The 226,021-nt window shown below is 68.8% G+C and carries 198 protein-coding genes and 50 pseudogenes (1 of these 248 running past the window's edge); 115 read left to right on the top strand and 133 right to left on the bottom strand.

Annotated elements, in window-relative coordinates; genetic code table 11:
* The first annotated feature begins 370 nt into the window (after positions 1-370).
* Positions 371-733, top strand: coding sequence for a hypothetical protein (locus tag AVL59_RS21350; protein ID WP_067306866.1), 363 nt, complete (start codon positions 371-373; stop codon positions 731-733).
* A gap of 230 nt (positions 734-963) precedes the next feature.
* Positions 964-1,397 (top strand): annotated as a pseudogene (locus tag AVL59_RS56490) (transposase); the annotation flags it as partial.
* Positions 1,398-1,408: 11 nt separating this feature from the next.
* Here the strand turns inward: AVL59_RS56490 and AVL59_RS50620 are convergent.
* The 3 genes and pseudogenes from AVL59_RS50620 to AVL59_RS48645 all read right to left on the bottom strand — a co-directional run.
* Positions 1,409-1,733, bottom strand: a pseudogene (locus AVL59_RS50620) (Sir2 family NAD-dependent protein deacetylase); the annotation flags it as partial.
* The gene (locus tag AVL59_RS55630; RefSeq protein WP_257785094.1) at positions 1,734-1,862 is read right to left on the bottom strand and encodes a hypothetical protein; all 129 of its coding nucleotides are present in this window, start codon (positions 1,860-1,862) and stop codon (positions 1,734-1,736) included.
* A complete protein-coding gene (locus tag AVL59_RS48645; RefSeq protein WP_159399981.1) occupies positions 1,859-2,368 on the bottom strand; it encodes an SDR family oxidoreductase in 510 nt (169 codons plus the stop codon). The genes AVL59_RS55630 and AVL59_RS48645 overlap by 4 nt, the downstream gene beginning before the upstream one ends.
* Between AVL59_RS48645 and AVL59_RS21360 the strand changes: the two genes are divergently transcribed.
* Positions 2,369-3,343, top strand: coding sequence for an AraC-like ligand-binding domain-containing protein (locus AVL59_RS21360; RefSeq protein WP_067306872.1), 975 nt, complete (start codon positions 2,369-2,371; stop codon positions 3,341-3,343).
* Between the two features lie 345 nt (positions 3,344-3,688).
* On the opposite strand, the gene AVL59_RS52295 is transcribed toward AVL59_RS21360, so the two are convergent.
* Together AVL59_RS52295 and AVL59_RS56080 are read right to left on the bottom strand one after the other, a co-directional pair.
* Positions 3,689-4,108 (bottom strand): hypothetical protein, encoded by a 420-nt coding sequence (locus AVL59_RS52295; RefSeq protein WP_159399982.1) that lies wholly within the window; start codon positions 4,106-4,108, stop codon positions 3,689-3,691.
* 518 nt (positions 4,109-4,626) lie between these two features.
* Positions 4,627-5,163, bottom strand: a pseudogene (locus tag AVL59_RS56080) (hypothetical protein).
* A 25-nt stretch (positions 5,164-5,188) separates the two neighbouring features.
* On the opposite strand from AVL59_RS56080, the gene AVL59_RS21375 reads away from it, so the two are divergent.
* Positions 5,189-5,608, top strand: a complete 420-nt coding sequence (locus AVL59_RS21375) for a hypothetical protein (protein ID WP_067306878.1) — start codon at positions 5,189-5,191, stop codon at positions 5,606-5,608.
* Between the two features lie 27 nt (positions 5,609-5,635).
* Positions 5,636-6,475, top strand: a complete 840-nt coding sequence (locus tag AVL59_RS21380; RefSeq protein WP_067306881.1) for an SAM-dependent methyltransferase — start codon at positions 5,636-5,638, stop codon at positions 6,473-6,475.
* 287 nt (positions 6,476-6,762) lie between these two features.
* Here the strand turns inward: AVL59_RS21380 and AVL59_RS21385 are convergent, their stop codons facing one another.
* Positions 6,763-7,218 carry a hypothetical protein gene (locus AVL59_RS21385; protein WP_067306884.1) on the bottom strand — a complete coding sequence of 152 codons (456 nt, stop codon included), beginning with the start codon at positions 7,216-7,218 and terminating at the stop codon, positions 6,763-6,765.
* 550 nt (positions 7,219-7,768) lie between these two features.
* On the opposite strand from AVL59_RS21385, the gene AVL59_RS21390 reads away from it, so the two are divergent.
* The gene (locus AVL59_RS21390; RefSeq protein ID WP_237281588.1) at positions 7,769-9,076 is read left to right on the top strand and encodes an alpha/beta hydrolase family protein; all 1,308 of its coding nucleotides are present in this window, start codon (positions 7,769-7,771) and stop codon (positions 9,074-9,076) included.
* Between the two features lie 428 nt (positions 9,077-9,504).
* Here AVL59_RS21390 and AVL59_RS21395 read toward each other — a convergent pair whose 3' ends face one another.
* Positions 9,505-10,788: an MFS transporter gene (locus AVL59_RS21395; RefSeq protein WP_237281589.1), complete on the bottom strand. Its 1,284-nt coding sequence runs from the start codon at positions 10,786-10,788 to the stop codon at positions 9,505-9,507.
* A 66-nt stretch (positions 10,789-10,854) separates the two neighbouring features.
* Here AVL59_RS21395 and AVL59_RS21400 point away from each other — a divergent pair, with 66 nt between their 5' ends.
* The 4 genes from AVL59_RS21400 (at position 10,855) to AVL59_RS52300 (ending at position 14,463) form a co-directional block, all read left to right on the top strand.
* Positions 10,855-11,811 (top strand): ArsR/SmtB family transcription factor, encoded by a 957-nt coding sequence (locus AVL59_RS21400; RefSeq protein ID WP_067306888.1) that lies wholly within the window; start codon positions 10,855-10,857, stop codon positions 11,809-11,811.
* Between the two features lie 362 nt (positions 11,812-12,173).
* Positions 12,174-12,973 (top strand): IS5 family transposase gene (locus AVL59_RS48655; protein WP_237281881.1). Its coding sequence is split into 2 segments (ribosomal slippage): positions 12,174-12,509 and positions 12,512-12,973, totalling 798 coding nucleotides; the frame shifts between segments, so codons are not numbered across the junction.
* A 146-nt stretch (positions 12,974-13,119) separates the two neighbouring features.
* Entirely contained in the window at positions 13,120-13,932 is an 813-nt protein-coding gene (locus tag AVL59_RS21415; RefSeq protein ID WP_067306891.1) for a class I SAM-dependent methyltransferase, read from the top strand.
* A gap of 354 nt (positions 13,933-14,286) precedes the next feature.
* Positions 14,287-14,463 carry a hypothetical protein gene (locus AVL59_RS52300; protein ID WP_237281972.1) on the top strand — a complete coding sequence of 59 codons (177 nt, stop codon included), beginning with the start codon at positions 14,287-14,289 and terminating at the stop codon, positions 14,461-14,463.
* A 179-nt stretch (positions 14,464-14,642) separates the two neighbouring features.
* On the opposite strand, the gene AVL59_RS21420 is transcribed toward AVL59_RS52300, so the two are convergent.
* The gene (locus tag AVL59_RS21420) at positions 14,643-15,215 is read right to left on the bottom strand and encodes a hypothetical protein (protein ID WP_067306893.1); all 573 of its coding nucleotides are present in this window, start codon (positions 15,213-15,215) and stop codon (positions 14,643-14,645) included.
* Between the two features lie 232 nt (positions 15,216-15,447).
* On the opposite strand from AVL59_RS21420, the gene AVL59_RS55450 reads away from it, so the two are divergent.
* Entirely contained in the window at positions 15,448-16,389 is a 942-nt protein-coding gene (locus AVL59_RS55450; protein WP_208870424.1) for a transposase, read from the top strand.
* Complete coding sequence (locus AVL59_RS55455) at positions 16,326-16,766, top strand: transposase (RefSeq protein ID WP_250637350.1); 441 nt, start codon at positions 16,326-16,328, stop codon at positions 16,764-16,766. Before AVL59_RS55450 ends, AVL59_RS55455 begins: the two co-directional genes overlap by 64 nt.
* 76 nt (positions 16,767-16,842) lie before the next feature.
* On the opposite strand, the gene AVL59_RS55635 is transcribed toward AVL59_RS55455, so the two are convergent.
* From AVL59_RS55635 to gvpK, 5 genes and pseudogenes are all read right to left on the bottom strand, one after another.
* Positions 16,843-16,974, bottom strand: coding sequence for a hypothetical protein (locus AVL59_RS55635; protein ID WP_257785095.1), 132 nt, complete (start codon positions 16,972-16,974; stop codon positions 16,843-16,845).
* Positions 16,975-17,032: 58 nt separating this feature from the next.
* A pseudogene (locus tag AVL59_RS56495) lies at positions 17,033-17,149 on the bottom strand (hypothetical protein); the annotation flags it as partial.
* Between the two features lie 75 nt (positions 17,150-17,224).
* Positions 17,225-17,347 carry a hypothetical protein gene (locus AVL59_RS55640; RefSeq protein WP_257785096.1) on the bottom strand — a complete coding sequence of 41 codons (123 nt, stop codon included), beginning with the start codon at positions 17,345-17,347 and terminating at the stop codon, positions 17,225-17,227.
* A gap of 626 nt (positions 17,348-17,973) precedes the next feature.
* Positions 17,974-18,147, bottom strand: a complete 174-nt coding sequence (locus AVL59_RS21435) for a CsbD family protein (protein WP_067306895.1) — start codon at positions 18,145-18,147, stop codon at positions 17,974-17,976.
* A gap of 87 nt (positions 18,148-18,234) precedes the next feature.
* A pseudogene (gene gvpK / locus AVL59_RS50625) lies at positions 18,235-18,363 on the bottom strand (gas vesicle protein GvpK); the annotation flags it as partial.
* Between the two features lie 923 nt (positions 18,364-19,286).
* Here gvpK and AVL59_RS52305 point away from each other — a divergent pair.
* From AVL59_RS52305 to AVL59_RS21445, 3 genes and pseudogenes are all read left to right on the top strand, one after another.
* Positions 19,287-19,430 (top strand): hypothetical protein, encoded by a 144-nt coding sequence (locus AVL59_RS52305; RefSeq protein ID WP_159399984.1) that lies wholly within the window; start codon positions 19,287-19,289, stop codon positions 19,428-19,430.
* A 689-nt stretch (positions 19,431-20,119) separates the two neighbouring features.
* Positions 20,120-20,590: an SRPBCC family protein gene (locus tag AVL59_RS21440; RefSeq protein WP_067306898.1), complete on the top strand. Its 471-nt coding sequence runs from the start codon at positions 20,120-20,122 to the stop codon at positions 20,588-20,590.
* Positions 20,583-22,174, top strand: a pseudogene (locus tag AVL59_RS21445) (phytoene desaturase family protein). The gene AVL59_RS21440 and the pseudogene AVL59_RS21445 overlap by 8 nt, the downstream one beginning before the upstream one ends.
* 189 nt (positions 22,175-22,363) lie before the next feature.
* On the opposite strand, the gene AVL59_RS21450 reads toward AVL59_RS21445, so the two are convergent.
* Both AVL59_RS21450 and AVL59_RS53630 read right to left on the bottom strand, forming a co-directional pair.
* Positions 22,364-23,323 carry an SRPBCC family protein gene (locus AVL59_RS21450; protein ID WP_067306900.1) on the bottom strand — a complete coding sequence of 320 codons (960 nt, stop codon included), beginning with the start codon at positions 23,321-23,323 and terminating at the stop codon, positions 22,364-22,366.
* A 3-nt stretch (positions 23,324-23,326) separates the two neighbouring features.
* Positions 23,327-24,181: a hypothetical protein gene (locus AVL59_RS53630; RefSeq protein WP_067306903.1), complete on the bottom strand. Its 855-nt coding sequence runs from the start codon at positions 24,179-24,181 to the stop codon at positions 23,327-23,329.
* Positions 24,182-24,443: 262 nt separating this feature from the next.
* Between AVL59_RS53630 and AVL59_RS48665 the strand changes: the two genes are divergently transcribed.
* The 8 genes from AVL59_RS48665 to AVL59_RS21490 are packed head-to-tail and all read left to right on the top strand — an operon-like array spanning position 24,444 to position 28,193.
* Positions 24,444-24,794, top strand: a complete 351-nt coding sequence (locus tag AVL59_RS48665; RefSeq protein ID WP_079146854.1) for a gas vesicle protein GvpO — start codon at positions 24,444-24,446, stop codon at positions 24,792-24,794.
* 28 nt (positions 24,795-24,822) lie between these two features.
* On the top strand, positions 24,823-25,299 hold the full coding sequence (locus AVL59_RS21460) for a gas vesicle structural protein GvpA (protein ID WP_079146855.1): 477 nt from the start codon (positions 24,823-24,825) through the stop codon (positions 25,297-25,299).
* 27 nt (positions 25,300-25,326) lie between these two features.
* Positions 25,327-26,040, top strand: a complete 714-nt coding sequence (locus AVL59_RS21465) for a GvpL/GvpF family gas vesicle protein (RefSeq protein WP_067306905.1) — start codon at positions 25,327-25,329, stop codon at positions 26,038-26,040.
* Between the two features lie 10 nt (positions 26,041-26,050).
* Complete coding sequence (locus AVL59_RS21470) at positions 26,051-26,293, top strand: gas vesicle protein GvpG (protein WP_067306907.1); 243 nt, start codon at positions 26,051-26,053, stop codon at positions 26,291-26,293.
* Positions 26,294-26,332: 39 nt separating this feature from the next.
* Complete coding sequence (locus AVL59_RS21475; protein ID WP_067306909.1) at positions 26,333-26,740, top strand: gas vesicle protein; 408 nt, start codon at positions 26,333-26,335, stop codon at positions 26,738-26,740.
* Complete coding sequence (locus AVL59_RS21480) at positions 26,733-27,557, top strand: GvpL/GvpF family gas vesicle protein (protein WP_067317584.1); 825 nt, start codon at positions 26,733-26,735, stop codon at positions 27,555-27,557. Before AVL59_RS21475 ends, AVL59_RS21480 begins: the two co-directional genes overlap by 8 nt.
* Entirely contained in the window at positions 27,554-27,793 is a 240-nt protein-coding gene (locus tag AVL59_RS21485) for a gas vesicle protein (protein WP_067306912.1), read from the top strand. Before AVL59_RS21480 ends, AVL59_RS21485 begins: the two co-directional genes overlap by 4 nt.
* Positions 27,783-28,193: a gas vesicle protein K gene (locus AVL59_RS21490; RefSeq protein WP_067306915.1), complete on the top strand. Its 411-nt coding sequence runs from the start codon at positions 27,783-27,785 to the stop codon at positions 28,191-28,193. Before AVL59_RS21485 ends, AVL59_RS21490 begins: the two co-directional genes overlap by 11 nt.
* 184 nt (positions 28,194-28,377) lie before the next feature.
* Here the strand turns inward: AVL59_RS21490 and AVL59_RS53270 are convergent, their stop codons facing one another.
* From AVL59_RS53270 to AVL59_RS21510, 6 genes are all read right to left on the bottom strand, one after another.
* Complete coding sequence (locus AVL59_RS53270; protein ID WP_099053098.1) at positions 28,378-28,533, bottom strand: DUF6131 family protein; 156 nt, start codon at positions 28,531-28,533, stop codon at positions 28,378-28,380.
* Between the two features lie 88 nt (positions 28,534-28,621).
* Positions 28,622-29,230 (bottom strand): hypothetical protein, encoded by a 609-nt coding sequence (locus AVL59_RS21495; RefSeq protein ID WP_067306917.1) that lies wholly within the window; start codon positions 29,228-29,230, stop codon positions 28,622-28,624.
* A gap of 30 nt (positions 29,231-29,260) precedes the next feature.
* Positions 29,261-29,842, bottom strand: coding sequence for a DUF6286 domain-containing protein (locus tag AVL59_RS21500; protein ID WP_237281590.1), 582 nt, complete (start codon positions 29,840-29,842; stop codon positions 29,261-29,263).
* A gap of 151 nt (positions 29,843-29,993) precedes the next feature.
* Positions 29,994-30,401, bottom strand: coding sequence for an Asp23/Gls24 family envelope stress response protein (locus tag AVL59_RS21505; RefSeq protein ID WP_067306919.1), 408 nt, complete (start codon positions 30,399-30,401; stop codon positions 29,994-29,996).
* Positions 30,398-30,568 carry a hypothetical protein gene (locus AVL59_RS52315; RefSeq protein ID WP_159399985.1) on the bottom strand — a complete coding sequence of 57 codons (171 nt, stop codon included), beginning with the start codon at positions 30,566-30,568 and terminating at the stop codon, positions 30,398-30,400. The genes AVL59_RS21505 and AVL59_RS52315 overlap by 4 nt, the downstream gene beginning before the upstream one ends.
* An 83-nt stretch (positions 30,569-30,651) precedes the next feature.
* Entirely contained in the window at positions 30,652-31,143 is a 492-nt protein-coding gene (locus AVL59_RS21510; RefSeq protein ID WP_067306922.1) for an Asp23/Gls24 family envelope stress response protein, read from the bottom strand.
* Positions 31,144-31,298: 155 nt separating this feature from the next.
* Between AVL59_RS21510 and AVL59_RS21515 the strand changes: the two genes are divergently transcribed.
* The 3 genes from AVL59_RS21515 to AVL59_RS21525 are packed head-to-tail and all read left to right on the top strand — an operon-like array spanning position 31,299 to position 32,946.
* The gene (locus AVL59_RS21515; protein ID WP_079146856.1) at positions 31,299-31,919 is read left to right on the top strand and encodes an RNA polymerase sigma factor; all 621 of its coding nucleotides are present in this window, start codon (positions 31,299-31,301) and stop codon (positions 31,917-31,919) included.
* Positions 31,910-32,581 carry a hypothetical protein gene (locus AVL59_RS21520; RefSeq protein ID WP_067306924.1) on the top strand — a complete coding sequence of 224 codons (672 nt, stop codon included), beginning with the start codon at positions 31,910-31,912 and terminating at the stop codon, positions 32,579-32,581. Before AVL59_RS21515 ends, AVL59_RS21520 begins: the two co-directional genes overlap by 10 nt.
* Positions 32,581-32,946 carry a hypothetical protein gene (locus AVL59_RS21525; RefSeq protein WP_067306927.1) on the top strand — a complete coding sequence of 122 codons (366 nt, stop codon included), beginning with the start codon at positions 32,581-32,583 and terminating at the stop codon, positions 32,944-32,946. The genes AVL59_RS21520 and AVL59_RS21525 overlap by 1 nt, the downstream gene beginning before the upstream one ends.
* Before the next feature lie 686 nt (positions 32,947-33,632).
* Here the strand turns inward: AVL59_RS21525 and AVL59_RS21530 are convergent.
* On the bottom strand, positions 33,633-34,196 hold the full coding sequence (locus AVL59_RS21530) for a TetR/AcrR family transcriptional regulator (RefSeq protein ID WP_067306930.1): 564 nt from the start codon (positions 34,194-34,196) through the stop codon (positions 33,633-33,635).
* A 146-nt stretch (positions 34,197-34,342) separates the two neighbouring features.
* On the opposite strand from AVL59_RS21530, the gene AVL59_RS21535 reads away from it, so the two are divergent.
* The 3 genes and pseudogenes from AVL59_RS21535 to AVL59_RS21540 all read left to right on the top strand — a co-directional run bounded on the left by AVL59_RS21535 (position 34,343) and on the right by AVL59_RS21540 (position 36,921).
* Positions 34,343-35,812, top strand: coding sequence for an MFS transporter (locus AVL59_RS21535; protein ID WP_067306932.1), 1,470 nt, complete (start codon positions 34,343-34,345; stop codon positions 35,810-35,812).
* A 48-nt stretch (positions 35,813-35,860) separates the two neighbouring features.
* A pseudogene (locus tag AVL59_RS56500) lies at positions 35,861-36,103 on the top strand (TetR/AcrR family transcriptional regulator C-terminal ligand-binding domain-containing protein); the annotation flags it as partial.
* Entirely contained in the window at positions 36,073-36,921 is an 849-nt protein-coding gene (locus tag AVL59_RS21540; protein ID WP_067306934.1) for an oxidoreductase, read from the top strand. The pseudogene AVL59_RS56500 and the gene AVL59_RS21540, both read left to right, overlap by 31 nt.
* Here the strand turns inward: AVL59_RS21540 and AVL59_RS21545 are convergent.
* Entirely contained in the window at positions 36,894-37,079 is a 186-nt protein-coding gene (locus tag AVL59_RS21545; protein WP_067306936.1) for a hypothetical protein, read from the bottom strand. The genes AVL59_RS21540 and AVL59_RS21545 overlap by 28 nt on opposite strands.
* A 121-nt stretch (positions 37,080-37,200) precedes the next feature.
* Here AVL59_RS21545 and AVL59_RS48680 point away from each other — a divergent pair.
* Positions 37,201-37,497: pseudogene (locus tag AVL59_RS48680) on the top strand (transposase); the annotation flags it as partial.
* A gap of 284 nt (positions 37,498-37,781) precedes the next feature.
* Here the strand turns inward: AVL59_RS48680 and AVL59_RS48685 are convergent.
* Both AVL59_RS48685 and AVL59_RS21560 read right to left on the bottom strand, forming a co-directional pair.
* A complete protein-coding gene (locus AVL59_RS48685) occupies positions 37,782-38,495 on the bottom strand; it encodes a helix-turn-helix transcriptional regulator (RefSeq protein WP_308281975.1) in 714 nt (237 codons plus the stop codon).
* Positions 38,496-38,811: 316 nt separating this feature from the next.
* Positions 38,812-39,480 carry a TetR/AcrR family transcriptional regulator gene (locus AVL59_RS21560; protein ID WP_067306944.1) on the bottom strand — a complete coding sequence of 223 codons (669 nt, stop codon included), beginning with the start codon at positions 39,478-39,480 and terminating at the stop codon, positions 38,812-38,814.
* Positions 39,481-39,593: 113 nt separating this feature from the next.
* On the opposite strand from AVL59_RS21560, the gene AVL59_RS21565 reads away from it, so the two are divergent.
* The 9 genes and pseudogenes from AVL59_RS21565 (at position 39,594) to AVL59_RS21605 (ending at position 47,592) form a co-directional block, all read left to right on the top strand.
* Complete coding sequence (locus AVL59_RS21565) at positions 39,594-40,403, top strand: hypothetical protein (protein WP_067317589.1); 810 nt, start codon at positions 39,594-39,596, stop codon at positions 40,401-40,403.
* A gap of 60 nt (positions 40,404-40,463) precedes the next feature.
* Complete coding sequence (locus AVL59_RS21570; RefSeq protein ID WP_079146860.1) at positions 40,464-41,981, top strand: serine hydrolase domain-containing protein; 1,518 nt, start codon at positions 40,464-40,466, stop codon at positions 41,979-41,981.
* A 99-nt stretch (positions 41,982-42,080) separates the two neighbouring features.
* Entirely contained in the window at positions 42,081-42,584 is a 504-nt protein-coding gene (locus tag AVL59_RS54555) for a site-specific integrase (protein ID WP_237281591.1), read from the top strand.
* A 94-nt stretch (positions 42,585-42,678) separates the two neighbouring features.
* Positions 42,679-42,951, top strand: coding sequence for a tyrosine-type recombinase/integrase (locus tag AVL59_RS54560; protein ID WP_237281592.1), 273 nt, complete (start codon positions 42,679-42,681; stop codon positions 42,949-42,951).
* 868 nt (positions 42,952-43,819) lie between these two features.
* Positions 43,820-44,548: a hypothetical protein gene (locus AVL59_RS54565; RefSeq protein WP_237281593.1), complete on the top strand. Its 729-nt coding sequence runs from the start codon at positions 43,820-43,822 to the stop codon at positions 44,546-44,548.
* Between the two features lie 52 nt (positions 44,549-44,600).
* Positions 44,601-44,936: an ArsR/SmtB family transcription factor gene (locus AVL59_RS21590; RefSeq protein ID WP_067306951.1), complete on the top strand. Its 336-nt coding sequence runs from the start codon at positions 44,601-44,603 to the stop codon at positions 44,934-44,936.
* Positions 44,936-45,660: pseudogene (locus AVL59_RS21595) on the top strand (cation efflux transmembrane domain-containing protein). The gene AVL59_RS21590 and the pseudogene AVL59_RS21595 overlap by 1 nt, the downstream one beginning before the upstream one ends.
* Positions 45,661-46,597: 937 nt before the next feature.
* The gene (locus AVL59_RS21600; RefSeq protein ID WP_067306954.1) at positions 46,598-47,047 is read left to right on the top strand and encodes a hypothetical protein; all 450 of its coding nucleotides are present in this window, start codon (positions 46,598-46,600) and stop codon (positions 47,045-47,047) included.
* A 200-nt stretch (positions 47,048-47,247) separates the two neighbouring features.
* Positions 47,248-47,592 (top strand): hypothetical protein, encoded by a 345-nt coding sequence (locus AVL59_RS21605; RefSeq protein WP_159399986.1) that lies wholly within the window; start codon positions 47,248-47,250, stop codon positions 47,590-47,592.
* A 516-nt stretch (positions 47,593-48,108) separates the two neighbouring features.
* Here the strand turns inward: AVL59_RS21605 and AVL59_RS56860 are convergent.
* The 4 genes and pseudogenes from AVL59_RS56860 to AVL59_RS56870 form a co-directional block, all read right to left on the bottom strand.
* A pseudogene (locus AVL59_RS56860) lies at positions 48,109-49,145 on the bottom strand (IS630 family transposase).
* A gap of 545 nt (positions 49,146-49,690) precedes the next feature.
* Positions 49,691-50,500, bottom strand: coding sequence for a hypothetical protein (locus AVL59_RS21620; protein ID WP_067306964.1), 810 nt, complete (start codon positions 50,498-50,500; stop codon positions 49,691-49,693).
* A 173-nt stretch (positions 50,501-50,673) separates the two neighbouring features.
* A pseudogene (locus AVL59_RS56865) lies at positions 50,674-50,904 on the bottom strand (ISL3 family transposase); the annotation flags it as partial.
* An 18-nt stretch (positions 50,905-50,922) separates the two neighbouring features.
* Positions 50,923-51,138: pseudogene (locus tag AVL59_RS56870) on the bottom strand (IS701 family transposase); the annotation flags it as partial.
* Between the two features lie 378 nt (positions 51,139-51,516).
* On the opposite strand from AVL59_RS56870, the gene AVL59_RS21630 reads away from it, so the two are divergent.
* On the top strand, positions 51,517-52,023 hold the full coding sequence (locus tag AVL59_RS21630; RefSeq protein WP_067306967.1) for an LGFP repeat-containing protein: 507 nt from the start codon (positions 51,517-51,519) through the stop codon (positions 52,021-52,023).
* Positions 52,024-52,056: 33 nt separating this feature from the next.
* On the opposite strand, the pseudogene AVL59_RS48710 reads toward AVL59_RS21630, so the two are convergent.
* The 4 genes and pseudogenes from AVL59_RS48710 to AVL59_RS55645 all read right to left on the bottom strand — a co-directional run bounded on the left by AVL59_RS48710 (position 52,057) and on the right by AVL59_RS55645 (position 55,009).
* Positions 52,057-53,060 (bottom strand): annotated as a pseudogene (locus AVL59_RS48710) (IS5 family transposase).
* A gap of 231 nt (positions 53,061-53,291) precedes the next feature.
* Positions 53,292-54,149 carry a hypothetical protein gene (locus AVL59_RS52320; RefSeq protein WP_159399987.1) on the bottom strand — a complete coding sequence of 286 codons (858 nt, stop codon included), beginning with the start codon at positions 54,147-54,149 and terminating at the stop codon, positions 53,292-53,294.
* Positions 54,150-54,374: 225 nt separating this feature from the next.
* Positions 54,375-54,677 (bottom strand): hypothetical protein, encoded by a 303-nt coding sequence (locus AVL59_RS52325; protein WP_159399988.1) that lies wholly within the window; start codon positions 54,675-54,677, stop codon positions 54,375-54,377.
* A 209-nt stretch (positions 54,678-54,886) separates the two neighbouring features.
* Entirely contained in the window at positions 54,887-55,009 is a 123-nt protein-coding gene (locus AVL59_RS55645; RefSeq protein WP_257785098.1) for a hypothetical protein, read from the bottom strand.
* 321 nt (positions 55,010-55,330) lie between these two features.
* On the opposite strand from AVL59_RS55645, the pseudogene AVL59_RS54580 reads away from it, so the two are divergent.
* From AVL59_RS54580 to AVL59_RS21655, 4 genes and pseudogenes are all read left to right on the top strand, one after another.
* A pseudogene (locus AVL59_RS54580) lies at positions 55,331-55,519 on the top strand (GNAT family N-acetyltransferase); the annotation flags it as partial.
* 171 nt (positions 55,520-55,690) lie between these two features.
* A pseudogene (locus tag AVL59_RS21645) lies at positions 55,691-56,926 on the top strand (IS701 family transposase).
* 178 nt (positions 56,927-57,104) lie between these two features.
* Positions 57,105-58,355 carry an IS701 family transposase gene (locus tag AVL59_RS21650; RefSeq protein ID WP_067306975.1) on the top strand — a complete coding sequence of 417 codons (1,251 nt, stop codon included), beginning with the start codon at positions 57,105-57,107 and terminating at the stop codon, positions 58,353-58,355.
* 358 nt (positions 58,356-58,713) lie between these two features.
* A complete protein-coding gene (locus tag AVL59_RS21655) occupies positions 58,714-58,941 on the top strand; it encodes a hypothetical protein (protein WP_237281594.1) in 228 nt (75 codons plus the stop codon).
* Positions 58,942-59,330: 389 nt separating this feature from the next.
* Here AVL59_RS21655 and AVL59_RS21660 read toward each other — a convergent pair.
* Positions 59,331-60,138: pseudogene (locus AVL59_RS21660) on the bottom strand (transposase family protein).
* Positions 60,139-60,564: 426 nt separating this feature from the next.
* Positions 60,565-61,494, bottom strand: a complete 930-nt coding sequence (locus tag AVL59_RS21665) for an alpha/beta hydrolase (protein WP_067306980.1) — start codon at positions 61,492-61,494, stop codon at positions 60,565-60,567.
* Between the two features lie 110 nt (positions 61,495-61,604).
* Between AVL59_RS21665 and AVL59_RS21670 the strand changes: the two genes are divergently transcribed.
* Together AVL59_RS21670 and AVL59_RS21675 are read left to right on the top strand one after the other, a co-directional pair.
* Positions 61,605-62,060 carry a MarR family winged helix-turn-helix transcriptional regulator gene (locus tag AVL59_RS21670; RefSeq protein ID WP_067306983.1) on the top strand — a complete coding sequence of 152 codons (456 nt, stop codon included), beginning with the start codon at positions 61,605-61,607 and terminating at the stop codon, positions 62,058-62,060.
* A gap of 185 nt (positions 62,061-62,245) precedes the next feature.
* Entirely contained in the window at positions 62,246-62,650 is a 405-nt protein-coding gene (locus AVL59_RS21675; RefSeq protein WP_237281595.1) for an SMI1/KNR4 family protein, read from the top strand.
* A 483-nt stretch (positions 62,651-63,133) separates the two neighbouring features.
* Here the strand turns inward: AVL59_RS21675 and AVL59_RS52330 are convergent, their stop codons facing one another.
* Positions 63,134-63,328, bottom strand: coding sequence for a hypothetical protein (locus AVL59_RS52330; RefSeq protein ID WP_159399989.1), 195 nt, complete (start codon positions 63,326-63,328; stop codon positions 63,134-63,136).
* Positions 63,329-63,415: 87 nt separating this feature from the next.
* On the opposite strand from AVL59_RS52330, the gene AVL59_RS54590 reads away from it, so the two are divergent.
* From AVL59_RS54590 to AVL59_RS21685, 3 genes and pseudogenes are all read left to right on the top strand, one after another.
* Positions 63,416-63,736, top strand: coding sequence for a DUF3761 domain-containing protein (locus AVL59_RS54590; RefSeq protein ID WP_237281596.1), 321 nt, complete (start codon positions 63,416-63,418; stop codon positions 63,734-63,736).
* Positions 63,737-63,824: 88 nt separating this feature from the next.
* Positions 63,825-65,200, top strand: a pseudogene (locus tag AVL59_RS21680) (IS1380 family transposase).
* A gap of 306 nt (positions 65,201-65,506) precedes the next feature.
* Positions 65,507-65,980: a nitroreductase family deazaflavin-dependent oxidoreductase gene (locus tag AVL59_RS21685; RefSeq protein ID WP_067306989.1), complete on the top strand. Its 474-nt coding sequence runs from the start codon at positions 65,507-65,509 to the stop codon at positions 65,978-65,980.
* Positions 65,981-66,448: 468 nt separating this feature from the next.
* On the opposite strand, the gene AVL59_RS52335 is transcribed toward AVL59_RS21685, so the two are convergent.
* Complete coding sequence (locus AVL59_RS52335) at positions 66,449-66,967, bottom strand: hypothetical protein (protein WP_159399990.1); 519 nt, start codon at positions 66,965-66,967, stop codon at positions 66,449-66,451.
* 100 nt (positions 66,968-67,067) lie between these two features.
* On the opposite strand from AVL59_RS52335, the gene AVL59_RS21690 reads away from it, so the two are divergent.
* The gene (locus AVL59_RS21690) at positions 67,068-67,463 is read left to right on the top strand and encodes a hypothetical protein (protein ID WP_067306991.1); all 396 of its coding nucleotides are present in this window, start codon (positions 67,068-67,070) and stop codon (positions 67,461-67,463) included.
* Between the two features lie 553 nt (positions 67,464-68,016).
* Here the strand turns inward: AVL59_RS21690 and AVL59_RS21695 are convergent.
* Complete coding sequence (locus AVL59_RS21695; RefSeq protein WP_067306994.1) at positions 68,017-68,421, bottom strand: nuclear transport factor 2 family protein; 405 nt, start codon at positions 68,419-68,421, stop codon at positions 68,017-68,019.
* Positions 68,422-68,540: 119 nt separating this feature from the next.
* On the opposite strand from AVL59_RS21695, the gene AVL59_RS21700 reads away from it, so the two are divergent.
* Complete coding sequence (locus AVL59_RS21700; protein ID WP_067306998.1) at positions 68,541-68,984, top strand: MarR family winged helix-turn-helix transcriptional regulator; 444 nt, start codon at positions 68,541-68,543, stop codon at positions 68,982-68,984.
* Between the two features lie 897 nt (positions 68,985-69,881).
* Here AVL59_RS21700 and AVL59_RS21705 read toward each other — a convergent pair.
* Positions 69,882-70,493: a TetR/AcrR family transcriptional regulator C-terminal domain-containing protein gene (locus AVL59_RS21705; RefSeq protein WP_067307001.1), complete on the bottom strand. Its 612-nt coding sequence runs from the start codon at positions 70,491-70,493 to the stop codon at positions 69,882-69,884.
* 105 nt (positions 70,494-70,598) lie between these two features.
* Between AVL59_RS21705 and AVL59_RS21710 the strand changes: the two genes are divergently transcribed.
* Positions 70,599-72,071: an FAD-dependent monooxygenase gene (locus AVL59_RS21710; RefSeq protein WP_067307004.1), complete on the top strand. Its 1,473-nt coding sequence runs from the start codon at positions 70,599-70,601 to the stop codon at positions 72,069-72,071.
* Between the two features lie 300 nt (positions 72,072-72,371).
* On the opposite strand, the pseudogene AVL59_RS21715 reads toward AVL59_RS21710, so the two are convergent.
* A pseudogene (locus AVL59_RS21715) lies at positions 72,372-72,617 on the bottom strand (transposase); the annotation flags it as partial.
* A gap of 73 nt (positions 72,618-72,690) precedes the next feature.
* Positions 72,691-72,945 (bottom strand): hypothetical protein, encoded by a 255-nt coding sequence (locus tag AVL59_RS50650; RefSeq protein ID WP_099053101.1) that lies wholly within the window; start codon positions 72,943-72,945, stop codon positions 72,691-72,693.
* Positions 72,946-73,096: 151 nt separating this feature from the next.
* Here AVL59_RS50650 and AVL59_RS48745 point away from each other — a divergent pair.
* A protein-coding gene (locus AVL59_RS48745; protein WP_237281881.1) for an IS5 family transposase occupies positions 73,097-73,896 on the top strand; the annotation gives its coding sequence in 2 pieces (ribosomal slippage) (positions 73,097-73,432 and positions 73,435-73,896; 798 coding nt in all).
* A gap of 8 nt (positions 73,897-73,904) precedes the next feature.
* On the opposite strand, the gene AVL59_RS21735 is transcribed toward AVL59_RS48745, so the two are convergent.
* The gene (locus AVL59_RS21735; RefSeq protein WP_067307008.1) at positions 73,905-75,191 is read right to left on the bottom strand and encodes an MFS transporter; all 1,287 of its coding nucleotides are present in this window, start codon (positions 75,189-75,191) and stop codon (positions 73,905-73,907) included.
* A complete protein-coding gene (locus AVL59_RS21740) occupies positions 75,188-75,727 on the bottom strand; it encodes an ArsR/SmtB family transcription factor (RefSeq protein ID WP_067307010.1) in 540 nt (179 codons plus the stop codon). The genes AVL59_RS21735 and AVL59_RS21740 overlap by 4 nt, the downstream gene beginning before the upstream one ends.
* A 75-nt stretch (positions 75,728-75,802) precedes the next feature.
* On the opposite strand from AVL59_RS21740, the gene AVL59_RS21745 reads away from it, so the two are divergent.
* The 3 genes from AVL59_RS21745 to AVL59_RS55650 all read left to right on the top strand — a co-directional run bounded on the left by AVL59_RS21745 (position 75,803) and on the right by AVL59_RS55650 (position 78,847).
* Entirely contained in the window at positions 75,803-76,405 is a 603-nt protein-coding gene (locus tag AVL59_RS21745) for a recombinase family protein (protein WP_237281597.1), read from the top strand.
* 687 nt (positions 76,406-77,092) lie between these two features.
* Positions 77,093-78,445 carry a serine/threonine-protein kinase gene (locus AVL59_RS21750; RefSeq protein ID WP_237281598.1) on the top strand — a complete coding sequence of 451 codons (1,353 nt, stop codon included), beginning with the start codon at positions 77,093-77,095 and terminating at the stop codon, positions 78,443-78,445.
* A 276-nt stretch (positions 78,446-78,721) separates the two neighbouring features.
* On the top strand, positions 78,722-78,847 hold the full coding sequence (locus tag AVL59_RS55650; protein ID WP_257785099.1) for a hypothetical protein: 126 nt from the start codon (positions 78,722-78,724) through the stop codon (positions 78,845-78,847).
* Here AVL59_RS55650 and tsaA read toward each other — a convergent pair.
* The 8 genes and pseudogenes from tsaA to AVL59_RS56875 form a co-directional block, all read right to left on the bottom strand.
* Entirely contained in the window at positions 78,831-79,235 is a 405-nt protein-coding gene (gene tsaA / locus AVL59_RS21755; protein ID WP_067307013.1) for a tRNA (N6-threonylcarbamoyladenosine(37)-N6)-methyltransferase TrmO, read from the bottom strand. The genes AVL59_RS55650 and tsaA overlap by 17 nt on opposite strands.
* Positions 79,236-79,488: 253 nt before the next feature.
* Positions 79,489-80,430 carry an RNA polymerase sigma-70 factor gene (locus AVL59_RS21760; RefSeq protein ID WP_067307016.1) on the bottom strand — a complete coding sequence of 314 codons (942 nt, stop codon included), beginning with the start codon at positions 80,428-80,430 and terminating at the stop codon, positions 79,489-79,491.
* Complete coding sequence (locus AVL59_RS21765) at positions 80,427-81,359, bottom strand: NAD-dependent epimerase/dehydratase family protein (RefSeq protein WP_067317595.1); 933 nt, start codon at positions 81,357-81,359, stop codon at positions 80,427-80,429. Before AVL59_RS21765 ends, AVL59_RS21760 begins: the two co-directional genes overlap by 4 nt.
* Before the next feature lie 294 nt (positions 81,360-81,653).
* Positions 81,654-82,544 (bottom strand): menaquinone biosynthetic enzyme MqnA/MqnD family protein, encoded by an 891-nt coding sequence (locus AVL59_RS21770; protein WP_237281599.1) that lies wholly within the window; start codon positions 82,542-82,544, stop codon positions 81,654-81,656.
* Positions 82,545-82,561: 17 nt separating this feature from the next.
* Positions 82,562-83,040, bottom strand: a pseudogene (locus AVL59_RS48750) (transposase); the annotation flags it as partial.
* Positions 83,041-83,251: 211 nt separating this feature from the next.
* Complete coding sequence (locus AVL59_RS21775; protein WP_067307019.1) at positions 83,252-84,253, bottom strand: DUF1259 domain-containing protein; 1,002 nt, start codon at positions 84,251-84,253, stop codon at positions 83,252-83,254.
* Between the two features lie 684 nt (positions 84,254-84,937).
* Complete coding sequence (locus AVL59_RS21780; RefSeq protein WP_067317599.1) at positions 84,938-85,765, bottom strand: IS5 family transposase; 828 nt, start codon at positions 85,763-85,765, stop codon at positions 84,938-84,940.
* A gap of 412 nt (positions 85,766-86,177) precedes the next feature.
* Positions 86,178-86,766, bottom strand: a pseudogene (locus AVL59_RS56875) (IS701 family transposase); the annotation flags it as partial.
* 944 nt (positions 86,767-87,710) lie between these two features.
* Between AVL59_RS56875 and AVL59_RS54595 the strand changes: the two are divergent.
* Together AVL59_RS54595 and AVL59_RS21785 are read left to right on the top strand one after the other, a co-directional pair.
* Positions 87,711-87,930: pseudogene (locus tag AVL59_RS54595) on the top strand (sigma factor); the annotation flags it as partial.
* Between the two features lie 226 nt (positions 87,931-88,156).
* A complete protein-coding gene (locus AVL59_RS21785; protein WP_067307021.1) occupies positions 88,157-89,125 on the top strand; it encodes an EamA family transporter in 969 nt (322 codons plus the stop codon).
* A 754-nt stretch (positions 89,126-89,879) separates the two neighbouring features.
* Here the strand turns inward: AVL59_RS21785 and AVL59_RS21790 are convergent.
* The gene (locus tag AVL59_RS21790) at positions 89,880-90,911 is read right to left on the bottom strand and encodes a hypothetical protein (protein ID WP_237281601.1); all 1,032 of its coding nucleotides are present in this window, start codon (positions 90,909-90,911) and stop codon (positions 89,880-89,882) included.
* A 613-nt stretch (positions 90,912-91,524) separates the two neighbouring features.
* Between AVL59_RS21790 and AVL59_RS21795 the strand changes: the two genes are divergently transcribed.
* From AVL59_RS21795 to AVL59_RS50665, 4 genes and pseudogenes are all read left to right on the top strand, one after another.
* On the top strand, positions 91,525-91,977 hold the full coding sequence (locus tag AVL59_RS21795) for a GNAT family N-acetyltransferase (protein ID WP_159399991.1): 453 nt from the start codon (positions 91,525-91,527) through the stop codon (positions 91,975-91,977).
* Between the two features lie 98 nt (positions 91,978-92,075).
* The gene (locus AVL59_RS21800; protein ID WP_079146863.1) at positions 92,076-92,882 is read left to right on the top strand and encodes a GntR family transcriptional regulator; all 807 of its coding nucleotides are present in this window, start codon (positions 92,076-92,078) and stop codon (positions 92,880-92,882) included.
* A gap of 190 nt (positions 92,883-93,072) precedes the next feature.
* Positions 93,073-93,216, top strand: a pseudogene (locus AVL59_RS48765) (transposase); the annotation flags it as partial.
* A gap of 22 nt (positions 93,217-93,238) precedes the next feature.
* Positions 93,239-94,056 (top strand): IS5 family transposase gene (locus AVL59_RS50665; protein WP_099053103.1). Its coding sequence is split into 2 segments (ribosomal slippage): positions 93,239-93,587 and positions 93,587-94,056, totalling 819 coding nucleotides; the frame shifts between segments, so codons are not numbered across the junction.
* 61 nt (positions 94,057-94,117) lie between these two features.
* Here AVL59_RS50665 and coaD read toward each other — a convergent pair.
* The 3 genes from coaD to AVL59_RS48780 form a co-directional block, all read right to left on the bottom strand.
* Positions 94,118-94,543, bottom strand: a complete 426-nt coding sequence (gene coaD / locus AVL59_RS21810) for a pantetheine-phosphate adenylyltransferase (RefSeq protein WP_067307031.1) — start codon at positions 94,541-94,543, stop codon at positions 94,118-94,120.
* Positions 94,544-94,702: 159 nt separating this feature from the next.
* Positions 94,703-95,502, bottom strand: a protein-coding gene (locus tag AVL59_RS48775; protein WP_237281881.1) for an IS5 family transposase whose coding sequence is annotated in 2 segments (ribosomal slippage) — positions 94,703-95,164 and positions 95,167-95,502 — 798 coding nt in all. Because the reading frame shifts where the segments join, the coding sequence is not laid out codon by codon here.
* A 53-nt stretch (positions 95,503-95,555) separates the two neighbouring features.
* Positions 95,556-96,373, bottom strand: a protein-coding gene (locus tag AVL59_RS48780; RefSeq protein ID WP_162494774.1) for an IS5 family transposase whose coding sequence is annotated in 2 segments (ribosomal slippage) — positions 95,556-96,022 and positions 96,022-96,373 — 819 coding nt in all. Because the reading frame shifts where the segments join, the coding sequence is not laid out codon by codon here.
* Positions 96,374-96,479: 106 nt separating this feature from the next.
* On the opposite strand from AVL59_RS48780, the gene AVL59_RS21835 reads away from it, so the two are divergent.
* Positions 96,480-96,878 (top strand): hypothetical protein, encoded by a 399-nt coding sequence (locus AVL59_RS21835; protein WP_067307035.1) that lies wholly within the window; start codon positions 96,480-96,482, stop codon positions 96,876-96,878.
* A gap of 815 nt (positions 96,879-97,693) precedes the next feature.
* Here the strand turns inward: AVL59_RS21835 and AVL59_RS48785 are convergent.
* A pseudogene (locus AVL59_RS48785) lies at positions 97,694-97,966 on the bottom strand (IS110 family transposase); the annotation flags it as partial.
* 157 nt (positions 97,967-98,123) lie between these two features.
* Between AVL59_RS48785 and AVL59_RS21845 the strand changes: the two are divergent.
* Complete coding sequence (locus AVL59_RS21845) at positions 98,124-99,347, top strand: IS701 family transposase (RefSeq protein WP_079146867.1); 1,224 nt, start codon at positions 98,124-98,126, stop codon at positions 99,345-99,347.
* Between the two features lie 150 nt (positions 99,348-99,497).
* Here AVL59_RS21845 and AVL59_RS21850 read toward each other — a convergent pair whose 3' ends face one another.
* Positions 99,498-100,664: an IS630 family transposase gene (locus AVL59_RS21850; protein ID WP_237281602.1), complete on the bottom strand. Its 1,167-nt coding sequence runs from the start codon at positions 100,662-100,664 to the stop codon at positions 99,498-99,500.
* A 604-nt stretch (positions 100,665-101,268) separates the two neighbouring features.
* Between AVL59_RS21850 and AVL59_RS21855 the strand changes: the two genes are divergently transcribed.
* Together AVL59_RS21855 and AVL59_RS21860 are read left to right on the top strand one after the other, a co-directional pair.
* Positions 101,269-102,447: a Vps62-related protein gene (locus AVL59_RS21855; protein ID WP_159399992.1), complete on the top strand. Its 1,179-nt coding sequence runs from the start codon at positions 101,269-101,271 to the stop codon at positions 102,445-102,447.
* Between the two features lie 81 nt (positions 102,448-102,528).
* Entirely contained in the window at positions 102,529-103,035 is a 507-nt protein-coding gene (locus AVL59_RS21860) for an LLM class flavin-dependent oxidoreductase (RefSeq protein WP_237281603.1), read from the top strand.
* 82 nt (positions 103,036-103,117) lie between these two features.
* On the opposite strand, the gene AVL59_RS21865 is transcribed toward AVL59_RS21860, so the two are convergent.
* A complete protein-coding gene (locus AVL59_RS21865) occupies positions 103,118-103,975 on the bottom strand; it encodes an IS982 family transposase (protein WP_067307039.1) in 858 nt (285 codons plus the stop codon).
* 751 nt (positions 103,976-104,726) lie between these two features.
* Between AVL59_RS21865 and AVL59_RS21870 the strand changes: the two genes are divergently transcribed.
* The gene (locus AVL59_RS21870) at positions 104,727-105,098 is read left to right on the top strand and encodes a hypothetical protein (protein ID WP_067307042.1); all 372 of its coding nucleotides are present in this window, start codon (positions 104,727-104,729) and stop codon (positions 105,096-105,098) included.
* A 247-nt stretch (positions 105,099-105,345) separates the two neighbouring features.
* Here the strand turns inward: AVL59_RS21870 and AVL59_RS21875 are convergent, their stop codons facing one another.
* Both AVL59_RS21875 and AVL59_RS21880 read right to left on the bottom strand, forming a co-directional pair.
* Positions 105,346-105,942, bottom strand: a complete 597-nt coding sequence (locus tag AVL59_RS21875) for an NADPH-dependent F420 reductase (RefSeq protein WP_067307045.1) — start codon at positions 105,940-105,942, stop codon at positions 105,346-105,348.
* Between the two features lie 41 nt (positions 105,943-105,983).
* Positions 105,984-106,802: a 3'(2'),5'-bisphosphate nucleotidase CysQ gene (locus AVL59_RS21880; protein WP_067307047.1), complete on the bottom strand. Its 819-nt coding sequence runs from the start codon at positions 106,800-106,802 to the stop codon at positions 105,984-105,986.
* Between the two features lie 112 nt (positions 106,803-106,914).
* Between AVL59_RS21880 and AVL59_RS21885 the strand changes: the two are divergent.
* Positions 106,915-107,208 (top strand): annotated as a pseudogene (locus tag AVL59_RS21885) (LysR family transcriptional regulator); the annotation flags it as partial.
* A 352-nt stretch (positions 107,209-107,560) separates the two neighbouring features.
* Here the strand turns inward: AVL59_RS21885 and AVL59_RS21890 are convergent.
* Complete coding sequence (locus AVL59_RS21890; protein WP_079146870.1) at positions 107,561-108,439, bottom strand: acyl-CoA thioesterase; 879 nt, start codon at positions 108,437-108,439, stop codon at positions 107,561-107,563.
* A complete protein-coding gene (locus AVL59_RS21895; protein WP_067307053.1) occupies positions 108,436-109,569 on the bottom strand; it encodes an FAD-dependent oxidoreductase in 1,134 nt (377 codons plus the stop codon). Before AVL59_RS21895 ends, AVL59_RS21890 begins: the two co-directional genes overlap by 4 nt.
* Positions 109,570-109,680: 111 nt before the next feature.
* On the opposite strand from AVL59_RS21895, the gene AVL59_RS21900 reads away from it, so the two are divergent.
* Positions 109,681-110,427, top strand: a complete 747-nt coding sequence (locus AVL59_RS21900) for a TetR/AcrR family transcriptional regulator (protein ID WP_067307056.1) — start codon at positions 109,681-109,683, stop codon at positions 110,425-110,427.
* On the opposite strand, the gene AVL59_RS52340 is transcribed toward AVL59_RS21900, so the two are convergent.
* Both AVL59_RS52340 and AVL59_RS21905 read right to left on the bottom strand, forming a co-directional pair.
* The gene (locus tag AVL59_RS52340) at positions 110,417-110,710 is read right to left on the bottom strand and encodes a hypothetical protein (protein WP_159399993.1); all 294 of its coding nucleotides are present in this window, start codon (positions 110,708-110,710) and stop codon (positions 110,417-110,419) included. The genes AVL59_RS21900 and AVL59_RS52340 overlap by 11 nt on opposite strands.
* A gap of 174 nt (positions 110,711-110,884) precedes the next feature.
* Positions 110,885-111,760 carry a LysR family transcriptional regulator gene (locus AVL59_RS21905; RefSeq protein WP_067307060.1) on the bottom strand — a complete coding sequence of 292 codons (876 nt, stop codon included), beginning with the start codon at positions 111,758-111,760 and terminating at the stop codon, positions 110,885-110,887.
* Between the two features lie 122 nt (positions 111,761-111,882).
* Between AVL59_RS21905 and AVL59_RS21910 the strand changes: the two genes are divergently transcribed.
* Together AVL59_RS21910 and AVL59_RS54610 are read left to right on the top strand one after the other, a co-directional pair.
* Positions 111,883-112,881, top strand: coding sequence for an NADP-dependent oxidoreductase (locus AVL59_RS21910; RefSeq protein ID WP_067307063.1), 999 nt, complete (start codon positions 111,883-111,885; stop codon positions 112,879-112,881).
* Positions 112,882-113,130: 249 nt separating this feature from the next.
* Positions 113,131-113,181 (top strand): annotated as a pseudogene (locus tag AVL59_RS54610) (hypothetical protein); the annotation flags it as partial.
* Between the two features lie 47 nt (positions 113,182-113,228).
* Here the strand turns inward: AVL59_RS54610 and AVL59_RS54615 are convergent.
* Positions 113,229-113,354 (bottom strand): annotated as a pseudogene (locus tag AVL59_RS54615) (3'(2'),5'-bisphosphate nucleotidase CysQ); the annotation flags it as partial.
* Between the two features lie 135 nt (positions 113,355-113,489).
* On the opposite strand from AVL59_RS54615, the gene AVL59_RS21920 reads away from it, so the two are divergent.
* Complete coding sequence (locus AVL59_RS21920; RefSeq protein ID WP_067307066.1) at positions 113,490-114,395, top strand: LysR family transcriptional regulator; 906 nt, start codon at positions 113,490-113,492, stop codon at positions 114,393-114,395.
* A 559-nt stretch (positions 114,396-114,954) separates the two neighbouring features.
* Positions 114,955-115,424: pseudogene (locus tag AVL59_RS48790) on the top strand (IS701 family transposase); the annotation flags it as partial.
* 151 nt (positions 115,425-115,575) lie between these two features.
* Here AVL59_RS48790 and AVL59_RS21930 read toward each other — a convergent pair.
* Positions 115,576-116,271, bottom strand: a pseudogene (locus AVL59_RS21930) (IS701 family transposase); the annotation flags it as partial.
* Positions 116,272-116,409: 138 nt separating this feature from the next.
* Here AVL59_RS21930 and AVL59_RS21935 point away from each other — a divergent pair.
* Positions 116,410-117,979: pseudogene (locus tag AVL59_RS21935) on the top strand (ISL3 family transposase).
* Between the two features lie 8 nt (positions 117,980-117,987).
* Here the strand turns inward: AVL59_RS21935 and AVL59_RS21945 are convergent.
* The 5 genes and pseudogenes from AVL59_RS21945 to AVL59_RS21960 form a co-directional block, all read right to left on the bottom strand.
* Positions 117,988-118,485, bottom strand: a complete 498-nt coding sequence (locus AVL59_RS21945) for a hypothetical protein (protein WP_067307076.1) — start codon at positions 118,483-118,485, stop codon at positions 117,988-117,990.
* A gap of 166 nt (positions 118,486-118,651) precedes the next feature.
* Positions 118,652-119,155 (bottom strand): annotated as a pseudogene (locus AVL59_RS21950) (IS701 family transposase); the annotation flags it as partial.
* A 200-nt stretch (positions 119,156-119,355) separates the two neighbouring features.
* Positions 119,356-119,445: pseudogene (locus AVL59_RS56520) on the bottom strand (IS5/IS1182 family transposase); the annotation flags it as partial.
* A 146-nt stretch (positions 119,446-119,591) separates the two neighbouring features.
* Positions 119,592-124,052 (bottom strand): aKG-HExxH-type peptide beta-hydroxylase, encoded by a 4,461-nt coding sequence (locus AVL59_RS21955; RefSeq protein WP_237281900.1) that lies wholly within the window; start codon positions 124,050-124,052, stop codon positions 119,592-119,594.
* A 203-nt stretch (positions 124,053-124,255) separates the two neighbouring features.
* A complete protein-coding gene (locus AVL59_RS21960; RefSeq protein WP_308281984.1) occupies positions 124,256-124,783 on the bottom strand; it encodes a hypothetical protein in 528 nt (175 codons plus the stop codon).
* A 186-nt stretch (positions 124,784-124,969) separates the two neighbouring features.
* Between AVL59_RS21960 and AVL59_RS53640 the strand changes: the two genes are divergently transcribed.
* Positions 124,970-125,917 (top strand): IS630 family transposase, encoded by a 948-nt coding sequence (locus AVL59_RS53640; RefSeq protein WP_079147415.1) that lies wholly within the window; start codon positions 124,970-124,972, stop codon positions 125,915-125,917.
* An 11-nt stretch (positions 125,918-125,928) separates the two neighbouring features.
* Here AVL59_RS53640 and AVL59_RS21970 read toward each other — a convergent pair whose 3' ends face one another.
* Positions 125,929-126,939, bottom strand: coding sequence for an IS481 family transposase (locus AVL59_RS21970; protein WP_067307080.1), 1,011 nt, complete (start codon positions 126,937-126,939; stop codon positions 125,929-125,931).
* A 123-nt stretch (positions 126,940-127,062) separates the two neighbouring features.
* Positions 127,063-127,923, bottom strand: a complete 861-nt coding sequence (locus AVL59_RS21975) for an SDR family oxidoreductase (protein WP_067307083.1) — start codon at positions 127,921-127,923, stop codon at positions 127,063-127,065.
* Between the two features lie 89 nt (positions 127,924-128,012).
* On the opposite strand from AVL59_RS21975, the gene AVL59_RS21980 reads away from it, so the two are divergent.
* The gene (locus tag AVL59_RS21980; RefSeq protein WP_067307086.1) at positions 128,013-128,741 is read left to right on the top strand and encodes a TetR/AcrR family transcriptional regulator; all 729 of its coding nucleotides are present in this window, start codon (positions 128,013-128,015) and stop codon (positions 128,739-128,741) included.
* A gap of 323 nt (positions 128,742-129,064) precedes the next feature.
* Here AVL59_RS21980 and AVL59_RS56525 read toward each other — a convergent pair.
* From AVL59_RS56525 to AVL59_RS48805, 5 genes and pseudogenes are all read right to left on the bottom strand, one after another.
* Positions 129,065-129,184: pseudogene (locus AVL59_RS56525) on the bottom strand (transposase); the annotation flags it as partial.
* A 78-nt stretch (positions 129,185-129,262) separates the two neighbouring features.
* Positions 129,263-129,640 (bottom strand): annotated as a pseudogene (locus tag AVL59_RS21985) (hypothetical protein); the annotation flags it as partial.
* Positions 129,637-129,978, bottom strand: coding sequence for a hypothetical protein (locus AVL59_RS21990; protein ID WP_067307089.1), 342 nt, complete (start codon positions 129,976-129,978; stop codon positions 129,637-129,639). The pseudogene AVL59_RS21985 and the gene AVL59_RS21990, both read right to left, overlap by 4 nt.
* A pseudogene (locus AVL59_RS21995) lies at positions 129,975-130,900 on the bottom strand (conjugal transfer protein). Before AVL59_RS21995 ends, AVL59_RS21990 begins: the two are co-directional and overlap by 4 nt.
* 168 nt (positions 130,901-131,068) lie before the next feature.
* A pseudogene (locus AVL59_RS48805) lies at positions 131,069-131,296 on the bottom strand (IS30 family transposase); the annotation flags it as partial.
* 313 nt (positions 131,297-131,609) lie between these two features.
* On the opposite strand from AVL59_RS48805, the pseudogene AVL59_RS22000 reads away from it, so the two are divergent.
* A pseudogene (locus AVL59_RS22000) lies at positions 131,610-131,951 on the top strand (transposase); the annotation flags it as partial.
* A gap of 35 nt (positions 131,952-131,986) precedes the next feature.
* On the opposite strand, the pseudogene AVL59_RS48815 reads toward AVL59_RS22000, so the two are convergent.
* The 9 genes and pseudogenes from AVL59_RS48815 to AVL59_RS22035 form a co-directional block, all read right to left on the bottom strand.
* Positions 131,987-132,480 (bottom strand): annotated as a pseudogene (locus tag AVL59_RS48815) (GNAT family N-acetyltransferase).
* A 146-nt stretch (positions 132,481-132,626) separates the two neighbouring features.
* Entirely contained in the window at positions 132,627-133,565 is a 939-nt protein-coding gene (locus tag AVL59_RS22005) for a MerR family transcriptional regulator (protein ID WP_067307094.1), read from the bottom strand.
* A gap of 22 nt (positions 133,566-133,587) precedes the next feature.
* Positions 133,588-133,977 carry a hypothetical protein gene (locus AVL59_RS22010; protein WP_067307097.1) on the bottom strand — a complete coding sequence of 130 codons (390 nt, stop codon included), beginning with the start codon at positions 133,975-133,977 and terminating at the stop codon, positions 133,588-133,590.
* A gap of 79 nt (positions 133,978-134,056) precedes the next feature.
* Positions 134,057-135,139 (bottom strand): protein kinase family protein, encoded by a 1,083-nt coding sequence (locus tag AVL59_RS22015; RefSeq protein WP_067307100.1) that lies wholly within the window; start codon positions 135,137-135,139, stop codon positions 134,057-134,059.
* A 319-nt stretch (positions 135,140-135,458) separates the two neighbouring features.
* Positions 135,459-135,785, bottom strand: coding sequence for a DUF1048 domain-containing protein (locus tag AVL59_RS22020; RefSeq protein ID WP_067307102.1), 327 nt, complete (start codon positions 135,783-135,785; stop codon positions 135,459-135,461).
* Between the two features lies 1 nt (position 135,786).
* On the bottom strand, positions 135,787-136,143 hold the full coding sequence (locus AVL59_RS22025; protein WP_067307105.1) for a DUF1048 domain-containing protein: 357 nt from the start codon (positions 136,141-136,143) through the stop codon (positions 135,787-135,789).
* Complete coding sequence (locus tag AVL59_RS22030) at positions 136,140-136,466, bottom strand: PadR family transcriptional regulator (RefSeq protein WP_067307108.1); 327 nt, start codon at positions 136,464-136,466, stop codon at positions 136,140-136,142. Before AVL59_RS22030 ends, AVL59_RS22025 begins: the two co-directional genes overlap by 4 nt.
* Positions 136,467-136,768: 302 nt before the next feature.
* Positions 136,769-136,840: pseudogene (locus AVL59_RS54635) on the bottom strand (SAM-dependent methyltransferase); the annotation flags it as partial.
* A gap of 282 nt (positions 136,841-137,122) precedes the next feature.
* On the bottom strand, positions 137,123-137,329 hold the full coding sequence (locus AVL59_RS22035; protein WP_067307111.1) for a hypothetical protein: 207 nt from the start codon (positions 137,327-137,329) through the stop codon (positions 137,123-137,125).
* A gap of 239 nt (positions 137,330-137,568) precedes the next feature.
* Between AVL59_RS22035 and AVL59_RS22040 the strand changes: the two genes are divergently transcribed.
* The 6 genes and pseudogenes from AVL59_RS22040 (at position 137,569) to AVL59_RS22065 (ending at position 141,443) form a co-directional block, all read left to right on the top strand.
* Positions 137,569-138,099: a hypothetical protein gene (locus tag AVL59_RS22040; RefSeq protein ID WP_067307113.1), complete on the top strand. Its 531-nt coding sequence runs from the start codon at positions 137,569-137,571 to the stop codon at positions 138,097-138,099.
* Positions 138,096-138,470 (top strand): peptidase inhibitor family I36 protein, encoded by a 375-nt coding sequence (locus AVL59_RS22045; protein WP_067307116.1) that lies wholly within the window; start codon positions 138,096-138,098, stop codon positions 138,468-138,470. The genes AVL59_RS22040 and AVL59_RS22045 overlap by 4 nt, the downstream gene beginning before the upstream one ends.
* A gap of 69 nt (positions 138,471-138,539) precedes the next feature.
* A pseudogene (locus AVL59_RS22050) lies at positions 138,540-139,156 on the top strand (transposase); the annotation flags it as partial.
* Positions 139,144-139,602, top strand: a pseudogene (locus AVL59_RS22055) (class I SAM-dependent methyltransferase); the annotation flags it as partial. The pseudogenes AVL59_RS22050 and AVL59_RS22055, both read left to right, overlap by 13 nt.
* A 102-nt stretch (positions 139,603-139,704) precedes the next feature.
* On the top strand, positions 139,705-140,901 hold the full coding sequence (locus AVL59_RS22060; protein ID WP_067307122.1) for a hypothetical protein: 1,197 nt from the start codon (positions 139,705-139,707) through the stop codon (positions 140,899-140,901).
* 8 nt (positions 140,902-140,909) lie between these two features.
* Complete coding sequence (locus tag AVL59_RS22065) at positions 140,910-141,443, top strand: AAA family ATPase (RefSeq protein ID WP_067307124.1); 534 nt, start codon at positions 140,910-140,912, stop codon at positions 141,441-141,443.
* 156 nt (positions 141,444-141,599) lie between these two features.
* On the opposite strand, the gene AVL59_RS50690 is transcribed toward AVL59_RS22065, so the two are convergent.
* The 3 genes from AVL59_RS50690 to AVL59_RS22075 all read right to left on the bottom strand — a co-directional run bounded on the left by AVL59_RS50690 (position 141,600) and on the right by AVL59_RS22075 (position 144,412).
* Positions 141,600-141,929, bottom strand: coding sequence for a hypothetical protein (locus tag AVL59_RS50690; protein WP_237281606.1), 330 nt, complete (start codon positions 141,927-141,929; stop codon positions 141,600-141,602).
* Between the two features lie 84 nt (positions 141,930-142,013).
* Positions 142,014-144,035: a caspase, EACC1-associated type gene (locus AVL59_RS22070; protein ID WP_067307125.1), complete on the bottom strand. Its 2,022-nt coding sequence runs from the start codon at positions 144,033-144,035 to the stop codon at positions 142,014-142,016.
* A 2-nt stretch (positions 144,036-144,037) separates the two neighbouring features.
* Entirely contained in the window at positions 144,038-144,412 is a 375-nt protein-coding gene (locus AVL59_RS22075) for an effector-associated constant component EACC1 (protein WP_079147416.1), read from the bottom strand.
* Positions 144,413-144,691: 279 nt separating this feature from the next.
* Here AVL59_RS22075 and AVL59_RS52345 point away from each other — a divergent pair, with 279 nt between their 5' ends.
* On the top strand, positions 144,692-144,853 hold the full coding sequence (locus AVL59_RS52345) for a hypothetical protein (protein ID WP_159399995.1): 162 nt from the start codon (positions 144,692-144,694) through the stop codon (positions 144,851-144,853).
* A 167-nt stretch (positions 144,854-145,020) separates the two neighbouring features.
* On the opposite strand, the gene AVL59_RS22085 is transcribed toward AVL59_RS52345, so the two are convergent.
* Together AVL59_RS22085 and AVL59_RS22095 are read right to left on the bottom strand one after the other, a co-directional pair.
* Positions 145,021-145,659: a replication-relaxation family protein gene (locus AVL59_RS22085; protein WP_237281607.1), complete on the bottom strand. Its 639-nt coding sequence runs from the start codon at positions 145,657-145,659 to the stop codon at positions 145,021-145,023.
* Positions 145,660-146,336: 677 nt separating this feature from the next.
* A complete protein-coding gene (locus AVL59_RS22095; protein WP_159399996.1) occupies positions 146,337-146,561 on the bottom strand; it encodes a hypothetical protein in 225 nt (74 codons plus the stop codon).
* Between the two features lie 169 nt (positions 146,562-146,730).
* Here AVL59_RS22095 and AVL59_RS22100 point away from each other — a divergent pair, with 169 nt between their 5' ends.
* The 7 genes from AVL59_RS22100 (at position 146,731) to AVL59_RS22120 (ending at position 149,085) form a co-directional block, all read left to right on the top strand.
* The gene (locus tag AVL59_RS22100) at positions 146,731-147,297 is read left to right on the top strand and encodes an NADPH-dependent FMN reductase (protein WP_067307143.1); all 567 of its coding nucleotides are present in this window, start codon (positions 146,731-146,733) and stop codon (positions 147,295-147,297) included.
* Between the two features lie 256 nt (positions 147,298-147,553).
* Complete coding sequence (locus AVL59_RS52350; RefSeq protein ID WP_159399997.1) at positions 147,554-147,802, top strand: hypothetical protein; 249 nt, start codon at positions 147,554-147,556, stop codon at positions 147,800-147,802.
* A complete protein-coding gene (locus AVL59_RS22110; protein ID WP_067307148.1) occupies positions 147,799-148,224 on the top strand; it encodes a Gfo/Idh/MocA family protein in 426 nt (141 codons plus the stop codon). Before AVL59_RS52350 ends, AVL59_RS22110 begins: the two co-directional genes overlap by 4 nt.
* A gap of 18 nt (positions 148,225-148,242) precedes the next feature.
* Positions 148,243-148,365, top strand: coding sequence for a hypothetical protein (locus AVL59_RS55655; RefSeq protein WP_257785100.1), 123 nt, complete (start codon positions 148,243-148,245; stop codon positions 148,363-148,365).
* On the top strand, positions 148,362-148,658 hold the full coding sequence (locus AVL59_RS22115) for a hypothetical protein (protein WP_067307151.1): 297 nt from the start codon (positions 148,362-148,364) through the stop codon (positions 148,656-148,658). Before AVL59_RS55655 ends, AVL59_RS22115 begins: the two co-directional genes overlap by 4 nt.
* Before the next feature lie 13 nt (positions 148,659-148,671).
* Complete coding sequence (locus tag AVL59_RS52355; protein ID WP_159399998.1) at positions 148,672-148,818, top strand: hypothetical protein; 147 nt, start codon at positions 148,672-148,674, stop codon at positions 148,816-148,818.
* Positions 148,819-148,893: 75 nt separating this feature from the next.
* A complete protein-coding gene (locus AVL59_RS22120; protein ID WP_159399999.1) occupies positions 148,894-149,085 on the top strand; it encodes a hypothetical protein in 192 nt (63 codons plus the stop codon).
* Between the two features lie 739 nt (positions 149,086-149,824).
* Here the strand turns inward: AVL59_RS22120 and AVL59_RS52360 are convergent.
* The 3 genes from AVL59_RS52360 to AVL59_RS22135 all read right to left on the bottom strand — a co-directional run bounded on the left by AVL59_RS52360 (position 149,825) and on the right by AVL59_RS22135 (position 152,560).
* Positions 149,825-149,980, bottom strand: a complete 156-nt coding sequence (locus AVL59_RS52360; protein ID WP_159400000.1) for a hypothetical protein — start codon at positions 149,978-149,980, stop codon at positions 149,825-149,827.
* Positions 149,981-150,381: 401 nt separating this feature from the next.
* On the bottom strand, positions 150,382-151,581 hold the full coding sequence (locus AVL59_RS22130; protein WP_067307160.1) for an acyltransferase family protein: 1,200 nt from the start codon (positions 151,579-151,581) through the stop codon (positions 150,382-150,384).
* Complete coding sequence (locus AVL59_RS22135; protein ID WP_067307163.1) at positions 151,574-152,560, bottom strand: alpha/beta hydrolase; 987 nt, start codon at positions 152,558-152,560, stop codon at positions 151,574-151,576. The genes AVL59_RS22130 and AVL59_RS22135 overlap by 8 nt, the downstream gene beginning before the upstream one ends.
* Before the next feature lie 532 nt (positions 152,561-153,092).
* Between AVL59_RS22135 and AVL59_RS22140 the strand changes: the two genes are divergently transcribed.
* Positions 153,093-153,530 (top strand): hypothetical protein, encoded by a 438-nt coding sequence (locus AVL59_RS22140; protein ID WP_159400001.1) that lies wholly within the window; start codon positions 153,093-153,095, stop codon positions 153,528-153,530.
* Positions 153,531-153,691: 161 nt separating this feature from the next.
* On the opposite strand, the gene AVL59_RS22145 is transcribed toward AVL59_RS22140, so the two are convergent.
* On the bottom strand, positions 153,692-155,827 hold the full coding sequence (locus AVL59_RS22145) for a GDSL-type esterase/lipase family protein (protein ID WP_079146873.1): 2,136 nt from the start codon (positions 155,825-155,827) through the stop codon (positions 153,692-153,694).
* A gap of 315 nt (positions 155,828-156,142) precedes the next feature.
* On the opposite strand from AVL59_RS22145, the pseudogene AVL59_RS56530 reads away from it, so the two are divergent.
* From AVL59_RS56530 to AVL59_RS48830, 5 genes and pseudogenes are all read left to right on the top strand, one after another.
* Positions 156,143-156,307 (top strand): annotated as a pseudogene (locus tag AVL59_RS56530) (transposase); the annotation flags it as partial.
* A 288-nt stretch (positions 156,308-156,595) separates the two neighbouring features.
* Positions 156,596-156,790, top strand: a complete 195-nt coding sequence (locus AVL59_RS52365; protein WP_159400002.1) for a hypothetical protein — start codon at positions 156,596-156,598, stop codon at positions 156,788-156,790.
* A gap of 917 nt (positions 156,791-157,707) precedes the next feature.
* Entirely contained in the window at positions 157,708-160,527 is a 2,820-nt protein-coding gene (locus tag AVL59_RS55900) for a helix-turn-helix transcriptional regulator (RefSeq protein ID WP_079146874.1), read from the top strand.
* Positions 160,528-161,028: 501 nt separating this feature from the next.
* The gene (locus tag AVL59_RS50695) at positions 161,029-161,265 is read left to right on the top strand and encodes a hypothetical protein (protein ID WP_067307178.1); all 237 of its coding nucleotides are present in this window, start codon (positions 161,029-161,031) and stop codon (positions 161,263-161,265) included.
* An 816-nt stretch (positions 161,266-162,081) separates the two neighbouring features.
* Positions 162,082-162,514 (top strand): annotated as a pseudogene (locus AVL59_RS48830) (transposase); the annotation flags it as partial.
* 50 nt (positions 162,515-162,564) lie between these two features.
* Here the strand turns inward: AVL59_RS48830 and AVL59_RS22170 are convergent.
* Together AVL59_RS22170 and AVL59_RS55905 are read right to left on the bottom strand one after the other, a co-directional pair.
* On the bottom strand, positions 162,565-163,767 hold the full coding sequence (locus tag AVL59_RS22170; RefSeq protein ID WP_443732255.1) for an IS110 family RNA-guided transposase: 1,203 nt from the start codon (positions 163,765-163,767) through the stop codon (positions 162,565-162,567).
* Between the two features lie 274 nt (positions 163,768-164,041).
* The gene (locus tag AVL59_RS55905) at positions 164,042-166,870 is read right to left on the bottom strand and encodes an ATP-binding protein (protein ID WP_079146876.1); all 2,829 of its coding nucleotides are present in this window, start codon (positions 166,868-166,870) and stop codon (positions 164,042-164,044) included.
* A 124-nt stretch (positions 166,871-166,994) separates the two neighbouring features.
* On the opposite strand from AVL59_RS55905, the gene AVL59_RS52370 reads away from it, so the two are divergent.
* The 3 genes from AVL59_RS52370 to AVL59_RS22185 all read left to right on the top strand — a co-directional run bounded on the left by AVL59_RS52370 (position 166,995) and on the right by AVL59_RS22185 (position 170,728).
* Positions 166,995-167,213 (top strand): hypothetical protein, encoded by a 219-nt coding sequence (locus AVL59_RS52370; RefSeq protein WP_159400003.1) that lies wholly within the window; start codon positions 166,995-166,997, stop codon positions 167,211-167,213.
* Between the two features lie 592 nt (positions 167,214-167,805).
* Positions 167,806-168,249: a transposase gene (locus AVL59_RS22180; protein WP_067307189.1), complete on the top strand. Its 444-nt coding sequence runs from the start codon at positions 167,806-167,808 to the stop codon at positions 168,247-168,249.
* 1,216 nt (positions 168,250-169,465) lie between these two features.
* The gene (locus AVL59_RS22185; protein WP_067307192.1) at positions 169,466-170,728 is read left to right on the top strand and encodes a glycosyltransferase; all 1,263 of its coding nucleotides are present in this window, start codon (positions 169,466-169,468) and stop codon (positions 170,726-170,728) included.
* Positions 170,729-170,788: 60 nt separating this feature from the next.
* Here AVL59_RS22185 and AVL59_RS22190 read toward each other — a convergent pair whose 3' ends face one another.
* The 23 genes and pseudogenes from AVL59_RS22190 to lanL form a co-directional block, all read right to left on the bottom strand.
* A complete protein-coding gene (locus AVL59_RS22190) occupies positions 170,789-173,467 on the bottom strand; it encodes a LuxR C-terminal-related transcriptional regulator (RefSeq protein ID WP_067307194.1) in 2,679 nt (892 codons plus the stop codon).
* Positions 173,468-173,555: 88 nt separating this feature from the next.
* The gene (locus AVL59_RS22195) at positions 173,556-174,032 is read right to left on the bottom strand and encodes a MaoC family dehydratase (RefSeq protein ID WP_067307197.1); all 477 of its coding nucleotides are present in this window, start codon (positions 174,030-174,032) and stop codon (positions 173,556-173,558) included.
* Positions 174,032-174,853 carry an enoyl-ACP reductase FabI gene (gene fabI / locus AVL59_RS22200; protein ID WP_237281608.1) on the bottom strand — a complete coding sequence of 274 codons (822 nt, stop codon included), beginning with the start codon at positions 174,851-174,853 and terminating at the stop codon, positions 174,032-174,034. Before fabI ends, AVL59_RS22195 begins: the two co-directional genes overlap by 1 nt.
* A gap of 44 nt (positions 174,854-174,897) precedes the next feature.
* Positions 174,898-176,136 (bottom strand): beta-ketoacyl-[acyl-carrier-protein] synthase family protein, encoded by a 1,239-nt coding sequence (locus AVL59_RS22205; RefSeq protein WP_208870426.1) that lies wholly within the window; start codon positions 176,134-176,136, stop codon positions 174,898-174,900.
* Positions 176,136-176,375, bottom strand: a complete 240-nt coding sequence (locus AVL59_RS22210; RefSeq protein ID WP_067307203.1) for an acyl carrier protein — start codon at positions 176,373-176,375, stop codon at positions 176,136-176,138. The genes AVL59_RS22205 and AVL59_RS22210 overlap by 1 nt, the downstream gene beginning before the upstream one ends.
* Before the next feature lie 74 nt (positions 176,376-176,449).
* Entirely contained in the window at positions 176,450-177,457 is a 1,008-nt protein-coding gene (locus tag AVL59_RS22215) for a beta-ketoacyl-ACP synthase III (protein WP_067307205.1), read from the bottom strand.
* Positions 177,454-177,921, bottom strand: coding sequence for a flavin reductase family protein (locus AVL59_RS22220; protein WP_237281901.1), 468 nt, complete (start codon positions 177,919-177,921; stop codon positions 177,454-177,456). Before AVL59_RS22220 ends, AVL59_RS22215 begins: the two co-directional genes overlap by 4 nt.
* A gap of 74 nt (positions 177,922-177,995) precedes the next feature.
* Complete coding sequence (locus AVL59_RS22225) at positions 177,996-178,511, bottom strand: type II toxin-antitoxin system RatA family toxin (protein WP_067307211.1); 516 nt, start codon at positions 178,509-178,511, stop codon at positions 177,996-177,998.
* A gap of 32 nt (positions 178,512-178,543) precedes the next feature.
* Complete coding sequence (locus AVL59_RS22230; protein WP_067307213.1) at positions 178,544-179,800, bottom strand: aspartate aminotransferase family protein; 1,257 nt, start codon at positions 179,798-179,800, stop codon at positions 178,544-178,546.
* Positions 179,801-179,835: 35 nt separating this feature from the next.
* The gene (locus AVL59_RS22235; protein ID WP_237281902.1) at positions 179,836-180,960 is read right to left on the bottom strand and encodes an acyl-CoA dehydrogenase family protein; all 1,125 of its coding nucleotides are present in this window, start codon (positions 180,958-180,960) and stop codon (positions 179,836-179,838) included.
* 87 nt (positions 180,961-181,047) lie between these two features.
* Positions 181,048-182,736, bottom strand: a complete 1,689-nt coding sequence (locus AVL59_RS22240) for an aldehyde dehydrogenase family protein (RefSeq protein WP_237281609.1) — start codon at positions 182,734-182,736, stop codon at positions 181,048-181,050.
* Positions 182,737-182,831: 95 nt separating this feature from the next.
* Complete coding sequence (locus AVL59_RS22245) at positions 182,832-183,467, bottom strand: RNA polymerase sigma factor (RefSeq protein WP_079146879.1); 636 nt, start codon at positions 183,465-183,467, stop codon at positions 182,832-182,834.
* A 231-nt stretch (positions 183,468-183,698) separates the two neighbouring features.
* On the bottom strand, positions 183,699-184,484 hold the full coding sequence (locus AVL59_RS22250; protein ID WP_067307219.1) for an AfsR/SARP family transcriptional regulator: 786 nt from the start codon (positions 184,482-184,484) through the stop codon (positions 183,699-183,701).
* Positions 184,485-184,827: 343 nt separating this feature from the next.
* Complete coding sequence (locus AVL59_RS22255; RefSeq protein WP_067307222.1) at positions 184,828-185,328, bottom strand: response regulator transcription factor; 501 nt, start codon at positions 185,326-185,328, stop codon at positions 184,828-184,830.
* Between the two features lie 369 nt (positions 185,329-185,697).
* Positions 185,698-185,928, bottom strand: a pseudogene (locus tag AVL59_RS53645) (IS256 family transposase); the annotation flags it as partial.
* Positions 185,929-186,148: 220 nt separating this feature from the next.
* Positions 186,149-187,936 carry an ATP-binding cassette domain-containing protein gene (locus AVL59_RS22265; RefSeq protein WP_067307224.1) on the bottom strand — a complete coding sequence of 596 codons (1,788 nt, stop codon included), beginning with the start codon at positions 187,934-187,936 and terminating at the stop codon, positions 186,149-186,151.
* The gene (locus AVL59_RS22270; RefSeq protein ID WP_079146883.1) at positions 187,933-189,669 is read right to left on the bottom strand and encodes an ABC transporter ATP-binding protein; all 1,737 of its coding nucleotides are present in this window, start codon (positions 189,667-189,669) and stop codon (positions 187,933-187,935) included. Before AVL59_RS22270 ends, AVL59_RS22265 begins: the two co-directional genes overlap by 4 nt.
* A 113-nt stretch (positions 189,670-189,782) precedes the next feature.
* Positions 189,783-189,980 (bottom strand): ALQxL family class IV lanthipeptide, encoded by a 198-nt coding sequence (locus tag AVL59_RS52375; protein WP_067307227.1) that lies wholly within the window; start codon positions 189,978-189,980, stop codon positions 189,783-189,785.
* A gap of 214 nt (positions 189,981-190,194) precedes the next feature.
* Positions 190,195-190,401 (bottom strand): ALQxL family class IV lanthipeptide, encoded by a 207-nt coding sequence (locus AVL59_RS22280; protein ID WP_067307230.1) that lies wholly within the window; start codon positions 190,399-190,401, stop codon positions 190,195-190,197.
* Between the two features lie 128 nt (positions 190,402-190,529).
* Positions 190,530-190,736, bottom strand: coding sequence for an ALQxL family class IV lanthipeptide (locus AVL59_RS22285; RefSeq protein WP_067307232.1), 207 nt, complete (start codon positions 190,734-190,736; stop codon positions 190,530-190,532).
* A 213-nt stretch (positions 190,737-190,949) separates the two neighbouring features.
* Positions 190,950-191,087: an ALQxL family class IV lanthipeptide gene (locus AVL59_RS52380; protein WP_159400004.1), complete on the bottom strand. Its 138-nt coding sequence runs from the start codon at positions 191,085-191,087 to the stop codon at positions 190,950-190,952.
* A gap of 42 nt (positions 191,088-191,129) precedes the next feature.
* Entirely contained in the window at positions 191,130-192,995 is a 1,866-nt protein-coding gene (locus tag AVL59_RS22290) for a S9 family peptidase (RefSeq protein WP_067307235.1), read from the bottom strand.
* Positions 192,995-195,736: a class IV lanthionine synthetase LanL gene (lanL, locus tag AVL59_RS22295; RefSeq protein ID WP_067307238.1), complete on the bottom strand. Its 2,742-nt coding sequence runs from the start codon at positions 195,734-195,736 to the stop codon at positions 192,995-192,997. Before lanL ends, AVL59_RS22290 begins: the two co-directional genes overlap by 1 nt.
* A 916-nt stretch (positions 195,737-196,652) precedes the next feature.
* Here lanL and AVL59_RS56535 point away from each other — a divergent pair.
* The 3 pseudogenes from AVL59_RS56535 to AVL59_RS50705 all read left to right on the top strand — a co-directional run.
* Positions 196,653-196,753 (top strand): annotated as a pseudogene (locus AVL59_RS56535) (IS481 family transposase); the annotation flags it as partial.
* Positions 196,754-197,165: 412 nt separating this feature from the next.
* Positions 197,166-197,363: pseudogene (locus AVL59_RS51535) on the top strand (IS701 family transposase); the annotation flags it as partial.
* A 197-nt stretch (positions 197,364-197,560) separates the two neighbouring features.
* Positions 197,561-198,362, top strand: a pseudogene (locus AVL59_RS50705) (IS5 family transposase).
* 33 nt (positions 198,363-198,395) lie between these two features.
* Here AVL59_RS50705 and AVL59_RS22305 read toward each other — a convergent pair.
* Genes AVL59_RS22305 through AVL59_RS22325 form a run of 5 tightly spaced genes read right to left on the bottom strand, consistent with a single transcriptional unit; the run spans position 198,396 to position 212,446 of the window.
* Positions 198,396-199,604, bottom strand: a complete 1,209-nt coding sequence (locus AVL59_RS22305; RefSeq protein ID WP_067307241.1) for a glycosyltransferase — start codon at positions 199,602-199,604, stop codon at positions 198,396-198,398.
* Entirely contained in the window at positions 199,601-200,458 is an 858-nt protein-coding gene (locus tag AVL59_RS22310; protein WP_237281903.1) for an alpha/beta fold hydrolase, read from the bottom strand. Before AVL59_RS22310 ends, AVL59_RS22305 begins: the two co-directional genes overlap by 4 nt.
* A gap of 9 nt (positions 200,459-200,467) precedes the next feature.
* Positions 200,468-200,791 carry an acyl carrier protein gene (locus AVL59_RS22315; protein ID WP_067307246.1) on the bottom strand — a complete coding sequence of 108 codons (324 nt, stop codon included), beginning with the start codon at positions 200,789-200,791 and terminating at the stop codon, positions 200,468-200,470.
* The gene (locus AVL59_RS22320; protein ID WP_067307248.1) at positions 200,788-205,338 is read right to left on the bottom strand and encodes a type I polyketide synthase; all 4,551 of its coding nucleotides are present in this window, start codon (positions 205,336-205,338) and stop codon (positions 200,788-200,790) included. The genes AVL59_RS22315 and AVL59_RS22320 overlap by 4 nt, the downstream gene beginning before the upstream one ends.
* 1 nt (position 205,339) lies before the next feature.
* Positions 205,340-212,446, bottom strand: a complete 7,107-nt coding sequence (locus AVL59_RS22325) for a type I polyketide synthase (protein ID WP_237281610.1) — start codon at positions 212,444-212,446, stop codon at positions 205,340-205,342.
* 353 nt (positions 212,447-212,799) lie between these two features.
* Here AVL59_RS22325 and AVL59_RS48855 point away from each other — a divergent pair.
* The 4 genes and pseudogenes from AVL59_RS48855 to AVL59_RS22350 all read left to right on the top strand — a co-directional run bounded on the left by AVL59_RS48855 (position 212,800) and on the right by AVL59_RS22350 (position 214,839).
* A protein-coding gene (locus AVL59_RS48855; RefSeq protein ID WP_237281881.1) for an IS5 family transposase occupies positions 212,800-213,599 on the top strand; the annotation gives its coding sequence in 2 pieces (ribosomal slippage) (positions 212,800-213,135 and positions 213,138-213,599; 798 coding nt in all).
* A gap of 26 nt (positions 213,600-213,625) precedes the next feature.
* Positions 213,626-214,060, top strand: a pseudogene (locus AVL59_RS22340) (transposase); the annotation flags it as partial.
* A gap of 29 nt (positions 214,061-214,089) precedes the next feature.
* Positions 214,090-214,323: pseudogene (locus AVL59_RS22345) on the top strand (FtsX-like permease family protein); the annotation flags it as partial.
* 93 nt (positions 214,324-214,416) lie between these two features.
* Positions 214,417-214,839: a transposase gene (locus AVL59_RS22350; RefSeq protein WP_067307259.1), complete on the top strand. Its 423-nt coding sequence runs from the start codon at positions 214,417-214,419 to the stop codon at positions 214,837-214,839.
* Between the two features lie 41 nt (positions 214,840-214,880).
* Here AVL59_RS22350 and AVL59_RS22355 read toward each other — a convergent pair whose 3' ends face one another.
* Complete coding sequence (locus AVL59_RS22355) at positions 214,881-215,561, bottom strand: DUF998 domain-containing protein (RefSeq protein ID WP_067307262.1); 681 nt, start codon at positions 215,559-215,561, stop codon at positions 214,881-214,883.
* Between the two features lie 152 nt (positions 215,562-215,713).
* A complete protein-coding gene (locus AVL59_RS22360) occupies positions 215,714-216,310 on the bottom strand; it encodes a hypothetical protein (RefSeq protein ID WP_159400005.1) in 597 nt (198 codons plus the stop codon).
* A 57-nt stretch (positions 216,311-216,367) separates the two neighbouring features.
* On the opposite strand from AVL59_RS22360, the gene AVL59_RS52385 reads away from it, so the two are divergent.
* Complete coding sequence (locus AVL59_RS52385; protein ID WP_159400006.1) at positions 216,368-216,544, top strand: hypothetical protein; 177 nt, start codon at positions 216,368-216,370, stop codon at positions 216,542-216,544.
* 6 nt (positions 216,545-216,550) lie between these two features.
* Here AVL59_RS52385 and AVL59_RS56880 read toward each other — a convergent pair.
* Positions 216,551-217,463, bottom strand: a pseudogene (locus AVL59_RS56880) (winged helix-turn-helix domain-containing protein).
* Between the two features lie 58 nt (positions 217,464-217,521).
* Here AVL59_RS56880 and AVL59_RS22370 point away from each other — a divergent pair.
* Positions 217,522-217,791, top strand: a complete 270-nt coding sequence (locus tag AVL59_RS22370; RefSeq protein ID WP_067307268.1) for a hypothetical protein — start codon at positions 217,522-217,524, stop codon at positions 217,789-217,791.
* 325 nt (positions 217,792-218,116) lie between these two features.
* Positions 218,117-218,926 (top strand): ATP nucleotide 3'-pyrophosphokinase, encoded by an 810-nt coding sequence (locus AVL59_RS22375; RefSeq protein ID WP_067307271.1) that lies wholly within the window; start codon positions 218,117-218,119, stop codon positions 218,924-218,926.
* 506 nt (positions 218,927-219,432) lie between these two features.
* Here the strand turns inward: AVL59_RS22375 and AVL59_RS22380 are convergent.
* Both AVL59_RS22380 and AVL59_RS55670 read right to left on the bottom strand, forming a co-directional pair.
* The gene (locus AVL59_RS22380) at positions 219,433-219,717 is read right to left on the bottom strand and encodes a hypothetical protein (RefSeq protein ID WP_237281906.1); all 285 of its coding nucleotides are present in this window, start codon (positions 219,715-219,717) and stop codon (positions 219,433-219,435) included.
* Positions 219,718-220,341: 624 nt separating this feature from the next.
* Positions 220,342-220,470 (bottom strand): hypothetical protein, encoded by a 129-nt coding sequence (locus AVL59_RS55670; RefSeq protein WP_257785101.1) that lies wholly within the window; start codon positions 220,468-220,470, stop codon positions 220,342-220,344.
* Positions 220,471-220,539: 69 nt separating this feature from the next.
* Between AVL59_RS55670 and AVL59_RS48870 the strand changes: the two genes are divergently transcribed.
* From AVL59_RS48870 to AVL59_RS22405, 4 genes and pseudogenes are all read left to right on the top strand, one after another.
* A protein-coding gene (locus tag AVL59_RS48870) for an IS5 family transposase (protein WP_418361207.1) occupies positions 220,540-221,357 on the top strand; the annotation gives its coding sequence in 2 pieces (ribosomal slippage) (positions 220,540-220,869 and positions 220,872-221,357; 816 coding nt in all).
* 91 nt (positions 221,358-221,448) lie between these two features.
* The gene (locus AVL59_RS54670) at positions 221,449-222,411 is read left to right on the top strand and encodes a hypothetical protein (protein WP_237281612.1); all 963 of its coding nucleotides are present in this window, start codon (positions 221,449-221,451) and stop codon (positions 222,409-222,411) included.
* Between the two features lie 18 nt (positions 222,412-222,429).
* Positions 222,430-222,552: pseudogene (locus AVL59_RS54675) on the top strand (IS630 family transposase); the annotation flags it as partial.
* An 83-nt stretch (positions 222,553-222,635) separates the two neighbouring features.
* A complete protein-coding gene (locus AVL59_RS22405) occupies positions 222,636-222,953 on the top strand; it encodes a DUF932 domain-containing protein (RefSeq protein ID WP_067307280.1) in 318 nt (105 codons plus the stop codon).
* 658 nt (positions 222,954-223,611) lie between these two features.
* On the opposite strand, the gene AVL59_RS22410 is transcribed toward AVL59_RS22405, so the two are convergent.
* A complete protein-coding gene (locus AVL59_RS22410) occupies positions 223,612-224,079 on the bottom strand; it encodes a hypothetical protein (protein ID WP_067307283.1) in 468 nt (155 codons plus the stop codon).
* A 213-nt stretch (positions 224,080-224,292) separates the two neighbouring features.
* Here AVL59_RS22410 and AVL59_RS56090 point away from each other — a divergent pair, with 213 nt between their 5' ends.
* Entirely contained in the window at positions 224,293-224,589 is a 297-nt protein-coding gene (locus tag AVL59_RS56090) for a hypothetical protein (protein ID WP_308281973.1), read from the top strand.
* Between the two features lie 1,280 nt (positions 224,590-225,869).
* Here AVL59_RS56090 and AVL59_RS22420 read toward each other — a convergent pair.
* Positions 225,870-226,021, bottom strand: partial view of a hypothetical protein gene (locus tag AVL59_RS22420; RefSeq protein WP_159400007.1) — the end only. 169 nt of this gene lie beyond the right edge of the window; 152 of the gene's 321 nt are visible here — the last part of the coding sequence; its start codon lies beyond the right edge, outside the window; the stop codon is at positions 225,870-225,872.

Genomic DNA, 226,021 nt, shown 5'->3' on the forward strand with positions numbered 1-226,021 from the left:
GGATGCACCACAACACCCGCAAAGATCGCGTCCGGCCATTGTTCGGCCGCCTGACCAGCACTGCCAAACAATGCGTCGGCGGCTGGAATCGGTGCTGCGAGCCCCCGGGAGCCGTTCGGGTGACTGCCGGACGGCCAGGGGATTCAGTTCACCCGAAATGCCACGGCGCGTTGGAATACGCGCCGTCCGGCGCCAAGGGCACCGGGTCCGGTCCGCTATCGAGTGACCAGGGGGAGGCCCGGGTGCTGTGGGGGCGGACGGGCGTCCGCCCCCACTGCAAGTACAGCGAGCTCAGTGCCTGCCGTGACAGCGCACCATGCTTCACCGCGCATGCGGCAGCCAGACAACTCACACGAACGGAGACATCATCGTGCGCATACGAACCCTCCTCGCCGGGGTCACCATGGGCGCTGCCCTTGTCGCCGGCGGAATCACCGCCCCGGCCCAGGCGGCGTCCGAAACCGCCATGACAACGGCAGCCTCGGATTCCGCCACCGCATCGGGTCAGACCGTCGTCGTGGCGGAAGCGGGCTGGACCAATGCCCTCAGGGCGGGTGATCCGGTCAGGGACACCTACTACTCGACCGGGTCCGTGCTCTGGCGTACCTCCTCCGCGGGACAGCCTCTCCATTACTACAGCAAGAAGGTCAACCGGTACGGCAGCACCTGGTACCAGCTCGACTCTCCCCAGTGGGGCTGGATCTACTGCGGGAACGTCGCGGCACCCTGCTGACACGCCGGCTTCCTCTGCGCGGCGAGAACGGCAGACCGGCTGCGAACGCCCTGCAGACGCCAGTGGCTGCCATGGCGTCCCGCTCGGTGGTGTAGCCGGTCAAAGTGGGGGAGTGCCTGGGCGTTTGCCCGGGGCGCCTACCTGATGCGGGTGGCCGCTCCCTGAACAAGGAGCGGGCCATCGTGCAACTCTCCCTGCTAAAACGCCAGTTCAAGCGGCAGGAGTGCACGATGGCCCTGTCTCGGTCCGACCTGGTACGCCCGCCGGAGTCACTACGCTCGACCGATGGAATCGAGCTCGTCCGCAGGGTGGTCGAGCGGATGCTGCAGGAGCTGATCGAGGCCGAGGCTGACGCGCACATCCGCGCCGAGGGGAACGAGTACAGCGCCTCACGGACGGCCTTCCGTAACGGGCACTGCGGCAAGACCCTGACCACGCCGGCCGGCGACCTGGACCTGGAGATCCCCACAGTCCGCACCGGCAGCTTCATCCTGTCGCTGCTGGAATGCCGGCGCCGTATCACCAGGCCCTTTGCGCCGTCATCATGGAGGCGTAGGTGCACGGAGTATCGCCCCGCTCGGGTCGACGACCTGGTCAAGGCCCTGGGGGCGACACGGGGATCTCCAAGCCCGAGGTCTCGCGGATCTGCGTGGCCATGGACGAGCCTGTGGCAGTCGCCTGGTCGTCGATGGGGGCGTCCAGGCGCTCGGCCACGGTGGTGAGGGCTGTTCCCAGGGGAAGCGTGCCCCCGGGGGAGGGGGTGCGGGTCGCCCCGGGTCGGGCTCCGGTTGACGGTCAGCACCGGTGCTTTGGTCCGGGCTGCGTGGCGGACGAACCGGAGCCCTGACATCACAGTCCGTGCGGAGCCCGGGATCAGGAAGGAGGCTGCTTCACGGACCAGTTCACGGCAGTGTTCGACCCGCCGTGGCGGAATGGTTTCGCCGAAGTACACCACGTCCGGTTTGAGGATGCTGCCGCAGAAAGGTCGGCGGACCAGCCTTCACCCCGGCGTACGGCCAGGGCCGCGGCGGGCGACGTCCGCACCTGCCACACATGACACCGGGTTGACGCCCGAGCCGAGCACCATGGCCTTTCCCTTCTTGATGACCGACTCCGCGAGCATCTTCACCAGATGTCCATCAGGTGGGTGGGCCGCGGGATCGAGAACGGCAGCCCGCAGGTGCGCAGTGTGAGCTCCACCTCGGACTCGAAGCGGAAGAACTCGCCCCGGCGGTCGGCGCGGGCGTTTGCGGTCGAGAAGTACACGAAGTGTTCGGTCGAGGTGTCCTGCGCGACGCCGATAAGGCGCCGGATGCCCGTGCCCTCAATACCCAGGGGACCGTTCGCTCCCTTGCCGCCACCGACCTGAACGGTGCGGACGATCGCCTTGGCGCCGGTAGCGGAACGCACGAGCGACTGTCGGTCGTGCAGATCGCCTGCGACGACCTCGACATCCCCGGCGACCCGCGCCGAGGAGGGGGCGCGAGTGACGACGCGCACCGCCTGCCCGTCGCTGCGTAGTTGATCCTGGCCATACTCGCCCCGTACGTCGTCTCCCGCGGCCCGGGAGGGTTCCCCGCGCCCAGTATCGTTCTTGCTCGCGCCAACGCAACGCATGATTTGGGGGGCGGGCAAGTGCTGAAGGAAACAGTTATCCGAAGCGACGATGTGCCGAGGGAGGATCGACTGGCCTACTGGGCAGAGTCCGTGGGACAGACGCATGCTCCGGTACGCATGCGAAGCGAGCATGCAGGTGACTTCCATGCCCAGATGCGCGTGCTGGAACTGGGAACGGTGTCGGTGTGGCCGCAGACCTTCCAGCAACTGATCATCCAGCGCACGCCGAAGCTGATCCGCCGATCCGACCCGGAGCTGTATCACGTCTCGTTCATCCTGAAGGGGACAGGCATAACCACCTGGGACGATCACGAGAGCGTCTATCAGCCCACTGACCTGTATTTCAACGATTCCTCGTTACCTTGGGAGATCCGCACGGATGCACACCCTGTGTCCACTGTCAGCCTGGAACTTCCCAAGTCGATCATCCCCTTACCCCGGAGGATGACCAGCCAGATGCTGCCACGGCGGATGCCGACACAGGGGGGTATCAGCGTGCTGCTGTCCCAGTTTCTGCTTCAAGTGGTCAAGGACGCCGACACCTACGAGCCCAGCGACGGTGCTCGGTTGGGAAGAGTCGCCGCAGAGCTGGTCGCTGCCTTGTTCGCACACGCCGTCGAAGATGAATCCCTGGTACCTCCCGACACCCGCAAGCGCACCCTCGTACTGCGCATCAAGCACTACATCCAGAGTCATCTGCACGACCCGCACCTGACTCCCACCGCCGTGGCGGCAGCACACCATGTGTCCGTCAGCTACTTGCATCGTCTCTTCGAAGGTGAAGAAGCCACTGTCGCAGCCTGGATTCGTCTGCGGCGCCTGGAGGCCGCCCGCCGGGAACTGACCGATCCCGCGCTGCGTGCGCTGCCCATCCACGGCATCGCCGCCCGGTGGGGCTTTCTCCGCGCGGCAGATTTCAGCAGAGCCTTCCGCAACGCCTATGGCCTCGCACCGAACGACTACCGGCGTGGGCAGGAGCGTCCAGCGAGTTGACCGACAGCTGACGAAGCTGTTGACGCGGTGCCACCGCCGGCGCCCTGTACTGGAACAACACTCGATGATGTCCCCGTCCCGGCCCACGCCTTCAGTATCTGACCGCTTCCCCCCTTGCCCCGATGTCGCGCACAGCAGGTTGCCCCCTTCGCGTCACCGACTGTGATGCGAAGGGCGCGAGGTAGGTGGGAGCGCTGTTCGTCGCGGGATTACCGGCACCCGAACGCCCCTGAGAGCGGCGGTCGGGATGTGCGACAGACATCGGGCGGTGCGGGGCCCAGTCGTCTCCGGCCGAGCCCCGCACCATGTCAGAACTTTGGACGGGCTTTTGCAGCCGATCGGAGCTCAGTTGTAGAAGGTATGGGTGTTGAGCCAGATGGACTTCTGCCCCTTCTTCTCCAGGTAGCCCCGAACCTTGATCCTCCGATTCTCCTTGAGGTCGAAGGAACAGTCCTTCCACTTGTCGTCCGCACCGGAGACGTCCTTGCACCAGCGGTACTTGCCACTGCCGTCGTCGACCCGGACCCCCAGGGCACGGCCGTCGTACGCCATGTCGTTGACGCCGATCTTGTCACCGTTGTCGCACCAGTACACCCTTCCAAGGGTGTAGGTCTCACCATTTTCCTTCTGCACGAAGGCTCCCAGGAGACAGTCGGGCTTCGCGGAGCCAAGCGAGGTGGCCACGGCCGGGGAAGCGGCGGCCGTAGCGAAAGCAGCCCCCGTCACCGCGAGCGCCACAGCAGCCGTGCACAACTTGCGCTTCATACACATCCTTCTCATGCAGGGCGCGCACTCTGCGCGCCCTGACAGCTTTGCTCCCTGCAGGACGTGAAGCGCTAGCAGTCGGTACACATCTGCCTTTGCAGTACGTCGACTCGAAATGAGTGAGCTTCTTCAGCGGGGCTACTGATCGAGTGGCGGCGTAGGTGTCCGCAACGCACAAGGACCTCATGCCGTTGCGGTCTGTACGGTCTTCGGCGTAAGTAACCGGCCGCCGCCCATATCCTGCTGCGTCAAGTCGCTGACGTGCGCACCACCTGCTGGCCCTCATCCGGGCTGATGGCGGCTACACCGGCAGTCTCGTCGAGTATTGCCTGGCCGCGTTCGCCCCTGTCCTTGCGATCGTCAAACGGAGCGATGACCAGCGGGGGTTCGTAGTGCTGCCCAAGCGGTGGATCGTTGAGCGGTTCTTCGCCCCCTGATGCGCACCCGCCGCCTGGCAGGTGACTACGAGCGCCGCACCGCCGGCGCCGAGGCGGTGATCTACTGGTCGATGACCCTGCTTATGACCCGCCGCCTGGCCCGGCCACACCCTGCGCGAGCGTGAATCGGCTCGGCTGCTGCTCGGCCAGCCAGCTGCGGGCCACCAGACGTTTCGCCTTCGACCGCACGGCCTCCACCCGCGCCGGCACTACGTCCATGCCGAACCCTGGTGCCATCTCCTGGCAGGCCAGCGGCGTTTGACCGAGCCGGGCGCGATCCGCGAGCGCCCTTGAGGATGCGCTGGTAGTCCATCGACAGGACCGACCAGGTCAGCCCTTCCCGCCACACCGGCACCTGAGACTTCGGCTTCGCCGCATCCCGGGGGCCGACCGCGCGTCCGCATCCCGCGGATCCGGGGCCGTCTCCGTGTCGGCGGTGTTGCCGCAGTCTGGAGCCAGCACCACATCGGCCCGCCAGCGGGCGATCGCCCACTCCCGCCATTCCTCCTCGGCCGCGGCCAACTCGGCCTGGATGCGGTCGGCCTTCTCCCGCAGACCGTCGACTCGACGACGAGTGGCCAGCTCGTGCTGTTCCAGCAGTCCGACGACCGACGGCATCCGCGAGGAGACCGCCGAATCCCTGATGTTCGGCATCGGCCGGTTCCCGGCTGGCCGCCCCATGGACGGCGAGGGCAAGACCGACGCGACGTTCTGGCGCTCGGGCACCCGCATCCTGCCGAAGGTCGAAGGCCGCGTCCGACACTCCTCATACCGGGCCGGGTGGCAGCGCCTGGCCTTCCGCATCGGCTGGCTCGGAGCCGCCGGTGAGGGCGTCCACCTGGCCAGCGGCCACCCGGACACCACCGCCCAGACGGTCCAGGACCTCTGGGAGAACCGGGAAGCGACCCTCGCCACACCTCAGCCGGCGTCGTACGGCGGTGACGGTTGGTTCCAGACGACGTCACACCGGCCGATGATCTGCCGGAGCTCGAATGCTCCGGTTGGCGTGTTTCCCGTCTGGCAGGGCGGCTGCAGGTTGGGTGTGCTGGTACATGGATCATGACCAGCACGACAGGGCGAGGAGAAACCCATGCCTTACGGCAGTGCATCGAGCTCCGAGGAAGCGACCCGCAGCTACTACGACACCCCGGACGTCGAGGCGTTCTACGACGCGGTGTGGGGCGGTGAGGACATCCACACCGGGATCTACGCCCGGGCGGACGAATCGGTCGCGGATGCCTCCCGTCACACCGTCGAGCAGGCCGCGGACAAGGTGAGCGACCTTGTCTGTGCGGGCAGCTCGGTGCTGGACCTCGGTTCCGGTTACGGTGGCCCGACCCGCTACCTGGCCGAACGCTTCGGATGCCGAGTCATCGCCCTCAACCTCAGCGACACCCAGAACCAGCGCCACCGCGCCACGAACGCCGAGCGTGGCCTCGACCACCTCATCGAGGTCGTCACCGGGTCCTTCCACGACATCGCCTGTCCCGACAGCCGTTTCGACGTCGTCTGGTCCCAGGAAGCCTTCTGCCACAGCGGCGACCGCCCCCGCCTGCTCAGCGAAGCCGTCCGTGTCCTCAAGCCGGAGGGGGCCCTGGTCTTCACCGACTTGATGGCTGCTGAGGACACCCCTGCCGCAGCTCTGCGCGCCGCCGTCTCCCGACTGGGCGTGGATTCCCTGGCCACGCCGCACTTCTACCGCCGCACACTCGCCGGCCTGGGGCTGTCCCACACCGATTTCGACGACCGCAGCGACCAACTGATCCGCCACTACGAGCGCATCACCGAGGAGACACGCCGGCGCGAACAGGAACTGCGCCGCATCATCAGCCCCGCCTACGTCGACAGCCTGCTGGCCAATCTGCCCCTGTGGGTAGCTGCCGCACGTCGCGGGGAACTGCGCTGGGGCATCTTCCACTGCCGCGCCTGACAGGGGCGAACCCTGGTGTCTGTGTACGCGGTGAGGCTCTCAGCCTGTTCTCCATGGTCTGACCTCGAACGATGCCCCGAACGTGATCACCCGTAGGTTGCGTCCGAGGAAGTGGCGCCGCCGCACACATCCTGGTCTGCACCGGCAACGGCGGCAGCACGACCACCTTGTGTACCCTCACCGCCCAGCTCGGAGAACCGACGATATGGGGTTCCCGAGGTGATGGAATACGTGGAGCAGTCCGCGGGCCGGAAGCCCCCAGCCGCCCAGTTGGGGGCTTCCGTCGTTCAGACGCCCTTGCCGCAGTAGAAGGTTTGATCGCCCCAGTCGAGGTTGGCGACACAGATCCGCACCTTGTAGCCCTTGTCGTCCCAGTAGTAGCCGGTCGACACGGTCTCACCCGATGCGAGGTGCTCGTCGGAGATCTGGGTGTACGCGCCGCCGCCGTGCTCGCGTTCGATGTGCATCTCGCAGTGCCAGCGGTATCCACCGCCTCGGGAGGACATGACACCCTTGGCGAACCAGTGGCCATTGCTCTTCTTCGTGTACACCCATCCCTTGCAGTAGCCGCGGGTCTTGACGGAACTCGGCTCATAACCGTCCGGGTGGACCACAGCGGAATGCGAGGTACCGGACTCCACAGCGGGCGTCACAGCGCCGGCAGAGGCGGCGAGACCAAGACTGGCGATACCGGCGAGTGCCGTGGTCGCGGCGAGCGCCGTGACGCTCCTGCGCATGTTCATGCTTCTGTTCCCTCCCGTAGTCGCGGACCGGGGCGCTCAACGCCACCCCGTAACCGCCGACCACGATGGGCGGCCACCAGACAGGAGGGCAAGCGGCGCCGGGCACATGCCGCCTTCTCGGGACGTCCCACCCTCTGACGTGCAGGAACACGGCGCAAGTGGGCGACCTCGCGGGACACGCAGAGCCGCCTGCCCGTCTGATGCCCACTGCCTGCCGCTCCCCTTGGAGGGAACCGGCGCAACATGGCTCCCGAAGTGACCGGAGTGCGCGGAGCGCAGTCAGCGGGCCGGGCGGCCGCTGCGGGTTCGTCGGTGCAGTCGCCGTGGGCGGCTCCCAGTCCGGGAACGCTGGATCCGCTGCTCGGTGAACCCAATTGGTCACGTGGTTCAACTGCGCGTCCCGCCCGCCGACACGGTGAACGCCAGGGGCCCGCAATCCGTAGTCCACTGCGGCGGTACGGCGGACGACAGCCGATCGCCAGTTCCTCGACCGCTGCCCAACAAAAAAAGGGGTCCCATGAAACACCGCCGCCCGCGCCACCGTCGCAGAGTGATCGCCAGAGCGGTCGGTACGGCGGGTGTGCTGGCCGTAGCCCTGGGTGCGGGGATGACGCCGGCGATGGCCGCCGGAAAGACCTCCAAAAAGCCCACTGCCACTGGGGTCTCGCCCGACCAGGACGACACGCCTTGGGCGCCCCAGAACGACGAGGCGCCGCCGCAGCACAAGGCCGTCCGTCCGGCAGCCGTCACGCCTCGCGCCGGCACGTCCGCTCTCCAGCTCAGTCTGCCCGAGCCGACCGGGCGCCACGGCGTAGGCACGTTCAGCCTGCACCTCGTCGACAAGTCCCGCACGGACCCGTACGTGCCTGGCAACAGACCGCGCGAGCTGATGGTGTCGTTCTGGTACCCGGCCGCCTCGACCCGCGGTCACTACCAGGCGCCGTGGATGCCGTCAGCCTCCGGCGCCCACTTCCTCGCCTCCCAGGGCCTGACGCCACAACAGGTGACGTTGCCGAAGACCGCAGGCCATGTCCTCGCCCCGGTCGACACCAAGCTCGGCAAACTGCCCGTCCTGCTGTACTCCAGCGGGCTGCACTCGGACCGTGCGAGGGGCACCGTGCTCGCCGAGGACCTCGCCAGCCGCGGCTACCTCGTCGTCACCGTCGACCACACCCACGACGCCAACGAGGTGCAGTTCCCCGGCGGACGGCTCGAGGTCAACACCATGCCGGTCGGCACGCACTCCGCCGACACGCTCAACGTGCGCGCCGCCGACATCCACTTCGTCATCAACCAGCTCAGTGCGATCGCCAAAGGCGGCAACCCGGACGTCGACCACGCCAGGCTCCCCACCGGTCTGTCGCACCACGTGGACATGTCCCGCATCGGGATGTTCGGCGCTTCGCTGGGCGGCGCGGCGGTCGACACCGCCATGCAGCTCGACCACCGCATCGCCGCCGGCGTCAACCTGGACGGCCAGTTCTTCGGCTCGGCACCGAGCAAGAACCTGGACCGCCCCTTCATGCTCTTCAGCTCCGGCACCCACAACCGCAACAACGACAAGTCGTGGCGCACGCTGTGGTCGCATCTGAAGGGATACCGGGTCGACATCCAGCTGCACGGCTCGGCGCATGTGTCGTTCGTCGACGACGAGGCGATGGCGCCCCAGGAGGCGGGCCTGCTCGGGCTCTCCCCGGCCCAGCTCCAGCAGGTGTACGGCACGATCGACCCCAACCGAGCGATCGAGATCCAGCGCGTCTATCTCGCCGCCTTCTTCGACCAGGAACTACGCCACCAGCACGGCACCCTGCTCGACGGGCCTGACAAGAAATTCCCGGAGATTTCCTTCGTCCGCTGACCGGGGCATCCGAAGAGCGGGGCCCGCATGCGGGGACCGCCCCTCGGGCGCAGGTGGAAAACGGCACCAGCGGCAACAAAATGGGCCGGGCGGCCCTCCCCACAGAGGGCCGTCCGGCAGTTCAGCGGGTGGGCCAGGACGCCGTCCGCCGTCCGCCGCGGAACGCGACGGCGCTCCGTCCACGCTCAACGACCACATCGGCGGGGAGACAGCCGCTCGACTACGGTCCTGACACGCGCTGTTGGCCGACCCACGTTCTCTGGCCACGTGTGGCTGTGTAGCTGAGGGCGGGAGTCGTTTCGAGGTGAGTGCGGGAGTCGCCTTCTGACCGACCTTGCGACGTCGGTCTGTTTTGAAGTCACCCAGGGGCTTGCGGTGGGAGGGGCGAGTGTGCGTATGCCGCAGGAGGCCCGATGGAGATGTCGCGCTCAGTCGCCGAGTTCGTGTAGGTGACGTACGTTCCGCAGCGGTGAGCAGAACACGACGAGCCAGCTGGTGGCGATCAGGACAGCGCCGGTCCAGATCGCGGCGCGTACCCCGAAGTAGGTGCCGATCAGCCCGGCCAGCAGGGCGCCGACGGAGAGAGCCCCGGTGAGCAGGAACCGCAAGGTGGCGTTCATCCGGCCCAGCATCGCCGCAGGGGTCACCGTTTGGCGGGCGCTGACCGCAAGGACGTTGGCCATGCCGGTCTGGACGATGGTGACCATCCAGCCTGCTGCTCCCACCCACAGCAGGGGCCCTGGGGCCATGAGAGCGGTGAGCAGGGCGAAAGGGCTCGTTACCGCGCCGGCGATCCACAAGGCGCGGCCGTGCCCGAGGCGCCGGCCGACAGCGGGCGCGACGATCGCGCCGAGGAAACCGCCGATGCCACCGCTCGACAGCACTAGCCCCAGCATTCCGGCCGACAGGTGCAGTTTTTCGGTGAACAGCACCACGAACGAGACCTGGCACAGCTGGATCGCGAGGTTGGTCACAGCGCCCTTCAGAGCCAGTGCCCGCAGCATCGGATGGCTGAGCACGAAGCGCAGCCCGGCGGCCGTCTCCTGCCAGAGCCGGGGCCTAGCCGCGGCTGTACGTTGCGGGCTTGGCTCGGTGGCCCGGATCCGCGCGATGCACCATGCCGACCACAGAAAGCCGAGCGCGTCGGCGACGACAGCTGCCGCCGGCCCGACGAACTGCACCACCAGGCCGCCGATGCCGCGTCCGGAGACATCGGCGGCTTGATTCAGCCCGGTGAGGGCGGAGTTCGCGGCGACGAGCCGGTCCGCGCCGACGAGGTGGGGGACGTACGACAGATGTGCGACGTCGAAGAAGACTGTTGCTACTCCGGTGAGGAATACGACCACATACATCTGGGGAAGAGCGAGTACTCCGCAGGCCCAGGCCACGGGGATCGAGCCGGTCAGCGCGACCCTGCTCAGGTTGGCCGCGACGAGCACCGTCCGTTTGGGCATGCGGTCCACCCATGCCCCCGCGGGCAGGCCGATGAGCAGGAAGGCCACGGTACCGAGCGCGGACAGCACACCGACTTGTCCCGGCCCTGCGCGGAGCACGGTCTGCGCGAGCACGGGGAGCGCCAGGAAGCTGACCTGTGCGCCGAGCCTGCCGGCCGCGTCGGCCGTGTACAGAAGCCGGAAGTCACGGTCGGTGAGCGCGCTGCGGTGCCGCCGGTCCATGGCGGCGGGTGCGGGCGTGACGAGTGGGCGAGTCATGGCGCCCGAGGCTGGCGGAGATACCGCACGGCTCGCCATAAGCTCAGAAATACCTAAACTCAGCGGATGCTTGAGCTGGAGTTCACCACCGAGGACCTCGCGCTGACCCGCTTGGCGATCTCGCCCCTGTGGGAGGCCATCGCAAGCCTGCGTGTCCTGACCCTGCAGGAGGGTCACGCGCTGCACGGCCCGTGGCTCGCGGCCGTGCGCCCTCGATTGGCGCGGGCGCGGCTGGACCTGCGGCCGGTCACCGAAGTCATCACGCCGAGGGTCGCCGCGTTCGTCGCGCCGGCTCCGGTGACCGCGGCACCGGACATCCGGCTCGAACTCGCCGCGATGCGTACGCACCCGGTGGAAGGGATCCAAGCCGACCTCGAAGTCCTGGGGCTGCCCCGGTACGCGGATCCCGTCGCAGCGATTGAACAGGTGGTGACCACCATCGAGGCCTACTGGGAGCTGGCAGTGGCACCGTACTGGCCGCGCATCCGCGCGGTACTCGAAGCAGACGTACGGCACCGGGCATTTCTGCTGTCCACCGGCGGCAGCCGCCAGCTCTTCTCCGACCTGGACCCCAACCTCCGCTGGGAGGACGGCAGACTCGGGGTCAGGCTGCGCAACAACCTTTCCGGCACGGTCGAGTTGGACGGGCGAGGCCTGGTCCTCGCCCCGTCCGCCTTCGCCTGGCCCCGAGTGTCACTGCTCACCGCGCCTCCATGGCAGCCACTCCTGCGCTACCCGGCGCGCGGGACCGCCACCATCTGGGAGTCACGCCCGGCCGTTCCCTCGCACGCACTCGCCCGGGTGATCGGCAGACCCAAGGCGCGCCTGCTCACCCTGCTCCACGAACCCGCGACCACCACTCAACTTGCCGCGCTCACCGGGCTCACGGTCGGCGGCGCGTCACAGCACCTCACCGCACTTCGGGACGCGGGCCTAGTGCGCCCCACCCGGATAGGCCGCAGCATCCTGTACGCCCGGACCGAAACGGCCGAGGCACTCATGGCCGAGGCATCCGAACACTGATCACGCCTCAGCCCTGCCCGCCTAACCTGCCGAATGCACCCTCATCCACGCCTTCCCCATCCTGGCTGCCGCTTCCGTCCACACCGACCACCTTCCCCCGGCACCGACCCCCACGCTCTCCTCACTCACCACAAAGCCGCACCGGTGACGGCTGCCACACGCAGCAGCGACATCACTTCCCACCGACAATGATCTTGAGAACGCGTTCGCGAGTGACTCCCGAACTCGCGTCGAAACGACATCCACGAATAGGCTCTGGTCCACTTCGTGTGGTCGCGTCACAGTGGGACTGTTGATCTTCGCCCAATGGTGGTTTTAGAGGTCATCTCATTTGGGGTGTTCGATAGGCTCCAGATGTGGGGATCGTTGAGCGGCTTGTGCCGGATGAGCTGTGGGAGTTGTTCCAGCGAGTGGTTCCGGAGGCGCCGAGTCGGCCTCAGGGTGGTGGCCGGCGCCGGCACGGCGACCGGGAGGTGTTGGCTGCGATCGTGTTCGTGGCCACGTCGGGCTGCACGTGGCAGCAACTGCCGTCCGCCTCGTTCGGGCTTTCAGGGCCCACGGCTCACCGGCGCTTCGCCGAGTGGTCGAAGGCCCGGGTGTGGGCGAAGCTCCATCGCCTGGTCCTCGACGAACTCGGCTCTCGCGGTGAACTGGACTGGTCTCGCTGCGCGATCGACTCGGTGAACATGCGAGCCCTGAAAAAGGGGACCTGACAGGTCCGAATCCGGTGGATCGCGGCAAGTACGGTTCAAAGATCCACTTGATCACCGAGCGTACCGGGCTGCCCCTGTCCGTCGGGATATCCGGTGCCAACCTGCACGACAGCCAGGCCCTCGAACCGCTCGTGCGAGGCATCCCACCCATTCGCTCCCGGCGCGGACCGCGCCGACGACGGCCCGCCAAACTCCACGGCGACAAAGGCTACGACTACAACCACCTGCGCCGATGGTTACGCAGCCGCGGCATCCGACATCGCATCGCCCGCAAAGGCATCGAGCCCTCCACACGGCTGGGCCGCCACCGCTGGACGATCGAACGCACCATGGCCTGGCTCGCCGGATGCCGCCGCCTCCACCGCCGCTACGAACGCAAAGCCGAACACTTCCTGGCCTTCACCAGCATCGCCTGCACCCTCATCTGCTACCGCAGACTCACCAAATGAGATGACTTCTTAGTGGTCGTAGGCGGTCAGTGCGCGCATGACTGCCTGGCCACGCATGAACCTGGCACCCCTCATCAGGTCCCTTGGAATCGTTCATCTAGGCTGGCGCGGTGACTGATGAGCAGGAGCGGGTGCAGCCGTCGGGAGTGTGGGCCACGGCGGTGGGGGTGGCCAGGGTGCGGGCGCTGGAGACCGAGCGGGAGAACGCGCTGTTCCGGGACCCACTGGCACAGGCCTTCGCCACAGCCGGCGGCCTGTGGCCCTCCTCCCCGCCGCCCGATGACGAGGCCGCGCGACGCCGCCGGCTGGCCGTGTCGTTCTCCATCGTCATCAGGACGAAGTTCCTCGACGACCTGTTGCAGCAGGCCTCCGCGTCCGGGGTCCGGCAGGTCGTGCTGCTCGGCGCCGGCATGGACAGCCGGGCCTTCCGGATGGACTGGCCCGAGGGCACCCGGCTGTTCGAGGTCGACACCGCCGCGCCACTGGACTTCAAGGATTCGGTGCTGCGCCAGGAGCGGGCCGTCGCACGCTGCGAGCGGATCACCGTCGCGGTGGATCTGCGTGAGGACTGGCCAGCCGCGCTGGCCGCCGCAGGGCACGACCCGGCCGTGCCGACCGTGTGGATCGCCGAAGGACTGCTGATCTATCTGCCCGACGACGCGGTGGAGTTGCTGCTGGCCCGGATCAGCGCGCAGTCGGCGGCAGGCAGTCGGATGGGGCTGACGTTGGGCTCGCGCGGCGTGATCGAGCGCTTCGGCGCGGACGCCGTGCCGGGATCGGCGGCGTCCATGTGGGTCTCGGAGATGCCCGACGACCCGGTGGGCTGGCTGGCCGGGCACGGCTGGGAGGCCGACAGCCACACCCTGCGCGAGCGCGCTGCCGCCTACGGCCGCCCGATCAGCACCCCGCCGCAGCGCGAGGAGCGGCCCGGCGCACTGATCTCGGCGGTCCGCCGGTAGAGCGCCTCCCGGTTTCCTAGATGATCGATTCCAAGGGGGCCTGATGAGTGGAGCCAGGTTGATGCGCGGCCAGCACGCCGAGCGCGTCGGCGAAATCCTGCTGGGTCAGGTAACCGGCGACGATCCGCGCCGCCTTGAGAGGGACGTTGCCTGTCGCGGCCGCTACTGCACTCCCTGGACGAGTACCTGTCGATAGGTGTCCACCGAGGCCCTGTCATTGGCCAGTACTCACCCATTCGGCGCATAGAAAGTCCTCTTTCTGGCGCAATGATGGCCTCTCCAAGTCCTCGGATTGGCGGTCCCTCAGGGCCAGTCTTGTTCGCGCCTGATCACACCTGGTGCTGAGGAGACACGATGCCGAGGGCGCGACTACCGTCCGCCGCAGGAGCGACCCTGCACGATGCCGGATCCGGATACGACTGGGACGCAATCCGTGTGCCCCGCAGCGTCGGCCTCGCCGCCATGGCCATCCTCGGCACCCGGTGCGGCGCCGTCACCGAAGACCTCCTCAGCGCCGCCGCTGGAAAGTAGAACGAACACTGGGCTGGATCATGCGTGCCCGTCGCAACGTGCGCGACTATGAACGCCTCCCGTAACACAGCGAAGCCCATCTGACCTGGGCACTCATCACCCTCATGACCCGACGCCCCACCTGAAGCCCGGCAGCCCAGAAGGCCTCCGGACGACGGTGAGATACCAGCTGGTCGAATCTACGAGGGGAGGTGGCCTGTGAAGACGGTCTGGAAGTACGTGTTCTTGGTGAAGTGTTCAAGGCAGCGGGGGTCACTCACTTCGAGGGTGAAGCCGGCGGACGTCCCCTCGTCTTCGTCGAGATCGGTGGGGTCGTCCTGGCGGATCTCCCAGGAGACGATGATCTCCTCGGTGCGGCGTGCGAACTCGGCGGGCTGGGGCCGGAGCATGACGTAGCGCTGTCCGTGGGAGCGGTAGCTCCGTCCTCCGAATTGGTCCTTGTAGCGCTCTACTACGTTGACGCGGGGTATGCGTACGTCGGCGGAGCCGTCTTCGAGCCGGTAGCCCTCCTCGTCGACGCGTACCTCACCGCCGCAATAGAGCTCGAATAGCTCTTTGAACTCGAGTTCCGTTGCGGCGGAGACAGGCCCGGCACCGAAGCCACCGCCCTCCTTCCAGGCATCCATGATGAGCTGCAGGCCGAACACGGGCCCCTGGGAGAACCCGTAGTTGTCGGGATCGCGGTACTGCACGGTGCCGGTCAGGGTGGCGCCCCGGCGTGCACCGGTGAAGACATCGAAGATGTAGGTCATGCGCCTGGAGCCTAGTGATCAGGACTGACAACTGCCCTGATGCGGTGGAAGAGTCAGATCAGCGGCTCGATCATCGGGTCTTCGGACTTGAGCGGTGCGTCTCGTCAGGCACGCTGACTGTTCGTCACGGTGTGATGAGCATGGCGGGACTGGCCCCCGGACTCAGGACGCCCGTGGTCCTGGTTGATCATTTCTGTTCTCTACTCAGAAGGATCACCGGGGAGCCACGGGCTTGGCCAACAATACGACGTTGCTGCTCGGTCTTGACGGGGTGTCCGTCGTGCGGGTGGAGTCACTGGCCGACGGGACGCGTCGGGTGGACCTGATCACGGTGGACGAGGCGGCACGGGCCTGTCCGTCCAGCGGGGTCTTCGCCTCGCAGGTGAAGGGGCCGGCGGTGACCCGGCCGCGTGACATCCCCTACGGGGAACGGGGGCTGGAGTCCTTCTGGCACAAGCGCTGCTGGTGGTGCCGCGAGCCGGCGTGCCCGAGGAAGTCGTTCACCGAGAGCATCGCCCGGATACCAGCCGGGGCGTGGGTCACTGCCCGGCTGCGGGAGGCGGCCGGGCGCCGGGTGCGCGATGCCGGCTCCACGGTCATCCAGGCCGCCCGCGACCTGCATCTGTCCTGGCCGACGGTGATGAGCGCCTTCCGTGCATCGGCGCGCGAGGTCGTCGACGCACCGCTGCCCGAGCAGAAGCTGCTGGGCGTCGACGAGACCCGGTGGGGCAAGACGAAGTGGGAGCAGGTCCCCGACGGCGGCAAGTGGCGTGTGACCCGGGACCGGTGGCACACCGGGTTCGTCGACGCACTGGGCCACGGGGGGCTGCTCGGCCAGGTCGGGGGCCGTACCGTCGCCGACATCCTGGCCTGGCTGTCCACCACTCCACTGACCTGGCGCAAGAACATCCGCTACATCGCCATCGACATGTCGGCCACCTACCGCGCCGCGATCCGCACCGGCCTGCCTGACGCCATCGCCGTGGTCGACCACTTCCACGTCGTCCAGCTCGCCAACAAGCTGCTCTCCATGGTCCGGCGCCGCACCACGCCGAGGTCCGCGGACGGCGCGGACGGGCCACCGACCCGGAGTGGAAGGCCCGTCGGCGCCTGCTCCGCAACCGCGAGGACCTCACCGACGAACAGTTCACGAGCATGTGGAACACCCTGCTGAGCGAGGGCAGGATCGGACAGACGCTGCTGACCGCGTGGATCGCCAAGGAGAACCTGCGCAACCTTCTCGCCCTGGCCCGTACCGGGGCCGACCGCCACCAAGTCGGCCAGGCCCGGTGGAAATTCCTCACGTGGTGCGCAGACTCCGACATCCCCGAAGTGCGACAACTCGCCACCACCATCGACCGCTGGTGGCCCGAGATCGCTGAGTTCCTCGACACCGGACACAGCAATGCCAAGAGCGAAGGGATCAACCGCGTGATCAAGCTCGTCGCCCGCGCGGCGTTCGGCTTTCGCAATGCCGTCAACCAACGGCTACGGGCACGCTGCGTAACCACCCGCCGAGCCCGCGGACTCCTCCGAACCGCTCAGCTTTGACGTCCTGCGTAACCGCCTGGGGGCTACGCAGGACGTCGTCGTGTTACCGGTTGGCCGGGTGCGCTCCGGCGGCCGGTCAGTCGGTGGGCGGGGTCCAGTCGGCGGGCAGGCCGGACTGGGAGAGGACTGCGGCGAGGCTGTAGTGGTCCTCGTCGGAGGTGATCAGGCAGTGGTTCTTCTCGAGGTTGAGGAGGGTGGTCATCGGCACGGCGAAAGGCTTGGGCGCGCCCTTGATGCGGCCCGCGTAGACGGGCCTCGACGGTGATGGGGCCCCCGTGGCGGTGGGTGGCGCGCACGGTGACGTGGACGTTGTCGATGGCAGCGTCGGCGCGGGCCTTCCACCCGGTGATCTCCTGGCGGCCGTGGAAGGTGATGCCGACGGCCTCGTCGGTGTAGGTGCCGTCGGTGGTGAACCGGTCGCCGAGCGCTTGGGGGTCGGTGCCGTTCCCGGGGTGGGCTCAGTCGGTGACGATCCTCGGCAGGCGCTGTTCGGCGTCCTGCGCGGCGTAGGCGGTGGTGGCGGCGCTGAGGGCCGCGGCGGCGGTCGGCGCGGTCACGGCACGGGGCGGGCGAGACGTCACGGTGATGCTCCTTCGGGTGTGGTGGGGGTGCACGTGCGGACGCGAGCGGGGGTGGTCGGCATCCCGGGGATGGCGTGTGTCAGGGGGAGGGTGTCAGGACGACTTTCCCGATGACGGCGGTGCCGGGTTCGGCCAGGCGCGGGCTCGGCAGCGCACAGACTGCAGTCACGAACGCCCCGCTCATAGGGGCTGTGTGATAGCAGATGAGAGGTGGGGAACCCCCGTCTGCTGGCTCCGGCGGGGGTTCCTGCGTTCGGGGGTGGGCCTGATGCGTGGTGTTCGATGCGGTCTTGCTGTGCTCCGGCTCGCCGTTCTCGAAGGCGTAGGGAGGGCAGCGGTGGCGACGCGGGTGCGGCGGCAGAAGTGCAGGAGGGCGGGTGACGTACACGGCAGACGAGGGCTGTGGCCTTCACGGGCGCGGATGCACCCGAGGCGAGGGAGCGTGCTCCACGGGTCTTTGCGTGATTGCGACTGGTCCGCCTGGCGCGTGAGGGCATCAAGCGCCAAGCCGGTGAGGCAAAGCCGCACACTTCTCCGCCCCAAAGATCGTTACGGGGCAAACCTTAGGCGCGATGGCATAAAGGAGCGGGATCCCCGAAATGAGATCCCGCTCAGCATCTGCCTTGTCAGTGCTTGAAAACGTCCTTCGTCTTCTCCTTGGCCTGACGGGCCGCGCCCTTCGATTTCTTGGCCTGTCCTTCGGCCATCATCCGCTCGTTGCCCACGGTACGGCCGACCGCCTCCTTCGTCTTTCCCGTGGCCTCTTCCATCTTGCCCTTTGCCTTTTGCCCTCCGGCCATTTTCGTTCACTCTCCTAGGTCCGTGGGAAAACGTGCACCCATCCCGAGTACCCCCTGTCGGGATGTAAAACGGGGTGGGGGGAGTAGTCAGCCTGGACGAACAGGTGGGAGAAGTGTTCCGAGCGGGCCGAGGTCCAGATTGAGGTCCTCCATGGTCAGGCCGTAGCTGCCGCGCAGGTCGGACATGCGGTCGTGGAGGATCAAGAACGCGGCCCCGGTGGACACTGCCGCGACGTTCATGGGGGGTGCCGACGGCGGGTTCTGGTGATGGCCGACCCCGAAGCCGCGGGCAAACGGGAAAGCCGCCGTATGCAGACGGCGTTTCCGTCATGCCGTCCCGCGTAGTCAAGAACGCGGGTGCCCGAGAAGCGGCAACCGGCGGTCAAGAGGTATCTTCGGTCGGGAACTCGGGCTCGTCTCCATCCTTGGCCTTGGCCCGGACATCTCGCGGTGTGGGCGCGGTGACGTTCCGCTGCTCCGCGGACCGTTGCCGCGTCTCGTCGTCTACCGGAGGTGTGTCTTTGTCACCAGGTGTGTTCATGAGGTTCCCTCTCTCGGGTTTCGGGTCGCAGGCTGTGTCGCTCAACGTGGACGCAGTTGAAGGGGCCTATGCCTTGTGCTGCACGGCGGGGCGTGCGGGGTTACCCTGTTCCGCCGCCTTCGGGTCCTTTTCGTCGGACTTTGCTCGCACGCCGTCGGCGATGCGCTTGCCGATTGGTTTCGTTGATGTTCGACCGGCACGTGAAGATGTGTTCGAGGTGCCGGGCTGCCCCAGTCGCCTCTGAGGCGCGGGCCTCGCCGCCCGCTTCCCAAGCGGGCGGAACTCTTCATCGGAGCGCCGGCCCGCAGCGGCGCCGCACTCCTGCCCGGCACGCGCCGCACATCGGGCAGACAGCCTGGCGTCGGGTCGGGGCCCCACTCGGGACCCACAACGCGAGTGACCCCGAGCAGCCGAGTCAAACGTTGTCTGGACGACGGATCCTCTTGGATGCAACCGACGGACACGGAGTCGACATGCAACGGCGACGACTCACCGCACACGGCTGACACCGGGCTATCCACCGAGGACCTCGTGCGGCCTCGCGAGACTGATGTAGCACTGGACAGCACCTCGCCGGCCGCCGCCGGTCCACCCCGGAGTGGGCGACGGGAAAACCGACCTGAACGCCATCGCGGCCAACGGCACGAATACCCCGGCGACGGAACCACGGACCGGGGACTTCGACGAGCGCAAGAAGGTTCGCTATTGCCGCTCGTTCTTCAACCGCCTGGTGACCACGTGAGGAGCCCGTCCGATGGCCGGCAACGGCAGGGAGACCGAACGGGCGACCTTCATCCCGCAACCGTCAGCGGTCGGTTCGTCGGCCAGAGAGGGGAGAAGGCCGTGACCGCCGTCGCCACTACCGGTCGCCCGCACCCAGTCCGACGGGGGCAGGGGGCGACGTTTGCGCATGCCGTGCCGGGCAACCCGTGAACAGGCAACGCACGAGAGAAGATGAAGTGCCGTGACCGCGCAGAAGCCGCTCGTTCGCAGGGCCGAAACGGCCTGGTCGAGGGCCCGTCGCCTCCGGGGCAGGGCTGTGCGGACTTGCGCCGTCGTGGCGTACGCGAGTGCCGCGCCCGCCACGCACACGAGCGGCGGAGTGAAACGTCGTCAGGGGCGAGGACTGAGGCGGCACCTAGGCGGGCTTCTGACCCGAACATACTGTCTGCCGGGTAGGTCGGCCCTGTGCCGTGGCCATCACGTCCCAGGCCAGACGGTGCAGTTTGGTATTGGTGCTTTGGGAGGCCGTGACTTTCCGTGCCTCGTCGGAGCTCAGGCCGAAGGACGCCATGAGGATTGCGCGGACCGGGTCTGTGTCCGGCCCGGTCCGCATCGCACGCCGCAGCTGTACGACTTCGACCTGCAAAAGCCCGTCGTCCACGCTCGGCCGTGCGGCACATCGACCGTTCCCGTGGAAGGGGTCCCTCCATGGCTGTCCACCATCGGTTGATCCGGCGTCCCCCGTACGCGGTATGGGCGGTCCTGGCAGATCCGGCCTGTTACGGGGAATGGGTGGTGGGGCCCTCCCAGTCCGTGCCGCTCGATCAGACCTGGCCCGCTGTCGGATCCAGGCTCGGCTACACCCTGCGGCTGGGGCCCTGGTCGGCCAACGGGGTGACGACTGTCCGCCACCAGGAATCCGGAAAAGAGCTGGAGCTGGAAGCTTCGTTCAAGCAGCTGGGCACGGCGAGGATCTTCCTCCAGCTCAGGCCGTGGGGCGATGAGGAAACCCTCGTCATCTGTGACGAGCACCCCCTGCGCGGCCTGGGAGGCACCCTCCACAACGCTGCGAGTGAAGCGTTGCTCCAACTGCGGCACCGGGGCATGCTGGCCCGCCTGGCCAGGCTCACGGAACAGGATCCCGTCGAGCAGGATCACGCCGGGGCCCGTCATGCCTGACGCCGTGGTGATCGGCGCCGGGCCCAACGGGTTGGTGGCGGCCAATGTGCTGGCGGATGCCGGGTGGAGCGTGGAAGTCCTGGAGGCGCAGCAGGAACCTGGAGGCGCCGTGCGCAGCGATCGCGGTGTCCACCCCGACTACATTTCTGATCCTTTCAGCGCCTTCTACCCGCTGCCCGCCGTGTCCCCGGTCCTGGCCTGCCTGGATCTCGCCGCGGAGGGACTGCGATGGAGCCATGCTCCGTGTGTGCTGGCCCACCCGCTGAGGGACGGGAGATGCGCCGTGCTGGAGCGCCGTGTGCAGGAGACCGCATTGGGGCTGGAGGAGTTCGCGTCGGGTGACGGTCATGCCTGGCGGGACATGTACGAGGCGTGGGGCCGTGTCGGGCAGGACCTGGTGCAGGCCATGTTCACGCCCTTCCCGCCGGTCCGCTCCGGGCTCCGCCTGGCGGCGAAGCTGCGGGCCGCGGGCGGGCTGCGGCTGGCTCGGAAGCTGGCCCTGCCGGTGCGCCGCCTGGGCGATGAGGAGTTCCGGGGCGAGGGGGGACGGCTCCTGCTGGCCGGGAACGCCTTGCACGCCGACCTGGCCCCGGAGGCGGTGGGCAGCGGAGGATTCCGCTGGCTGATGTCGATGCTCGGGCACAGCCATGGCTTCCCGGTACCCGTCGGCGGGGCGGGCGCCCTGACCGCGGCGCTCGTGAGCCGCCTCGAGCACCGCGACGGCGCTCTGCGGTGCGGGGAGCGCGCCGTGTCCGTCGTCGTACGGGGCGGCAGGGCGATGGGCGTCCGGACGGCCGGTGGCGAGACCGTCAGCGCGCGCCGCGCCGTGCTCGCGGACACGTCGGCACCGGCGCTGTACCGGGGGAGCTTGTGGGCGAGGAACACCTGCCGTCCCGCCTCTTGCGGGATCTGGAGCGCTTCCAGTGGGATTTCGCGACCTTCAAGGTCGACTGGGCGCTGACCGGACCGATGCCGTGGACGGCTCCGCAAGCCGTGGGCGCGGGGACGGTCCACGTGGCCGACGGCATCGACAGCCTGACCCGGTTCGCCTCGCAGCTCGCCATGGGACAGGTCCCCGACGAGCCGTTCGCCTTGTTCGGACAGATGACGACGGCGGATCCCAGCCGCTCACCCGTCGGCACGGAATCGGCGTGGGCCTACACCCACGTCCCGCAGCGCATCACCTCCGACGCCGGTCCCGACCGCATCACCGGCGGCTGGGACGCCCACGAACAGGAAGCCATGGCGGACCGCATCGAGGCCCAGGCGGAGCGGTTCGCGCCCGGCTTCCGTACCCGGATCCTTGCCCGCCGGATCCTGGCCCCCACCACCCTCCAGGCCATGAACGAGAGCCTCCACAACGGCGCCATCAACAACGGCACCACCGCCCTGCACCAGCAGGCGGTCTTCCGCCCCGTCCCCGGTACCGGCCGACCCGAGACCCCCGTCAAGGGCCTCTACCTCGCCTCCGCGGCCGCCCATCCCGGCGGAGGAGTCCACGGAGTTCCCGGAGCGAACGCCGCCCGAGCCGCGCTACGGCCCAACGGACTGCACACCCTCCTCCACCGTGCACAACGGCTCTGAACCGCCTGGCAGCACAATTCCTGGCGTGGTTGTGATGGGTGGTTCGGGGCGCCGCTTCGGCATCCGGAACCACCAGGTCAGACTGCGTACGACCGCACTGCGGCCATACGCCGGGCTGTGAGAGTCCGGGAACACCAGCCGACCCTCCGGGCAGGTCGCGCCGAGGGAAACCGCTTGTCCCGGGCCGCGTCAGCGCTCGTTCTCGTCGGCCTCTTCGTCGTACTCGTCCTCCGGCTCCTCTTCGTCGTACTCCTCTCCTTCTTCTTCGTCGGACGCCTCGTCATCTTCTTCGTCGTACTCCTCCTGGTCCTCGTCCTCCCCTGCCGCTTCCTCCTCTTCCAGCGCCTCCTCATGGCTGCGGACCACCTCGCTGTCGCGGATCTCCCCGCGCCAGCCCTCGACTTCCTCGTCGGCGAACGTGACGTAGCGCTGGAAGTTCTTGAAGTCCAGCCGCAATCGGCGGCCTTGGGCGCGCCACAGGTTGCCGGTCTTCTCGAAGAAGCCCGAGGGGTAGTACTCGACGACGAGCACGATGCGCGTCAGGGTGGGCGTGAGTTCGTGAAAGCTGACACACCCGTGAGTGGTGCCTTTCGCGCCCTCGGAGTTCCACACGATGCGGTCGTCCGGCACTTGCTCCTCAACTGTCGCCTTCCAGCCGCGAGTCGAGGGGCCGACCTTGACCTTCCAGGTGCTGGCGGCCTCGTCGTTCTTGGACACACTGCGTACGCCTTTGGTGAAGCCGCTGAACTCCTCGTACTGGGTCCAGTAGTTGTACGCCGTGCGGATCGGGACCCCCACGTCCAGTACTTCGATGATGTTCATGACCTTGGTGCTGCCGGCCTTGCCACTGCCTCCTCCGCCGAAAACGCTCTTGACCTTGCCCATCACGCTGTCCTTGAGCCCCTTGGCCTTCTCACCCACGAATGCCTTCAGCGGGGATTCGCCATGGAGAATCCGACTGCCGACGCCGGCGAGTGTTCCCCCGTTCTCGGCCACATCGAGAAGCTGGTCGGTGACATCCCCCAACTTGTCCCCTGCCTTGTCGACGAGATGTCCCATCTGAGCGCCGAGGTAGTCGACGAACTCTTCGCGCAGCAGGTCCAGACCCGAACTCTCTTCGTGGTTGGTGTCACGCACTTTGCCGGCCATGGCCTACCTCCGCCGCGCGGTCGTCTTCTTGGCAGCGGTCTTCCGCGCCGGAGCCGTCTTCCGCGCCGGGGCCGTCTTCCTGGCCGGAGCCTTCTTCGCGGCCGTCCTCTTCGCGGAAGTCTTCTTGGCTGCGGGCCTCTTCGCGGCGGCCTTCTTGGCGGGACGCGGAGACTTCTTCGCAGTCTCCTTCGCCGGTGCCGCCTTCTTGGCGGGGGGCCTGTGCGCTGCGGTCTTCTTCGCCGTGGCCGCCTTCCTTGCAGGAGCAGCCTTCCTGGCGGCCGCCTTACGGGGAGCGGGTGCGCCCGGGCGCTTCCGCGCCGTGGTTCCCGTCCGCCGACGGCGACGCTGCGTCGGTTCCTCCTCGGCCTCTTCCTCTTCGGGTTCCTCCTCCTCGGGCTCTTCCTCCAGTTCGTCCTCCGGCTCTTCTTCCTCCGATTCCTCCGCTCCCTCTTCCGCTTCTTCTTCCTCCTCGTAATGCCCCTCGCCCTTCTCCTGCTCCTCTTCGTACTCGTCTTCGTCCTCTTCGTACTCGTCCTCGTCCCTTTCCTGGCCAATGCGCAGCGTCCGCTCGTGGAGCGAGTCGGCGAGGTCGGAGAGGCGTCGATCGGCAGCAGCTGCCAGGGCTTGGCGGCCGGCGCCCAGCAGTTCGCCGCGCACCTGCTCGTTCAGTTCGGCGACCCCTGGAACATCACCGATCTTGCGGAGTCCTGTCGTCAGCAGCTGCTGGGGGTCGAGCCCAAAGCGGCGGCCGGCAAGGTAAGTTGCCATGGCGAAGGCAAGGCGCGCTTTCTTCGTGCGTCCGAGCACATAGCCCGCTGCGACGGCGGCGGCGAGGCTGACCTTGGTCGTGTCGTTCATGAGCGATTCCCTTCGCAAAGGGCAGGTGAAAACGCCCGCGTCCGGACTAACGCCCCGGTCCCGAACCCGCGATGGAGGCAGAAGGCGGATCGCACGCACCGTGCCTCACAGCCCGCTATGTCACTGACACACCATGCAATCACCGGGCAGGCCGCCGCGAAGTCATCCACGCTGGGGCGATATGCATGCCTATGTGATGAAAGTATAGGGTTCGTGGGTGGGACATGGCGCCCGCGCGCCCGCTCCGACCACCGGAGAGATCATGGCCGCACCAGAACCCCGAAGGCGATCCAGCGGTCGGAGCCACGGCTCCGACGGGGACGGCACGAGCGGTTCCCGTCGCCGCTCCGGCAAGGGCAACGCCGGCTGGGCCATGCGCTCCGCTGTCGGACAACTTCAGGAGTTGCTCGGTCGTGCTCCCGAGTCCGTCTCGGCACTGAAACCGACCGAAACTGGTTGGGAGGCCGATGTTGAGGTACTCGAATTGGAGCGCGTCCCCGAAACCACCAGCGTGATGGCCACCTATCGAGTGACGCTCGACGAGGAAGGCGATCTGGTGGGATACGAACGGAAGCGCCGCTATACGCGTGGCCAAATCGACCGGCGGGGCTGAGACACCACAGCCGGTGAAGGGAGGCACCATGACAGTGGTGCCGCAAAGTGGAGGCGGTGTCGCTCGCGGTGGCGGCAGCAGCAGTAGCCTCTACGACGTCCTGGAACTCATTCTTGACCGCGGGCTTGTCATCGACGTGTTCGTCCGCGTGTCGCTGGTGGGGATCGAAATCCTCAAGATCGACATTCGCATCGTCGTGGCCAGCGTCGACACCTATCTGCGTTTCGCCGAGGCGTGCAACCGCCTTGACCTCGAATCCGGGAGGAAGGCGCCCGCCCAGTTGACCGACATCGTCGGAGACACGGTCGAGAGCGGAGCGAAAGGCAAGTCCAAGGGGGCCCTCTCCGGCGCGGCGGAAGCGGTCACCGATTCCCTCAAGGGGATCACCGGCCGTGACGACGCCGAAGAAGAAGAGCCCGAGGAAGAAGGCGAGGGCAAGGAAAGGGAACCCGTGGAGAGGCGACGGCGGCCGGTTCGGCGCACCTCCCGACGTGAGCGCGAATGAGGCTCGCCGCGCGAGAAGGAATGAGCCATGGCCGTATACATCTACTCCATCACCGGCAAGCAGCATCCGCTCCGCCTCGACGGTCTCAACGGCGTCGGTGAACCCCCGGCGGGCTTGCGGACAGTGACGGCCGGACCGCTGTGTGCTGTGGTGAGCGATGCGCCAGAGGATCTACGCCCCAAGCGCCGCGACGTCATCGCGCACCAGGCCGTACAGGAGCGCCTCATGGCCGACGGCACCGTGCTCCCCATGCGGTTCGGCCTTATCGCCGAGAACGACGAGGCCGTCCTGGTGGCCCTGGAGCAGAATGCCGCGGACTACACGGACCGGCTTCAGGCACTGGAGGGGTGCAGCGAGTACCACCTCAAAGCGTCGCAGGACGAGGACGCACTGCTACGGCAGATCCTGCGGGAGTCGGACGTGGCACGAGAGCTCAATGCCGAGATCCGGGGCGGCTCCGCCGCCCCCGACGCATCGCTGCGACTCGGTGAGCTGGTCGCCCAGGAGGTACAGACGCGGCAGGAGGCGCTGGCGGCGGGTGTGGTCGAAGCACTGCGTCCCTTCGCCCGGACGCTTGAATCATCCCAGCCGACGGGTTCGGATTTTCTCAACGTGTCGTTCCTGGTGACCGAGGACCGGGAAGAGGCGTTCCTCACCACGGAGTTGAGCGTCGCCCATCAGATGGGCGACGACGTCGACTTCCGGCTCAACGGCCCCCTGCCGCCCTACAGCTTCGTCTGAAGGAGTTCTCATGGGCCTGTTCACCCAACTCGTCACCCTTCCCCTGGCCCCCGTGCGCGGCGTCGTATGGGTCGTGGAGCGGGTCCGGGAGGAAGCCGAGAACCAGTACTACGACCCCGCACCGGTGCACCGCGAACTCGCCGAGCTCGAACGTCTCCTCGTCGCGGGGGACATCGACGAGGAGACGTTCGACCAGCGCGAGGACGAACTGCTCGACCGGCTGGAGGAGATCCGTGCCTACCGGCAGGGCTGACGCTCCTGATCCGGCCCGAGGGAATTCGAGGCCGCAACCGTGACTGAACCCCTGGCCAACAGGCTTGGTTCCTACCCGTCCCGAGCGGCGCCGCCCTACGGACAGGGCTCCTCCGCCAATCTCGCCGACATTCTTGAACGAGTACTCGACAAGGGCATCGTCATCGCGGGCGACATACAGATCAACCTTCTCGACATCGAGCTGTTGACCATAAAACTGCGCCTCCTGGTCGCCTCCGTCGACAAAGCGAAGGAAATGGGTATCGACTGGTGGGAGCACGATCCCGCGCTCTCCTCCCGGGCCAGCGGTGAACGGTCACTGGCCGAGGAGAACCGCCGGTTGCGGGCCGAGATCGATACTCTCCGCCAGGGCAACGCCCTCCCCGTGGAGGAGGAAGCGCCCCGGGTCACGGGCGGCCGTCGCCGGGGAAGTGCTCGCGATGAGTGACCTGCTGACGTACGCGTATGCGGTGGTACGCGCCGCCGGGGGATTGCAGGAGGCGGCCGCTCCGCTCCGGGGCGTCGCCGACGCCCCGGTCGGCCTCGTCACCGACACCGGCGTCGTTCAGCTGGGGCTCGTGGTGAGTCATGTGCCGGCGCAGGACTTCAGGGAGGACGCTCTCAAGCGGCATCTCGAGGACCTGGAATGGCTGGAGGCGGTGGCCCGAGCCCACCACGGCGTCATCGAGGCCCTGGCCGAGCGCACCACCGTCCTTCCTCTGCGCCTGGCGACCGTCTACCTCGACGACCAGCGGGCCCGGGAGGTCCTGTCAGCCGGGCGGACCGTGTTCGCCGAGCGCCTGGCCCGGCTCTCCGAACATGTCGAATGGGGGGTCAAGATCTATGTCGAGCCGTCCGAGGTCCCCGCGGCCCCGGCCGTTCCGGCTGCGGACCTGACCCCCGGGCGCGCCTATCTGCGGAACCGCCGGCAGCAGCAAAGTGTTCGCGACACCGTCTACCAGGCTGCGCAGAAGGCCGCCGAGCGGGTGGAGACCGCGGGCCGCAAGCACGCGGCCGACCGGGTCCGGCACCGAGTACAGCAGGGTTTTCTCGCCGAAGCGGCCGGCAGCGCCGCCGGCGAGAACGTGGTCAATGACGCCTACCTTGTGCCCCTGAATCGTTGCGACGACTTCCTGGCCGACGTGACGCGCGCCGCCGACGGGCTGGACGGGGTACGGGTCGAGGCCACCGGCCCCTGGGCTCCGTACTCCTTCGCCATGCCACCCGGTGAATCCGGCGGTACCGCGGAGGGAGCGCCCCCGTGATCACGCCTGGCCCGCCACCGGAAGCGGAGCGCCTGCCCCAGCGGCAGGTCGCTCTCATCGATCTGCTGGACCGGCTGCTGACCGGTGGGGTCGTCCTCACCGGTGACGTCGTGCTGTCCATCGCGGACATCGATCTGGTACGCGTCTCGCTGCGTGCCCTGATCGTTTCCATCAGCGAGCAGAACCCCTCGCCATGGACGAGCACCAGCCCGCTGCGCGGCGACCATGACAGCTGAGGGCGGGAGCCGGCCGCCGTGCCGCGCCGACGAAGTTGCGGAGGCCGCCGCACGCGCCTTCCGGCTGCTGCCCGCAGCCCCACGCGACCTGGACCCGCCGGCCGGAAAAGGCCCACGTTCCCCGGCTCGGCGGATCAGCTCCGACCGCGACACCGTCGAACGGGACCTCCTCAAGCTCGTCCTCACCCTCGTGGAACTGCTGCGCCAACTCATGGAACGACAGGCCCTGCACCGCGTCGACCAAGGAGACCTGACCGACGAACAGGAAGAACGCCTGGGCGCGACACTCATGCTCCTCCACGACCGCATGAGCGACTTGTGCGCCCAGTACGGACTGACCATGGAGGACCTCAACCTGGACCTCGGGCCGCTGGGCACACTGCTTCCGCCCTCCGACTGAACTCCCGGCCGTATGCGGCAATACCGCTGTCCACGCGGTGGATCTAGGGTGTCGAGGACGTGCCACAGCTCACTCGGTGACCGCCGAGGGGCCGAAACGAGACAGCGCCTGAGCCGACCGGAGCCGAGTCGGGCGCCGTACGACAGGTCAGAGGGGTACCCGCACCGTAGGGCGTGTGGGTCGGTCACCAGTAGTGGCGTCGACCGGCGACAGCGTGTCCCATCGAGCCGAGGATCCACAGGACGGCGCCGACGACCAGCAGGATGATCCCGATGGTCCACAGGATGGATATCCCGGTGAGGAAGCCGACGACGAGCAGAATGATGCCTAGGACGATCATGATGTCTCCCCTGGGGAGTGGTGTCGGTGCCCCTGTGAACTGCGAGAGAGCGCAAGGGCGGTGGACACGGGGATGGTCGGTCTCCTTCTTACTCCGCGCGGTGCGGTTTGTGGCCGGCGACCTGCAGGCGGACCTCGGTGGGCATGCCAGGGGTGCCGGTGGACCGACGGGCGGTTCGGAGCGGGCCCTCGCACAGGACATCGAAGACGGTGCCGGGGGACGCCTGAGGGGTGAGAATGAGTGCGACGCGGGTGCGGGGGTGGGCAGGGCGTCCGGTGATGCGTACGGCCGCGTGCTCGACCGCCGGCAGGGCGCCGGCTTCGGTCGCGATCGCGTCGCTGAGCGCGCTGTCGCGCAGCTCGACGCCCTCCTGCGGGGGTGTGCCACCGACGGGCAGTGCTCCTGGGTGGCGTCGGCGAAGTTGGGCGAGCAGCCACCACAGGGCGAGCAGGGCGACGAGGACGAGGCCGGCGATGACCGCGGGCCACCACCACCAGCCCTGGCTGCTCCAGCGGGCTCGGTCGGCGGAGCCGAGCAGGACGTCGTCCGGGGTGGTCAGGGGCCAGCCGGTGGGCGGGACCAGATCGTGTCGCCGGTAGATGTCGAGCCCGGCGAAGAGGACCAGCAGACCGCCGCCGAGCAGTACCAGTCCGGCGAGGGCCAGAAGACTGCGGTTGAGTACGGGTCGCGGCGTCATGGTGCGTGCTCCGGTCCAGGGGGTTTTCGCTCAGTGGGTGCGTTGCCGCACTCGTACGACGATGCGGGGAGGGCGGACGAGGGCGAGCTGGTCGCGCTCGTGGTCAAGGGCGGCGGTGAGGTCGTCCTTCACCTGGTGGGGGTCGCGGAAGCGGACGTCCGCGCGGGCTTTCACGCGGTGGCGGCGCACCCGGACGCGGGCCTTACTGACCCCGGGTACCCGCATGGCGGCGTCGCGCAGCACATCGGCGGCGCCGTCTCGGTCCAGGCAGGCCCGCAGCCCGGGCGCGGGGGAGCGCAGGGGCAGCCAGTGGCGTAGGCCGGGAGTGAGTGCCAGCACGAGCAACCAGATGCCGACGGCGGCGGCCACGGAGGCTCCCGTGAGCATCCAGATGTCGTCCACGGGGCGGGTGGCCAGTTCGTCGGCCAGGTGCCTGCGCCAGGCTGCCGCAGGGCGTCCCGCCCGTACGGCGACGACGTCGATCAGCGCCGCGCCCGCCGCCACGAGAACCACCGAGGCGACCAGTGCGGCCGGAATGCGGCGCGCGGACCACGGTCGGTGCGCCCGGTGTCGTCTGTCGTCTTCACCGGCCTTGAGGTTCGAGCTGGACACCTTGCGTTCGGTTGGATCGGGCTCCTTCGCCGGCGGCACTGTGGCACGGTGCGCGGACGGCGCGGAGCTGGGGCCGGGATGACCGGAATCGGGTGTCATCGCGATCCCCCTTTCTGAACGACGTGCCCGGCGATCCGGGCCGCGCGGCCGCTCACCGGACCCGCCCCCGGCTCGCGTCGGCGGCGGTCACCAGCCGCCGGACGGTGAGGAGGACCTCTCCCACCCTCAGGCCGGTCAGCTGAGCCACCCGTTCGGCGACGTCGCGCTGGATCCGCTCGCAGACCTGGGGGATGTCGGTGGGGTAGGGCAGGTCCATGGTCAGGTGCAGGCGCACCGATCCGGTACGGACGGCCGCAGAGGCGTGGGGTGCCGTTGGCCCGTCCCGGTCGGGCGGTAGGGCGGCGCGCCGGGACTGGGCCGTGCGCGCGGCCCGGGCGGCGATGCGGGCGACCACCCTGTCCGGGATGACGGTGGCGCCCCGCTCGGCCGGGGGCGGCAGGCCGACGGCCGGTGCCGGCGGGCTCGCCCCGTCGTCGGGGGAGCCGGGCCGGGTGTTCATCGCTGTCTCCGCGCATGGAGGTCGAGGTCGCCCTGCACGACAAGGCCGACGATCAGCCCCACCGTGCCCAGGACGAGAACGAGCAGGAATGCCCAGAAGCCGCCGAAGTAAGCGGCGAAACCCAGGGCCATGCCGGCCGCGAGGCCCGTTGTCGCTGTGTTCATCATGCGCTCACCCGTCTCGCGAGGGTCCCTCTCGCCGTGATCACCCGCTCAGGCCCGAAGACACGGCGCGGTGGTCACGTCAGCGGTCACCTCACGCGGCCCTCCTCCGGTTCGTTCTGCTCCTCCTCGTCGTCGGGCAGGTGGACGTCGTCGACGGCGATGTTCACCTCGACGACCTCCAGTCCCGTCATCCGCTCAACGGCGTTGATGACATTGGTGCGTACGCCGCCGGCGACATCGACGATGGAGACGCCGTACTCGACGACGACGTCGAGGTCCACGGCGGCCTGCCGCTCGCCGACCTCGACCTTCACCCCCCGCGTGACGGCCCCTCCTCCGCCTGCGCCGGGGACGCGTTCCCGCATGGCGCCGAAGGCGCGGGCCATCCCTGCTCCCAGGTTGTAGATGCCCGGTACCTCACGGGCAGCCATGCCCGCGATCTTGGCCACCACCCCGTCCGCGATGGTGGTCTTCCCCCGAGTCTCGGCCGGAGCCCCGGCCCCGGTACGGCCCTTCAACGCGCTCACGCCCGCCTCGGGCCGACTGCCCCCGCCGACGCTGGTGATGTTGTCCGTCATGGCGTTCGCCTCGGTCGGTCGGTCAGGCACCGGTGCGGCACCCGTCAAAATGTTGGACATATCGGGCGGCGCGTTTCTCACGCGCATCGAATGTGATGTGCATCACAGATTGCCTGTCGGGTACCCGGACGGTCCGAGCCTTGCGCGGGAGCGCCATGATCAAACGCACTGCTTTCCCACCGCCGGAACGCGATCTGCCGGAACGCGATCTGCCGGAACGCGATCTGCCGGAACGCGACGTGCCGGACCGGCTGCTGGCCGTACGGGCGGCCGAGGGTGACGAGGACTCCTTCGCCGTTCTCGTCCGACGGCACGGCCGGCCGCTCCTTGCCTTGGCTCGCTGCATGCTTGGCAACCCCCAGGATGCCGAGGAGGCCGTTCAGGACGCCTTCGTCAGCGCCTGGCGCCGGTTGCCGGAATACCGCCACAGCGCGGAGTTCCGTACCTGGATGTACCGCATCACCGTCAACCGCTGTCTGACCATTCGTCGGCGCCGGCCGCCGCCCCTCTCCCTGAACAGGGTCGTCGAACCCGCGACGGGAGACGCCTGGAGCCAGCCCGCCCGGTCCGCAGAGCAGGACGCGGCCATCGCCGCCCTGTCCCGCGCGCTCGCCGAACTGGACGACGGGCAGCGGATCTGCTGGATCCTGAGAGAAGTTCAGGGCCTGCCTTACAAAGACATAGCCCACGTGACACGCACCAGCGAACAGACAGTGCGCGGCAGACTGTTCAGGGCACGCCGATCCCTGCAGGAGGCGATGGGCCCATGGCGCTAGACGACCCGCACACACGGCCTCCCGAACCGCCCGGAGCCGACGGGCCCCGACCCGGCCCGGCCGCCGCCGACGTGCCCCCGTTCGCGGGCGATGAGGCACTGCCCTGTGGCCGCCTCCTCAGCCGGGTCTGGGAACAGGCGCAGGACGCGGCACCGGCCACGGACCCGCACACGGTGTCCTGTCCTCACTGCCGTGAGGCCGTCGAGGGACTGGCCACGGTCAACGCCGCCACGCGGGTGCTGCGCGCCGAGGACCCTCCCGGCCTGCACGCAGTCGCCGGCCGCGTCATGGAGGTCGTCAGGGCCGAGGTCCGGCTTGGGCGGCTGCTGCCCCTGGCCGACCCGGACCGGGACCTGCGCATCGCCGAGAGCACGGCGGCGAAGGTACTGAGGCAGGCCGCGGACACCGTCCCCGGCGCGAGCGCGGCGACCTGCCGGCTCGTGCCCGAGGGCGACGGCACCGACGTGCGGGTGACCATGACCCTGGCCGCCGCCCTCGACCGCCCGCTGCCCGACCGGGCCCATCAGGTACGCATAGCAGTCTTCCACTCGGCCGGACAGGACCTGGGGCTCGCCGTGACGGCCGTCGACATCACCGTGGTCGGCGCACTGGAGCCGTGGCCGCCCCTGACTGTCGGCCACCCCACGGGTGGTGTCACGTGATGACCGCCACCGGCACGACCGCGCTCCTCGGCGTCGCGGCCGATGCAGCCCTCGCGGTTCCCGGCGTGGCCGGCCTGCAACCCCGCCTCGCCCACCGTCTCGCGGCAGCCGCCACCACCCGGGCCGACCCCATGCCTCACCGCACGTCGCCCGAGGCGGGCATCCGCGCCGACCGGGCGCCGGACGGTTCCGGATGGCACATCGAGGTGCGCTGCGTCCTGACCGAGGGCCGACGGGCACTGGACATCGCCCGCGACGTCCACGACCGGGTGCGCACCGCCGTCATCTCCCACCTCTCCGCCCCGGAGCCGGTCACCGTTACGGTCACGGTGACCCGTATCGCCGCCCGGTACGACGCGGCATGAGCACCGTGGGCGACGGCCCCACGAACCGTCAGCGGTGAGATCGGCGTGATAGCAGGTGAGAGGTGAGGATCCTCCGTCGGCTGATGCCGATGGGGGCTCTGGATTTGTGCCCTGGTCGAGAAGGGCGCGGGGCCCGCCGCAATCAAGCGTACGCATTGCGCGCAATGGCATCGAGTCCAGCGAACGATTAGGGCGACGCCGGTCGGTCATCGAGCGACGGTGTGACGTCGTTGGCGTCGAGGAGGAGTGACCTGTCAGGGCGTAGCGGCAAAGCGTGGTGTGGCCGCCTGCTCTCCTGAAGTGAGCCGCCCAGGGTGATGATGTGGGCGGTCACGTACGAGCCGTCGTTCGAGTCGGAGGGTGAAGGAACACGCTCAGGCCGTAGGCAACGGCTGCTCACACAGCAGTGGCGGGGCGCATTGAGCTGCAGCCCAGCCGAGCAAGAACACATGAGAACTTCACCATGGCACGACTCCGTTGTCGTCGAACATCTGACCAGTGGGGCCGTCGTCGGGAAGAGCCGCCAACCGGATGGCGATCGCCGCGCCCTGCCTCAGGGGTCTGAGTACCGTGCCGCGCGGCGTCCAGTCGGGCGGCGATGATCGCGACGGTCTCAGCGTCCAGCCCCTGGCACCGCGGAGCCCTGGCACCGCGTCCGAGGGCTGATCCCGGGGACCGGGTTGAGGTCACAGCAATCGGTCGACCAGCCCGTCGACGTAGTCCGGGGTGAGCTCCATGCCGAACAAGACGCGGATATACATCGGGGCCAGGATGTGGTCCAGCACGCCGAACGCGTCAGGTGCGTGCTCGCCACGTTCGCGGGCGCGATCGAGCATGCACTGCAGTTGCCGGGTGCGTTCGGCGCGGAGGTCGTCACGCGCCTGCTGACCCTGCTGGCCATTGCTGGACAGGGCGACAGCCAGGCGCACCAACAACAGGCCGTCGGGTCCGGTGATCTCGCGGGCCACTTGGGCCGCGTACGTGCGCAGGTCGCCGGCCAGGCTCCCGGTGTCGGGCATCGGCGACTGCGCGTTGAGGCGGGTGAGCGCCACGTCGGTGAGCAGGGTTTCCAGGCCGCCCCACCGGCGGTAGATGCTGCTGTCGGCTACGCCCGCACGGGCTGCGACCTCGCCGACGGTGAAGTTGCCGTAGCCGCGCTCGTTGATCAGCTCGGTGACGGCCCGGTGCACCTCCGCGCCGACGCGGGCGCTGCGCCCGCCGGGCCGCCGGGCTCGCTGTCGCTCGTTCATGCCCCCACCTTAACGCAGTCGAGACTTGCGTTTGTGAGGCAATCCTCCTTACAGTCGCCTAACGCAGCCACCGGCTGCTTTAGAGCGCCCGGAGGCTGACCACGTCGGCCGTGGAGAGGCGCAACCAACGATTGAGAGGAATCCCCATGGCTGCATCGCCCGCGGCCGTAGGCAGTCGGCCAAACCGGGCCGTACTGCTCACGGTGACCTGCCTGGGCCAATTCATGGTCCTGCTCGACAACACGATTGTTGGAGCAGCGCTGCCCGATATGCAGCACCGGCTGCACACTCAGCTGACCGGTCTGCAGTGGATCGTCGACGCGTACGTACTGCTCGTCGCCATGCTGCTGCTGTCCGGCGGTGTCTTCGCCGACCGGTTCGGCCGCAAGCGGGTGTACCTGACAGGCGTGGCGGTGTTCACCACCGCGTCGGTGCTGTGCAGCCTCGCGCCTTCGGTCGGCTGGCTGGTCGCCGGCCGGGTGCTGCAGGGCATCGGGGCCGCGGCGCTGAGCCCTGCCTCGCTGGCCCTGCTCGCCGCCGCCTATCCCGTGCCGCAAGAACGAATCAAGGCGATCGGGCTGTGGGCCGGATTCAGCGGAATCGGTCTGGCCGCGGGCCCCGTGGCCGGCGGCGTGCTGACAGACGCCTTCGGCTGGCCCGCCATCTTCCTGGTCAATCTGCCCATCGGCGTGGTCCTTCTGCTGGTCGGTCTGCGCAGCCTTGAAGAGGCCCGCAATCCGAGCGCCCCCCCGATCGATATCCCGGGGACGGTGCTGTCCGTTCTGGGGGTGGGGGCGCTGACCTACGGGCTGATCGAGGGTGGCGCCCGCGGCTGGACGTCGCCGGTGATCCTGGTCAGCTTCACCGCCGCGGTGATCCTCCTCGCCGCCTTCGTCGCCGTCGAAGCGCGTCGTTCCGCTCCGATGCTGCCGCTGCGGCTGTTCCGGCAGCGGCTGTTCACCGTGTCCAACACCGCCATGGTCGTGGTGGGGTTCGCGCTCATGGGTTCGTCGTTCTTCTTCTCCCAGTTCTTCGTGTACGTCCAGGGCAGCTCGATCCTGCGCGCCGGCCTGCAGACCCTGCCGGCATCCCTCGCCATGGTGATCGTCAGCCCGTACGCGGGCCGGCTCGCCGCCCGGCACGGCTTCCGAATCGTGGTTACCACCGGCCTGGCCCTGGCCGGCCTGGGACTGCTGGCGCTCGGCATGGTGCACGCCGACACCGGCTACGGGAACGTGTGGTGGCGGCTGGGAGTCGTCGGCATCGGCTTCGCCCTGGCCATGTCCCCACTGACGGGAGCCGCCATCCAAGCAGTCAGCCCGCAGGAAGGCGGCCTCGCATCAGGCATCAGCAGCACCACCCGGCAGATCGGCGCGGTGCTCGGCGTGGCGGTACTCGGAGCCATCGTCCGCACCCGGCAATCCGGCGGCGCCTCCTTCGAGACCGGCCTCAACAGCGCCTTCCTCGCTGCCGGCACCGTCACTTTGGCCGCCGCCGTGTTCACCGGCCTGTGGCTGGCGAGGTCCAAGTCCGCGCAAGGCTCCGCGGCGCCGCAACGTTCCACCGATCCAGGTGCGGTCACCACCTCGAACGAGGCATCAGCGAACAGCCGTTGACGGCGACACCGACCTTGGCCGGGAGACGTCCCGCCGGACGCCGTAGCGACCCTGTGGCAACGCGCCGTCGACCGCGGTGATGCCTCGCCCGACACCGACGTGGACGACGTCATCGACATCCTCTTCGGGCCACTCATCTTCCGCAGGCTCACCGGACACTACGACCTCACGGACGAGCACGCCGAGAAGCTCGCGCGCACTGCACTCGACGGGCTTATGCGCTCCACCGTCCGACACTTCCGATTCCAACGGAGAGACACATGTCCCGCACGTTTCTCATCACCGGCGTGAGCAGCGGCCTCGGCCGCGCCTTCGCCACCGCCGCCCTCGAGGCCGGCCACACCGTCATCGGCACCGTTCGGAACCCGGACCAGATCGCCGCCTTCGAGCAGTTCGCTCCGGGCCGCGCTCACGCACGCGTGCTAGACGTCACCGACACCGATGCCATCGCGCCGGCCGTCGCAGCGGTCGAGAGCGAGGTGGGCCCCATCGACGTACTCGTCAACAACGCTGGCTACGGCGTCGAGGGCACCTTCGAGGAAACCCCGCCCGACACCTTCCGCCACCAGTTCGACGTCAACGTCTTCGGCGTCATCGCGGTCACCCAAGCCGTTCTGCCCCGCATGCGCGAGCGCCGTGCCGGGCACATCCTGTTCGTGACCTCCATGGGCGGTCTGCGCGCGTTCCCCGGTCTGGCCGCTTATCACGGCTCCAAGTTCGCCGTCGAGGGCATTGCGGCCACGCTCGCCCCAGAGGTCGCACCATTCGGCATTCACGTCACGGCGATCGAGCCCGGCTCCTTCCGCACCGACTGGGCCGGCCGCTCCATGCACCGCGTAGAAAGCACCATCGCCGACTACGACCCGATCTTCGCCCCGATCCGCGAACGCCGCCTCGACATGCGCGGTCAGCAACTCGGCGATCCCGCCCAAGCCGGCCGCGCCCTGCTCGCCATCGTGGAGGCCGAAAAGCCGCCGACCCACCTCATCCTCGGCAGCGACGCCCTCCGCCTCGTCGCCGACGCCCGCTCCGCCTTCGATGCGGAGACAGCCGCCTGGAACGAGCTGTCGAAGTCCACCGACTACCCCGACGGGGAACAGATCGCGTGAGAGCCGCTGGGCGACTCTGACGCGTAAATAAGGTCGAGGGTGACGCGGAAGCCGAGTTCGTTGAGCCGGGAGACGGCTCGGCGTGCGGCCCGTTCGGGATCCCGCCGGGTGAAGTAGGCGCCGCCCAGGTCGTGGTAGGGCAGGTCGTTGCTGAGCATGTGCCAGATCGCAGTGATGATCGAGTGCTCAACGGCGACCAGTGCCTTGATCGGGTCCCGGCGGGAGGTCAGCCGTGGTGGGTATCGGTCCGGACACGGCCGTCACTTTGCTGATCAGGTGGGGGACAATCCGGAACGCTTGGGCAGCGAGGCGTCCTTCGCGACGCTGTGCGGGGTCAGTCCTGTCGAGCGTTCCTCAGGCAGTCGGCAGTACCGGCGTCTCAATCGTGGCGGCGACCGGCAGGCCAACGCCGCTCTGCACCGGATCGTGCAGAGTCGCCTGCGCGTCGACCCGCGTACCCAGGACTACTACGAACGCCGCAGCAAGGAGGGGAAAACCCGTGGCGAAATCGTCCGATGCCTCAAACGCTACGCTGCCCGGGAGGTCTTCCACCTGGTCAGGCCCACACAGCCATAACCTCCACTGTAGGGGCAGTGTGATAGCAGGTGAGAGGTTAGGAACCCCCGTCGGCTGGCTTCGGCGGGGGTCTCTGCGTTCGGGGATGGGCCTGCTGCGTGGCGTTCGACGCGGTCTTGCTGTGCTCCGGCTCGCCGTTCTCGACGGCGTAGGGGTGGCCCGGGGTACCGCGAGGCGTATGCCAGGCAGTGCGCGAGCGTGTGTTCGGGAAGGCGTCGGCGCGGAGGGGGGCGACGGGGGAGTGCCGTACTGCTTGGGTGCCCGGGCGTATAGCCGAGCCTCGGCTAATCGGGATCCTTGACGAGCAGCCTGACCTCGTATCGGTCCCACATGCGAGCGAACTCTGGGCTTATGAGGAGAAGTTCACCTACCAGGCGGGTCAGGTCGGGGTCGCTGGGGTCGGTGCCGGCCAGGGTGCGCAGCTGGGCCATGCCGCCGCGGATCTGGTTGTGCCAGTCGTCGGCGAACGGGTCGCGGGCGGCGGGGCGGAGGAAGGCGTAGCGGGTGATGTTCCGTTTGCCGACGGGCCAGTCCTCGATGCCGGGCAGCAGGCGCAGTCCGCTCGGATTGCGGGCCGGCAGGTCGTTGGTCCGGCTGACCACGTACGTGGGGCCCGGCCGCGGGTTCTCCAACAGGAGCCGGACGCCTGGCCGTTTACTGAGCGGGAGGGGGCTGCTTGTGGCTCGGCGGGGCTGCGTGCGGTGAGCACGGCGAGGCTGCGCAGGTGCTCGAGTTCGTCCTGCTCCAGTCGCAGCGCGGGCCAGGGAGTCGATCACGGACGGGCTGGGATGCCTTTCCCTGCCCTGTTCCAGGCGCTTGTAGTAGTCGATGCTGATGCCGGCGAAGGTGGCCAGTTCCTCGCGGCGCAGTCCGGGCGTGCGCCGCCGTCCGGGCTGCGCCGCGAGCCCGGCCTCGGCGGGGTTCAGCCGTGCGCGGCGGGCGCGCAGAAAGCGCCCCAGCTCGGTGCCCCCGCTCGTAGTGGCGCGCTCACGTCTCATGCTGTCCAGTGTGACCGTGTGCTGACCTGCGGGGGAGGCTTGTGGGGGCCCTGTCACGCCCCGGAACGGTGCTCCCCGGCACCCTGGTCCGCAGGACGGACTGCGAGTCTTCCGACTCGACCGCACCGGGGAGTATCGCCGAACGGCGAGAGGGGCGGCAGGTGGTCGGTGTGTGTTCGCTGGCCTCTGAGGATCAGCTGTACCGCTGGTTGCGCGTTTGGCGAGGCTGGAGATCAAACCACCCCTACGTGGCGGGACGCATGAACCGCAACTACCCACTGACTACATGAACCAGACGTCCTCCAACAAATCACCGCTAGCTCCTGCCGTCCGGTTCTTCGGACGGCGCCCCTTCGGCCGGCGGCCGGATCAGCGTCCCGATGCCGGCGCAGAGCAGGTCCAGGCTGCGGGTGAACCTTTCGTCCGGCCCGTGCGCGGCCGCGGCGGCCACCGTCCAGGGGAAGCTCCGGTGCAGGGCGGCGACGTCCTCGGCGGTGACCGGCACCGCGGGTGGATCGCTCTGTTCCTGGAGCACGTAGCCGGTGACGTGGCTGAGCACGGTGTCGGCGGCGGTTCCGCAGTGCTCCGGGGGCACGCCGGCCTCGGCGAGGGTGGCGAGCAGCCGTTCCATCAGCGAGAGCGCGCCGGGGCTGAGGGTCTTCGGGCTGCCTGCGAGCATGATCGCCCCGCCGGGGTGCTGCCGGATGCTCTGCCGCAGGGCGACGGCCTGCGCCGTGACCCGCGCCGGCCAGCCTGCCTGCGCGGGCAGTCCGGCCAGGGCGGCGGTGCCGGCCTCGTACGCCTGCCGGACCACCCGGTCGGCCATCAGCTGGAGCAGCGCGGCCTTGCTGGGCACGTGGTAGTAGAGGCTGCCGGCGTGCACGTCGAGCCGGTCCGCGACCTGGCGCACGGAGAAGCCGTGGTAGCCGGTCTGGGCGAACACTGCCATCCCCGCGTCGATGATCCGGTCTGCGGTCAGCTTCACGGCCGTAGTCTAGCGACCGGCGCTAGCTTTCAAACACTGTTTGAAAATTCCTCGGGTGGCGCTAATGTCATGATCAGCAAAATCGCACGCGGCTCGGAGGGGGGGTGGTGACGATGGACATCCTGCTGTTCAACGTGACCACGGCGGCACTGATGGTGCTGATGTTCAACGGCGGTCTGGCCCTGGTCGGCCAGAGCACACTGGGTCGGCGGCGGATCCCCTGGGCGGCCGTCGGCCTGACCGGGCTCGCGCTCGCCGGGGTGGCCCTCCAGCTCTGCTGGTCGGGGGCGATGGGCGCGCTCGACGCGGATCCGTCGAAGTCCGGCTGGTGGCGCGTGGTCACCTCGGTCTTCATGCAGAACGGCGGCTTCGGCGGGGCGGCCTGGAACATCGCCACTCTTGCCGCCGTCGCGGCCTTCGCCGAATGGTTCTGGGGTGCACCGCTGACGCTCGGCCTGTTCGCCGCAGGCATCCTGCTGCCGGAGCAGATCGACAAGCTGTGGGGCCAGACCTCCCACAGCACCGACCCCCGCAACTTCGCCGGCAGCTCCGGCGCCACCTACTTCCTGGGCGCGACGCTGGCCGCGGCCCTGCTGCTGCGCGGCGGCGCCGACGAGAACTCCGGCAAGGCTGCCGGCCAGGGTGCCGAGCAGGGCCCCGACGACGAGGCCGCGAGCCGCGGCAAGGCCGTCCGCAAGAACCGGCTGCTCGCGCTCGGCGTGCCGGTGCTCGGGCTGGCGATGTGGTTCGCGCAGGAGAATGGGCACGGGCTGGTTTCCTGCTACGGCTTCGCTCTCGGGGCACTCGCCTGGGCCGCGTTCCGCACCGTCCTGCACCCGGACCGCGACCTCCGGCAGCCGCCGCGCACGACGGTCGCCTCGCTGACCGGGCTCGTCGGCCGACGGACCCGCAGCGCCGGCTAGCCGGCAGACCCCCGCCCCACCCCACCCGCGCAATTCCACCGTGACCACGAGGGAGGCAGCATGTCGGAAAACCTGCGCCGGGAAGTGTCGAAGCTCGTCGACCAGGAGGTGGCCAAGATCCTGGAACAGACCGACCGCGACGTGGCCCGTACGGTCAACCGTGCGCTGGGCGTGAGCGACGGCGCCCCGGCGTTCGACACCGCCCGCTGGCAGGCCCGGCTCGGCGAGCTCCTCGCCGCCCACCACATCCCCGGCGCCGCCCTGGCCGTGCTCGCCGACGGCGAGATCCACGAACTGGCCGCCGGCGTCCTGCACACCGGCACCGGCGTCACGGTGACCCCGGACTCCGTGTTCCAGATCGGCTCCGTCAGCAAGGGTTACACCGCCGCCATGGTGGTCCTGCTCGCCGACGCCGGGAAGCTGGACCTCGACGCGCCGGTCGCGGACGTCCTGCCGGACTTCGCGGTCGCCGACGCCAGGGCCACCCGGACGATCACGCCGCGTCAACTGCTCAACCACACCAGCGGCATCGAGGGCGACTACGTCAACGACACCGGCCGGGGCGACGACTGCCTGGCCCGCTACATCGAGGGCGCGCGGACCGTCGGCCTGACCAACCCGCCCGGCGTCACCATGTCGTACTCCAGCACCGCCTACAACGTCCTCGGCCGGATCGTCGAGGTGGTCACCGGCCAGACCTGGGACGAGGCGCTCAAGGAGCTGCTCCTCACCCCGCTCGGGCTGGAGCACACCATGACCCTGCCCGAGGAGGTGCTGCGCTTCCGCGCCGCCATGGGGCACATGGGCGAGCCGGGCGAGCCCCCCGTCCCCACCCCGCTCTGGAACATGCTGCCGCGCTCGGCCGGCCCGTACGGCGGGATCAGCGCGACCGCCGCCGACGTGGCCCGGTTCGCCCGGGCCTTCGTGGACGGCGGCACCGCGCCGGACGGCACCCGGGTGCTGCCGGCCGCCGTGGTCGACGCGATGCTGACCCGCGAGGTCGAGATGCCCGACCAGTGGTTCCTCGGCGCCCACTGGGGCCTGGGCTGGGGCCTGTTCGAATGGGACGGCGCGCGCGGCTTCGGCCACGACGGCAGCACCTTCGGCCAGCTCGCCTACCTGCGCGCCATCCCGGAGAAGGGCCTCGCCATCGCCCTGCTCACCAACGGCGGCGGCGCGGCGCCCAAGGTCTTCGAGACGCTCTGCCGCGAGCTCTGCGCCGAACTCGCCGGGGTCACCATGCCCGGGTTCGCGCCGGCCACCGAACCCCTGGCCGTGGAGACGGAGCCGTTCCTCGGCAGCTACAAGCGCGAGGGCTTCCTGATGACCATCGCCGACGGCGACGGCGACGGCGGCCCGGGCACGCTGCGGCTGAGGTACGAGGGCGCGGACGGCCTGGCGGGCACCTTCGACCCGCTGGTCTGGCACCTGACCCCGGTCTCGCACACGCCGGCGAAGACGGTGTTCGCCGGCCGCCGCAACGAGAAGGACGCCTGGATACCCGTGGTCTTCTACACCCTCCCCGACGGCAGCCGGTACGTCCACTTCGGCGTCCGGGCGACTGCCAAGTCCGCCTAGCCAGCCCGTGCGTCGGCGGGGCTGACCGACGGGACGATCCGGGGCGACGCCGGTCATCTGGAAAGGATGCGGGACTGGTTCGGCCGCCCGTTGTGGGAGATGGAGCCGCCGGACGCTGACGCGTACTTCGGCAAGGTCATCCGTGACGCGACTCCCTCACTCCGGGCTGGCCGAGCAGGAGCCATCAGCGTGCTCTTCGATTTTCTGGACCTACGGCACCGGGCCGAGCTCAGCCAGCTGACTGGTCGACAGGTGGAATGCCCGCTCGATGAGATGAACCGCCCGCGCGCGACCATCACGCCGCAGCTGCGCATCCCGCCGAACGGTGACGAGGTCGAGCAGCTCTTCGCGGGGTGGCGTGAAGACCTGGCGAGCTGCCGCAAGTCCGCTCCGGCCGCGCGGAACCATGCCGTCGCACGCCTGTCTGCCGATGTCGGCCTTCGGATCAACGAGGCCCGGATACTCGACCTGGACGACGTCCGCTGGGACCTGGGCAGGTTCGGAAAGCAGAACGTGCGCTTCGGCAAGGGCTCGCGGCGCTCCGGTCCCCGCCAGCGGATGGTGCAGCTGATCAACGGCGCGGACCGCAGCCTGCACCGGTAAGTCGAAGACGTCTGGGGGCACTTCGGCGCCGACCACACCCTTCCCGGAGCGGCGCTGTTCCCCTCCGAACGGCGCACGGTCTCCGGCCGGGCCGGTGCCGACGGTGTTCCGCACCTCGCTGGCCCAGGCCACCACCCGTCACCTCCCTGCCTGGGCCGGGAAGCTCACCCCACACGTCCTGCGGCACTTCTGTGCCTCCCAGCTCTACCTGACCGGGATGGATTTGGTCGCTGTCCAGAAGCTGTTGGGCCATAGCTGGATCGCGACGACGATGCGCTACATCCATGTGCACCACACGCACATCGAAGACGCCTGGACGGCCGCCCACCAGCGCGCCGAAGACCGCTGGAAGGGACTGACCCGATGAAGTGGAACCTGAGACTGGCCGCGGCTCATCGGGAGATCTGAAAGGCGACCGAGTTGCAGAGGCTCCTCGCGGAGCACGGTCTTGTGATCAGTGCCGGGAAAATGTCCGGTCCGTGGTCGAGCACCCCAGCCAGCATCAAGCTCTCCGACCTCGAAGTGATCTGTGTAGCTCCGGGCTGCGGGATCACCGAGATCATGGCGCCCGAGCCGGAAAACGTCACCCGCACCACGAGCGAACAATCGCCCACGGCCGAGGCGGTCGGACAGGTTGGGCCCGCGTCGGCGGTAGTGCCACGCTCACGCGGCGGCCGATCGCTGCCGCCGCGATGACCTGCCCGGTCCGCTCGGCGCCGTTGCCGGTCCGCACCGGGCTGGGGCGTCGGCGCGTCTACTGCTCCAACGCGTGTAAAAGCCGGGCCTATCGGCGCGGTCACGCCGGCCGATCCCAGGCGGCGTTGAAGCGGCCCGAGCCGACAGGGGAGGGCATGTTGGGCGTAGCCCGGAAGTACGCCGTCGGGCTGGGCGAGGAACGCGGCGACCGTTTACGTGCATCGCGATGTCCACCAAGCCCTGGGCCGGCTGCTGACCGGACTGCCGGACGGCGATCGCGTCAGCCACGTCGAACTGCGGCATCGGCTGTCCGGGACCGGCCTGCCGATGCGACACACCGCCGAGGTCCCCGCCGCTCTTCTGCACGACGACCGGGCACCAGCCGCCAGGGACAGGATCGAGCGGCGCACCGCCGAGCTGCCCGACGGCTTCGTCTCGGATGTCCGCGGCTGGCTCCTCTGGCTGCTGGACGGCGACGCCCGCACCCGCCCCGGGCCCTGGGCACCCTGCACTCCTACTTCGGCGCCGTCCGGCCGATCGTGGAGCGATGGGCCGAGCACTGGTCCCAGCTGCGGGAGATCACCCACGAGGACGTCACCGATGCGGTCACGGGTCTCCGCGGCAGCCAGTACACCTCCGTCCTCACGGCCCTGCGGTCCCTCTTCCTCTACGGCAAGAAGTACAAGCGCGTCTTCACCAACCCCATGCGGGGCATCCGCGTCGGCCGCCGTCCACCAGGGCCCGTCATGCCGATGTCCGAGGACGAGATCGCCCACGTCCAGACCACCGTCCAGACGCCAGCCGCCCGACTGGCCGTCGCCCTGGCAGCCGTGCACGCCGTCCGGGGCGAAGTGATTCGAGCCTTGCAGCTGGACGACCTGGACTTCCAGCAGAACCGCATCACCCTCGACGGCAACACTCAGCCGATGGGTTCCCTCACCCGCGCGGCCCTCCGAGCCTGGCTCGGCGAACGGCACACCCGCTGGCCCGAGCCCTCAACCGCCATGTTCCGGTATCCCGGCAGACCGCGCTCAGCACCGACCCGGTCAGCGCGCACTTCCTCAGACACCAGCTCACGAAGCACGGCGTCAGCCTGGACCGCGTCCGCGCCGACCGCGTCCTGGGCGAAGCCCTCGCCACCGGAGCTGACCCCCCTGCACCTGGCCGCGATCGTCGACATCTCCGAGACGACCGCCGTGAGGTACGCGACCCTCGCCCACCAGCTCCTCAAGGAAGATGCGCTCGGGAACGAGCAGCACCCGGCCTGACCCAAAATGATTCAGACGTTCCTGAATTCAGGAATGTATGTACTGTCGAGGGGTGCGGACCGTTGCCTCCGACATCGACGTGCTGGCCCGCTTCGGCCGCGCGCTCGCCGACCCGATCCGCTGCCGTCTATTGCTCGCCCTGCGCGACGCCCCCGCCTACCCCTCCGACCTCGCCGACTCCCTCGGCATCTCCCGCACCCGGCTGTCGAACCACCTGGCCTGTCTGCGCGACTGCGGCCTCGTCGTCACCGTCCCCGACGGACGGCGGACCCGCTACGAACTGGCTGACGAACGCCTAGGCCATGCGCTGGACGATCTGCGCACGGCCGTGGTCGCCGTTGAGAGCGACCGGACCTGCACGGACGCCGAGGAGAAAGGCTGGTGCTGATGGCCGCAGACATATCCACATCCCTCGGGCCCTCCCCGGCCCGCTGCGACGCCCTCACCCGCCGGATACGGTTCCTGGTGGCCGCGACCATCACCTACAACGTGATCGAGGCCGTCGTCGCGATCACCGCAGGCACCCTCGCTCCTCCACCGCCCTGATCGGCTTCGGCCTCGACTCGATCATCGAAGTGTCTTCCGCCGCCGCCGCCGTCGCCTGGCAGTTCTCAGCCCGCGACCACGCCGTCCGCGAGGCCCGGGAGAAGACGGCCCTGCGGATCATCGCCGTCTCCTTCTTCGCGCTCGCCGCATACGTCACCGTCGACGCCCTACGAGCCCTGGCGGGCACCGGCGAGGCCCAACGCTCCGTTCCCGGCATCGTCATCGCCGCCCTCTCCCTCGCTGTGATGCCGTTCCTGTCCGCCGCTCAGCGTCGCGCCGGCCGGGAACTCGGCTCAGCCTCAGCCGTGGCGGACTCCAAGCAGACCCTGCTGTGCACGTACCTCTCCGCCGTGCTCCTGGTGGGTCTGGTCCTCAACGCCACCCTTGGCTGGTCCTGGGCCGACCCCATCGCGGCCCTGACCATCGCCGCCATCGCGGTCAAGGAAGGACGCGACGCCTGGCAGGGCAAGGTCTGCTGCGCAGTACCCGCAGCCGCAGCAGTGCCGGACGCCGACGCTGAAGCGGACACCTGTGGCTGCCACTCCGGATGCGAGTGCTGCAACTGACCTCCACCAGACAGCAGAAGGCCGGGCAGACGCTGGGTCTTCTGCCGTTCGAGTGTCGGGCGCAGAGTAGATGTCATTGAGCCGCAGGGTTTTGTCAGTGCGCAGTGTCCTCGGCGCGGGATTGCGTCGGCGAAGCTGATTCCGATCCTCGGTGCTTAGGACGGTGCCAATCGCTCGCCTGTGGAGTCTCGGGTGCTCTCGATGGTCGGGTTGGCGCCCCAGTGCCCGGCCCGGCCGGGGGCCGACACTGCCAGGGACGCCGCCTTCGCCCGTTGTTGGCTACGTCGTGGCTGAGATCGGGGGGTGATCACTCGGGTGAGTGATGGGGAATGAGCCGTGACTCTGGTGCAGGTGCCGGGAGTCCGCTGCCGCAGGATGGGCTGGCTGCGAGGGAAAAGGCGTCAGACAGGTGTAATGCGGGACGGGGGGTGACGCCTAGCGGCCGCTGGGCGAGCCCCGGCTTTTGCGCTGGACGGAAGCGGGTGCGTTTCTTCTTGAGGGACCCGATGACCTGTGCATCTACAAGAATGTGCAGCTCGCCGACCCACGAGGCAGCCTGCGCTGCCGCGCGGACGCTCTGGGCCTCGGCGGTCGTCGAGCAGGTCAAACGGCTGCGTCCCGCCAAAGGAAACACACCCGCCAAAGGAAACACACCCGACGGAAGCGATGAGGCGATCTTTTCGCCGCCCTGGTGTGTTTCCGGCCGTCGCGTGGTGTTCGAGTGAGGTCGGACGCGGCTGCGGACAGGTTTTTCCTGCGGGCGCCCGTTGCCCGTCCGCCGCGCGGTCGCGGCGGCCCTTCACAGAGTGGGCGGCTGCGCAGGCTGCCGCGCCGGGGTGGCCTTTCCGGCGGTCGTGGCGCGCGTCCAGGCCCATCGTTTGTGTTCGTCGACTCCGCGAGAGGATCCCCGATGTCGGTCCGAAAGTCGTCTCTTCCCATGCTCTTGGGCACTTCGTTGCTGGTCGCCGTTGCGCTATCGGCGTCGGCCACTACGGCCAGCGCGGCCCCGGTACCGGGGCCGGAGAAAGCCTGCTCCATCGAGGACTTCCGCACGGATGACGGTTGGAAGCAGATGAGCTCAAAGGTTGAGCTGTGCGCGTCCACTGACGGTAAGACGTTGAACTATGGGCTGGCATCGGCGAGGTGCTTCATCTCAAACCCGATCTCTCCGTGGAGCGAGCTCCCCGAGTGCAGTGTGATGTGGTCGCACCTACTCAGCGTGTCCAAGAACGGCGCCCCGTTGGATGTAAAAGAGCTGCGCTACGCGGGGCCTGGCACCTACCGCTTCACTCTGCGCCTGCACGTCGAAGGCCACTCGTCGAACGGTGACGTCGACACCTGGGTCGATGGTGAGCCTACGTACAAGCTGAACCTCACCACGCCGTAGGAAACGACGAGCCCGTCCTGTCGGGGACGTACCCACAACGGATGCGGGAGCGGCTAGAGGTAACGTCCTCCGGAGCTGATCGGCCTCCTCGGAGTAGCCCATCGCTGGGCGATGCAGACAGGCACGACACAGCGATGGGCGTGCAGCTGTGCGACCGAACCGGTCCCGACACGACGGCCGGTGTACGGACCAATGCCTCCATGCCCCCAGCACAGCCCGCCCGAGCAACTTCTCTTGCCGTTTCCCGCGAAAACACCGCAGATGAAAGCGCCGACCGCGACGCCCTCACAGCCGACCACCTCGCGCCCGCCCTGTCCTGGTCCGCACCCCGGCTCGATGCCGCACTCGACCACGCCCGCACCCACCCCGACGTCGCCGGCGCACTCGTCCTGCGCCGTGTCCCGCCCGATGGATACACCGCCACACCCCGGCTCGACGTCCTCCGCCCAGACCAGGACGACGCCATCGTCGGCCGCAAGAACCCCCGCCCTTCCGTACGCGGTTGCATCCAGCCCATTGAGGCCGAGGTCCTACTCCGCGTCTGAGCCGACCGCGGTATTAACACCGGCGACGCGCCCAGCGGCAGGCTCTCGAAGACCTCGCCGCCGCCGACATGGTCACCCCCGGCGACACCGTCGATCAGCTCCACGACAACGTCGTGTACAGCCTGCGGATGCTCTCCGAGCCGCCACCGGAAGGCACCGATAGCCCTTCCGCGCTACCGCGTCCGTACTGACACGGACTCTGCGTCGCTACTGACGAAACTCTGCGCATCCCGCTGACACCAACCCTGCGTCCGACATCGAGCCCCTGCGGGGCCCCGGACAACACGGACCGACCGTCAGACAGCCGACGCAACGTCACCAGACGAACCCAAGCTCCGAGCACCGTGCAACCACCGGTACGAGCCCGCATTCCAGGCTCACCGCCAGGCCGCGCCACCGCGCCGGGCGAGGGCGGAACGCGCAGCACGGGAGGCCGGGACAGCGGCCGTTGTTCCGCATCCTGCACCTCTGCGCACGACGGCCTGATCACGGTGATGGTCTGTGAGACCAACCCCGTTACTGACGTTTGAGGTGTGATGTCGTCAAAGTGAGCCCGGTGCCGGCGAGGCATCCGTCGATGAGGTCGGGCCGGTATTGGACCTGGTGAAGGCCTCGTCGCAGGGTGCGCATCAGGTGGGTGGGGTCGATGAAGGCGGTGTTGGCCTGGCAGCGCCTTCGCAGGAGGGACCAGACGCCCTCGACCTGGGTTGAGCTGTGGTGCGTAGGGCGGCAGGTAGCGGACGGTGATCCAGTCGTGGGCGTCGATGAACTCGTGTAATCGGCGGTCGCGGTGGACGTTGAGATTGTCCCAGACCAGGACGATCGGCCTGCCGAGTTGCTGGTGGGCTGCGACTAGCAGGTCGCGGTGGTCCGTCCAGGCGAAGCTTCGGCGGCCGCCGGCCTTGTGGTCCGCATGGACGATCGGCCGATAGATCAGCCGTGAGCGCTCGCCTGTCTTGTAGCAGGCCAGGGCGGCGATGGACATTCGGCGCTGGGAGCGCCCGCGGACGCGGGCGATCGGGGTGTTGCCGCGGTGGGACCAGGTGCGGGCGGTGGGCGGCGTCATCGAGAAGCCGGCTTCGTCCTCGAAGACGAGGTAGGCGTCGAGTGCCGCCGCGGTGCTTCCGCGGATGGCCAGGTCTCCTTCACCCATCCGGCTATGGCTGGTGGCTCCAGCCGTGGCGTCGTAGTATCTGCGAGATCCCCGAGAGGGTGAACGACTTGTGGAACCGCCGCCCGATGAGCGTCTTGATCCGGGCCAGGGGCCAGGTCCGGTCCGGACGGCTGTGCGCCACGGCGCCCTTGGCCAGCTCGACTTCCAGCACGGCGAACAGCGTGTCGCTCAGCTTCGGCGTTGAAACCGGTCCAGCGGATCGCAGCCCCTAGGCGCCGACGTCCTGCCAGGCCCGTCGCCACCTCTGCACCGAACGCACGCTCACCCGTAAGTCCTTGGCGACCTCCGCGTTGGCGGCACCTGCGGCGAATTGCTCGGAGGCCTCCATCCGGATCCGCTCACGAGTGCTGCGGTTGATCAGGGCCTCGGTCTCGGCCAACTGCCCCTGAAGGGCACTCTGGTGGGAGGCGGCGGCGACAAAGACCGAGCAGGTCAGGCAGACGTTTCCCTTGTCGCAGGCCTGCAGGGGCGACAGCACGCACCAGCCGTGGAGCAGGAAACGGTCGGCTCGGTTGAACAGGTGGAGGCTGTCGTGGTCGTCGCGCGAGAAGATGATGTGGGTGCCGTCCGCCTGGAGTTTCGCAGCGGCCAGGAACGCCTGCTCGGCGTGCTCTTCGTGGGCGGCGACGTAGTGCATGGGGCGGTGTTCAGGAGAACGGGAGGCACCCGGCGGCTGACCTTGCTTCCGAGCGTTGTCCCGATCCATCTTCCGATCATGTCCTCGGACAGACCTGAGCTGTCCGCCAGGGCGGGGCCTCGTCATCGGGGACGTCCCAGGAGGCGAAGTGGAACGGCACCCCGAGGCGGTCGGCCCAGGCACGGTCCGCTTCAACGGGGCGGCGGTGCCCGGCCAGGGGGCCGGGACGGTGGTAGACGGTCGCCAGGTGCCTTCTTTGAACGTTGTCAGTACGCCCCGAACGACCATCAGTACGCCCCGAACGACCAGAAGACGCCGACCTCGTCGTCGGTTACCGCGATCAGGCCCAGGTCCTCGAGGAGGTCGAGGCCGTTGTGGTACTCGGAGGTGAGGAAACCATGGGATTCAGTGCCCTGGAGGCCCGCTGCGAGGAAGTCCGGGGCGGGGTCAGAGGCGGCGGTTGTCGCGTTGGTCCAGTAGCGCGCGGTGGGCCCGTACCGGTCGAGCAGGGTCCGGGCATCCGCGAGCACGGCGTCCCGGTCCGGGCGGGAGCGGACGGGGGCGGGTTCCGACTGCCATTCCTCGGCCATGATGGCGAGCGCGGCGACTGCCGCCTCCGCCTCCAGGCGGTACAGGCGGCCGGGCAACTCTGATGTGTCCGGGGGGTCGAAGGGGTACGCAGGCACCGTGTGGCGGGCGGCGTTGGTGCGGTCCCAGTCCAGTCGGACCCAGCCCCGGGGGTCAGGGACCGACCGGTGCAGCACGGCGCGGACGTCGTGCGCCCAGTCCTCGTACCGCCGAGGGCCGGTAGCCGCGAAGGTGTACGTGTCGTTGAGCAGCCGCAGCGCCGCCGCGTTCCAGGGACAGCGACGGTAGCGGAACTCTGCAAGCAGACCGCCGACTTGACGGGCAAAGGCGTCCTTGGGCTCGCGGGGGATGCGCCGGAGCTGGTCGAGGGCCCAGTGGACCGGCTCGCCTCCTCCTTCCGCTGCAAGGCGGACCGGCCCCGGCGAGAGCGGGAGGTCCGTTCCGTCCCATAGCGCCTCCAGGTACGCATCCAGCAGGTCCAGGGCGGTCTGATCGGCAGGCAGGGGCATCTCGCCACTTTAAGCCGTCTCCTTCGGACCATGCCGGACCAGGGTGATCGGCGAGACGCTCGCTGCGGCTACGATGCGGAGGCGCGACGACACCGTGCGTCAGCTGCCCGAGGAGAGCACGGTGCCGTCGAAACTCGGTTCTGGCACAGTTTTTGGGGAGCGGTCGCGGAGCGTCACTGAAGCAGGATCATCTTGCGGAGCAGTCCGAATCCGGCCCGCCCATAGAGCTGCCTCTTGATCTTCTTGATGCGGTTCACGGCGCCCTCTGGGCCGCCAGAGCTCCATACGAGGGTGAGTCCGGCGGTGACGGCGTCGATGTCTCGAAGCAAGTGGAGTGCGAAGCCGGTGAGGCCGGGGAGTTGGCTGGCGTCGACAGCGTCGATCCAGGCGGGGAGCATGGCGCCGCGGCGGTGGATCCCATGGGCTCGGTTCAGCAGGTGCTGCAAGCCGACTGGTCCGTCGAGCCCGACGTACTCGGCGAGTTGCCAGCCGTTCTTGCGGCCGACAGGACCGAGCAGTCCACGGACGTAGTCCCGCATCCGCCGCCGCAGATCGACCCGGCCGAACCGGTGACCGACCCGCAACAGCACCTCCTCAAGTTCCAAAGCCCAGACACCAGGCTTCACATCGTCTTGCATGATCAGCACAACGGCGATCGAGGGCCGCCGGTCACGAACTTCGCCCACATGACGAGATGTCAGCTGAGTATGCTCAGAAACCAGCCACTGACCAGCGGCAATAGCGAAGTGCAACTGGAGTACTAGCGGCATCGCCGGCGGGCTCAGGGCTCAGGACCGCCTCCTGGCTGCTGGCGACACCGGCTCGCGGCATCAGGCTCAGGCCGGTTGACGTTGGGGTTGCTGTGCTCGGCGATGCGTGCTGCGATGGAAGTAGTCCGAGAGGCTATGCGAACACACAGGCCGGGACGAGGGCCATAGGGTGTCTCCTCGCCGGAGCCGATGACGGCGCATGCGCCATCCATGTCTTGTGACGCTGAGCAGAACCAGAGGCAGACCATGTCTTCCATCGACGACAAATGGCAGACAACCCAGTGGATCGGTCCTCCGGTGGATGCCGGTGGAGGAATCAACGAGGGCCCCAATCCTGACGGTCGCGGCCGTTCACGCGACTTCCAGAACGGAACGATCGAATGGTCGCCGCAGACCGGTGCCCACGAAGTGCACGGTGCGATCCGCGACCACTATGCGCAACTCGGCGGACCTGGGTCCTTCTTGGGCTACCCGCTGACGGATGAGACCGGAACTCCGGACGGCATCGGGCGCTACAACCACTTCGAATACGGTTCGATCTACTGGACACCGGACACCGGTGCCCACGAAGTCCACGGGGCCATCCGTGAGTACTGGGCGCAGCACGGATGGGAACGCAGCAAGTTTCGGTACCCGCTTTCGGACGAGGTCGGCCCGTCCCCCGCATACCGGTACAACAGGTTCCAGGGAGGGATCCTCAACTGGACCCCGGCCGGCGGTGTGCACGAGGCGGTCCCCATTGACGACGGCTAATAGGACTCCGTTAGGGCCTGTGTGATGTTGTGATCAGCCAGTTGCCTTCAGGAGGTCGGTGATCCAGATCATCGAGGCGCGGAGGTGGAGGCCGGCGAGGTAGCTCTCGGGCGTCTTGTCGTATCGAGTCGCGATGCCCCGCCAGGCCTTTAGCTTGTTGATCAGGCGCTCGACGGTGTTTCGCTCCTTGTGGAGATCGACGTCGCGGCGTGTGGGGCGGCCGCCCCGGCTGCCCTTCTTCTTCCGGTTGACGGCTTGGTCCTTCTTCTCCGGGATGACTGCCTTGATGTACCGTTTCCGCAGGTAGGAGCGGTTAGCGCGGGATGAGTAGGCCTTGTCCGCAGCGACCGCACCAGGCCGGGTTCGGGGTCGGCCGACGGGTAGACGGGCACGCACCTTCTCCAGCACGGGGAGAAACGGCGGGCTGTCTGCAGCCTGTCCTGCGGTCAGTACGAGGCATATCGGACGGCACTTGCGGTCTGCGGCGAGATGAGCCTTGCTCGTCAGCCCATCACGGGATCTGCCGAGCAGGGCTTCCTTCAAGCGGAGCTTGTGTCGCCGCCTGATGTGCCGCCGTGCTTCCCGCCCGGGGATGTCACTTTCGTCCTGCCCGTTCTGTTCCGGCGGGCCGCCCCTTTTTGCCGGGCCTGCTCCTGCTCGGCAGCGGCTTCCTCAAGGGCGTCCATGATCTCCTTGCCGATACGCATCCCGGCGGTGTCGTGGTGGGCGCGGGTGGTGGTGGAATCCACGCTGACCAGGGACAAGTCCGTCTTCCCCTTGCGGGCGGCTTCGGCGATCACACCTTCCGGCAGTGCGGTGAAGACGCCGGCGTCCCTCCACACCCGGAAGCGGCCGTAGACCGTCGGCCACGGGCCGAACTCGCCGGGCATCTCCCGCCACTGGCTGCTGGTGCGGAACCGCCAGATCACCCCCTCGAACTGCTGCCGCAGCCGCTTGGGGTGCGGACCGAACCCGCCGATCGGCAGGTAGGACTCGATGAACTTCCACTGCTCGTCGGTGAGTTGCCTACGCGTCACATCCAGTGACCTACCGGATCCACCCCCTGTACGGGAACGGAACCAAAAGAGTGATCACAACATCACACAGACCCTAATTCAATCATTGGTCGTGGGGTCGTGGGCGCGGCAAGTCCGCTCAGGAGATCGAGGCCTGCGGGGGCGGAGTCCAGGGGACGGTGACCGCGATATCGTGGAGGGCCACTGACGACCATCCCATCCCATGATCTGGCAGGAGATCCTAATTGTTGATCAGGGGGAGGGGAATTTTTCGTCGTACTCGCCAACGACGTTGTAATTCCGAGCCAGACCGAGGTCGTGCAGTTGAGAAATCTTACTCTGAGGGATGCCGCCCAGTGGAGTGGGGATGTCCGTCCGGTTCTTGTCTCCCTCGTTTCCGAAAGCGTAGCGTTTCCAAATTTGAACGCGAACAGTCGTGATCTTGTGACCACTCGCATCGTAAGTCTGCGTCGATGAAACTCGGTATTGGACGTCATGGAGCGCCCAGTACCAGTCGAGGTTGTCCTGACCCTTGATTTCCACATTGTGCCACCCGCTGTCGAAAGGGCCATCTTTCGCGCGGGCCGCAGCAAGGGCGGCGTTCACCTTTATGGCATACTCCGACGACGGACAATCCCTTAGAATCTGCATGGGGTCCACTTGGTAGTCGCTTCCCACATTGTCGAGCCAATGTTGAAGCATAGCGGCGGCATTAGCGAAGTGGTGTACATCACCCAGGTAGTATCGAGCGGCCATCCGGAGGTCGTCGTGGAGTTTTTGGTCCCCTGGAGTCACCCAATTCGCGCGCGAGCCCCAGACCGGCCCATCGTGCCCTTCGACCCATTTGGGGAGCGGGTCATCCGGACTGTATGCCTCGCTTGTGCGCGGATCGAATGACCATTTCTCCTTCTCATAGTTGTTCTGAATTGCTTTGTCGTCCGAGGTGATGATAGCGAGCAGAAGAGATGGCGGCCCGTCCGAGGTGCGGTGATCAGGGTAATGCACGTTACCCGTAGTCCCGCCCGCTTCTTCGAAGGCTTTGCCAACGATTCGGACTCGTTGATCGGTCAAGTATGCCGCCCGCACCTGCTTGATTATTTCCGCCTCCAAGCTTCCTCTCCCATATTTCCGTTCACCTACGAGAGCCATGACCCGGCTCACATCTATGTTCACTCCGTCTGGTTTGGGTCGAGCGCCGTAGAAGAAAGCATCCAACGCGCTCTGGAGGTTACGCCGAACCCAATCCTGTAAATCTCGCGCCGGGCCCACGCAGCTATCGGAATACAGGTAGAGATCTGCCGGGACGGCAGAAACATCACTCACTTGAAAGGCCCTTCAGTGAGCACCGCGATTTACCGAGCGCGCCTCGGCGGTGAGGTCAAGGACCGCACCCTTGATCGCCGAAATTTCTTCCTTGAGCTTCGTCAAATCTCTCTGCTCGGAACGGAACGCCCCTTCGAAATCTGAGCGTCTCGCTCCCTGCCAAACATCGCATGGGTTCGCGCCGAGCAGTTCCCGCCTCTTGTTTGTGCGGAGTTCGATCACCGCGCCGATTTTTGCATGCAAGGCCGTCAGTACCCCGACGAGGTTGTCAGCTGCAGCCCAGTCGTAGTTGACATTCTCGTACGGTTGCCCCATGGCGATCCTCCTGGTTGCCGGGAGAGACATCTGCGATCACGCGAACACATGTCCGTCAGAGCCGCCACCAATTCCTGCATGCCTCGCCGTGAGGATCGCAGAACTTGAACGCCAAGTCCTTGACGCGTAGTGCAAAGGTGTTGACGATGAGTGCATGATCGGTGGCATGAATCCAGGGCCTTGGGGAGAGTCTTGATCGTCCGGTTTGGTCACGGGGTTCGGTGGCGGGCGAGGACGGTTTCGGGTTGGGCTTGAGCACGTTCGCCGCTGGCGATGTTGGCCCAGCCCGCCCGGTGGAGGGTGGGGCGGGCCAGGTCGCGCGGGGCGCTCATGACGGCGGGGGTGTGAGGGCGGCACCGGTGCCGCCCAAATCGCGCGTCGCTTACGGCCTGGACGCCTCCAGCGGCAAGGTGCTGTGGCAGCTCCCAGTCAAGCAGGCCGACCGTATCGCTCCCAAGATCACCACAGCCTGGCACGGCCGCGTCTACGGTGGAACCGACCACGGTGCGATCGCCCTGGACGCCCGTAACGGCAAGGATCTCCTGGCTTCGTTCACTTCAAGTAGCAGCGTTTGTCCATCGGTTTGGGTGGCGACGGGCGGTCGGCGGGGCCGTGGATGTTCACGAGAAATGAAGTATCAAAGCCCGTCCTGACGCGGATACGCCACCGAGGCGTGCGCAGCGGCACTGGGCTGGTTCGCCGACGCACTTCCCGGCGAACCAGTGGTACTCGCCACCCAGAGCGCCAACGAGCGCTCGATGCGCCTGGCGGCGAAGCTTGGCTTCATCGAGGTAGAGCGGTTCGAGGCCTACGGCGCTGAGCAGTGGTTCGGCATGTGGTCCCGGTCGCGCTGTCCGAGTGAGGTCGTGCTTGGCGGTGTCCGCACTCATCGCGATGGAGCCGGGCGAGCGCGAGGAGATCAATCGAGGTTCAAGGATGGGTTCTCAGTGGGCATTTAGTACGCCAGTCAGAAATCGTTGCCTGAGCTGGTCCGCTTCGTTGGTCCGGGCATGGTGGGGATGGATGAAGCCGGTTTGTGGGCTGCGGAGTTGGACTCGGTGTTCGGACGGGTCGCGGGCCGGTTCTCAAGAGTGGGTCTGCGGTGGCGGATGCGGGACTACGTGCGCGGGCTGCTGGCTCCGGTGGAGCGGAAGAACGGCTGGCAGTTCGCCGAGTACGCAGGCCACCGCGGACCGGCGGGCTTCCAGCATCTGCTGAACGGTGCGTCCTTGGACGCTGACACAGTCCGGGACGACGTCCGGCAGTACATCGCCGAGTGCCTCGGCACCCGAGATGGAGTCCTGATCGTGGATGACACCGGCTTCCTGAAGAAGGGCACCACCTCCGTCGGCGTGCAGAGGGAGTACTCGGGCACGGCCGGCCGCACGCAGAACTGTCAGATCGGAGTCTTCGCCGCTTATGCCTCGGCCAAGGGCAGGGCACTGGTGGACCTGGAGCTGTATCTGCCGAAGTCGTGGGCCTCGGATACGGACCGGTGCCGAGTGGCGAAGGTCCCTGGCGGCAGCGGGTTCGCGACGAAAGGTGAGCTGGCCCGGGCGATGATTCTGCGGGCCCTGGCCTCATCTCTCTGCCGATCGTCTGGGTGACGGGCAACTGCGCCTACGGGCAGGAATGGCGCATGCGTCGCACCCTAGAAGAAGCCGGTGTCGGCTACGTCCTGGCGGTGCCGAAGTCGCAGCAACTGCATGCTCCCTTCGGCCGTATCGACCAGGCCATCGCCGATGCCCCCGACGAGGCATGGGAACGTCATTCCTGCGGCGACGGCGCCAAAGGCCCGCGTCTTTATTACTGGGCCGCCGCCCGTCTGCCGGCGATCAGCGTCTTCGACGGGGATCAGCCAACTCACCAGCGGTGGGTACTGGCCCGCCGCAGACTCGCCGGCGCGGACGAGATCGCCTACTACCTCGCCTACGCACCAGGCGGCACCAGCGTCGCCGACCTGGTCCGTGTCGCCGGCTCGCGCTGGGCGATCGAGGAAGCCTTCCAGGCCGCCAAGAACGAATGCGGCCTCGACCAATACGAGGTCCGCCGTTACCCAGGCTGGTCACCCTGGCCATGCTTGCCCACGCGTTCCTGGCCGTCGTCGCTGCCCCGACAACCGAAAGGGGGGGGCGGCAGAAACGACACCACCAGCACCATCCGCTTCACGGTGGCAGAGATCCGCAGACTCCTGGACACTCTCCTACCCCGCCCCACACCCCGCCTCGGACCAGTCACCCACGCCCTGAACTGGTCCCTCTGGCGCAGACAGCACCAGGCCATCACCCGCCGCTGCCACTACCGAAGAAGAACCAGCTCAGGCAACGATTTCTGACTGGAGTACTAGTAGGGCTTGGTCAGCTTCAGTCGTGAGTGGTGTGTCTGGTGGGCTGCGGGTGTCGTTGTGATGGTGTGACATCTGGGGAGATGGCCGAGGTCCGGGAGGACCTGGAGGCGTTCACGGCGGAGTTGTTCGACGGGTTCTTCCGTGCTGACCAGCGTCGGTGGGGGCAGGTGTACGTGCGCGGACTGCTGCTGGACGGACGGCGCAAGTCGGTGGAGCCGATGGCGGCGAGGCTGGGTGAGGACGGCAACCGGCAGGCTCTGGCGCACTTCGTGACGACCAGCCCGTGGAATCCGGCGCATGCGCAGGCTCGCCTGGCCTGGAAGATGCAGGACGCGATCGGGCCGGAGGCGTTGATCGTTGATGACACCGGCTTCCTCAAGGACGGGGACGCCTCGGCGTGCGTATCCACGCAGTACACCGGAACCGCTGGCAAGGTCACCAACTGCCAGGTGGGTGTGTCGCTGCACCTGGCCCACGACCGTGCCTCGGCCGCAATCGGCCGGCGGCTGTTCCTGCCCGCCTCCTGGGATCCCGTCTCCCCGGAGGCGGATCCGGCCAAGGTCGCCCGCCGCAAGCGGTGCGGTATCCCCGCTGGGTCCGGTCATGTGGAGAAGTGGCAGCTGGCCCTGGACATGATCGACGAGGCCCGCAGCTGGGGCGTCGACGTCCCACTGGTCCTCGCCGACGCCGGATACGGCGACGCCACCGCCTTCCGCCTGGGCCTGGAGGAACGCAAACTCACCTACGCCGTCGGCATCTCCTCCCGGCTCACCGCCCATCCGGCACACGCGCGGCCAATCACCCCGCCCTACCAGGGCACCGGCGGCCCGCCGGTGGCGACGTATCCGGACAAGCCGATGACGGTGAAGGAACTGGTCATTCAGGCCGGTCGGCCAGCGGCCCGGCCGGTGTCCTGGCGCGAGGGCTCCCAGCCGGGAAAGGGCCGCAGCGGCCTCAAGCGCATGTACTCCCGTTTCGTCGCCCTGCGCATCCGTCTCGCCGGACGCGAGATCCGCCAGGCCACCAAGGGCGCGGAACTTCCCGAGCGGTGGCTGCCGGCCGAATGGCCCGCCACCGAGAGCGAACCGGTGCAGTTCTGCCTGTCCAGCCTGCCCTCCGGCATGCCCCTGGCCACGCTGGTCCGCCTGGCCAAGCTCCGCCGGCGCATCGAGCACGACTACCGGGAGATGAAACAGGCCCTGGGACTTGCCCACTTCGAAGGCCGCACCCGGCAAGGCTGGCACCACCATGTCACCCTCGTCTCCGCCGCCCACGCCTTCTGCACCCTGCAACCGCTGACACGAGACCCAAAAGACACGGCGCAGGACTGAGCCTTTACCAAGTGGTCCGCAAAATGCAGACACTCCTCGCCACCTGGGCCGGCACCTGCCCCACCTGCCACCGCGACATACCCACCCCCATACGAACCAGACCAAGCCCTACTAGGGCCTGTGTGTTGTTGTGATCAGCCAGTCGCCGGGGACAGGCCTGGTACTCGGCGGCGGGGTGATCCGTTCGCAGCCGCTCGCGTGCCGTACCTGAACACCCTGTTGCCTGCGCGAGCGTGGTGTCATGGTGATGTGGATCCGGATGTATGACGAGGCCCGAGGCCTGTGGCAGTACTTCGAGGGTGATGAGGAGGGTTGGGTTCTCCGGCAAGTGGACTTGCGAGGCGATGACGGTACCCCGGTGACCGCCTCCTCCCTGGAGGAGGTTCTGCGGCTTCAGGAGCGTGCGGACATCGCCACTATGAGCCGGTACGAGCAGCGGTACGGCCTCGTCTCCGAGGGCAGGCTCACGGGGTGGGAGGAAGCACCGCGCGCCGGCGGGATCTCGGCCGAGGAGTTCGAGAGGGTGTGGCTGGACGCCCGGCGGACTCTGGGGGCCACCGCACCGGCCCGGGACACGGACAGGTGACGGCTGCCCCCGCGCCTGTTCCGTTGCTGCGAGTGGGCACCCGAGAGGTGTTTCTCCGGACTCCGCCTGTGGGCGGCGATCATCTGGATCCGCAGCCTTTGCCCCGCCTGGTGATCCCCACCGAAGACAGGCCCTGGTTCCTTCCTCGACTGCTGCGGGCTGTTGCCGTCGGAGAGCGGCGGGTCCAGGTGGAGGGCGCGCAGCGAAGCGGGGACGTATGACCTGGACGGGCGGCGAGCGACAGCCGCATTCGGCCCGCGAAGAACGCAGTGGCATCCGAAGTCGTCTGGAAACGGCGTCGGTGCGCACTGACACAGCCATCAACAGGCGCGTTGCGCGGAACGCACATCATTCTGTACTCGTGGGCAATGAGGTTTTCTCAGTGAAGATCATTTCCAGTGCCCGTTGAGAACAAGTGCGGCGCGGGCTATGTCGCCGATTCTGCTGGGGCTGAGGGTGACGTGCTTGAGGGTTCGCCAGCGTTCCTTCAGTTCCGCCCGGTCCGCTCGCCGCGCGCCCTCACGTGTCTGATCAGCGCATTCGTGGCTCGGATTCTTCGGGCCAGGGTGGTCTCGGAGCGGCCTTTGGGGCGGCGTACGGGCACGTGAATGCCGATGCCAGTGCCGATAGCCCCCTTGTCGGCGAGTGTGGGAATCTCGTCGGCGGCGGCTTTGTACAGCGCGGGCAGCACGTGGATGCGGCCGAGGTTGATGTCCGGGGTGGAACCCGGCTCGACGTCGGAGACCCACAACGGGGTGCCGTCCGGCTCGGCCAGGAACTGAATGTTGCCGCCGAAGCTCTTGTGCTTCTGGGAGAACCACATGTCGTTGCCGTTCTCCCGGACGCTGGCCGGCCGGTCGCAGGCGATCGGCGTGCCGTCCAGCACCACGTGTGTCATCCCCTGGGCGCGGCAGAGGTCCAACACCTCGTGTGGATCAGGAGCCTGGGCGGCCGGCACACTGATGCCCTCATGGAGATAGCGGTAGCCGGTGGCCTGCGAGATCCCGGCGTCCCGAGCCAGCCAGTGCACGCAGCCGTGCTCTCGGGACCAGCGCAGCACCAGTACCGTCTGGCGGAACGGGCCCGGGGCGCGAGAGTCCGTCGGCGTGCCGGTCCCGCGCCGGTGGGCGGCCGGCAACCGGGCGAGGAACTCCAAATGTGGCGTGGGACGTCGAGCGCGGCAGCATAGGTGACCAACGTGAAGCCTCTGATTCGAGCGGACATGGTCTTGGCAGACCATTCCTGCCAGAGGCTTCACGCCTGCCCGGCCTCGTGGCTCACCCGTAGATCATTTCGCCGGCGAAGCCTCAGTGGGAAAGAGCCACGCTGCGCTCGGCCCCAGGTCTTGCCGGCCGGTTCTTTGATGGTGTGGTTGATCCGGTTGAAGGAGTTGGTCAGCGCGAACTCCAGGTTGATCGCGCCGATCTGCCGGCCCGGCCAGACTCGCGCTCATGGACCTGCCGACCCCGGTGTGACTCCCTGCCGGCGAAGGACGCGCATACGCGAAGTGGTCCATGCCTGATCCCGCGGAGACGCTGAACTTACTGAAAGTGAACCCGTGATGTCGGCGATGGTGCTCCTGGGGCCGTCGCCGACATCACGTGGAAGCCGCCGGGGTCGGTGTCAGTGGACCGGTTCGAGATGGTCGGCGCCCGGGCGCCCGGCGCTCAGGTGGGCGGTGAGGAAGCGGGCGGCGCGGTCGAGTGCGGCGTCCGCCTCGTTGAGGCGGCCGTAGTGGTGCTGGAAGACGTGGGGGAGGCCGGGGCCGATTTCGAGCGTGACCTCGACGCCGTCGGCGCCCGCGCGGGCGGCCAGCCGGACCGCGTCGTCGAGGAGCACCTCGTTCGCCCCGACCTGCACGAGGAGTGGGGGCAGTCCGGTGAGGTCGGCGAACACCGGGCTGGCCAGGGGATGAGCCCTGTCGCCTGCGCCGACGTAGAGATCGGCGTAGGCGCGCACGTCGGCCTCTGTGAAAATGGGGTCGGCGCTCTCCTTGGAACGGATGCTTCCTCCAGCGAGGGTGAGGTCGGCCCAAGGGGAGAAGACGACCACGGCGGCTGGTTGCGGCAGCCCGGCCTTGCGGGCGGCGAGCAGCGTGGCGATGCTCAATCCGCCACCGGCGGAGTCGCCGGCCATGACGAGGTCCCGTGGGTCGGTGCCCGACGCCAGCAGCTCGCGGTAGGCCGCGAGCCCGTCGTCGACAGCCGCGGGGAAGGGGTGCTCGGGTGCCAGCCGGTAATCCACCGACGTCGCGCGCAGCCCGGCGCGGCGGGCCAGTTCGCCGACCAGCCCTGCGTGGGTGTCCGGTGAGCCGATGACGTAGCCGCCGCCGTGCAGATAGAGCAGTCGGCCGCGGCCGGAGGCTTCGGCCGGCTCCAGCTCCAGGGTCGGCCGCCCGCCCAGGACGGTCCTGCGGGTGACCACGCCCTCCGGTGCGGGGCGGGTGATGGCCGCGGTGAAACCGCTGCGCTGCTCCTCGGGAGTGGGCCGCGTCTCGCTGCGGGGGGCGGAGCGGAGTATGGCGTCCAGGGCGTCGCGCTGCTGTCGGGACATGTGGGGCCTCCATGGGTCGGGGTGCGAGGATGGATTCCTGGGAATCCACCTGCCCGACTCCAACCGGATTCCAAGGAAGATGATTCCCGGGAATCTACTGGAAGGCTAATGTGAGCCATATCACTCCGATCTTCGCCGATCTGGTCCGCGTCGAGACCCGGCTCTACAACGCGGTGGGCGCCCGGTTGCGCGCCGAACAAGGGCTGGGGCTGGGACAGTTCGAGCTTTTGGAGATCATCGACCGCGTGCCGGGGTGCCGCGTGCTCGACATCGTCGGCGAACTGGCGATCACCGTGGGGGCCGTCAGCAAGGCGGTCGACCGGCTGGTGACTGCGGGCTGGTGCCTGCGGGTCGCGCACCCCCAGGACCGCCGCTCGTCCGTCCTCCGCCTCACATCCGCGGGTGAGGAGCAGTTGTCCGCTTCCCGCCCCATTGTCGAAAGCGAGCTCATCTCACTGACCGCGGCGGTTCCCCCTGAGGACCTGGCCCGCATCGCCTCAACCCTGGCCATCCTTCGCGCAACCCTCGAGGCGGGCCCCACGGCCGGCCGGGATGAGGGGACATGACCCGCGAATGGCATCCGGCCCCCCCAGAGTTGAGTGACACTGCTTGGCCCCGCAAGGCCGACATCACGAATTCAATTTCAGTAGCCCCTGAGAAAACCTCGCTGGTTCAACCCCCGCATCAGACAGTCCGCACGAAAAGGAGAAAGTGTCTTATGTGGCGAGAGCTCGCGTCAGAGTTCCCTGACGTGGAGCTGCGGGACGCGGTCGATCCCGATGTCCTGGCCGCGATCGAGGAGCAGCTTGGCCAGCCGCTTCCCGAGTCCTTGCGTGAGCTCCTGACCGAGACCGATGGGATCGGAGGGGACTATGGGACGGAGGTTGTCTGGACGGCCGAGAAGATCCTGGGAGAGAACCAGTCCTTCCGTACCAACGAGCAGTTTCGCAACCTGTACATGCCGTTCGACGCCTTCATGTTCTTCGGTGACAACGGTGGCGGCGACCAATTTGCCTTCGTGCGTACCCCGGCCCGCGATGAAATCTCCGTATGGGATCACGAAACGGACAGCCGCACCTGGGTTGCATCGTCGCTGGAGAGCTATGTGCGCAGCGCCCTTGGCGGCGACGGCGAAGACTGGTACCGCACTGATTGATCGGTGGGGGAGCGATGCCGTTGCTGGTGTTGTGACATCCCGCCTGGCGGAGAGGGCGGCATTCGAGCCTGCCTGGGCCCCTTGAGGCGCGACCGCGAGGCATGCTCCTGCGAACCCGCGCCGGCCGTGACAAGGCCGCGCCCGGCCGCTGGATCCACAACCCGACCACGAAACAGAAGAAATACCGAGGAGCTGGCCGTCCAGTCCTGTGGCAGACACGATATTCGATGCCGCCCTGAAAGGGTGCGGGGGAACGGACAGGCAGGACTCGCAGCTCAGGCTGCCACTTATCGAACACCCAGCGGGGTAGGAGGTGTTGAGGTATGGTCGGTGAGCGTCCCGGTCCCCGGGGCTCAACGCTTGTGCGGGTTGCAGCGTGATGCGACTGTCCGAGTCGATGTTGAACCCCCAGGAGAAGCCTGATCCGGCCCTGCGGCACCTGGCACCCAGGGTGCATATTCACTTGGGCGGCTCTCGCCCGGACTACCGTTGATACCGAGCCTCGGCCTTGGCCCGGAACTTCTCGAACTTCTCCGGCCGGTACCGCTGATGCCACAACACATTCAGCGCCGCCAGGCCGCTCAGCAGCACGATGCCGAGTACCCAACCGATCACCATTGGCCAGCTGTGATGCTGGGCAATGTTCGTGATTGCCGCAAAAGCGGCAACTCCGATCACAACGAGAGCCTGCCGTAGCCACCATCTTCGAGACATGCCCCGCACCCTAAACGCCCGCAGGCTGTCAGCGATCAAGGAGATTCAACCGTGCCCCAGGACCGCTTTGCGGGATTTGGGGCCGAACGGGCTACACCACTCGGTGGGGGTGGTTCCAGCGCAGGAAACGCTGCCACCGCTCTGTGTAACGACGGCGCCTACTCCTACGCCGCGCACCATCAGGGCGCCTGCTCGCACCACGGGGCGTGGCCATCTTCTACAGGTAGGCCCGTAGGGGGCGACGAACTGCCCGACCGGCGGTATTGGCCGGTCAGGCGGGGCCTTAGGTGTCAGCATTTTCGGAAGGGACCCGATGATAGGCCTTGCCGTTTCGCTAGCCTCGGGCTTTCATATGCTGGGCCGTCCGGATGATGGCCAGGCAAGCGAAAAGTGACCCTGACCAGCAAGAATGAGGATTGCCGAGGTCTTTGTTCCCGCCCGCGCCGGAGGTGCTTTCCAGGTGAAGCAGCGTATCGGTTTCTATCCTCGTGTCCGTACCGAGGGCGGCGGGCGGGCTGTGGTGTCCCAAGCCGACGGCGTGCTGCTGGTCGAGACGGTCCGTAGGACCGGCCTGGACCAGGTGATCTTGGCGGCACTTGCGCCGTGGCGACGGCCCTGAGCGGTGCACGATCCGGGCAAGGTCTTGCTGGATGTGGCCCTGGCGGTGGCGCTGGGTGGGGACTGTCTGGCCGATGTGGGCGCGCTGCGCGCGGAGCCGGCGGTGTTCGGGCCGGTGGCCTCTGGCGCGACCGTCTCCCGCCTAGTCGATACGCTCGCCGCGGCTGACGTCAAGGCCATCACGGCCCTGTGTGCCGCGCGGGCCAAGGTCCGCGAGCGGGTGTGGCAGTTGGCCGGTCCTGCGGCGCCGGACGCCGACGGCCAGGTCACCGTGGATATCGACGGGGTGCTGGTCGTCGCCCACTCTGACAAGCAGGACGCCGCTGCGACCTGGAAGAAGACTGATGGCCACCACCGCTGATGGCCTTCGTCGACCACGGCCGAGGCGGCACCGGCGAGCCGGTGGCCGCGCTGCTGCGCCCCGGAAACGCGGGCGGCAATACCGCCGCCGGCCACATCACCACCGCCCGCCTCGCCCTGGCCCAGTTGCCGAAGCACTATCGCCGCGGACGGCAGACCCTGATCCGCACCGACTCCGGCAGCGGCACCCACGAGTTCGTCGCGTGGCTCGCCCAGCGCGGCCGGTGGCTGTCGTACTCCGTCGGCATGACCATCACCGACGCCATCCACGCAGCCGTGCTGCATGTGCCCGCCGACGCCTGGACCCCGGCGGTGGAACCCGACGGCGAGATCCGCGACGGCGCCTGGACGGCCGAACTGGCCGGGGACTGCCTCGCCGGCTGGCCCAAGGGCATGCGGCTGATCGTGCGCAAGGAACGCCCCAACCCCGGCGCCCAGTTGCGCTTCACCGACGCCGATGGCATGCGGCTGACCTGCTTCGCCACCAACACCATAGACATCCCGATCGCCCAACTGGAGCTACGGCACGGCCAGCGGGCCCGGGCCGAGGACCGCATCCGCGCCGCCCGCGCCACCGGCCTGCGCAACCTGCCGCTGCACGAGGCCGCGCAGAACCGGATCTGGCTGGAGATCGTTTCCCTCGCCCTCGACCTGCTCGCATGGATGCCGATGCTCGCCCTGACCGGCAAGCCGAAACTGTGGGAGCCCCGCCGCCTGCGGCTGCGACTGTTCTCCGCCGCTGCTCAACTGGTTACCACCGCACGTCGCCGACATCTACGCTTCGCCGACCACTTGCCCTGGACCGACATCATCACCAGTGCGATCCACCGCCTCGCCGCGTTACCCAACCCCGGCTGACCAGCGCAGCGCCCAACCCCGACGACCGTGATCAACCCACCCGGAGCCGTGGAATCCGGCGCTCACCCGACGCGTCAGCCGGGCCATCGACCTGCACACAGGCCGAACTGCACCATCCTCGAAGCCAAAGAGGGGCCGTCAGCACACTGACGGCCCGTCACGAAACATAGGCAAGGACTCCAGCCCCCATTACCTGCTGGGCGAGCCGGGCAAGACACTTGCCCGCCAGTGCGGCGAGGATGAATCCGCGCGGTGCTTGTGTTGAACTGCGCAACACAATCCGCACGCGACGACAGGTGGACCACGATGCCTCTTGAGGGCGAGTACGAGCCGAGTCCGGCGCAGTGGGTGCGCGACCAGGTCGAATTGTATGAGGGTTCGGGCGGCACGCAAGGGACGACGCTCTGGGACACGGGCCTGCCCGTCGTCATTCTCACGACTCGCGGCGCGAAGAGCGGCAAGATCCGCAAGATCCCGCTGATGCGCGTCGAGCACGAGGGGCGTTACGCGGCCGTGGCCTCGAAGGCCGGCTTCCCGCGTCACCCGGTCTGGTACTTCAACGTCAAGTCCGACCCACATGTGGAGCTGCAGGACGGATCCATACGCCAGGACATGACGGCCCGTGAGATCACCGGAGACGAGAAGGCCGAGTGGTGGGAACGAGCGGTCGCCGCGTATCCGCCGTACGCCGAATACCAGGAGAAGACCGACCGTGTGATCCCCGTCTTCGTGCTGGAGCCCGCGTCCGTGGCAGGGACGGCAGACGCCCTACCGTCGTGAACGAGGACCTGATCTGCGCGGCCCACGATCTGATGCGCAACAAGGTCCGACAAAGCTGCAGGCCCCTCACACAGGATCGAGGCTGGTCCGGCTGTCTCTGCGGCTCTGCTTCGGGACGGTCGACATGATGTTCTGGATGTGCAGCCCCGGAAAGGCGGCCCCCGGGACCCGCCGTGTCGTTTGGCTCTACGGGGCTGCGGCGGCTCTCCGCTGTGGTCGGTACGGACGGGGCGTGCTGACGATCTGACTTTCCGCTCGATCAGGTAGAGCCGCGACCGGTTCCCGGGCGGGTTGCTTGTGGGAGTCGCTACGAGGGGTCCGGCGCATAACTGTTGACGGGAGTGAGTACCGCTGACATATCCGGAGGAAGCCCTCCTACATGCAGGGACTCTGCTGGACACCTATGACCTACGCGGCCGAAGCGGCCAACGGCTACGAGTCGGGCACGACCTTGATCGTCACCAGCAGTCAGGCCCGTTCCAGTATCTGGGTGGGTGCCGAGGCGGTGCCCATTCGCCCAGCCCACGTTGCTGCCGGCAGCCGAGAAGTACGGGACCGAGGCTGGGAATGAACCAGGGCCGGGTTTCCTTTCCAGCTCGCCCGATCCGCAGGGTTCATCGCCCAGCCATGAGGCAAAGCGAAGAAGGGCAACCCGTCTCGGTCGAACTGCCGCAGAGGCTCCAGGCCTGGTTCGCCGAGCATGAGGAACGCTTGCAATCCTGCGGAATCACGGGTGTCGTCCAGTCGTCGCCCGAGGACGGACGAACCAGGACCAGCACCTGGATGACGCTCGAAAACGATGGCTTCGTCGCCGTGCTCACCGTCGGGAGCAGCGGGGAAGCCGAGCTTGAGTACGGGGACGTGGCAACAGGCCAGGTCCGACAACAGCACTGGGATCTCTGCGCCTTCCAGGACCTCCTCGACGCCATCGAGACCATCCACTATCGGATCCGCATAAAGGGCGAGCCGTCCCTGGAAGGGCGACATCCGGCGAGTTCGAGAAAGCCTGGGCCGAATTCCTTGCCAGATTGCAGCCCGACCCCGCCGACCTCTCGGTGTTCCGAGGGCTTCTTGGCATCATTTCGGCATGGCCCCAGTTCTTCCCCGCACTGTCCGAGCCGTCGACACCGCTCAGCTCCTGGACCTGGCCCAAGAGGCCGCCATGCACGGCTTTAGCCAGCGTCTCCCGGTTGACTGGCTCCAAGAGCACCTCGCCGCAGAGGCGACGCACTACCTGTTCCCTACGCTCGTGCAGCGGCTCACGCACCGTCCCGAGGCGCCGCTGCAGTGGAGGTGCCAGCAACTGCTGACCGTCAGCACCGGCGAACAGATCTGGGGTCTCCTCGATGTCCTTCCCGACACCTTCGACAAGATCCCCGAGACCTTGGACACGGCGTCCAAGAAGGACATCGTCAGCCGCATCGAACAAGCAGTGACCGTGCGTGCATGGGTGGAACGGATGGCTGCCGATGCAGGTTCGTGACACCTCCGGGCGGCTGCAGCCTGCTGGACCGTCTGAGGAAATGACACCGCTCTGAGACAGCCGCCAGCCGACACGTCGTGAGGCTGAGAGGGTGATACGTGAGCTGATGTCGGTTCTGTCGTCGTCTGAACGTGTAGCTCTGCGGACCTGTGGCTGATCACGGGGCTCGGCTGTGCTGAAGCGGCTCCGTGAGCGACCGCAACAGAAGCCCTACGAGAGCGACTTGCTGTGCAGCCTGACCGGGAGCTGCCGGCGTGCTGACAGCGGCCAGGGGAAGGCTTGGCGATGCCCGATCAGGACATCGAATGTGAGAGCTGTCCGTGCCCCGAAGCCGCTTCACTGCCACGTGGCGGAGCTCCTGACCACGCCAGACAGCCGATTGCGAACGGGCTATGCCAATCGGGCCGGGCCCTTGCTCCCGTCCCGGTCCGAGCGATCCGGTGCCCCCGGAGGTGCTGGACAGCGCCCACCGCCCGCCAGGCCGCCGCGCCCGGCGAGCGGGCCGCCGCCCAGATGCTCCACCTGCACTTCGACGAACCCCTGCGGACGCGGCCTACCGAGCGCTGCCGATGTTGCGGTCGCCGTCGGTGCCCTGGAGCATCAGGGTGGTCTCCTCGATGCGCCGGAAGCGCCCGTCGGCGGCGAACTCGCCGAAGAGGTAGACCTCCATGCGGACGGAGGAGCCGTCGGTCTTGTCGACATCGATGATGTGCCGGTCGGCGTACAGGTCGCCCTGCACGAGTTCGTCCAGCACCCGGATCGAGCCACCCGCGACGATGCCGCGCAGGTGGGCGATGTGGGCCGTGAACTCGCTGCGGTCGTCCCAACGGCCGTCGGTGCGCTGGCGGTAGTCCGGGGCGAAGTGCCGGTCCACGGCCTCGGACAGCTCCAGCCCCGGCGTGAAGAGCAGATCGGTCATGGCGGAGACGACGTCGGTACGGAAGGCGGTGGTGGTCATGGCGGTCCTCACAGAAGGGTCGGGGAACACGGGTTCCCGGATCAGAGATTTGCGTGCGTTGAGCACGCATCTGAAGAGTACTACAGATTGCGTGCGCAGCGCACGCTAGTCTGGAGGGCATGCCGAACGATGTAGGACACGAGATCGCCGACGCACTGGCAGCGCTGCTCAAGCGCGACACCCGGACACAGCTGTACCAACGCCTGACCGAGGGCCTGGGCGACGCCGTGGACGAGACCACCTACCCCGTCCTCAGCGGGCTGGCCCGCACCGGCCCGCGCAGCGCCGCCGACCTCGCCGGCGAGATCGGCCTGGACCGCTCCGGCGTCACCCGCCGCGCCACCCGCCTGGAGAACGCCGGCCTCCTGCACCGCGATCCCGACCCCCGCGACCGGCGCGCCACCCTGCTCGCGCTCACCGAGGCCGGGCAGCAGACCGTGGACGTCACCCGACGCCGCCTCGCCGCGCACATCGAGGCATCCCTGGCCTCCTGGCCGCCCGCCGAAGCCCGCACCTTCGCCCACCACCTCCAGCGCTTCGTCACCGACGGCCCCTTCACCTGATCCGGAATGGGAACCTGACGCCACCCCACCCGCTCGGGGCGGCGCCTCGGCCCGGGGCGCGGGCCTTGCGCTCGGCCGCGTCGCCGCCGCACCGCAACGCCGGGATGCCCCTCACCCGCCCGACTCGACCATGCGGCGTCCGAGCGAGATCCGGGCGCGATTCTCTGGCTGTCCATCCGATCGAGACGGCACATCGCATCCGCACGCACCAGTCCAGACCGGCTGAGATTTCGGTGCGCCACCCGTCTCAAGGAGGCGGCCGCCGCCGGCCAGGCCGCCAAAACCTGATGTGGCACCGGAGCCTGGCCGGAGCCGGGAGAACAGGGCAGTGACCAGCTCCCCGCCGCGCGGCCTGCACTCCCTGATCCCCACCCGCCCACCAGGCCGCCACCCCGGGCAAGCGCGCCGCCGCCCAGATGCACCACCTGCGCACCGCCACCAACCCGGCGCCGGTGCTGGCCCCGGCCGCCGAACTGAACGCCGCCCACCTGGACGACCCCGACCCAGTCACCCGCGAAGCCACCACCGACGTCCACACCCGCCCGACCACCGCCCTGGAGGATCCGCCCCCAGCCGGTGATCACCCGTCTTACCGAAATGACCGACGCTGGCGATCTCCGAGGTCGAATGTCGTTGGCTGCGGCTCTTGCAAGGGATGGTGATTCGAGGATGCGCGGCGATCACGAGCCACGCTGTACCCACTGCGGTCGTGTTTCTTCACGCTCGGCTCGTGGGGCGGCCTGCTTGGACACTCCACCGTCGCACACCCGAGTGCGCCGACCGGCTACGTGCTCCGGCTGGCTTGCAAGCGGCGCCGTACCCCGCTCTGTGCGGGACTGCTGGAGCTGACCGAGCCCCGCAGGCCGTCTGTCCAGCGGGAACTCTTCTTCACGACCGCTAGCCGACTGGCCTTTCGGCCTGGGGAAGGCCGGCGATGATCAGGTCGAGGGCGAATTCGAAGCGCTGGTCGAAGTTGTCGGGGCCGACGTACGGCAGGACCTCGGCCAGGGCCGGGTAGGTGTCGGCCGGGACTTGGTCCGGGAGGAGGGCCGGTGCGGTTTCCTGGGCGGCCTGCTGTTCCTGGGTGAGGCCCAGGGTCAGGTAGAAGATCGTCCAGTGGGTCCACGCGGCCGTGCGCGGAGAGTGGCCGGCCGCCAGCAGGGTGGCGATCACGGTGTCGGCGTAGCGCAGCGTGCGGGGCTCGGCTGCGAAGACGCCCGCGACCATTCTGGCGGCGTCGCGGTGGGAGAGTAGCGCCGCGCGGCAGCGGCGGCTCAGTTCCTTGAGCCGGTCGGGGAACGCCTCGGGCAGCGGCTCGTCGAGACAGTGTGCGAGGAGTTCGTCGGAGGCGAGTTCGAGCAGGCGGCCCTTGCTGGAGGCGTGCCAGCGGACGGTGTTGTGCTGCACGCCGAGCCGGGCCGCGACGGCGCGCATGGTCACGCCGTCCAGCCCGTGCTCGTCGAGGACTGCCAGCGTGGCAGCGACGATCTCGCCCCGTGTCGTACCCATCCGATGCGCCTTCCTGGTCGACTTCCGAACCCCTATTGTCCAATGGACAATTATAGGGCATGCTCATCCTTATCCAATGGACAAGGCTGAGAGGAAGTGGTTGTCATGCTCGACGTGCTCATCGCCGGGGCCGGCCCGGTGGGGCTCTGGCTGGCCGCGGAGTTGCGCCTGCATGGGGTGGAGGTGACCGTCGTGGAACGCCGGGCGGCACCGGACGGACGGTCGCGCGCTGTCGGTATGCAGGCCGGCACGCTGGACACCTTCGCCACCCGCGGACTCGCGGAGCGGTTCATCGAACGGGGCACCCCGGTGCCGACCGGCCACTTCGGGGCGGCGACCACCCGGCTGGACTTCTCCACAGTCGGGGCGGTGCACCCGTTCATGCTGGCGCTCGGTCAGTCCGTCACCGAACAGCTCCTGGAAGAGCACGCGGTTGCCGTGGGCGCCCGGGTACTGCGCGGGGAGGAGGTCGTCTCGCTCACTCAAGGGCCGGACGCCGTGGAGGCGGTGGTCCGGGCCGGCGGCACCCACCGGACCGTGCGGGCCCGCTGGGTGGTGGGCTGCGACGGCACCCGCAGTGCGGTGCGCCAGGCGGCCGGCATCGACTTCCCCGGTCAGGACACCACGCTGACCGGGTGGCTCGCCGACGTCGAGCTCGACGACCCGCCCACCGCGCCGCTCGCCGCCACCGGGCCGGCCGGTTCGTTCCTGGCGGCCCCGATCGGCGACGGCGTCCACCGGCTGGCGGGCCTCTCCACGGCCACCATGCACCACGGCGCCGGTGAACCACTGACTCTGGAGGAGGTGCGCGAGCAGACCCGCACGCTACTGGGACGGGACCTGGGCATCGGCAACCCCCGGTGGCTGTCGCGCTACGGCAACGCCACCCGCCAGGCCGCACGGTACCGAGCCGGACGGGTGCTGCTGGCCGGAGACGCGGCGCACATGTTCTTCCCGGCCGGTGGCCAGGGCATGAACCTCGGCATCCAGGACGCCACCAACCTGGGCTGGAAGCTGGCCGCCACTCTCCAGGGCCGGGCGCCCGACGGACTGCTCGACAGCTACGACACGGAGCGCCGGCCGGCCGCCCGCGCCGTCATCGACAACACCCGCGCGCAGCTCGCCCTGTTCGCCGCGGCGAGCCCGGAGCAGATCGCGCTGCGCGAGGTCTGGTCCGCCGCGCTGGCCGAACCGCAGACCAACCGCCAGTGGGCCCGCCGGATCGCCGGCTTCGACGACCCGATCCCCGCCGACACCGCACCCGGCTCGCACCCGCTGAACGGCACGCGACTGGCCGGCCTCGCCCTGGACACGGCCGACGCACCCACCGCCCACCCGTTGATGCACCACGGCCGGCCACTGCTGCTGGACCTCGGCGGGACGCGGACGCCGTGTTCCGCGGGCGGTCTGGAACAGCGGACGGTCACCGTCAACATCGAAGCGGCGGACCCGATCTGGCGGGACGTCACCGCCGTTCTGATCCGACCGGACGCCCGGATCGCCTGGGCCAGCGCCGACACCGACCCCCAGCGCCGGGCCGCGGACTGCCTCACCGCCCTGCGCACCCTGTGCCGCTGAGCGCGCTCGGGGAGCCCACCCGCCGGACCCGCTCGGCGCCCCTCTCTAACGGAGCAGGCCGGATCAGCGCGTGACTCCCCAGCCCCAGCGGGGGCACCCCCATCCATGCGTGCATCGCAAGGCGGGACACCTCCCGGCCGAAGGCTGGAGGCGTGCGTGTTCTGGGGGCTCACCCCGGCCAGAGGCTAGTAGGGCTTGATCAGGTAGGTGCGGCGGTTGGTATGTTGCGGTGGCAGGCTGGACAGGCGCCGGCCTAGAGCACGAGGAGTGTCTGCAAGTCGCGGACGACCTGGTAGAGGCTCAGACCGGCGCCGAGTCTTTGGGGGACTGTGCCAGCCGTTGCAGGGTGCAGAAGGCGTGGGTGAGAAAGACGAGCGTGACGTGGTGATGCCAGCCTGTCCTGGTGCGGCCCTCGAAGTGGGCAAGTCCCAGAGCCTGCTTCATCTCTCGGTAGTCGTGCTCGATCCTCCAGCGGAGCTTGGCCAGGCGGACCAGGGTGGTCAGCGGGATGTCAGCGGGCAGGTTGGAGAGCCGAAACTGCACAGGCTCGCTGGTGATTTGACGCCCGCTTTGCCCTTTCGGTTGGGGCAAGCGGCCTGGTCGCGGGCTCGCGGGGCGGCTATGGCCGGGGCCGGGTGAATAACCCCTGCCCGGTCTCGGCCAGGATCCCGCGCTCGGCCAGCCGCTTGAGCTTCAGGCGGACGTTGTTGATGTTGTTGGGAGCGATCTCCACCTCCATCGCCTCGCACACCGCCCGGGCCCGCAACGGTGCTTCGGCTGCGGCGAACACCGCCATGATCTGCTGATAGGCCGGATGGTCCGGCAGCTCCGCCGACGGCGGAGCGGGCGGCCGCTGGGAACGACGCGACGACATCCACGAAGCCTTCCTCGGCCTCACCACCTGCCTGATCACCCACCGACACGTCCGGCGCCTTTGTCAGGGCCTCTTAGTACTGGCTCAACGACCTCGCGGAGCTCTAAGAGGTCATCTCATTTGGGGTGTTCGATAGGCTCCAGATGTGGGGATCGTTGAGCGGCTTGTGCCGGATGAGCTGTGGGAGTTGTTCCAGCGAGTGGTTCCGGAGGCGCCGAGTCGGCCTCAGGGTGGTGGCCGGCGCCGGCACGGCGACCGGGAGGTGTTGGCTGCGATCGTGTTCGTGGCCACGTCGGGCTGCACGTGGCAGCAACTGCCGTCCGCCTCGTTCGGGCTTTCAGGGCCCACGGCTCACCGGCGCTTCGCCGAGTGGTCGAAGGCCCGGGTGTGGGCGAAGCTCCATCGCCTGGTCCTCGACGAACTCGGCTCTCGCGGTGAACTGGACTGGTCTCGCTGCGCGATCGACTCGGTGAACATGCGAGCCCTGAAAAAGGGGACCTGACAGGTCCGAATCCGGTGGATCGCGGCAAGTACGGTTCAAAGATCCACTTGATCACCGAGCGTACCGGGCTGCCCCTGTCCGTCGGGATATCCGGTGCCAACCTGCACGACAGCCAGGCCCTCGAACCGCTCGTGCGAGGCATCCCACCCATTCGCTCCCGGCGCGGACCGCGCCGACGACGGCCCGCCAAACTCCACGGCGACAAAGGCTACGACTACAACCACCTGCGCCGATGGTTACGCAGCCGCGGCATCCGACATCGCATCGCCCGCAAAGGCATCGAGCCCTCCACACGGCTGGGCCGCCACCGCTGGACGATCGAACGCACCATGGCCTGGCTCGCCGGATGCCGCCGCCTCCACCGCCGCTACGAACGCAAAGCCGAACACTTCCTGGCCTTCACCAGCATCGCCTGCACCCTCATCTGCTACCGCAGACTCACCAAATGAGATGACTTCTAAATCGCACGTTCCTGAACGGGATCCCGGGATTCCGGGTGATCTGGATCATCGGCTGGGGCGACGGCACGCAGCGCCGCCTCGACCCGGCGGTTGCTGGTCATGGTCGCGGTGACGGTGGTCATAGTGAGGAGGAGGCCGGCGGCGGCGTAGAGCGGGGTGCGTACGTCGTAGGTGGTGGCCAGCCAGCCGCCGAGGAAGGCGCCGAACGGGGCGGCGCACATGGCGAGCATGCGGGAGGTGGAGGCGACCCGGCCCATCAGGTGGGCGGGGACGATCGCCTGTCGGAGGGAGGGGCCTAGCACCATCGTGGCGCCCATGCCCGCGCCGCAGACGGCGAGCGCGAGGCCGGCGACGTACGGGTTCGGGGCGGCGGCAAGGCCCAGGATGGCGAGTCCCTCGACCGCGGCCGTGCAGGTCAGCGCGGCGCCGGTGCCGAGTCGTCGGCCGAGGAAGGAGGCGATGCCCGCGCCGAGCAGACCGCCGGTGGCCTCCGCCGTGAGGAGCAGGCCGAAGCCGAAGGTGTCGATGCCGAGCCGGTCGTGTGCGAAGAGGGCGAGTACGGTCTCCACGGCGAGGAAGGCGATGTTCCCGACCGCCGGACGCAGCGCGAGCCCGAGCAGCAACTGATCCCGGAATACGTACGAGGCGCCGGCCCGCGCCTGCCGCAGCAGCGACTCACGGGCCTGCGGTACGGGCCGGGGTGCGGCAGGCAGCGACCGTATGAGAAGTGCGGAGAGCGTGAACGAGACCGCGTCGGCGAGCAGCGGGAACGCCCGCCCGAGGGCGAGCAGGGCACTGCCCGCGGGCGGCCCGGCGAAGCCGGACGCGGCGGTCTGGGTGCCGCGCAGGCGGGAGTTGGCACGCTCCAGGAGCGCGGGGTCGCGGCCGAGCAGATCCGGTAGATAGGCCGTGGCGGCCGTGTCGAAGAAGAGTCCGCCGAGGCCGAGGAGGAAGGCGACGGCCGTGAGCAGTGGAATGCTCAGTACGTTGAGCGCGGCCGCCGCCGCCGGTATCGCGAGCAGCACCGCACGCGCCGCGTCCGTGACCCACATCGTGCGCCGACGGTCCCAGCGGTCCACCAGCGCACCGCCGAGCACCCCGAAGAGTAGCCACGGCAGCGTTCCGGCGGCCGTGACGACGGCGAGCGCCATCGGATCCCGCGTCAACGTCAACGCGAGCAGCGGCAGCGCGGCATGCGACACTCCGTCACCGAGCGAGGACACCGTCTGCGCAGTCCACAGCCGTCCGAACCCGGTCGGCAGCTTCCGAACGTCTGAGGTCACTTGGCGTCCCCTTCGGCCTGCTCGCGCGATGCCGGGTGGAACAGTGCGAAGACGAGTGACGCGTCCGGCAGCGACGGATCGGACAGCTCCCGGTACTCGTCCGCCAGTGCCTGCAGCCGCGCCCCCAGCTCCGCGAACTGCTCCTCGGTGAGCCGCAGATGCGCCATCCGCACATGCCGCTCGCCATCCACCGGCGCTGCCTCCAGGTCCGCCACCGCATGCCGCATCAGCACATCCGGGCCTCCCTCACCCGGATCCGGCAGCACGATCGCCCGCGCGGCCATTGCGTAGTACCGCTCGGTGACCCCCCGGACCTTCCGAGTTCGCACCACCTTCACCAGGCCGGCTCGCTCCAGCAGCCGTACGTGATAGCTGGAACTTCCCTTCGCAAGGCCCACTCGCTCGGCGATCTGCGTAATCGTGGCGGGCTCGAAGCGGAGCACGGCCATGATCCGGTGACGCGTGAGATTGGAGACGGCGCGTAGCTGCTCGTCAGTGGTGACGTGGAACGTCTCGGGAAGATCATCGGTAGGCATGCGCCCAATGGTCAATGATTCTTGACCATTTGGCAAGGGAGTTTTTTCGGGCTACCGGAAGCGGCTGTCCAGCACGTGAGCCCTTCGCTGCCGCGCTCTCCTTCTCGAACTCGCTCACCCCGCACCCTGGCGCCTTCGCTCCGTCTGTCGCGGAAGCTCGGCCGCACCGCCCGAGTCCTGTCCGGCAGGACCGACCTGCGCCCGGAGCTGAAGACGTGCCACGCCTTCCTCGACACCGGAGACACCCTCGTGGTCCCCACGCTCGACCGCTGCGGCCGCAGCCTCCAAGACCTCATCAACATGGTCGCTGAACTCCGTACGCGCGAGATCGGTTTCACCTCGCTGCACGAGAACCTGGACGCCATCACCCCCGGCGGCCGGTTCGTCTTCCACGTCTTCGCCGCCCTCGCGGAGTTCATTCGCGAAGTCATCGTCCAGGACACCCGCGAGGGCCTGGCCGCCGCTCGCGCCCGCGGCCGGGTCGGCGGACGCCCCACCGTCGCCACCGAGGAAGTCCTCAAGGCCGCCCGCGACCTGCTGCTCGACCCCGGCCGTTCCATCACCTCGATCGCCAAGCTCCTCGGCGTCTCCCCGGGCACTCTCTACAACCACATCCCCGACCTGCGCGAACTACGCACGGGCGCCGTGCCCCGTCAGCTCGAAGAGCCCGCGCAGTAGGCGGACCCGAGCAAGATCAATCTCAGCGGCACTTTCTGTACCTCAACTACTCACACCCGGGTCTGTATCGAGTGGATTGGCAGTGCCCGCGGGGAGGTGCGGTGGGCCGATAGCCTGACCGAGCCTCGGATGCGCGATGAGGCCGAGGCCCTCGTGGAGATCCATGATGACCGCTACGGATTGCTCGCCTTCCGCGAGATGGAGTACACCCCTGGGGCCGCTCGCCGCGGGCCTGGACGGTGCTGGCTGTGGCCGCCTGCGCCAGGCCCCCGAGGAGTTCGCCCGTGCCCAGCGAATCAGCCCCTACCCGGTCGAGCTGGGGACGCAGGCCTGTATGCCTTCGTAAACCAGACCGGAATCCCCAAGACCTCACTCCACCGCTACCTCGGGCAGCCTCCGCCACGCCGTCCGGAGGCGCGCAATGACCCCGACTCCTGACCCGCAGCAGGTCGAAATCATCGGACAAAGCGGAAACCTGGCGCGAGCAGCGCTCGACGGCACCGCTGTGCTGCCAAAGACGCGCCGGACATGGAAAGCTGATCCGGACCAGGGTGGCCGCCTTGGCGAACTCCTTTGCCGTTTGGCGGGTTTCTGGGGCATGCCGCCCTCGCGGTCGCGTCCTGATCCCCATCACGCCGGCGCTGCAGCAGGAGGGACAGGAATGTTTGAAACGGGGGAGGCGTGGCGATGCGAGATCAGCTCCTCGGGGACCGTTACCGGTTGGTGCGGCAGCTCGGCGAGGGCGGAATGGGGCACATATGGGAGGCGCAGGATGAGACGCTGGGCCGGAACGTCGCGGTCAAGGTGATCTCCCTGCTCGCCGGTGGCGGAAGCCGCGGCGACGAGGCCCGCGCCAGATTCCTGCGCGAGGCACGGATCACCGCCCAACTGCAGCATCCCGACATCGTGACCATCCACGACCTCGGCGAGACCGGCGCGGGAAACGAACGGGTCCCGTTCCTGGTGATGGAGCTGGTCCGAGGCGAGGGCCTGGACACGATGCTGCGCCGAGGTGTCGTCACCCTGGCGGACGCGGCCCGATGGGGCTCGCTGATATCTGACGCGCTTGCCGTGGCGCATGCAGCCGGAATCATGCACCGGGACATCAAGCCGTCCAACATCCTCATCACGCCTTCCGGCGCCGTGAAAGTCCTCGACTTCGGCATCGCGAGGGCAGTCGACCCCTATGCGACCGCGGACCGGCTCACCCAGACCGGCTTCATCGTGGGCACACCCCCCTACATGGCGCCCGAACAAGCACGCGGCTTCCCAGAACCGCGCAGCGACCTGTACGCCCTCGGCTGCCTCCTCTTCGAGCTGATCACAGGCCGGCTGCCCTTCCAGGCCCCCGACACGGTGGGATACCTCTCGGCGCACATCACCCAAGAGCCGCCCACACCCAGCTCGGTATCCACCGGCGTCCCCTCCGCGTGGGACGACCTCGTGCTGAGGCTGCTGGAAAAGGACCCCGATCAGCGATACCCGAACGCCACCGACCTCGCCCAGGCACTACGACACCTCGACCGCACACCTGAGCCCGTCGGAGGCCCCGCGCCACCAGCAGGAGGGGCCGCCCAGCCCCCCTCCATGACAGCAGCGATTCCGCTTCCGCCTGTGGCCCCCACCCGCAGAGCGAGTAGCCTCCCCCCACGGCCGGACACCGCATCGACGCATACGCCGGCACGCCGTGGCCGTGCGACACGATTCGTCCTCCCGGTATGCCTATGGTTGCTCCTCACCTTGCTGGCCGTCGCCTCGTCGGACATCGGGGTTCCGGTCGCCCTGGCTCTCACCTGGGTGTTGACGGCAGTACTCACACCGCGCTCCAGAAGCCTGACGCGCGGGACGGGGTACGCGGCCGTGGCGGCCATCCCGGTGAACCTCGTAAAGATTGCGATCCATTACCGGGATCATTTGGACCTCTCAGCAAGGTGGCCCTTCCTCATGGTGGTTGTCCTGACCATCGCGGCGTACTGCTACCGCGACATCAAGACCCGGCGAGCGGCACGTTCGAGCTCGACATGGGCAACCGGATCGTGATCACGCACACGACTTCGGACATCCATGCAGGCGACTTCGGAAATTGACAGCACGACCGCTGCCAGCTCCCGACCAGTCAGATGACTCGCTGGGGTCAAATCGGTCGATTCCGCCACCAGTCGCGAATCCGATCGGAACGGCCTGTCCACCTGCGGGAACGGGACGCCGATGCATTCGAATCCTGTCGCCCTTCAGCCTCCCCAATTCGCACCCAAGGGCGGGCGGCAGACCGCCGCCGGGCCCCGCCCGGCCGACCCGAGGAAGGCCCAGGCGCCCATGGCCGACCGGATATACCTGCGCCACTCCACCGACAAGGAGACCGACGCCCGCCAGCGCTCACGCGGCTCTTTGCTGCTGGGCAGCAAGGGCGCGCGCCGCTGCGCGATCACCCGCCCGGGGTGAGGAGGGGTTTGATGTCCAGGATCGGGGTTGCGTTGAGGGCTTCGAGGTTGCGGACGTGCACGCGAGTGTCCGTGATCGAGAGGATGTGGATGGTGTGCAGGCCGATCGGGTTGGGCCGGTCGGGCGCGCGGGTGGTGAACACGCCTGTGCAAGGGCGGGTGGCGTCGCCGCGTGGGTGGACGGTGAGTGTGTCCCGGTCGGCTCGGTCGAGCCAGGTGAGCAGGAGTATGTCGGTGCCTGGGGCCAGGCCTTCCAGGGCGGGGGCGTACCGGTCGTCGAAGACGAGCCAGGCGTCGGGGGCTCCCTCATCGGGCTGCCGGGGTGCTGCCGTCCGGTCGGTCAGCGTCGATTCGACGTGTCCGATCGGGCGCAAGGTGTACGTGGTCAAGAGCGATGGATCCTCTTCTGGGTCGGGCCGGCAAGGGGGAGGCAACTGGCCCGGTGGCCTCTGGGGCTTTGGCTGGTTCCGGCTCCAGGGCGCCGCATCGTGGCCGTCGCCGCCATCCGCATCCGGCCGCGGGCGATGCGGCGGGCTCGGGGGAGGCCCCCGCCTTCGGAAACGCGCAGCGTCATGCTGTCCTTGTGGTAGATGTGTTTGCCATAAGGGCACCGCCGAAACCGTGGATGCGACTGCCGCCGTGCTAGGCGCTGTCCGGCTGTCGCGAGGATCGGCGGGTCAGGCTCGCTTCGCGGAGAATCGCCCAGGCGTCCGCGACAGGGCCCATGTGCCGGAGCTTGTCGGGGTTGATGACGGTGCGGATGGCCTGGATCCGGCCGTCGAGGATGTCGAGCGCCCACGTGCCGAGGATGTTGCCGTCCCGGGCGCGGAGGATCGCGCCGGGCTGGCCGTTGACCTCGCGTAGCTCCACGACGCCGCCGACTCCGGTGAACAGCGGGGCGAATACGGCGACCCGGCGCGCTACGTTGTCGATACCGAAGGCGCCTTCCTTGCCCCACAGCGGGGCCTTGCCCCCGCCGTCACCGGCCATCTGCACGTCGTCGGCGAGGAGTTCCCGCAAGGTGTCGACGTCGCCGTCGCGGAAGGCGTCGAAGAAGCGCGTCGCGAGCTCCTCGCGTTCCTTGCGGTCTGCTTCGAACCGGGGTCGGCCCGCGTCCATGTGGCGGCGTGCCCGCACCGCGAGTTGCCGGCACGCCGCCTCGGAGCGCCCCACCGTGGAGGCGATGTCCGGGAAGCCGAACGCGAACACCTCTCGCAGCACGAACACTGCGCGCTCGACCGGGCTCAACCGCTCCAGCAGCAGCAGGGCTGCCATCGACAGCGAGTCGGACAGTTCCGTGGAACGCTCCGGGTCCTGGTAGGGGTCTGTCAGCAGCGGTTCGGGGAACCAGGGCCCGACGTACGCCTCGCGCCGCATCCGCGCCGACCGCAGGACGTCGATCGAGATCCGGGTGACCACCGATGACAGGAACGCCTTGGCCGACGCCGGTTGCGCCGGGGAGGTCTCGTAGCGCAGCCAGGTCTCCTGCACCGCGTCCTCCGCCTCGCTCACACTGCCGAGGATCCGGTAGGCGATCGCGAACAGCAGCGACCGCAGCTCCTCGAACTCCTCCGTCCGCGTCACGACAGCTCCTCGTCAAAGCCCTGCCGCCACGACGGGTAGCGCAGCTCCCAGCCGAGTTCGCGCTTTGCCTTGGCGTTGGAGAAGCCGCGCCCCTCGGTCATCATCGTCACCGCCACCTCGCCGGCGAACAGCTTCGCCAGCCATACGGGCATGCGTATCGGCTTCTTCGCGCCCGTGCACGCGGCCAGATACGGCAGCCACTGGCTCGCCGGGGCCGGCTCGTCGTCGACGATGTTGAAGATGCCACGCGCCTTCTGCTCCACCGCCATGACGGTCGCGCTCGCCGCGTCGTCGACATGCACCCACGAACTGTAGCCGGTGCCGCGCCCCACCAGCGGGAACTGCCGCTTGCGGATGAGCTCCACCTGGTCGTCCGTGGCACCCGGCCCGTAGAACCCGCCGTAGCGCAAGGCCGCCCCGTCGGCCTTGAGGACCGCTTCTTCGAGATGTCGGACAGCCGCCATTCCCGGGGCGGCGGACGTCCCCAGCATCGGGTCTGTCGGGTCTTCCTCGGTCTTCACCCAGCCGCCTTCGCGGATGCCGTTCCCGTTGGCGTAGCTCTGTGCCACGACATGGGGTGCGCCGGTCACCTCGGCGGCGGCCAGCAAGTGGTCCGTGCCCTCGGTCCGCAGTCGGTTGGTGGTGGCGAACCAGCGGTCCATGTGCTTGATGTCGGGTTTGCCGGCGTGGGCCGGGGAGATCGCGGTCATCTGGTGCACGATCACGTCCGGCTGGGCCTGGGCCACCGCCCGGCCGACCGAAACCTCGTCCAGGCCGTCCATGACGACCCCTTCCGCGCCCAGCTGCTGCAGCAGTCCCAACTTGGCCGCACTGGTCGTCGTCGCGGTCACCTGGTGCCCGCGGGCGACGAGCCGCGGAAGCAGCCGCCGCCCCAGCACCCCGGTTCCGCCTGCCACGAAAACCCGCATGACCATCACCTTCCGCTTCGGACGCGTATCTCTGCCACCCAAGACGAGACAGCCCCGCTCCCTGTGACACCAGCGGCGAGGAGACCGGAGAAATACGGCGGCGGCCCGGCCACAGGCCGACCGTCTCGCCCACCGCCGGACGGCGTACTTCCCTCCCGTAGCGTTCCGCCTCACCGTCCGGCACCCGCAGGCTCCAGCTGTTCATCAGGCCGTCATGCACGGCAAACGCGCAGCCGCGAGGCCACATCGCGGCAGGCGGGCGCGGATCGGTGGCAGCGGGTCACCCTGCCGCCGTCACGCCACCGTGCTCTCGTCACCCGCCACGGGGAACCACTCGCCCGACACCAGAGCCGGAACACCGTGGCCGGTAAGGCGGGCGAATTCCGCAAGTCCGGCCACTTGGCGAGCCCCGAACGAGTAGTCCAGCGCGTGGCCGAAGTAGCTTTCCAACGTGGGCACGTCGAACGGCTCCCAGCGGGCGGTGCGGGCGGCGAGCTCGGCGTTCTCGGCACGGGCGAGGTCGCGGGCGGCCAGCAGACCGCGGTGCGCCGCCGCGACGGCGACCGGCCGGCGCCGGGCCACCTCGCGGCGCACCGCCCAGACCGCGAAGACGAACGGCAGACCGGTCCACTCGCGCCACAGCCCGGCGAGGTCGTACACCCGCGGCCCGGCGGGCGTCCGGCCCCGGGACACCGCGGCGTGCAGCGCCGCATCCCCGAACAGCACAGCGGCGTCCGCGCCTCGCAGGACGGAGACCGGGTCCCGGGAACCGGGCACGTACCGTGAGACCACGCCGTACCGCTCCTCCAGCAGGAGCTGCGCGAGGCGCCGGGAGGTGGGGCCGGCGGGAGCCAACGCGACGGTGGCGCCACGCAGTTCGTCCAAGCCCACGTTGCTGACCAGCACGGACGACATCATCGGCCCGTCACTTCCGGAGGCGATGCCGGGCAGCGCGAGCAGTTCTTCACTATGCCGCAGATAGGTGACGGCGGGCACCGCCGCGATATCGAGATCGCCCGCGAGCAGCCGCCGGGCGAGACGGTCCGGGGTATCCGCCACCAGATCGACGTCCAAGAGCGCAGCGGTGCGGGCGAGCCCCCAGAACAGCGGCACGCAGTCGAGAAACCCGGTGTGCCCCAAACGCGGGCGGCGCCGCTCACGGTCGGCGTAGTGTCCGATCTCCACAACGGAATGCTACGACAGGGGATTTCGGAGCCGTCTCCGCATGAGATCTTCTCCCTGCTTCGGCCGGGGCCTTTGCGAACAGGCCGTCGATGCGGGGACAGCCCACGGTGAACTGGGACTTGGGCACGGCCGGCACGTAGCCGACGCCCGACTGTTCCAGCAGTCGGCGCAAGCGGCTCTCCTGACCGTAGGCGGCGTCGGTGGTGACCCAGGCGATGGGCAGCGGTGAGGCGAGGGACCGCGGCACGATGTGTCGGGCCAGTTCGCCCTTGGTAGCGAACCCCCGCCCGTTGGGAACTTTGGCCGTGCGGCGAGTAGCGTGACCTGCCTGCTCGGCCAGTTGCCAGCAGTTCTTTCGGGCCACCGGGGCGAGCAACCCACGTACGTAGTCGCGCATCCGGCGGCGTAGTTCCACCCTGCCGAAGCGATGGCCGATGGTCACGAAGACGTCGTCCAGTTCCAGGTCCCACTGCTCGGCAACACGCGCGGTGATCACGTGGGGAGGCTGCCCGGCACGCTGTCACTACCTGCGGCGCTGCCGCACGATCGAGGGGCGGCCTGTCGAAGGCCACCCCTGACCGCTCCACGGATCGCTACACCCCATCCGCCCAGCGAAACCCGCAGGTCAGACAGCAAAATCCTGCTGGAGTACTAAATCCAGCGCTCAGCTGAAGCCGGGCGGGGAGGTGATGTCGTGTCGTCCGTGGTCATGAGCCGGTTTCTCCAGGCATGGGCACCACGTTGGTGGTGTCCACGGCTCGGCGAATGGCCCTGGCGAGCCTGACGGCTTCGCCGACGGCCCAGAAGTGGACGAAGAACAGGCGTGGTTCGTCGGTGAGGTTGTGGTGGTGCACCTCGACGAGTTCAACGCCGCCGCGTCGCAGGGCTGCAAGGGCGGGCTGGACCTCGCTGGCGATCATGGCCAAGTCGCCGCTCAGGGCGGCCCTCCCTCCGCCAAGCGGCTGGAAGTTGACGGAGGTTGTGGAGCCCAGTCCCGCAGGCAGAGCCATGTCACCGTCGGCGACGGTCTCGCGGCGGACATAGGTGCACTTGTAGATCTCGCCGTCGGGGGCGCCCTTGACGCCCATTGCGGCGTCGATGGCGGTGGTGTCCAGGCCGACGGGTAGCGAGGAGGTGGCGGGTCCGGCGGGTGGAGTACCGGTGCAGTCGAATGCAGCGCGCAGGCCACGGGCAATGGCGACCGGATCGTGGCCGTGCGCGTGCAGATGGATCCACCAGACATCCGGCTTGTGGGCGAGCAGGTGTTTGTGGATGGCAGTCTGCATGATCCCGTGCTCCTGCAGGACGTCACAGAAGTGCTGCAGTTCGCGTTCGGTGACCACGGCGTCGCCCATCAGGAGAGTGCTGTGGTCTGCGTAGCGGACGAAGGCTACATGGGTACCCAGGGCGAGTGCGGGCTTGATCAGAATGCCGCGGGAGGAGACCGTGAGGTCCTGGCGCGGCAGGGCCGTGTGGTACATGAACCGCCTCATGTCACCGGACCGGCCGAGCGCCTTACTGACGTCCGCCCAGTCCGCCAGCCTGGTCATCACCGGTTGGACCAGGGCGCGGTCCCCAGGCCTGGTGGACAGGGCGCGAGCCCGGGCGGGCTCACCGGTGGCTGCGGGCGCAAGGACGGCCGCGGCCAGCACACGGCGCCGGGACGCGGTGAGCCGGGACCGGGTGTCCTGGGATCGCTCGTCACTCATATCATGTGCCTCCTGGCGCGATGGAAGCACTGGAAACCGTGTCAACCGGTGACCGGCACAGCTGTATCCCGCCGCTGGGCTAATACTCAACTGACGGATCCCGGGCTGGTCGGGGTTGTGAGAGGGCCTTTTCTCCCGTTGTTTCATCCCGGAATCTGCGATTGGTGCGGCCTTGCGGGGCCGCGCCAGGAGATGGTGGTCTCGTCGGAGAGGCGGCGGGCCATGAGGTCGGTCATGGCGAGGCCGATTATGGCTTCGGAGCGTGCGGGGGAGGGTTTCGTAGTCGCTCGCGGTCGCCCCGCACCTTGCGGACGGTACAGCAGGCCGAGCGTGTCCGCGACGATGTTGCGTTCCCGGCCCACGATCCAATGGGAGCAGTTGGAGCCGGAGAAGCCTCGTCCTGGCCCAGGTCGACGAACCCTGAAATCGAGAGTGGCTCGATGGCTCCGACCCCGCCCGGTGGCGGGAGGGACTGGGCTGTACCCGTCGCGGGCTCCCGGGGCCCGGCCCCTTGAATGCAGAGTCGAGCCGCTGCTGCCCCCCGCCAGCCCGGCTAGGTTGTCGGGTGCCGGCGTCGGCACGACGCCCGCCCACGATCCGGGGATCAGCATCAGCTCTTAGAGGTAGTTTTCTCCTGATGTTTCATCCCGGAATTGGTGTTTGATCCTGTGATATCGGGTCACGTCACGAGATGGTTGCCTCGTCGGCGAGGCGGCGGGCCATGAGGTCGGTCATGGCGAGGCCGATTATGGCTTCGGAGCGTGCGGGGAGGGTTTCGTAGTCGCACGCCAGGCGGCGGTGGAACATCAGCCATCCGTAGGTCCGCTCCACGGTCCAGCGCTTGAGGGGTGGGGTAAATCCCCGGATCCCGGGGGCGCGTTGGACGATTTCCATGTCGATGCCGAAGGTGGCGGCGTGCTCGACGAGGTGCTGGCGGTAGCCGCCGTCCACCCAGACTTTTCGGATGGTGGGGTGAGAGGCCGCGACCTGGTCGACCAGGTGGGTGCCGGCGGCGGAGTCCTGCACGCTCGCGGCGGTGACCAGCACCGCGAGCAGCAGTCCGAGGGTGTCGGTGACGATGCTCCGCTTGCGGCCCACGACTTTCTTCGCCGCATCCGTGCCCTGCCCGGCGGCCGGGACGCTGGTGGAGGTCTTCACGCTCTGTGCGTCGATCACGCACGCGGACGGCTCCGCGACCTTGCCTTCCTGCTGCCTGAGGAGCCGGCGCAGCACGCCGGTGAGCTGGGCGAACACACGGTCCTTCTGCCACTTGGCGAAGTAGCCGTAGCAGGTCTCCCAGGGCGGGAAGTCGTGCGGCAGGTAGCGCCACTGGACCCCCGTGCGGTCGACGTACAGGATCGCGTTCATGATCTCTCGCAGGTCGTGCTCCGGCGGGCGTCCGATGTTCAGCGCAGACCGGCGCCTCTCGGCCCGCCAGGCGGCTGGCACCGGCTCGATCAACGCCCAGCGGGCATCGGACAGATCACTCGGATACGGACGACGTCCGGCCATGACCTGGGCGTACCGCCGTTCGGGGGCGTTCGCCCAGGCGTGCACCGTGAGCGGCGGGAGCACGGACCGCGCGACGGATATTTCGGGATGAGACAGGCGCAAGCCGCACTGCGTCTCAGGCGTCACCCCACGCAGCGCATCCGCCGCACTCACTCCACAAGACCCGGCTCAACGACGAACCCACACCAAAGATCGCAGAATGAACCTCACATTGAGGGTGAAAACGACCTCTTAGTACTCCAGCAGGATTTTGCTGTCTGGCCTGCGGGTTTTGCCGGGTGGTTGGAGTGTAGCGGGCCGTGGAGTGGTCAGGGGTGGCCTTCGACAGGCCGCCCCTCGATCGTGCGACAGCGCCGCGGGCAGTGGCAGCGGTGGGCGAGTGCTTGACGTCGTCGGCGCCAGTTCGACCGGTTCAGCGCGTGGTGTCGTCCTCGGCGGCCACGAAGGTGGGGCGGCCGGGGGCGACAAGCTGCCGGGAGTTGCCGAACCTCCGCCACTGTGAACTCGATTGCCGCGGCTGTCCCACCGGTGCCGCCCCCTTTCCCGGACTTGGTGCGCCGTGGTGGCCAGGACGGTGTGCGCGAGCATGGACAAAGTGATGTGCTGGTACTGGCTCACGTAGCGACGGACTTCGTACTGGTCCAGGCCGCACTCGTTCTTTGTGGCCTGGAAGCGCTCCTCGATCGCCCAGTGCGTCCGGGCGATTTGCACCAGCTCCTGAACAGTGGTCTCCAAAGGGGCGTAAGCGAGGTAGTAGGCGATCTCGTCGGGCTTGCGGATGCTGCGACGGGCCGGTGCCCACCGCATCCGGTGAGGGACTTCGCCCTGGTAGTCGAACTCGGCGACGGCCGGCAGCCGGACTGCTGCCCAGTGGTAGGAGCGAGGGCCCTTCGCGCCGTCTCCGCATGAGGTCTTCTCCCAGCTTCGGCCGGGGCCTTTGCGAACAGGCCGTCGATGCGGGGACAGCCCACGGTGAACTGGGACTTGGGCACGGCCAGCACGCCATCGTTCTCGCCGAGCGTGTTCGGCGGCGTAGTTCCACCCTGCCGAAGCGATGGCCGATGGTCACGAAGACGTCGTCCAGTTCCAGGTCCCACTGCTCGGCAACACGCGCGGTGATCACGTGGGGAGGCTGCCCGGCACGCTGTCACTACCTGCGGCGCTGTCGCACGATCGAGGGGCGGCTTGTCGACGGCCACCCCTGACCACTCCACGGCCCGCTACATTCCAGCCGCCCAGCGAAAACCGCAGGTCAGACAGCAAATCCTGCTGGAGTGCTAGCGCACACCCCTCTAGGTGGCAAGTGTAACGGGAACTGATGCATCATCATTTCCAGTCATGCGGGAACTCATTCTGGTCCCAGTTCTTAACCTCGTGCTTTCACGAAACGGGTTGTCCGGCAGGTGATGGCGAAAGCAGGAGGTGTCTGTGGCCGGCGTGAAGAGGGAGTGTAAGAGTCCTTGTTTCCGTCGCTGTTGGAGACGCTCAGCAGGTGAACAGGCCTATCCGGTCCCGGCCGGGATTTGCCTGGGCCACGGAATTGGTGACCGTCCAGACACGGCGCCCTGCAACCCGTATACGGCCTGTGCTGGCACCCGGTCCCGGGGACCGATCCCACAGACGGCATGTGCGGTCCGCTACGGTTTCACCGGCAACCGCATGTGGATCTCGCCTTGGCGGCGGTGGTGGGCGGTGCTATGGCGTTTCGCTGACGCTCGCTGAACCGTTGCAAGCGGCGCCGTGAGTACCCTCGAAACTGCGGAAGTTATCCTGCCCGGGCAGGTCGTGTTGCTTCGGTGGGCGAAGTCGGCGGAGCTGCCGAGTGGTGCAGGCGCCGGGCCCCGGGTCCGCTCGACAGCGCGCGTCGTGTGGGTTCTGTGTGCGTCAGGGGGCGGGAGCGAACGGTTTTGAAGTCGGTGAAGTCGGTTCCGGACGCGAAGCGGCGGTGGTCCGATTGGAGTGGCGGCGAGCTGAGTTGATCGGCTACTGCTGCCGGATGCTGGGATCGGTCTTCGAGGCGGAAGACGCCGTGCAGGAGACCATGGTCCGGGCTTGGTACAAGCTTCGACCGGTTCGAGGAATGGTTGTCGCTGCGGTTGTGGGTCTGTCGAGTCCCTATCAACGTCTGCCTCGACACACTGGCCGTCGGCAAGCGCCGGGCCCGAAGGGAGCGTGTTCCTGCTTGTCACCGCGGATTTCCCACTGCAGGGCGCGGCCAAGGCCGTCCGTCTCATGGGCGGACGCACCTCCACCGGCAAGCTCCTGCTGCACGTCGCCTGAGACGAACACACCCCCCGACCAGAGCGCGGCAGGCACTCCGGCTGCGCCCGGTACCACACAGCGGCTCCGGACGTCTCGTGCCTTCAGAGCCTTCGATCATGGACGAAAACGATGCAACTCAGTAGTGCACCCCAGGGAATCTCGGCCGTGGCGGGCAAGGTGCCCGCCTCTTGTCTGGTCCTGGCCGGAGTCTGCGGGATCCAGTTCGGCGCGGCACTTGCTCCCCGTGCGTATTCCCAGGTGGGTTCCGCCGGAGTGGTGTTCCTGCGCCTGCTGATCGCGAGCGTACTGCTGTGCGTGATGTGGCGGCCGCGGCGCGCGGCTCTGAAGCGGATGAAGGGAGCCTGGCCGGCGATGCTCGGCGCGGGCACCCTGCTGGCCGGCCATCACATCGCGTTCTTCGCGGCGGTGGAAAGCAACGTCCCGCTCGGCGTCGTCGCCACGATCGAGTTCCTCGGCCCCTTCGCCATCGCCCTGGCCGCTTCCCGGCGCCTGGCCGACCTGGTGCCGGCCTGCGTGGCGGCAGGCGGCGTGGCACTGCTGAGCGGAGGCGGCACCGCCTCCCTGTCACCGGGCGGCATCGTCCTGGCCGCCGTGGCGGCCTGCTGCTGGGCTGGATACATCCTCGTCTCCGCCCACATGGCCAGGCTGACCGACGGAGGCCAGGGACTGGCGCTCGTCTTCACCTGGGCCGCCTTGGTGAGCGCACCGTACGGCATCCTGCACGGTGGAACAGCGCTGCTGGATCCGCACGTGTTGTGGGTGGCTGCAGTGGTCGCGGTCGCCTCCAGCGTCCTGCCCTACTCCCTCAACCTCGAAGCACTGCGCCGGATCCCGCCGCGGGTTTTCGGCGTCCTCACCAGCCTGGAACCAGCTGCCGGAGCCGTGTTCGGCCTGGCCGTCCTGGGGCAGCACCTTTGCTGGCCGCAATGGCTCGGTATCGCAGCAGTCGCCAGCGCCTCCGTGGCTGCAACCCTGGTGAATTCGAAGAAGGAGCCGCGCGCCCGGAACGTGAGTGTCTCTGCCGTTGAGTCGGGCGCCGCTCACGAGGAGGACAGTGTTACGGCCGCGCGTGGCTGATCCTGGCTCCGGCGCACAGGGGCCGGGCGCAAGTGAGAACTGAGCCCTCCCTCAGCGGGGTGTATGGCGCCATCGCTGCGTCAAGGCCGGCCGACCGGCCGATGCCGGAGCCCGAACAGCCGGCAGTCCGGGGCGAACCGCTCACGGGTTAGTGCCTGGTGGGAGGCGGACGGTTAGTTCAGAGAAGTGACGAGCCCGAACGAGAGGCGCCTGACCAGATGGTTCGAGGCATCGCAGACCTCCACGACTACCCGAGCAGCACCAGCCGAGCAGCGGCGCATGTTCCCGGCGCCGCGCCGACTGCGTCCCGTACCCCTGCAACAGGCCCGGGCGGCCGGTGCTGCGCGACGCGCGGCGGGAGCCCTCTCGCACTCACGGTCTCGGCCGCCACCTCCGCCTGGAAAGCGCCGTGCACCTGACAGTGACCATAGCCACGTTCCGCCCGACGCCCATGGTCCCGGTCGTTACCGAGTACGGCGGGTTCAGTTGCGTCCCCGACTTCCGCGGAGATCGCCGAACGGCCGCCTGGACAACGCCGTCACATCACTTGGGTACTCACAGCCGGTGGTGAGCCACCAACCACGCTGCTTGGAGCACGACCTTGGAGCTCGGCTGTTCGACAGCATCAAAGAGACGGCGTCGAGGCTATCGGCGGAAGCCCAGTCGGCCTGACGGGTGTTCTTGCGCCTTCGACCGGGAACTGCCCTCGGCCGCACGTCTGTCGTCGGCAGGAAGTTGACATTCCGGTGCCCGGCTACTCGGGCCGATTCCTTGCTGTGGCGCTGGCACAAACGGGGCGGGTGCGGGCGGCATAGGAGCGAGCGGCCACGACGAGGCCGATGCCCAGACCGGCGAATGCCAGGCCGCCGAACTCGACCATCCAGGTGATCCCCGAGCTGGTGGTGAACGGCGGGGACGGCTTGATCTCGGGCAGCACGCCGACGGCGATGAGTGGGGCCATGATGGTGAGGACGGCCCCGTACATCGTCAAAGGGATGCCGGTCAGCCATGCCGGGATCAATGGCAGCAAGCGCGGGACCCGTCGTCCGGACAGGATCAGCGTCCAGCGGGGGAACACCTGCCCCCACGCGTGCAGTAGCCCCAGCAGCAGGAAGACCCCGACCATCGCAGCCAGCACGGTCACGTCAATCCCCGCCGCCGCAGCCGCCTTCGACGGCCCCGACGCGCCGACGCTCGTCGTCTTCTGCCAGTCCACGCCCGAGACGCCAAGTGCGTTGCCGCCCAGCGTCCAGATGCTTTTGACTCCTGCCCACGGCAGTAGCCCGCACATGAGCAGGTACACCGCCTTGCGGGTCCGCTTCGGAGGCGGGGAGACAGCTGGGTGAGCAAGCGGTCCGTCGCTGGTGCCGGTGTGTGGCTGCCCGCATCGCGGGCAGTCGCCACGCAGCCGTCGGCGGTACGACAGGCCGACGAGGAGTAGAAGCGCGGCGCCGAGCGTGTTCAACAGCACCTGAGCCAAACCTGTGGCGCTCTCGATCCCCGAGAGCGTTACCAGCGTCACGAAGTAGATCGGCAGGCCATTCGTCCCCACGACGAACACCGGGATCGTCACGATCAGCGCCGTCGCCACCGCGGCCCGGCCAGGCTTGGCAAGTGTTCGGGTACTGGCCAGGCAAGCCCCGCTGGCCAGGACGGCGAGGGCCGCCAGGAGAAGTTGGACCGCCGGCGCGAACGAGGCGTGCTCCTTCCACGGCACGGTGATGCCCGCCGCCGCCCACGCGACCTCGACAGCGGCGTACAGCACGCCCCACGATGCAGCGGCCAAGGGCGTCCACCTGGGCCACCGCCGCCACCACAACATCCGCCCCAAGCTCGCGGTCGGTGGCCCAGGAGCGCCGCCTACCTCCGAGTTCGCAGGAACATCCACCGTGACCCCCGTATGTTCGGATTGCCGACGGTCCAAGATTCCCTGTCGCCCGCGCTGATCACATCCGTCCCACGGGTCATCCGGCTTCCCCCGCGTGGGGGAGACCCAATCGTGAGTGTCAGCCCGGCCGGAGGATCACGGTGCGGTGCGCCCGGCCAGGGTAAGAAGCCGTTGTCGCGCCGACCGAGGACCTTGTCGATCGAACGGGAGTCCCGATCGGGTGATCGTGACCGATGCCGCGCATGAGAACAGAGCCTCTTGGTAGCTCGGAAGGTGTCTGCCCCAACGAGCTTTCCGGGAGGCCCTGTTGTCGCCTTTGTACGTCCTAGGAGGCTGATGAAGATCTTGCTGTGACCGTCGGGCCCGCCCAAGGCACGCCGGGTCACAGCGGTGAATGCTGGCTGGTCTGGAGACATAGCCGGCCGCTGAGTGGGGAAGTTGCAGGCAACGAGGGCTGGTCCCTCCATGCCGAGCCGGGGTGAGGTCGCTGAGTGGGATGAGAGAGTCCGGCGTGACCCTCACTGAAGAAATCACGTTCGACCCGAAGGAGATTTCCCAGCTCTACGACTCAGTCGGGTGGAAGGGCTACACCTGCGACGTCGACAAGCTCTGCCGTGGTCTGACGAAGTCGCACCTGGTCCTCACCGCCCGCGATGAGTCAGGCACACTTCTCGGGCTGGCCAGGACGGTCTCCGATGACGAGAGCATCTGCTACGTGCAGGATCTTCTGGTCAACCCGAAGTTCCACCGGCAGGGCATCGGCCGGGCATTGCTCGAACGCTTGATGAGGCGATACGCGCACTGCCGTTTCTTCCTGCTGTCCACCGCCCATGAATCGACACCGGAGGGCAAGCGGAACCACGCCTTCTACCGGCAGCTGGGCTTCCTTTCCTACGAGGAGAATCAGATGGCGGGCTTCGGCCTGCCGAGGATCAGGCCGCCCCGAGGCCACTCAGACAGATGACCGCTCGGCCCGTGGCCGAAAGGGCACCCTAGCCGCGCAACGCCAAGTCCCGCCATAACAGAGGTCCGTTGCCCCCAAGGCGAGGCGGGAGACCCGGCATGACGACGGCCCATGAGGCGATGGACCTGGCAGCAGGTCCGCCCGAGACCCCTGACCAGCGCCCGATGCACGAACGCATCACCGCCGATTTGCGCGAAGAGATCCTGTCCGGCACCACCCCTCCCGGTACCGTGCTGCGCCACGCTGACCTCACCCAACGCTTGGGCGCCGACGACACGACGGTTCACCGGGCCTTGCGCAACCTACAGGACGAACATCTGACCGCGCCGCACGCCGACGGTGAAATGGTCGTGGGCCACCACCGACAGACCATGCGCCCCGCCCAAGGAATGTCGCCTGTCGGCCCCAGCGAGCCCTTCCCGTGGTTAGTCGAGGTTCGCAGACGTGGGATCGACGCTCGCTTCACCCTCTTGGAGGTCGAGGTCCTGCCCGAACCTCCGGCACGGATCGTCGAAGCCCTCCAACTGGCCGATGGACAACGGGCCGTCCTGGGCCATCTCTTGCTGACCTTCGACGGGAAGCCGGCAGCCCTGATCAAGGTGTACTTCGCTTACGACATCGTCGATGGAACCCTGATCACTGGTCGTCGCCTCATCCGCGGTGGCATTCCCTCCCTTCTCAGCCACCTCGGCTACCCCGCTCTGCGGTGCGTGGACCTGGTCACCGCCCAAACCCCGACACAAGAGCAGAACACAATCCTTCGACTGCCTGAAACGGTGCCGCTGCTACGTACGTTCCGTGTGGCGTACAGCACTGGGGACCGGCCCGTGATCGTGACCGACGCGGTGGAAGCGGCTCATCTCTTCGAGTTGCAGTACGAGTTCTCCCCAGCATCGCCTCGCTGACTATCCGCAATACTCTCGGACATGCGCTCGCCCCAGAAGAACGACAAGGTCTCTACACCGACCGGATCCTACAGCGCGCGCAGCAACCTCCCCGGCAGGGCCGGACGGTCAGATCAAGATCTTCATCGGCTCATAGGGCCTGTCCGACGGTTCGCATGACTACTGAGCGGTTCTGATCGTTCCGGTCGGCGTGGGGCGGGGTGACTTATCGAACGAAGAATGGGCTCGGCTGAAGCCCTGCTTGCCGAAGATCGTCGGCCGGGGCGGGCGCTGGAAGAATCACCGTCAAGTGATCAACGGGATCCTCTTCCGGCTAAGACCGTGTCCTACGTGGTGAGGCGGTCGTTGACTGCGGTATGGGGCGGGGTCCGTGGAGTTGGATTGTTCCGGACGGACTGTGGGAGATCGCGGAGCCGTTGATCCCTGCGCCGCGGGTGCGGCCGCAGGGCGGCGGAACGCAGGACAGGCCTGATGAGATGCTGTTCGCGGCGATCATCTATGTGCTGGTCAGCGGCTGTGCATGGCGGGCCTTGCCGCCGTGCTTCGGGATATCGAAGTCGACCGCGCACCGCCGGTTCATGATCTGGTCGCGAGCCGGCGTTTGGGGACGCCTGTACGAAGCGGTCCTGCACCAGCTGGATGATGCGGGCCTTGTCGACGTCTCCCGCGTGGTCCTCGACTCCGCCCACGTCAGGGCTAAAGAAGGGGCGAACACACAGGTCCGAGCCCCGTGGACCGAGGTAAGCCGGGTTCCAAGATGCACGTCCTGTCGGACGCGAACGGACTGCCCCTGGTCGTCGCCGTCTCGGCCGCCAACGTCCACGACAGCGAGGGCCTGAAGCCCATGATCGCGGGTATCCAAACGCAACACGACCCGCATCGAGGCTGTCACTTCAAACCCAGGCGACTCCACGCCGACAAGGCCTATGACATCCCCCACCTGCGGAAATGGCTGTGGGGCAAGCACATCGGTGTCCGCATCGCGCGCAAGGGCATCGAGTCCAGCGAACGGTTGGGCCGCCGCAGGTGGGTGATAGAACGGACCATCTCCTGGCTGTCCGGGTACCGCCGACTGAACCCGCGCTACGAGCGCCATCCCCGTAACTACCTGGCGTTTCTCGGGCTTGCCGCAGCCCTTTGCTGCTACAAGCGACTCCTCAAACTCACCATGTAGGACACAGTCTTAGGAACCCTCGCTGCCGCCCCCAGCTGCTGGAAGAAGCTCGCTCAAGTCATCATTCGGGGACACGGTCCTGTTGGCTCATCGCGGTGACGAGGGTGGAGGAGATGTGGGCGAGGGCGGGGTCTGCAGCGATGAAGAACGTTTCGACTCCGGCCAGTTCGTGGTTCATGCGAGCCATCGGCATTTCGTAGTCCAGGTCGGGAACGCCGCGGACTCCGCGGATGACGACGTCGATTCCGACTCGGCGGCAGTAGTCGACCAGCAGGCCGCCGGTGTGGGAGTCGACCGTGACGTTGCTCAAGTCAGTTGCTGCCGCGCGGAGCCGGTCCAGCCGTTCCGTGATGGGGAAGCGGCCGGTCTTGTTCGGATTGAACATCACGCACACGACGACCTCGTCGAACAGGAGGGCAGCGCGCCGGAGTACGTCCTGGTGCCCTTGAGTGACCGGGTCGAAGGATCCTGGGAAGAGGGCTCGCATGACCGGAAAGAGTAACAAGCCGCCGCCCCCGGTGGTGAAGTCCCAGGGCGGCCAAGACCCCCAAGATCAAGCGTGGCAGGGAGAACGTCTAGCGGGACGGGACAACCGCAACGTCACACGTAGATCACGGCCACGTGGGGCACGCTCTAAGAAGTCATCTCATTTGGTGAGTCTGCGGTAGCAGATGAGGGTGCAGGCGATGCTGGTGAAGGCCAGGAAGTGTTCGGCTTTGCGTTCGTAGCGGCGGTGGAGGCGGCGGCATCCGGCGAGCCAGGCCATGGTGCGTTCGATCGTCCAGCGGTGGCGGCCCAGCCGTGTGGAGGGCTCGATGCCTTTGCGGGCGATGCGATGTCGGATGCCGCGGCTGCGTAACCATCGGCGCAGGTGGTTGTAGTCGTAGCCTTTGTCGCCGTGGAGTTTGGCGGGCCGTCGTCGGCGCGGTCCGCGCCGGGAGCGAATGGGTGGGATGCCTCGCACGAGCGGTTCGAGGGCCTGGCTGTCGTGCAGGTTGGCACCGGATATCCCGACGGACAGGGGCAGCCCGGTACGCTCGGTGATCAAGTGGATCTTTGAACCGTACTTGCCGCGATCCACCGGATTCGGACCTGTCAGGTCCCCTTTTTCAGGGCTCGCATGTTCACCGAGTCGATCGCGCAGCGAGACCAGTCCAGTTCACCGCGAGAGCCGAGTTCGTCGAGGACCAGGCGATGGAGCTTCGCCCACACCCGGGCCTTCGACCACTCGGCGAAGCGCCGGTGAGCCGTGGGCCCTGAAAGCCCGAACGAGGCGGACGGCAGTTGCTGCCACGTGCAGCCCGACGTGGCCACGAACACGATCGCAGCCAACACCTCCCGGTCGCCGTGCCGGCGCCGGCCACCACCCTGAGGCCGACTCGGCGCCTCCGGAACCACTCGCTGGAACAACTCCCACAGCTCATCCGGCACAAGCCGCTCAACGATCCCCACATCTGGAGCCTATCGAACACCCCAAATGAGATGACCTCTAAGAGGTCCTAACAAAGGCGGTGGACGTGTCGGTAGGTGATGAGACATGTAGCGAGCCCGAGGAAGGCTTCATGGATGTCGTCCCGTCGCTCCCACCGGATGCGCAGGCGGCGGAAGCCGTGCAGCCAGGCGATCGTCCGTTCGACGACGTATCGGAAGGTGCCCAGGCCGGAGCCGTGTGGCTCGCCTCGCCTCGCGATCACGGGACGGATGCCGCGCTGCCACAGCAGGGGCCGGTACTTGTCGTGGTCGTAACCGCGGTCGGCGAGAAGTGCGTCGGGCCGGTGCCGGGGCCGGCCGACAACCCCGGCGACAGGGGGGATCTTGTCGAGCAGGGGCAGGAGTTGAGTGACGTCGTTGTGGTTGCCGCCGGTCAGCGACACCGCGAGCGGGATGCCCTGGGCGTCGGTGACGACGTGGTGCTTGCTGCCCGGCCGTGCGCGATCGACCGGGCTGGGACCGCTTTTGGGCCCCTGCGGGCCGCCCGCACATGGGAGGAGTCGATCACCGCCCGGGACCAGTCCAGCTTCTTCGCCGACCGCAGCTTCTTTGACAGCAGCACATGCAACTGGTCCCACATCCCGGCCTCGTTCCACGCGGCCAGCCGCCGCCAGCAGGTCATGCCCGAACCGAAGCCCAGCTCCTGGGGCAGGTACTCCCACTGGATGCCGGTATGCAGCACGAACAGGATTCCGCACAACGCCTGCCGGTCCGGCACCCTCGGCCGTCCCTCGACCAGCTTCGGCCCCGGCTTGGGCAGCAACGGCTCGATCAGGGCCCACAGTTCATCCGACACGATCCACGGCCGCGACTGACGTTTCCCCACGACCAGACCAACGAGCGGGCAGGCCAAAAGTCACATGATCAACCACTTCTGTTAGGACCTCTAAAGCGATGCCGGGTACTTCGCTCGCGACGTCCGCACCATCGAAGTGCTCGTCGACCGCGACGCCGTCACCTCCGGCGCCGCAGCCAGCGGCGACCCGTGGCAGTACTTCGACCTCGGCCACGGCTGGTGCACCTTCACCTTCTTCGAGCAATGCCAGCACCGCATGGCCTGCGCACGCTGCGACTTCTGCACCCCGAAGGCCTCCAGCAATTGGCCCTTGGTGGAGGCGAAGGAGAACCTGCAGAAGATGCTCGCCAGCATCCCGCTGACCGACGACGAACGCGCCGCGGTCGACGACGGCCAGGCCGCCCTCGACCAACTCCTGGAACGGCTCACCGACGTCCCCACCCCTGCCGGGCCGACCCCGCGCCAGATCGGCATCCCACCCACCACGACGCTGCTGCCCATCGTGGAAGTGAGACAACGGTCGGCAACAACGTGACAGACCCACGCCACTCGAACAATTCCTCACCCCCGCAAGGGATAGCCGATCTGGGCGATGTCCTCTACAAGGCTCGCAAGGTCGACATCGGGGTTCAGTGATGACACGACGCTTTGCGTGAGAGGCCGCAAGGCATAGACGTGACGCACGGCCTGGAGGCTTACCGCCACCTCGTAGTGCTCCTCCGCGAACTGCTGGTATGCCTCGGGCCGGCCGTCAAGGAGGACGTCGAAGAGCCACTCCGCGCTGCCGTCGTCCTCTACCCCCTCCGGCAGAGCCTGGACGGCACCGCACTTCCACTCGATGTCGGCCTGTTCACGCCAGAAGCACACCGTCGCTCGCGGCGTCCCGTCGACTTCGCTGAAGGCGGGCTCTGTGACCTGGGGCAGGAATGCTTCGGGCACTCTGCCGAACAGGCCAGGCCACAGCGCTGGGGGCGTCACCCGATATGGGCTCATGGGCGATTCGTGATCGAAGCCGCGGGCGTAGGCGCCCGCCGGTGAGAAGACGATCGAATATTCATTGCCGCAGCCGTCGCGCATGGAAGCCATCTCCTCCGTCAGCGACCACCGGGAGTCGAACGAGTAGAACCGGGCCTCCCAGTCCGGGCTCATGATGGCATCCACCATGGCCATGGCTCGGGAGCGATCCCGAACGATCGAGATCTCGGACAGCTGGCGGATCACTTCATAGACAGACACAGCCACATCCAAGCCGATCCCACTGACAACGCCCGCCCACCGTACCCACTGCTGCGAAGGCACCACTCCGTCGTCCGCGCCCGTCATCACTTGACACCGTTGATTCCACACAAGGTCGCGGTAGCGGGCGACGGCCATCGGGTTGATCGCGTAGACCCGGCGTCCGGTGGCCCGCAGGCAGGCCACCAACAGGCCCCGGGAGGTCTCGATCGCGACCGGGATCGGATCGTCCGGACTGTCGCCGTGCTCGGCGAGCAGGCGCAACAGGTTCTGGAAGGCTGCTGCGTCGTCGCTGATCCTGAGCTTGGCGAGCAGCCCGGCATCGGCGTCGACCACCGCCGCATCGTGGTGGTCCTCGGCCCAGTCGATTCCACAGGTTGCGTGCACCACGTGCTCCTTTGCAATGCCTTGCCATCCGTTGTCGTCAAGCCGCGGCAGGGTCACCCAGCGACCTAGTAGGACTCCGTTAGGTCTTCGCGTCGGGCCTGTTCGGGAGCATGTTGGGTACGTGGACGCACTTCAAGTGAACTGATTCCGGGCGACGTTGGCGTTATTCGTGGGCGATGTGTTCGCCTCGGTGCCGCGGAAGGACCAGCGGGTCAAGGGCGACTGTTACCTGCGGGGCCTGATGCTGGACGGCCGCCGCAAGTCCATCCAGTCCATGGCCTCGCGGCTGCCGGACGGCGACGAACAGAACCTGCAGCAGTTCGTGAACCAGTCCACCTGGGATCCGGTACCGGTCCAGCGGCGCATCTGCGAGCGGATGCTGCCACTGATCGGCCCGGCGGCCTGGGTGATCGACGATGTGTCGGTGCCCAAGGACGGGAGGATGTCGGTCGCCGTGGCTCCGCAGTACTGCGGAGCGTTGGGCAAGCGAGCCAACTGCCAGGTCGCGGTCAGTGTCCACGCCGCCACTGATACCGCCTCCTGCCCGCTGCAATGGCGTCTGTTCCTGCCCGAGGAGTGGACCTCGGACACCGAGCGCCGGACCGTCACCCGCATTCCGTCCGAGGTCACGCACCGCGAGAAGTGGCGCCTGGCGTTGGACATGCTCGACACGCTGGCCGGCTGGGGCATGAGGCCGCCGGCCGTGGTGGCCGACGCCGCCTACGGCACCAACGCACACCTGCGGTCCGCATTGTCGGAGCGCGGAATCGGCTACGTACTGGCGGTCCGCGCGGACGTGAGCGCCCACCCGTTCGACGCCGAGCCTGTGGCCCCGTCCCGTAACGGGCCCATCGGATGCTGGCCCCAGCCCCGCTACCGTCATCCCGCACCGTCGGTTGCGGACCTGGCCTCCGGCCTCGCAAAGGATTCCTTCACCGCCTTGACCTGGCGACAGGGATCGCGAGGCGAGTTACGTTCCCGCTTCGCCGCCGTGCGTGTCCGCCCGGCGGGCAAGGCCGTCGAGCGTCCGATCAAGGCCGCTGCTTCGGCCGAGCAGGGCTGGTGGGACGGCGTTCTGCCGGACTGTTGGCTGCTGGTCGAATGGCCCGAAGACGCCGAGGCTCCCACCGATTACTGGCTGTCCAATCTGTCGGCCGACACCCCGATCGTCGACCTCGTGCGGCTGGCCAAGGTCCGCTGGCGCATCGAGCACGATTACCGCGAGCTCAAGCACGGCCTGGGCCTGGACCACTTCGAAGGCCGCTCCTGGCCCGGCTGGCACCACCACGTCACCCTCGTGACCGCCACCCACGCGTTCCTCACCGAACAGCGCCTGGCCCCAAAAGCCCCGGCACCGGTCTCACCCTCTACCAAGTGGTAGACACCCTGCAGGACGTCTTGAGGTGCTGGACCGGCATCTTGCACCACCTGTCAACGGCCCCTGCCCAGCAGAACCCTCAGGACACCAAGATCAAGACAGACCTAACGGAGTCCTATTAGTGGTCTGCGCCGTAAGTCCCTCGGGGGTTGATCATGCTGCCAGCGCGGCGGAGGATTCTTCCTGGTGACCGGTGGTGTGCCGGTCGAGTCTGGCCAGCAGATCATCCAGGTCGGAGGTGGTGAACTTCCACTGGAACGGCTGTGCCGTGGCGTTGTAGCGGTCTTCGAACGTTCGGAGCCGGTCCCCGACCTCGGTGAGGTCGGTGAAGTCGTTGGGCGCGACCACCTTGCGCTGGACGACGGAGAAGTAGATCTCCACCTGGTTCAGCCAGGAGGCGTGTACCGGGGTGTGGACCATCACGGCGTTCGGGAACGCCGCGGTGAGGCGGTCGGCGGCCTTCTGCCCGCGGTGGGAAGAGCCGTTGTCCACGATCCAGAACACACGTTTCGCGCTTGCGTAGGGCTGCTGGCTCATGACCTGGGTGACCAGGGCCATGAACGGGCCAATGCCGGTGCGCGGTTCGGTGTGGCCGAACACGCGAGCGTGGTGGACGTCGTAGGCGGCCAGGTAGGCCAGGGCCCCGCCCCGCCCGTAGGTGTGGTTGACACGCACTGCTCTGGCCTTGCCGGGGGCGAGAGTTGGGTGGCAGCGGCAGCGGGCCTGGATAGAGGTCTTCTCGTTGGCGCTGATCACGTACTCGTCCTCACCCAGCGCCCGGCCCTGCCAGGTGCGGGCGTACAGGTCCAGCACCCGGGCGGCCTTGGTGCGGAAGTCGGGGTCGGTGATGAAGATCCAGGAGCGGTGCTGCCAGGGCTTGAGCGCGTCCTGGGCCAGCCAGCGGCGCACGGTGGACGCCGACACAAACGCGGCGATGCCCGGCTCGGCGGCCTCGCGGGCCAGTTCCGGGCACGACCAGCGTGAGACCGGCACTCCGGTCTCGGCGGGCAGCCGACAGGCCAGCGCCTTGACCTCGGCGGCCTGCAGCGGTGTGAACGAGGCGGGACGGCCACAGCGTTGGCGGTCTTTGAGCCCGGGCAGGCCCGCGTCGGCGAACCGGCCACGCCAGCGGCGCACGGTGTCCAGGTGCAGCCCCGTCTCCCGGGCGATCCGCGCGTTGGAGCGTCCGCGCGCGGCGTGCAGCACCACCTGCGCAAGCACCCGCAACCGGTGCTCGGTCCTGTGGCCGTAGGCCATCTTCTTCAACCGCATGCGTTCGGCGGCGCTCAGGGCTATCGGACAGGCATTGCAGACGGGCATGGCGGGCGAACCGATCGGCCGAAGTGGATCACTGGCGAGCCGCAGCCTGCCCTGCCCGCCGCAGGGGCGGAGCCCGGATGTCGCGGCTGGGAGCGGATCGGGCAGGATGCAGCACCGCTGCCGTCCTCCAGCAAGACCTCCCTCGCCCAGCGGATTCAAACTTCAGTGGCAAACGGTCAAGGTGCAGTGGCACACCGGACAGTTGCGAGAGGGGCTTTGGCCGCCTGGAGGGGCGGTGTCTGGTTTCAATCTGTGTCCTATCGACAACGGAGCGTAACTGTGATTCTTCTTGCTTGTCATGCAGGGAGTTAGTCGACCGAAGGGGCGCCAGATGTCCTGGTACGAAAGGTTCGGAGAACTCGACCTTTGCTACACAATTGATCACGACTACCGGAATGGTTTCTTCTGGTCGTCTTACCAGGTCCCGAATTGGGGCGGGAAGCCGCCGAAGCCGCGGCCGAACGGTGAGGTCAGTGTCTGGCTGTCCTCAGCAGCAGGTGATCCCAATTTTCGGCCGCTGGGGTCCTACGCACGCCATTACGGGTCGGCTCAAGACGCGGGTGACGACGTCGACTTCAGCCGCTTCGGGCGGGTGGCGCAGTTGATGATCGCCCCGGTCTCAGGGCAGTCGGGGGTGGTGGCCTCTCCGGTGGACTACCGGCGGTTGTGGCACGACAGCAATACCGGAGCGTACCTCTACGGGTCGGTGTGGCGGCCGGTCCCGCCGCAGGGGTACGTGGCTCTGGGGGACGTGTGGATGTCGGGCTGGGACGTCAAACCGCCGCTGAACGCGATCTGGTGCGTGAAACAGACCGCCGTCCAGGGACACACCTATGTGCGCCGGGCGGAGCTGAGGGAGCGGGTCTGGATGGACCAGGGGACCGGCGGCAACGGCGGGGATGTGGCCGTGTGGCGGGTCGATGTCCCCCCGATCTCGGAGGACCCCTCCGAGCGGCTGCTCCTCGCCCCCAACACGGTCACCACCGTCACGCACTACAGCACTCCGGCACCGACGGACACGACCTGGATCCTGGACGTGCCGGCCGGCGTCGAGAAGCGGCCGGAGCCGGAGGCACCGCCCCTGACCTCCTACCAGGAGCCGTCCAACCCGCAGCCGGTCACCGACCGGATCGTGCGCGTTCCGTTCACGGGCGTCAACGACGAGGGACGCGACCTGCAATGGAAGGTCCTCAACAGCCCGTTCTACCGGCTGCACCGCCGCGTCGGCTACAACCGGGCGATCTTCACGAACAACCAGCACGGCACCCAGCCCGCGCGCGCCTCGGAACAGGTGGTCACCGGCGTCGTCCAGAGCGAGAGCGAGGCGTGGACGACGCTGACCCGCATCGTTGTCTCCGCCTCGGCCGGCATCGCGTTCAAGGGCCTCTCGGTGGGCGCGGACGTCAACATCACCCGTGAGACCGGCTACGAGAAGCGCACCTCGCTCACCGAGTTCACCGAGAGCACCAGGACGCAGGAGATGGTCACCCCGCCACAGGCATCAGGGGTCCTGTGGGTCAAGTCCCACGAACTCCAGTTGTACCGGGTCGACGGCAGCGCGGTGGCCGGGGCCCTGTCATTCCAGTTCCCGTCCTACGCCATCGCCAACTACCCACCCAACGCCGTCGGCCAGCACGTCGAGCCCGCCGCACCGGCCGAGCCGGAGTTCCAGCAGGCACCCGACCTCGACGGGGAGAAAGGCGGCGGCATCCCCGGCTTCGATGCCGAGGAGCTGACGAAGAAGCTGGAGCTGGCCAAGCAGGAGATGTCCGGAAAGCCTTAGCGATTCCAGTGCCCGCGCCGACCGCCGCTGCCCAATGCAGGCAAGGACCGACGCGGGCCATCATCGCTTCCGGCTCGGCGCGTGACCGGCTTCCCGGTCGTGCGGCTATCGCTCACCCGTACACCCTGGCCGCCCCGCTCACGGTCCGTCGAGACGGCAGAGGTCGGCCTGACAGCGAAGCCTGACAGCAACGTGCTGTTCGGAGGCTTCCAGCCCGCTGCGCTCGAACGCGTCGCGCGCTGGGGCGATGGCTTCCTCGCCGCCGCAGCGCCCTCCTGGGCAGGCGGCCTGTTCGAGACCGTCCGCACGTTTTGGCAGGAGTACGGCCGCGACGGCGAACCGCGCATTGTCGCGCAGGTCAACGTCGCGCTTGGCCCTCACGACGTGATCGACGACGCCCGGGCCAACATGCACTCCTACTACACCTTCACCGGCATAGCCGACCGGATGGTGGCCGGACTGCTCACCACGCCGACCGAGATTCGCGATGCGATCGCCAGCTTCGCTGACCTCGGCGCCGACGAGGTCATGCTCTACTGCTACGGCCTCGACTCGAACCACGTAGACCGCCTCGCCGACCTCCTATGACGGACCTTCTGCGTTGGGTCCGGGGCGGCTCTGGTTGGACGTCGGCTGGGAACAGGCAGCCTAGATGATCAAGTCCAAGGGCTCAGTGATCGTACGAGGTGAGCTGGCGGAGGGTGGCTTGTCCGGTGTGGTCGTTGTGCCAGATCACGGCGGTCAGGGCCAGTATGCGCTGCATGACGCGGGCGATGACGCCGCGGGGTGTGCGTCCTCGGTGGTGTTCGAGGTCCAGCTGTCCCTTGAAGGTTTCATTGACGGACTCGATGACCTGCCGCAACGGCTTGAATAGGGATCCGCCGGGCAGCTGCCGTTCGCCCTTGCGGGTTGGTCGTAGCAATTGGAGGCCCTGCTGGGCGAGTTCCCGTTCGAAGGCGCGGCCGTAGTACTTCTTGTCTCCGATCAGGGTCTGGCCGGGTCGGGTGGCGAGGAGGTGTGACTCGGCCGCGAGCAGGTCCAGCAGGGTCTCGCGCTCGTCGGCCTTGGCCCCGGTCAGGGCGAAGGCGATCGGCAGGCCCTGGAGGGTGCACACCAGGTGCAACCGCAGGCCCCAGAAGAAGCGGCTGTGGCTGGCGCAGTAGCCGTACTGCGCCCATCCGGCCAGGTCGGAGCGTTTCACGGTCTCCCGCGAGCGGCCGCATTCCACGGGTGTGGAGTCCACGACCCACACATCGTCGCTCCACACCGAGGTCCTGGTGGCCAGGATCCGGGTGACCCGGCGCAGCAGTTCGGCGGCTTTGCGCAGCCGCTTGTTGCAGCCGGATTGCTGCGGCAGGTACGGGAAGAGATGCCGCAGGTGGACGCGGGCATGCCGGATCCACCTGGCCTCGGAGGTGAAACCGAGCATGGCCCGCATCATCGCCAGGGTGACCAGCTCGGCGTCGGTGAGCTGTGGTGTGATTCCCACGGCCGGCCGCTCTGGAGCCAGGTCCGGACGCGCCTTCAGTAGGTCGTCGGTCTTATCTCCGCAGGCACCCCTTGGATTTGATCATCTAGGCAGAGACGGCCGCGATGGTGGGTGGCCCTGGACATACGGCCACGGCGCCCTCGAGGCCTCCCACGGCACGCACGGCACCGGCTCAGAAGTCAACTCCGAAGGACTTCCGGAGCCGACCACTTAGGCTGTAGATACAACGATCATCAGGCAGCAGGGACGCCCACCGGCAAGTCCGTACAAGCGATCGAGTCGCAACTCATAATCAGCAGTTCCGGGGCGCCCCGGAAGGCCGGCTGACGGAGTCAACATAAGCCCCTTGACGGGCAGGCTCTACCTAGTCGCATCCGGCCTTCCTGGCTGGACGCGGAGTTCACAGCCCGACCGGGAGCCCACCTGTATGCCCGTACTGTAGCGATCCTGATCGCAGCGCTCAATTAGCAGCGAGGGCGAGCAGCGGCACCGGTGACCCGGGGCTGCCGCTCATGCCCGATCGAGCCTGCTTGAAGGGTACGGGCGTCTGACAGGGAACCCAGTCGTTCGCGCGCCTGCGACAGTGAACTTTGTCGTACGAGGCGGACTGCTTGGGATGAGTGAGGCACTTGTGCAGTCCGGTGATTGCGCCTCGTAGTTCTGCCGCACCGTCGCTTGCGTTCGTCGGGCCCTGACGCATCGGCAGCCAGCGCATCTCCCGCTTCAGCCCGCGACTCGAATCTGGGAGGCAGTCTCGAATTCTGCGTCCAAACGCGGTTACGCTTGCCGTATGCGGCTTGAGGAGTCGGGTTCGGTGTGCCTGCGGGTGGACGCGGCGTACTGCGCCGTTGCGGCAGCCTGCGTGGGGGTGTTCGCCAGCCCCCTGAGCGCGGCACTCGAAGTGTCGGCCGGATTCGTGGCCGGCGCGGCGGTGCTCACGGCAGGGTGGGCGGGGTTGCTGCTGCTCGCGGTGTCCCGACTACCGCTGCGTGCGTCACTGCTCAGCGTCTTGGCGGTCAACATCGTCGTGGTCGTGCTCGTCAGCGGGCTCGCGGTAACGCGACCGATCGACGCCGTGTCCGTCCTCCTGCTGGCTGTGGCCGCCGAAGTAGCGGCCTTCGCCGGTTGGCAAGCGGCCGTGCTACGCACCAGCGCCCACTGAGGCGCGCACCGAGGCCCTGCCGCCGACCTGCAACACGCCCTGAACCACCGCTTCGCCCAAGGCGTCCCACTCCACGACAGCGAGGGCGCACACCGGCCTCCAAAACCCGCGCACGAGCGCCGGGACTCCAGGCACTGCCCGAGGCGCAACTTGATCCACGAGCCGTTGCTGGCAAGCTTCTTGCCCCAGGCCCACAGTGGAGGATCCGGCGAGGTGATTCCTCCCAGGGCAGTGCGCTGGGTACGGGTCAGCGGGCGATTGAGATCGCGAAGGGTGTGAATCCGGTGGACCGGATGACGTGCGGGACGAAGAGGATCGCGGCCTCCGTGGCGCGGGCGGTCTGGATCCCGCCGAGGTCGGTGATCCAGTCCTTGTGCCAGCCGAGGTCGGTGAGCAGTTCGCGGACGGTCTGCTTGGCCTGCGGGTCCTCGCCGGAGAGGAACGCGGTCGGTGTCTGGGTGAGCATGGTCGGCGCGGTCATCACCGGGAAGAGCATGGTGTTGAGTGTCTTGACGACGCGGGTTTCGGGAAGTGCTTCCTGGAGCTGTTCGGCGAGGCTTGAGCCGGGGTAGATCAGGTCGGCGGGCATTCCGTCCGGTCCGTCGACGGTGGCGTTGGAGACGTCGACGAGGACCTTGTCCCGCAGCTCGTCGCGCAGGGCGGCGAGCCGTTCCAGGGAGCCGTCGCCCGGGGTGGCGTTGATGACGATCTGGGCTGTGCGGGCGGCGTCGGCGGCGGCGCCCGGCGTACGGTCCGCGACGGTCACCTCATGCCCGGCCCGGGTGAGGGCTGTGGCCAGGTTGCCGCCGACGCGGCCGTTTCCGAGAACTGCGATCGTGGTCATGATGGTCTGGTCCTTCTGTAGGTGCGGGTTGTGGTGTGCGATCAGCGCGAGAGCGTGGATACGGCCTCGGCGTGGATACCGGGCGCGGTAGCCAGGAAGCTCTCGCTCTGGGGGGTCCAGGGGCGGCCCTCGGCGTCGGAGATCCGTCCGCCGGCCTCGGTGACGAGCAGCGCCCCGGGAAGCAGGTCCGCGCGGGCGCCGGCGAACTGCCAGAAGGCGTCGATCCGGCCGGCGGCCACGTTCACCAGGTGCAGGGTCGCGGGCACGGAAGTACGGACGACGAGCGCGTCGAAGAGCATCGCGGTGATCGAGGAACCGACGCGCCGCACGACCTTCGCGTCCTCGTCCGGCCGGGCCTGACTGGTGGCCACGATGCTCAGGCCGAGGTCCGCAGCGGGGGAGACGTGCAGCGGCCGGCCGTCGAGCTGGGCGCCCGCGCCGGTGAGCGCGGTGTAGGTCTCGCCGGTCAACGGCATGTGGACCACGGTGAGCGCGGGCTGGTTGTCGCGCACGAGGGTGGCGGTCACCGCCCACTCGGGCAGGGCGTGCAGGTGGTTGACGTTGCCTTCGGCCGGATCCACGACCCACCATTCGCCGGGCGGCAGCGCCCCGCCGTCCAGCTCGTCCTCCACCCAGGCGGCGTCCGGGCGCAGGCTCGTGAGGCGGGGGCGCAGGATGTCGAGAGCCGTGTCGTCGTTGGCGGCGAGCGCACGCATCAGCTCTTCGCGGGTCTGGTAGCGGACCACCTCGCCGAAGCGCTGGCGCAGCGCCGAACCCGCCTCACGCACGGCGATCGCGGTCTGGGCGAGCAGGTCGGCGTCGGAGGCGGCGACGTCAGTGGTCTGAAGCGTTTCGGACATGGTGGTACTCCCGTCTGAGGAGGGGTGCTGAGGCCGGTCGAGGGCCGAACTGCGCGTTACTTCTTGCGCTTTCGCCTCAACGGTATGCAGCCCCGTCATTAACATCAAATGCATGTCAGGAACGGCTAGGATTACTCGTACGCAATTGGATTTGAATCTGCTCGCCGCGCTCGACGCGCTGCTGGAGGAGGGCAGTGTGGCCGGGGCGGCCGCGCGCCTGCATGTCACCGCCCCCGCGATGAGCCGGAGTCTGGGCCGGATTCGGCGCACGACCGGGGATCAGGTCCTGGTGCGCACCGGCCGCACGATGACCCCGACGCCGTATGCGATCGCCGTCCGGGAACAGGTGCACGAGCTGCTGCACCAGGTCCAGGGAGTGCTGGCACCGAGCCGTGAACTCGATCTGGTACACGACGATGCCGTCATTTGGCATCGACATCCGCACCTCTGCTGATCATCAACTGCCTCCGGAACCAGTCGACCGACGCTGTTCCTGGAGATCGACGAAGTCACGCACGAGTTCACCGCTCGGGGCCGCCAGTCCGGCCAAATGAGAGCCGGCGCTGGAGTCCATCTGGTCGTCGACGGCCTTGGCGATGGCGCCCTCGGTAACGCGTTCGCGATCCAGCGGATCACCGCGGAGAACACCCCCCTCAAGCAGCGCGTTCGTCTGGCCGGCGACGATCTCTCTTGCCTGCGGCTTGATCGACTTGTGTTCTGGAACGGTGAGCGCGTACCGGTCATCAGCGGCGGCGAATTCACGAGCCTGTCCATTGGCGGGACCAGGCGAGTGCGGTGGCGGAAAGCTTGCCGCGTGGTGCGGCGGCGTCCGCGGTCCCCAGGCACTGTCCGCCGTCGAACAGTCCCAGTTCGTAGTGCACGGTGTGCTCGTCGTGTCCGCTGACGGCGATCCCGATGTCGTAGGAGCGAGGGTGAAGGACTTCGCCGAGGTAGGTCACGCGGTAGCGCCAAGGGAGGTATCGGGGGAGCTTCCTGGCAGCGTCGTCTCCCAGCAGACGGTGTGCATAGGACGCGATCGCCTCGTCGTACCAGCCCAGTTGGGCGATGTAGTTGACGTGCCGGTTGAGGTCGACGTCCCCGACGCGGCTGTGGACGGTGGCAGCGGCCGGGTAGTACTGCCGCTCGCGGCGACGCGGGTCGGGTTTCGACGCGATTGCTGCACTGGTTTGAGGCAGTTGCAGCTCCTCAAGGTCGGCGCGCAGTTCGTCCGGCAAGGTGATCGGCCCGGACTTGTCGGCGAGGACGATGGTGGCCTCAGCCGTGGCGACGAGGTGCCCGTCGATGAACATGCCTTGACCGTAGGTGTACGAGGACCGTCCGATCGCGCGGATACCGGTGCCGATCCGGACGGTTGCGCCGACCTTGCCGAACGCCGCCTGCCGTTCAACATGCTGGCCGACAAACAGGATCTGGTACGGCTTGAACCCGCCGTCAGCCGTGAGCCTTTCGAAGCGCGAGAAGCGCAGGCCAACCCGGGGATGCTCGAACAGACGCGACAATGCCACCGTGCTTGTCGTGCCGTCCGGTGCGAGGTCGCCGAACCGTTGCACCACCTGCCGGTGGTCAGGGAAGTCGTCCTCGGCCAGTAGCGCGGCGTTGGACTGTTCGTCGATCACTCGGTCGACTCCAGGCCGATGAGCAGGTCGAGCAGGCTGGCGGGGGCGTTGTCGCCGAAGATCAGCTGGTGATTCTTGTCGGATTCGGCGGCGAACTGGGCACTACGGGGAAAAAGGGCCTGCTCGTACTCCGCAAGGGCGGCTTCGACGTCGTCGGGATGTGCGGCGATGGCTTTGCCGAGTTCGGCGCCGTCGAACATGGCGAGGTTGGCGCCCTCCCCGGCGAACGGTGACATGAGGTGGGCGGCGTCGCCCAGCAGCGTCACTCCGGGAACGCGGTCCCAGCGGTGGCCGATCGGCAGGGCGCTGATCGGGCGCGGGGCGAGGGCGGTTTCCCCGTCAGTGATGAGTGCGGTGAGTTCAGGCGCCCATCCGGTGAATTCTGCCGCGACCTGGGCCGCCGCCGTTTCGGGACTGGCGACAATGGCGGCGATCCAGTCCTGAGGTTTGTTGAGCGCGACGTAGGTGTGAAGAACGGCGCCGGCCTCTCGATGGCCAAGGATCCCCTTGCCGGCTGTGACGGCGAACAGGGAACCGTCGCCGGCGGCCTTGGCCGCTGCGGGGTGCCGCTGGTCGGCGTCGTACAGGTAGGTCTCGATGAACGACGTGCCGACGTACTCGGGCTTCGCGTCGGAGAGCAGCGGCCGGATCCTCGACCAGGCGCCGTCCGCGCCGACGAGGAGGCCGGTCGTCACGGTTGGCCCGTCGGCGAAGGTCAGCTCGTGCCTACCGCCTCCGAGGGGGCGGACACTGGTGACCTTGTGTCCCCACTGGATCATCTCGTCGGGCAGCGAGTTGATCAGAATCCGACGCAGGTCTCCGCGGAGCACCTCAGGGCGACCGCCTGTGCCGTCGTCGGGCTGGTCGAGCAGTACCGCGCCGTGCTGGTCGAGCACGCGCAGGGCCTCGCCGCCTTCGTGGATGATCGCGCGGAACTCGTCGGTGAGGCCGGCCGCTTCGAGGGCGAGCTGCCCGTTGTACTCGTGGATGTCGAGCTGACCGCCCTGCGTGCGGGCGTCCGCCGATATCTCGGCTTCGTAGATGGTCGCGGGGATGCCGTGCAGGTGCAGGACCCGTGCGAGGGTCAGGCCGCCGAGCCCGGCGCCGACGATCGTGACGGGAGTGGTCATGGTGGTTTCCCTTTCGCTTGGGCACCGCTCTACTGCGATACGGTGTTCGCAGTACCGGCGCCACGATAGCACTACTGCGAACAGTGGACGCAGTAGCGAGGAGGGAAACCGATGGACGACGCTCACACGGTGATCTGGAACCGGCCGGAGCGGGCCGCGAAAGGCCCCGCGCCGTCACGCACGCGGGCGGAGATCACCAGCGCTGCTATCGCGATCGCCGACGCCGAGGGCATCGAGGCACTGTCCATGCGGCGCGTCGCCAAGGAACTGGGAACGGGCACAGCCTCGCTCTACCGCTACCTGGCGTCCAAAGACGACCTGCTCGACCTCATGCTCGACGCCGTAGCGGCCGAAGACGGCGGCCAACCTGCCCCCACCGGCGACTGGCGCAGCGACCTGCGAGGCCTGGCCCATCGTTCCCGGGCCGCCTTCCACCGGCATCCCTGGATGACCTCCCTTGCGGCAGGGCGCCCATCACTTGGACCGAACTCCCTCGACGCCATCGAACACGCACTCGCCGCCCTCGATCCCCTCGGCTTCGATATCGACGTCATGATCACCGTCGTCGACACGCTGCAGGCCTTCGTCCGCGGCTACGCCACCGGCGAGCTCGCCCAACAGGAAGCCGTCCGACGCTCCGGAGTGGGCATCCAGGAATGGATGGACGCCCATGCGCCCTACCTCGACAAAGTCGTCAAGAGCGGGCGCCACCCACTCCTCGCCCGGGTCATTCGTGATGCCGAGCTTCCCCACGCGGCCGACAGGGCCGAGCGCGGGTTCGAACTGGGACTCGAACGACTCCTCGACGGATGGGAGGCCAACCTCCCCAACTTTCCCGGTAGTTCAGTCAACAGGTAGACCAGGGCGGATTGCAGGAAATCCCGGATCGACGGGCGTCACGACGACGTTCCGGCGAGCGAGGCCAGGCGCTCCATCTCGTCCACGCCGTCGTTGCAGCACCGCATACCAGCCGCCGGACCTTGGGCCGCTCGGGCAGCCGGATGTCGAACGGCATCCGGGTCTCGTCCTTGAACTGGCGCCGGTCGTAGTCGCACACCGCGCAGACCAGCCGGGCGGCGCGGGCCTGCTTCTTCGACCAAGGGGGCCACTCCGTCGACAGCGCCACCTTGGCGATGACCATGCCATCGGCCCTGGGCTGGAAACCGTGAAGTCCCAGTGCGGGGCGTCCTAGGCGATGTCGGCGACGGTCTGCTCCAGCGACGGCATCCACGGCACCAGGTGGGCCAGGTCCTTGCGCAGGATGCGCACCTCCTGCCCTCGCGCATCGCCTTGCTGTAGGAGAAGGCGAGCCCGGTCAGGCTGCCGGAGCGGTCAGGACGGCCTTGGCCGCCAGCCGGAGATTCCTGATCATCGGATTCGGGTCGCCCTTGCGGCTGACCAGGACGACCTGGCTGGAAGGAGCGCCCTCGATCGGGACGGTGACGAGGTTGGGGCGCAGTGAGCTACGCCGATCGCCGACCGGCAGCACGGCGATCGCCCTGCCACTCGCGACGAGTTCGAGCTTGTCCTCATAGCTCTCGACCGGCGGCACGTCGGCCCCGAGGATCCGGTAGGAAGTCCAGTCCGCGGTCTCGAACGGGCACGGCGCCGCCTCCTCGCCAGCCAGTTCTTCCGCGGTCACCGACGGGCGGTCGGCCAAGGGATGGCCGCGCGGGACCACGAGCATCCGGGGCTCCTCGTACAGAGGGGTGGTGAAGACGTCGTCGGCGGCGAGCGGCAGCGGGGCCCGCGCGATCAGGGCGTCGACGCGCTTGTCGGACAGCGCCCCGACGTCGCGGCAGCTCAGGTACCGGGTGGTGATCTCGGCGTCCGGGTGACGGCGGCGCAGTTCCCGTACGGCGGCAGTGATCACCAGGTCTTCAACGTAGCCGATGGCGATTCGTTCAATCTCGGCTTGTTCACGCACGGCCAGTTCGGCCTGGCGGGCGGCCTGCAGCAGGGTTTGGGCCTGGGGGAGGAACCTCTGGCCTGCCGGAGTGAGCCGGGTGCCCTGGGGTATGCGGTCCAGTAGTCGTGTGCCGAGATACTTTTCGAGCCGTTGGATCTGGCGGCTCAGCGCCGGCTGGGCCACGTGCAAGTCGGCGGCGGCCCGGCCGAAGTGCTGATGCGCCGCCACCACGGTGAAGTAGCGCACCAGCCGCAGTTCCAGGTCCTGTCCGAGATCGTTCACCCTGGCAGCGTACGCGTCATGCCGTTTCGGAATGACTAGGTTGCCGAAACGGTCTTGGACGGCCATACCGTCCTGGGACTTGACTGAAGGAGCAACGTTTCCCCAAGAAAGCGACAGGCGCGATGAAGGCGATCCAGTTCCACGAAGCGGGCGGGCCGGAAGTTTTGCAGTATGACGAGGTGCCGGTTCCCGAGATCGGCCCGGGCGAGGTGCTCGTCCGGGTGCACGCGGCGGGCATCAACCCGCCGGACTGGTACCTGCGTGAGGGGATGAAGGTCGTGCCGGCCGAGATGAGGCCGGCCCTGGAGTTCCCTCTGATCCCCGGAGCGGACATGTCGGGTGTGGTCCAGGCGGTCGCTCCGGACGTGCTGGGGTTCGCCGTCGGTGACGAGGTCTTCGGCATGCTGCGGTTCCCCGGATTCGACGGCCGGACGTACGCCGAGTACGTGGCCGCGCCGGCTTCGGACCTGGCTCACAAGCCGGCCGGTATCGACCACGTGCAGGCGGCTGGGGCGCCGATGGCGGTGCTTACGGCCTGGCAGTACCTGGTTGATCTCGGCCACGACGTACCGTCTCCTTTCACCGGCCAGGTGCACCAGCCGGTGCCGATCACGCCAGGGATGACCGTGCTGGTCAACGGGGCCGCCGGTGGAGTGGGCCACTTCGCGGTGCAGCTGGCGAAATGGAAGGGGGCACACGTCATCGCGGTGGCCTCGGGCCGGCACGAGGAGTTCCTGCGCAAGCTCGGCGCCGATGAGTTCATCGACTACACCAGGACGCGGGCCGCGGACGCGGTCAGCGGTGTCGACCTGGTGGTCGACACCGTCGGTGGCCCGGACAGCTCACGCTTCCTGGCCGTGCTCAAGCGCGGCGGCACCATGCTTCCGGTGTTCTTCGCCCAGTACGACCCGGAAGAGACGGCGAGTCTGGGCATCACGGTCTCGAACATTCAGGTGCGTTCCAACGGCTCCCAGCTCGCCGAGATCGGGCGCCTGTTCGACGAGGGCAAGCTCCAGGTCGGGGTGGACAGCACCTACCCGCTGCCCGAGGCGGGCAGCGCACACACGCGAGCCGCGCGGGGCCACCTCCAAGGCAAGATCGTGCTGACGGTGGTCTCGTGATCGCCGAACTCCAGCAGGCGGTGGCGCACCACGCCCACGCCCTGGACGAGCTGAATGTGCCCGAGCTGGAAGCGGTCCTGACCGAAGACACCACCTGAACCTCCACGATGCCCGGACAGGGAGTGCTCGTCCCGGTCGCCGGGCGCGCGGCGGCGCTCGACTTCATCCGTGACGGGCACTCGGCCCAGAGCGGAAGGGCGCCACCTAGGCAATGTCGTGGTCACGACGACGGACGATGCCACCGCTGAGGTGCGGGCCTATCTGGTGCGGACGAGGAACATCGGCGAGAGCATCCAGATGATCTCGACCGGGGTCTACACATTCGGCCTGCGCCGGTCCGACGGTGGGTGGCGGACCACCTCGCCGAAGCGCTCGCGCAGCGCCGAACCCGCCTCACGCACGGCGATCGCGGTCTGGGCGAGCAGGTCGGCGTTGAGGGCGGCGACGTCAGTGGTCTGAAGCGTTTCGGACATGGTGGTACTCCCGTCTGAGGAGGGGTGCTGAGGCCGGTCGAGGGCCGAACTGCGCGTTACTTCTTGCGCTTTCGCCTCAACGGTATGCAGCCCATTTACTTCAAATGCATGTCAGGCATGCCTAGGATTACTCGCATGCAATTGGATTTGAACCTGCTCGCGGCGCTCGACGCGCTGCTGGAGGAGGGCAGTGTGGCCGGGGCGGCGGCGCGCCTGCATGTCACCGCCCCCGCGATGAGCCGGAGTCTGGGCCGGATTCGGCGCACGACCGGGGATCAGATCCTGGTGCGCACCGGCCGCACGATGACCCCGACGCCGTATGCGATCGCCGTCCGGGAACAGGTGCACGAGCTGCTGCACCAGGTCCAGGGGGTGCTGGCACCGAGCCGTGAACTCGATCTGGCAACGCTGGAGCGCACCTTCACACTCCGCTGGCACGATTCCCTCATCGCTCTGAGCGGTCCCGCGCTGCTCGCGGCGGTGCGCGGTCAGGCTCCGGGTGTGCGACTGCGCTTCGTCGCGGAATCGAGCATCGACACCCCCGAGTTGCGGCGTGGGGAGGTCGACCTGGAAGCGAACGCCAATCGTCCGAGCGCACCGGACATTCGTGCCGAGAAAGTGGCCGAGTCCCGCCTCGTCATCGTCGTGAGGCAGGGGCACCCCCTCACTCGCGTCAAAACCGTCACCGCAGAGCAGTACGCCGCCGCTGAGCACGTCACCGTCTCACGGCGCGGAAGCCTCAGCAACGCCCTCGATGACGCCCTCGCAAGGCTCGGCCTCACCCGCCGTGTGGTGGCGGCCGCACCCACCGAAGCGGCCGCGTTGGAGTTCGCGCGCGGCTCCGATCTCCTGATCAGCGTCCCCGAAGCCACCACGCGCTCCGCGGTCGCCGACCTAGGCCTGGCCGTGCTCCCCCTGCCGCTCGAACTGCCGTCGGCACCGATATACCTGTCGTGGCATCAGCGCTACGACACCGATCAGGCCCACGCCTGGCTGCGCGGGCTGGCGCGAAGCACGGTGGCCGTGTGCGGAGCGTCGTAGCCGACGACGTCCGGTCAGCACGCCGTGAAGCTCAGCGTACGGCGCGGTCGGGCCTGGTACGTGTTTCTGATCCCATGGCTCTTGCTCTTGTGGCTGAGCAATTGAGTTGCTACTTGAGCAGCACAGTTGGACTTGGGTGCCGGCCGCACTCGCGGCGCTGCGGCAGAGGTCAAAAGTGGATCTTGGTCGTGAGGTGATCTTGGTTCGTGACGCGTGGAGATCTGACGGACGAGCAATGGGCCGTGCTGGAGCCGCTGTTGCCGAGCCACCATGCGGTGACCGTACTCGCTCCGCTGACGAGGTGGGAAACGATCACGTTGGCACTGGGAAAGGATCACCAACTGACCTGTTGCGCTGCTGGTCAGCTGTACTCGTGAACACCCCGGATTTCGGGCAGCAGTCGGTATGACAGCAAACAGCCGACGGGCTGGACCGTCCACCAGCTTGGACGACCCGGCCACCGTTGATCATCGTGAGTTGTGTGGACTGACGAAGGGACGGTGGCCGCAGGTCACAGCATAGATCCCGCCCGTTGGCGGGAGGCGCGTTCGAGGTGGTCATGGGCCGTATCGCGGCCCGGTTCGCGCGGGTCGAACCCCGTTTGCGGGCCGAGCGGTTGGTGCTGTGCCTGCTGTCGGGCCTGCCGCGCAAGAACTGCTGGACGATCGCCGAGTGGGCTGGGGAGGCCGGCCCGCACGGAATGCAGCACCTGCTGTGCCGAGCCTTCTGGGACGCCGATGCTGTCCGTGGCGACGTGCGCGCATACGTCGTCGAGCGCTTTCACGACGAGGCCACGGTGCTGGTAGTCGACGAGACCGGCGACGTGAAGAGGGGACTCGCACGGTCTGGGTCCAGCGCCAGTACACCGGCACCGCCGGGCGGATCGAGAACTCCCAGGTCGCCGTCTACCTCGTCTACGCCGGCGAGCGCGGACACGCGGCGATGGACCGGGAACTGCACATCCCGCACTCCTGGACGTGCGACCCGGACCGCTGCCGGGCCGCAGGGTTTAGTACTGCAACGGTGTTTGTGCTGATTGTTGGGCAGCTTCATGGACTGTGCCCGCGTCGCTTGTAGTGGCTGATGCGGGCTTGGTGTTGGCGTCGTCGACGCCAGTGTGACCAGTGCGGGATGTGGTCGACAGTGACGGGCCGCCGGTCGGTGAGGCGGGTGAGCAGCCGTCTGATCTCGGCGAGGCTGAGGTGGATGAGTTGGGAGGGTCCGTTTCTGCTTTGTCGGTGTCCAGTTTGCGGGCTCGCAGGACGGTCAGGCAGGCGTGGGCGGCCATGGCCAGGGTCATGTGGCGGTGCCAGCCGGGGTAGCGTCGGACCTGGTAGTCGTCCAGGCCGCACTCCTGCTTCGCGCTCTGGAAGCATTCCTCGATGGCCCACCTGCTGCCCGCGATGCGGATCAGGCCATCAAGCGTGGTTTCGGCGGGGCAGTAGGCGATGTAGGAGGAAACCTCCCCGGGCCGGCTGACGCTGCGGCGGGCGATCACCCAGTGGCGGCGATCGGGCCGGTGCCAGGGCCGGACCTCGATGCGAGCCCAGTCGTAGATCCGCCGGCCGTGAGCCCCGGTGCCGCACGATCGGCGCTTCCACTTCTGCCGAGGCAGGCCGTTGAACAGGTCGTGGACGGGGTGATCGATCGCCCAGCGGGTCACGACGGTGTCGTGCCGGGTGGTGGCCATGACGTGGAAGACATCGGCCTGCTCCAGCTCGAAACGCCAGCCCTTGGAAAAGCCGTAGGCGGCATCCGTGGTCACCCACCGGAACGGGGTCCGGTCCGCGATCGCGCGGCGGACCATCGCCTTCGCCATGGCCACCTTCGTCTCGAAGCCGACTTCGTCACCAATGCCGGCCCGGCGGCACCGCTGGCTTTATCAGTGAGTCCTGGTTCTGGTCCAACTTCTGTGGTGTGCCTACTCCCGGTGACCGTTGATCCTGCTGGTACGTCCCGCGAGATCGTCTGGAAACTGCCGGTGCCGACCTCGTTGGCCTGATGGTTCTGGGCTGTGCGCGAGGTACTGCTCCGGCTGGAAGAGCTGCTCTTCCTGGCGGCGCCGGAGATCAGGGTGGTGTCGGTGCAGGACGACCGCGAGGTGATCCAAGTCGGTGTCAGATGTCGGACCGCCGGGGCTCGGTGCCCCGGCTGCGGGAGCTGGTCGGGGCGGGTGCACGGGTCCTACCTGCGGTTCCCCGCCGACCTCCCCGTTGCAGGACGGCGGGTGGTGCTGCGGCTTCGTGTCCGGCGCTTCACGTGCGAAGACGTCTCCTGCGGGCGGCGGACGTTCGTCGAGCAGGTCGCAGGTCTGACCCGCCGGTACAGCCAGCGGACCGAACGAATGCGATCGGTGCTGGCCGAGGTCGGCCTCGCGTTGGCCGGTCGCGCCGGTGCCCGGCTGGCGGACGTCCTCGGGGCGAGGGCCAGCCGAAATACGGTCCTGCGACTGGTCGACGCTCTCCCGGAACCTCAACCGCGGATCCCACGCGTGGTCGGCGTCGATGAGTACGCGATGCGCAAGGGGCGTGTCTACGGGACCGTGTTGGTCGACGTTGAGACCCGCAGACCGGTGGACTTGTTGCCGGATCGCGAGGCGGGCACGCTCGCGGCCTGGCTGACCGAGCACCCGGGAATCGAGGTCGTCTGTCGCGACCGCGCCCCGTTCTTCGCCGAGGGCGCCAACATCGGGGCACCCACCGCGGTCCAGGTCGCCGACCGTTTCCACCTGTGGCGCAACCTCGGCGAAGCGGCCGAGCGGTGCGTCTCCCGCCACCGCCCGTGCCTCCGCGCGACCTTCGCCGATTCGGTGCCGGAGAAGGCTCCGGCACCGGCCGAGAGCGGGTCGCCATGGCCCACCGGGCACCGGTTCGCCGACCGCACCCGCGCCAAGCACGCCACCGTTCACGCGCTGCTGGCCGCCGGCCACAGCCGACGCTCGGTCCAGCGCCAACTCGGCATGACCTACCGAACCGTCCAGCGGATGGCGGACGCCGCGAGGCCGGAAGACCTGTTCCAGGGGCAGTGGCAGAACCGCAGGACCAAGCTCGACGACTTCAAGCCGTACCTGCACGAACGCCTGGACCCTCTGGGAAGAGATCAAGGCGCATGGCTATACCGGCGGCTATGGAGCCGTCCGCGCCCACCTCCAGCCGTTTCGCACATCCCCGACGGCACCGGCAGCCCGTCCACCGTCCCCACGCACGGTCGCCGGATGGATCCTGACTCACCCCGACACACTGCCGGAGAGCGAGCGCCTGAAGCTGAAATCCGTCCTCTCCGGCTGCCCCGAACTGGATGCCCTCACCGGGCACGTCCGCGCGTTCGGGAAGATGCTCACCCAACTCCAGGGTGACCAGCTCCCGCAGTGGATCAAGGCGGTCCGCGCCGACGACCTGCCTAGCCTCCACGCCTTCGTCAACGGCCTCGAACGGGATCTCGCCGCCGTCACCGCTGGCCTGACGCTGCCCTGGAACTCCGGCGTCGTCGAAGGCCACGTCAACCGGATCAAAATGATCAAGCGCCAAATGTACGGCCGGGCCGGCTTTGGCCTGCTGCGGAAGCGAGTCCTGTTGGCCTCCTGACTAGCCCGTCACGAGCTCTGCGGGAGTCGCTCCGCGGCCTGAGCAGGGGTGTCGTAGTAGCCAGGCTGTGCCACCAGGACTGAATTGAAGTAGTAGCCCTGCTCTTCCTCTGGCTCGCCGTCGGCGGCGAACGGGCGCCAGAAGCTCAGCAGCAAGTCCTGCGCGATGAATGAAGCAGCGTCGTCGGGATCTTCCTGGATGGAGGTGAACTCACCTACGCGCCGGACGACCTCTCGGGCCGGAAGCGCGAACACGTCCACACCCTGGAAGAGCACTCGGTCCGTCGCGGTCGACGGTCTCCCCAGTTCGATGGCTTCGAGCATGTCGCGCACGCAGTGGATGCTGATCATCAGTCCGCTGGGACGGAAAACGTGCTGACCAGACCGGTCGGACTCCGATACTGCGGAAAGATCGCGGAGCGAGTCCAGCGCCGTGTTGGCCCTGTGCCGAGTCATACCGATCCGCAATGGGCCAACGCCGGACGGTGGGGCGAGGTCGAAGTCCATGCGGGCATGATGCCAAACGGGCCTGTCAACGAGTGGGCACATCCCGTGCGAGGGTGTCCTCGCCGCTTAGCGTCCCGGCTCCCGCCCGATGCCACGAAGGGCCACACAGTCCCAGAAGGTTACAGAGCGTGGGCGCTCCACAGAAGTTGGACCAGAACCAGTTCTCACCTACGAAGCCACACCGCTCGCGGTCCTCCATCCAGGACGTGGGCAGATACAACCGTCGGTCGATCAGCGTCCGTCCACGCGGAGTCGCGTAGGCGAGGAAGACGCCGATCTGGCAGTTCTCCGTCCGCCCGGCGGTGCCGGAGTACTGCCGCTGGACTCCGGCCGACCGCAGTCCCTTCTTCAGGAAGCCGGTGTCGTCCACGATCAGGACGGCCTCGGGGTCTCCGAGGTGCTCGGCGACGTAGTCGCGCACGTCATCGAGTACTTCATCGGCTTCCCACTCGATCCGGTTCAGCATCCGGTGGATGCGGTCCGGGCCTGCATGTCCGGCCTGCTCGGCCAGCGTCCAGCCGTTCTTCCGCCCCAACGGAGCGATCAGCCCGCGCATATAGGCCAGCGCCGACTCACGCGGCTCCGTCCGGTTGAACCGGTGCACGAACCGCTCGTGCAGAGCGGTCAGTTCACCGGCCCACAACCTGACATCAGCAAGGTCCCCACCCACAACCACACCAACGGCCAACCTGGCCACCAGTCACGACGACCACCGTTGCAGTACTAGGAAGAACGGGCTGGCCAGTGAGGCTTTCTGAAGGAAGATCACTTCCCTTGGTGATCGAGGACGAGGGCGGCTCAGGCGGGGTGTTTCGTATGCGGGTGTCGACGTGGAGGGCCTGCTCGCACCGGCCGCGAGGCCGCCGGACGGGGGGTGTGGATTCCGATGCCGGCGCCGATGCAGCACTTGTCCGCGAAGGTGGGCAGGCCTTCGGCGGCGGCCTTGTAGAGGGCGGGTAGTGCGTGGAGGCGTGTCGCGTGCCTGGGAAAGGGCTCGGAAGCTGCGCTCAACTTGTGGGTTTTGAAACTTCACCTCGAAGGTCAGGGTGCCGCTCATCCGCATGTTGTTCTTCTGCACGCCCCAAGCGACCGCATCCCCTGTTCCACTACGTGCGGAACGTGAAGGCCGCGTCCATCTTCGGTAGGTCGGGGAAGTCGGGCACACTGGCCTTGGCTCCTATCCACGTGGCCAGCGCGACAGGGTCCGGCGCGGCGCCGGTCAGCTCGGCGACCTGGCCATGGACGGCCCGGATCAGTTCCGGTCGATGCGTCAGTGCAAGGGCCGCCGCGTCGGTGCCGAGGTTCTCCGCGGACTGGGGGGCACGCTGCCTGCGCAGGGCGAGCCCCAGTCGGACCCAGGTCTCGTGCGGCTCAGACCCTCCGGTGACCTGTTCGACGGCCAGGCGGCACGCTTCGTCCGGCGAGCCGAGGAGACGGGCGAAGTCTGAAGGGTCGACCTCGTTGATCTGCAAGCCCGGCCCTGCCGGGGCGGTCGCGACCCGGCACAGCAGCGCCGCGTAGGCGTTGGAAGGAGGCGCGGCAGGGTCCGGGCACAGAGCCAGGGGCATGGACCACGGGGATGCGTGGCGTGTTCCGGAGGTCCACGCATCGGCGAGTTCCGCCACCGCGGGGGCATCCGGGCGCAGATGGTGCAGTCGCCAGCGGGTGCGGTGGGCGACGACCGCTTCCTCGGCGAGAACCAGCACGTCCTCGGGGACAGCCGGGTGTTCGGTCCAGGCCGCGGTGGTGTCACCCATGAGTCGTACGAAGTCACGTCCTGTCCCGGTCAGGCGCGGGGACGAGCAGAGAGCCGCGTACGCCTCCAGGGTCTGGGTCCGCCAGTGGACCAGTTGGAACTGGGCTCGTCGCAGTGTGTCTCCCTCGGCGGTCAGCGTGAGCCTCCGCCAGTAGTCGACGACCCCGAAAAAGGCGAATACTCCCTGGAACAGGCCAGGCAGGGGGCGAGGCTCGTCACGCCACGGGGCGTAGAAGGCCTCGCCGCTCGGTTCATCGCTCTCGTCGTGGAGCGGAACGGAGTCCAGCAGAGCGTGCAGCTTCAGGTGCTGGAACTCGTGCACGAGAGATGCGGCGAGTTCCACGCCGTCGGGCGGTTCGCTGACCACGATGCCTCCGAACGCGTCGCTCGACGACACGGAACTCACCACGCCACCTGGCTCCTTGGGCCGAGGGGTGAGCGCGGTGAGGGCACCACCGAGTGCGTCGGCCCGCTGGAGCGTGATGCGGCTCAAAAGGCTTCCCGCGTCGTGGATCAGGCTTTCCCAGGTTGCTGCCTCGGCCGGGTGGCTCGGGGACGGAGGTAACAGAGCCCCCGGCACTCGGTAGGGGTCGAGGTCGTCCAGGACGAAGTCGAAGCGGCCGGCCTCGGGGGCTGTCTGTACACGATGAACCGGATGCCACAGGCGTGGAACGCTGTGGTCGCAGCCGTGCAGCGGTACGTGCCTGGTGCCGCGTGCGATGTATGTGTCCCACTCCCGTACGTGCAGAAGTGCCTCGCTGCCCTGCCCCGCGCGCAGGTCGGCGGCGCCGACAGTGGGCAGCAGGGCGAAGCCGTCCCGCAGCGGGAGCCAGAGGTCGAAGGCGAGTCCGGCCCGGACGGCGGCCGCGGCCGCGACGCACTGCAGGTGGGCCAGATCGTCGGAGGGCAGGTTGACCAGCCGGTCGTTGAGGGCGCGCAGCGTCCGGCTCATCCACCGTCCCACGGACGGATCCAGCAGCACCTCGGCGACCACCCGGGAATCGGCGCGGTCTGCCCGTACCAGAAGGGCCCGTACTTCCCCTACCGCCGGCAGCATGCCCGGATGCCCGGCCATGACCGTCTCGGCCCGACCCACCAGTTCACGCAGCCACAGCACGCGTGCGGCCAACTGCTGGTCGCGGAGTCGTCGGATCAGGGGGCGGTCCTCGTCGCCCGTTGCCAAGGCGTGGACTGCGGCGTTGCCGAGCCTGACCGGGTGCACTTCGCGTTCGAAGAGATCCGGTTCGGCATCTTCCCGGGAAGGTGGCCGGTATGTCCAGAACCTGCCGCTGACGGGTTCCGACGACATGCCGTAACTCCCTGAGGAGTAGCCCCCACCGCCACCGCCGTCAACGCCGGCGACAGTCCGGTCCGCGCGAACGAAACGGTCCAGCCACCGTGCCAAGGCGGAGGCGTCCACATGGTCGTGCTCGGCGGACGGGGCCGCAGCGGACGTGAGACTGGTCGGGTCCGGCGATTTTGACCGAAGCGGTTCCTGAATCTGCCACGAGTTGTCCATGGCGGCTGCTCCTACCTCTGAATCGACGGCTGTCTCACCCAGTTCGGCTCGCACTCTGGCGAGGTTGCGGGCACAGAGCACGACATTGGGATGGTGTTCCCCGAGTCGCTGGGTGCCCGCATCCATCGCCGCCTGGAAGTGCTCGGCAGCACAGCGGGGGTGACCGAGCAGATGCCATGCGGTCGCAAGTTCGTGCCTGGCGGCGATGGTGTTCGGGTGATCCTTGCCGAGCCGGCGCTCACTGGTCCGCCAGACGTCGCTGAATTCGTCTCTCACCCACTCCAATGACTCACGGCCTTGGGCGTGGTCGCGCAGGATGCGGGCCTGCTCGTGGCGGGCGAGGAGCAGGTCGGGGTGGTCGGGCGCGAGGAATCGACGGTGCTCCGCCACGACGTCCTCCGCCAGCGCCTCGGCTTCCTCGGACCGTCCCGCGTCGCGCAGGGCCCCTACGAGGCTGAGGCCGACGCCGAGCACGTCGGGGTCTCCGGGCCGGGCCAGTTCCATGATCTGGAGGCGCACCTCGCGCAGTTGGCCAACCGCCTCCTCGTGACGGCCCTGGCTGTGTGCGAGCCGTGCCAGGTCGGCGCGGAGATGCAGAACACGCCGCTGGTTCGTCTGCGGGTCGCGCAGGCGCAGGGCGAGAGCCTCGGTCAGCTGCACCTCTGCGGCCTCGTACTGCCCCAGTTGTGCCAGCGTACGGGCCCAGCCGGCGCGGACCGACTGCCGATGCCGGTGACCAGGCTCCAGGCTCTCGGCCGCGTCGGCCAGCCGCAGGTAGAGCCGGTCCGACTCATTGAGGTATCCGCCGTCGCGCAGGGCCCAGGCGAGGTTCAGTCCGACGACGACGGTGTCAGGACTCTTCTTGCCGAGCAGGCGCGCCCTGACCTTGTCGATTGCCTTCAGTTCGCTGGTGGCCTCGGTGAACATCCCTGCGTATACGTGGGAGCGGGCGGCATTCAGGGCGGGCTCGGTGGCTGCCAGGACCAGGTCTGCGTCGGCTACGCCGTCGCTCTCGGCGGCCGACAACAGCAGAGGGGCGGCGGTGGCGTGCGCGGCGATCGACCCCCATCGCGGCCAGTGCGCGGGGTTGCCCGCCTCCAAAGGCGCGGTGAACCGTTGCAGAAGTGCCGTGACGAGACGGAGCATGGTCGGCGCGTGTGCGGTGAAGTCGGCGTTGTCGCGGCTGGCCGCCCGGACCATCGGATGAATGGTGAGCGTCGGCGCGCCCGCGTCCGAGTCCTCCGAAGCGCCGGCCGTCGGCTCGATGGTGATCAGTTTCAATCCCGCGAGGCCACCCAGCGCCTGCTTCAGGCGAGGCAGCGTGGCGCGCGGGAACAGCTCGCTCGCTGCGAGGAGTTCCGCATCGAGGAGTTCCTGGTAGGGGATGGGAGCCGGCCCGAAGGCGGACAGCAGCCTCAGCAACGGGCGTGCCAGATCGACGCCTTGGCGGTGCAGCAGATCGAGGGAGAGTTCATAGGTGCTCGGGATCGCCCGGCGGAGACGGTCCGCCGGTCCCAGGTCGAGGTCCGCATCGGACGTCATCTCGGCGAGGTTCGTGTCGAGGCTGCGGCGGTACGCGCCGAAGGTCGCGGGCATCTGTGGCGACGGCCAGGGGTCGTCCAGAGCGCGTGCCAGGTAGGAGCCCGCCAGGTCGAGCGCGAGCGGGAGGCCACCGAGGTCGTCGGCGAGTTGCTCGGCCTGTGCCGGGTCTGCCGCCCGCCAGGCCAGGTCACGCAGGACCAGCGCGCCGTCCTTGCTGGAGAGGGGGTCGACGCTCTCTATGCGCACCCAGTGCCCCCAGCGTTCGGGGCGCGACTCACGGCTGGTGACGAGCACCGTCCCCCGTGGATGTGCGGGCTCACGCAGCCACCCGGTGCCCTCGGCGGTGCGGGAGGGCGCGGCGGCCAGCACGGCCGGTTCATCGATGTTGTCGAGGACTACCAGCCATGGGACGGTGAGAGCCTCCAGATGCCTCCACAGCACGTCCGCCGGGTGCGCACCATAGAAGTCGCTCGGGGCGGCGCCCGCCGCGAACGCGACCGCCCGCAGCGCCCCGGACAGGCTTTCACCGTCCTGCCCGGACACCCACCACGTATGGGTCACCGCGGCCGTCAGCCGATGGGCAGCCTCCAGGGCTACCGCCGTCTTGCCCGAGCCACCCATACCCGTCAACAACCACACCCCGGGTTCCCCTGCGTCACCACTGGCCCGTCGTGACATCGCGCGGACCACCTCGGCCACGAGCCGGTCGCGTCCACGCAGCCGGTCCGACCGCACCCTGCGTTGCGGCACGGCCAAGGGCGCACTCGAGGAAGGGAAGGCTGCCGCCTCCGCAGGGCCGAACGCCGTGCCGTAGAAGGCGTTCTCTACATGGACAGGGCCAGTCACGGTGCCTGCGGCGAGGCCACCCCCGGTGGATTGCACGGTGGCGTTCCGCGGTCCGGCGGAAGTCGAGGACGATGAGGTGGGGGGTGGGCCTGCTTGAGCCGGTCCGGTCAGCCCTGAGCCGGATCCGGCTGGGGAGGGATACCTGTCCGCACCTCCCCGTTCACCACACCAGCCGCGAACGACCCGGGGCCATGCGCACGGATATTCACACTGCCGTCCACAGCGAGGCCGCCGTCCCCGGTGCTGACGCCGGACGGCGCCGTGGGCGCGGGGAGCAGGGCACGCAACTGCTCGACAGCCCGGTCGCGTGCCTCACCATCCAGGTCTTCCAATGCCATCGCGAACCGGGTCTGCCACTCGGTCCGCAGGAGGACACGGGTCTGTTCCAAGGTGTCTGGGCTGCCCGTCTGCAAGGCCTCGGCGGTACGGTCCAGCCTTTCGAGTTCACGCTGTTCGCGTTCCGGTTCGCTTCGGCCGAACCAGCGCGCCACAGCCTGCCGCAACCCGCTCCACGCGTCCGTCCCTGCCGCCGTGACCACGGCACCACCACCGGACGACGCCAGAGCCAACAGCACTTCGTCGAGCAACCTGTCCTCCCCCATGCCGCAGGCGTTCAAGACGACGGTAACGCCCACGGCGTCAGTTCACTATAAGTCGCGATGGAACCACTATGCGTTTCCCGGCGAGCCGTCCTCACTATGGATGGCTGCTGAGAATTTCTTGTGCTCTGGCCCCGGACTGGCAGGTCATGGGCGGGTCTTGTGGCAGGCAGGGGGAATGGACCCACACGCCGGCCTGACGATCTGGTGCTGCGGGCACGGATGGTCGAGCTGAGCTGGTCCGGGCAGCGAGTGCCTGCCATCGCGGACGAGTTGAGGTGGAATCCCAGGACAGTTCGCCGGTGGCTGCACCGCTTCAACCGCTTGAGCCTGGACGGGCTGGAGGACCTGGGTGGACAGGGCCGGAAGCGACGGATCACCGAAACAGAAGGCTCAAGAGTCATCGGCCTGGTCAAGCAGCCGCCGCCAGGTCGGCTGACCGTGCAGGCCGACGGCGAGCTGGCCGCGGCGGATGAGTCCGGGCCGCCGGAATGGACCCTCGACGCACTGGCCGCCGAAGCCGGACGGATGGGCATCGAGATCGGCCGCAGCCAGGTCCGCCGGATCCTGACACGGATCATCGAGCTCTACACCTGCCCGCCCGAAGGCGCGACGGTCGTCTGCGCCGACGAGCTCGGACCGGTGATCCCCCGTACCTTCCCGCCGACGCCGGGCTGGTCGCCGGACGGTCACCGCATCAAGTCCGAGGTCGACTACGGCCGCGGGCCGGAGAAGACCTGGGTCTACGGCGCCCTCCGGGTACGCGACGGACACGAAGTCACCATGACCGCCTCCTCCCGAAACAGCGCCTTCTACCAGCAGTTTTTTCAAAGGGTCGAGGCAGCCAATCCGGCTGGAGACATCTACGTGGTCACCGACAACCTGTCCTCGCACAACAGCCTGTCCACCCGCACCTGGCTGGAAGACCATCCCAGAATCCGGCACGTCTTCATCCCTGTCGGCGCCTGCTGGCTCAACCTCCAGGAAGGCTGGTGGCGCATCTTCCGCAAGGCTGCCCTCGCGGGCCAGTCCTTCGCCGGACCACCCGAGATCGACCAAGCCACCCGCCTGGCAACAGCCCAGCTCAATACCCGATCCCGGCCCTGGGTATGGGGAAGACCCGCACCTTCAACCCGCGTCCTACGCCGCCGATACGTGTACTCCGTTTGAGGAATCCAGCACTAGCTGTATTGACCCGCAGGGTTGCTGACGCGGCTGATGGGTGGTTGGCCGTCGAGTGCGGTGTGGCACCGGTGGTAGTTGTAGGTGTGGAGGAAGTCCGCCAGGGCTTCGGTGCGTTCGGCGTTGCTGGAGTATGGGCGCACGTACTCCCATTCGTCGAGCAGGGTGCGATTTAGGCGCTCCACCTTGCCGTTCGTCTGCGGGCGATAGGGGCGCGTGTGCTTATGGACGATGCCGGCGGCGCTGAGAGTCTGGCCGAACTGGCGGGATCTGTAGCAGGAGCCGTTGTCGGTGAGGACGCGCTCGACGGTGATGCCGTGCTCGGCGAAGAAGGTATTCGCGCGTTGCCAGAAGGAGGCCGCGGTCTCTTTGCGTTCGTCGGTCAGAACCTCGCTGTACGCGAGCCGGGAGTGATCGTCGACGGCTGTGTGGACGAAGCTGTAGCCGATCACGGGACTGCCGCCCCTACGCGCGTCGGTTGTGGCCTGCCGATTGCCGGCGGCCTGCTGGCGGGGCATGATCCGATGTCCGCCGCCGTCGGGAATGTTGCCGAGCTTCTTGATGTCGACGTGGACCAGTTCGCTGGGACGTGATTGTTCGTGGCGTCGGATGATCTGACCGGTGGGCCGGTCCATCCAGTGCAGCCGGTTCAGGCCGTGGCGGGTCAGGACGCGGTGGACCGTCGAGCTGGGTATGCCCAGGATCGGGCCGATCCGTGCAGGGCCGAGCTTGCGGTCGCGCCGTAGCTCGCAGATGCGATTCTCGACATCGGCAGGGGTTCGGTGCGGAGTCGTCAGGGGTCGACTGGAACGGTCATACAACCCAGGATCGCCTTCGGCTCGCCAGCGCCGGACCCATTTGTGGGCTGTGGTGCGGGAGATGCCCATTTCTTCGGCGACGTGGGTGATGGGCCTGCCAGCGCGGACCCGGTCGACGAGGAGTCGTCTGCCGTGGATGGTCAGCCGGGCATGGGGGGTGGGGCACGGGAAACCTCTGGGATGGTGCGGAATCTGATGCGTCGCCTGGGTTTGTGCCCGAGGCCGCCGATCTGGTGATCGACGTCCTCGGGCGACACAGGACGAGCCTTTGTGGGCGGCGAGTCAGGCCGGGGCCGTCTGCGCGCCCCGCTGGATCTATTCGGCCCAGGCACGCTCCAGCTGGGTGCGGAAGGTGGCGGGCTCTCGCCCGATCAGCTCGGCCAGCGTCGAGTCGACAGCGGTGAACTCGCCATTCCGCGCCGCGGCGAAGATGCTCAGCATCAGGTCGGCGATCGGGGCCGGGGCGCCGTGTGCCAGGACCTGCTCGCGGAAGGCGTCGTCGGGGACGACGGTGCGGGTGAAGGGCCGTCCGGTGGTCTGGGACGCGATCTCGGCGACGGTGTCGAAGTCGAGCGCCGCCGGGCCGGTGAGCGGCGGGGTGGGCCCCTCGAAGCGGGCCTCCTCGGCGAGGATCACCGCGGTGGCCTCGGCGAGGTCGTCGTGGCCGGTCCAGGCGACGGGGCCGTCGGCGGGGAGGGTGATGTCGCGGGTGTGGCGGGCGGACTCCAGGAACTGCAGGGCGCTGGAGGCGTAGAAGCCGTTGCGCAGCGCGGTCCAGGGCAGGCCGGTGGCGCGCAGCAGGTCCTCGGTCTGGGCGTGGTCGCGGCATGCCTGGAAGCGGGCGTCGTGGGCGGCGCCCATCTGGCTGGTGTAGAGGATGCGGCCGACGCCGGCCTGCACGGCGGCGTCGATGGCGGCGCGGTGGCCGCTGACACACTCCTGGCCCGTGCGGTCGAGGGAGACGAGGAGCAGTTGCTCGGCGCCCTCGAAGGAGTGCGCGAGCGAGGCGGGGTCGTCGAAGCTGCCCTCCCGGACGCGGACGCCGCGGCCGCCGAGGTCCTGGGCCTTGCGGGGGTCGCGGACGCTGACGCCGACGCGGTCGGCGGGGACGCGTTCCAGGAGGCGCTCGACGGTGCGGCGGCCGAGCTTTCCGGTGGCTCCGGTAACGATGATCATTGGGTTCTCCCGACACTGTTTCCGGTGGAATCATTACAACGGTAACACTGGAAATTCCGATGGAAACAGATCCTCGGTACCATCGGTTCATGGCTACGCGCGACTCAACCGACAGCCCTCGGCGCCGCATCGTCGAGGCCGCCGTCGAGCTGCTGGAGAACGGCGGCCCTGACGCGGTGAGCACCCGCGCGGTCGCCGCCGCGGCCGGAATGCAGCCGCCAGCGATCTACCGCCTCTTCGGCGACAAGGAGGGGCTCCTCGAGGCCGTCGCCGAGCACGGCTACGCGCAGTTCCTGGAGAGAAAGCGCGCGCAGCTCGACCCCGCCCCGCAGGACCCGGTGGAGGAGCTGCGCCGCGGCTGGGACATGGTGGTCGAGTTCGGGGTCTCCCGCCCCGAGTTGTTCGCGGTGATGAACCGGGCCACCGGCCGGGGATCGGACGCAGCACACCGCGCGGGCTTGGAGATCCTCCATGGGCGGGTGCGTCGGCTGGCAGCCGGGGGGTGGCTGCGGGTCGACGAGGAGCTGGCCGCCCAGATCATCCAGGCAACAGGCCAGGGCGCGGTCACCACCTGGCACTCCACCCCCGCGGACCGCCGCAATCCGGCGCTGTTGACCGTCCTGCGCGAGTCCATGGTCGCGGCCGTCACTCGCGCCGAGCCGGCGGTCCCCGCCGCGGAATCCGGTACCACCGCAGCGGCCCGCGCGCTGCGCGCCGCCCTCCCCGACGACGCCGATGTCCTGAGCGACGCCGAGCAGCGCCTGCTGCGTGAGTGGCTCACGCGCCTGGCGGCGGACGGTGGCGCGCCGCATGCCTGATCGTGCGTCAGGCGACCTCGTGCAGGTTGAACCTCCCGAGGAGAGATCGTGCGATGAGGTGGCGTCCACGAGATGAGGCAGTGGGCAACCACACGGCTCCGGCTGGCTCCCCCTTGCCCATAACGCGCCGCCAACCTTGAGTCGCGTGGCGGCCGGTGACGAGCCCTGGCCACATGCTGATGCGCGCGGCAGGACGTCGAGTCGATGTTCACCGCCCATTCGCGCCGGCGCTGCGCGCTCTCCGCTTCTACCGCCTTGGCCAGTGCCCCGTCGGGATCGGCGGCATCCGCCTCGATCTGTAACGCGCCCAGGATCTGCCGCCAGGTGCCGTCCGCTGACCAGCGGCGGTGCCGCTCGTAGACGGTCTGCCAAGGGCCGTACCACTCGGGCAGGTCCGGCCAGGGCACACCGATACGCGCCCGGTACAACACGCCGTTGATTACCGTGCGGTGATCTGCTCACTGCCCACCAGGCTTGCCGTTGGCAGGCAGTAGCGGCTCGATCTTCGTCCACTGAGCGTGCGCGCCCTCGATGGTGAAGCCGCCGAACAGCGGCCGGGCAGTGCGGTCACGGGCTGCCCGACCGCAGATACGCCCTCCTCTTGGCTGCCAGCCCACCAGCGCCCAGCCCCAAACGGCCTGCATCGGAGCCCGGCCCCGGATCTTCGGCCGGCGCACGGTCCAGATGGCCAGGACCCACGCGACGATGGGGACCGGCCCCATCCACGCCCACCAGCTGATGGTTTTGACCAGGAGGAGGCTGCCGCCGACGGCGAGGGCGATCTGCGCAGGCGTGTACGGCCCGAGGGGGATCTTCCAGTCGGCGACCTTGCCCAGCACCCAGGGGTGGCGGCGAGCGGCGGTGTAGAAGCAGCTCACCCGGCTCTCGGCCGCGGTCACAGCCAGCCTCCGCCGCCGGGCGAGTGGTCACGGGAGGCTGGGAGGTCGGACTGGACGATGCCGGGGACCGCGGGTGCGCCCTTGGCTGGGTGCTTCACCTCGTCCTGGAACATGTTCGCGAGGTCGTTGCGTGAGTTGTACAGACCGAGTGCGATCACCATCAGAATCAGGGCGCCGATCCCCGCCTTGAGGCTGAACTTCTGGATCATGATGACGACCACGAGGCAGACCAGACCAGCCTGCAGGCCTTTGGTCGCCCACTCCTTGAACATGTTGATCCAGCCGTCCCCGAGGTCATTGAGCTGCCCGGCAAGGATCAGGCTGTGCGCTGTGTTCACCGGGCACCCCCGTCGTGGGCGGCCCCGGACTCCAGCGCCGCGATTTCCCACCGGCCCGAACGGGCCTTCAGTACGAGCTCGCACGCCAGCGGCCACCGACCGTCGGCATCCCGGGCTTCCACCCGGACGAGGACACGCACCGCCGTGCCGTCGGCCGGCACCGTCTCGGCGGCCGCGGCCTCCTCGACGGCCGCCACCTGCTCGACCGAGACCGCCGTATACGGGGCGGGGGAGACGGCGGTCAGCTTCACCCCCGGCGCGAGGTAGCGGCTCACCTCGCCGGCACCGGTCAGGTAGGCGGCCAGGAACTCCCCGACGGCAGAGGACAGATCACCCTCCGGGACGGTCACGCCGTACGACGACTTCGGCAACTCGGCCCGGGCCGGGGCGGCCACCACGCTGGGCGCACCGGTCACCGTGAACGAGGCGCCCGCCCGGTCGGCGGCCACCGGCACGGCGTAGTAGCGCACCGATCCGCCGGCGTACTGCGCAGCCACCGTTACCGACCACGCACCTGCTTCGCGCTGCGCACCGCCGTCACGGACTGCGGCCCCGACTGCGCAGCTGCGGCCGGATCGGGCAGGTTGACGTCCGGCGCCATCGACTGCGCAAGCCGCGCCTGCGCACTCGTCGCGTCGTCCGCGCTGCTGCGCAGCCAGACGCTGACGAACAGCTGCGCATAGCCGCCCGGGTCGGCGGAAGCCGCCGCGGTACGCACGGCGGTGGGATTGGCTGGGCTGGCCGCTTGGACCGTGGTCGGGGTGGAGGCGAGGGCGACGCACAGGGCGACGGGGCCGGCCGCGATGACGGCCCAGACCGCCACGCGCGAGAGGCGGACGCGGCGCCGCATCGCCTCCAGCCGGGCGCCGGCCGCCATCGAAGCAGCAGCCTTGCTCTGTGCGGCCTGCTTGCCAGGGGACATGGTCAAACTCCCAGGTCAGAACGGATGTTGCTGACCTTGAGGAAACCCGCCGACCCCGACCCGACCACCGACCACGAAGCCCCGACCAAGGTCACGATGGGGACACGAAGTCCATGGTCGGGCCGACCATGTGGATTCAGGGGATCGTTGCAACACGCTGTGAGTTGATCAACCCGCGAGCAGTCTGTGGAGTCGCTCAGCTGGGGTTTCCCAGTCGAGGGTCTTGCGTGGTCGGCTGTTGAGCTCGGTGGCGACGGCCTGGAGGTCCTCAGGTGTGTGCGTGGACAGGTCCGAGCCCTTGGGGAAGTACTGCCGTAGCAGGCCGTTCGTGTTCTCATTCGAGCCGCGTTGCCAGGGGCTGCCGGGGTCGCAGAAGTAGACCGGGACCTTCGTGGCCCGCCATCGCAGCCGACCAGGACACGCCCGCCTGGGACGACCGGCCACCACGGTCGACCAGCTCCGCGGCCGCGCGCACGGTGAGCGAGGCCCTGACCTACCGGGCCCTCGCTGAATGCGCCGGCTGCGGCGTGCCCGGAACCGCCCCCGGCGAGGACCTCTGCCCGGCCTGCCTCAGCTGGCCGCCCTGCCGCACCTGCCCCGGCCCCCCGGCGCGCCCATCCCGACGGCGATGGCCGCTGCACGACGTGCACCTCCGCTCTGATCGATCAACCGGAAGGACAAGGAGCAGGCCCGCAAAGCCGTCGCCATGTTCGCCAAGCAGTACAACGCGAAGTACCCCAAGGCGGTCAAGAAGATCGCGGACGATGAGGACGAGCTGCTGGCGTTCTACGACTTCCCCGCCGAGCACTGGATCCACCTGTGGACCACGAATCCCATCGAGTCGACGTTCGCCACCGTGCGGCTGCGGACCAAGGTGACCAAGGGTGCCGGCAGCCGGGCCGCCGGGCTGGCGATGGTTTTCAAGCTGGTCGAGTCCGCCCAGGCCCGCTGGCGGGCTGTGAACGCGCCCCACCTCGTCGCTCTGGTCCGTGCCGGGGCCCGCTTCGAACGTGGCCGCCTCGTCGAACGCCCCGAGACCCTCGCGGCGTGAGCAGCCTCAGCCGATTCGCAGAAGCCGGGAGGATCTCAGGCACTCGTGCGCTGTATGTGCAGGTGGCCATCGCGGTGGAAGGAGGGCGGCGCCCGGGGCAGGATGCTGTCGAAGTCGTACCGGCTCTTCTGCGCAACCCGGCACGATGCCAGGTTGTCCACCTGGTGCAGGAGTTCGAGACGCTGCAGCCCGTCGGCTTCGAAGGTGTCGAAGGCCCAGCTGGTGAGTGCCTCCAGAGCGCGGGAGCCACTCCCCGCCCGCGAGCATGCGCCGCGGTCCAGTAGCCCACCTCGGCCGCCGGTTTGCCGGAGGTGACTTCCTTGAGGACCACGTTGCCCACCAACCGTTCGCGAACTGAACCGGATTGTGCCTCAAGGACGGCGAAGCCGAACCGGTCCTCCGCTGCCCAGCCCCGCTGGTGGGCCTGCACCCACCGTGCCCCGTCAGCATCGTTGTCCACGACAGAGCTCGCCCACTGGCGCAATGCGGGATCCCGGCTCACCTCGACCAATGCGGCAACGTCCTCCATGCGCCAGGGGCGAAGAACGAGAGCGGGAGAGGCCGGCGTCGCGGCCACCTGAAGTACGACGGGGGCATTCATAAACCGATCATGTGCGGCGGCGTTTTCACCCGACGCCGGCCGCGTCCGGCCCATGCCGCCTTGCGACCGCCCCGTCATTGCTGTGTCCGGACGCGCAGAGCCTGGACGGACCAGTCGAACACTGGAGCCAGACTCTCCGGGGCCGGCCAGCCGTTGACCACTGCGAGCAGCTGGAGGTACCGCTCTCTGCGGGGGTCGTTCACGCTCTCCAGCCGAGTCACCAACCGGCGGCGAAGCTCGACGTCGTCGGGGTGGCCGAGGACGTGCGCGTAGTGCGCCGTGAACGCCGAGACGATCGGATCGGCCTGGGACGAGGCCGGGTCGATGCCAGCGGTCAGGGCCGGGCCGGCCTGGTCGCGGACGACTGCGGCAATGTCGCGGCGCGGGCCCATCGTGTCGCTTCGGGCCTGCTCGGCTGCCTGGTCCTCGGCCATCCGCCGCACGACGGCGCGGAAATCCGGGTCCAGGGACATTTCGGCCAACTCCACCCACGCCTGGATTTGCTCCGCCTCCGGGTTGTCGGGCAGCTCGGGGGTCATCGAGCGCATGACCCCCGCGAATGCGGGGGCGACGTCAAGACCGCCGAAGACGGCGTCGAGGAAATCGCCGATCAGACGTCGGCGTTCGTCCTCGGAGAGCTGGGCCAGCCGGTGCATGAGTTCCGTCTCCTCAGGTGTGGACCCGCGCTCGGCCACCGCCGTCAGCACCGCGCGCCGCAGGCGCAGGACGCGGATCTGCACTGCCAGTGCTTCGGCGTGCGCCGCGGCGACCTCGGGAAGCGAGAGCTCGCGGTCCACGACCTTGCGGATCGTGGGAAGGTCCAGTCCCAGCTCGCGCAGGGTCCGCACGAGGTCCAGGCGTGCGACGGCGTCGATGTTGTAGAGGCGGTAGCCGGCCGGGCTGCGGTCTGTCGGCGCCACGATTCCGCGATCGGAGTAGAACCGAATGGTCTTGACCGTGAGACCGGTCCGCCGAGCGAGCTCGCCGATCGAGTAGAGCGTGTCGCCGTCCATGCCCCCACCTTTGTGTCTCCCCCTACTGGAGACTCAAGTCCCTTCGCCTGCCAGCAGCCAACCACTCCTCATCCACAAGTCTTGACCATTCCTCGTCGATGCCGCCGTCGAGGCCCTGCTGGAAGACACCGCAGACGGGCCCCGGGCCGCTGTCTCCGCTCTTGCCCGCTGCCTCAACGTCCCCCGCCAGACCCTCTACCGGGACTTCCCCGATCAGATCACCCGACTCCAGACGGAAGCGGCCCGCCCGGCGACCCAGCCCCGCGCCCGCAACGCCGACAAGGACCAGCAGACCATCGCCTGCCTGCGCGCAGAGAAGGAGAACCTCACCTGCCACCTGCACATCTACGAAGACCACATCCGGCGCCTGACCCTGGAGAACGAGGCCCTGCGAGTCGCCCTTCAGGCCCACAGCGGCGTCACCCTGATCAGTCTCAGAACGGGAGACACCGCCCCCGGCCGCCCCTGACAGGCCGAGGCGAGGGCGTGGATCAACTCGGGGTTGTGACGCCAGCGCCCAACTGCCGCTCGATCTCCACTGCCGGGAACGGCGTCTGCTTGTTCTCGGTGAACAGACTGCGGAAGAAGGAGTCCACGACGACGGTAGGGCGTGCGTGCCGGTCGATGATGGCCGTGATCTCGGGTGCGATGCCGCCAGGTCGCCGGCCTGCGATCCAGTCGTGCAGGAAGACTTCGCGTTCCGTGTCACCTCGCACTCCGTCGAGCAAGTGGTATTGGAGCAGGTGGCTCGCGGTGTAGCAGCGGTCGTACGCGAGGTGGTCCGAGAGGAAGTCGGACTCGTCCGCCGTGAGGTCGAAGCGGGAGCTCAGGGCAAGACCGAAGTCGGCGAAGTAGAGCTGGCGGCCATCGGTCAGGATGTTGGCAAAGTGAGCATCGAAGTGGACAAGTCCGCGAGAACTCATGAAGGCAGCTCCGTCCATCAGAGCTTCCTCCACCCAACGCAAGGGCGAGCCGTCCCCGCCTTCCGGCACGGCGGTATTGCGGTGGTCGGCCAGCCATCCGGCGAGTGTGTGCGGCACGTACTCCAGGAAGACCACCAGGCTGCACGAGGACTGGCCGATGGCCTCCAACCGGTCACGAACGGCGGGTGATCCCTCCCAGTGCGCGACGGCCCCCTCCAGGCCCCCGAACTCGTCGGTGAATCCTTCGGGAGGGGAGTCAGGCAGAACCCGCCAGTGGTACATCAGGGGGAATCCCCCGTACTCGCCGCTGAGAACCCAGTTGGTGGTCATGATGTGCACGGCGAGCTCCCGCCAGGCACCGAACCCGGCCGAGCCCACTCCGTACTGGTAGAACATCGGCAGTTCGAAGACGTTCGCCGTCGACCGCGTGTTCTCCGGCCGTAATTCGGTGTCCGTCAACGGAATCCGCTTGACGAAGACGCGAGTTCCGTCGATGTCCACCTCTGCCGACCTGCCGCCGATGCCCGACCCGAGCGGGGTAGCGGCTGCCACGGCCTCCCCGAGCCGGTGGTCGCTCAGCAAGGAGAGCTGAGTGCTCACGGTCCCGTGACCAGCCAGGCGCGTGGCGCGCAGCAAATCCTGGTCCAGCATCGACGGCTCCTCGGTGCCCGAACCAGGGCTTCGGCGATCCCACGTACGGCACCGACCCTGCGCTGAAAGGGGCAGCCGCTCTCATAAACAACGCTTTGCCCGAGCAAGATCACAGTGGACGACGGACACTTTCAAACACTGCTGTCGGTGATCCCGGCTATTCGATGTTGCGGAATTGGTTGTCGACGCGCGGTCGACCGCCTCCGTTGGCAGGATCTGCGGCAGCTTCCGGTAGCCAAATCGCCGGCGTCTGGTTGGGCTGCGCCGAGGCGAACGAACCGCTCGGGCGGCCTACGCCCGCCAGCGCGGGCGGCGGGCGTCACTTCTCGTTCGCGCCGGGTTCCGCGCTGATGGATGCCTGGTAGACATCCGCGTAGGTGGGGGAGTCCTTGACCAGGTCGTCGCAGAACGCGGCGACGTCGGTGCCGATGAGTTCCAAGACGCCCTTGCCTGCGGCGACGCCCTCCTCGAAGAAGTCGACGATCCCGGGGAGCAGGGAGCCGTCAGACAGGCTGATCGGTCCGACCTTGAACAGGTACCTCTGCATCTCCTTGTAGACGATCTGATAGTCCGGCGGGAGAACCTTGATCCGAGCCACGTGCGCCCGCCACTGTTTCTTGCCCTCGATGATGTCTTGGATGCTCATGTCAGCCTCCCAGCCGGCTCAGTTTCCTTGCGACGTTCCTGTTCAACTGCTCGCGCCACCGGTCGCGATAGGTTCGAGCCCCTTCTCCACCGGCAAGCGCGGTGCAGAAGCCTCCGATGTCGTCGCCGAACACCTCGTGAATGCTCTGCCCGTCCGTCGCTGCTACTTCGAGCAGCCCCAGGGCGGCGTCGAGGATCGGCATCAGGTTGCGGCCGGTGAAGTCCCCGTAGGGGAAGAGGTGGGCGATGATCTGTCCCCACGCCGCCCGGTAGCCGTCCGGCAGGGCCTCGGCCCGGGCTTCGAACGCCTTCCATTCCCTGCGGAGATCGTTGCCTGTGACCTTCTCCCAGAAGTTCATCTCCCGCCCTCCTTGAGCCTGTCGATGCGTGATGAGACGTACTGCCATTTCGCCCAGAACTTCGCGAGTTCCTGGCGTCCGGCATCGTTGAGCGTGTAGAACTTGCGCGGCGGACCGACCCCGGATGGTCGTTTCGTCACCTGGACGAGCCCGTTCTTCTCCAGCCGCAGCAAGATGGTGTACACCGTCCCCTCGATGACGTCGGCGAAGCCGAGCTCGTTCAGCTGACGGGTGATGGCGTACCCGTAGGTTTCCTCGCTGCCGATGATTTCGAGCACGCACCCTTCGAGCGTGCCCTTCAACATCTCCGTCAGGTCCTCCATCGCGGGCGCTCCTCAGTCTGTCGGTACTACGTGCTACCGAGTACCGCTATACGGTACCACCGAGTAGTGGAGGGCGGCAGTACCTCCGGTAGGCGTAAACCCGGGACCGGCCGGCGAGGGCCCGGGCTCCACAGCGGCGGCCACTCATCGGCCCGGCTCCGCAGTCAACGGGGGCTCGGGTCATCACCTCAACGCCCCGATCCTCGATCTCCACAGGCTGCTTGTCGGCCAGCTTGCACCTGTCGGCAAACGATGGCGGCCGGCGCGTCCAATGAACCCGTGCCATCCGGGGGTTCGCGGCAGCGGACCGGCTCGGGCGCGTCGGTCCCGAAGAACGAGACCAGGAGAAGGCCCCCTGGCGCCAGGACACGCGCCGGGCAGCTCGACCCGGCCTGGGACCCGATGGACGTCCTGGTCATCGTCAGCCAGATCGCCACCGGCTGGGCCAGCCAGCCCCATCCCGGCCGGCATCGACCGCGACACATTCCTGAGGGTCCGCAGGGCGGCGATCGTCACCGCCGTCGGGCAACTGTTCCCCGCCGCAGCCGCCCACAAGATGGACGAGACCGCCTGACCGTTATCCGCGGCCCTCGCACTCAGACATCATCAACTCGGCGAGGTACCCGGTGTAGGAGAGCCCTCTGGCGCTCAACAGCTCAGGAGCGCGGTGAGTAGGGACGGCCGTGGAGTTCTGAGGCGTAGGAAGCGGTGCTGGCTGAGGCTTCGGAGGCCCAGCGTTCTGCGGAGGTGATGTTCAGGCCGAGGAGACGGGCGAGGACTACCGGGGGTAGTTCGGCGGCGAGTTCGAACAATGCGGTGTTGCGAGCGGGGCGGGCCCGGATGCCGAGTTGGTTCAGACGCACGGAACGGCACGCTCGGTCAGGCGCGGTACTTCATCACTGATCTGCCCGCCCTGCACATGCCTATTCCTTCGACTCGCACGCCGGTGTCACCGTCTACGCCATCAGCCACCATGGCGGCGGCGGGTGCCTTTACCGGGCGATCCTGCCGGACGACTACGACAACAACTGGACCGCCTGGGCGACCAAGTTCGACGGGGTGATTGACACCAATATGGGGTGCGAGCCGGGTTGATCCATCGATGAGTTCCTCTCGTACCAGGGGCTCGTGGCTTCTCGTCGCGGCCCTGTTTCTGGCCGCCGGATGCGCCGCCCCGGCCCGCTCACCTCGCCCCGACCCCGACGACGTGATCAAGGCCGCCACCCAGCAGCTCACCGACGGCTGCCTCAGTCGGCAGGGGCTTGTCCCGCCCCGGCCGGGGCAGAGTCCGACATCCGAGCAGCAACAGAGGGTCAGTGCCGCGCTCTTCGGTTCGGGCCCGGCCCAGCTGTCCGTCAGCCTCCCCACCGGATACGTCGTACGTACCCACACCGACGGCTGTCTTGCCGCCGCACAGCAGCGGCTCTACGGGGATCAGCCGGGCTGGTTCCGGGCGTCCGTGATCGTCAACAACTTCAAGCCCGAGGCCGACCACAACCACCAGAGCCTCGCCGAGGTCCGCGCCCGGCACCCCGCCGAGATCGCCGACTTCGATCGGCTGCGCGCCCACGCGCTGTCCCAAGCCACCGCCCTGCTCAGTAACCGAACGACGACAGGAGAACCGTCCCCATGAAGCGCATCAGCGCCCTCCTCGCCGCCACCCTCATCTCCGCCGGAGCCGTCCTCGCCACCTCCTCCACCGCCCAGGCCTCCGCCCCCTGCCGCAGCGGCTACTTCTGTGTCTGGACCGACGCCGACTTCCAGGGCATGAAAATCGAGCACATCGGCGACGACCACTGGTGGGAGGGCGACATGTTCAAGCACGATTCGTCGTGGGCGAACCACGGGATCTCCGGGCCCGGGGTCAAGGACCACGTCAACGTCTATGAGGGGCGTGAACTGCTCGGGCGGGCCACCATCTGCCTCGCGCCCGGGCAGGAGGTCAGTTACAGCCAGAGCGCCAACGACCAAGGCGGGTCGCACACTTGGACCTCCGGCTGCTAGAAGATCGATTCCAAGGGTTGGCTGCACGCATGAGACGAGGGAGTCCACAGTCAGGTTGTGACGCCAGACATGGACTCCCTCGCGACCGCACTCTACGTCAGGACCGACGACCTGCTGCAGGGTTCGCCGCAGCTCGCTCCATGGCGGCCGGCGTCCGGCATAACGCCGCAGCTCAGCGATGCCGAACTGGTGACGCTGTCGATGATGCAGGCAATGCTCGGCTACACCTCTGAGGCGCGGTGGCTCCGGCACGCCCGGGCCCACCTCAGGCACCTGTTCCGTACCTGCCGAAGCAGCTCGGCTACAACAAGAGGCTGCGCAAGGCGGCCGAGCTCATCCGGCACGTCATGCGCGAGCTGGCTACGGACACCGCGCTGTGGACCGACGACGTGTGGGTGGTGGACTCTACGCCGATCGAGTGCGGCCGCTTTCGGGAGACCGTCAATCGCTCCGACCTGGCCGGATGGGCGCAGTACGGCTGCTGCGCCAGCCACAAGCGCTACGTCTGGGGACTTCGACTGCATCTGCTGTGCAGGCTAGGCGGGCTGCCGATCGCGTTCGCGCTGACCGGGGCGAAGGCTGACGAACGCGAGACTCTCCTCGACATCTTTGCCACCGAACCCACGCTCGTCACCGACCGGCCACCCGGACAAACGCTGATCGGCGACAAGCACTACTTCGGCCGCGCATTGAGGAGTGGTCCGGGATGATGGTGCGCGCTATGGAATCGCTTGAGTGGATGGAGTTGTTCGTCTCATGCTCGCTGGCTTCCGGGCTGATTCGCATGCTCTTCCCGAAGGACGCCAGGGGCACCGTCCTCACCGGCGACCCCTACCCGTCGTCGACTGCGGTGGTCGATGAGGGCGCCGTGACGTACCTCGCCCGGCGTCTGTCGGATCAGAAGACTGCCGAGGGCGGCAAGTTGTGGGAGTTCGGCGTCATCGGTCATGGGCCCGGCAGTGATGAGCTGGCCGCACGGGTCGCGGACGTCATTCGCACCTGGGATCGCGAGTACCGGGGGTGCGAACCCGAGTTCGAGATCCGGCCTCTCGGCGCCCCGGCGGTCGAACATGCCCCCGGGCTCTTCGCGATCGACACCCCAATGAACCGCATCGTCATCGACTGGCGCTGACGGCAGCCCGAGGGTGAGGACGGTGGTGCCTGTCGTGTGGCTGACGGGCACCGCCGGTCGCCCTCGCTCATCCCGATCAGCGTTGCCTCCGGGGGAGGACACATGGACCCGCACGGCCCGATAGCCAGGCGCTTCCCGCTCGTTGCCCGTTTCCGGCCCGTCTGCCTGCCCCTGCCCACCCGTGTACGGACGCTGGCTGAACTGGCCGACAGAGCGTCGAAACAGAGTGAGCCAGGACTGGCCTCCACCGTCTTCAACCAGGCCGCGCTTCTAGCCTCCGATCTTGATCTGCCCGACATGGCCCGATCGATGTGTCATCGGTACGCGGATGCGTACCTCCGGGCCTGTCCGCTGCCAGCCGTGAGCGCCATCCGTGGGCTGGAGCCCTTGGTTAACCTCGCCCGTCTGCAGATTCGTTCCGGCCAAACCGACGAGGGACGTCAGCGGCTCCTGGGCCTGTACGAAGCCGTTGGCGCGGGTCGCGCCGCCGTGTTCGAAGGCATCACGGTGCCGGACGACCTCACCGGAGCTGCCGAGGACCGACGGGAAGTGCACGCCTGGCTCTGGCGCGTGGTGCTCGCCGACGGCACGCGCACCCTCACGACCACGGGCCGTTGGCCGGAGGCCTTGGCTCACATCGAGCAGCATCGAGGGGTGGGCACACGGATGCTCGACGGACGCCAGGTCGCCATAGTGGCCGCCCTCACGGCAGGCGATACGGAACGCGCCGCAGAACTTCTCAACGGCACGGCTGCTGGCGATCCGTGGGAGCAGGCCGTCACCCACTGTCTGACGGTGCTATGTCGCCGCTACGCGAACCAGCCGTTCGACGACTGCTTGGCCGATCTCGTGAACGTTTTCCTGTGCCACGAAGCCAAGCCAGGCTTGACCGTATTCGACACCCGTCTCGGCCTGACTGTGCTGGACGCGGTTGAATCCGCCCAGCACCCTGGCGCTCGCCCAGTCGCCGAAGACCTGGTCTGGCGGGCGACGGAAGCGCAGAACGGCTATGCCGCTCGTGAACTCCTCGCGCACCGCCTGTTCACCACGGTCGTCACAGGGCGCCAGGTTCAGGATTGCTCCGACTTGGTCCGTTCCTGCGGTCTCGGGGGAAGGGTTCTCCCGGAGGCACTGCACCGCACGATCTCAGCCGCGCTGGACTCCAGCGAAGTAGTGATCTCTCGTTCAACCGGCGCCACGCAGCCGGCAGCGCGGCACAGTACAGAGACACTGTCGGGGTGTCGATGCCGGCGTTTCTCGGAACGTCCTCGGTGCTGTCACCGGCTGCCGATAGCGTGAGCGCTGTGATGGTGGGTACCGAAGAAACCCGGCTGGTTGTGCTGCGCGGCAACAGCGCTTCGGGGAAGTCGTCCGTCGCGGCCGGTCTGTGCGAGCGGTTCGGCCGCGGGCTGGCCGTGGTCGGCCAGGACAACCTTCGCCGCATCGTGCTGCGCGAGCGGGACCGGCCCGGCGCGGCGAACATCGGCTTGATCGGCCTGACCGCCCGCTACGCCCTGGACGCCGGGTTCCACGTCGTGGTCGAAGGCATCCTCTGTGCCGACCGCTACGGCGACATGCTCGCGGCTCTGCGCGCCGACCACCGAGGCCCGACCCACGGCTACTACCTGGACGTGCCGTTCGGCGAAACCCTCGCCCGGCACGCCACCAAGCCGATCGCCGACGACGTCAGCGAGACGCAGCTGCGCGAGTGGTACCGGGCGCGCGATCTGCTGCCCGGCGGCATCGAGACCGTCATCGGCGCCGACAGTGCCCTGCACGAGACCGTCGACCGCATCATGCTCGACACCGGCCTGGCCCACCTGCCCGCCGTGGACCGCTGACCGGGCACTGTTGCGACAGATGTTGCGCCTACATGCCGTCACAACGCCCCGGCCCCGCCCCGGCCATGAGACCGGCCACTGGTGCGGCCGCGCCGCGTCCGGCCGCGACCATGGCTGGTCAGCGCATGGCTGAGGCCTCTCTGCGGCGGCCGCGCGTCATGTCGGTCGATGCCCGGAGCCGGTCCAGGGGACTCGCTGGTCGGGGTCGTGGACAGGGCGCCACACGGGAGCGGAGGGGCCGTGGTGGGGCAGGTCGGCCAGTGGTGCCGCGAGGACGGGGACGTCGTACGGAAAGCGGGCCAGCAGCCCGGCTCCCGCGCGCAGGGCGCTGATCCTGTTCTCGGCACCGGCGGGTCCGGTGCCGTCCAGGACGAACAGGAGGCGAGGGAGGAGCGGGTAGCGCCGCCGCCACTCTGATGACGCTCCCTGAAAGCGACCACCCGCTGCTCGGGGATGCCCCCATACCTGCTCGATGGATCTCCCCACCCACAAGCCGGGTGACGGTCTCGCGCTCCGCCCGCGTCAGTGCCTCCAGGACCCGCGGCGCGCCCGGCGTCAAGCGCCTGGGGGTCATCGTGACTCTGCTGTCGGGTGGGGCCAGATGGCCAGTAGAGTGCGGTCGCCGTCGAAGGTCTCCCGGGAGAAGTCCAGTAGGTGCCCGAGCCACAGAGGAGGCGGCGGTGCGGCGAGGTGTTTGGCGAACAGGGCACCGACTTGACCGTGGCCGTTGCCAAGCGGATCCGCGAAGCCGTCGGTGCCAATCAGCAGTACGTGATGAGGAGAGGTCAGGCGGATGCTGGTGTGTTTCACCGGATCGGGCAGATGAGGCAGGAGTGTCATCGCTTCGTTCGGCGCCACCAGGGCATCCGAGGCGGTCTTCGCGCCGAACAGCGGCTGATATTGCCCGCTCGATGAATCCAGCACCCAAGCTCCTGAATCCCCGATACTGCAGACCTCGACCACAGGCCCAGCCGGGTGGGGGCGCACCACTCCGGCCACGAGTGTGGTCGCGTACAACTGCATCACATCGCTTCGCTCGGGCTCTTTGCCGCTGAGGCGCCACTGGGTGAGCTGCCACAGCCGCTCGGCGGCATGGCGGGCTACATCCTGGAAGTCCAACTGCCCCTGGTCTTGAGGCAACAGGTGGAGCATTCTCTCCAGGGAGGCCCGGCATGCCTCGATGGCGCCGAGCGCGGATTCTGCGGCGCGGGAGGAGCCGTCAGCGAGGGCGAAGGCGATGCTGCCCGTGGGCTCATGCACTGCGGCACGGGCGGCGTCCTGGCGCGGCTTGCGGTGGTAGCGGTGGGCGTCGCCGCGTACCGAGGCAGAGCGTAAGACAAGGGCGGGAGTTGACCAGCCGTCGCATTCGGTGTCGGGGAAGTCGAAAGAGTATTGGCCCGGTGGTCGTGCCTCGAACTCGGCGGCGGGGTGACCCACCGTGATTCGCTGCCAGGGCGCGGCAACGGGGGAGACCGGTGCGGCGGGGCCGTCAGCGCTGCTGACGCCGGACTGCTTGTCGCTTGTCAGGGCTGCGGTGGCCGGGACCTGTGCTTCTGAGATGACGGTTCGTGGGCCGGGCGGGGCTGCCTGCTCTTCAACGGCTTGCTTCGTCTCCGACGCGGCTGGCGGCGCGGGTTCGGGCGTCGGCGGAAGGAGTGGCTGGTAGCGGGCCGCAGCGGCGGCGGACACGGTCCGGCTGTCATCGTCCAGCAGGCGCTGGATCTCGTCGAGGGCGCGCTGGCGAACGAGGTTGTTGCCGATCCGGTGGAGATGGGCGAGCCCGTCGAGGGCACCGAGCCGGTCGGTGGGGATTGGGCTGCTGAGCGCGTGGCGTAGGTGCGTCGGCAGGGACCAGTTGATGTTCCGGGCGATGACCATGCGGCCCTCGACGTTGTCCTGTTTCTTGGGGCGCTGCTGTGGTATCTCATCGACGACCCGGTCGTAGACATAGCTGTACAGCTCGTCGAGGGTGATGTCGCCGTCGCCGTCGAGATCGGCGCTGCCGTCCTGCAGGCCCGCCACCAGGTGGCGGGTGAAAACCGACTGCGTGGCCGTGCCGTGCCGCTGGCTGCCCTCGAAGGAGTACTGCGTGGCGTCGGATGCCGTCAGCACGGTCCGTCCCCGGCCCTGGAACCGTTCTAGCGTGTGCACCTCGGTGTCGGCCTTCACGAGGCGCCCTGCGGGGAAGGCTCCGCTGTAGCAGCAGTCGAGGATCAGCACCTTCTGCCGGGACATGCAGTCGGACATGGCCTGGTCGATCTGCTCCGCGGACAGCGCTGTGAACAGCGGACTGCTACGGCGGGTGTTCGTCATCGCCAGGTAGAGCCTGCCGTCGTCGTCCTTCAGGCCGTGGCCGGTGAAGTACAGCAGGGTGAGGTCGTCACGCCGTCGGTCGCGGTAGAGGTCGGCGATGGACTCGCCGACCCGATGGTTCGGCTCGTTGATCAGCGTGGTGACCTCGAAGCCCGCGATGTCGGGGTCCTTCAGGACCGCGGCGAAGGCCTCCGCATCGTGTGCCGGGGCGGTGAGCGCCCTCAGCTCGTCGTCCTCGTACTCGTACGTGGCGATCAGCAGCGCCAGCCGGCGGCCCATGGCTACCCGCCGGTGTGACGACGCACGTAGGCATCGATCAGCTCCTGCCGCTCGGCGGCGGACGCCCGCTCCAGTTCGATGGTGTCGCCATCGATGGTCAGCGAGATGCGATGCCGCGCGGAATGCCGGCTGAGCCAGTCGCGCAATGTCTCGATGAGCGTGGTGAACACTCCACTGGATGCGCTCAGTGCGACGACAACCGCCCCCAGCGTGACGGCATCGGTGCCCTTCGCCCCGTCAGGGGCCGCCTCGGCGTGCGCGGGGCCAACCGACTCGATATCCAGCTCGGCGATCTCAGCACGTAATTGGCGCGTCAGCCGTTCGGCAGGCTCGGGGTCCAGCTCGGGATCGAACGCGATGGACAACAGCAACTGCATCACGCGATCCGAACCGCATCTCCCTGGTCCATGGCTCGTGGAATCCTCCACCTGCATCAGTCCCCCGATTACGAAGCCTCAGTTGCCGTACCTCACAGTGTGACGGCCACGACTGCCGACGACAGCCCTTCTCGCTTATTTGCCGATCAACAGGCCAGCGTGGCCCAACGGACGGGCTCTGGATGCGAGGCGCCCACCGCCGGGATCGCAAACGTCCCGGCGCATGACAAACGCGCCATCGTCGCCGTCGCCCACGGCATGATCGTCTCGATTTACCACATGCTCAGTACCGACACCCCCTACCAGGACCTCGGTCCCGACCTCTTCAGCAACCGCATCAGCCACGAAACCCGCCGCCGACGGCTCCTCACCCAGCTCGACGCCCTCGGCTACGAGGTCACTCTCACTCCACGCACAGAAGCCGCCTCGGGGGCATTTTGAAGAGAGCCAGGTCCAGCGACGGCTTGGCGCAGCCCGCACACTCCACGAGCGGGCAGCCCCGGCTCGTTACCTGCGAGGCGCTCACTTTCACTCCCCACTCGGTTGAGCAACGGAGCGAGTGGGGCGACGAGTAGCCCTGGCCGATTCCAGAGATCCTCATCAACTCCTCAACCACCGGTTCCTGGATGGTTGGCCGGCGTCCCCGGGACCACGGGCACGTAGCGGTGCAGGCGCTCGTACGCGGTTAGCTTGGCGGCGAGGCGTTCGGGGCCCATGGTTGCCCGGTCGACTTCCACGAACGCCCGCAGCATCGAGCTGTTGCCGCCGTCGGCGGGGCCGCGCCGGTGGTACAGGAGGGCGTCGGGGATGACGGCCTCGCCGCTCCCGATCGGGTGATGGGCTTCGGGGATCCAGTCCAGCGGCTGGCACAGCTCGCCGTGGCGGCGGGCGTCCTGGAGGAAGGCAAGCGCGGTCTCGGTCACGGTGAGCGTGTGGCCGGCTTTCAGCCGCACGGCGGTCGGATCGGAGACGGTCCTGGAGGGCCGGTGCCCGCGCATCTCGGGCCATTCGGAGGCGAGGTGGACGCCGTACGGGGTGGGGAACCACACCCGGGTCCGTCCGGCCTGGGGCAGGGTGATGCGGTCGACCAGCCCCTCGTCACGCAGTCTGGCCAGCCGCCGCCGGGTCTGCTCGATGCGCACCTCGGGAGCGATCACCCGGTGCGTCTGCTCGGTGGTTGCCATCCGGTACTGCGTCAGCACGGCCAGCGCCAGCCGGTCCCCGCCGCCCGCGTCTACGCCGATCATCACAGATCCGCTCGCTTCCCGTACGGTGCGGCGCCGTCTTGCCCGGCGCCGCGCGTACCGCTCACCACAGCAGCAGTCGGCCCCGACCAGACAGCCGACCACGAAGGCTCGACCATGGTCACGAAGCGACAACGCCTCCGTGGACCAGGCCGAAATCCCCTCCGGCAACCTGGCTGACAACTGACCGCACCCCCTGCCGCGCTTGCCCGTGAACCCGCAGGTCACCACACTGGTCCGGCCGTGGTCGGGAGGCCGACATCCCCGTTGCGGCCGCTTTCGACCAGTTCCTGGCTGGAGTTGAGGGAGAAGGAGGGGCGGGATGGGCGGCGTGGACGCAGCCGGGGATCGGGGCGGCGCGCTCTGCCAGGTTGCGCGCCGGCGGGGCCGCCGCGCTCGGCCGGTGTGGGGCGCCGGACCTGGGGCCCGGGTTGGGTTGGAGTTGAGCGCCAGGAGAGAGAAATCGGCTCGCTGCTCCACCGCAGGGACCTGGCCGAGGCCGTGACCATCGTGACTGCCATCCGCGACGGCCAGCCGACGAACCTCAGGTCCCTCTCCTACGAGGTGGTACAGGCGCTGGGAGTGCCTGATGAGCTGGCGCAGAGGTTCATGTGATGCCTCCAGCTACTGCGACATGAGCACGCCCTTTCACGGAACGGCCCGGTCACCTCAGCGGTCTGCTATCCCCAACGACAACGTCGCCGCCGACTGAAGTACCAGCCTGGTTGGTCGGACTCGCCGACTCCGGACGAACGGATGAGCGGCAGCCACACGACCAGGGCGAACAGGCAGACCGCGGCCCGCACCACCGGCTCCCGTCCACCGGCCTCGTTGGCGATGATCTCGCATGCCAGCCACAGCGTGAAGACGCCGAGCACCGTCCAGGCGAACGCTCGTGCCCCCATCCACCCGGACAGAGCATGGAGCCTGCCGCCGCCCAGCACGTTCGTCTGGGACGGCGATGGGCAGGCCGGACGTCCGATCCTGCGGGCCCTTGACCGTCTGACCGGCATGAACGCCTTTCATGGACAACGCCGTTGGCCGAAGGGGACGTCAGGGAAGTAGGTTGGACAGATGTCCGCTGTGCCGATGATTCTGCTGTTGTCGGGGAGCCTGCGAGCCGGTTCCACCAATGAGGCAGTGCTGCGTACAGCGCAGGTCGTGGCTCCCTCCGTGAAGGTGTGTGCCGAAATGTACGACGGTCTGGCGGTACTTCCGCACTTCAACCCGGATGACGACACTGACCCGTTGCCAGCACCCGTGGTGGCGCTGCGGGCGGCTATCGACCGGGTGGCCGGCATTCTGATCTGCGCTCCGGAATACGCCGGAACCCTGCCGGGTTCGTTCAAGAACCTGCTGGACTGGACGGTCGGCGGCACCGAGATCTGCGACAAGCCGGTGGCCTGGGTCAATGCGGCGGCACCGGGCCGCGGCCAGGGTGCGGAGGTCACGCTGCGGGCCGTCTTGGAGTACACGGGCGCCGACATCGTGGAGGCGGCCTGCGTGAAGCTTCCGGTGGACCGGGGGATGATGGGCGACGGCGGTCTCATTGACGATGTGGAGTTGCGTCGACAACTTGGCCAGGTGCTGGACCTGTTGGTGACGTCCGGTGGACGGGCCTGTGCATCTGATCCGGTGTGACTACTTATCGGAGGTCAGGTGGCTTCCTGCCCGGCCTCCTGCCGCGATTCGTCGCCTGACCTGCCGACATACTGAAAAAGGGATCATGCCGTCCCGCATGTGCTGAACCTATGGGGTCAGCAGTTGGGAAAGGTACCCGAGTCGGTCTGGCAGGGCACCGAACTCCAGGTGCTGATCCTCGCGGACAATGGCTCACGGACCTCCCGCCCGAGATGGTCACGCAAGGGCTTGTGGCAAAGAGCTGGAGAACGGGTGGATGCCGCCTGTGCTCACCCCCAGCAGCCGCGCCGCCGGCGAACTCACCGACAGCCAACGCCTGTTCCCCGGCGACGGCGCGCTGGACCGGACGTCCTTCGCTGACGCCCTGGCCCGGGCCGGATACGCCGGGCCGGTGAGCGTGGAGCTGTTCAACCCCGAGCTGCGGGCCCTGCCCGCAGGCGAGATCGCCCGCCTGTCCCACCACGCGGCCACCCGCTGCTGGACCCTCCCGGAGGCACCCCGATGACCCCCACCACCGGGCGGCCGTGGCGGCTCGCCGCCGCCGGATGCGGCGCCTCCGCCTTCGGCCTCCACCTACCGCGGCTTGCGGCGTCCGACGAGTTCGACGTGATCGCCGTCGCCGACCGCGACCCCGCACGGGCCCACATCGCCCAGCAGTGCTTCGCCGTGCCCCGTACCGCGAACCGGGACGGCGGCCTGCTGACCGACGCGGACGTGCTGGTGATCCTCACCGGCGTGCACGACTCCTTCATCGAGGAGGCCCTCGACGCCGGCGTCCACGTCGTCACCGAGAAACCCGTCTGCCTGGACGCCGTCCGCACCCGCAAGCTCGCCGCCCGGGCCAAGGACGCGGGACTGCTGCTGGAGGTCGGAGCGATGCGCGCCCGCGACCCGGCGCTGCACGCAGCCCTCGCCCACGTGCCCTAGCCCACCGGGGGCTGGCTGGTGAAGGCCGACGGCGTCGACGAAGCCGCGCGTCGCCGCCTGCTGCCGCCCGGCTTCTCCCCGTACACCTTCGCCCAGGACCCGCCCCAGCCCGTGCCCGAGCACCTGACGCGGATCAGGTGACGGCGCTGCAGATCCTGCTGTGGCAGGGCTACCACCTGCTGACCGCACTCGTGCTCGCCGTCCCCGGCATCACCGCCACCGCATGCCGTCTCGATCCCGCCGGGCAGTCTCTGCGCGCGCACCTTGAGGGGCTTGCGGGGGAGCCGTTCACCCTCATCATCGCGGCCACCCCGGCCGGGGTCTTCCGCGAACAGATCCACCTCGCTGACGCGGCCACGGCCGCCACCATCGCCTTCGCCCGCCCTTGCCACCCAACTCACCACCGCCGACGGCACCACCAACGGTTTCGGTGACCCCTTCGCCGCCGTGTGGGCGTCCATCGACGCCCGCCTGTCCGGGCAGCACCCCGTCGACCTGCCGACCAGCGCCGACCTCGCGCTGCGCGTCGAGGACCTCGCCCTCGCTCTGGCCGGCCTCACCCGCCGCGGCACCCGCACACGGAAGGAAGCCTGATCGTGGCCCACCACGCCTTCCGTCCTGGCTCTGGGCGGCCCGCCCGGAGCCGGCAAGACCTCCCCGCTCGCCCGCTTGGTGTGCGCCCTGGGCGACGACACTGTCTGGTTCACCGAACCCAACGCCTGCCTCGCGACGGGTCTTGCCGCGCCCGTGCACCCCAGCCCGGCCGTACACTCCCTGTGGTTCCTGTGGCACGAGCTCGACAAGGCCCGCGCCATGCGGCGCCTCGCCGCCGACCCGGCCACGAGCCTGCTCATCTTCTGACCGCAACCACCTCGGCGCCCTCGCTTACTGCTACGCCACCTGGGCCGAGGACTCCCTGCCCTACCGCACAGCCCGCGACTTCTACGCCCGCCGCGGCGCTCCCATCCGCCGCCCGGCGGCGAAGGCCACTGCCACCGCGGCCGGGGACGCCGCCCCCTGGGTCACGGCGAGCAGAACGACCGCAGCGCCAAGGCTGTCAGGGCCCCTGCCGGCCACGTCCACGTCGACACGGTCGCCGCCACAGCGCCGAGCAGTACCGCCTCGGCCGCGATCCCGCGTCGCGACAGCCCTGCTGGGTCCGTCGTCATCCCGTGGGGCGCCGCCCGGTCCTGCCGATCGTCCATCACAAGCCTCTCGCACTTCTGTCTTCTGCCATACCAACCGTCCCCGAGGAGGGGACGGCATTTCCCTTACGCTGCGGGATGGCTGCCGCCCGTCACCACCGCCGATCGGCCCGATCCGGCCGGAAGATCGGCCATGATCACGCGCCGCCAGCCACGGCCCCGCCCTGGGATTCGCGCGGTGCAGTGGGGCGTGGCAAGGCGGCCACAGGCAGGCGTGCACCAAGGCTTGGTACCCGGCTGCACTGCACGCTTGCATCCTTCGTGACGAGGTCTCCGGGCGCGCCGCACGAGCACCGCGACTGGTGCGGTGCATTGAGGTGCCGCTTTCTTGTCCGGGGCGGTGACCGCCCTGCTCCGTGTGGTGGACGAAGTCGGGCACAGGGGCCGGCAGATCTTCAACCCCGCTCGACGACGTCGGCGAGACGCTCCACCAGACGCTCGACCAGAGCACTCCGGGTGACCGGCTGCGCGGTCGGCTTGGTGACCTGGGCGGCGCTGGCCGCGCCGCCGGCCAGGGCGAGGGCGCTGAGGGCGAGTGCGGTTGCGGTCATGCGGGGCTTCACGTGATCGTTTCCTTTTCCGTTCCGGGGCACCGCGCCCGCTGCCGGGTGACGCGGTGCGAGTGAGAGGGCTCGCGGGCCTTGGCCGGCGTCTTTGTGCCACAAGGGCTCTGCTCGAACCGTGTCCACCTTCGCCCGGGGGAGGCACGTGGACATCCGCCACCTTGCGGAGATCGCCGCGGATGGTCAGCCGCCAGGGGCAGGGGGCGCCGGCGTGCTGTTGGCGTGGGCAGGTGCAAGATTTGTCAGCACAGCGACACCGCACATTGCCGGAGACGGTCCCGCCGGTGGCGGCCGTCTTGCCGGGGCAGCGCTGGTGGGTCGTGCTGGTTCGGTCGCTCGGAGTGCTTACCCTGGACCGTGCATGGTCGGCCCGTTCACCCTCATCAACCTTAGACAGGCTCCGACGCCACCGTCCGTGGTGATGTCCGGCGGTACCTCTCGTCGACTGCCCGGCTGTGCCGCTCGGCGGGGTGCCCCCGATCCAGCGTGTGGAAGGCGCCCCAGCACACAGCCAGCGCGGCGGCGAAGACAGGCAGCCAGCAGATACGAGCCAGCACCCAGCCCGGGCTGTCCGGTGCGGTGTGCAGCCCATGGAGCGGGCCGAAGGGCACGCCGGTGATGGTCACCGCGAGCATCGCGGTCTGGTGCCACAAGAACACCGTCATCGCCGACAGGTTCACCAGCGCCACCGCCGCCCACAGCACGGGGCGTCGCATCGCCCGACGCAGCGGCTCGCGCACCAGCAGAGCCAACCCGCACTGGGCCGAGCCGAAGGTGACGGCAGCCAGCGTCGGCGGGTTGAGGTTGGATATCGGCGCGCCCGGCACGCCCACCATGCTGGCCGGGTAGCCGCCCCACAGCACGAGTGCGGCGGTGGCCACCGCGCCCCCGATGAACAGGCCGAGCCCGTGGCGGCGCTGATCGAGGGCACCCCGGCCCCAGGCCGCGCCGAGGCAGTACGGGACCAGCCAGCCGACGGCGACGTTGGCCCAGCCGAGCCAGGCCGGGCCTCCGAAGCCGAAACGGACCAGGTCGACGACGGCCACGACGGCGAGCGGCCACAACGGATGGAGCCTGGCCACCAGCGGGGTCACCGCCGTGATCAGGGTGAGGACCAGCAGGAACCACAGCGGCGACAGCACCAGCGTCAGCAGGGTGCGCACGCTCTGCAACGCGACGCCGGAGGCCAGCATGCAGCCGGCCGCCACCGCCCACACCACCAACACCACCACGACCGGCCCGAACAGCCGGGAGAGCCGCTTGCCCAGCCACTGCCCGTACCCGGTGCCTGCCGCGCTCGCCGCTGCCCAGCTCTTCGCGCCGACGTGTCCGCCGACCAAGAAGAAGACCGCGAGGGTCTGCAACAGCCAGGAGACGGGGGTAAGCCAGGGCATGTGCTGCAGCGGGCTCGCGCCCAGCAGCCGCCCGTGCCCCGCGTCCTTGATGGCGGTGACCAGCCAGTGGCCGAAGACGACGCCCGCGATGGCCAGGGCGCGCAGAGCATCCACGGCGCGGTCCCGGCTGGCCGGGGTGGCCGCATCGATGCGGCGCGCGCCTCGGGCAAGCGCCCGCAGATTCAGATCAGCCATGGGAAGCCTCCGAGCCACGGCCGGCAGCGATCAGCGCGAGATTGCGCAGGGCCACGGAACCGGGTTTGAGGTAGTCGCCGTGCCCGCCACCGCCCGCGGCGAATGTGCGGGCACCGAAACCGGCCTCGGCCGGGTCGGCGCCGAAGCCGACCGTCGTCCCCAGCAGACCCAGGCGCACATGAGGCACGTCCGAGATCCAGTCACCGGCGCCGCGCCCGGCCCACACCCGAGCCCGAGTGCCGAGGTCCGCGGCCCGCCCGACCCCGAGCCCTGGGCTGCCGAACACGGCGATGTCGGTGGCGGCCAGCCCGCCGGCCGCACGACCGCACACCACCGAGCCGTAGGAGTGGCACAGCACAGAAACCTTCGCCTCGCGGTTGACGCGCTGCAGGGCGTGCACGAAGCCGCGTAGCGCACGTGCACCGTCCTCGGCCCGTGCGGTGGTCAGCACGTCGGTGCTGGGTATCTGCGGGGCGTCGTAGCCGAGCCAGGCGACCACGGCCACGTGTGCGTTCGGGTCCTGGCGGTGCAACTGGCCGTAGAGCGAGCTGGCGCCGCCGCCAAGAGCCGAGGAGTAGGGCTTGGAACCGTGGGCGTCGTAGGTGTCGATCGTCGTGTCGGAGCCGGGGACCACCACCACAATGCGCTCAGCAGCCGCCAGGCTGCCCAGGACCTCCACGGCCCGGCCGCTGCCCCGGCCGTCGAAGGTCAGGAAGTGCCGTCCGGATACGGCCATCGCCTCCAGCCGGTGAGCCCGGCCGCTGTCGCCGTAGCGCTCGGCCACCCTTGCCGCCTCGGCGATGTAGTCGCGGTTGGCCGCATAGCGGATGTCGAGCGTGTGCGCGGCGACGGCGGGCAGATGTGGCGGGGCGGGTGCCGGGGTACCGGTCCGCGCCGCTGCGGACAGCGGGGCGGCCACTGCGGCAGTGACGAGCATGGCAAGCAGGCCGCGGCGCAGCCGGGCAGCTCCGAACCTCATAGGGGTCCTTTTCTGTAGGCGTATGGTGCGTGCCGGCCGCAGGAGCCCCCGTTGCTACCGGACCTGCGGCCACTTGGGATGCCGGCACCTGATAGGTCGCGGTCGATCTCCTTGAGCCGCCTCCACCGTCCCCCGGGCCACCGCAGGCAGACATCCGCCATCGCGCGGAGAAACCCCGAAACGATCACCTGGATAAGACAGGCGCCCATGGCGGATCGTGCGGGCCATCCGAGGCTGGCTGACGACTTCCGTATCCACTGCCCCTACGGGGGAGACCGCGGCAGCGGCAGGGCTGAGCGCCTCGACGGTCGCCCACCACGTCACGGCGACGCAGCGCCGCGGAATTGTCACCCACGTCCCGCATCGCAGCGGCTCATGCCAGGTACTGCTGCAGCGGGACCGGACCCGGGTCTGCGCGTCATCGCTGGGACCCCCTCGGCCCCTACCCGGGGTGCGCGGGCTCGCCCTCCGTCGGGTGTACGTCCTGTCCCTGTGGCTGAAGGCGTGGTTTCGGCCGGGAGACGGGGAAGATGTGACCCGCAAGGGCGGTAACCGCCGCAAGAAGTCTGCCCATCGGAGGAGGGAGAGCAACGGCCGCGCGTATGCCGACGCCTTCCGCTATCCGGATCGGGCGCAACCAGCGCCACCGGCATCACAGGCCGAGAAGGTGCCGGCGACACTGATCCGGGTCGCGCACCGCGGCGGCCAATGGGCCGTGACCGTCGGTGGCCGGGAGGGCGAACGCCACGTCCTCCACCTCGATGCGTACGGCGATCACGGGAACCTCGATCTCGACCGGCGGCTCGACGCGCTGGGCTGGCAGGCCGCCGAACCCCTCCGCCTCGACGGCCGGCCGCTGCCGGACGAGTTCACCGTGACGGTGAGCCGCAGTCGCCCGTACGCGTGGATCCGCCGCCGCGCCCTGGCCGAATCAGCGCTCGCCGTCGTCGACCGCACCCTGCACTGGTGAGGTCGCCCTGCTGCGCCGTGGCCGGCTCGCTGGGCACGGCTTTGATCGTCTCGGACGGTTCGGTGGGCGGAGATCATCACACCGGCAACGACGAGGGGCTTTGCCACGTCACCCCAACCTGGCCAGCTCATTTCACCCGGCCCTGACAGGGCGGAAGAGGTTCAGTAGGAGTCGGGCTGGAGGTATCCGTTTCCTGTGACTCGCATGCCGTGCGTGCCGTTTCGGCCGTCGTTCACGCATTTGAACCTGGTGGCTGTGTTGTTGAGCAGGTCGGGCCGTCTGCTGACCTGGGTCAGGCATGTGGCGAGCGCCTGCTGGCCGAAGGAGTTCGGGTGAATTGCCTCCCGGATGTCTCCTTGAGGCGCCTTGTTCAGGAAGTCGTAGCCGGGAAGGTAGGGAACCCATCGGATCCACTCCGCATCCTGGGACGGCAGCGGATTCCGCAGAGAGTTGGCAGTGGTGGCCTGGTGGGAGGTCTTGTTGCACAGTTCATGGCCGGCGAACGCATCGCTGAGGTCGAGGAATTTGGCGTTTACTGTGTTTGCGGCTGCCCTGATCTTGCTGCTCATGCCGCCTACGATGGTCTGCCGAGCCCAGTCCGTGTCCTCGTCGTAGAACGGGCAGCCCCCGGCGGTGTATCTCGTAAAGCGTGACTCGTTGTACCGGTAGTCGGCGCTGGGAGGCAGCGAAGCAGGGTTGCTCTGCACCAGCAGGCGGTAGTCGCCGCTTTGGTAGCCGGCCCGTTCCATCGTGCTCTGGATGTCCTTGAGGGCCTGGGTCACCTTTTCTCCGACCGCGTCGAGTCTGCTGCTCATGTTCGACCAGGCTGCTGCGTTCTTGCAGTAGCCGTGGAACGGCCTTTTCATGAACCGCTCGGTGCAGTCGGTGATGATGTCCTTGAACCCGAGGTCGTTGCCGCCGATCGACACCACGATCATCTTGACCTGGTACTTCTTTGCGATGTACGCGAGCTGGTCGGCCTGTGCGTCCTCGTCCTTCTCGGTGTACGAGTGGGTGATCTCGTGCGTCGTGGCTCCGGAACAGGCGAGGTTGAAGCGTCGCCATGGGGGGACCTGGGGATAGTCGGTGCCGGTGATCGGGGCGAGGTCGGAGCGGTCACACTGGTTCCCGCCCGTGGCATAGGAGGTAGGGCCGTAGACCGTGTCGAGGTCGTGGTCGCACGTTGCCTCGCCCCTGGAGCAGTTGGCAGCAGCGCGGTCCGTTCCCCACGCCGAGCCCTGCGCCCCGGTATCGGCGTTGCCCGCCCACCGCCCGGCTTCACCGGAGATGTAACTGTCACCCATCGACACGATGGCCGGGTTCCTGGACGGTACACAGCCCTCCCGGCTGGCCCGCAGGATCTCGTCGATGGGGTCGCAGGGGAAGTCGTGCCCGCCGGAAGCAGGGCTGGCCCAGAAACCGATGGGGAAGTGGTCGGAGGCGTCCAAATATGTCAGACGGAATCCGGCGTACTGATTGTCAGCCAGTCCCCTGGCGACCATGTAGTCGAACTCGTCCTTGGGGCCTTTCACCGGATAGGTGAAGTGTCCCGATCGGACGATCTTCGTGTCCGGGTAATCCGAGGAAATAATTGGTTCCAGCGAGTCGGGTGTGCGGTTGAAGTCGCCCATAACCGCCCAGTGATCCTCCGAAACGGATGAAATCTTGCTGATTAGGTTGGGGGCATCGTTTCGCTGATTGGTGCGGCTTGGTCTGTTCTGTGCATGGAGGGAATAGAACCAGGTCCCGTCAGTGAGCTTGATGCCAAGGGCGGGCTTGGCGGAACTGTCCACCGGACCGCCGGGAACCACCGGCTGAGGGGGGATAACCTGCACTGCTCTCACCGAATCAGTCGGTTGGTTGACGACGATGGCCAGGGAACGGTTCTTGCGTGTGAGCGACCTCACCTTGTAGATGATGCAGGGCTTCCGCTGTGGCTGGCCGGCCACGGGCGGGCGGCAGTTCACCCAGCGGTAGCGATCGACGGTGAAGCCGTGGGCCAGTGGCGTCCGCGCGGCCACGTATGCACCGGCCGCCAGCTCCGCGTCCGGTGGTGCCGCGTCCGGGACTTCCTGCAGGGCGAGCACTTCGACCTGCTTGGCCGCTACGTAAACACCCTGCTGCCAGCGGTCCGGAGCGCCTTGCATATTGAACGTTCCGGCCCGGTGCCGGTCTGTCTGGGCCTGAGCTGTAGGCGGGATAAAGGCTGCCTGAAAGAGGATTGCCGCCATGGTGAGGAGCAGCAAGACGGTCAGGGAATTTCTTCGAGGCTGCACCGACATGCCCAACACTGCCATGCTCCTGTGCCCTCTCCTCGAGCCTGGTGTCTCCGCCGAGGTCGAACCTAATACGACTCCGGAGAATCTGTCCTGTAAGTGGTGTGTGGCGAATGGGGGAGAGGAGTAATTTTCGTGTCTATGGCTCAAGGGGTGATACGTGGGATCGGGCTATCGTCAGACGCGATAAACGGGATATCTGTCCAGTCGGGCCCGCCCGCGGCGCGTGCGGTATCTGGTCGCCGGTTGATTGCCGGGAGGGCCGCATACTCATTTCGATGCCGTCCTGCTCTCTGATGCTGGTCCTTTGGAGGGGGCACGCCCCGACAACGGTTCTTGGAGGTCAGGAAGGGATGTCCGGGTGGCCAGTCTCCGTATCCGGAGGAGTTTCGGAGGGACGCCGTCGCGTTGTAACGAGCCGCCGGTGGCAAGCGCACGTACGCGGCGGTGGCCGCGGAGTTCGGGATCACTGGTGAGACGCTGCCGACGTGGGTCCGCAAGGGCGCTGTCCAGCACCTGTGCGAGCAGAGTTTCCCGGCGCTGAGGCAGTGGTCAGGATGTCGAGGCATCGTCTTGTGCCGCGGATCAACGGTCATGAGCCTGGTGCGGTTGGTCTTGGAATCCGTCGTCACGTTCGTGGAGCAACTTTGCTCCGGCTGGCACCTGGTGTGCCCGACAGCCTTGGCCGGCAGCGCTCGCGTCTGGTCTTCTGGCCGCGATCGGTGCGTGGCGTAGCTGGCCGTATGCGGATGTTGTGTGAGGCGTCGGGCTGGTTGGCGAGTGCGGGGGATGAGCCGAGATCTGATAGTCGCTCAATTGCCACAGGTGCTGGCCGGCGAGTCCCTCGGCGGGCGCCGTTATCCCGGCTGCCTGCGCCTGCACGTGCTGGGGAACGTCCGTATGACCGCAATCGTGCGCTGGCACCAGGAACGCGAAACCCTCTCGCCGGACGTCCGGGACTGGGGCGCTGCGGGATCCCGGTGATCTGGAACGGCCAGGGGCGCCGGGAGTGCTGGGATGTCATCGGGCGCCTGTCCATGTGGCCTGAGTCTTCCATGGACGTGGCAGTCGTCGGCCGTCTGCGTGTGTGTCCCGCCTGTATGAGTGTCTACAAGGGCGTGGCCCGGCTCGATGGGTAACTCCAAGCAGAGCTCCCCGTGCGGCTGTTGGGTTGGTGGAGGGGTGAGCAGTACCTGCAGGCGAAGGCCGTCATCTGCGTGCCTCTGGGTGAACTTCCTTTCGTGGCAGGGCTTCTGCGACGCGCCAAGGCCCCTGTCCCCGCGGGTCCTTCGGACATGCCTCCGGATGCTGCGGTCGCAGTCCCACAGCATCGCGGATGGGCAAGGTGGATATCGCTCGCCCAGCGTCGTCGCTGGGATAAGGACTCCCACGGAGTTCTCTGACGGGCCACCGGCCAGCACGCCCAAGACCTTAGGGCGCCCACAGAAGGGCTCGCCCCGGCATCGGCGGGTTCGCTGGACTGGATCACGCTCAGCTCGACGTTGCGGCCGGTGGGGATGGTGATGGTCCGGTGATCCATGAGTTCGGTGCCTTGCTATGACGGTGGGCGGGGAAGTGGGCACTGGCGGGGCCGCCGGCCTTGGCCTTCTCCGGCTCTGGCGGGTGTGCGGCCGGAGAAGCCGCCACCTGGCAGAAAGACCTGCCAGTAGGTTCATCGACGCCGCTGGCAGGGCCCGGGCAGCGTCCCCGGGCCCTGTGCCGACAGGCCCCTTTCTGCCCCGCCGCTGCTGCACGAGGTGAGCGGCGGTGCCAGCGGGCCGTCACGGCTGTTCGTTGCTGGGTGAGCCGGTCGGCCATTGCACCGGCCTTGGGCCCGTCGGCCGGGCTGCGGGCGTCGATGGAACGCGCATCCCACTGCCTGCGATGCCATAGTTGGCACTATGGCGATGAACGCCGCGGACGGCCTTGGTGTGCTGGCGCCCGTGGGCCGCGAGGACGAGGTACGCACGGTCGTTCAGGCCGCCCGGCGGGCCGCGGCGGGGCAGGGCGGGGTCGTCCTGGTCACGGGCGAGGCCGGCATCGGCAAGACCACACTGGTCCAGGCCGTGCTGGCGCAGCTGCGGGGGCTGGACATGCAGGTGTACAGCGGTACCGCGGACGTGGGGGAGGCCCGCTGGCCGTTCAGCGCGATCAGTGATTGTCTTCAGGTGCACCGCCGCAGCCCGGATCCTCGCCGGGCGCGCCTGGCTGGGCAGATCCACCCCGAACCGGGCAGTCAGCCGGGGGCCGCCGGAGACGACGTCGCGCTGGTCCAGCAGGTCATCGCGCTGGTAGAAGAGGCCTGTGAACAGGGCTCGCTTGCGTTGGTGCTCGATGATGCGCAGTGGGCGGATCCGCAGAGCGTGATGTGTCTGCAGCGTATCGGGCGGCTGGCCCGGCAGCTGCCGCTGCTGATGCTGGGGGCGATCCGCTCCGGGCCGGGCACACCCCAGCTCGACGTCCTGCTTGAAAGCTGGCATAAGCGTGGCGCCACCCTCATCGCCCTGGAGCCGTTGGAGGAGCCGCAGGTGGAGGAGCTGCTGGCGAATCTGGCCGGGGCTTCGGCCGGCCCGGGCCTGCGCCGCCTGGCCGCCGACGCCGCCGGCAACCCCTTCTACCTCACCGCGCTGGTCGAGGCCCTGACCGCCGCCAAGGCGCTGTCGGTGGACGGCAGCCAGGCAGAGACCACCCTGGCCAGCGGCCCGCACTCCCTGCACGAGGCGATCACGCAGCGGCTCAGGTTTCTTCCCGGCCAGGTGGTGGAGGCTTTGCGGGCCGCGGCGCTGCTCGGCAGCCGGTTCTCGGTCAGCGAGCTGGCCGCCGCGACCGGCACACCCCCGCACGAGCTGGTGGCCTGTCTGGAACAGGCCGAGCAGGCCGGGGTTTTGACCGAGGCCCACGATCAGCTGGCCTTCCGGCACGACCTGGTCCGCCAGGCGCTGGAGGAGACGATGAGTGTCTCGGCCCGCCAGGCGATGCACACCCGGCTCGGTCTGGCGCTGGCCGCGGCCGGGTACCCGGCCGAGCGGGTCGCCGACCAGCTGCGGCGCTCGCCGACCGCGCCCGGCCACGCCGGGCTGGACTGGCTGGACGGCGCCGCCGGCCATCTGGTCGTCCGCAACCGCGACACCGCGCTGGAGCTGTTCGAGCGGATTCTGCCCACCACCGACCCGGCCGATGCGCGGGTGCAGCGCCTGAATGTCTTGTGGGCCGAGACCCTGTTCGCCCAGGGCCGCACCGACCAGTGCCACAAGGTCGCCGGCTGGGCTTTGGGCCACTGCCAGGACCCCGGGCTGCGCACCCGCCTGCGGTGGACCCTGGCCCGCCACGCCGCCGCCGATGAGGAGCTAGCCAAGGCAGGGGTCGGCCTGCGCCTGGCCGAGCAGGCCGCCGACCACCCCGACACCACCCCCGCGCAGCGGCTGCAGTTCCTGACGTTCCGCGCGCTGCTCCTCTGCCGCGAGCTGGGCGAATTCGAGCAGGCCGCACAGCTGGCCGAGCAGGTGCGCTGCCAGGCCGCCGAGCTCGGCGAGCAAACCGTCCTGTTGCAAGCCTCGGAAGCCCTCGCTCTGACCGAACTGTGCAGGAACCGGCCCAGCAGCGTGCTGGCGCTGCTGGAGCAGATACCGCACGGCTGGCGTTTCGCCGACACCTTCCGGGCTGGCGCCCTGGTGGAGCTGGGCCGGCTGCCAGAAGCGGTCGCAGCCGTGCGCCAGCGGTCTGTCTGGCTGGCTGAACCCGAATGCGCGGGTGACGTGCTCTGGCGGCACTTGGCTGCGGCGTACGTACAGTTCGTCGGCGGCTGGTGGGACGACGCTCGCGCCGAGGTCGAGGCGGGCCAAGAACTGCCCGAGCACGCAGACGCGCACCGGGGGCTGCACGGTGTGGGAGCGCTGATCGCGCTGCACCGCGACAATGCAGCCGCCGGGACCTACCTGGAGTCCGCTCCCGTCCGCGATCCTTATCGCCCCGCCGATAGGTTCACCGGCTCCCTGGCCCGCTGGGCACACGCGGTCCATGCCCAGTACCACGGCTGCACCGAGCGGGCACTTCAGCTGTTCGAGCATCTGTGCCACAACGATGCCCGCAGCCTCTGGCCGCTGTGGCTGGCAGGCCCGGCCCCCGAAGCCGTCCGCCTGGCCCTTGAGGCCGGGGAGCGCGATCGCGCCCTGAGCATCCAGGCGCTGGTGCTGGAACAGGCCGGACAGACGGAGCCAGGCCTGCTCGAAGCCACCGTGCTCGCCTGCCAGGGCCTGCTGGAACAGGACGTAGACGCACTGCGCGCCGCCGCCGGCCACTGTGAGGCACTCAGCCGGCCCTGGGACCAGGCGCGCTGCCTCGAGGACGCTGCCGCCGTCCTGACCCGACGTGGCCACCGCGACGACGCCTGCCGACAGCTGCGCCACGCCGCCACCGGCTACCAGCAGCTCGAGGCCGCCTGGGACCTGGCCCGCGTCAACGCCGCGCTGCGCACCCTCGGGGTCCGGCAGGGGGTACGCGGCCCGCGCGGCCGGCCCAGCCACGGATGGGAGGCGCTGACCGCGACCGAACGCAAGGTCGCCGACCTTATCGCCCAGGGCCTGTCCAACCCCCACATCGCCGAACGCCTGTTCATCTCCCGGCGCACCGTGCAGACCCACGTCTCCCACATCCTGGCCAAACTCGGCATGAACTCCCGCGTCGAAGTCGCCGCCCTCGCCGCCCAGCACACCGGCCAGTAGCCGTACCCCGGCGCGGACGCCACAGAGTTGGCCCCACCCGGGCGCCCCTCAGCCGCACGGGCCGCACCTCGTGCCGGGAACAAGGCCCGCCGGTCCCCGCAGGTGCGCCGTACGCGCTGCTCACCGTGCCCGTGCGGGTGGCCCGGAACCGGGCAGGGCTGGCATGCCACCCCGCAAGGCGCGGCCTGCTTGCTGCGTCCGCGACCGCCCTGGCAGGCCACACTGCAGGGCCTGGGGAGGCCGGACGGGTGGATGCCACCCAAGCCGCCCGGGTGTTATCGGCAACGATTGCACGGACGGCCTAGGTGTGGGGATTGCCCTGTCGGCTGCTGCGGGGAGGGTGAGTTTGTACGCCAGGTGGCGGATGTTGTTCCGGGCCGGGACGGCGATGGTGGATGCCAGGTCGGGCTGCGTAAGGCGGCCAGGAGCCGGCCGGTCTTCCGGCCGGGCGCGTGGTCGTCCGGCAGCTTCCTTCACCGAGACGATAGGCAGGCATCGGATATGTATCCGTGGATTGTCACCATCCCCACCATTCGTACGGTCGCCGCCGGGACGACGGTGTGTGGCAGCCAGACCTTGGTCGTCCATGCGGACCGGCACTGGCAGGCCCGCGATCTGGCGCTGTCCGCGGCCGCCACCGACCAGGCTGCACGCCGTCGGCGCGGGGCCCTGCTGGATACCGCCGGTGTCGACGTCGCCCGCTGGCGCGGCGACGGCTTCTCGCAGCTGGTCTGCTGACCGGGCCGCCTGCGGTGCGGCGTACAGCCTGGGGCAGCAGCGGGCGCAGCAGCCATGCGCGAGCCGCGCCGGTGCCGCGTGGAGTGTGCCGGGCCCCGGGTGCAGCACACCCTGGGCGGTGTACCGGGTGCACCCGGTGGGTGGTGTGCCGGGTGCCAGCGTGTATCTGTGCCAGGTGGCGATGTTTTGCTCCGCGGCGGTGGAGAGGATGGGAGGCGGAGCCAACCCCACCGCAGCGGCCCGCAGAGTGCGGCACCCGTGTGAAGAGCCATTGTGGGGTCACTGCGGAGATGCCATTACTGAGCCAGTATCAGTTCCCGCATACGAGAACCCTAACCTGCAGTGAGTGGGAATTTCTTGGTGGTGTCTGATGACATCGGACGGTGACATCACGTGGCATTGCTGCTGGACAGATTGATGGCACTTCCTATGCGGTGCCGCTGCCCTGAGCCCTCAGCTAGGGGCGAATGAGTTGGTGAAGCTGGCACTGGTCCCTTGCCCGGTCGGCTTCGAAGCTTACGGTGAGGCCGTAGTCGGCCAGGGGATGTATCGGATGTCCATGCCGTCGCCGCGCCAGAGGGAGCCTGCTGCCCGGATGGGGCGACGGGGACCTCGTGCGTCGCAGTAGTCCGCCGTTCGACTACGACACTCCTGCCGCGGGACGGCCGCTCTTGACGCTGCTCGCGACCGAAGTCCGATGCCGCTGTGCTCACCGCCATAGTACGGTGGCGGCCGCTTGGCGTCATCTTGGAGCCTCCAGTTCCGGTACCACAGCCCGCACCAGCGTGGTCTTGCCGATGCCGGCTTCACCCGTGACCAGGACCACGCCACCGCGCCCTGCTGAAGCCCGACGCGCGATCTGCACCAGCACACGGATGTCGCCGACCGGCGGAAACCGCGACGACGTCACCCAGCTCCTGCCCCTGCTCGACAAGGTCCCCGCGTTGCCGACGCCGTCGGCCGGCCCAGACGCCGACCGGATGCGCTCCTCGCAGACCGCGGCTACGACCACGACAAGTACCGCCGACTGGTGTGGCGGCGCGGTATCCGCCCGGTCATCGCCGAAAGGGGCGAACCCCACGGCTCCGGCCTCGGCGTCTTCCGCTGGGTGGTCGAGCGCACGATCACCTGGCTGCACGGATTCCGCCGCCTGCGGATCCGCTGGGAACGACGCGACGACATCCACGAAGCCTTCCTCGGCCTCGCCACCTGCCTGATCACCCACCGACACGTCCGACGCCTTTGTTAGGACCTCTGAAGGGCGAATCGCTCGCTGGGGGGGTGCCCCTATGACTTTGGTCAAGGGGTGATCGGGGTTGGGGGTTGGTAGAAGGTGCCGTCGCGGAGCATGGCGAAGAGCACGTCGGCCCGACGTCTGGCGAGGCAGAGGAGGGCTTGGGTGTGGTGCTTTCCCTGGGCGATCTTCTTGTCGTAGTAGGTGCGGGAGGTCGGGTCGGCCAGGGCAGCGAAGGCGGAGAGGAAGAAAGCCCGCTTGAGCTGCTTGTTTCCCCGGCGGGAGGGCTGTTCGCCGCGGATCGAGGAGCCCGAGCTTCTCGTTGCCGGGGCGAGGCCGGCGTAGGCGGCCAAGTGGGCGGCGGACGGGAAGTTGGTGCCGTCGCCGACGTCGATGAGGATGCGGGCTCCGGTCCTGATGCCGATGCCGGGCATGGACATCAGGACCTGGGAAAGAGGGTGGGCCTCCAGGAGTTCCTCGATCCGGTGAGCGAGGAGTTTGCGCTGGTCGAGGACTGCTTGGAGCGAGTCGGCCAGGCTGGGGACGATCAGCGCGGCTGCGTCCGTGCCCGGGACGATGACCGTCTGTTCGTCGAGTGCGGTGAAGACCTCGTCGATCAGCCGTTCCGTCATCCTGGGAGCCTTGGGGCGGATCAGGGTGATCAGCCTTCGGCGTCCGGCCTTGCGGATCTGGGCTGGGGAGCCGAACTGGCTGAGCAGTTTCAGCACGGCGGGGTGCTGCATGCGCGGGCCCAGGACGCGTTCGAGGTGAGGGTGGACCTGGGTGAACAGGCCGCGGAGCCGGTTGGACAGTCGGGTGGCTTCGGCGGCGAGGTCGTCGTCGAAGCCGACGATCATCTCCAGCTCGGCGACGGTGGCGTCGTCCAGGTCGAGCGAGCGCAAGGTGTGCGGCATGGCGCGGGCTGCGTCCGCGATGATGAATGCGTCGCGGGCGTCGGTCTTGGCCTCGCCGGGGTAGAGGTCGGCTATCCGCCGCATCGTGAGGCCGGGCAGATAGGCGACCTGGCAGCCCATGTCGCGGGCGACGGCCAGCGGCAGGGCCCCGATCGTGGCCGGCTGGTCGACGACCACGAGGACGGTGCCGTGCTTGGCCTGCAGTTTCGCGAAGACCTCACGGAGTTTGGGCTCGCTGTTGGGCAGCCGCTTGTCGAAGGCTTTCTTGCCGGCCGGGGTGACGGCGGTGGCGTGGTGTTCGCCCTTGCCCACGTCCAGGCCGAGGTAGACGTCGATGTCGCGGGTGTCGATCACGTGCAGTGTCCTCCGGTCGTACTCGTCCGGCCCTGCCACGGCACTGATCGCCACATCCACATTACGAAGAGCCTCCCGACCTGGGGAAAGGCCGGTGGTCATGCCCCTAATCAGCGGTCTGTCAGTGCCTCCGGAGCTGGTGACACCACCCCCCAGGCCATGCACTCGACAAGGGGAGGCAGTCATGCCAACTCCGAAGGCCGGTAACCCCGTTGCGGGGCCACGAAGACGGTAATGGGGGGGGCGGCTCTGTGGTCCCGGCGCGAGGGGAGGGCTACTTCGTGTGCTGGGCGGCGAGGGCGGCGACTTCGACGCGGGAGTTCATGCCGAGTTTGGCCAGGATGTGGGAGACGTGGGTCTGCACGGTGCGCCGGGAGATGAACAGGCGTTCGGCGATGTGGGGGTTGGACAGGCCCTGGGCGATAAGGTCGGCGACCTTGCGTTCGGTCGCGGTCAGCGCCTCCCATCCGTGGCTGGGCCGGCCGCGCGGGCCGCGTACCCCCTGCCGGACCCCGAGGGTGCGCAGCGCGGCGTTGACGCGGGCCAGGTCCCAGGCGGCCTCGAGCTGCTGGTAGCCGGTGGCGGCCTGGCGCAGCTGTCGGCAGGCGTCGTCGCGGTGGCCACGTCGGGTCAGGACGGCGGCAGCGTCCTCGAGGCAGCGCGCCTGGGTGAGGGGTCGGTGAAGCGCTTCGCACAGGCCGGCGGCGGTGTGCAGGGCGTCGGCGTCCTGTTCCAGCAGGCCCTGGCAGGCGAGCACGGCGGGCTCGAGCAGGCCGGGCTCTGCCTGCTTGGCCTGTTCCAGTACCAGGGCCTGGATATCCAGAGCACGATCGTGTTCCCCGACGTCGAGGGCCAGGCGGACGGCTTCGGGGGCCGGGATGGCTAGCCACAGTGCCGTGTTGTCGGGGGCGTCGTGGCGGCACAGCTGTTCGAACAGCTCAAGCGCCTGCCGCGTGCGGCCGCAGTGCTGGGCGTGGACCGCGTGCGCCCAGCGGAGCATGGAGCCGGTGAACGCATCAGCGGTGACGTAGGGATCGCGCAGGGGGGAAAAGTCCAGGTGCGCTTCTGCGGTGGCCGGGTCGTCGCGGTGCAGCGAGATCAGCGCTCCCACACCGTGCAGACCCCGGTGGGCGCCAGCGTAGTCGGGCAGTTCCTGGCCCGCCTCGACCTCGGCACGGGCGTCGTCCCACCAGCCGCCGACGAACTGCACGTAGGCCGCATACAGGTGCCGCCAGAGCATGTCGGCTGCGGATTCGGGTTCGGCCGGCCAGGCGGACGACTGGCGCGCGGCGGCGACCGCTTCTGGCAGCCTGCCCAGTTCCAGCAGGGCGTGGGCCCGATAGGTGTCGGCGACGCGCACGCGCCGGCCGTGCGGTATCTCCTCCAGCAGTGCCAGCGCGCTGCTGGGCTGGTTCCTGCACAGTTCAATCAGGGCGAGGGTTGCCAGGGCTTGTGACAGGGCGGTTTGCTCGCCGAGCTCGGCGGCCTGGCCGCGCACCTGCTCCGCCAGCTGCGCGGCACGCGCGTGCTCGCCCAGGTCGTTACAGAGGCACAGCGCGCGGATCGCCAGGAATCGCAGGCGCTCGGCAGGGGTGGCGTCGGGGTGGTCGGCGGCCTGCTGGGCCAGGCGCAGGACGGTCGGCTCGCCGCGCACCTCTTCGTCAGCGTTGGCGTGGCGGAGGAGGGTCCAGCGCAGGCGGGTGCGCAGCGCGGGGTCCTGGCAACGCTCCAGGGACCAGGTGGCGACCTTGTGACACTGGTCGGCGCGGCCCTGGGCGAGCAGGGTCTCGGCCCACAGCACATAAAGACGCTGCACCCGCGCATCGGCCGGGTCGGTGGTGGGCAGAATCCGCTCGAACAGCTCCAGCGCGGTCTTGCGGTTGCGGGCGGCCAGATGGCCGGCGGCGCCGTCCAGCCAGTCCAGCCCGGCGTGGCCGGGCGCGGTCGGCGAGCGCCGCAGCTGGTCGGCGACCCGCTCGGCCGGGTACCCGGCACCGGCCAGTGCCAGACCGAGCCGGGTGTGCATCGCCTGGCGGGCCGAGACGCTCATCGTCTGCTCCAGCGCCTGGCGGACCAGGTCGTGCCGGAAGGCCAGCTGATCGTGGGCCTCGGTCAAAACCCCGGCCTGCTCGGCCTGTTCCAGACAGGCCACCAGCTCGTGCGGGGGTGTGCCGGTCGCGGCGGCCAGCTCGCTGACCGAGAACCGGCTGCCGAGCAGGGCGGCTGCCCGCAGAGCCTCCACCACCTGGCCGGGAAGGAACCTGAGCCGCTGGGTGATGACCTCGTGCAGGGAGTGCGGGCCGCCGGTATGCGTGGTTTCCGCCTGACTGCCGTCCACCGACAGCGCCTTGGCGGCGGTCAGGGCCTCGACCAGCGCGGTGAGGTAGAAAGGGTTGCCGGCGGCGTCGGCGGCCAGGCGGCGCAGGTGCGGGCCGGCCGAAGCCCCGGCCAGGTTTGTCAGGAGCTCCTCCACCTGCGGCTGCTCCAACGGACCCAGGGCGATGATGATGGCGCCTCGCTGCTGCCAGGTCGCCATCAGGTGCTGCAGCTGGGGGGTGCTCGGCCCGGAGCGGATCGCCACCATAACCAGCAGCGGCAGCTGCCGGGCCAGCCGCCCGATACGCTGCAGACACATCACGCTCTGCGGATCCGCCCACTGCGCATCATCGAGCACCAGCGCGAGCGGGGACTGTTCACAGTCGTCCTCCACCAGCGCGATCACCTGCTGGACCAGCCCGATGTCATCGCCGGGTGCCGGCTGCCCCGTGCCGTCTATCTCGGGGTGGATCTGAACCGCAAGGCGTGCACGCTCGGGGTCGGGGCTGCGGCGGTACACCTGAAGACAGTCACTGATCGCACTGAACGGCCAGCGGGCCTCCAGCATGTCCGCGGTGCCGCTGTACACCTGCATCTGTAGGCTCCGCAGACGTGCCAGCACGGCGTGGACCAGCGTGGTCTTGCCGATACCGGCCTCGCCCGTGACGAAGACGACGCCGCCCTGCCCGGCCACAGCCCGGCGAGCAGCCTGAACGACCGTGCACACCTCGTCCTCACGGCCCACCGGCGCTGACGCACCAGGACCGCCTGCGACGCTCGTCCTCATACACCGGAGTATCCCATCACAGACAGCGTGACGCGCTGCCTGCGACGGCGCAGCACAGGCCGGCACACGGGGCCGGGCCGCGGGCGACCGGCGGCCACAGAGCAAGTGCACCGCCGTCGCGCTGTTGGCCACGTTCTGCGGCAGCAACACGACGGGACGGTGGGGGCTGACCGGGAGAAGGCAGGCCCGGCACAGCGGCACAGCGCCTCTGGCCGCCGTCCGGGCCTGCGCCGCTGCTGCCACCAGTGACGCGGTGCGCCACCGGCGCGCCGCAGCGCTGGACACCACCCGCGTCGACGTCACCCCCTGGCACAGCGACGGCTTCGCCCGGCTGGTGAGGTGATCTCCGTGCCGTCTTCGCTGCGTGTATCCCTGCCCTCGAGGGCGTCTAGTCAGTGCTGCGGCGCACCACTTTGGCCAACTGCGCGTTCAGCGCCCCACAGGACGTGATCACCGCTGTCCGGTGGGGCTTACGCCAGCTACAGCACCGCCACGACGTCCTTGACGGCTGCTTCACCGGAACTGGCCTCGTCCCCACTCCACGATGACGACCTCACGCATTCAAGGTCAGTGAACCTCTTTCATCCTGAGTGTTGGCAGGTCAAGAGGGTGTGCACGGCTGCCACGGTCCTGCCAATGCGTGGCTTTGTTCACGAGTTGGAGGTTCTGGCACACATCTCCACCCGCTGCCCACGCCGATCACCGATCCGGCTCGCATCGTCGGCCTCGACGTACGAAGACATGACAAGCTCGGCGGCGTCCTCCACGAGTACCGACATGCCGCTTGACCCGCGCGGACGAGATTTCCGGCAAGGGCAGGGTTGGTCTCCCCGTCCTTCGTGCCACCCCCGCGCATTCGACGGCTCCGTGACCTCACCCGGCAACGCACCAGCCTGGTCCGAGAGCGTTCCCGCGCGCTGAACCGGCTGGAGAAGGTGCTCGAGGACGCGGGCATCAAGACCTCGCTCGTGCTGGCCAAGACGCTGAGTATGTCTTCCTGCGCCATGATCGAAGCACTCATCGCCGGTGAGCGTGACCCGGTAGTGCCGGCCGATGTGGCCGTCGGGAAGGCGCGCTCGAAGATGACGGATCTCCACGAGGCCCTGACCGGCCGCTTCGAAGACCACCATGTCTTCTTGACGTCCCAGGCCTTGGATCACATCGATTCCATCGACGCGCAGATCGCTGCGTTCGATCGGCGCATTGATGCCGAGACCGCGCCCTTACGCCGGCAGTGCGATCTCCTGGTCACCATTCCCGGCGTCTCAACCCGCCTTGCACAGGCCGTGATCGCCGAGACGGGCGCCGACATGACACGCTTCTCCACCGCGGCCGCTCTGGCAAGCTGGAGTGGCGTGGTTCCTGGGAACGGTGTGTGAGTGGGCTGGAGTTGTTGGGGTGTCACGGCGCATGGCGGGGTCTGGTTGGAGGGTGTCCTCGGTGATGTGGCCGCTGCTGTGGTGTGTGCCAAGGGTGTCTGTCTCGATGCTCGGGGTAATCGGCTGTGCCCTCGTGCGGCCATTTTCGAGTCGGATCTCTTGGGTGGCATGTCATGGGTGGGAACCGGGAAGCTGTCGTGAACCTGGCGGTTCACGGAAGCGCTGTGTGGCGGGGCGCGTGGAGCTGGCCTGATTGATCCCGTTACCGGGGCTGCAGAGCATGGACGTGTCGTGGTTCTTTGGCCTCGGGGTGGGCGGGCGTGTGACGGTGGAACTCTTTGTGGCTGTATATGTCTTCGCCCCGCCGGGGGGATGTCGGGCGGGATGAAGTGTTTCGCGGCCCGGTGAGCCTCGGCTCAACTGGCTACGGAACGACAACGGCCTTGGCGGCATAACGCTCGTCGATTTCCACGGCGGTGATGTCGGTCTGGTCTCCGGAGGTCAGGTGTCCGGTCGCCGACGAGGTGTGATGCCCATCTCCCTGACGGAACCGTTCATGTTGACATCGTCAGAGCCCACGTGCACGGCCGTCACCCTGTCCTGGAAATGCGCGACGCGGAGCACGGAGTCCGCCTGTATCGGGCTGCCGGTCTCGGCAGTGTGGGGACCTCGATTCCCGGGGGCTTCGCGGCTGCCTGCGCCGGTGCGGCCGCGGCGATCGCCGCGGCGCCCACGAGTCCGGTGGCGGCGACCGACAGGTTGACGATGTGCATGCGCCTGGACAGGATTTCTCTCTTTGTTCGGTTTGATCGGGAATCAGTCCTGAATCACGGTCCACCTGGGATTCGGGCGCTTCTTTGACGCCCGCTGGCTGTCTCAATTTTGACAAGCATCGGGCGGTGTCATCGTGTGAACAGGGCGTCCGTTGTCGCCCGTAGATACGAGAGCGCGCCAATTTGTTGCGTCGCTCGCTGTTTGTTCGGACTCGTGGTGGTCTCTGTATGGCTGAACTGAGCGGGTGATCGCAGCAGAGAAGTTGGGTCGGGGTGTGGTCTCGTCGGTGCTCGTTGCTCTGCATTGGGAATGTTTCGGGAGTACTTGAGATGGTGTGGGTGGTGTGGTGGGGCCGGGGATGTTAGCCGATTGGTGGCAGTCGTGCCAATAGCCTGGCGATATTGATGCGTTGTGCTGGCGGCTTTGTTTAGCGTCCGGCAGTATGAGCTACCGAATCATCTTCCTTGCACTTGGTTCCCGCGGTGACACTCAGCCTTATCTGGCGGTCGGCCGGGTGCTCAAGGAGCGTGGACACCGGGTGGGCATCGCCACCGGGCGGTGCTACGCGGAACTGGTGCGTCAGTCCGGGCTGGACCACATACCGATTGATGTGGACGTGGAGCAGGTCCTGAAGAGCGAAGACGGACAGCAGTGGCTCGGCGCGGAACGCAACCCGCTGCGTCTGGCCCGGCGGCTGGAGCCGTTGGCGGCGTCCTATGTCGACGAAGTCGTCGCCGGTGCGGCGGGGGAGTGCGTGGCGGCCGACGCGGTGGTGTGCTCTCTGCTCGGGATGATGTTCCGGCCTGCGATCGTGCCGCCGTCCACCCCGTTCGCCTATGGCGGGCTCCAGCCGACATATCCGACCCGGGCCTTCCCCACCATTCAGCTCTCCCAGCGGCGTTCACTTGGCGGCTGGGGCAACCGGTGGAGTCATAGCGCGGTGGAGAGCGTGATGTGGCTCTGTGTCCGTGCGGCTCTGGCCCGGCGGGCTGCTGCCGGGCCGCGGCCGCCGTTGCGCGCGCCCTCCGCGCAGCTGAGGCGCGCCGGGCACCCGCTGTTGTGTGGGTTCAGCCCGTCCGTCGTTCCGCGGCCTGTTGACTGGCCGTCTTTCGTGCATGTCACGGGGTACTGGTTCACCGGGACGCCTGCCTCGTGGACGCCGCCACCGGACCTGGAGGAGTTCCTGGCCGTGGGGCCGCCGCCGGTCTTCGTGGGCTTCGGCAGCATGGTTTTGAAGGATCAGCGGGGTACCGGAGAGGTGGTACGGGACGCTCTGCGCCGGGCGGGACTGCGTGGCGTGCTGCTCGGTGACCCCGACGCCGAGCCTTCGGACGACGAGTTCCATGTCATCGGCGGGGCCCCGCACCAGTGGCTCTTCCCTCGCATGGCCGCAGTGGTCCACCACGGTGGTGCGGGCACCGTCGCGGCGGCTCTGCGTGCCGGCGTGCCCCAGGTCACGACCCCGTTCTTCTTCGACCAGCCCTTTTGGGGAGAGCGCCTGCACGCGCTGGGTGTCGGCACATCGCCCCGGTCGATCCTGCAGTTGTCGGCCGAGAATCTGGCCGAGGCGGTGGGCCGTGCGGCCGATGTCGACGGACCCATGCGGGAACGGGCCCGTGCCCTTCAGGAGCGGGTGGCCGCTGAACGCGGCGCGGAGCGTGCGGCCGATGTGCTGGAGGGGTGGTTGACGGGCCTGCGGCGCTGACGGTGGAGTGGGCGCCGCCCATCGGCGCACGGGCCGGTCACGGACCTGGTCGGGCGGTGCCTAACCGCCCGCGCTGATGGCGAGTACTCTGCGTAGTTCATGGCGTCCTGAGATGCCCAACTTGCGGTATGCGGCGGACAGATGGAATTCTACGCACCGCACGGTGATGTCCAGTTGTACGGCGATCTGTCTGTTGCTCAGGTGCTGTGCGGCGAGTTCGGCGACGCGTCGCTGTTGGCGGGTCAATGGGCCCCAGGGTGCGTCCGAGCCGGATGGCGGGTTGATCCCTGCCAGCTCTTTGGCCGCGCGGACGGCCAGTGGTCCGGCGCCGCATCGCTGGGCCAGGGTCTCGGCCGTCACCAGGTGCTCGCGGGCCTCGTTCAATTGTCCTTGGCCGCGGCACGCCACGCCCAGGGCGTACTGCGCGTGTGCCAGCTCCAGACGTGCTGGCGACTCCCGTAGGACGGCCACCGCGTCGGTCAGCTGCTTGGTCGCCTCCGGGCCGGTGCTCGCCCGTCCCAGGGCTGCCCGTGCGGTTCCCGCTGCGCGGGGCGTTCCCCAGCGCAGTGCGGCGGCCAGCTCCTGCTCGGCCAGCTCGCGTGCCCGGCGGCGGTCACCGAGGGCGAGACAGGAAGACGCGGCCTGCGATCGCCATGGCAGCACGGCCGGGTTGTCCATGCCCCACTCCGTGAGGCTGTATCCACATTCGAGGAGGTCCCTCAGGGCGCCTTCGTGATCACCGAGAGCCATGTGGATGCGACCGCGTGCGAAGAGGACCCAGTTGTAGTGCACCTGGTCGGGAAGTTCTCCCAACAGGCCGCGCTGTGCCAGAAGTTCGTTGGCCTCCTCGGTGCCTCCCTGCTCGACGAGCGTCTCGGCCGTTCGTGCCAGGCACCATATGCTCTCGCGGGTCGGGTTCCCCGCGCTCCAGGCGTCGAGGAGGCTGTATGCCGTACGGAAGCGGTTCAGCGCGGTGTCAAGGTTCCCGGACATCCGCAAGGCGACGCCGCGCAGGAGCATCACGGCGGCCCGGTCGCAGTGGGACCCCTTGCCCACGGCGTTCGTCTCCAGCTGGCGCAGGGCCGCGTCGGCGTTCCCGAGTGCGTCGGCGTACAGCAGGGACAGCAGGGCGAGGTGGTACGGGCTCTGGGCCATTCCCGGGCGCGGGTCGCGCAGTGATTCCGTGGCGTGCCGTACGACGTTCGGGCGGTCCAGGCCACGCCAACTGTGGTGATGGGCGAGGTAGGCCAGCCGGGCCCGGCGCAGACGAGGGTCCTGCGGCGTATCGGCGAACAGGGTCACGGACCGGGCGGCGGCGCCGGAGACGGTGCCGAGCCGGCCGAGCGCTCCCTGGTAGGCCAGGCCGCCCAGGTGCCAGGCGGTGTCAGGGTCCGCCTCGGCCACCCATGCGGCGACCTGGTCCGCGACGGTGGTCGCTTCCTCGTCGGACTCGGCCGAGAGCAGCGCGGGCACCAGGATGAGCGCGGTGTGGGCTGCTTCGTCGGCGTCCGGTGCGTTCTCCAGGGCGGCCCGCAGCGTGGCGATTCCCGCGCAGTGGTCGAAGGCCAGTTCGGCGGTGCCGAGTTCGCGGAGCACGGCCGCGCGCTGAGCCGGTGTCGCGCGGGCTGTCAGGGCCCGGCGCAGCAGGGGCACGGCCCGCTCCGGCTGACCGCGTCCCATCGCCTGTCGGGCGGCGGATCGCAGCGTGGTCGCGGCCCAGCCGATCCGGACGACGTCGGCGCGCAGCAGATGCGCGGCCACCGTCTCGTCGGGCTCGCCCGCCTCGTGGAGCAGTTCGGCGGCGCGGGTGTGCCAGGCGATGCGCGCGCCCATGGGTACGGCGTCGAGGACGGCGGCACGCAGGACATGGTGCCGGAAGCGCAGCGGGGGCGTCTGGTCCATCAGCCCGAGCAGGATGAGGCGGTCGAGCCTGGCGGAGGCGTCATCGAGGTCGAGCCGGGCCAGGGCCGCCGCGCGGCCGAAGTCGGCGTCGTCGCCGAGGACCGCGATCGCCTGCGCCAGGGTCGTCGAGGCGGGATGGCGGCTGAGCCGGGCACCGAGCCACTCGTCGATGTCGGCCGGTGCGGGGGTGAGTCCGTCCCGGGTGGCGGCGTCGGGGGCCTGGGGGCCCGCGGTCCGGGAGAGGAAGGCGGCCGTGTCCGGTGAGGAGCGGCCCGGCGCGGGGATGCGGTGCGCCGTGGCCGTCAACTCCCGCAGGGACGCGTCCATGACGGCCGGTTCCGTCTCCTCATGTGCCAGCACGAGGACCACCGGCTTGCCGTGGACGCGCCGCATCGCGTGGGCCAGGTAGCGCAGTGACGCGGTGTCGCACAGGTCAGCGTCGTCGAGGGCCAGCAGTACGGGTTCGTGTGCCGCCAGACGTGCCAGCAACTGGTCGAACACGGGGAACATCTCGTCGGCCGGCCGTTCCTTCATGACCGTACGGGCCTGGGAGGCCGCCCAGGGGCCGCCGGGTGCCAGCAACTCGTCAAGCATCTGGTGCAGGACGCCGAAGGCGCGGTCCCGAATCGGTGGGCGGCCTCGCCCGGTCCCCACCCGGTATCCGATGTCGGCGGCGATGTCGATGGCCGCGTCGAACGGCCTCGTCCTGGCGACGCCCGGTTCTGTGCCGACGGTGATCACCGACGGCTCCGAGAGGAGCGCTCGCACCAGATGGCCGCGCAGTTCCTCGAATTCGCCCCGCAGTCCGAGGATTCCGGGTGCCGGCCTGCGGCCCACTGGTCCTCCTTCGGTTCTGCCTGTCACCCGCACCCGTTTGGCCGGGAACGCGTGGGGGTCCGCTGCCCGCCACTGGACCCCCACGCGCTCATGCGGCCGGCGCGGGCTGCGCGGCGCGCATCAACGCACGCACGTTTGCGGTGAGGGCAGCCCGGCGCCGGTTCTCGACCTCCAAAAAGGCCGAGAGCACCACCTCGGTGAAGCCGCCGGCTCGTGGCTTCACCGAGGTCAGATGGGCGACGGCACGCACGCGTGCCCCGGCCGGTACGGGGCTGTGGAACCGCAGCTTGTCGACTCCGGAGTTGAGCATCAGTTCCACGCCGTCGATCCGGACGATCTGGTTCAGCAGCGAGGGCAGCAGGGACACGGTCAGAAAGCCGTGGGCTATGGCCCCGCCGAACGGACCGGTGCGGGCTCGCTCGGCATCGACGTGAATCCACTGATGGTCGCCGGTGGCCTCGGCGAACTGGTCGATCCGCCGCTGGTCGATGCGACACCATGGGCTCTCGCCCAGCCGGTCACCGACGGCCAGCGCCAGGTCGGCGGGGGTGTTGAACACGCGCATCACGCAGGCTCCTTCACCGCTGCCGGGGCATTGCCGGGCCCGTCCTGGGAGGACGGCGCACCGATCGCGTGCGCCCCACCGTCGACGTGCAGCACTTCCCCCGTCACCGCGGGCAGCCAGCCCGACAGCAGCGCGCACACCACCCGGCCGACGGGTTCGGCGTCGCCGACATCCCAGCCGAGAGGCGCCAGCCGGGGCCACAGCTGCTCCGAAGCCGCGAAACCCTCGATGGACTTGGCGGCCATCGTCCTCAGCGGCCCGGCGGCCACCAGGTTCACCCGTACTCCCTGGGGGCCCAGCTCCCGGGCGAGGTAGCGGCAGCAGCTCTCCAGAGCGGCCTTGGCGACGCCCATCCAGTCGTAGCCCGGCCAGGCCCGGTCGGCGTCGAAGTCCAGTCCCACCAACGACCCGTGCTCGGACGCGGCCAGCAGCGGACCGAAGACCCGGCCGAAGGCGGCGAACGAGTAGGTGGACACATGGAACGCGGTGGCGACGTCCTCCCACGCGGCGGTGAGGAACCCTCCGCCGAGCGCGGAGGCTGGTGCGAAGGCGGCCGCGTGGACCACCCCGTCGAGCCGGCCCCAGCGCCGCCGGAGGTCCTCGGCGACCCGTTCGAGGTGCTCCGGCTTCGTCACATCCATCTCAAGGACGTCACAAGGGGCCGGCAGCCGCTCCGCCACCGCGCGCGTGATCCCCAGCCCGCGGCCGAACCCGGTGAGCACGACCTCGGCTCCCTGCTCCTGGGCGATCCGGGCGATGCGGTATGCGATCGAACTTTCCGTGAGCACCCCGGTGACGAGCAGTCTCTTGTTCTGCAACAACAACTGTCCATGCCTTCCTGTGCGAGAGGTGAACTGCCGCCGTTTCACACGGCGTTGAAGACGAGCACCGCGTTGAGCCCGCCGAAACCGAAGGAGTTGCTGATCGCGGTGCGTACGGGCATGGTGCGGGGCGCCTTCGTGACGATGTCCAACTGGACCTGTGGGTCGGGGCTGTCGAGGTTCGCCGTCGGCGGTACGACGTTGTGCCGGACCGACAGGACCGTGCAGACCGCCTCGATGGCACCCGCCGCGCCGAGGGTGTGACCGAGGGCGCCCTTGACCGAGGTCACCACGGGCCGGTCGCCGAAGATCCGCCGGATCACCTGGGCTTCGGCGGCGTCGTTGAGCGGTGTCGACGTGCCGTGCGCGTTGATGTGATCCACCTGCTGCGGCGGGATTCCGGCGTCGGCCAGCGCCATCCGCACCGCTTGTTCCACTCCGGCCCCGTCGGCCCGGGGCGCCGTGGGGTGGTAGGCGTCCGCGGATGCCCCGTAACCGCTGAGCAGGGCCAGTGGCTGGGCTCCGCGGGCGCGGGCGTCGGCGGCCCGTTCCAGCACCAGCATCCCCGCCCCCTCGGCGGCCACGAAGCCGTCGCGGCCGTCGTCGAACGGCCGGGACGCGGCGGCCGGGTCGTCGCCCCGCTTCGACAGCGCACCCAGCTGATGGAAGCCGGCGATGATCGTCGGACTGATCGCCGACTCGGTGCCGCCGGTCACAACCACGTCACACACGCCGGATCGCAGCAGGTCGCGAGCCGTTCCGATGGCGGTCGCGCCGGAGGCGCACGCGGTCACCGTGGTGATGTTCGGTCCGGTGGCCCCGCAGTCGATGGAGAGGAAGCCGCCCAGCGAACTCTGCCCCATCTGCGGGATCAGCACGGGGGACACCTTCCCCGCCCCTTCGGAGTCCAGCGTGCTGCGCGCCTCCTCGAACAGCTTGGTCCCGCCGAGCGCGTTGCCGACGACGATGCCCACCCGACTGCCGTCCCAGCTCTTCGGATCGAGGCCGGCGTCGGCGAGCGCCTCGCGGGCGGCCACCAGCCCCAGGTGCACGAAGCGGTCCTGCCGCCACGCGATCCGTCGGCCCAGCAGCTGGTCGGCGTCGAATCCCGGCACACGGCAGCTGAAGTCGACGGGAAGGCCCGCCAGTTCGGGATCAGCCGAAGCGGCGGTGGATTCGCCCCGCAGGATCAGTTCCCAGCTGGGCCACACTCCTACGCCCCCCGGCGTGACCAGGCCGACGCCGGTCACCGCGACGTCGCACCGCGTGTGTCGGTACGACATCAGACCTCCCCGCCCTTCTCCTCGATCACCCGGGCCAGGTCGGCGACGGTGTCCTCCGAGGACACGTCGTCCTCGGAGACCTGAACGCCGTACTCCTTCTCCGCGACTAGGCCGAACTCGACCATGGCCAGCGAGTCCAGATCGAGGCTCCGCAGCTTCGCCTCGGGGCGGATCTCCTCGGTGGGGATGCCGAATCGCTCCGAGAGCAGGGCGGTCATGTGGTCGAACAGGGCGCTCATGGGGACTCCTCAATCGTGTTGATCGTGCGGTGGTGAAAGGAAAGGTGTTGATGAGGACGGCTCATGACGGCCGGTCAGTAAACCGGCGCGCAGTCGGGCCACTGCAGTACGGTGGAACCCCAGGTCAGCCCGCCGCCGAAGGCGCTCAGCAGTACCCGGTGGCCCGGCCGGATGAAGCCGTCCGCCACCGCGTCGGCCAGTGCCAGCGGGACCGAGCCCGCAGCCGTGTTGCCGACCCGGTCGATATTGCGCACCAGCCGTCTCTCGTCCAGTTCGAGACGGGCCGCGACCGAGGCGAGGATCCGCGCGTTGGCCTGATGGGCCACGAAGCGGTCCACGTCCTCGATCCGCCAGCCGGATTGCTCCAGCACACGCTGGGAGGACTCGGCCATCCGGAGCACGGCCTGACGGAAGACCGCTTTGCCGTCCATCCGGAAGTAGTGGTCCGCTTCGGCCGTCGGTCCTTTGCTGGAGCGTTGGCGCGACCCTCCGGCCGCCACCGCGACCAGGTCGGCCAGATCACCGTCGCTGCCGAGGTCGAACGGTCCGATCGCGCCGGGTTCCTGCGGGGCACCTGCGCGCAGCACCACGGCGCCCGCCCCATCGCCGAAGATCGCGGTGGTGGTGCGGTCCTGGGGGTCGAGGATCGTGGTGAAGGCATCGGCTCCGATCACCAGGACCCGCCGGGCAATCCCGGAGCTGATCAGCCCGGTGCCCGCAGCCAGCGCGTAGACGAACCCGGTACAGACCGCCGCGACGTCGAAGGCCGCGATACCGGTCAGCCCCAGGCGGCTGGCCACCTCCGGAGCGGTCGCCGGGCATGGGCGGTCCGGTGTGGTAGTGGCCAGGACGAGCGCGTCGGCATCGGGTCGCCCGGACGACCGCAGCGCGCGTTGTCCTGCCCGGACAGCCAGCTCCGACGTGGACACGCCGGGATTCACCACATGGCGCCGGCTGATGCCGGTCCGGGTCCGGATCCATTCGTCGGAGGTGTCCAGACGCCGGGCCAGCTCCTCGTTGGTCACGGCTCGGGGCGGAACCCATGAGCCGATCCCGCATACGACGGCGGCGGGCGCCTTCATGAGGCGTGCTCGATCGCCGCCGGGTGCAGCCGGCCACCGAAGTAGAGCAACGGCCGGCCCATGCCGTCGGCTACCGCCGTGACACCGGCCAGGACCAGTTCGTGGTCGCCGGCCCGGATCCGCCGCCGCGCCCGGCACCACAGCCATCCCACCGCGCCGGCCAGCACAGGAGTGCCGTCCACGCCGGATTTCCAGGACACTTGGTCGAACTGGCGCGCTCCGGGCTGGCGACGCCGGTCGGCGAAGTGCCGTGCCAGCGCTGTCTGTTCACTGGAGAGAACATTGACGGCGAACCTGCCACGCGGGCCGATCAGGTCCAGCAGCACGCTCTCCCGCTTCAGGCACACCGAGACCAGGGGCGGAGCCTGGGAGACGAAGGTGAACGAGGTCACCGTCGCCCCGTGCGCGGACACCCCCTGGCCGGTGGTCACCACCGAGACCCCGGTGGCGAACTGCCGTACCACCTTCCACAAGCGGTCCGGATCAGGCGCGGACTCTGGTGCCGGGGCTGCCTGTAGAGGCCCGGCGGGCGAGGCCATCACCGGCCTTCCGCCACGACGCGCACGCCCTCACCCGGCGCCGCCAGGTCGGTCAGCGCCTCGCCGCCGACGACGACGGTGACCTCTCCGAAGAGAGCGGCCAGTACGGAGCAGATCGACCGCTTGATCACCCGCTCGGCGGGCGGGTCCATGATCCCGGCCAGGCTGTCGATGCCGAAGTCGTAGGTGGCCTCGAAGGTGATCTCGCAGCCCGCCTCGACCCCGTCGAGCTGCCAGGTGCCCTCGAGCCGCTCGAAGTCGCCGTCGATCTGATCGAACACCACCCGTCGCTGGACAGGGTCGATCACATCGCGCTCGGACCACTTCATGATCCCTCGCCGGAAGTTGACCTCCCACTCGCTGACCCGCGGCTGCCCGGGTTCCGGTGCGGGGTGGACGCGCACCGACCGCACGTCCTCGGCCAGAGTCGAGTACTCGGTGAAGTCGACGAGTCTTTCGAATGCCTTGTCCGGGTCGTCGGCGGGCACCGTGGTCCGCAGGTGAATGGTCCTCATCGGGTTCTCCTCGCTCTGGTCCGGTCGGGTCGTCAGGTGAGTACGGCGTGCGCGGCCTGCTCGAACGCCGACAGCAGCACGCTCACGTCGTGGTCGGTGAGCACGGCCGGCGGAGTCAGGCGCAGCACGCGGGAGGTGTTGAGGGAGTGGTTGGCGATCACACCGGCCGAGAGCAGCTCGATCAGCAGATCGGCGGCCAGGCCCGGCACGGTGAACTCGATGCCGATCAGCAGCCCCAGGCCGCGGACCTCGCGTACGCGGTCGCCCAGGACCGAGCGGGCGATGCGTGCCAGCTCCGGGCGGATCGTCTCCCCGAGGTTGCGGGCCCGCTCCACCAGGCCGTCGTCGCCGATGGCTTCGATCGAGGCGCGTGCGGCGGCGGCCGCCAGCGGGCTGCCGGAGAAGGTGGAGGTGTGGATGAAGGGGTCCCGGTCGAAGGCGGCGAACGCCTCCCGCGTGGCCACGGCCGCCGACACCGGTACGATCCCGCCGCTGAGGCCCTTGCCCACCAGCAGCACATCGGGGACGATGCCGTCGCGGTCCGCGCCCCACCAGGATCCGAGCCGGCCGAGGCCGGTCTGCACCTCGTCCAGGACGAGGAACGCGCCGTACTGGTCGCACAGCCGCCGGACGTCGCGCAGATATCCCTCGGGAGGGACGATCACACCGCCCTCGCCCTGCACCGGTTCGACGATGACGCACGCCACCCCCTCGTACCGGGCCAGCTCACTCTCCAGCCGCTCGGCATCGCCGAAGGGCACATGGGACACCTCGGGCAGCAGCGGCCGGAACGGAGCCTGGAACACCTCGCGCGCGGTCACGCTCAGCGCTCCGAACGTCTTGCCGTGGTAGCCGCGCTCCATGGAGATCAGGTGGTACTTGCCGTGCGTACGGGCCATCTTCAGTGCCGCCTCGACGGCCTCGGCACCGGAGCAGGCGAAGTGCACCTTCTCCAGGCCGGCGGGGGCCGCCGAGGCGAGCGCCTCGGCGGCCCGTCCGACCTCCGGCTCCAGCAGCATCCGGGTGGACACCGGGTTCGTGGTGAGCTGCCGTTGGACCTCGCCGACCACATGGGGGTGCCGGGCACCGGTGATCAGGACGCCGTAGCCGCCGCAGTTGAGCAGATCGCGGCCGCTGCTGGTGCGCACCCAGGCACCGCAGGAGGCGATCTCCACCTCACTGCCTGCCATTTCGGCCACCGCGGCCCGGCCCCTGCTGAGGTGGCTGCGCCACCGCTCGCCGGTCCGTACCGGATCCTCGGGCCACTCCGGCCAGGTGGTGATGGTCATCAGTGCTGCGCTCCTCTCGTTCGGGACCCGGTGCGTCAGCCGACCAGCAGCGGCTGGCCGGCGAAGTAGCCCAGCAGGCCCTCGGCGGTGCTGGTACGGGACGGCGGGTGGAAGGCGATGGCCTGCGCGGCGGCGGCCAGATAGGCGACGTCGCAGGAGGAGACGTAAGCCATACCACCCAGCAGCTCCACGGCCTGGCCGACGGAGCGGACTACCGCGTCCTGCACGGCATACCGGGTGACCAGAGCCCGCGCCAGCGTGTCGTTGGCCGTGTCACCGCTGTCCACCCGCAGGGCCAGACCCTCGGTGAGAGCGGCGGCGGATTCGATCCGCACCGCGAGGGCGGCACGGTCGGAGACGCTGCCGCGGGACCGTTCCAGTACCTGGTGCACCAGCCTGCTGGCGATCCCCGTGTAGGCGGCGCAGATGATCATCTGGAACCAGATGAGACCGACGCCGTGCAACTCCAGCAGTTTCTCGATGACTTCCGGCTGTGGGACGAGGACCTCCTCCGCACCGACGAAGACGTCGTTCAGCCGCACCTCATGGCTCTGGGCTCCGGCCAGGGCGAAGGTCGACCAGAAGGGGTGGACCGTCAGCCCGTCGACGTCGGCCGCAAGCAGCGCCAGACCCAGGTCCGTCGAGCCGTCTGGAGCGGGCAGGGCGACACTGGCCGTCAGCAGATCCATGGAGTCGGCCAGGCTGCACGGCTTTTTCACCCCGTTGATCACGAATCCGCCGTCGACGGGGCGGGCCTGCATCGTCGGGGCCAGGATGCCCTGGCCGACCCGGCCCTCGGCGAAGCCGGAAGCCACGAGCATCCGCTGGCCGGCGATGCGCCGCAGCGCCGCTTCCAACGCGGGTGTGCCGGCGACCTCGGCCATGCCGAACAGGGAACCGACCGAGAAGTGGTGCATCATCGTCGCCACGGTCAGAGACGGCGCTACGGCGCCCAGCGCCCGCACCGCCCGGACCGCCTCCAGCGCCGTGGCACCGGTGCCGCCGTACGAGACCGGCACGACCAGATTCGGTCCGCCGTGGACGCGGAACAGGCTGATGGCGCCGCTCTGTTCGGACTCCAGCTCGCTCAGCGATGTGACTGCCAGGCTCTTGCGCAGGCCCGGCATCAGTGTGTCGCAGGTGTGGTTGTCGGCTTCCATGAACTGCACGGCTGACTCCTCGCTCCGGCGACGGCCGGTACGGGTCGGGGCGGAGATGGGGTTCGTGGGGGAGGAGCGAAGAACGGCTCAGGTACGAGCGTCGTAGGCGTCGAAGACGGCGCTGCGAGGCCGTACGCCGTGGGCGATGGACACGCCCTGGAGATGGGAGGTGCGCAGCATGAGGTAGTTGGCCTCGCCGAAGACGCCTCCGGTCAGTCCGGTACCGCCGTGGCTGGGCAGATACGGCACGAAGCCGATGTGTGAGTCGTTGACCTTCAGCAGGCCGCCGTTGCCGACCCTGCGCACGAACTCGTCCACCACCGAAGAGCTGCTGGCCCACAGGGAGTTGCGCAGGCCATAGCGATTGGTGTTGACGTGGTCGATGATCCGCGCGAGCAGCGCGTCGTCGGCCTGCGGCTCCGGGACGACGACCGGGAGCAGGGGGAAGAACGTCTCCTCGCCCACCGCCTGGACGTCGCGGCAGCCGTCGAGGCCGTTCACTCGTATCACGGTGGGCTCCAGGAACGGGCCGGTGTCCGACACCGAACCGTCCACCTCCAGCCGACGCGCCCCATGGACGACCGTCGCCCCTCGCGCCACCGCGTCCCGTATGTACGCGAAGAAACGCTCGCTGCGCAGTACGGGCGACAGCAGCGCGCCCTCGTCCTCGGGATAGCCGGGGCGCAAGGCGGCCGCCGCGGCCCGCAACCGCTCGATCAGGGCGTCGGCGACCTCTGGGTGGACCACGACCTGATTGGGCAGCATGCAGATCTGCCCGGAGCCGTAGAAGCACTCGGTCAGCGCTTCGGCGGCCAGGTCCAGGTCGGCGTCCCGCCAGACGACCACGCAGTCGTTTCCGGCCAGCTCAAGGATGGGCTTCTTGCCCTTCGCCACGCACTCGGCCTCCAGCTCCAGGCCTCGTTCCACGCCGCCGGTGTAGAAGATGTCGTTCACCAGCGGGCTGTCCAGCCAGGACTGCAGCACCGGCGCGGGCCGTGCGCAGAAGACGTTCAGTACGCCCGGCGGAGCGCCTACTTCCGCCAGGGCCGGCACGACCAGTTCGCGCAGCACGTACATCACGCCCAGGGGGCCGCTCTGCGGTGCCCTGATGACCACGGCGTTGCCCGCGAGCAGGGCTGTGGTCGCGAACAGGGCGCTGGCCGCCGGGGCGTTCTGCGGAGGGTTCACACACACCACGCCGTCGGGCATACGACGCACCAGCAGGCGGCGCGGTCCGTGCCGGAACTCGCGGTGCAGCTGCTCCGCACACCAGCCGACGGTCTCCTCGCTGGCTCCTTCGAGCATGCCGGCGACCTGCCATTCGGCGAGGGCACGCGGGTTGCCCTCGGCGATCAGCACCTCGACCAGTTCCCCGCTGTGCCGCTTCAGCCGCTCGCGGAGGATCCCGGCCACCCGAACCCGCTCTTCCAGCGGGAACGCCGCCCATATCGGCGCCGCCGCGGCGGCGGCCCGCACAGCCGCCTCGACCGTCTCGGCGTCGGCGAGGGCGCAGCGCCCGACGACCTTGTCAGCCACGGTGCTCACATCCAGCCGGCCCTGTTCAAGCCCGCGCTTGAGTGTGAGGCTGGTGAATACGTCTTCCAATATGGACCGGCTGCTGACCGTGTACGCATACCGGTCGGAGTGGAATTCCTGGCCGTTGACATAGGACGGATAGGTTGGTACCGGCTGAGTCTTGTCGCATCGCAGCCGCTCGAATACACCGATGTTGTTCGAATCGGCCCGGTGCCTGCCGCTGCCCATCTCCAACCCCATTTTCCGTCCTGATTCTCAAATTCCGCACACGCCGGGTGGCGTTGTCACCCCAACAGGGCGCCGTCTGGCGGCGGTAGATACATGAATGCGTGAATTTATCTTCCGTTGACCCAGTCTTCAGATGCGAGGAGGGCCTTCATCTGTTCCAGAGCCCGTCGCCGAGTGGGCCCTATCGACCCGCGCGGAATGCCCAGCCGCGCGCTGATCTCCGTGTAGCTGGCGGGTGCTTCGGAGAACAGAAGGAGCAGCAGCGCGCGCTGGTCCGGTCCCAGCAGCTGTACCGCGGCCCGCACCGAAGCAGCCTCGGCCTGGGCCATCGCGCGCTCCTCCGGGGTCACCGAGGTGTCGACGATGTCGCGGAACTCGTGCCCGCCCCCCATCGGAACCTGCCGGTCGGAGCGGGCGCGGTGACGCATCGCCTCACGCCGGGCGACCGTGACGACCCAGGCCCGCAACTTGCCGGCGTGCTGGATCGAGCGAATCCCCTCGATCATCTGGATCCAGGTCAACTGGCAGACGTCCTCGCAGTCGACCGGTTGCAACCGGAAAGAGCGGGCCACTGTCCGCACCGGAGGTGAGAAGCGACGGATGAGTTCGCCCCACGCGTGTTGGTCGTCCTGCCGACAGCGGGCGAGGAGTTCGCCGATATCCAGATGCTGGACGGCCTCGGGGGGGTTCGGGACGGCATGGGCCGCCGTCGGGGATCCGTCGGGATGGTATTCCGTCGCCATTCCTGCCACTGCTCCGCTCGGTCTTGCTTGCGGCGATCATCTTGGTGACGGGGGCGGCGGTTGTCGCTACGGTCCGACGACCGTAAGAAGGAGGCGCTGCGATTCCTGCCGCAGTTCGGGATTCCGGCCTCCTGCACCGGGCACCACGATGTGTCCCGCCCCTCGGAGACGAGGATGGCGGGCCCTTCTTGGACAGAACTTGAATGGCACGAGCCTTGGATGGCCCCAGCGTCACGTGGGGAGCGTCGCTGCCTGCGCCGGTCCGGTCAGGTGTGTCTGCTGCCGCAGTGCCGCCGTGAATGCCTGACGCAATTCCGGGCCGGGGTCGGTGCCCAGTTCCGCGGCGAGTACACGCCGGGTCCTGTCGAAGACGCGCACGGCGTCGTTGAACCGGCCCGCTCGGCACAGCGCCGCCATCAGAGCCCGGCTGAGCCCTTCCCGCGTCGGCTCCTGCGACGACGGCTCGTTCAGGTCGCGCACCACGGCATGCGGGTCGCGCCCCCAGGAGAGATCGCAGTCCGCGCGCATTTCGACGGCGCTCAGCCGCAGTTCCTCCAGCCGGAACGCCTCCCGCCGGGCGAAGCGGTACCCTCGCAGCTCCGTGTACGCCTCGCCCCGCCACCGCCCGAGGGCGGCCTCGAAGGCAGCGGACGCCTCTCGTGCGCGGCCCTGCTCCCGCCGTCGCCGCGCGAGGTCGATGGTGTCCTGCACGGCCCACACATCGACCCGGAGCTGGCCGGCGGCGAGGCTGTACCTGCCGTCACGGGACCGCAGGACCGAGTTGCGCGTCCGAGGGCCCTTGCCGGGTTCCAGCGCTCGGCGCAGGTGGGAGACATAGCTGTGGAGCGTGCCGAGCGCTGACCGCGGCGGAGTGTCCTGCCACACGTCGTCGATGAGGCTGTCGGTGCTGAGCGGGCGGCCGTCCGCGACGATCAACGCGGCGAGGACGGCGCGCTGCCGCAACGAGCCGAGGTCCAGTGCTCGACCATCGCGCAGCGCGGAGAGCGGGCCGAGCACGCTGATACTCAGCGCAGGTGCGTTCGATGGTGTGGCCGGGGACATCAGCGGCTTCTCCGGTACTCGCAGGTCTTGGCAAGGATGTGCGGACCCGGGGCGGCCTCCACCTGGAGCGGTACCGGCTGACCCGAGCCGCCTCCAACGGTCCCCCGACGGCGGCCGGCGAACATCGGCCATGTCGCTGAGAAGCGTCGCGCGCGGCCCGCTACCGGCTGCAGAGCCGGTGGCAGGATCCCCTGCGCCGGATGTGTCCCTGAAGAAGCGGAGGATATGTCCCTGAAGAAGCGGAGGATATGTCCCTGGAGAGGTGGGGGGATGTGTCTTTGAGGAAGCGGAGACGGTGTCAGCGTGCGTCTTGCTGCGCCATGCGGATGGCGACTTCGACGCGGGAGGTCAGGTCCAGTTTGGCCAGGATGCTGGAGACGTGGATCTGTACGGTCCTGCGGGAGATGAACAGACGCTCGGCGACGTTCGGGTTGAACAGGCCTTCGGCGACCAGACCGGCCACCTTGAGCGCGGTGTTGGTCAGGCTCTGCCAGCCGTGAATGGGGCGGCCGCGTGTGCCCCGTGCCCCGCACCGGACCCCCAACTCGCGCAGGCCGGCATCCACGCGGGCGACGTTCCAGGCCGCGTTCAGCGCTTGACAGCCGGCGGCGGCCGGCTCCAGCTCGTGGCGGGCCTCGTCCCGGTGACCGCGCCGGGTCAGCAGCACGCCGGTGTCCTCGTGGCACCGTGCCGCCTGCCAGGGGCGGCGGAGCTGGTCGCATGTGTCGGCCGCGGCCAGCAGTGTGTCCGTACGACCGTCGAGGAGTCCTTGGCAGTGCAGCAGGCCGGGGGTGAGCACACCGGCTTCGGCCTGCTCGGCCTGTGCCGGTGGAAGGTGGCTTCGAAAGCCACGGGCACCGCCTGGGAGAGGGAGGGGGAGGCCGTCGCGTACGGTTTCCGGCCGTACGAGGGGCGAGGCTGGCTTCCGCTGGCAGGCGTCGTCGTCTTCGGTGGAAATGGTGTGCGTGGGACCCGTCGGAGAGGGTGGAGTGGGATCGCCCGGTCAGTGAGGCGCCCGTCACACTATCCAGAGACGGCACATTGCGCGGCCTTGAGAAGGCGATGCCTGCGCGGCCCCATGGAGCGCGGGGCGCGGCGTGGTGTGTGCCAGGCCCTATGGAAACAGGTGGCCTGCGCGGCCGTTGCGGCTGTTGCCGTTGTTCTTCTAGGCCGGATCGTGCTTCTCGTAGCCGACATGGTCGGTGATCTCGCCCTCCAGGGCGGACTCCAGCACCCGATGGGTCAGCTGCTGCAACAGCCCGCCCTCGCCGGTCAGTTGCAGGCCCTCATTACGGGCCCTGCCGGCGAGCATCGCGATCAACTGCTTGTCGGTCGTCGTATCCGACGGCGTCCCGACGGCAGGATCTACGGACTCGTGCTCACCGGCAGTCCTGGTCATCCGGCGTCTCCTTGATCATCAAGTCCTGTTGATCAGACGCTCCCCTGTTACCACCGAAGGTGAGACAGGGCCGTTGACGGTACAGACCCGCCTGGCCATGCCCCTGGGCCGCTGACCCTGCCGCCCCCGCGGTTCCGGCCTGTGCCACGCGTGGTGGCAGGGGCTTGCCGGGCGTTCCATGGCGTTGTGGCGGGGTTGGTGGTCGGGACTTGGGGCCGCTTCATGCGGTGGCGGGTTCCGGACGGGGCGTGTGGGGGGTGTCCCAGTGTCCGACGAGGTCTGTGTAGAGGGGGGAGGTGGCCAGTAGCTGGGTGTGGGTTCCCAGGGTGGTGCCGTTTTCGCTGAACAGCAGGATACGGCGGGCGCGTTGTGCTGAGGTGATGCGGTGGGCGATGACGATGAGGGTGCCTTGGCGGGTGGCGAAGGCCTGTTCGGCCCGGGCTTCGGCGGCGGGGTCGAGGTAGCAGGTGGCCTCGTCGAGAATCACGACGGGGGCTGGTGACAGGTGGACCCTGGTCAGGGCGATCAACTGCCGTTCGCCGCTGGAGAGCTGGGGGCCTTCCGGCCCGAGGAGGGTGTCGTAGCCGCCGAGGCGTTCTGCCAGGGTGCGAAGGCCGACCGCGTCGGCGGAGGCGTCCAGGTCGGCGTCGGTGGCGTCGGGGGCGAGGTAGGTGAGGTTCTCACGCAGGGTGCCGGCGAAGACGTAGGCCTCCTGCGGTATGAGGGCGATGGTGCTGCGGGCGAGGCAAGGGGGGATGTCGGCCAAAGAGCGTCCGGCCAGGAGGATTTCACCGCTGTCCGCGGTCACGGTGCCGGTCAGGAGTTGGGCGAGGGTGGACTTGCCGATGCCGCTGGGGCCGACGATGGCCAGGTGGTCGCCGTGGGGGACGTGCAGGTGCAGGTTGTTGACCACGGGCTTGGCATGGGGCCCGTAGGCGAAGGTCAGGGCGTGCAGCTTCAGGTTGGGGGAGGGCAGGACGCGCGGGGCGGCGGCCGGGGCGGAGCCGGGGCTGGTGTCCTGCGGGGACATCTCAGGCAGGTCGGCCCTGTCGGGGAGGGTGGTTGCTTCGCTGAGGCGTTTGAGGACCACGTTCAGTTCCAGGCCGGTGGAGCCGACGGTGCTTACCAGTGAGCTGACGGCGGGTACGAGGGCGGCGCTGATGTAGGTGAGGCCGCCCATGATCTGGCCGGGTGTCAGGGCGTGGTGGCGGGTCAGCCAGCCGGTGGCGGCCAGCAGGGCCAGCAGGGGGAGCTGGAAGCCCAGGGACATGGTCACGGTGCGCAGCGCGGTGAGGCGGGCCATGCGGCGGGTGTGGCGGACCTGGGTGTCGATGGCCTGGTCGATCCGGGCCCGGGCGCGGGGCTCGGCGGCGCAGGCGATGACGTCCCGGAGGGCGCCGACCACGGTGGTGGCCTCTTCGGCGATGGTTTCCTGGGTGAGCAGCAGGGTGCGCTGATGGCGGGCGATGGCGCGCATGATGAGCACGGAGGCGCCCAGGGCCAGCAGCAGTGGCGGCATGGCGATCAGGGCGATGGCGGGCGCCAGGGTGGCTACGCCGGCCAGTGCCGCGATGATCTTGAACACCGCGGGCCGTACGGTACGCAGTAGCGTGGTGGCCAGCTGGCGGGTGTGTTCGGCCAGGCCGGTCAGGCGGGAGACGCTGGTGTCGGCGCCGCCGTCGAGGCCGGCGACCGACCGGACCAGTGTGGCGTGGACCAGACGGTGCACCAGTTGGTCCCGCAGCGGCTCGACGGTGGCAGCCAGATGGGGGAACATCTGCCGAGTGCCCAGGGCGCCGATCAGCATGGCCACGGCGAAGGCGGCCAGGTACCCACAGCCGGTCAGCGGCCGGTGAGCCAGGAACCCCTGGTCCAGAGCGCGGGCGATCAGCGCACCGGAAGCGGTGGAGGGCAGCGCTTCGGCCAGTGACCAGGCGGCGACCTTCAACAGGGGGCGCCGCCGGCGCCGCAGCTCGTGCCCGAGCACGTGCCAGCCGTGGTGGCTCATGATGTCTCCTCCGGCGCCGCCGGCTGGGTGCCGAAGACGGCGCGGTAGTCGGGGTCACGCCACAGCTGCGCATGCGGGGCCACGGCGCGCAGGCGGCCCTCATCCAGCCAGGCGACGAGGTCGGCGTGCGCGGCGGTGGAAGCGCGGTGGGCGATGATGATGCGGGTGCGGTCCTTGAACAGTTCGGTGAGCGCACGGCTCACCTCGGCCTCGGTGACCGTGTCGAGACTGGAGGTGGCGTCGTCCAGGACGAGGACGCGGGCGTCCTGGGCGACGGCGCGGGCCAGGCCGAGACGCTGGGCCTCGCCTCCGGACAGCGGGGTCTTGGCCAGCGGGGTGTCGTAACCATCGGGCAGGCGCTGGATGAAGGTGTCGGCCCGCGCCGCTGCGGCCGCCCGCTCGATGTCGGCGCGGGTGGCGCTGGGGCGGGCGTAAGCGATCGCGTCGGCCACGGTGTCGCCGAAGAGGGCGGGTCGTTCGAAGGCGTAGGCGACACGGTCGCGCAGCGCAGCCGCATCGAGACGGGTGATGTCGGTACCGTCGAGCAGCACCGTTCCCTGATCGGCGTCTCTGAGGCGGCCGGCCAGCGCGGCCAGGGTGGACTTGCCCGCGCCGGAACGGCCCACCAGCGCCAGGGCCGTGCCGGCAGGCACCGTCAGATCGATACCGTCCAGGACGGCCTGTCCGCCGGTGCGGACGGTGACCGCCTCGAAGACGATGTGACCAGGGCCGCCGGGTGCGGGGTGCGGGGCACCGGTGGTGTCCGGGGCGGGCTGGGAGAGCACCTCAAGGACGCGCCCGGCGCTCGCCCGTGCGGCGGACAGGCCCATCAGGGCGTCGACCTGGCCGATCGCGCCCAAGGCGATGCCGACGTAGGCGCCCGCCGCCAGGAGCTGGCCGGGCGGGATCCGGCCCGCGGCCACCGCCCAGCCGGCGACGGCCAGAACGGCCACCTCCATCAGGGGCATCAACAGCATGCTCTTCCACACCGCCCGGCGCTGCAGCTGCCACATGCCCTGAGCGGTGCGGCCCAGTTCGGGCAGCGGGGCGAGCACGCGGTCGACCTCCCTGCCGGCGGTACCGGCCGCGCGGATGGTGCGCACGCCGGTCAGGGCATCGGACAGGCGGACCACGATGGAGGTGAACGTCCGCTCGTAGCGCGTGTGCAGGTCGGTGGATCCGGCCATGAAACGGCGCATCAGCAGCACGATGGGGGGCAGACCCGCCAGCAGGGTCAGGCCCAGCAGCGGGTCGATCAGCCACAGGGCGACCGCACCGCCGAGGGAGGTGCCCACGCTGAGGCCGATGCCGGCCATGACCGGCAGGGCCTGCGCTGTCTGGGCGGCGTCGCCGAGCAGGCGGTTGATCAGATCGCCGGGTGCGAAACGGGCGCTCCGGACTGGGCCGAGAGCGAAGATGTGCTGCAGCAGACGACGGCGCAGCCACACGGTCGCCCCGACGACGCACGCGGCTCCGGCCAGGCCGGCGACCGCCTGCGCGGCCACACCGGTGATCACCACCAGGCCGAGTCGAACCAGCGCGTCCGGTGTGCCGCCCCGGTGCAGGACCGTGTCGATGGTCTGGGCCAGGAGCTGGGGCAGGAGCAGCCCCGTGACCGCGGAGAGCACACTGGCCAGGGCGAAGGCCACCAGATATCCGGGCCGCTGCCATGCCGCACGCACCAGGATGTGGCCGGGGCCCTCAAGCCGGTGGCGTCCCCGCCTGTGCACCATCTGTTCTTGCCTTCCATGGTGGATGTCTTTCTGGTTCGTCGGTGACCGGGTGCCGGGCACGTGGGCGTGCAGGGCGCCGTGGGTGCCCGGCACCCGGTCGGTTACGGATGCGCTCAGCCGGCCTTGACGGTGGCGTTGATGCTGCCGTTGCCGCCGGTTATGTCGACGGTGACCTTGAACGGGGGTTTGGCCGTCGTGTCGAAGACCTTGACGAACTTGCCGTCGGTGCTTGCGCAGGTGAACCAGCAGTCGGACAGACCGGCGGGGTCTTCGCCTTCGAGGGTCTGCAGGGCGTTGATGTCGAGGGTCATGGGTTGTTTTCCTTCGTGTTGTGGGCATCGGGTGATGCCGTGTTGGTGATTGCGCCCGTCAGAGTGGGTGGGACCGCGGCGGGTGTCGCTGCGGAGTCTGAGGGGCGTGGCTGACGCAGAGGGCGTGCCAGGGTTGTGGTTGGTGGGTTCCGTCTGCCGGGCACGTGGGTGTGTGAGCCGTCGGTGCCCGGCATGCGGTGGGTTGAGGATGTGCTCAGCTGCTGAGCGGCGACTTGACGGTGACGCCGCCGTTGGTGCTGGTGACGTTGATCACGGGGTTGAGCTGGGGGTTGGCCTGCGTACCCGCCACGCAGGCGTTGACGCTGTTGTTGTCGGTCTGGCCGCAGGTGAGCCAGCAGTTGGTCAGACCGGCGGGGTCTTCGCCTTCGAGGGTCTGCAGGGCGTTGATGTCGAGGGTCATGGGTTGTTTTCCTTCGTGTTGTGGGCATCGGGTGATGCCGTGTTGGTGATTGCGCCTGTCAGGGCGTCCGCGGCGGGTGTCGCTGCGGAGTTTGTGGGGGTGTGCCTGGTGCAGAAGGTGTGCCAGGCTCAGCTGCTGAGCGGCGACTTGACGGTGACGCCGCCGTTGGTGCTGGTGACGTTGACCATGGGATTGACCTGGGGGTTGGCCTGTGTACCCAACGCGCAGACGTTGACGTTGTTGTTGTCGGTCTGGCCGCAGGTGAGCCAGCAGTTGGTCAGACCGGCGGGGTCTTCGCCTTCGAGGGTCTGCAGGGCGTTGATGTCGAGGGTCATGGGTTGTGTTCCTTCATGTTCAGAGAATTTGGTGATGCCCGGTACGGGGTTGTGCCTGATGGTGCGGGCGGCCGCGGCGGATGCCGCCGCGGAATTCGAAAGGCGCCCGAGAAAGCGCACGCGGCCTGGGGCAGGCCGGTGACCGGCGTGAGGATCGGTATACCAGGGCAGGCTGTTCGTGAGCCCGGCACTCATAGGAGGGGTGATGGGGCATCAGAACGTATAGCTGCCATAGGGGGTTTCGATCGTGATGGAGTTGTTGTTGGTGCGCACGCAGGTAAACGTGCAGTCGGTCAGCCCGTCCTGCTCCTCATTCGTCAGCATCTGCAGGGCATTTACATCGATATCCATGAGTGTTCCTTTTTGCTTTGTTTCTCTTTCCCTGTCGGGGCGTCAGGTGACGTCCCGGCATATCCCCGCCGGGGATACCGCGGTCGGTGTTGCCGCGGAGTTCGTGGTGCGCGCGCCCGCAAGGAAGCGCACCAGGGCCGTGGCCAGGTGGCCACCGTCGGCCTGGCCGAGCAGGTCATGGCGTCCGCCGGGGACTTCGAGGTAGAAGAAGTCCTCGCCCTCGCGCCGGCCTGTGCTGCGTAGGTGTGCGCGCAGGGTTCTGGCGTGGGTCACGGGGATGACCTCGTCGTGCGTGCCGTGCGCGATCAGCAGCGGGGTGCGGATACGGCCGATGAAACGCACCAGGTCCCGGGGCCCGAGGGCGTCGCGGGCCTGGGTCAGGGCGCCCAGGCGGTTCAGCATCGCCCGCACCGGTGGGGAAGCGTGTTCGTGCAGGCGGGGTGCGGAGACGAACGGTGCGGTCACGGCGCAGCGGGAGAACAGGCCGGGCCTGCAGCCGGCGGCCAGCAGGGCGAGGAAGGCGCCGTAGCTGGTGCCGTAGAGCGCGGGTGGTTCCAGGCCGGCGGCGCGGCGCTCCTCGTTCAGGGCGGTGGCCAGGTGGCGGATGTCGGCCAGGTCCGGTACGCCCCAGGCGTGGTGGAGCGCCTCGTCGTGGGCGCGGCCGTAGCCGGTGCTACCGCGCTGGTTGGGGGCCAGGACGGCGATCCCGGCCTGGGCCAGGCGCTGGAACAAGGGGGAGAAGCCGAGCTTCCAGGCCGAGGCGGGTCCGCCGTGCAGGGCCAGGACCAGGCGGGAGCTGTGGCGCCAGGCGGGTCCGCCGTAGATGACGGCCTCGATGGGGCCTGCCGGGCCGTCGAGGGTTTCCAGGCGGGCCTCTGCCCAGGCGTCCCGGTGTGACGCCCGGGCAGAGGCCCGAGGCGGGGTGGGGGAGGGGGCGGGCAGGTGGCAGGTGCCGTCCTCGGTGACGGTGGCCACGGTGGCTGGTAGCCGGGGGCCGGTGAACACGAAGCGCAGTCCGGTGGGCGTCCAGGAACCCAAGGAGGTGATCACACCGTCGGGCAGCACAGGCGTGGTGATGCTGTCGTCGGCCGTGTCGTACACCGCCAGGTGTGAACGGGCGCCGCGGGTGAGGGCCAGCGCGAAGCGCTCTCCCGAGGGGTCCGCGGCCAGCGGGGTGACGCTGTCGGTGAGGGTGTTCAGGGCGGTGGGGTAGCGGGTGGGCCTCGTTCCGCCGGTGTCGGCTATGCCCAGGCGGTGGCCGTCGGAGGTGCGGGCGGCCACCAGGGCCAGGCGGGAGCGACGGCTGATCAGCAGCGGCAGTTCCCCGCCGGGCCACAGGGGGGTGACGGTGGCGTGCCGGAGGTCGGCCACGGCCGCCCTGGGCCCGTCCTGGGGGGAAGTGATGACGGCCAGGTGGCGTCCGGTGTCCTCCAGCCACAGGCCGCCGCCGAGCGGCCCGGGCCAGTGCAGGGCCGCCTCCAGGCGCCGGCCGGGCGCGGTCAGGCGCCAGATCGTGGTGTGGGCGGCGGCGTCCGTGGTGATGACCAGGGCGAGGGTGCCGGGGTCGGGGCTGGGCAGCAGGCGAGCGCTGGGGTGGCCCAGGCGGGCGATGAGGTACTCGTCGGCGCCTTGGCCGACAGGGTCGATCAGCACCAGCTCGCGGGGCAGGCCGGCGCCGCGCAGCACCACGACGCTGCCGTCACCGGCGGGGACCGGCTGGGTGGCGTGGGTTTCCGTGCCGGCAGTGGGCAGCAGTCGGGCCTGGCCGGCACCCTGCTTGTCGAAGGACCAGGTCTCCACGTGCAGGGCGTCGTCAGGGCCGGTGGCAAGGCCGGCGGCGTGGCGGCCGTGATCGTCGAAGCGGAAGCTGACCCGCGACAGCGGTGTGCTGGTGGTGTCAAGGCTCATCACGCCGCCTCCTGGGAAGCAAGGGAGGCAGCGGGGGCGGGCATGGCGGGCATCCACATGCGCGCTCCGCCGTGCCGCAGCCGCAGCACGAAGCCGATCACCCCGGACAGTCCGGTGTTGTAGTCCGCGCTCACCGCGTGCATCGACTCGTCCGCCACGACCATGCGGCCCTCGTGCAGGGCGTGCCGTGCCGTGATGCGTACGGCCAGGTCGGCCGCGGCCTGCCGGTAACGGGGGGCGTGCAGGTGGTCGGCCAGGTCGAGCAGGAACTCGCCGCTGCCGGCCAGGCCGTGGCACAGGACGGAGGACTGCTGCCAGGAGCCCGCCAGCACGGTGCGGCCGGCGCGTATCGCCAGGTCGCGGTAGCGCACCTCGCCGGTGTACTGCCACATGCGGACCAGGAACGCACCGATACCGGCTGCACCATTGCACCAGGACAGCGGCAGCGAGGACGGGTGCGTCTCGCCCGGGCCGGCCGGCCAGGACACCTGATCGCCGTCGAGGAGCGCGGCGGCGGCCAGAGCGTCGGCGGCGGCGCGAGCCAGGGCGAGGTACTCCTGGTTTCCGGTGGCCGCCCCGGCAGCCAGGAGGAAGGCGCCGATGCCGGCGGTGCCGTGGGCGAAGCCGTAGGAGGTGGTGCCGGCGAAGACCGAGTCGAAGTCGGCCGGGACGGGCCAGCACACCCCCTCGGGCGTGTGTACGGCAGCGGCGGCCAGGGCGTCGGCGCAGGCGCGCATTCTGTCGCCGAGGTCGCTGTCACCGGTGTCCTGCCACAGCTGCAGGTGGGCCATGCCGGCGCCGGCCGTGCCGTGGCAGACATCAGGGTTGGGCCAGGCAGTGGGCAGGCGGCGGGCCAGGTCCACGGCGCGTTCGGCCAGCCGTTTGTCGTCCAGCAGCAGTGCCGCGTCGTGGAGCGCCCAGGCTGTGCCGGCGCGGCCGAAGTACAGGCCGGGCAGTGTGCGGGGCTCAGCTGGCAGCCGCCGCACGATCCATCCGGCCACCTGCGCCACGGCGTCGGCCAGGCGGGCGTCCGGCAGCTGACAGGCGGCTCGGGTCAGTACCTGGAGCACGCCGGCGGCACCGTGCTGGACACTGCACGGATCGGTGATGGCGCCGAATCCGCCCGAGGACGGCCACAGCCTGTCGCCGCTGGGGTCCATGGTGGCCAGCAGGTGGCCGATCCCGTCGGCCACCAGCCGGTCCTGGCCGGCCGCGGACAGCGGGGCCGGTGCGCCGCAGCCCGTGCCCTCGGTACCGGAGACGGGGGCAGAGCTGGAGTTGTCGGCCAGGGTCCGCAGGTGGCTTTGGACGGTCTGAAGGTCCCAGCGGCGGGAAGGATCGTCGTCCATCAGCGCCACGATCAGCGGCGTGAAGGAGCGCACCGCCGGGCTGTGGACGCTCATGGCGTCCAGCAGCGTCTGGATGCGCTGGCGGACCGGGCGGCAGGCGGGCTGGTCCTCGGGCAGGACCGGGTCGGAGCCCGAGACGAGGAAGAACAGGGTCGCGCCGAGCGCGTACAGGTCGGAGGACAGCTCGGGGGCAGGCCCGAGCATGGGCGCACCGACCTGTTCGGGCGAGGCGTAGGCCGTGGTCAGAACACGGTTGACGGCGGTGCCCGGGCGTGTGGCGTATTCCAGGTCGATCATCCGCAGGTCGCCGTCCGGGGTGACCATGAGGTTGTTGGGGGTGAGATCGCGCAGCAGCAGCCCACGCCCGTGCACGGCCGCGACGATCTCGGCCAGCTGCAACGCCATGCGTGTGATCCGGGCGAAGGACACAGCCTTGTTGCTGCCGAATGCGGTGCGCTCGGCGATCCAGCCCCGCAGCGGAAGCCCGGCAATGGCCTCCTGGGCCAGAAAGAGGCTGTCCTGCTGTTCGAACAGGGCGACGGCGCGCGGGGTGAACCCCAGCGGCGCCAGCTCATCGAGCATCGTTGCCTCGTGCCGGAGCACATCGCGCACATCGGTACCGTCCATGCGCTCACCCACGTGCGGGCGGGCCTGCTTGACGACCACGTCCTTGCCGGTGTGCTGGTCGACCGCGCGGAAGACCCCGCCCTTGGCCGAGTGCTTGATCGCCTTGTGCGCCATGAACCTCTCGGCCAGCAGCACGGCCGAGGGCTGCTGTGTCGCGGCGGTCGGGGGCCTGTGGCCGGGCAGTGGCGAGGGCGCCCACGCGGGCGGCGAGAACCAGGCGTTGCGCTCGTCCTTGACCAGGGTGCCGTCCGGGCCTTTCAGCAGCGACTCGTAGCCGCCGTCGTTGGACAGCGCCGTGATGCCGCGGAAGGCGCCGTAGCGGTAGTGGACCAGGCTGCCGGGCCGGTAGGGGCGGTCGGAGAGCACGGCGGGGCCGGGCAGCCCCTGCGTTCCCCGGTCCAGTTTCCCGGCCAGCAGCCGGAAGTGCTCGTCATCTCGGGGGTAGGCGGTGATGAACTTCCCGCTGCTGCCGCGGGCGCAGTTCGACGAGACGAGACTGATCAGTTCCTCCTGCGTAGCGGTGAACTTGAAAGCGCAGCCGTGGCGCAGCAGCACCGTCGCGGCCCGCTCCAGTACCACCGGGGCCGACAGAGGGGTGGCCGAGATGTGCAGCTTCCAGCCCTGCACCGGCCAGGGGTAGTCGGCCGGCTGGACATGGCACCAGAAACCACCGGGCGTCACGGTCCAGTCACCGCGCTCTTCCCGCTGCAGGAGGAGCCGGACAAGCCCCTGCAGAGGGAAGGAGTCGTTCTCGCGGAAGGTCACAGTGGCTCCTCAACGCCAACACGATCGGGATAGGTGTGCTCTGCCCGGTCAGCCACATGCTGCGGGCTCGACCTGGCACCAACAGTGGCTGTCGGCCGGTGGCCGAGACATCCGCCACCTCACGGAGAAACAGACGAACCGGACGCAGCGGTCACCTTGTACGCATATACATGCCGATATATCGGGACTATTTATGTTCTCGACTGAACCTCAGGGGCGCCCCGGCTCGCGTAGCGGTGCTTGAGCGGGCCGGCACGCGCGCTGCCGGTCGGCTATCCGTCGGCTCGCCGGGCAGCCCTAGGAGCGGAACCGAACCACTCCGGCGTCCGCTACGGCAGGGGGGACGGGCGTCAGAGAGCCCCGCGGTGCCTCGCTGTCTTCAAGGGACCGCAGCCCAGTCGCGCTGGTGAACGCAGGCGAAGAGGCGGGCTGCGGTGCGCAGCGCGGCGTTGGCGCGGGGCAGCTCCCAGACCGCCCCGGGTTGCTGGTAGCTGGGGGCAGCCCGGAGCAGGCCCCAGCAGGTGTCTCTCCATGAGTCCGCACAACGGACGGCGGTACAGCCTGGCAGCCAGGAGCCGTCGGCTCCTGGCCTCCGAGCCCTACCGGGGCTGGGCGAGCGCCAGCCGCTCCAGTGGCATCGCCGCACCGAGCCTGTATAGCGCCACCGACTCGTCCCACGCCGGCCAGGCGGCTCGCCGTTCTGAATCTGGGCGACGACATGGCGTACGCCGTCCACGTCAAACGCCAGGGACCCGCTTCCGGGGGCGGGTGAGCATGACCTGTGTCAGCGGGCGCGGGCCGGTGCAGCCGGCTGGGTGTATTGATCACGAGCGTTGTTAACGGTGGCCGGTCTTGATCGTGGCGAAGGCCTCCGTGTGTGGTGGAGGTGTCGAATCTTCACCGCACGGAGGCCTTCGTGTCCCACCGTAATTTCCGGCCTCCCGTCCACGGCGGCGGCTGCTCGTCGAACGTGTCCGCGCCGGCCGTCCCGTCGCCCACGTCGCCGCAGAGGAGGGGCATCTCCCGTCGCGGTCAGCCACCGATCAGCCGCGTGAACAACGCTGCAGGTCAATACAGTGGGCGTGTATCGGGTCGTGAGCAATGAGCGGGTTCTTTCCCCGTGCTGATCTTCGATCCGGTAGATCGTCTTGCGTGACACGTGCGCCGGAGGACACCGAGCCGAAGGCGGAGCTTCTGGTGGACCGGTTCGCCATGGTCTGACGCGCCATCCCGGCGGGCACGCAGTGATCCCAGGGCCCCGCCGCTGACTGCCTGCGGCATCGCTTCCGGTCACTCGCGCCCACACGGCGCAGCCGCAGATCGCCGGGCCTCGTACCCCAGACGGGCACCCGCCCCGCAAGCTGCGATGCTCATTGATCGCGACCCGATATGCGCCCTGGTACTGCAACGGTCTTTGTCGTGACTGGGCTTCCAGACCGCGAAGCAGGAATGCGGTCTGGACGACTACAAGGTCCGCCGTTACCCGGGCCGGCACCGCCACATGACCCTGGCCACGGCCGCCCACGCCTGCCTGACCGTCCTGCGCGCCCGCGAACTCGACACCGACAAAGCAGAAACGGATCCTCCCAGCTCATCCACCTCAGCCTCGCTGAGATCAGACGCCTGATCACCCGACTCACCCACCGCCGGCCCGCACCGGTCGACCACATCCTCAACTGGTCACACTGGTGCCGCAGATGCCAACACCAAGCCCGCATCAGCCACTACAAACGACGCGGACACAGCCCCTGAAACTGGCCGGCAATCAGCACAAACACCGTTGCAGTGTCAGACCGTGTCCTACATGGCGTTGCTGGTAGTTGAGTGGGGAGTGGGCGGTGGGGTTGGATCGTTCCGGACGGACTGTGGGAGTTGGCGGGGCCGTTGCTGCCGCAGGGCGGCGGGGTCGCGAACATCGATGATGAGGCGGTGTTCGCCGCGATCATCTACGTGTTGGTCAGCGGCTGTGCCTGGCGGGCGCTGCCGCCGTGCTTCGGTGCGTCGAAGTCGACCGTCCATCGTCGGTTCCTGATCTGGTCCAGAGCCGGGGTATGGGGCCGGCTGCAGCAGAAGGTTCTCCAACTCCTGGACGAAAAGGGTCTGGTGGACTTGTCCCGCGCGGTCCTCGACTCGGCTCACGTCCGCGCGAAAAAAGGGGGGGGCGAACTTGCAGGTCCGAGCCCCGTGGACCGGGGTAAGCCCGGTTCCAAGACGCATGTCCTGTCCGACGCGGACGGACTGCCCCTACGCGTCGGGCTCTCCGCGGCCAACACCCACGACAGCCTCGCCCTGAAGCCGATGCTGTCCCATTTCCACATGGGACACGAACCCCATGCAGCCGATTCCTAGCCCGTGCGTCTTCATGCCGACAAAGCCTACGACATCTCTCACCTGCGGCGATGTCTCTGGGGCAAGCGTATCGGCGTCCGTATCGCCCGCAAGGGCATGGACTCGAGTGAACGACTCGGCCGACGCCGATGGGTCATCGAACGCACCATGTCCTGGCTGACCGGCTACCGCCGCCTCAACCACCGCTACGAACGCCACCCCCGCAACTACCTGGCCTTCCTCGGCCTCACCGCAGCCCCCTGCATGCTACAAACGGCTCGTCAAACTCACCACATAGGACACGGTGCCGGGCGCACCGCCCGCGGCCCGTTCACGACGGCTCCTGCGGCGAAGGCTGGTCCTGCTCTGGTGGGCTGGCGCGGGCGGCGAGGTCTTCCAGGTGGGTTGCCGCGGCGGCTGCGCCGCCGGCGTCGCGGAAGGACTGGCCCACGCGTGCGGCGGCGGTCCGGTAGCCCGGCTCGCGGAGGACGGCGTCCAGGGCGGCCCCGAGGTGGGCCGCGGTCGCCCGGTTGAACCGGACCCGTACGCCCGCACCGGCGTCGACCACCTGGGCGGCGACGGCGGGCTGATCGTCCCGGATGGGCGCGACCACCAGTGGCAGCCCGTGCCACAGCGCCTCGCAGACGGTGTTGTGCCCGCCGTGGCAGATGACGGCGTCGCACCGTTCCAGCAGCGTCAGTTGGGGGACGCGCGGCCGTACCAGCACCCGGTCGTCGCTCTCCCGCAGGGTTCCCGACGGGTCGACGACCACGGCCCGCAGCCCGTCCGTGCGGGCTCGCACCGCCTGCGCGCACTGGGTCAGAAAGTGCGCGGCGACCTCGGAGTTGGCGGTGCCGAGTGTGATCAGCACGGTGGCCCGCGCGGGGTCCAGCCACTGCCAGGGAAAGTCGCACGTGTACGGCCGGGAGGCGATCGACGGGCCGACGAACCGCACCTGTTCGCCCAAGGAACGGGCCGGGCCGGCCAGCGCCTCGGTGCTGAAGGTCACCACCAGCCGGTCGGACAGGCGTGGGTCCACCGTACTGCCCGGATCGCCGATCCGCTGCTGCAGCCCCTGGATCAGTTCGGTGATCCAGGTGTCCACCTTCGGCATTCCGGCCGGTGCGGTGAACCCCGCCGACGTGGTCGCCGAGGTGGCCCAGGCGACACCGAGCCGGTCGGCCACCAGCCCGCCGGCGACGGCTTGTTGGTCGGCGACCAGCACATCGGGCCGGAACTCCTCGACGGCGGCCCGGACACCGGGCGCCATGGCGTCCGCCAGCGGCTCGAGGAAACGTTCCCACAGAAACTTCAGCGCCGCCGGTCCGCGGAGCGAGTGCGGCCGCAGCAGAGCAGGGTCGTCCAGCGGCGGCGAGGCGCAGCGGAACACCGCCGCCCGCTCGCCCACGAGCGGCCCCACGATCTCCGGCAGTCCCGCCCAGGCCACCTGGTGACCGCGCCGGACCAGCTGCTTTGCGACCCCGACCGTGGGGTTGACGTGTCCTACCAGGGGCGGCACCACGAACAGGAATCGGCTCACCGGTGCTCCACCCCCGCCGTCCGGGCCTCGCGGGGCCGGGCAGGCGGGTTCCGGTCGGGCCGGTGCGCCCCTTCGTGGTTGAGGATCCACGCCATGATCAGGTCGCTCACGACCTGCGTGGCGCCCAACAGGATCCAGTGCTCCTGATTCGGCACCACGACCGTCCGGCAGTCGGTGAGCAGCGACTTCAGCCACGGCTCCCGGGCCGCGAGTTCCGATTCGCTGCCGTAGACGGCCAGAACCGGGCAGCGCACCGACCGTATCTCGTCCTCGTCCAGCACCCGGCTGGCCGGGATGTCCCGAGCCAGGGTGGTGGTGTGCAACAGCCGCGAGGCCGACTTCACCCGCCGGGTCACGAACGGGCCGTGTTCCTCGGCCAGTGCCTCGTCGCCTGCTGCTTCGGCGAACCCCGCCGCCGCCCGTTCGAGGTTGACCGCCATCTTGCGGGACCAGGCCTCGGTCGCCGGCTCCGACTCGATCATCGATACGCTGGCCACGCGGTCCGGCCGAAGCGCCGCATAGCCGAACGCGACGGTGCCGCCGTAGGAGTAGCCGACCAGGTGCACCGGCCCGGTCACCTCCAGGCCGTCGAGCAGCGCGTCGAGATCCCCGAGGGAATCCTCCAGCAGATAGCCGCTCGGCGGCCGCTCGCTGCGGCCGTGCCCGCGCTGGTCGTACATGATCACGTCGAGCCCCGCGGCGGCGAACACCGCTGCCAGGGTGAAGTAGTAGCTGATGAGGCTGTCGATGAGCATGCCGTGAACGAATACCACGGTGGGCGGAGCCGCGGTGCCGGGGCTGTTGCGGGCCGGCATCCGCTCCACGTGCAACTCGACGCCGTTGGCGCTGATCATTGCCACGGCTCAGTCCTCCCCGGCTTCCCGCAGGCACCCGGCGACATGGGTGGCCAGTCGGCCGATCGTCAGGTTGATGATCTCTTCGAGGCCCAAGCCGGTGAGGTATTCGGGGAAGTTCACCTTGTCGCCGTACCGCGCCGCCAGATGACCCCCGAGGGTCACCAGGTCGATGCTCTCCAGGTCCAGCTCATCGTGGAACCGGGTGTCCATGGTGATCTCGGCCTCGTCCAGCCCGTACTCGTCGAGGACCGCGTGGAGCATCCCGACGATCTCGTCGAACACCACCGTCACGTCCCCGCGGACCGGTGTCACCGGCTGACCGCTGTTCACTGTTCCGTCTCCTGTCCGTCGGTCAATCCCGTCGTCCATGCGACGACGTAGTCCCTGCTGGGCAGATCGGCCGGGTTGCCGATCCGTCGGCAGTGGACCTGGTGGCGGCGGCCGCCCACGTCCACCATCAGGTCGTCCGGCTGCGCGGCGACCACCACGAAATCTCTCGGCCGCCCCCGCAGGCCGGTCCCCTCCGCCTTGGACACCGCCTCCTTCGCCGCCCAGAACCTGGTGAACCACAGGGCCTCCGGCTCGCCCGACGCCGCGCACAGCGCGGCGAGCAGCTCGCGCTCGGCCCGGTCGAGCGCCACGCTCCGGGTCTGTTCCGTCCGTTCGGCGACCTCCTCCACGTCGATGCCGACCCCGCACCGCCCGTGCCGGGTGTGCGGCCGCACCAGCGCCACCCCGGCCTCCGCGCGGTGGGCCAGCGTGACGTCCAGCTCGGGCAGGGTGCGCCCGTGCAGACCGGTCACGCGCGGGCGCCCGTCCTCGTCGTTGCTCACCCGTATCTCGGCGGGAAAGACCGGCCCCTCGCCGTGGTCCCACAGCCACTGCCGAACAGCGTCCTTGACCGCGATCCGGCCCAGCAGCCACTGGCGGCGGCCCCGGGGCGGACACTTCTCGTAGTCGACGAGTTCGGCGCTGCTCAGATGCCTGCGCATGACGAGGTCGCGGGAGGCGAGGTCCCGGCAGCGGTCGAAGACGAGCGACCAGCCGCCCTGCTGTACGCGGGAGAGGGTGTTGCGCTCGGGGAACCGCTCCTGCGCCCTGGTCTCCGGGTGGTTGTCGAACCGGTGATCCCGCCAGCCGGTGATCTCCGCCCACATCCGGCCCTCGACGAGGAGCTGCATATCGGCTTCCACAGCGGAGTCGGTGACCGATGTGATCCTGATAAGACAGTCCACCTGGGTGCCGGGCACCGGGTGCGGGCCGAAGAAGCGGATATGGCCCATCCGTATGGGGAACACCATGGTCCGCTCGTTCAGTGTCGTGATGATCCAGTAGCCGAGCAGCTGCCCCACATTGTCCAGCAGCGCTCCGGGCGCGGGCGGGGTGGTGAGCACCCCGCGCACATGTGCCTCACCGATCGCGGTGAGCTCGGTGACGCCCTGGAAGAGGGGACCGTGGAACATCCAGCGGTCGCTGTAGAGATTCCCGGCCGTGATCTCCGGCAGCCGTTCGGACCCTGAATCCCACTGCCAGGGACGGGGCGGATCGTCCGAGTGGTGCGCGGCCAGTTCGACCTGGGCGCTTGCGAACTGGTCGAAGGTCACGCCGGCGCGCGTGTCTTCCCGCGGTGTCACGGTGACGGGCACGTCGACGGCGGGTGCGGCGGTCACCCATCGGTTCAGCTGCACCTGGTGCACCGCCACCGCCCGCGAACCCGGCCGGTCCCGCTCGGCCAACTCCATCATGTGGTGGATCAGCGTGGTGGCCGGAACCACCGGCCAGCGGTCCGCTTCGTCGGGCCAGCCGGGCCGCTGCACAAAGAAGCAGTGGTCTCGCAGATACGGCATGGCGTCCGTGGACACCCGCAGTACGGTGCGCAGTTCACGCCCCTCGGGCATCTGGGGGCCTGCCGCGGTGGACCGGCCACCGGACACCGCCGGCGCGGCGGAGTGCGGTCGCGCCGCGTCGGCGGCGGTCAGCGCGGCGGCCGTGTCCGCGGTGTCCTGCAGCAGCGCGCGCAGTTCGGCCGCCATGGGGAAACGGTCGGACAGCCTTTCCAGCGCGGTCAGTTCGCTGCCCGTGGCGCCGCTCACCGGGCGCCGGACGGCCAGGGCCGAGCGGACGCCGGCGATGGTGTCCCGATCCAGGGAGACCAGCCTCCCGTTGAGGTCCAGCTGCATCGGGGCGCGCCGCGCCGGGGCGTCGCCCTTGGCCGCCAGCCGCTCGACATCCGGTTCACCACCGTCCACCCACAGCGCCGTGGCGACCCGTAGCAGCTGGGCCAGCCCGCCGCGGTGCGGGGAGTTGGCAGAGATCGCGAGATGCGGCCGGCCGTGCAGCGTGTTGTCGATCAGCGAGTTGACCTGCCCCGTTCCGGCCTGGACGAACACCCGGAAGCCGTCGGCGTACATCGCCTCGATCAGCGGGCGGAAGCGCACCGGCTCCAGCAGATGCCGCAAGAACAGCTCGCGCACCTGCTGCTCGGTGCTCGGATACACCGACGCGGTGGTCGCCGACCACACGGGCACGGTCGGCGGATGCAGCTCGAACAGGCCCGCGTAGTGCCGGATCTGGTCGAGGTAGGGGGCCAGCATCGGGGTGTGGAAGCCGGACTGGAACGGCAGCACCTGGCCGAAGACACGCCGCGCCCGGAACCACCGTACGAGCTCCTCCACCGGGCCGGGGGGACCGCACACCATCGACTGGTTCGGCGCGTTGTCGTGGGACAGCACGACCTCGGGACGGTCCTCGATGGCGGCGGCGACCTGGTCGGCCGGGGCTCCCAGCACGGCGAAGGCCAGACCGGGCACCCGGACCTGGTCCGGGTCGAAGGACTCAGCGAACTCGTCCACCGCACCGCCGGCGTACAGCCCGGCGGTCGCCATCGCGGTCCACTCACCCACGCTGTGGCCCGCGACCGCGTCCGGCACGATCCGCATCCGGCGCAGGGCGGCGTCCAGCACCCGGCCCACGCCGATCACCTCGGCCGCGTGTCGGCCGACGTCCGCCACATCGGCAAACTCCCCGGCGCGGAGCGAGGGCAGCAGCGCGGACAGCCCGAAGTGCTGGGCGACATCGCGGACATGGGGCTCGAACTCGGCTTCGAGGCCGGGGAAGACGAACGCCAGCCGGCCGCCTGTGGCGCCGCCGAGCAGGGGCTCGGGCGTGAACCACACATCGCCGCGGCCCCGCCAGGGGCGGCCCTTGGCCACCGCCCTCCTGGCCAGCGCCAGGCGCTTGCCGGTCGGATCCACGACGCCGAGACGGGTCCGGCCCGCGTCCGGGACGGGGCGGTCGAGCCCGGCCGCGAGCACGGCCGGATCATCCGCGTCCAGCAGGGCGGCGAGCGCTTGCGGACCGTCGGCGGCCAGCCGCAGCACCCGTTCCGGCTCCCGCACCGTCGCCGTGGGCCGGATCGGGGTACGGGGCGCGGCGTCGGGCGCTTCTTCGAGCACCACATGGGCGTTGATGCCACCGAAGCCGAAGGCGTTCACACCGGCCCGCCGAATCCGCTGCCCACCACCGGTTTCCCAGGCCCGCGCGGCGTCGATCGGGCGGAAGCGGGTGTGCGCCAGCGCGGGGTGCGGGTTCTGGCAGTGCAGCGTGGGCGGCAGCACCCCGTGGTACACCGCGAGCGCCGCCTTGACCATGCCGGCCACTCCCGCGGCCGGCATGGTGTGGCCGATCATCGACTTCACCGACCCGATCACCGGGCGGTCCTCGTCGCCGGGCGGACCGAACACCTCGGCCAGGGTGGCGAGCTCGGCGGCGTCCCCCGAAGGAGTCGCGGTCCCGTGCGCCTCCAGCAGCCCGATCGAGCCCGGCTCGGCGGGATCCAGACCGGCCGCCCGCCATGCCTTGCGCACCGCCGTGACCTGACCCGAGGGGTCCGGGTTGACCAGGCTGCCGCTGCGACCGTCGCTGGCCACCCCGGTGCCGCGTACGACGGCGTAGATCCGGTCGCCGTCACGGAGCGCGTCGCAGAGCCGCTTGAGCGCCACCACACCGGTGCCCTCACCGATCAGCAAGCCGTCCGCGGCCTGGTCGAAGGGGCGGATCCGCTGGCTCGCAGACAGCGCGCGGAGCCGGGCGAACACCGACCACAGCGTGATGTCGTGGCAGTGGTGCACGCCGCCGGCGAGCACCAGGTCGCAGCGGCCGCCGGCCAGTTCACCGACCGCCTGGTCGACCGCGACCAGCGAGGACGCGCAGGCGGCGTCCACCGTGTACGCGGGACCGCGCAGATCGAGCCGGTTGGCGATCCGAGAGGCGGTGAGGTTGGGCACCAGGCCGATCGCCTGCTCCGGCTCGTCCGGCCCCAACTGCCGGGTGTACGCCTGCCGTACCCGTTCCAGCTGGTCGGCACCGAGCTCGGGCAGCAGCTCCCCGAGCGTGCGCACGAGCTGATTGGAAGTCAGTACGCACTGGGCGCCACGGGACAGCCCGGGGGACAGATAGCCACCGCGGCCGAGGATCACGCCGATCCGGTCCCGGTCCGGCAGCCGCTGTTCTCCGCCCGCGTCCGCGATAGCCTCCGCGGCCACCTGCAGCGCGATGAGCTGCTCCGGCTCCGTACCCGCCACCGAGTTGGGCATGATGCCGAACCGCGTCACCTCGACCTGGGCCAGCTCGTCGACGAACCCGCCGCGGCGGCAGTACACCCGGTCCGAGCGGTCCACCGCCTTAGGGTCGTAGAAGCCGGCGTCCCACCGTCCGGACGGGACGTCGGTGATCGCGTCCACCCCGTCGACCAGATTCCGCCAGTACGCCTGCAGGTCCGCCGCTTTCGGCATCAGTACCGCCATGCCGACGATGGCGACCGGAGGGCGCTTTCCGCGCCCGCCGCTCAGCCCGAACCCCTGCTCGTCGCCGGACATGTCACCAACCCGATCCCGTATAGACCACGGCGTCCGCCGACTCCTCGCCCCAGGCGAGCTCGCGCAGCAGGCAGAGCGTCCCCTCCTCGGGGTCGATCAGCTTCAGCCCGCGGCGGGCGTACTCCCGGGCGAGCTCCGGGGTCACCATGCCGTTGTGCTCGCCGGTGGGCGCCCACGGCCCCCAGTGGACCGTCAGTGCCCGGTGGCCTCTCCGCGCGGCCCATCGGCTGCCCAGGCTCTGCAGGGCGTCGTTGGCCGCCGCGTAGTCCACCTGGCCGCGGTTGCCCACGACGGCCGAGACGCTGCCGAACAGCACCGCGAACCTGGGCCGGTCCGGCAGGTCCGCCATGGCCTCCAACAGCGTGCGCGCGCCGTCCACCTTGGTGTCGAACACCCTCCGGAAGGACTCGAACTCCTTCTGCGCCAGCAGCCGGTCCTCGATGACCCCGGCGGCGTGGACCACGCCGTCCAGCCGGCCGTGCTCGGCGTGGATCTCCTTTACCAGCCGGTGCACCGCTTCGGCGTCCCGGACGTCCACCGAGTGGTACCGCACCGCACTGCCCAGACGGCCCAGTTGCTCCACGGTGGCGCGGATCTCCCGCTGCGCCAGGATCTGTGCGACGGCCCGCTCGATCTCGGCCGGCGAACGGCTTTCCTGAGCCGCGAGGGCGGCCCGCAACGCGGCGCGGTCGGGCGCCGACCGGGTGGCCGGGTCCTCCGGGCCGACCGGTGCGGCGGTCCTGCCGGCCAACTCGATCCGGCAGCGGGCGGCCGACGCCAACGTCGCGGCGAACCGCGCCGTGATGCCGCGCGCACCACCCACCAGCAGAATCACCGAGTCGCGGTCCAGACCGATGGCGGCGGCCTCGGCCGCGCCGTCTCCGGCCGGACCGGCCCCCCTGTCGCCCAGTGGACCGAGGCCGGCCTCGACCAGTTCGAGCCCGTACCGCCCGCCGGAGGACCGGAGCACGACCGGGGCACGCTCGGTGGACAGCAGTTCACCGACCAGCGCCGTCGCCACGTCGGTCGCCGAGTCCTCAGGGGCGACCTCGACCACCCTGGCGACCGTGTCCGGATACTCCTGGACGATGGTCCGGAACATGCCCCGCAGCCCGTCCGCCGGCCCGTTGAGCGAGGCGGCGTCGCCCGGCGTGCCGCCCGCGGCCGCATCCGGTGCCGCGCTTGCCCTGTCCGGCGCCGCGCTTCGGGCGGCGGCGATCAGCCATCGGGGGCCGCGACCCAGCGCGGCCTGGAACACCGGGAAGGACTCCGGCAGCAGCGGGCCCTCGCCATCCCCGAGCGCCGCCAGATGCAGTACGCCGTCCCAGGGCCCGTCCTGATCGGTGAGCAGATGCCCCGGGTCGAGGACGACCGGCTCCGCGCCGTGGGCGGCGAGCCGGGCGGACAAGCTCTCGGTCACGGCACCGCGCTCACCCAGCAGCGCGAATCTCCTGCCCGCGAGGGCGGTGGCCTCCGCGGTCGGCTCGGGGAGAGCGACGGGCCGCAGCACCATACGGACCGGCGCCTCGGCGACCACGGATGCGGGAGCGGGATGGCCGACCGGGCCCTGCGCACGCTGGTGCTCCGGGGCCTCGTGCGCCGGGTGTTCCTGGGCCGGGCTCGGCTCCCCCAAGCCTGCCTGGACCGGGCTTGTCCGATCTGGGCCCGGCTGGCCGGGGGCCGGCTGATCCGGGTTCGCCTGGGCCGGGGCGTCCTGGCCGCCCCGGCCCTGCTGCTCGGCGCCGTTCAGCCGCTCGGACAGCAACTCGGCCATGCGAGCGACCGTACGGGCCTTGGAGAGCACCTCCAGCTCCGTATCGTCGAGCTGGGAGGTCCCCGGCCCGCCCTGGGCACCGGCGAAGAGACGAGCGGCCAGTTCACCGGCGATCTCGATCCGCTTGATCGAGTCGATGCTCAGCTCCGCCTCGAGATCGAGCTGAGGCTCGATCATGTCCACCGGATAGCCGGTGCGTTCGCTGATGATGTCCAGGACGGTCCGCAGTAGATCCGCCTCGGTCGGCAGTCCTCGTGGTCCCGACGTGGCGGCCGAAGACGGCTCCTGCGGCGGCGGGGCGGCCGAGGGGGCGGCGGCCTCGGGCACCGGCGTCGTGGACGTGACCGCCACCGCCGGCGCGGCCGGGAGGAGCGGCGCGGCGACCGGTGCGGCGACCGGACCGCCCGGCGCGCCGCCGCCGAAGTAGGTGAGCAGCACATCGCGCTGCGCGGCGACGATCTCCCGGCTGGCGCGCAGGAAGTCGTGGATCATCTGGTCACGGTCGGCGACGGCGCCGCCGCCCTCCGCCTTGGTCACGGTCATCTCCTGGATACGTCGGGCCGGCATGAGGGAGCCGGGCAGAGGGCTGCCGTCACGGGTGCGCACCAGCTGTCCGTTGACGGTCCAGCCGGGCAGTTCGAGTGCGGCGGCGCGGCTCAGTTCGGTGGCGTCGCGGCCGTGGAACATCCAGCCGGTGCGCACCCTCACACCGGCGACCGCGGCTTGGGCGAGCGAGCTCAGGAAACCGTGCAGGCCGCGCCTGCCCGGCGTGTCGCAGGCCACCGTGGTGTGCGGGCGGTCGCGGAGGATCGCGGACACCAGACCGGTGAGCACCGAGCCGGGGCCCGCTTCGACGAAGACGCGGGCCCCGGCCGCGTACATCCGCTCGATCTGCTCCACGAAGCGCACGGGTGCGCTGATCTGGGCGGCCAGCTCGGCCCGTATGTCCTCGGGTCGTCCCGGATAGACCGCAGCCGTGCGGTTGGACCACACCGGCACCTCGGGTTCGCGTACGGGCCGGTCCAGCAGCGCCTGGGCGAACCGCTCGCCGGCGCCGGCGACGAGCGGGCTGTGGAACGCGCAGGCCACGGGGATGCGCTTGGCGCCGTAGCCGTTCGCGCGCAGCCGCCGTACCGCGGCGTCGACCGCCTCGACGGGCCCGGAGATGACCGTCTGGTCGGGGGCGTTGTGGTTGGCGACGACGATCCGGTCCGCCAGGCCGTCCGCGGTCAACTGCCCGTATACCTCGGCGGCTCCGGCCGCGACCGCGGCCATGGTACCCGGGTCCGTACCGGTGGCGGACAGGATCGCCTCGGCCCGCTCCGCACTCAGCTCCAGCAGGGTCGCGGGGGCGAACGCCCCAGCGGCGCACAGCGCGACCAGTTCGCCGTAGCTGTGCCCGGCCACCATGTCCGGGCGTACACCGGCGCGGCCGAACAGCTCGTGCACGGCCAGCCCAGCGATGCCCAGCACCGGCTGCGCGACCCTGGTGTCGGTGATCCGGGTCCGCTGCTCGGCGGCGACGGTGGGGGAGAAGGCGGCCGGCGGGTGGAGGCGGCCGGCCCACTCGCGGCCGAGCTGGAGGTACCGCTGGACCTCCGGGAACGCGACGAACAACTCGGCGAGCATTCCCGGCCGCTGACTGCCCTGCCCGGGGAAGAGGAACGCCACGCCGGGCCCGTCGCCTGGGCCCTCGCCGCTGCTGTTCGCTCCCGTCGCCTTGGCCCGGTCGCCTCGGTCTTGCGGACCATCCGTTCCAGCCGTCCTGGGCTCATTGCCGTGGTCTTCCGGATCGTCCGCTCCAGTCACCCCGGCCCGGTCGCCCCCGTCTCCTCGGTCGGCCGGCCCGGCGGCGAAGACCCCCGCCGACGGGTCGTGCTCGCCGGCGAGCGCCCGTCGCAGCAGCCCGGCCAGCTCAGCCAGGTCACCGGCCACCACGGCGGACTGAACGGGCTGTTCAGAGGTGTCGCAGCGGCGGGACGCGGTTACCGCGAAGTCGCGCAACCGCCAGGGACCACCGCCCAGGTCGTTCGCCTCGACGAGCTTCAGCAGCTGCTCGATGGCACGGTTGGCGTCCGCGCGGTCGGCGCCCCGGAAGACGAACAACTCGGCCGGCCACGCCTCAAGCGCATGCACCGGCGGCGGCGTCCCGTCGTAGGCCCCCAGTACGACGTGGAAGTTGGTGCCGCCGAATCCGAAGGCGCTGACCCCGGCGACCCGCTCGGCCGCGGGCGCCGCCCACGGCCGCGCCGCGGTGTGGAACGCAAACGGACTGGTCCCCTCCTGCCAGGCCGGGTTGGGCTGCCGCAGGTTCACCGTGGGCGGCTTGACCCCGGTGTGCAGCGCCATGGCGGTCTTGATCAGACCGGCCAGACCCGCGGCGCACTTGGTGTGCCCGATCTGCGACTTGACCGAGCCGAGCGCGCAGCTGCCCGGTGCCGCCCCGGCTTCGGTGAACACCTCGGTGAGGGTGCTCAGCTCGGCGCGGTCGCCGACCACGGTCCCGGTGCCGTGCGCCTCGATCAGGCCGACCTGCGCAGGCGATATCCCGGCGTTGCGGTACGCGCGTTCCAGCGCCGAGCGCTGCCCCTCCGGGCGGGGGGCGGTCAGGCCCAGCGACTTGCCGTCACTGGCGCTGCCGACGCCCTTGATCACCGCGTAGACCCGGTCCCCGTCCCGCTCCGCGTCCGCCAGTCGCTTGAGCACCAGGCAGGCGACGCCCTCGCCGAGGGCTATGCCGTCGGCCGCGTCGTCGAAGGTGCGGGAGCGGCCGGTCGGTGAGAGCGCGTGCACCGAGGAGAACAGCAGGTAGTCGTTGATTCCGTTGTGCAGATCGGCGCCGCCGCACAGCACCAGGTCGCTGGTGCCACCGGACAGCTCCTTGCAGGCCACGTCCACCGCGGCCAGCGAGGAGGCGCAGGCCGCGTCGACCGTATAGTTCGCACCGCCCAGGTCGAGCCGGTTGGCGATCCGGCCGGAGATGACATTGGCCAGCATCCCGGGAAAGGAGTCCCCGGTGAGCCTGGGCAACTGCGCGTCCAGCCCGGCCGGCAGTTCCCCCAGATAGGCCGGAAGCAGGTTGCGCAGTGTGGTGGCGCCGGACAGATCACTGCCCGCTTCCGCCCCGAACACTACGGAGGCCCGGGACCGGTCGAAGTCCCGCCCCTCGTAACCGGCGTCCCGCAGGGCCCGCCGCGCGGCCTCCAGCGCCAGCAGCTGCACCGGTTCGATGCTGCCCAGCGAGGAGGGCGGGATGCCGTAGCGCAAGGGATCGAAGGGGATGTCCGGCAGGAAGCCGCCCCACTTGGACTCCGTGTGGGCGCTGTCCGCCTCGGGTGCGTAATAGACCGCCGGGTCCCACCGCTCGGCGGGCACCTCGGTGACGGCGTCGACTCCCGCCACCACGTTCGCCCAGTAGTCGGCCAGGTCCGCGGCGCCGGGGAACATGCAGGACATCCCGACCACGGCGATGTCCAGCGGCTCCGGGGCAGCGGCCGGTCCCGTGGCCGGGTCCGCGGCCTCGTCGCAGGGCGGGGCGACACCGAACCGGTCGCGCAGCTGTGCCGCGCGCTCGGCGAAGAACTCGGCGGCCGCTGTGCTGACCGACTCGTGCAGGGCGGGGACCGTAGTGACCTCGGAACGCAGCACCGCCACCTGACCGGCCATGAACATGCCCTCGGCGAGCTGTCGTTCCTCGTCCACCTCGACCAGGTCCCCGCCGACCCGCTCGACTCCCTTGCTGGCGACCCTCAGCCGCCCGACGTTCAGCCGCTCCAGCTGCTCCCACACCTGCCGGTCCGGGACACCCTGGGACCGCAACTCGTCCTTGACGCCCGCGAAGCCCGCGGTGAAGGGGCTGTGCACGCAGCGCGTCGCGTGGCCCGGCGCGGTCTCCAGCAGCTCGGTCCGCCGCGCTGCCAGCACCTGCCGTTGGAACAGCGGCCGCACCGCTGTGCGGTCGACCGCCTCCTCGGTGAACAGATACGCGGTACCCATGAGCACCCCCACGGCCACCCCACGGGCGGACAGCGGAGCGGCGAGCGCGGCCACCATCGCCGATGACCGTTCGTCATGGATGCCACCGGCGAACAACACCCTCAGCTCGCCGGGATCGATGCCCCCGGCTCCCTCGGCCCCGTCCAGGAACTCACTGAGCACCGCGATCTGGGCCTCCCACAGCACAAAGCTGCTCCTCGGCCCGACGTGACCACCACACTCGGAGCCTTCGAAGACGAACTTGCGCGCACCGGCAGCAAGGAACTGTCTGAGCAGCCCCGGCGAGGGGACATGCAGGAACGTTGCGACACCGGCCTCCTCCAGCGCGGACGCTTGCGCGGGACGGCCGCCCGCGATGATGGCGCAACGCGGCCGGAATTCCCGGATGAGCTCCAGCTGCGCGGCCTTGATCTGCTCGGGAGCGAAGCCGAGCACGCCCACGCCCCAGGGGCGGCCCTCCAGCGCGGCACGGGTCTGATCCAGCAGGGTCCGCGTCTGCTCCGGACCGGCCAGCCCCAGCGCCAGAAAGGGCAACGCACCGTGCTCGGCCACGGCCGAGGCGAACCGCGCCTGATCACTGACCCTGGTCATCGGCCCCTGCGCGATGGGCAGCCGGGTGCCCAGCGACCGGCTCAGAGGCGAGTCACCGCGCAGCGCGTTCGACGCCGCGTCGTCCCGCACCGCATCGACGACGGCGGCGCCGACCGCGCGGACCGCACCGCCGACGTCCCCCCACTGCTCGGCGAAGCGGGCGGCCAGGAAGCCGTCCTGCCCGACCGGGAGCAACTGGGTACGCAAGTCCCGGCTGCCGAGCAGGCCAGCCACCTCGGCCGGGTCCTCCGGCATCGGCGGCACGCGCGGCCCGCGGCGGCGCAGCACCCGGTGGCCGCCCACCACGACCGTCTCCGAGCCGTCCATGGTCCGTACCGCCGCGGCCACCTCCTCCGCGAGCCCGGACTCTTCGAGCAGCGCCAGCTGGGTGTCCAGGACGACTCCCGCCGCTCCACCGACCACTGCGGCCGCGGCGGTGTGCGGCCCAATGCCGCCGCAGGCCCAGATGGGCAGGTCCAACTCCCCGTCCGCCAGCAGCTGCTGGAGCAGCACAAAGGTGCTCAGCTCACCGACCCGCCCGCCGCTCTCCTGACCACGGGCGACCAGGCCGTGCGCCCCGGCGCGCGCGGCCGCGATCGCCTCCTCGCGGCTGGTGACCTCGACCAGGACCCGGTGGCCCGCCCCGAGGTCACCCGGCCGCAGGGGCGAATCCGCGGCGAGCAGCACCGTGTCCACGCCCCCGGCCTCCCCCAGATCACCGGGGGCGAGGAGGCAACCCGCGCCCATACGCACACCGAACGGCCCCGGTACCCACTGCCGGACCAGGCTCAGTGCCTCTCGCGCCCGCCGGTCGCCCCTCCCGAGGTCGAGCACGCCGAGCCCACCGGCTTGGCAGACGGCAGCGACGAGTCTCGGGTCGGGTTCACCAAACGGACTGATCCCCAGGATGGTCACTGGTGCAGTTGTCACGGGTACTCCGCAGAGAGATTGGTCGCTCGAGGACGCAATCGGCGCGTCTGCCTGCACAGGGGCAGCGAGAGGCGTGCGTGATACATCGAAGTACGTAGCGGATGCCCGCAGGACAGACCGTGCTAAGAGGTCATCTCATTTGGGGTGTTCGATAGGCTCCAGATGTGGGGATCGTTGAGCGGCTTGTGCCGGATGAGCTGTGGGAGTTGTTCCAGCGAGTGGTTCCGGAGGCGCCGAGTCGGCCTCAGGGTGGTGGCCGGCGCCGGCACGGCGACCGGGAGGTGTTGGCTGCGATCGTGTTCGTGGCCACGTCGGGCTGCACGTGGCAGCAACTGCCGTCCGCCTCGTTCGGGCTTTCAGGGCCCACGGCTCACCGGCGCTTCGCCGAGTGGTCGAAGGCCCGGGTGTGGGCGAAGCTCCATCGCCTGGTCCTCGACGAACTCGGCTCTCGCGGTGAACTGGACTGGTCTCGCTGCGCGATCGACTCGGTGAACATGCGAGCCCTGAAAAAGGGGACCTGACAGGTCCGAATCCGGTGGATCGCGGCAAGTACGGTTCAAAGATCCACTTGATCACCGAGCGTACCGGGCTGCCCCTGTCCGTCGGGATATCCGGTGCCAACCTGCACGACAGCCAGGCCCTCGAACCGCTCGTGCGAGGCATCCCACCCATTCGCTCCCGGCGCGGACCGCGCCGACGACGGCCCGCCAAACTCCACGGCGACAAAGGCTACGACTACAACCACCTGCGCCGATGGTTACGCAGCCGCGGCATCCGACATCGCATCGCCCGCAAAGGCATCGAGCCCTCCACACGGCTGGGCCGCCACCGCTGGACGATCGAACGCACCATGGCCTGGCTCGCCGGATGCCGCCGCCTCCACCGCCGCTACGAACGCAAAGCCGAACACTTCCTGGCCTTCACCAGCATCGCCTGCACCCTCATCTGCTACCGCAGACTCACCAAATGAGATGACTTCTAAGGACCTCGGGCGCCGCGATGCGGCCCGGCTCCCGCACCCGGTTGTGTCACCGCCCGCGCACCCACCCCGCAGGCCGGGGCAAACGCCGCGGCATGGGCGAGCGCGACTTCATCGCGCTGATCGACGGCACCCACCAGCTCGTCCAGGCGCCGATCGTGCTGGTCTGGGACCGGCTCAACACTCATGTCTCCCACGCCATGCGTGAGTTGATCGCCGAGCGTGGGTGGCTGACGGCGTTCCTGCCGCCCGCCTACTCGCCCGACCTCAATCCCGTCGAAAGCGTGTGGGTGCACGTCAAACGCAGTCTGGCCGACCTCGCCGTCGTCGCCCTCGACCGCCTGGAAACACTCGTCCGCAACCGGCTCAAACGCCTCCAGTACCGGCCCGACACCCTCGACGGCTTCATAGCGGGCACCGGCCTGACCCTCGCCGACCCAACATCACCCTGACAGGCCGTCAGTAGCCGGCTGTGATCGGCAGTTTCTTGATCTCACTGTTCGGCGCGGTCCTCGGCATAGGCGTGGGCGTCTTCATCGCCTGGGCTGGCGGCGAGCTGGCAAGCCAGGCGCTGCCGACCTACGCAATGGCACTGCCCTGGTACCGGCTCGGGCTGTTCCTCCTGATCGCCCTCGTGGTCGGGGTGCTAGCCGCACTCTGGCCGGCTCACCGCGCCTCCCGGCTGAAGATACTGACGTCCATCACCGCCCAGTGACCGGGCTCGGTCATGGTCGTGGACCCGTCACACGGTGCAGATACCCGCCCATGGTGACCGGGCCACGACCACAGCACTCGGAATGTTTCGGCCATGCCGTCGCGAGCGGTCCGGGCCGACATGCCCAGCCCCCGCAAGATCACCGCGTGGACCATGCGGCCCCGAGAGACGCTCACGGACAGCCAGAACGAGCGGCTGCTTCAAGTCCGGCTCGCCTGCCCGGACATCACCCGGGCTTGCGATCTCGCCCGCGCGTTCGCCGATCTCGTCCGTCACCAGCGCGGATACCTGCTGCTGGAGTGGATCCGCCAGGCCGAGCAGGACGCACCGAAGCCCATGAAGGGCTTCGCCGGCTTCCTCCGCCAAGACCTCGACGCCGTCACCGCCGGGCTTACCCTCCCTTGGAGTTCCGGCGTCATCGAAGGCCACGTGAACCGGGTGAGAACACTCAAGAGAGCAATGTATGGCCGGGCCTCGTTCGAACTTCAACGGACCCGGATCCTCACCCAGCCATGACCGTCACGGAACTCCGGACAAGCCGACCGTAGAAAGCCTCATCAGCTGCGGGTGGCCTGCGCCGTATCCCTTCTCGGCCACGCATCCTGCATGCGAGTCGCCTGGTGGAACAGGCCGCGGACACCGGCTGACAGCGCCCACGCCAAGAGGGGAAACACCGCTACCCGCTCCATGCCACCCATCCCGAGTCCGAGATAGCGGTGGGAGAGAAAGAGCCCGAAGGCCGTCACCGCCGTCACCCCCAGCAGGCTGGTTGCCCAGTGCAGCGGACCCGACACTTCATCCGCCAGGCCGACTCCCGCCAGCACAAGACCGATGTTCCCTATGGCCATGATGAGCAGCGCACCCAGGACATGCTGGTTCTCGTGCACGTCCGCGGGTGCCAGCCCGGCCAACACGAATCCCACGCCGGCGCAGGTCAGCAGGCACCGGGCTATGATCGCGGTCGCGCCTGTGCGAAACACAGCCCCAGCGAAGACGACACCGACGACGAAAAGCGTCCCCAAAGCGATGAACGAGGCGTTCATCAGGCCGTGTTCGGGCGAGCAGACGTAGCGTGACTGAGGTTCCGACTGCATGGCGCAGTGAGCATTACCTAGGTCACTGATGTTGTTCCGAACCCAACTGTATGGCCTGGTCCAGGCCGACTCGACGATCACGTGGGCCACGAAGAACTGCACCACACCTGCGACCCACGCGACGTATCCGATCCGAGCCTTCAACTGTCCACCTTCTCCCGCACGGTTCACGTGCGAACAGCGGATCATGCACGGCCGGCCCCAGGCACTCCGACAAGCCCCCGGGCACGAGGTAGGGCAGACCCTACGTGCAGCCACGACTCAGGGGGTTCACGGAACTGCGGCCAGAGCCGCTTTCAGAGAGCGTCATCATCGTCGGCAACGGGGGCCGCGGAGGCCATCTCAAGGCCCTCCAGTAGGTACCCTGCGTCGACTCGGATACCTTCATCCTGATCAGAGTTTCGAATTTCCTTTGCGATTTCCCGCAACTCTGTGCCCACTGTCACGTAGCCAATGCCGACTAACACAGCGCGTCGGACTTCCCGATCCGGATGTCGAATTACTGATCGGAACGCCTCCGAGACGACAGGGACATCCTTCCGCGTCGCAGAGATTGCACCGACATAGACGCCTTGAATGATGGCGTCGCTGTCATTTCCAGCAGAGATGAGACGCATGCCGTCCTGGAATGTCCAGGTAGCGAGACCCGTGCGGACCGCTTCACTCAGGTGGGCGATCCTCTCACCTCTGATCGTGACGTAACTGACGCCTAGGATCGGATCTTCAAGGTAATCGAGACTCGTGGTTTCATCACAGGTTTCCCAGCCGAACCTGGTCGGGGTCTCATCCTCTCGGGTCACCTCCACGATATTTAAGTTTTGATTCCATGCAAAAGTCTGGACATCTCGCAGACTTGCATATGCCTTCAGGGCAATCCTTATCCCGACACTCATTGCACCATCCTCTACCCTTGGTCAACCCGTGATCAATACCGGGCGACGGCGGGGTCGGTGTGCGCCGGGAGCTGCCTGCTGGCTACGGGCCGCCTCACCGAAGTCGCGGTCACCGAGCACAACGGTCTCCGCCCCTTCCGCAGCTTCGCCGCGATCCGGCACCCCGAGGCCTCCTACGACGAGGTGACGGGCATCGGGCAGGGCGACGCGGGCTGCCTGAACTTGAATTCGTGACGTCGGTCAGCCGTCCATGACCAGGCCGGTTCCTGCGAGGCAGCCGTCGATCAGGTCCGGGCGGTACTGGATCTGCTTGAGCCGGTGCTTGACGGCACGGGTGGTCTGGCCCAGGTCGGCTGCGGCGAGGTTGCCAACGTCGCGCTTGACCATCGACCAGATGCCCTCCTGCGGGTTGAGATCCGGTGAGCAGGAGGGGAGTTGGAAGACGGTGAGCCAGTGGGCGTTCGCGGCGATGAACTCCCGTAGCGGGGCGGCGAGGTGGATGCGCACATTGTCCCAGACCAGCACGATCGGGCCGCCGAGCTGGGTACGGGCCCGGACAAGCAGGTCCCGCAAGTCGCGCCAGGTGAAGCCCTTGGGCTGGTCCTTGCGCCCGTTGTACTCGCGGACTGCGTAGAACATCCGGGGCCGCTCGCCCGGCTTGCAGCAGGTCATGCCCGCCATTGACACCCGGCCACTGCCCCGGCCCCGCACCCGCATCATCGCGCTCGATGGCCCGTCGTGCGGGCTGCTGCCACGACCAGCCGTGCCGCTTCAGCAGCCGCCAGGTGCCTTCCACTGTGTACGAGACGTGGAACAGCCGGCCGATCAGCGTCTTCACCCTTGCCGGCGTCCATCGCTGGTCCGCCCAGCCATGGGCGAGTGGGCCACGCTCCAGTTCCCGTTCCAGCCTGACGATTTGCGGTGGGCCGAGTCTCGGGCGGCCAGGTGAGCCCCTCGTCAGGACCCCGGCCTCGCCTCGTTCGCGCCAGGCCCGACGCCACCGCTCCACCGACCGCTCGCTCACCCGCAGCGCGGCCGCGATCTCCCGGTTCTTCTTCCCGCGATCGAAGCATTCCACGGCCTCCAGCCGGATCCGCTCCCGCGCGGCCCTGACGGCGTCGGTCAGCCCGCCGCTGAGGCCGTCCCGGACGATGCGCCTTGGTTGGCTCGTTCGTTCGGTGCGCGAGCGAGCCGCTTCTATAGTGGGGTCCATGGAGGGGATCAAGGAAGACGGCGAGCCGCAGCTCGGGCGTGTGGCTCGCATCGCGGTGTCGGTGGTCTGCGGTCTATCCGTCGCCGGGCTGGTGGCGGGCGTCACGTGGTGGGTGGACGGGTGGCACCACTTCTTCTTCGGCTGGGTGATGGCGAAGCTGGGGGTCAAGGCGGCCGTCGGTGCGCCGGTGGCGTTCGTCGCCGTGGCGGCCTGGGTCAGGAAGCGCCGGTCGGCCTCAGCCGGTGAGGGCGGTTCGCAGGGCGCGTAGCCTGCGGCTGCTGCCGATGACCCGTCTCACCGAACTCTGACCGAACTCACCGGAGTTTGACCGGTCCCGCTGTGGGTCGGCGCGCGGCTGCCGCGCGCGGGCGTCCAAGGTGCGGTGAGACGATCACCGGCCTGGAGGCCGGCTGACAGCACCGCTCTGCCGCACGATTCCGCCGCGACGGCGCCATCACGCTAATGCCCCATATCTGGGGCTGCTTCGCGGTACTTCTCCGTCCTTCCTCCCGTTGTCCACGGCGACGATCACCGCCCGCCCCGTTCATCCGGTGCAGGCGGTGCCACGCGCCATGAAGGGACACTCCTGCCGTATGAGCACGCACCACTTGAGCCGGGCGGCCGCCGTCCTGGCCGCCGCTGTCGCCCTGGCCACGGCCACTAACGGGCTTACCGCGTACGCCGCCGACCCATCCGACACGACGGGCAAGCACACCACCGCCATGCGCAGCGGTGGCGGTGCGGGGCAGTGCGACGACGACCCGGACGGCTGGGAGGGCGACGGACTGTGCCTGAACGCCGCGGACAACCGCAAGGTTGACGCGTACCTTGCCCGTGCCCGCACGGCGGAGCCGTCGATCAGCCGCGATGTACGGGCTGCCGCCGCCCTCAGCCATGCCGAGCTCGTCGGCTTCGACTATCGCCTCAAGTCCCCCGACTCCCTCAGGCGGAAGGTCGCCACCGACCTCAAGGAGCATCCGGAACGCAACACCGACGACGTCCTGGCGCGCCTGAGTGACGCGGTGCGCTACACCCTCCAATGGACCGACACCCGCTACGTCACTGGTGTCACCATCGCCTCGGATTCGCTGTCCGCCTGGGGCAGCGACACCACGAAGTGGTCCAACACCTGGGGTCGGGAGAAGGGCTACAAGGGACTCAACACGGGCTGGCGCGCGCCTGGGTCGCGGCAGCTGTTCGAGGTGCAGTTCCACACCCCGGCGAGCAAGTTCGCCCAGGCGGAGACGCACAAGCTGTACGAGGAGCAGCGGCTGCCGTCGACCAGCCCCGAGCGCAAGAGGGAGCTGCAGGACCAGCAGGACGCGATCTTCGCCGCAGTACCCGTCCCTGACGGCGCTCCCGCCCTCGTGCCACCTGCCACTCGTCTGGTGCCAGCAGCCTGACGCCCGCTGCGCAGCCCCGGCCGCCTGCCCGGGGCTGCCCTCGGTTCCCCCGCGCCAGCCGCTGACCCGGCATCTGCGAGATCCGTCCCAAAGCCGGAGCCGTGACGGGCCGACCAGCAGCGGGACCGGTCCAAGTTCAATGAGATCGGTCAAAGTTCGGTGAGGCAAGTCAGCCGATGCTGCTCCTGGTCCTGCTGCTCGGGGTGTGTGCAGCAGGGTGGCTTTGTACGCGAGAACGAACGGGAGTCGTTACGTAGCCTCGCCGCTTGATCAATGTCGATGAGTTCGGGAGTCACTCACGGCCCGGTGGAGGGTTGGAAGGCCGTCCACCGGCGAATTCCCTGAGTCGCCTTCGTTGCCGCTCTTCCTCAGCGGTGCGGTCGCCGACGCCTGTTTGGTCAAGTCGCCCACTCAACGGGACCGCTCCATCGCGGCCTGCTCAAACTGCTTGCGGCCTTGGCGGATCCGCGGGGCCGGCGGGGGAGCGTTACTCCTCGGTGCTGCTGTCAGAGCAGTTTCTGCGGTTCCTGGTACTGGTCGGCGGGCGCGATGTTGCACGCGGCCTTGGGCTCGCCGAGCAGGTGCCCCCCGATGCCCTCACCCTCCGGTAGCGGCACCGCGCAGCGGAGGTCGGCGTTGATGAGTGGAGCGCCATAGGTGTTGAGGATGCCGCCTGCGTCGCCCGTGATGGCGGTGTCGCCGCTGGCAGTTCCGAAGTCCGTCGCCGATGCGGGTACGGCGACGGCCGTCGTCGCGGCAATCGCGAAAGCCGCGCCGGCCAGAACCTTCATGATCACTGTGATGCTCCTGTTCGATGAGACGGTCATCTTCTTTGTGATCTGTCCAACGCCACTCTGTGGTCGCAGTTACGTGTACCGGACCAGCCGTCATCGGCGAGCGCCGACAGAGCGGTCGGATCGGATTGGCGGCGGAGTGCCTCCCGTAGTCGTGACCATCGACCTGGCCGTCGTAGAGGTGACTCCCGCACTCATCGACAAATGACGTCCGCAACTCGTGTACAAAGCGACCAGGGTGCTGCTCGGTGGGTGGTGATCGTCGTCGCGGTGGTGCTGCTCGTGGTCGTGCAGCGCAGCATTTGCATGGCCCAGGCGGCACACGGGTGCTGCACGGGTAGCAGGCCGGCCCCGGCCGTGCAGCAGTCGCGGTGCTGCTGCATGCCACACTGGTCCCTGCTGCATGCAGCCGACGGCGCTGCTCGAAGTGCAGCAACGGGGCAGTGGCAGCTGCATAACATCGCGGATCCGCAATGTTCCGGGCGGGATCTATATGCACAGCTGCTGCATGCAGCTCGGTCATAGTCCGCTGACCGATCTCGGTTCTTCAGTGGCGCTGCTGCCACGATTCTGTGGCGGCTGCGCCACCGACGACGGCATGCCCCAGGCCGGTCGGGTGAGTCAGGCGACGCGCAGCTTCTTGCGCCGCTCGCGGGCAAGTTGGTCGCGGTAGTCCTGGACGGCCTGGTGGTAGCGGGCGACGAAGTGCGGATCGTCCAGAGAAATGACGTCACTGTGGTGCGGTGCCACCGGAGTAAGAGGTCCTAACAGAAGCCGTTGATCATGTGACTTTCGGCTTGAGCGGTCGTTGGTCTACTCGTGGGGAAACGTCAGTCGCGACCTTGGATCGTGTCGGATGAACTGTGGTCGCTGATCGAGCCATTGCTGCCTGAACCGGGTCCGAAGCTGGTGGAGGGGCGGCCCCGGATCCCGGACCGGCAGGCGTTGTGCGGGATCCTGTTCGTGCTGCATACCGGCATTCAGTGGGAGTACCTGCCCCAGGAACTGGGCTTCGGCTCGGGGATGACGTGCTGGCGGCGCCTGGCCGCGTGGAACGAAGCCGGTGTCTGGGACGCGCTCCACTTGGTGCTGCTGAAGAAGCTGCGGGCCGCGAAGAAGCTGGACTGGTCGCGGGCGGTGATCGACTCCTCCCACGTGCGGGCCGCTCGGCGGGGCCCAAAAGCGGCCCCAGCCCGGTCGATCGCGCACGGCCAGGCAGCAAACACCACGTCCTCACCGACGCCCAGGGCATCCCGCTCGCGGTGTCGCTGACCGGCGGAAACCGCAACGACGTCACCCAGCTCCTGCCCCTGCTCGACAAGGTCCCCGCCGTTGCCGGCGCCGTCGGCCGGCCCAGACGCCGACCGGATGCGCTCCTCGCGGACCGCGGCTACGACCACGACAAGTACCGCCGACTGGTGTGGCGGCGCGGTATCCGCCCGGTCATTGCCGAACGAGGCGAGCCCCACGGCTCTGGCCTCGGCGTCTTCCGCTGGGTGGTCGAGCGCACGATTGCCTGGCTGCACGGATTCCGCCGCCTGCGGATCCGCTGGGAGCGACGCGACGACATCCACGAAGCCTTCCTCGGCCTCGCCACCTGCCTCATCACCCACCGACACGTCCGACGCCTTTGTTAGGACCTCTAAGGCAGCGGCGGACCGCGCTCTAGATCACCGGTCGTTAGACTCCCGGGGTTCGGCTGGTGTCGGTGGACCGGAAGGCCAAACCATGGACGATGACCGCTGGGCCAGGTGGCCCGAGCCGTGGGCAGGTACGGATGCCGACATGCGGACGGTCATGGGCGCGATCCCGCGGGAGGTCAAGGACGGGTTCAAGTACGACGCGATCCCTTGGCAGCGGTTTCCGCACTTCTACGGCCCGGGCGAGGAGGTACCCGGTCGCCTCGCGACGCTCGCCTCCGGAGATGCCGAAGCCGCCGGCCGGGCCTTGGGGGAACTGTGGGAAAACCTCCACCACCAGGGCAGCACGATCGCGGTGGGAGCACTGGCAGTACCGTTCCTGCTCCGGATCGCGACTACTGGGGTTCCCGGGCTCCGGGCGAGCACCCTTCGCCTGGTCGCCGGGATCGGACGATGCCAGCACTTCGGGGACGGAACACGTGAAGGCCTTCTCCAAGTCGCCGAGGATCCGCTGGAGGCGGAGGGCACCACGATGTGTCCGACGAACTGGACGATTCAGGCTGCTCGCGATGCCATCACGGACGACCTGCACCTCCTGTTCCCTCTTCTCCCCGACCCCGATCCCGATGTCCGCTCCGCGACCGCCTTCGTCCTGGCGGCGGCGACCAGCGAGATCCCGCGCGTCTCCTCAACCCTGCACCGCAGGCTGGCGGTAGAAGACGATCCGGTGGTCCGTGTGAGCTTGATCCTGGCGATCGCCCAGCTCGCCCGCGAACACCAGGACGAACACGCTCCGGTGTGGGCCCGGGAGCTGTGGTCGGATCCCGGCCGATCGCCCGAGATCCGCATCGGCGCCGGCCTCGCCTGGCTGTGCCTGGTCGGCAACCCCGTCCCCGACGAGCTCCGAGCCCTCCTGACCGACCTGAGTACCGACCGATGCAGCGACCTGTTCCAGCGGGTGCCGTGGCTCGGACCGGTCGACTCCAACAGCGGACTGCGCCGCTGCATCCACGAGATGCTCACGCCGGATGTTCCCTGCCACAGCGCTTGAGGGACCTCCGCGAGAACGGCGAAGACCTGGTCACAGCGCGGCGCGCTGACCTGCTACAAGCCCGGCCACCGGTCCCGGCTGATCTACCGGCCGCGCAGGGACGACGGACGACGCGACGGACGCAAGAGCTTCTCATGGCGCAGCGCTTCCAGGCCGGCGGTGGCTAGCCCGCACCGTTGGTACTTCTCCATGGTGTAGGGCTGCTCGACCCAGCCGAGCCGGCAGTGGGTGCAGACGGTGTAGTCGACGGCGAAGACGACGTCGGCGGCGGCCTGTCGGTGCAGTACTTCGAGAACTTCGCTGCCGAGGAGACCGCGCTCGCGCGCACGGACCTGGCCGTCGCCAACTTCCACAAGGTCGTCGCCGACCTGTGGCTCCTCGACGACGACGCTTCCAAGCGGACTCGGACCAACCACGCCACCCGGCTCAGCGCACTCGACGACCGGTTCCGTACCGAGACGGAGAAGGTGGGCCGCACCGCCTACGCCGCAGAGCGAGCCATCACCGGTTACCTCGACCACGTCGCCCCGGCCAGACGATGACCGAGGAGATCGCGCGCGCCACCGCCGCCCTGGAAGGGGCCGATGACGACATGAAGGCCAAGGCCCACCGGCGCCTTCTCCAGCTCACCCGGGCCTGACCCACGGTGCGCCGGGCCACCGTGGCCCGGCGCACCGTCGAGCCGCACCATCCTGCGGGGTGGTGCGGCCCGGGCGCGGTGCTGCGTCCAGCTCGCTGTCTGCATCGGCGGGGCGAGGCTTTGCCTATGTCCCCGCGCCCCGCCCCGGCGGGGCGTTGCCACGCGAGTCCGTGACCGGCCGTGGGCCAATAGGACCTCCGGCTGCACCCCGTCGGCCGCGGGCCCTCGGGCCGGCACCCGATCGCCCGGGGCCTGTCATGGGCCCGGCCTCGATCGCGTATGAGGCACCGACAGGGGGCTTCCCCTCCTGGTTGAGAGCCGGCTGGGGGAAGGCGGAGTGGCCCGTTGTGTTGGTGGTGGGCGGCTTGTGCCGGGGCGTCCGGAATCGTTGGAGGCGGTCGAGGGCGGGAGCTCCCACCCTCGACCGTGCCCTCTATCAGTGGTCGTTGCTTCGGATGAACTTCACGGTGCCCATGCCGATGGTGAACATCGCGATGGCCGCGCTGGCACCGGTGCCGGACGCCATGTACGGCGTGAGGTGGCTCACAGTACCGGGCGCACTAGTAGTGCTCCCCGCGTGCTGGATGAGTCTGGACTCCCAGGCCGGGGACCCAGAGGTCTCCGTGATCTCCTGCGCTGATGTCCCATGCCGTCACCTCCGCGGGGCACGTGGCACCGCGGGCGCGGAGATCAGCGATGACCAGCCTGGCGATCTCGGCCGGGGCGTGGGGGTCCGTCTCCGGCAGTTCGATGCTCCAGCGGCGGTGGGTGTCCAGCTCACGCCAGCCCCGGTCGCGCATTTCGGCCGCCCGCTGTGACGTCTGCTCGTGGTCCTGGTCGTAGATGATCGCGCTGAACTCCCTGCCCCGGTCGCCGGGCGTAAAGGAGACGATCATGGGCCGGTCCCAGTCCCGGTGAGCACGCACCTGGCAGCTGACCCAATCACCCGGCGCCTGTATGGGCATCTGTTCCGCCCACGACGCGAGCATCAGCTCCAGGGCGGCGCGGGTACGGGTAAGAATGCCCATGCGTGTCCTTGGCAGGCTGTGCATACTGGGCCGATGGCCTCGTCACCACCGCGTTTTCGCGATCCGGGCAGGGAGCCCTACGCCTTTCTTGTGGACGCCGTCCTGGTCCACTGTCCCGGCTGCGGGGGTCAGGCGCGGATTGCTCGGCTCTCGTCCGAGACGTATTGGTGGTCACCGCGTCGGCTGACGTGCGCTGGGTGCGGTCTGTCGCGCATGAACCATGGCAAGGTCCTGTCCTTCGCCGGGCGCGTGGCTGAGCCGACGGATCCGTGGTTTGGTCTCCCGCTGTTGTTGAAGGCTCGCACCCGGCACGGGTATGTGTGGGCGTACAACCATGAACATCTGACGCTGATACAGCGGTTCGTGCAAGCCACCCTGCGCGAACGTGCGCCCTGGTACGACATGAACGCGAAGATGACGGCGCTGGCCCGGCTTCCGCGCTGGATGGTCAAGGCCGGTAACCGTGACGAGATCCTGCGCGCCATCAGCCGCGCGGCCACAGCACGCTGACGTTCACGTTCGCCGCCAGTGAATGTCCACCCGCCGACGCGAGGCCGGCGACATCCGCGGCGCCCTGTGGGCGGCCCGCCAGGGCCTGCTCGACGTCGAGGAAAGCGAAACCCTCTACCTGCGCGTCGCCCCCCACGCCGTGGCGTGCGGTGGTGCTGTGCCCCGCCTCCCGCTGGGGCCGACCGGCTCCAGGCCCGTCCCCGAGGCCTCGGGTCCCGTCAGGGGCCGGGGCTCGGTCTCGTGCGAAGCCCCCGTCAGGGGGCTTCCCCGCGTCCGGTCAATGGCTGGCCCCGTGTCTGGGGGATTCGCGGTCGTACAGCGGTTGCTGGGCGCAGCCCCGCACCGAGGTCTCGGTGCGGGGCTGCGCCCCGTCCCTCCCCGGGGCCGACCGGCCCCAGGGACGGCACCCGATCGCCCGGGTCCCGTCAGGGGCCCGGCCCCGTGTGAAGCCCCCGTCAGGAGGCTTTCCCGGATGTCGGCCGACGGCCGGCCCCGCGCCTGAGGGATGGCGTCGCACGGCGTCTGTCGGGCGCGGCGGCCGCCGCGCCGTGGTCCCCATGCTGCGCCTCACTCTCGCCGAGGGCCGACAGGCCCGGCCTCGCGCTTGACGTCCCGGATCCCGCCAGGGACCCGGCCCGGCCATGCCGATCGGGCCCCGACGCTCCGAACCCCCGGCCGGGGGGTTCCGGGCTGGCGGGGCCCGCACCCGATCTCCCGGGTTCTGTCAGGGGGTGTCTCGATGCCTATGCCAATCGTTTGTGGGTGGGGGCGGCTGTCCGTTAAACGAGTGACGTGAAGCGTGCGCGGGCGTGGTGGGTGGGAAGTCTCTTGCCCGTCCATACGTTCAGCGTCTTCTCCTCGCCGAGAGGAAATCACCGTGCTGTCTGTCCGCCGCATCGTGGCTGTTGCTGCAGTGAGCGCACTGCTTTCCCTTGGAACGATCGTCCCCGCCGTAGCCGCCCGGGCACCGGACCCCGACGACATCACCGACGGTCTTCTCGAACAACCCGTCAGCACCCTTGTGGGATCCCCCCTCGGCCTCCCCCTCAGCATCTGAAACCGTCGGTCTGTATGGGCCTGTCGCGCCCGCCGGCATTTCAGGGCCTGGGCCCGGCCCCGGACGTGTCCTGGGTCTGTGGGTGGTGTGTGGGGTAGGGCGGCGCTGCGTGGTGCCCGGAGACGGGTGCAGCGCGCTCTCGGCGTGGTGGTGCGCCGGGTAGCCGGTCCTGGTGCGCTCCGAGCTTGTGGCGGGGCGGAGTCCGGTGCGGCTCTTGGTTCTGTCAGTTGCTGGTCATGGCTGCGCCCAGTGCCAGTGCGAACAGGATGGGAAGGAGTACGCATCCGAGGCCGGCGCCGGCGGTCAGGATGCGTGGTGTGCGCAGGGAGCGGCGGTGCGGCAGGGCCCAGGAGAGGGCGAGCAGGCCGGTTGACC

Source organism: Streptomyces griseochromogenes (assembly GCF_001542625.1).
Lineage (GTDB): Bacteria > Actinomycetota > Actinomycetes > Streptomycetales > Streptomycetaceae > Streptomyces > Streptomyces griseochromogenes.

Excerpts from the sequence above, each read along its gene's own strand:
- AVL59_RS52295 (WP_159399982.1), bottom strand. The coding sequence starts at position 4,108 with ATGAAGCGCAAGTTGTGCACGGCTGCTGTGGCGCTCGCGGTGACGGGG.
- AVL59_RS21375 (WP_067306878.1), top strand. The coding sequence starts at position 5,189 with ATGTTCGGCATCGGCCGGTTCCCGGCTGGCCGCCCCATGGACGGCGAG.
- AVL59_RS21380 (WP_067306881.1), top strand. The coding sequence starts at position 5,636 with ATGCCTTACGGCAGTGCATCGAGCTCCGAGGAAGCGACCCGCAGCTAC.
- AVL59_RS21385 (WP_067306884.1), bottom strand. The coding sequence starts at position 7,218 with ATGAACATGCGCAGGAGCGTCACGGCGCTCGCCGCGACCACGGCACTC.
- AVL59_RS21395 (WP_237281589.1), bottom strand. The coding sequence starts at position 10,788 with ATGACTCGCCCACTCGTCACGCCCGCACCCGCCGCCATGGACCGGCGG.
- AVL59_RS21400 (WP_067306888.1), top strand. The coding sequence starts at position 10,855 with ATGCTTGAGCTGGAGTTCACCACCGAGGACCTCGCGCTGACCCGCTTG.
- AVL59_RS52300 (WP_237281972.1), top strand. The coding sequence starts at position 14,287 with ATGCCGAGGGCGCGACTACCGTCCGCCGCAGGAGCGACCCTGCACGAT.
- AVL59_RS21420 (WP_067306893.1), bottom strand. The coding sequence starts at position 15,215 with ATGACCTACATCTTCGATGTCTTCACCGGTGCACGCCGGGGCGCCACC.
- AVL59_RS21435 (WP_067306895.1), bottom strand. The coding sequence starts at position 18,147 with ATGGCCGGAGGGCAAAAGGCAAAGGGCAAGATGGAAGAGGCCACGGGA.
- AVL59_RS21440 (WP_067306898.1), top strand. The coding sequence starts at position 20,120 with ATGGCTGTCCACCATCGGTTGATCCGGCGTCCCCCGTACGCGGTATGG.
- AVL59_RS21450 (WP_067306900.1), bottom strand. The coding sequence starts at position 23,323 with ATGGCCGGCAAAGTGCGTGACACCAACCACGAAGAGAGTTCGGGTCTG.
- AVL59_RS53630 (WP_067306903.1), bottom strand. The coding sequence starts at position 24,181 with ATGAACGACACGACCAAGGTCAGCCTCGCCGCCGCCGTCGCAGCGGGC.
- AVL59_RS48665 (WP_079146854.1), top strand. The coding sequence starts at position 24,444 with ATGGCCGCACCAGAACCCCGAAGGCGATCCAGCGGTCGGAGCCACGGC.
- AVL59_RS21460 (WP_079146855.1), top strand. The coding sequence starts at position 24,823 with ATGACAGTGGTGCCGCAAAGTGGAGGCGGTGTCGCTCGCGGTGGCGGC.
- AVL59_RS21465 (WP_067306905.1), top strand. The coding sequence starts at position 25,327 with ATGGCCGTATACATCTACTCCATCACCGGCAAGCAGCATCCGCTCCGC.
- AVL59_RS21470 (WP_067306907.1), top strand. The coding sequence starts at position 26,051 with ATGGGCCTGTTCACCCAACTCGTCACCCTTCCCCTGGCCCCCGTGCGC.
- AVL59_RS21480 (WP_067317584.1), top strand. The coding sequence starts at position 26,733 with ATGAGTGACCTGCTGACGTACGCGTATGCGGTGGTACGCGCCGCCGGG.
- AVL59_RS21490 (WP_067306915.1), top strand. The coding sequence starts at position 27,783 with ATGACAGCTGAGGGCGGGAGCCGGCCGCCGTGCCGCGCCGACGAAGTT.
- AVL59_RS53270 (WP_099053098.1), bottom strand. The coding sequence starts at position 28,533 with ATGATCGTCCTAGGCATCATTCTGCTCGTCGTCGGCTTCCTCACCGGG.
- AVL59_RS21495 (WP_067306917.1), bottom strand. The coding sequence starts at position 29,230 with ATGACGCCGCGACCCGTACTCAACCGCAGTCTTCTGGCCCTCGCCGGA.
- AVL59_RS21505 (WP_067306919.1), bottom strand. The coding sequence starts at position 30,401 with ATGAACACCCGGCCCGGCTCCCCCGACGACGGGGCGAGCCCGCCGGCA.
- AVL59_RS52315 (WP_159399985.1), bottom strand. The coding sequence starts at position 30,568 with ATGATGAACACAGCGACAACGGGCCTCGCGGCCGGCATGGCCCTGGGT.
- AVL59_RS21510 (WP_067306922.1), bottom strand. The coding sequence starts at position 31,143 with ATGACGGACAACATCACCAGCGTCGGCGGGGGCAGTCGGCCCGAGGCG.
- AVL59_RS21515 (WP_079146856.1), top strand. The coding sequence starts at position 31,299 with ATGATCAAACGCACTGCTTTCCCACCGCCGGAACGCGATCTGCCGGAA.
- AVL59_RS21520 (WP_067306924.1), top strand. The coding sequence starts at position 31,910 with ATGGCGCTAGACGACCCGCACACACGGCCTCCCGAACCGCCCGGAGCC.
- AVL59_RS21525 (WP_067306927.1), top strand. The coding sequence starts at position 32,581 with ATGACCGCCACCGGCACGACCGCGCTCCTCGGCGTCGCGGCCGATGCA.
- AVL59_RS21530 (WP_067306930.1), bottom strand. The coding sequence starts at position 34,196 with ATGAACGAGCGACAGCGAGCCCGGCGGCCCGGCGGGCGCAGCGCCCGC.
- AVL59_RS21535 (WP_067306932.1), top strand. The coding sequence starts at position 34,343 with ATGGCTGCATCGCCCGCGGCCGTAGGCAGTCGGCCAAACCGGGCCGTA.
- AVL59_RS21540 (WP_067306934.1), top strand. The coding sequence starts at position 36,073 with ATGTCCCGCACGTTTCTCATCACCGGCGTGAGCAGCGGCCTCGGCCGC.
- AVL59_RS21545 (WP_067306936.1), bottom strand. The coding sequence starts at position 37,079 with ATGCTCAGCAACGACCTGCCCTACCACGACCTGGGCGGCGCCTACTTC.
- AVL59_RS48685 (WP_308281975.1), bottom strand. The coding sequence starts at position 38,495 with ATGAGACGTGAGCGCGCCACTACGAGCGGGGGCACCGAGCTGGGGCGC.
- AVL59_RS21565 (WP_067317589.1), top strand. The coding sequence starts at position 39,594 with ATGGACATCCTGCTGTTCAACGTGACCACGGCGGCACTGATGGTGCTG.
- AVL59_RS21570 (WP_079146860.1), top strand. The coding sequence starts at position 40,464 with ATGTCGGAAAACCTGCGCCGGGAAGTGTCGAAGCTCGTCGACCAGGAG.
- AVL59_RS54555 (WP_237281591.1), top strand. The coding sequence starts at position 42,081 with ATGGAGCCGCCGGACGCTGACGCGTACTTCGGCAAGGTCATCCGTGAC.
- AVL59_RS21600 (WP_067306954.1), top strand. The coding sequence starts at position 46,598 with ATGCTCTTGGGCACTTCGTTGCTGGTCGCCGTTGCGCTATCGGCGTCG.
- AVL59_RS21605 (WP_159399986.1), top strand. The coding sequence starts at position 47,248 with ATGCCCCCAGCACAGCCCGCCCGAGCAACTTCTCTTGCCGTTTCCCGC.
- AVL59_RS21620 (WP_067306964.1), bottom strand. The coding sequence starts at position 50,500 with ATGCCCCTGCCTGCCGATCAGACCGCCCTGGACCTGCTGGATGCGTAC.
- AVL59_RS21630 (WP_067306967.1), top strand. The coding sequence starts at position 51,517 with ATGTCTTCCATCGACGACAAATGGCAGACAACCCAGTGGATCGGTCCT.
- AVL59_RS52325 (WP_159399988.1), bottom strand. The coding sequence starts at position 54,677 with ATGGGGCAACCGTACGAGAATGTCAACTACGACTGGGCTGCAGCTGAC.
- AVL59_RS55645 (WP_257785098.1), bottom strand. The coding sequence starts at position 55,009 with ATGAGCGCCCCGCGCGACCTGGCCCGCCCCACCCTCCACCGGGCGGGC.
- AVL59_RS21650 (WP_067306975.1), top strand. The coding sequence starts at position 57,105 with ATGGCCGAGGTCCGGGAGGACCTGGAGGCGTTCACGGCGGAGTTGTTC.
- AVL59_RS21665 (WP_067306980.1), bottom strand. The coding sequence starts at position 61,494 with ATGTCCCGACAGCAGCGCGACGCCCTGGACGCCATACTCCGCTCCGCC.
- AVL59_RS21685 (WP_067306989.1), top strand. The coding sequence starts at position 65,507 with ATGCCTCTTGAGGGCGAGTACGAGCCGAGTCCGGCGCAGTGGGTGCGC.
- AVL59_RS52335 (WP_159399990.1), bottom strand. The coding sequence starts at position 66,967 with ATGTCGCCCTTCCAGGGACGGCTCGCCCTTTATGCGGATCCGATAGTG.
- AVL59_RS21690 (WP_067306991.1), top strand. The coding sequence starts at position 67,068 with ATGGCCCCAGTTCTTCCCCGCACTGTCCGAGCCGTCGACACCGCTCAG.
- AVL59_RS21695 (WP_067306994.1), bottom strand. The coding sequence starts at position 68,421 with ATGACCACCACCGCCTTCCGTACCGACGTCGTCTCCGCCATGACCGAT.
- AVL59_RS21700 (WP_067306998.1), top strand. The coding sequence starts at position 68,541 with ATGCCGAACGATGTAGGACACGAGATCGCCGACGCACTGGCAGCGCTG.
- AVL59_RS21705 (WP_067307001.1), bottom strand. The coding sequence starts at position 70,493 with ATGGGTACGACACGGGGCGAGATCGTCGCTGCCACGCTGGCAGTCCTC.
- AVL59_RS21710 (WP_067307004.1), top strand. The coding sequence starts at position 70,599 with ATGCTCGACGTGCTCATCGCCGGGGCCGGCCCGGTGGGGCTCTGGCTG.
- AVL59_RS50650 (WP_099053101.1), bottom strand. The coding sequence starts at position 72,945 with ATGTCGTCGCGTCGTTCCCAGCGGCCGCCCGCTCCGCCGTCGGCGGAG.
- AVL59_RS21740 (WP_067307010.1), bottom strand. The coding sequence starts at position 75,727 with ATGCCTACCGATGATCTTCCCGAGACGTTCCACGTCACCACTGACGAG.
- AVL59_RS21750 (WP_237281598.1), top strand. The coding sequence starts at position 77,093 with ATGCGAGATCAGCTCCTCGGGGACCGTTACCGGTTGGTGCGGCAGCTC.
- AVL59_RS55650 (WP_257785099.1), top strand. The coding sequence starts at position 78,722 with ATGGCCGACCGGATATACCTGCGCCACTCCACCGACAAGGAGACCGAC.
- AVL59_RS21765 (WP_067317595.1), bottom strand. The coding sequence starts at position 81,359 with ATGCGGGTTTTCGTGGCAGGCGGAACCGGGGTGCTGGGGCGGCGGCTG.
- AVL59_RS21775 (WP_067307019.1), bottom strand. The coding sequence starts at position 84,253 with ATGAGTGACGAGCGATCCCAGGACACCCGGTCCCGGCTCACCGCGTCC.
- AVL59_RS21780 (WP_067317599.1), bottom strand. The coding sequence starts at position 85,765 with ATGGCCGGACGTCGTCCGTATCCGAGTGATCTGTCCGATGCCCGCTGG.
- AVL59_RS21785 (WP_067307021.1), top strand. The coding sequence starts at position 88,157 with ATGCAACTCAGTAGTGCACCCCAGGGAATCTCGGCCGTGGCGGGCAAG.
- AVL59_RS21800 (WP_079146863.1), top strand. The coding sequence starts at position 92,076 with ATGACGACGGCCCATGAGGCGATGGACCTGGCAGCAGGTCCGCCCGAG.
- coaD (WP_067307031.1), bottom strand. The coding sequence starts at position 94,543 with ATGCGAGCCCTCTTCCCAGGATCCTTCGACCCGGTCACTCAAGGGCAC.
- AVL59_RS21850 (WP_237281602.1), bottom strand. The coding sequence starts at position 100,664 with ATGCCCGTCTGCAATGCCTGTCCGATAGCCCTGAGCGCCGCCGAACGC.
- AVL59_RS21855 (WP_159399992.1), top strand. The coding sequence starts at position 101,269 with ATGATCGCCCCGGTCTCAGGGCAGTCGGGGGTGGTGGCCTCTCCGGTG.
- AVL59_RS21870 (WP_067307042.1), top strand. The coding sequence starts at position 104,727 with ATGCGGCTTGAGGAGTCGGGTTCGGTGTGCCTGCGGGTGGACGCGGCG.
- AVL59_RS21875 (WP_067307045.1), bottom strand. The coding sequence starts at position 105,942 with ATGACCACGATCGCAGTTCTCGGAAACGGCCGCGTCGGCGGCAACCTG.
- AVL59_RS21880 (WP_067307047.1), bottom strand. The coding sequence starts at position 106,802 with ATGTCCGAAACGCTTCAGACCACTGACGTCGCCGCCTCCGACGCCGAC.
- AVL59_RS21895 (WP_067307053.1), bottom strand. The coding sequence starts at position 109,569 with ATGACCACTCCCGTCACGATCGTCGGCGCCGGGCTCGGCGGCCTGACC.
- AVL59_RS21900 (WP_067307056.1), top strand. The coding sequence starts at position 109,681 with ATGGACGACGCTCACACGGTGATCTGGAACCGGCCGGAGCGGGCCGCG.
- AVL59_RS52340 (WP_159399993.1), bottom strand. The coding sequence starts at position 110,710 with ATGGTCATCGCCAAGGTGGCGCTGTCGACGGAGTGGCCCCCTTGGTCG.
- AVL59_RS21910 (WP_067307063.1), top strand. The coding sequence starts at position 111,883 with ATGAAGGCGATCCAGTTCCACGAAGCGGGCGGGCCGGAAGTTTTGCAG.
- AVL59_RS21920 (WP_067307066.1), top strand. The coding sequence starts at position 113,490 with ATGCAATTGGATTTGAACCTGCTCGCGGCGCTCGACGCGCTGCTGGAG.
- AVL59_RS21945 (WP_067307076.1), bottom strand. The coding sequence starts at position 118,485 with ATGGACTTCGACCTCGCCCCACCGTCCGGCGTTGGCCCATTGCGGATC.
- AVL59_RS53640 (WP_079147415.1), top strand. The coding sequence starts at position 124,970 with ATGGTCGAGCTGAGCTGGTCCGGGCAGCGAGTGCCTGCCATCGCGGAC.
- AVL59_RS21975 (WP_067307083.1), bottom strand. The coding sequence starts at position 127,923 with ATGATCATCGTTACCGGAGCCACCGGAAAGCTCGGCCGCCGCACCGTC.
- AVL59_RS21980 (WP_067307086.1), top strand. The coding sequence starts at position 128,013 with ATGGCTACGCGCGACTCAACCGACAGCCCTCGGCGCCGCATCGTCGAG.
- AVL59_RS22005 (WP_067307094.1), bottom strand. The coding sequence starts at position 133,565 with ATGGACGGCGACACGCTCTACTCGATCGGCGAGCTCGCTCGGCGGACC.
- AVL59_RS22015 (WP_067307100.1), bottom strand. The coding sequence starts at position 135,139 with ATGCTGGACCAGGATTTGCTGCGCGCCACGCGCCTGGCTGGTCACGGG.
- AVL59_RS22020 (WP_067307102.1), bottom strand. The coding sequence starts at position 135,785 with ATGAGCATCCAAGACATCATCGAGGGCAAGAAACAGTGGCGGGCGCAC.
- AVL59_RS22025 (WP_067307105.1), bottom strand. The coding sequence starts at position 136,143 with ATGAACTTCTGGGAGAAGGTCACAGGCAACGATCTCCGCAGGGAATGG.
- AVL59_RS22030 (WP_067307108.1), bottom strand. The coding sequence starts at position 136,466 with ATGGAGGACCTGACGGAGATGTTGAAGGGCACGCTCGAAGGGTGCGTG.
- AVL59_RS22040 (WP_067307113.1), top strand. The coding sequence starts at position 137,569 with ATGAGTTCCTCTCGTACCAGGGGCTCGTGGCTTCTCGTCGCGGCCCTG.
- AVL59_RS22045 (WP_067307116.1), top strand. The coding sequence starts at position 138,096 with ATGAAGCGCATCAGCGCCCTCCTCGCCGCCACCCTCATCTCCGCCGGA.
- AVL59_RS22060 (WP_067307122.1), top strand. The coding sequence starts at position 139,705 with ATGGACCCGCACGGCCCGATAGCCAGGCGCTTCCCGCTCGTTGCCCGT.
- AVL59_RS22065 (WP_067307124.1), top strand. The coding sequence starts at position 140,910 with ATGGTGGGTACCGAAGAAACCCGGCTGGTTGTGCTGCGCGGCAACAGC.
- AVL59_RS22070 (WP_067307125.1), bottom strand. The coding sequence starts at position 144,035 with ATGGGCCGCCGGCTGGCGCTGCTGATCGCCACGTACGAGTACGAGGAC.
- AVL59_RS22075 (WP_079147416.1), bottom strand. The coding sequence starts at position 144,412 with ATGCAGTTGCTGTTGTCCATCGCGTTCGATCCCGAGCTGGACCCCGAG.
- AVL59_RS52345 (WP_159399995.1), top strand. The coding sequence starts at position 144,692 with ATGCTCAGTACCGACACCCCCTACCAGGACCTCGGTCCCGACCTCTTC.
- AVL59_RS22085 (WP_237281607.1), bottom strand. The coding sequence starts at position 145,659 with ATGATCGGCGTAGACGCGGGCGGCGGGGACCGGCTGGCGCTGGCCGTG.
- AVL59_RS22095 (WP_159399996.1), bottom strand. The coding sequence starts at position 146,561 with ATGGGGGCACGAGCGTTCGCCTGGACGGTGCTCGGCGTCTTCACGCTG.
- AVL59_RS22100 (WP_067307143.1), top strand. The coding sequence starts at position 146,731 with ATGTCCGCTGTGCCGATGATTCTGCTGTTGTCGGGGAGCCTGCGAGCC.
- AVL59_RS52350 (WP_159399997.1), top strand. The coding sequence starts at position 147,554 with ATGCCGCCTGTGCTCACCCCCAGCAGCCGCGCCGCCGGCGAACTCACC.
- AVL59_RS22110 (WP_067307148.1), top strand. The coding sequence starts at position 147,799 with ATGACCCCCACCACCGGGCGGCCGTGGCGGCTCGCCGCCGCCGGATGC.
- AVL59_RS52360 (WP_159400000.1), bottom strand. The coding sequence starts at position 149,980 with ATGACCGCAACCGCACTCGCCCTCAGCGCCCTCGCCCTGGCCGGCGGC.
- AVL59_RS22130 (WP_067307160.1), bottom strand. The coding sequence starts at position 151,581 with ATGGCTGATCTGAATCTGCGGGCGCTTGCCCGAGGCGCGCGCCGCATC.
- AVL59_RS22135 (WP_067307163.1), bottom strand. The coding sequence starts at position 152,560 with ATGAGGTTCGGAGCTGCCCGGCTGCGCCGCGGCCTGCTTGCCATGCTC.
- AVL59_RS22145 (WP_079146873.1), bottom strand. The coding sequence starts at position 155,827 with ATGGCAGTGTTGGGCATGTCGGTGCAGCCTCGAAGAAATTCCCTGACC.
- AVL59_RS52365 (WP_159400002.1), top strand. The coding sequence starts at position 156,596 with ATGAGCCGAGATCTGATAGTCGCTCAATTGCCACAGGTGCTGGCCGGC.
- AVL59_RS55900 (WP_079146874.1), top strand. The coding sequence starts at position 157,708 with ATGGCGATGAACGCCGCGGACGGCCTTGGTGTGCTGGCGCCCGTGGGC.
- AVL59_RS50695 (WP_067307178.1), top strand. The coding sequence starts at position 161,029 with ATGTATCCGTGGATTGTCACCATCCCCACCATTCGTACGGTCGCCGCC.
- AVL59_RS55905 (WP_079146876.1), bottom strand. The coding sequence starts at position 166,870 with ATGAGGACGAGCGTCGCAGGCGGTCCTGGTGCGTCAGCGCCGGTGGGC.
- AVL59_RS22185 (WP_067307192.1), top strand. The coding sequence starts at position 169,466 with ATGAGCTACCGAATCATCTTCCTTGCACTTGGTTCCCGCGGTGACACT.
- AVL59_RS22195 (WP_067307197.1), bottom strand. The coding sequence starts at position 174,032 with ATGCGCGTGTTCAACACCCCCGCCGACCTGGCGCTGGCCGTCGGTGAC.
- AVL59_RS22205 (WP_208870426.1), bottom strand. The coding sequence starts at position 176,136 with ATGTCGTACCGACACACGCGGTGCGACGTCGCGGTGACCGGCGTCGGC.
- AVL59_RS22210 (WP_067307203.1), bottom strand. The coding sequence starts at position 176,375 with ATGAGCGCCCTGTTCGACCACATGACCGCCCTGCTCTCGGAGCGATTC.
- AVL59_RS22215 (WP_067307205.1), bottom strand. The coding sequence starts at position 177,457 with ATGAAGGCGCCCGCCGCCGTCGTATGCGGGATCGGCTCATGGGTTCCG.
- AVL59_RS22225 (WP_067307211.1), bottom strand. The coding sequence starts at position 178,511 with ATGAGGACCATTCACCTGCGGACCACGGTGCCCGCCGACGACCCGGAC.
- AVL59_RS22230 (WP_067307213.1), bottom strand. The coding sequence starts at position 179,800 with ATGACCATCACCACCTGGCCGGAGTGGCCCGAGGATCCGGTACGGACC.
- AVL59_RS22235 (WP_237281902.1), bottom strand. The coding sequence starts at position 180,960 with ATGGAAGCCGACAACCACACCTGCGACACACTGATGCCGGGCCTGCGC.
- AVL59_RS22240 (WP_237281609.1), bottom strand. The coding sequence starts at position 182,736 with ATGGGGTTGGAGATGGGCAGCGGCAGGCACCGGGCCGATTCGAACAAC.
- AVL59_RS22245 (WP_079146879.1), bottom strand. The coding sequence starts at position 183,467 with ATGGCGACGGAATACCATCCCGACGGATCCCCGACGGCGGCCCATGCC.
- AVL59_RS22265 (WP_067307224.1), bottom strand. The coding sequence starts at position 187,936 with ATGAGCCACCACGGCTGGCACGTGCTCGGGCACGAGCTGCGGCGCCGG.
- AVL59_RS22270 (WP_079146883.1), bottom strand. The coding sequence starts at position 189,669 with ATGGTGCACAGGCGGGGACGCCACCGGCTTGAGGGCCCCGGCCACATC.
- AVL59_RS52375 (WP_067307227.1), bottom strand. The coding sequence starts at position 189,980 with ATGACCCTCGACATCAACGCCCTGCAGACCCTCGAAGGCGAAGACCCC.
- AVL59_RS22280 (WP_067307230.1), bottom strand. The coding sequence starts at position 190,401 with ATGACCCTCGACATCAACGCCCTGCAGACCCTCGAAGGCGAAGACCCC.
- AVL59_RS22285 (WP_067307232.1), bottom strand. The coding sequence starts at position 190,736 with ATGACCCTCGACATCAACGCCCTGCAGACCCTCGAAGGCGAAGACCCC.
- AVL59_RS52380 (WP_159400004.1), bottom strand. The coding sequence starts at position 191,087 with ATGGATATCGATGTAAATGCCCTGCAGATGCTGACGAATGAGGAGCAG.
- AVL59_RS22290 (WP_067307235.1), bottom strand. The coding sequence starts at position 192,995 with ATGAGCCTTGACACCACCAGCACACCGCTGTCGCGGGTCAGCTTCCGC.
- AVL59_RS22310 (WP_237281903.1), bottom strand. The coding sequence starts at position 200,458 with ATGATCAGCGCCAACGGCGTCGAGTTGCACGTGGAGCGGATGCCGGCC.
- AVL59_RS22320 (WP_067307248.1), bottom strand. The coding sequence starts at position 205,338 with ATGTCCGGCGACGAGCAGGGGTTCGGGCTGAGCGGCGGGCGCGGAAAG.
- AVL59_RS22325 (WP_237281610.1), bottom strand. The coding sequence starts at position 212,446 with ATGGGCGCGGGTTGCCTCCTCGCCCCCGGTGATCTGGGGGAGGCCGGG.
- AVL59_RS22350 (WP_067307259.1), top strand. The coding sequence starts at position 214,417 with ATGCCGTCGCGAGCGGTCCGGGCCGACATGCCCAGCCCCCGCAAGATC.
- AVL59_RS22360 (WP_159400005.1), bottom strand. The coding sequence starts at position 216,310 with ATGAGTGTCGGGATAAGGATTGCCCTGAAGGCATATGCAAGTCTGCGA.
- AVL59_RS22370 (WP_067307268.1), top strand. The coding sequence starts at position 217,522 with ATGGAGGGGATCAAGGAAGACGGCGAGCCGCAGCTCGGGCGTGTGGCT.
- AVL59_RS22375 (WP_067307271.1), top strand. The coding sequence starts at position 218,117 with ATGAGCACGCACCACTTGAGCCGGGCGGCCGCCGTCCTGGCCGCCGCT.
- AVL59_RS22380 (WP_237281906.1), bottom strand. The coding sequence starts at position 219,717 with ATGAAGGTTCTGGCCGGCGCGGCTTTCGCGATTGCCGCGACGACGGCC.
- AVL59_RS54670 (WP_237281612.1), top strand. The coding sequence starts at position 221,449 with ATGGACGATGACCGCTGGGCCAGGTGGCCCGAGCCGTGGGCAGGTACG.
- AVL59_RS22410 (WP_067307283.1), bottom strand. The coding sequence starts at position 224,079 with ATGGGCATTCTTACCCGTACCCGCGCCGCCCTGGAGCTGATGCTCGCG.
- AVL59_RS56090 (WP_308281973.1), top strand. The coding sequence starts at position 224,293 with ATGAACCATGGCAAGGTCCTGTCCTTCGCCGGGCGCGTGGCTGAGCCG.